This is a genomic window from Lelliottia amnigena, from assembly GCF_019047465.1.
GTDB classification, from domain to species: domain Bacteria; phylum Pseudomonadota; class Gammaproteobacteria; order Enterobacterales; family Enterobacteriaceae; genus Enterobacter; species Enterobacter amnigenus.
In genome coordinates this window covers 2,876,603-3,107,288 of record NZ_CP077236.1, presented here as the reverse complement: position 1 = coordinate 3,107,288, position 230,686 = coordinate 2,876,603, and the positions used below count along the sequence as shown (strand labels likewise).

Below are 230,686 nucleotides of genomic sequence, written 5' to 3'. Positions count from 1 at the left end.
AGGATTCGAACCTGCGACCAATTGATTAAAAGTCAACTGCTCTACCAACTGAGCTAACGACCCATTCGGGTGCTGCCTGAATTTTACTTTTTACCAATATAAATTGGTGGGTCGTGCTGGATGACTCGGCTTGGCCTCGCCCTTCGGGCCATTGCTTTCGCAACGTTATCCTTCACGTCTAACATCTTAGTCAGATGTTAAATTGGTGGGTCGTGCAGGATTCGAACCTGCGACCAATTGATTAAAAGTCAACTGCTCTACCAACTGAGCTAACGACCCAAATGGTGGGTGATGACGGGCTCGAACCGCCGACCCCCTCCGTGTAAAGGAGGTGCTCTACCAACTGAGCTAATCACCCTTGTACTGCTGTAATTTTTAGTAGTGGCTCGTTCAGGATGACTCGGCTTCGCCTTGCCCTACGTGCCGTTGCTGATGCAACGTTACCCTTTACGTTTTACTATCGTGTTCCACCAGAACGATTGGTGGGTCGTGCAGGATTCGAACCTGCGACCAATTGATTAAAAGTCAACTGCTCTACCAACTGAGCTAACGACCCACTATTTTGCTGCTTTTAGGGTGTTTGATATCCCTTGGCAACGGCGGCATATATTACTGATTTAAGAATTGAGCGCAACAAAAATTTCGATGAAGATCACTTAACTGCTTACGAATCAGGCGGCACGACCAGAAAAAACGCGATTTCTGGTCATGCGATACTCATCCCATCGAACCAAGACGTTTTTGCGCTTGTTTAGCGCCTTCAGTGCCTGGGTACTTACTAACCACCTGCTGAAACACAGCCTTCGCTTTTGCAGTATCGCCTTTGTCCTGCATGATCACGCCGACCTTAAACATTGCATCAGATGCTTTAGGTGATTTGGGGTAATTTTTTACCACAGAGGCAAAATAAAACGCCGCATCATCCTTTTTCCCTTTGTTGTAATTCAGCTGACCGAGCCAGTAATTTGCATTTGGCTGGTAAGTCGAATCAGGGTATTTCTTCACGAAGCTTTGAAACGCCGCGATGGCATCGTCCTGACGAGATTTGTCCTGAACCAGGGCAATCGCTGCATTGTAGTCAGTATTCGCGTCACCGCTTTGTACAGGAGCGCCTGCGGAGGCCGACGCATCTGTTGACGGTGCAGGCGTTGCTGTCGCAGCGCCTGTTTGATCTCCAGCAGCAGGTTGCGCACCCGCAGCACCGCTGCTGAGGCTATCCATCTGCAACAAAATCTGCTTCTGTCGTTCGACAACCTGATTTAGCTGATACTGACTTTCCTGGATCTGCCCACGAAGAGAATCAATATCATTTTGGTTATCAGAAAGTTGCTGCTGAAGTTGGGTTAAAAGCTGACTGTGAGCATTAGAAATACGCTCGAGTTGGGTGACGCGGTCTTCGACCGAGCCTGAGCCGACACTACTGATTGGCGCCTGAGCAAAAGCGGCCCAGGGGGCCGCTATACCAATCAGTAACGACAGACTCAACAAGTGATGTCTGAAGTTACTGCTCATGCAATTCTCTTAGTAAACCAGTACAGCACGACGGTTTTTGGAGTAAGCCGCTTCGTCGTGACCCAGTACTGCAGGTTTTTCTTTACCGTAAGAAACGATGGAGATCTGGTCAGCAGAAACGCCTTTACCCTGCAGGTACATTTTAACGGCGTTAGCACGACGTTCACCCAGGGAGATGTTGTACTCTGGAGTACCACGTTCGTCAGCATGACCTTCTACGGTGACTTTGTAAGATGGGTTGCTACGCAGGAAGTTAGCGTGTGCATCCAGCATCGCAGCGAAGTCAGAACGGATATCGAATTTATCCAGATCGAAGTAAACGATGTTGTTCTGCTGCAGCTGTTGCATCTGAAGACGAGCTTGTTCTTCAGAAGACATGTTGCCGCTACCGTTAGCGTCCATACCAGTACCAGCGCCCATCATGCCTTCGCCGCTCTGGTCGTTGCTTGCATTCTTGTTAGAAGAACACGCTGCGATTGCCATTACAGGCAGAGCGATCATCAGCCCCTTCAGCACTTTGTTCAGTTGCATTTCTAAGATTCCTTTAGTAATCAATTAATTATTATTTAGAGATACGGCGACCAGGCAGGTGATTTTACCTGTCCATCAGTTGCCGGAAGACGCGCTTTGAAACGCCCATCTGTAGAAACCAGATTCAACACGGATCCCATCCCCTGAGAAGAGCTGTAGATTACCATCGTGCCGTTAGGTGCCAGACTTGGCGTTTCGTCCAGGAACGTTGACGACAATACTTGTACGCCTCCCGTCACCAGATCTTGTTTGGCAATGTGCTGCTGACCACCAGCTGAACTCACCATTACCATCGTTTTACCGTCACTGCTGACATCAGCGTCCTGGTTCTGTGAACCTTCCCAGGTAATGCGCTGCGGTGTACCGCCATTGACGTTAACTTTGTAAACCTGTGGACGACCTGCCTGGTCAGACGTAAACGCCAGATTCTGGCTGTCCGGGAACCAGGTTGGCTCAGTGTTGTTGCTGCGACCATCGGTCACCTGACGAATCTGACCAGAACCCACGTCCATGACATAAAGATTCAGGCTGCCTGTTTTAGACAAGGCAAACGCCAGCTTGGAGCCGTCCGGAGAGAATGCTGGAGCACCGTTGTGACGCGGGAACGAAGCAACCTGACGGACAGCGCCATTGGACAGCGTCTGGATAACCAGTGCGGAGCGTCCACTTTCGAAAGTCACGTACGCCAGTTTAGAACCGTCTGGAGTCCAGGCCGGTGACATCAGCGGTTGCGGAGAGCGATGCACAGTGAACTGGTTGTAACCGTCGTAGTCAGAAACGCGAAGCTCGTACGGGAATTGACCGCCGTTGGTCTGAACCACATAAGCGATACGAGTACGGAAAGCGCCTTTAATACCGGTCAGTTTCTCGAACACTTCATCACTTGCAGTGTGACCCGCATAGCGCAGCCATTGCTTGTTCACTTTATAAGTGTTCTGAGCCAACACTGTACCTGGCGCACCACCGGTATCAACCAACTGATAGGCTACGGTATAGCCACCGTCTGGATTCGGAGTCACCTGACCCACAACCACAGCATCAATACCCAGCGCAGACCAGGCGGCAGGTTGAACTTCCTGAGCCGTGCCCGGCTGTTGTGGCAGACGAGAACGATCCAATGGATTGAATTTGCCGCTGTTTCGAAGGTCAGCGGAAACAATACCACCAACGTCTTCCGGCGCAGCGCCAGGGCCCGCCCACTGGAACGGAACAACACCAATCGGACGTGCCGAGTCCACCCCTTGGGTGATCTCAATACGTACTTCTGCGTGCAGCACAGCTGCCCACAGCATAAAGAAACTCACAGCTACACGTAATGCCTGCTTCATTATATCTCCCTTATCTGAGTAACATTACCCACGATAATTAGCAGAATGTTAACAAACTCAAATAAACAAAACTACCGACACCCTGCGACTAAACCTGGCCTATTTTTTCAACTTTGCACAGAAAAAATGACTTAAGGTTTGAAGTCCAGTGGTGCATTTTTAAAGACTTCGTAAACCGCCTGCGAAGGTGGTTTTGGCATTTTCGCCTGGCGCGCTGCAGCAAGAGCTGCTGTACACAAGGCTGGATCGCCCCCTTCGGACTGAATATCGAGCAACATACCATCTGGCGCCAGTTTTATACGCAAAGTACACGTTTTACCGGCGTAAGATGAGGCATCATAAAATCGACTTTCAATAGCAGATTTTATCTGCCCGGCATAACCACTGATTTCAGCGCCAGAAGCACCGTTATTCTTAGTGTTACCACTTCCTGCTGGTGACGCATTGTTTCCTTTCGCCCCACCGCCCGTTTTCGGTGCATTCTTACCTGAGCTTAAATCACCGAAAAGGTCGTCAACATCTGACGCAGAGGCTTTATCTGCCGCGGCTTTTTTGGCTGCGGCGGCTTTGGCTGCAGCTGCTTTATCGGCAGCCGCTTTCTTATCTGCGGCAGCTTTTTCTGCAGCAGCCGCTTTTTTATCGGCGGCAGCCTTCTCAGCAGCAGCCGCTTTTTCTGCGGCGGCTTTCTCTGCTGCTGCAGCTTTCTTAGCCGCATCAGCAGTGGCTTTTTTCTCGGCTTCCTGAGCTGCCTTCTTGGCCGCTTCGGCTTCTGCTTTCTTCTGAGCATCGGCAGCCGCTTTCTTAGCCGCTTCTGCCTCAGCTTTTTTCTGAGCATCAGCAGCTGCTTTTTTAGCGGCTTCCGCTTCGGCTTGTTTTTGCGCATCGGCGGCAGCTTTCTTCGCTGCGTCAGCGGCTACTTTTGCCTGAGCATCTGCTTTCACTTTTGCATCCGCTGCGGCTTTGGCGGCCGCCTCTTCAGCTTGCTTCTGCTGCTGTTGTGCTTTCTTCGCCGCGTCTTCAGCTTGTTTTTGCTGATCCGCCTGCTCTTTTGCCGCTTCTTGCGCTTGCAAACGTTCTTTCTCGAGCTGTTTCAGGCGCTCTTGCTCCGCCGCCTGCTTTTCACGCAGTTCTTCGGCTTGCTGTTGCGCCTGTTTGTCACGCTGCTCTTCAGCACGTTTCGCACTCGCCTGTTGCTGTTGCTCACGGTTATAGTTTTGCACTACCGCACCAGGATCTACCATGACGGCGTCGATGGACGATCCACCGCCACCGCCAGCTGCTGCATCTATATGCTCATCGAACGAACTCCAGATCAGCGCTGCAAATAAAATGACGTGCAGCACTGCCGAGATAATTATCGCTCGCTTAAGCTTGTCGTTTTGTTCGGTTGCCTTTGACACTATCGGTTCCCAAAAACTGTGCAGATGATCAAATAGGTTGCGTCATCAAGCCAACCGACTTAACACCCGCGCTATGAAGCAAGTTCAGCGCTTTAATTATTTCATCGTAAGGCACGTCTTTCGCGCCGCCGATCAGGAAGACCGTTTTTGGATCGGCTTCGAGACGACGTTGCGCTTCAGCAATAATCTGCTCTGGTGGAAGCTGATCCATACGATCTTTTTCGACCACTACGCTGTATTGCCCTACGCCGGAAACCTCAATGATCACCGGTGGATTGTCATTGGAGCTGACCGCCTGCGATTCTGTTGCATCCGGCAGATCAACTTCCACGCTCTGGGTGATAATGGGCGCAGTCGCCATGAAAATCAGCAGCAACACCAGCAGTACGTCCAGCAACGGTACAATATTGATTTCGGACTTGAGTTCGCGACGACCTCGTCCACGCGATCTGGCCATGGTTTACCCCTTGTTACTCTCGGTGCTGGTAAACGCCTGACGGTGCAGAATCGCAGTGAACTCTTCCATGAAGTTGTCGTAGTTCAACTCAAGTTTGTTCACGCGCTGGTTCAGTCGGTTATAAGCCATAACTGCAGGAATAGCGGCAAACAGACCAATTGCGGTCGCGATCAGTGCTTCTGCGATACCCGGTGCAACCATTTGCAGCGTTGCCTGCTTCACCGCGCCCAGCGCGATAAAGGCATGCATAATCCCCCACACGGTACCAAACAGGCCGATATACGGGCTGATAGAACCGACAGTGCCGAGGAACGGAATATGGTTTTCAAGCGTTTCCAGCTCACGGTTCATGGAAATGCGCATCGCGCGCGAAGCGCCTTCGACAACGGCTTCCGGTGCATGATTATTCGCACGATGGAGACGAGCGAACTCTTTGAAACCGCTATAAAAAATTTGTTCGGAGCCTGAAAGATTTTCGCGACGCCCTTGGCTTTCCTGATACAAGCGAGAAAGCTCAATACCAGACCAGAACTTATCTTCAAAGGCTTCAGCTTCACGGCTGGCCGCGTTGAGGATACGGGTTCTCTGAATGATGATGGCCCAGGATGCGATTGAAAAACCAATCAAAATCAACATGATAAGTTTAACCAGAAGGCTAGCCTTCAGGAACAAATCAAGGATATTCATGTCAGTCACTGCTTAAACTCCGCGACAATAGACTTAGGAAGCGCACGAGGCTTCATAATGAGTGGATCAACACAAACAATCAGTACTTCTGCTTCGTTCAGCACTGTGTTCTCTGCATTGACGATCCGTTGCGTGAAAACCATTGAGGTTCCGCGCATAGATGTTATTTCCGTTTGGACTTCGAGCATATCGTCGAGTCTGGCGGGTGCAAAATACTCCAGCGTCATCTTGCGTACCACGAAAGCAACACGTTCAGCCAACAAAACCTGCTGACTAAAATGATGATGGCGCAGCATCTCAGTGCGTGCTCGTTCATAGAAAGCAACGTAGCTGGCGTGGTAAACCACACCCCCGGCATCAGTATCTTCGTAATAGACCCGAACCGGCCATCGAAACAGCGTTGTATTCACTTTACATCCCGGTAATGCAACAAAAGTTGGAGCTTTCAAACTTCGCTACTATACGCGCGGCAATGATGGTTTGGAATGGGGGAAAGTAAACGGAGAGTAAATTTTTATGGGCTCAGGTAAGCCCATAAGATTAACGGACAGTTCTTACTCAGTTGAAGAAAAAGATCAATCCTGCAAGGAGTACCACATCTGCGATCAGCGGGCAGAAAATCCCCTGCCAGTGTATCGCTTTTGGACGAAATCCCACGCCGTGAATGATGCCTGCGCAAACCGCCCACATAATGAGTAAACCATGCCAGATTTCCAGGTCGCTTGTTTTCGCTGCAAAGCGCGAAGGGTCCCAGAAAATACAGCCTGCCAGCAGTAATGCCATCACTAAGGAAAGCGCCCTTAACGGGCGCTTGTCCATTACCGCATAAAGCATTGCGATAATTTTCATCATCAGTGATTGTCTTCGCCCGCTTTAGACGCTTCAACATGTTCAAGCGCCAGGGCAGTGATGACACCAAATGCACAGGCAAGAAGCGTCCCTAAAATCCATGCGAAATACCACATATTCAGCTCCTTACTTAGTACATAGAGTGGGTGTTGCTTTCGATATGTTCTTTCGTGATTCGACCGAACATTTTCCAGTAACACCACGAGGTGTACAGCAGAATAATCGGTACAAACACGCCTGCAACATACGTCATTAAGTTCAGCGTCAGCTGGCTGGATGTCGCATCCCACATGGTCAGGCTTGCATTAAGCATCGTGCTGGATGGCATCACGAATGGGAACATCGCAATACCCGCAGTCAGGATGACGCATGCCAGCGTCAGTGAAGAGAACACGAATGCCCACGCCCCTTTTTCCAGACGAGACATCAGTACGGTCAGCAACGGCAGCAACACACCCAGAGCCGGGATAGCCCACAGCGCTGGCATAGTGTTGAAGTTAACCAGCCATGCACCCGCCTGGCGCGCCACTTCTTTGGTCAGCGGATTAGACGGTGCCGCATGATTAATGGCAGATGTCACCACGTAACCATCAATACCGTACACAACCCAAACGCCAGCCAGTGCGAAGCAAACCAGTGTCACCAGCGCAGCAACCTGTGCAGTGGCACGTGAACGCAGGTGCAACTCACCCACAGTACGCATCTGCAGATAGGTTGCGCCCTGAGTAATGATCATCCCCACGCTGACCACGCCTGCCAGCAGGCCGAACGGGTTCAGCAACTGGAAGAAGTTACCGGTGTAGTACAGACGCATATACTCGTCGAGGTGGAACGGTACGCCCTGCAACAGGTTGCCGAACGCCACGCCAATCACCAGCGGCGGCACAAAGCTACCGATGAAGATGCCCCAGTCCCACATGTTGCGCCAGCGAGTGTCTTCAATCTTAGAGCGGTAATCAAAACCGACCGGACGGAAGAACAAAGATGCCAACACCAGAATCATCGCCACATAGAAGCCAGAGAACGCTGCAGCATAGACCATCGGCCAGGCAGCAAACAGCGCGCCGCCCGCGGTGATCAGCCACACCTGGTTACCGTCCCAGTGTGGGGCGATGGAGTTGATCATGATTCGACGCTCGGTGTCATTACGACCGAGGAAACGGGTGAGCATGCCCACCCCCATATCGAAACCGTCAGTGACCGCAAAACCAATCAGTAAAATACCGACCAGCAGCCACCAGATAAAACGCAATACTTCATAATCGATCATTTCACGACTCCTGTCTTAGCGTGCCGGCTGAGTAGCCACAGTGGACTGTTCGTAGTGATAGCGACCGGTTTTCAGGCTGCTTGGGCCAAGGCGTGCGAACTTGAACATCAGGAACAGTTCGGCCACCAGGAACAGGGTGTACAGACCACAAATCAGCAGCATTGAGAAGATCAGATCGCCTGCGGTGAGGGATGAGTTCGCCACTGCCGTTGGCAGTACCTCACCAATCGCCCATGGCTGACGGCCATACTCCGCAACAAACCAGCCTGATTCGATAGCAATCCACGGCAGCGGCATACCATACAGCGCGGAGCGCAGCAGCCATTTTTTCTGACCGATACGGTTACGAATCACGGACCAGAACGACGCACCAATAATCAGCAACATAATGATGCCGCTGCCCACCATGATACGGAAGGCGAAGTACAGCGGTGCAACGCGAGGAATCGAGTCTTTGGTTGCCAGTTGGATCTGCGCTTCGGTCGCATCGGAAACGTTTGGTGTATAACGTTTCAACAGCAGGCCGTAACCCAGGTCTTTTTTCACATCATTAAACTGGTCACGAACAGACTGATCGGTAGAACCAGAACGCAGCTGTTCGAGCAGCGCATAAGCCTTCATCCCGTTACGGATACGCTCTTCATGCTGCACCAGCAGATCTTTCAGGCCAGTCACCTGCTTATCGACCGAACGGGTTGCGATGATGCCCAGCGCGTAAGGAATCTGGATAGCAAAGCGGTTTTCCTGCGCATCCTGATCAGGAATACCAAACAGGGTAAAGGCTGCCGGAGCTGGCTGGGTTTCCCATTCTGCTTCGATAGCGGCCAGTTTGGTTTTCTGTACGTCGCCCATTTCGTAACCGGATTCATCACCCAGAACAATAACGGAGAGGATTGCCGCCATGCCGAAACTCGCCGCAATGGCGAAAGAACGTTTGGCGAAAGCGAAGTCACGACCGCGCAGCATATAGTAGGCACTGATACCCAGAACGAACATCGCGCCGCACACATAGCCAGATGCTACGGTGTGAACGAATTTCACCTGTGCGACCGGGTTCAACACCAGCTCAGAGAAGCTGACCATCTCCATACGCATGGTTTCGAAGTTGAAATCAGACGCGATAGGGTTCTGCATCCAGCCGTTCGCCACCAGAATCCACAGTGCGGACAGGTTCGAACCCAGAGCCACCAGCCAGGTTACGGCCATGTGCTGGACTTTGCCCAGACGGTCCCAACCGAAGAAGAACAGACCTACAAAGGTGGATTCGAGGAAGAAGGCCATCAGACCTTCAATGGCCAGCGGCGCACCGAAGATATCCCCAACATAGTGAGAATAGTAAGACCAGTTAGTCCCGAACTGGAACTCCATGGTCAAACCGGTTGCCACGCCCAGCGCAAAGTTGATACCAAACAACTTGCCCCAGAACTTGGTCATATCTTTATAAATCTGTTTGCCGGAGAGGACGTAGACCGTTTCCATAATGGCCAGCAAGAACGCCATACCGAGCGTTAGTGGCACAAACAGGAAGTGGTACATCGCGGTCAAGGCAAACTGTAAGCGCGACAGTTCGACTATATCTAACATCATGACTCCTTGCTCATCGCATGAAGACTCCGAGAGTGAATCACGCCCTAAAGCGGTTCACACGCATGCCCCAATACAAAATTATCTGCGTCCTTACTTCGTCACTCACTTCATCGAAAGAAGAAAGTCATGATGAAAGGTTGCAAATACGTTAATTAAAAACTCAAATTGATCCCGTAAATATAATACGCTGCAAAGCCCTTACAATAAACAGGTTTTATTGAATCAGATTTACGTTTTACGACGGTGATCAATATATAGCGAATTTACCACTTTTCAGCCAATTTGATCGGGGACAATTTAACGCCTTTTGCGGCTTTTTTCCAAGGATTAAACATTGATTTAAATCAAAGTCATTGCTTAATGTTAAAGGTGTTTAAGTCAGGTGATCATGGTAAAGACCATGTTAATCATATGTATGCTTGAGGAGTGCTTAGGTTATCAATTGCGAGAATTCATATAAACAGCAGTGATTTTTATTAACTCTGTAAATTGTCCTTTTTTTTAAAACAAACAACTTTTCATATTAGTGACGCGACGTGACTTTTTCCTCTTTTTCCCTTATCAAAATTTAATAACAAATAATTCACCTTTCTTAACTTGTTAATTAACATAATTTATTGGCACTAAATTGCGACGCGACCAATAAAAAAGGCCGCTCTTCAGCGGCCAACCATGTCGAAACGGACATTTATTATGTCAAAGCTCCCCTTCCGGAGAGCAGAGAGGATTTACTTAATGATAGCTTTCAGCGCGTCGCCGATATCCGCCAGGCTGCGAACCGTTTTCACGCCTGCCGCTTCCAGCGCAGCGAATTTCTCATCTGCCGTGCCTTTACCGCCCGCGATGATAGCGCCCGCGTGACCCATACGTTTGCCCTTCGGCGCAGTCACGCCCGCGATATAACCTACAACAGGTTTAGTCACATGATCTTTGATATACGCAGCCGCTTCTTCTTCTGCGCTACCGCCGATCTCACCGATCATCACGATCGCTTCAGTCTGCGGATCTTCCTGGAACAGCTTCAGGATATCGATGAAGTTAGAGCCAGGGATCGGGTCACCGCCGATGCCCACACAGGTGGACTGGCCGAAACCGTAATCTGTGGTCTGCTTAACCGCTTCGTAGGTCAGCGTACCGGAGCGAGAAACGATACCCACTTTGCCCGGCTTATGAATGTGACCCGGCATGATGCCGATTTTGCATTCGCCTGGGGTGATAACACCTGGGCAGTTCGGGCCAATCATGCGCACGCCCGCTTCATCCAGTTTCACCTTCACGGTCAGCATATCCAGCGTTGGGATGCCTTCGGTGATGGTGATAATCAGCTTAATGCCTGCGTCGATCGCTTCCAGAATGGAATCTTTGCAGAACGGAGCCGGAACGTAGATAACGGTCGCAGTCGCGCCCGTCGCTTCTACGGCTTCGCGAACGGTGTTAAACACCGGCAGGCCCAGATGCGTGGTGCCGCCTTTGCCTGGCGTTACGCCGCCAACCATCTGCGTACCGTAAGCAATCGCTTGTTCGGAGTGGAAAGTCCCCTGGCTACCGGTGAAGCCCTGGCAGATAACTTTAGTATTCTTATCAATCAAAACGGACATTATTTCCCCTCCACGGCGGCAACAACCTGCTGAGCTGCATCCGTCAGACTTTTCGCTGCAATAATATTCAGGCCACTGTCAGCCAGTTTTTTCGCGCCGAGTTCAGCGTTGTTCCCTTCCAGACGCACCACAACCGGGACGTTCACGCCCACTTCTTCGACCGCACCGATAATGCCGTCAGCGATCAGGTCGCAACGCACAATACCGCCGAAGATGTTCACCAGAACGGCTTTCACTTTGTCGTCAGAAAGAATGATTTTGAACGCTTCGGTCACGCGCTCTTTGGTCGCACCACCGCCCACGTCGAGGAAGTTTGCCGGCTCGCCGCCGTGCAGTTTAACGATGTCCATGGTGCCCATTGCCAGGCCCGCACCGTTAACCATGCAGCCGATGTTGCCATCCAGCGCCACGTAGTTCAGTTCCCACTGTGCAGCCTGCGCTTCACGCGGGTCTTCCTGAGACTGATCGCGCATTTCGCGCAGGTCAGACTGGCGGAACAACGCGTTACCGTCAGCGCCCAGTTTGCCGTCGAGGCAGATCAGATCGCCCTGCGTGGTAATAACCAGCGGGTTGATTTCGATCAGCGCCAGATCGCGTTCGAGGAAAATCTTCGCCAGACCCATGAAGATCTTGGTGAACTGTTGAACCAGTTTGCCTTCCAGACCCAGTTTGAACGCCAGCTCACGACCCTGATATGGCATTGGACCTGCCAGCGGATCGATAGCCACTTTGTGGATCAGATGCGGCGTTTCTTCCGCCACTTTTTCGATTTCCACGCCGCCTTCGGTAGACGCCATGAACACCACGCGACGTGAGCTACGGTCTACCACTGCGCCGAGGTACAATTCTTTGGCGATATCAGTCGCTGCTTCCACCAGAATCTGGTTGACCGGCTGGCCGCCCGCATCTGTTTGATACGTTACCAGGCGTTTGCCAAGCCAATGCTCAGCAAAAGCACGAATCTCTTCTTTGCTCTTAACCACTTTCACGCCGCCCGCTTTACCGCGGCCGCCAGCGTGAACCTGACACTTAACTACCCAAGGGCCGGAACCGATTTTAGATGCGGCTTCTTCTGCTTCGCGTGGGGTATTACAAGCATAACCCACCGGAGCCGGTAAGCCATACCGGGCAAACAGCTGTTTGGCCTGATATTCATGTAAGTTCATGTGTTCTATCCATCCTTCAGGTAATCGTTAGGTGAGGCTTTTTATAGGCCCGGCAAACGCTGTGTTGCCGGGCAATACTGCAAAAACTACACGTCCAGCAGAAGACGCGTTGGATCTTCCAGCAGCTCTTTAATCGCCACCAGATAACCAACCGACTCACGGCCATCAATCAGACGGTGATCGTAGGAGAGCGCCAGATACATCATTGGCAGGATCTCTACTTTACCGTCGACCGCCATCGGACGATCTTTAATGGCGTGCATGCCCAGGATCGCGCTCTGCGGCGGGTTGATGATTGGCGTAGACATCAGTGAACCGAATACACCGCCGTTGGTAATGGTGAAGTTACCGCCGGTCAGATCTTCAACGGTCAGTTTGCCGTCACGGCCTTTCAAGGCCAGCTCTTTGATGCGTTTCTCAATGTCAGCCATGCCCAGCGTATCCACATCGCGCAGAACCGGGGTCACCAGGCCGCGTGGCGTAGAAACGGCCATGCTCACATCGAAATAGTTGTGATATACCACGTCTTCGCCGTCGATAGACGCGTTGACTTCCGGATAGCGTTTCAGCGCTTCAACAACCGCTTTCACATAGAAAGACATAAAGCCCAGACGGATACCGTGGCGTTTTTCAAACGCATCACCGTACTGCTTGCGCAGATCCATGATCGGCTTCATGTTGACTTCGTTGAAGGTCGTCAGCATCGCGGTGGAGTTTTTGGCTTCCAGCAGACGCTCAGCCACACGCTTACGCAGGCGCGTCATCGGCACGCGTTTTTCGCTACGTGAACCCAGAGCAGGCTGTGCGGCAGCTGGCGCAGACGCGGCCGCCGGGGCTTTGGCTTCTTCTTTGGCTGGTGCTTTCGCCAGATGTTTTTCAACATCTTCACGCGTCAGACGGCCACCCACACCGGTGCCTTTGATAGCGCTGGCTTCGAGGTTATGTTCACTCAGCAGGCGACGGATCGCTGGGCTAAGCGCATCGTTGCTCTGCTCTTCCAGAGAGGCTTGCTGACGCTGAGCCGGCGTGGACTCTTTGCTTTCAGACTTGGCGCTGGACTCTTTACCACCGCTATTGCCTTCGCGCAGGCGACCCAGAATCTGGCGAGAGGTCACGGTCGTGCCTTCGTCTTCCAGCACTGCATCCAGAATGCCATCCGCCGATGCCGGTACTTCCAGTACCACTTTGTCAGTTTCGATTTCTACCAGCACTTCATCGCGCTTAACGCTATCGCCCGGTTTTTTATGCCAGGTCGCTACCGTTGCGTCAGCCACGGATTCAGGCAGGTCGGGAACAAGAATATCTACGCTACTCATTATGTATCCTTTAATTAATCGACGTTCAGCGCGTCATTGACCAGATCTTGCTGTTGCTTCTGGTGAACGGACATATACCCTACCGCTGGTGAAGCGGAGGCCGGGCGACCTGCATAACGCAGACCAGACCCAAATGGAATCACATCACGGAAATGATGCTGACTGCAGTACCATGCGCCCTGGTTAAGCGGCTCTTCCTGGCACCAGACAAAATCATGTACGTGTGCGTACGGTTTCAGCGCTTCCTGCACCGCCTGGTGCGGGAACGGATAAAGCTGTTCGATGCGCACGATGGCGACATCTTTCTGATCGTTTTTACGACGCTGCTCAAGCAGGTCGTAATAAACCTTACCAGAACACATCACAACACGCTTCACGGCCTGTGGATCCAGCTCGTCAATCTCGCCAATCGCAGGCTGGAAGGCACCGTTTGCCAGTTCATCCAGCGTAGACACCGCCAGCGGATGACGCAGCAGAGATTTCGGCGACATCACAATCAGCGGACGGCGCATACCGCGCAGCGCCTGACGGCGCAGCATGTGGTAAACCTGCGCCGGCGTTGACGGCACGCAAACCTGCATATTCTGCTCGGCGCAGAGCTGCAGATAACGTTCCAGACGCGCGGAGGAGTGTTCCGGACCTTGCCCTTCGTAGCCGTGCGGCAGCAGCATCACCAGGCCACACATACGGCCCCATTTTTGCTCGCCGGAGCTGATGAACTGGTCGATAACCACCTGCGCACCGTTAGCAAAGTCACCAAACTGCGCTTCCCAGATGGTCAACGTGCGCGGCTCAGCAGTGGCGTAACCGTATTCAAAGGCCAGCACCGCTTCTTCAGACAGCACGGAATCCCAGACTCTGAACGAGCCCTGACCGTTATGCACATGCTGCAGCGGGGTGTACGTTGAACCGTTAGTCTGGTTGTGAATCACCGCGTGACGGTGGAAGAACGTGCCACGGCCCGCATCTTCACCGGACAGACGAACCGGAATGCCTTCATCTACCAGCGTGGCGTAGGCCAGATTTTCTGCGCCGCCCCAGTCGAACAGCTTCTCACCTGCCGCCATGGACTGACGGTCGGCGTAGATTTTCTGCACGCGGGACTGCATCTCAATGGCTTCAGGAACGGTGCTGATGCGCTTCGCCAGCTCTTGCAGACGCTTGGTTTCAACCTTGTTCGGGTAGCTCTCATCCCATTCGTGGTTGAGGTACGGCGACCAGGTAAAGGAGTGCATATTCATCGGACGCAGCTCTTTCACCACACATTCGCCCGCGTCCAGCGCATCACGGTAAAGATTCACCAGCTCGGTGGCATCTTCAAGCGTCGCGGTTTTTTCAGCTTCCAGTTTGTCAGCGTAAATTTTACGCGGCGTCGGATGCTTTTTGATTTTCTGATACATCAGCGGCTGGGTTGCACTCGGCTCGTCCGCTTCGTTATGACCATGACGGCGATAACAGAACAGGTCGATGAACACATCGCGTTTGAAAGTATTGCGGAAGTCCAGCGCCAGACGGGTAACGAATGCGACAGCTTCCGGATCGTCTGCATTGACGTGGAAGATTGGCGCCTGCACCATTTTACCGATATCGGTACAGTACGGGCTGGAACGCGCATCCAGCGGGTTAGAGGTCGTAAAGCCCACCTGGTTGTTAATCACGATGCGAACCGTACCGCCCACTTCGTAACCACGCGCTTTAGACATGTTCAGGGTTTCCTGAACCACGCCCTGGCCAGTTACCGCAGCATCACCGTGAATGGTGATTGGCAGCACTTTATTGCTGCTTGGCTCGTCGAGTCTGTCCAGACGCGCGCGCACGGAGCCGATAACCACCGGGCTTACGATCTCCAGGTGCGACGGGTTAAACGCCAGCGCCAGGTGAACCAGACCGCCGTCGGTTTCAATATCAGACGAGAAGCCCATGTGGTACTTCACATCGCCCGTACCGAGATGTTCTTTATGTTTGCCTGCAAATTCGTCGAACAGGTCCTGCGGTTTTTTACCGAGCACGTTGACCAGCACGTTCAAACGACCGCGGTGCGCCATACCCAGCACCACTTCGCGCGTACCGCTGTTGCCCGCATGGCGGATCAGCTCTTTCAGCATCGGCACTAACGCATCGCCGCCTTCCAGAGAGAAGCGTTTTGCACCCGGGAATTTCGCACCGAGGTAACGCTCAAGGCCTTCCGCTGCGGTCAGTTCATTCAGGAAGCGTTTTTTCTCATCCGCGCTAAAGCTTGGACGACCGGCTACCGACTCAATACGCTGCTGGATCCAGCGCTTTTCGTCGGTAGACATGATGTGCATGTATTCCGCACCGATAGAGCCGCAGTAGGTTTGTTTGAGCGCGTCAAGCAGCTCGCCCAACTTCATCGTGTCTTTGCCGCTGGCAAAAGAGCCCACGTTAAAGGTTTCCTGGAAATCGGCCTCGGTCAGATCGTGGTAAGCCGGATCGAGATCCGAGACACGTTCCTGCTGCCACAGTCCCAGCGGATCGAGGTTCGCATGCTGGTGACCGCGGAAGCGATAAGCGTTGATGAGCTGCAGGACTTTAACCTGCTTCACATTGGTATCAGGGTCAGAGATCGAGGAGGAGTAACGTGAGGCATCCTTCGCCAGACGACGGAAATAATCACGTGTTTTGGAATGGAATTGATCCGGTTTGACTCCCGTTCCAGGTAACTCCTGGAACATGGAACGCCAGTTAGCGTCCACTGAGTCAGGATCGGTTAAGAAGTCTTCATAGAGCTGTTCAATCCAGCTTTGGTTTGCACCAGAGAGGAAAGAAGAGTCCAGCCAGGCTTTCATTGCGCCGTTCTGCATCGTGATCCCTTAAGCATGTTTATGCTTATTTCGCCGTAGAAACTACCACGCACACCTCGTGTACGTGCCGGGGTTCACCTGCGAGCTCTTATGACCCGCGAAGGAACCTTTAAAAACCGCCCTCTAACCGTTGTTGTTCAGGCTGCAACTGCGTTGCGCCTCTCACTCTTCCCAGTCACATAGTTATCTATGCTCCTGGGATTCGTTCAGCCGCGCCTTGTTTCGCACTGAACATCTCGGTTATAGATGCCATTTATGGCAGTTTTTAGAGGTTTCCTGCATTTATACCCTCTCCCATCGGAGAGGGTCAGGCGAGGGGAAAACGCTCCCCTCTTCTTACTTATGCACTGCGCTGCAACAGCATCGACTTGATATGGCCGATGGCGCGCGTCGGGTTCAGTCCCTTAGGACATACACTGACGCAGTTCATAATGCTATGGCAGCGGAATACGCTGAAAGCATCACTTAACCCTTCCAGGCGGCTATCGGTCTCGGTATCGCGGCTATCGATCAGGAAACGATACGCTGCCAGCAGACCCGCAGGGCCGATAAATTTGTCCGGATTCCACCAGAATGACGGACAAGAGGTCGAACAACATGCACACAGAATGCACTCATACAGACCATCGAGTTTTTCACGCTGCTCTGGCGACTGTAAATGCTCGCGAGCCGGTGGATTTTGCCCATTATTCAACAAGTAAGGCTTAATCTTCTCATATTGTGCATAGAATTGCCCCATGTCCACCACCAAATCGCGCACGACCGGCAGACCAGGCAAAGGACGGATAACAATTTTCTGTCCCGCACGCTGCAACGCTGAAATCGGTGTGATGCAGGCCAGACCATTTTTGCCGTTCATGTTCAGACCGTCGGAGCCACACACCCCTTCACGGCAGGAACGACGAAATGACAGTGTCGGATCTTTTTCTTTCAGCTGCATTAAGGCATCAAGCAGCATCATGTCGCGACCTTCTTCCGCTTCCAGAACGTAATCCTGCATACGCGGAGCGTCATCAACATCCGGGTTATAACGATAAACTGAGAATTCGAGTTTCATTGTCCTGTCTCCGCATTAATAGGTACGAATCTTCGGCGGGAACGCCGGACGCAGTTTCGGTTCCATATTGACTTCACGTCGTGTCATGGATTCCGACTCTGGCAGATACAGGGAATGGCACAGCCAGTTAGCATCATCACGATCCGGATAGTCAAAGCGGCTATGCGCGCCACGACTTTCAGTACGGAAGTTTGCGGATACAGCCGTCGCGTAGGCGGTTTCCATCAGGTTATCCAACTCCAGACACTCAACGCGCTGGGTGTTGAACTCGCTGGAGGTATCATCCAGACGCGCATTTTTCAGACGCTCGCGGATGGCTTTCAACTGCTCAAGCCCTTTCGCCATCGCGTCACCTTCACGGAAGACCGAGAAGTTGTGCTGCATACATTCCTGCAGCGCTTTGCGGATTTCGACCGGATCTTCACCGTCACGGTTGCCGTTCCAGCGGTTCAGGCGCTCAAGGGAAGCATCAATATTCGCCTCAGTCGCCTCACGCAGGTCACCCTGTTCGGCAATCGACTCTTGCAGGTGTATCCCCACCGCGCGACCGAATACCACCAGGTCGAGCAACGAGTTACCGCCCAGACGGTTAGCGCCGTGTACCGATACGCAGGCGATTTCGCCGACAGCGAACAGGCCAGGAATCACCACGTCTTCGCCCTGCTCATTCACGGTCAACGCCTGACCGGTCACTTTGGTCGGAATACCGCCCATCATGTAGTGGCAGGTTGGGATAACCGGGATAGGCTCTTTGATCGGGTCAACGTGAGCAAAGGTACGGGACAATTCCAGGATACCCGGCAGACGGGATTCCAGAACCTCTTTACCCAGATGATCGAGTTTCAGTTTGGCATGCGGACCCCATGGGCCGTCGCAGCCGCGACCTTCACGGATTTCAATCATGATGGAACGCGCCACCACGTCACGACCCGCCAGATCTTTAGCATTTGGCGCGTAACGCTCCATGAAGCGCTCGCCGTGTTTGTTCAGCAAGTAACCGCCTTCACCACGACAGCCTTCGGTGACCAGCACACCAGCACCGGCGATACCGGTCGGGTGGAACTGCCACATCTCCATATCCTGCACCGGGACGCCCGCGCGGATCGCCATGCCAACGCCGTCACCGGTGTTGATGTGGGCGTTCGTGGTGGACTGATAAATACGGCCTGCGCCGCCAGTCGCCAGCACCGTTGCGCGCGCTTTGAAATAAACCACTTCACCGGTTTCAATGCACAGCGCGGTACACCCGACCACTGCGCCATCTTCATTTTTCACCAGATCGAGTGCATACCACTCGGAGAAAATAGTGGTGTGGTTTTTCAGGTTCTGCTGATACAGCGTGTGCAACAAAGCGTGACCGGTACGGTCAGCCGCTGCTGCGGTACGTGCCGCCTGCTCGCCGCCGAAGTTTTTCGACTGGCCGCCAAACGGACGCTGATAAATAGTGCCATCATCCAGACGGGAGAATGGCAGGCCCATGTGGTCAAGCTCGAGAATCGCTTCCGGGCCGGTCTTGCACATATATTCAATGGCGTCCTGGTCACCGATATAATCGGAGCCTTTCACCGTGTCATACATGTGCCATTCCCAGTTATCTTCATGGGTATTACCGAGCGCAACGGTGATGCCACCCTGGGCCGAAACCGTATGCGAGCGGGTTGGGAAAACTTTTGAGAGCAGCGCACAGGTCTGGCCGCTCTGGGAAATTTGCAGTGCTGCGCGCATACCTGCGCCACCCGCACCAATCACAACAGCATCAAATTCTCTGACTGGCAATTTCATCACACACCCCACACCACAACAAATCCATAAATAACGTAAACCACCAGAGCAACAACGATAGCAAGTTGCAGAGGCAGGCGAATCGCCAACGGTTTAACGTAATCGGTCAACACCTGCCACATGCCAATCCAGGCATGAATAAGGATTGAGAACAGCGCCAGCAGGGTGAACACTTTGGTGAAGGCAGATCCGAAGAATCCGCTCCAGATTTCCCACGTCAGCTCGCCGCTGGTCGCAAAGAAACCGATCATGTAGATGATGTAAAGCGTGAGGACGATGGCGGTAGCGCGGACCAGAATAAAGTCATGTACGCCGTTGCGTCCTAATGCGGAGGCGTTGCTTACCATACGAGGACTCCTGCGAGAATTGAAAACACGACAGTAATGGCAAACGAAATATAGGCAGAGCGTTTCCCTGCTTCGAACGTTTCTTCCAGATAACCAAAGTCCATCAGCATGTGGCGAACACCCACAACAACGTGGAATGCCAGCGCGGTCAAAATGCCCCACATGATAAATTTCACGAAGAAGCTGCTCATGATGGCCGAAGCCTGGAGGAATCCTTCAGGAGAAGAGAGGCTCGTTCCCAGTAACCACAGCAAAATGCCTACCGCCACAAACGTAATCACACCGGATGCACGGTGGAGAATGGACGCTATTGCCGTTACAGGGAACCGGATCGTTTTCAGATCCAGATTGACAGGTCTTTGTTTTTTCACGTTTCTTATCATGAATAACGCCCACATGCTGTTCTTATTATTCCCTTTGAATTCGCGTAACAGGAGGGCGGCAAGTCCGGGAAACCCGAGATCATAGTGAACTATGTAACCGGGATGAGCGGGCGCAGCCAACGCACCTGTAGCGTGAAAGACTATGGGATTTCCTTACTCCGGCTGCGATGCGGGTCAGACAGCGTCCTTTTTGTATAACTGCGCGTCATGTAAAACATTGCTTCCAAATGCTAAAACGACACGTAACAACGCTGGGTGGCTCGGGATTGCAGGGTGTTCCGGAGACCTGGCGGCAGTATAGGTCGTTCACAAAACCATTACAATTAACCTACATACAGTTTGTCGGGTTTTATGCGGAACAGTGATCACAGTCACGATAACAACATTATTTTAAATTTTAATCATCAGATTTGACAAAGATTAAACAATATTGTTACAAACGTCAGCGGAAAAGGCATATAATGCGCAAAAGTTATGAGGTCTCTCTTTCACCTGAGATTTAGTTATGTAACAGTGTGATGGTATTGACCGAAGTTATCAGGACAGTTATTAGTGGTATACAGGTTTGAATAATTCGGACTGCGAAGACACTGATTTGCTGTTGTTTCTCTGATTTTTCATTCGTTTACCTGCAAGGCGCCATAGCTCTGTACCCTGGTTTCTCCTCGCGAGCTGAGCGGCAAGCCAAATAACAAACTGGTAACGGTGATTAACAGCTGAAAGCGAATCCGTATTAAACACGCAGGCATTCGAGCTAGATCAAGGCGGCAAGCCAGAGAATCCCAGACAGCATAGATAACTATGTGACCCGGGTTCGAGGGCGCAGCCAACGCAGAGCTGGCTTGAAGGACTGAGTGTTTCGTGGTCTTAAGCATAAGGCGCTAAGGAGACCGTAAATGGCTGATACAAAGGCAACGCTCACCCTAAATGGTGACACTGCTATTGAACTGGATGTGCTAAAAGGCACGCTCGGTCAGGATGTTATTGATATTCGTACTTTGGGCTCAAAAGGGGTGTTTACCTTTGATCCTGGTTTCACTTCTACCGCATCTTGCGAATCCAAAATCACCTTCATCGACGGTGACGAAGGTATCCTGCTCCACCGCGGCTTCCCCATCGATCAATTAGCCACCGAATCCAACTATCTGGAAGTGTGCTATATCCTGCTGAACGGTGAAAAACCAACGCAGGCGCAGTTCGATGAATTCCAGACGACCGTCACCCGCCACACCATGATTCATGAGCAGATCACCCGTCTGTTCCACGCCTTCCGTCGTGATTCTCACCCGATGGCTGTGATGTGCGGTATTACCGGTGCGCTGGCGGCGTTCTACCACGACTCGCTGGACGTCAATAACCAACGCCATCGTGACATCGCAGCGTTCCGCCTGCTGTCCAAAATGCCAACCATGGCGGCGATGTGTTACAAATATTCTATCGGTCAGCCTTTTGTTTATCCGCGTAACGACCTCTCCTATTCAGGCAACTTCCTGAACATGATGTTCTCCACGCCGTGCGAACCTTACGAGGTTAATCCGGTGCTTGAGCGCGCGATGGACCGTATTCTGATCCTGCACGCCGACCACGAACAAAACGCATCGACCTCCACCGTTCGTACCGCTGGCTCTTCAGGCGCAAACCCATTCGCCTGTATCGCAGCCGGTATCGCCTCTCTGTGGGGACCGGCGCACGGTGGCGCGAACGAAGCGGCACTGAAGATGCTGGAAGAGATCAGCTCTGTTGAGCACATTCCTGAATTCGTGCGTCGTGCGAAAGACAAAAATGACTCCTTCCGCCTGATGGGCTTCGGTCACCGTGTTTACAAAAACTACGACCCGCGCGCGACCGTTATGCGTGAAACCTGCCACGAAGTGCTGAAAGAGCTGGGTACGAAAGATGATCTGCTGGAAGTGGCGATGGAGCTGGAACACATCGCGCTGAACGACCCGTATTTCATCGAGAAAAAACTGTACCCGAACGTCGATTTCTACTCTGGCATTATTCTGAAAGCGATGGGCATTCCGTCTACCATGTTCACCGTGATCTTTGCCATGGCGCGTACCGTGGGCTGGATTGCACACTGGAACGAAATGCACACCGACGGCATGAAAATCGCCCGTCCTCGTCAGCTGTACACAGGCTACGAGCAGCGTGATTTCAAATCAGACATCAAGCAATAATTCGATTTGTCTGTTAAAAACGCGCCGACTGGCGCGTTTTTTATTTGTGCGATCAGATGCCCTCACCCCAGTCTTCTGCCACGGGGAGAAGGAGAACTCTGCGCCCTATTTCTGACACTCCGGACACCCGTAAAAGGGTCTTGAAGAAAGCGTGCTCCGCTCAATCACCCCGCCGCATCGCTCGCAGACTTTGCCCTCCCGATGAAACACCTTAAAGCGAAACAACGCACCGTGATGTTTATTGTCATCTACCACGCCACGCGTGTTGTACGACAGCCGCGGAATCTCCAGCAAAGCATGTGATAGCGCATCAAGCTGTTCCTCGCTGAGCTGCGAAGCCTTACGCTGCGCCGCCAGCCCCACTTCCCAGAGAATTTCAACGCGCAAATAATTGCCCAACCCGGCAAGAAAGGCCTGATCCAGCAGCAATCCTGAAAACTGCCGATTGCGGAACTTCTGCGACAATAATCGCGCTTTCACCGCTTCTGCCGTCAGCCGCATATCCAGCACATCCGGCCCGACGCGTTGCAGGAAGGGGTGTGTAAGCAGTTGCTCCGGCGTTAACATCTCTATGTCTGACGCACTGTAGAGCAAAATCGCTTTATCCGCCGTTTGCAGCCTGACACGCAATATCCTTGATGTTTGTGGGTGCTCACCTGCATCAACCACCCGCCAGACCCCATAAAGTTGATTGTGGCTATATAACGTCAGGTTATGGGAAAAATGCGTCAGCAACGCTTTGCCGCGCGTTTCAATCTGCGTGACTTTTTGCCCAATCAACGTGGATTCGAACGATTTTAACTGAGGAAAGGCAAACCACGCATCAGTGAGGGGTTTGCCCTTTATCGCCGCCTCCAGGCTATCTGCCGCGCGGCGGATCTCCGGTCCTTCTGGCATGTTTACATCCTTTTTGAGTGCATCGTTAATGCGTTGCGCCGCCCACGACGTTGATGTCACAGTCCTGGCGTAACGCCACGGTTATGGCGATTTCCAGCGCATCTTTCACCGTCTGTGCCGCCATGCTCGGTGCGCCAGCATGCGCCGCGGCCTGTTCAGGTAAGTACGGAATATGAATAAAGCCGCCCTTCATCTCCGCGTTTTCACCGATTTTATGCAGCACCCCGTACATCACGTGATTACAAACGAACGTCCCCGCCGTCTGCGACACTGATGCAGGAATGCCTTTCTCGCGCATCGCCGCCACCATTGCTTTGATGGGCAGCGAGCTAAACCATGCCGCTGGCCCGTCCGGGACAATCGCAACATCAATCGGTTGCTGACCACGATTATCAGGAATTCGTGCATCATCGACGTTAATACCGACACGTTCGACGGTGATATCCACACGACCGCCCGCCTGCCCGACGGCAATCACTACGGCCGGATTCAATTCGTCGATAGCGGCATTCAGCACCGTCAGCGACACGCCAAACACGCAAGGCAACTGCCGCGTCACCACGCGGCAATCATCAATTATCATCCCCTCAAGCTGTTTGACCACTACCCAGGAAGGGTTGATGGTCTCACCGCCAAAAGGCTCAAAACCGGTCACTAAAATATGACGCATCACGCCTCCTTATAAGAACATCAGGAAGTACATCAGGAACACGTTGACGATCAGTAACAGCACGCCGGTCGGTATTTGCGCCTTGATCACCGCATTTTTATCCGGCAGTTCCAGCAGGGCGGCGGGAACAATATTGAAGTTAGCCGCCATCGGCGTCATCAGCGTCCCGCAATACCCGGAGAACATCCCAATAGCCGCCATGACGGCCGGATTGCCGCCGTGTTGCAGCACCAGAATCGGAATACCGATCCCTGCCGTCACAATCGGGAACGCAGCAAACGCATTGCCCATCACCATCGTCAGCACAGCCATGCCAATCGCGTAGACCGCCACCGCGATAAAGCGGCTATCCACCGCCAGATAGGTTTTCGTGAGCCAGGAGATCCCATCGCCCACGCCTGCTGCGGTAAACAGCAGCCCGAGCGTCGCCAGAATTTGCGGCAAAATAAACGCCCAGCCGATGGAATCCAGCAGACGACGCGCTTCCTGCAGCGGTTGATGCACTTTTTCGTGCGTCATTTTGATTGCCAGCGCCAGGCCAATGAGCGTGCCGATCGTCATGGAAAACAGCGTCACCAGGGTCGCGTGATTGCCCGGCCCAAACAGCGTCTCCTGCAATCCCGGAATATGGTTGAACATCAGCACGCCAACAACCGTCACCACGGGAATGGCGAGCGCCGGATAGAACAGTCGGTTACCCAGACGCGTTGCGCTGGCTTCACGTTCTTCCTGCTTGCGTTGATGATAGCTGCCCAGACGCACGCCGCCAAAACCAGCAATCAGCGCCAGCCCCACCACCGCGACACCCACCGCAATATGCACGGTGCGCTTATCGCCCACCAGCTGATACGTCCAGTCACCCAGCAGGAACATCAGGCCGTAAATGCCCCAGAACATTCCGGTCGTCACGCGGCGCGGGTTAGCTTTATCGCGGAACGACATCACCGCGACGATCAGCAGGATCAGCCCCGCCAGCCAGTACAAATAGCTTTGCTGGAAATTCATGAGGCATCTCCCTGCGTACGCGTGGTTTTCGCCAGCTCGCGCTCAAGATGCTTATCCAGCCGCCACAGGCGAGTGGCGTGGATGATAAAGGCGCAGATCGCCGTCGGGATGCCCCACAAGGCAATATGCAGCGGCTCGGTCTGAATACCGCCAGACTCAAGCATAAAGTTATGCATAAAGATGATCGCGCCGAAGGCGACAAAAATGTCTTCGCCGAAGAACAGCCCGACGTTATCGGTCGCCGCCGACATGGCCCGCAGGCGGTAACGCACCGCGCCCGGCAGTTCACCGTATTTTTTCTCTGCTGCACCCTCCGCCATCGGGGCCAGCAGCGGGCGCACCATCTGCGGATGACCGCCGAGGCTGGTCAGTCCCATTGCGGCCGACGCTTCACGCACGAACAGATAGACAATCAGCAAACGGCCCGCAGTGGCGCTGTGAATTTTGGCAATCCAGGCCTGCGCGCGCTCTTTCAGCCCGTGGCGCTCCAGCAGACCGATAACCGCAAGAGGAATTAGCAGGATATACGGCAGGTTACGGGTATTCAGGAACCCCTCGCCGAGCTTTTCGAGGATAGTGGCGACAGGCATATGCGCCGCAAGGCCGGTGACGATACCGGCGACAATCACCACCAGCACCGGATTAAAACGTAATAAAAATCCGACCACAATCACCGCGATACCGATGAGTGGCCAGAGCGATAGCGTCTCTGCCATATTCTCTTTCCTGTTGTTAAGTTGTGTTTGCGTTTGTGCGTTATGCACTGATTGTTATATTTTTAACGTCAAATTCTTTGCGTAAGCGGCGGGCAAACGCCAGCGCGTGTTCGCCATCGCCATGCAGGCAGACGGTCTGCGCCCGCACGCTGGCCCACTCCCCGGTGATGCTTTTGACCCGCCCCTGCTGCACCATTTCCAGGGTTTGCCCCAGCGCCAGTTCTTCATCGTCAATCAGCGCGCCCGCCGCCGTGCGCGACACCAGACTTCCGTCAGCCTGATAACCGCGATCGGCAAACACCTCTTCGCGCGTGACCAAACCATGACGCTCCCCGGCGCGGATCAGTTCGCTGCCGGCCAGTCCTACCAGAATCAACGTCGGGCAGACGGCATGAACCGCACGGGCGATAGCGTCCGCCAGCGCGGCGTCTTTTGCCGCCTGGTTATAGAGCATCCCGTGCGGCTTAACGTGACGAAGTTGCCCTCCTTCGGCGCGCGCGATAGCCTCCAGCGCCCCAATTTGATACAGCATTTGGGCGTACACCGTTTCCGGTGGCAGGTTCATCGCCGTGCGGCCAAAGTTCTCCCGATCGGGAAAGCTCGGATGGGCGCCGATCGCCACGCCATTTTTTAACGCCTCGCGAACGCACGCCTGCATGGTTTGCGCATCCCCGGCGTGAAATCCGCAGGCGATATTGGCGGAAGAGACAAGCGTCAATAATTCAGCATCGCTCTCACAGCCTTCGCCTAAATCCGCATTCAAATCAACGACGATCATTCAACCTCCATGCCAGTTGTTCGATATGTTGTCTCTGCACGCGTCGCGCTTCGAGCGCCTCTTCCAGCGTGCACTGCACAAAATGAATCGGCTGACCCAACGGAATTTGCGCCAGATGGTACATATCCGCCTCGATGATGCAGGCGATACGCGGATAGCCCCCTGTGGTCTGCGCATCATTCATCAGGACAATCGGTTGGCCGTTATGCGGCACCTGAATCACGCCCGGCAGCAGGCCATGTGACAGCATTTCGCGATCGGTAGTGCGTGCCAGTTGTTGACCCTGTAAACGATAGCCCATGCGGTTACTTTGCGGGCTGAGCTTCCACGGCAGACGCCAGAAGGCATCCTGCGAAGGCTGGTCAAACTCATGGTATTCCGGCCCAGGCAGTGCGCGAATACGGTTGGTCCACAGCAGTTGCTTAACCCCCTGCGTTTCGGCAAATTCCCGCGTGGCGGGACGAAGCGGTAACCTGTCGCCATCTTTCAGCAAACGGCCTTCAAACCCGCCGATACCCGTTTTGAGGTCGGTGCTGAATGAGTTCATCACTTCCGGTACGTCAATGCCGCCATCGATCGCCAGATAGCTGCGCATCCCGTGCAACGGGCGATTCAGCGTCAGGCGCTGCCCGGCTTTAGCCCTTAATCGCCATCCGGTCCAGACCGCTGCGCCATCAAGCGTGGCATCGCAGCCTGCGCCGGTCAGGGCGAACCAGCTGTCGCGCTCAAACTCGACGCTGCATTGACCCAGGGTCATTTCCAGCGCCGCCGTATTTGGATCGTTGCCCACCAGCAGATTCGCAATCTGCAACGCCGGTTTATCCAGCGCCCCGCAATAGCTGATCCCCGACTGACGCAGGCCAATACGGCCCTCGTCCTGTACCGAGGTGTACAGCCCCGCGCGAATCACCTTCAACATACCCCCTCCTTCTTCGGCACAAACCGCACGGTATCACCCGGTCGCAACAGCACCGGTTCATCGCGTTTTGAATCAAATAACGGCAGAGGGGTATGGCCAATCAGCTGCCAGCCGCCCGGCGACACCAGCGGGTAAATCCCGGTCTGCGCCCCGCCAATCCCGACCGAACCGGCAGGAACCTGCAGGCGCGGCTCAGCGCGACGCGGCGTGGCCAGCTGTTCCGGCAATCCCCCCAAATAGGGGAATCCTGGCTGGAAGCCCAGGAACCACACCACGTAATCAATCGAGCTATGCAGCTCGACCACCTGCTTTTCAGACAGTCCGGCATGTCGGGCGACCTCGCCCAAATCCGGGCCACCCGCCCCGCCGTACACTACCGGGATTTCGATAAAGCGTGACTCAGGCTCAAGCGCCTCGCTCTCTTCCCACCAGCGCTGCAATCGCTCGATTGCATCCAACGCCAGGGACTGCGGATTGCGCAATACGACCGTAATGTTATTCATCCCCGGAATGGCTTCCACCACTTCGGGGATCTCCGCTAGCCGCTGCGTTAAGCGCCAGATCCTCTTTTGCGTCGCCAGCGTGACCGGAGGCTCAAGCTCCAGTACCACGGCGGTTTCGCCTAATAAATAACAACGCGCTCGCTGCACTTACGTACCTCTCATCAGGCAGGATTAGGAATATCAATAAAGGTCACATCCAGATCGGTATTTTCCGTCAACCACTCGCTCAGGGCGCGAATGCCGCCGCGTTCAGTGGCGTGATGCCCGGCGGCATAAAAATGCAGCCCCTGTTCACGCGCGGAATGGATCGTCTGTTCAGACACTTCACCGGTAATAAACGCGTCAACGCCAAAGCGCGCAGCGTTGTCGATAAAGCCCTGACCACCGCCCGTACACCAGGCGACGCGTTTCACCAAATCGGGCCCGGTATCACCGCTCCACAGCGGACGACGCCCCAGACGCGCCTCAATCCAGGAGGCCAGCTCCAGACCTGGGACCGGCATCGATAACTCACCCCACGGCACTAACTGTTCAATTTCGCCCATCACGGTGATGCCGAGCAGCGCGGCCAGCTGCACGTTATTGCCCAGCTCCGGGTGCGCATCCAGCGGTAAATGCCAGCCATACAGGTTGATGTCGTTTGCCAGCAGTGTTTTCAGGCGATTGCGCTTCATGCCGCGAATCACGGGCGCTTCGTTTTTCCAGAAATAACCGTGATGTACGATCACTGCATCGGCTTGCAGACGCACCGCTTCATCGAGCAGCGCCTGGCTTGCCGTGACGCCCGTGACAATCTTTTGCACCGTGTCGCGCCCTTCCACCTGCAGGCCGTTCGGGCCATAGTCGCTAAAGCTGGCGCTGTTCAGTTTTTCGTTGATCAGTTGTTCAAGTTCGGTGTTTTTCATCATGACTCTCTTACACTTTGCGGGCGGCTTCATAGGCCGCCAGTGTGGCGACGCGCGCCTGTTTATGATCGACAATCGGGCGCGGATAATCGAGCTTCACGCCCGCTTTATCTGCCCACACCCAGGGTTCATGAACGGATTTAATTGGCACATCACGAAGTGATGGCAGCCACTGACGGATAAACTCGCCTTTGTCGTCAAACCGTTGCCCCTGCGTGGTCGGATTAAAAATACGAAAATAGGGCGCGGCGTCCGTTCCGGTTGAGGCCGCCCATTGCCAGCCGCCATTATTGGCGGCCAAATCGCCGTCGATCAGCTGTGCCATAAAATATCGCTCTCCGGCACGCCAGTCGATAAGCAAGTCTTTCACCAAAAAACTCGCCACGATCATTCGCAGGCGGTTATGCATCCACCCCGTTTCGTTGAGCTGGCGCATCGCCGCATCGACAATCGGATAGCCCGTTTTCCCGTCCTGCCAGGCCTGCAGCAGCACCTCGTCGTGCTGCCACTGCACATTATCCGTCCAGCGAATAAAGGGCCGGTGTTTACATAAATCAGGATGATAGGTCATCAGATGGCGATAAAATTCTCGCCAGATAAGCTCGTTAAGCCACACCGCACCCTCACCGCCGTCCAGCGCTCTGGGCTGCTCCGCCAGCAGTCGGTGCAAACACTGACGCGGCGAGAGCACGCCCAGCGCTAAACAGGCAGATAACCGGCTGGTGCCGTCGATGGAAGGGAAATCGCGTCGCGCCTCGTACTCACCCGCGCCGTGCTGACAGAAATGGCGCAGCTGCGCGATGGCGGCCTTTTCACTGGCAGGAAACCGTTCAGCATCAAAATCCTGCTGCGGGTAGTTGAAGTCAATTTCAGCGGGTGGCGGCAGCTTTTGTTCTCTGGCTGCGGGCGCGGCCACGCATTCCGGCAGCCCCTCTTTCAGGCGCTTGACGTACGCATTCTTGAACGGGGTAAACACTTTGTACATCTCGTGATTCCCGGTCATGACGCTGCCGGGCGGCAACATCACGCTGTCGTCAAAGCCCTGACAGACCACGCCGTCGAGCGTTTTTTCGAGCTGTCGGTCGCGCTGCTGCTCGTTGAATTCGTATTGATAGTTGTAAAAAAGATGGGTGACCCCGTGCTGCTCGCAGAGCTGCTGCACTTTTGCGCTTTGCGCCGCAAAATCACTCACCTCTTCATAGATGAGGGGAATGCCTCTCTCCGCCAGGCCCTGCTGCAACCCCTTAAGATGCGCGCGCAGATATGACGCCTGTCGCGGGGCCATATCGTGCTGCCGCCACTGATCGGGCGTGGCGATAAACACGGCCAGCACCCGCGTGTTTTGGCTGCGGCAGGCAGCCGCGAGGGCGATATTGTCATGAAGGCGCAGATCCGCGCGAAACCAGACCAGATGCGTGGTCATAACACTCCTGAATAATTGTCCATAACCTAAGCGTAGCGTTTCCGGCCGCACGCTAACATCGCGTCGTCCGAAACAGCGTCGGAATACCTGACGCTATAATGTTTAAGTTATGTTACTGGAGCAAGCAGTACAACACCGTTAATGCCGGTTAACTGCGGATAACTCCTGACACTCTCAAGGGGTAAACCTTTATCGCGGGCATAAAAAAACCGCCACATCTCTGTGGCGGTTACGACATTGCTGTGTGTCGTCTTTATTTTAATAGAAGTCGCAGGTCGCTTTTTCGGCCTGATCCATCCATACCGGTTTCTCGCTGGTTTTCGCCCAGACGCGGTGCAGATAGCTGTAAAAACGGGCACGGTCTTTCCAGAAAAGCATTACCGGTAACGCCAGAACACCCGCCACTACAGCGAAGGTGCGACGTAAAAAGACAACATGTGCAGGATACTCTTTGTAAAGGTCCATTATTTTCTCCCCTATAGTTGGCCGGAAACATTATCCGGAAAATTCAAAAGTGGTTATCTGGCTAAAATAGTACCGTTTTGTTTGTAATTTTACTACTCATCCGACCACTTCTTTTCATTCATTTAGTGAATATTTACACTTCTCCCGTAATTAAGTTACGAAAAAGTTAACGAGATACTTACCAATAGTTAAATTGGGGCTTTATCGTTTTTATACTTTTTTTACACCTCCCCCGCCGATTTTTGCGAAATCTTTGCGCCATAAATCCTACCTTTTGCACAAAGACAAATGTCACCCGGAGGTGAATTGTGAGTGCAGGTCTGATTGCCGGCATCGTGTTGGTTTTTCTGTTATTAGGGTATCTGGTCTACGCCTTGTTTAATGCGGAGGCATTCTGATGGCCGCTCAAGGATTTTTACTTATCGCCAGCTTTTTACTGGTGCTGTTCCTGCTGGCACGACCGCTGGGAACCGTACTGGCGCGGATGATAAATGGCGTTCCGCTGCCTCTGGTTGGCGGCGTGGAAAACGGATTATGGCGCGTACTCGGCATCCAAAATCAGGAGATGAACTGGCGGCAATATCTGCTCGCTATTCTGCTGCTGAATGTGTGCGGCCTGTTTGTCCTCTTCGCGATGCTGATGTTGCAGGGCATTTTGCCGCTCAACCCGCAGCAGTTGCCGGGGTTAAGCTGGCATCTGGCGCTCAATACGGCCGTCAGTTTCGTCACCAATACCAACTGGCAATCGTATGCAGGTGAAACCACGCTGAGCTATTTCAGCCAGATGGCAGGATTAACCGTACAAAACTTCCTGTCTGCAGCCAGCGGCATCGCGGTGATCTTCGCGCTGACGCGCGCTTTTGCGCGGCAAAAAATGAATACGCTGGGTAATGCCTGGGTCGATCTCACGCGGATCACGCTGTGGGTGCTGCTGCCGATTGCTCTGCTTATCGCTCTGTTCTTTATCCAGCAAGGCACGTTGCAAAACCTGCTGCCGTATTCGTCTTATACCTCGCTTGAGGGGGTAAAACAGATGCTGCCGATGGGGCCAGTGGCCTCACAGGAAGCCATCAAAATGCTCGGAACGAACGGCGGCGGATTCTTCAATGCCAACTCCTCGCACCCGTTCGAAAACCCCACTGCGCTGACTAACTTCGTGCAGATGCTGGCGATCTTCCTGATCCCCTCCGCGCTCTGCTTTGCCTTTGGCGATGTGGTGAACGACCGCCGTCAGGGCCGCACGTTGCTCTGGGCGATGTCAATTATCTTCGTGGTCTGCGCCGCGCTGGTGATGTGGGCGGAATGGCACGGCAACGCGCACTTTATGCAGATCGGTGCCGACAGCAACATCAATATGGAAGGTAAAGAGAGCCGTTTCGGCATTCTCGCCAGCAGTCTGTATGCAGTGGTCACCACGGCGGCCTCCTGCGGCGCGGTGAATGCGATGCATGACTCCTTCACGGCGCTTGGCGGGATGATCCCGCTGTGGCTGATGCAGATTGGTGAAGTGGTCTTTGGCGGGGTCGGATCCGGTCTGTACGGCATGCTGCTGTTTGTCCTGCTGGCGGTGTTTATCGCCGGGCTGATGATTGGCCGCACGCCGGAATACCTGGGTAAAAAAATCGACGTGAGGGAGATGAAACTGACCGCGCTGGCGATTCTGGTGACCCCTGCACTGGTGCTGATGGGTACGGCGCTGGCGCTGATGACCGACGCCGGACGCAGCGGCATTTTCAACCCTGGCATTCATGGCTTTAGCGAAGTGCTGTACGCCGTCTCATCCGCCGCTAACAACAACGGCAGCGCCTTCGCCGGATTAAGCGCTAACTCTCCGTTCTGGAACTGCCTGCTGGCGTTCTGCATGTTCGTCGGTCGCTTTGGGGTAATCATCCCGGTGATGGCGATTGCCGGGACGCTTGTCAGCAAAAACATTCAGCCCACCTCCAGCGGAACGCTGCCCACCCACGGGGCGCTGTTTGTCGGCCTGCTGATTGGCACCGTGCTGCTGGTGGGTGCATTGACCTTTATCCCCGCCCTCGCGTTAGGCCCGGTCGCGGAACATCTTTCTTTACGCTAATTGAGCGGAGACATAAGTCATGAGTCGTAAACAACTGGCCCTCTTAGAACCCGCGCTGGTTCGCCAGGCGTTGATGGATGCGGTCAAAAAACTCAGCCCGCGCGTGCAATGGCACAACCCGGTGATGTTTATTGTCTGGATTGGCAGCGTGGTCACCACCGCGCTGGCTGTTGCAATGGCAACCGGGCATCTGGCGGGCGATGCGGGCTTTACCGGCGCGATTAGCGTTTGGCTGTGGTTTACGGTGCTTTTCGCCAACGTAGCCGAAGCGCTGGCTGAAGGCCGCAGTAAGGCGCAGGCCAACAGCCTGAAAGGCATCAATAAGACGGCATTTGCCCGCAAACTGCGCGAGCCAAAATATGGCGCGCAGATGGATCACGTCCCGGCTGACGAGCTGCGCAAAGGCGACGTCGTGCTGGTCGAAGCGGGCGATATCATCCCGTGCGACGGGGAAGTCATCGAAGGCGGCGCATCGGTCGATGAGAGCGCGATCACCGGGGAATCTGCACCGGTGATTCGTGAGTCTGGCGGCGATTTCGCTTCCGTCACCGGCGGGACGCGGATCCTCTCCGACTGGCTGGTGATCCAGTGCAGCGTCAACCCAGGCGAAACCTTTCTCGACCGCATGATCGCGATGGTCGAAGGCGCGCAGCGCCGTAAAACGCCAAACGAAATCGCGCTGACCATTTTACTGGTGGCCCTGACGATTGTTTTCCTGCTGGCAACCGCCACCCTGTGGCCGTTCTCCGCCTACGGCGGTACGGCGGTCAGCGTCACGGTACTGGTCGCGCTGCTGGTCTGCCTGATCCCAACCACCATCGGCGGATTGCTGTCGGCGATTGGCGTGGCGGGGATGAGTCGGATGCTCGGCGCAAATGTCATCGCCACCAGCGGTCGCGCCGTAGAAGCGGCGGGCGACGTGGATGTGTTGCTGCTCGATAAAACCGGGACCATTACCCTCGGCAACCGCCAGGCATCTGAGTTCCTGCCCGCGCCCGGCGTGGATGAAAAAACGCTGGCCGACGCCGCGCAGCTCTCATCGCTGGCCGACGAAACGCCGGAAGGCCGCAGCATTGTTATCCTCGCAAAACAGCGCTTTAACCTGCGCCAGCGGGATGTGCAAAGCCTGCAGGCCACCTTTGTGCCATTCACCGCGCAAACGCGTATGAGCGGGATTAACATCCAGGATCGCATGATTCGCAAAGGCTCCGTTGACGCAATCCGCCGCCACATTGAAGCCAACAACGGCCACTTCCCACCGGAAGTCGATCGTCTGGTGGAGAACGTGGCGCGTCAGGGCGCAACGCCGCTGGTGGTCGCCGAAGGTGCAACCGTGCTCGGCGTCATTGCCCTGAAAGATATCGTGAAAGGTGGCATTAAAGAACGCTTTGCCCAGCTGCGTAAGATGGGGATTAAAACGGTGATGATCACCGGCGATAACCGGTTAACCGCCGCCGCGATTGCCGCCGAAGCGGGCGTGGATGATTTTCTGTCTGAAGCCACGCCGGAAGCCAAACTGGCGTTGATTCGTCAGTACCAGGCCGAAGGACGCCTGGTGGCAATGACCGGCGACGGCACCAACGACGCCCCGGCACTGGCACAGGCGGACGTCGCGGTGGCGATGAACTCGGGCACTCAGGCGGCGAAAGAGGCGGGCAATATGGTCGATCTCGACTCTAACCCGACCAAGCTGATTGAAGTGGTGCACATCGGCAAACAGATGCTAATGACGCGCGGATCGCTGACCACGTTCAGTATCGCCAACGACGTGGCGAAGTATTTCGCCATTATTCCGGCGGCGTTTGCGGCGACCTATCCCCAGCTCAACGCCCTGAACGTGATGCATCTGCACTCTCCGGCGTCGGCCATTCTCAGCGCCGTGATTTTTAACGCGCTGATTATTGTCTTCCTGATCCCGCTGGCGCTTAAAGGCGTGAGCTATAAACCGCTGACGGCGGCCGCTATGCTGCGTCGCAACCTGTGGATTTATGGTCTGGGTGGACTGGTGGTGCCGTTTATCGGTATCAAAATTATCGACATGCTGCTGACCGTGTTCGGGCTGGTTTAAAAGGTAAATCAAATGACGATGTTACGCCCCGCTATACTGCTGTTTATTCTGTTAACGCTGGTGACCGGCGGGCTTTATCCGCTGCTCACAACGGCACTCGGCCAATGGTGGTTTACCGATCAGGCCAACGGTTCGCTGATTATCCAGAACGGTGAAAATCGCGGCTCGCGCCTGATAGGGCAGAATTTTACCGACGCGGGCTACTTTCAGGGGCGTCCTTCCGCCACCGCGGAAAGCCCGTATAATCCGATGGCGTCTGGCGGGAGTAATCTGGCGGGGAGCAATCCCGAGCTGGATAAAGCGATCGGCGAACGCGTTGCCACACTTCGCGCCGCCAACCCGCAGGCCAGCCGTGATGTGCCCGTTGAGCTGGTCACGGCCTCTGCCAGCGGGCTGGATTACAGCCTGACGCCCGAATCGGTCGCATGGCAGATCCCGCGCGTGGCGGCTGCCCGCCAGTTGACCACGGAACAGGTGCGTCAGGTCGTTGAGGAACATACGCAAAAACCGCTGGTCAATTTTATCGGTATGCCGGTAGTGAATATTGTTGAGCTGAATCTGGCGCTGGACGCGCTAAGGAAAAACTAAATGACCGACGAGCCTGTGCGCCCGGACCCTGACCGACTGCTGGAACAGACAGCCGCCCCGCATCGCGGCAAGCTGAAAGTGTTCTTTGGCGCCTGCGCTGGCGTCGGGAAAACGTACGCCATGCTGGCGGAAGCGCAGCGGCTGCGGGCGCAAGGTTTAGACATTGTGGTAGGCGTGGTGGAAACGCATGGACGTAAAGAGACGGCGGCGCTGCTGGAAGGATTAGCCACGCTGCCCGCCCGGCGGACCAGCCATCGCGGTCGTCTGGTGACGGAATTTGATCTCGATGCCGCCCTCGCCCGCCGTCCGGCGCTGATCCTGATGGACGAACTGGCGCACAGCAACGCGCCAGGCTCGCGTCATCCAAAGCGCTGGCAGGATGTCGAGGAGCTGCTGGAAGCGGGTATCGACGTCTTTACCACCGTTAACGTGCAGCATCTGGAAAGCCTGAACGATGTGGTCAGTGGCGTGACAGGAATTCAGGTGCGCGAAACCGTGCCCGATCCCTTTTTTGATTCCGCCGACGAGGTGGTGCTGGTCGATTTGCCGCCGGACGACCTGCGCCAGCGCCTGCACGAGGGCAAAGTCTATATTACCGGTCAGGCCGAACGGGCCATCGAACATTTCTTCCGCAAAGGGAATTTGATCGCCCTGCGTGAACTGGCGCTCAGACGCACCGCCGATCGGGTGGACGATCAGATGCGTGCCTGGCGTGACCGACAGGGGCAGGATCGCGTCTGGCACACCCGCGACGCGATTTTACTGTGCATCGGCCACGGGAGCGGCAACGAAAAGCTGGTGCGCACCGCCGCGCGGCTGGCGGCAAAATTTGGCAGCGTCTGGCATGCGGTTTATGTCGAAACGCCGCATCTGCATGCGCTGCCTGAACATCAACGTCGCGCCATTTTGAGCGCCTTACGCCTGGCACAAGAATTGGGCGCAGAAACCGCCACGCTGTCCGATCCCGCAGAAGACAAAGCCATTCTCCGCTACGCCCGCGAGCACAATCTGGGCAAAATTGTGATTGGCCGTCGCCATCATCGCCGCTGGTTTAGCCGTGAGTCGTTCGCCGATAAACTGGCAAAACGCGCGCCCGATTTAGATTTGGTGATTGTCGCCCTTGACGACAAACCCGCCCCCCTGCCAAACCGAACAGCAGATGTGCGCCCTTTCGGCGAGAAATGGCGTATTCAGCTGCGTGGCTGTCTGGTCGCGACGGTTCTGTGCGCGCTGATCACGTTCGTGGCCAGCCAGTGGCTTTTCGCCTTTGACGCGGCCAATCTGGTGATGATTTATCTGCTGGGCGTGGTGATTGTCGCCCTGCTTTACGGTCGCTGGCCGTCAGTGCTCGCCACGGTGATTAACGTCGCCAGCTTTGATCTGTTTTTTATCGCCCCGCGCGGAACGCTGGCGGTGTCGGACGTGCAGTACATTCTGACGTTCGCAGTGATGCTTACCGTCGGCCTTATCGTCGGGAATCTCACCGCAGGTGTGCGCTATCAGGCACGTATCGCCCGCTATCGCGAGCAACGCACGCGTCATCTTTATGAGATGTCAAAATCGCTGGCAGTGGGCCGCACGCCGCGCGATATCGTTCAGACCAGCGAGCAGTTTATTCGCTCGACGTTCCACGCCAGCAGCCTGATTTTGCTGCCCGATGAGCACGGGAAACTGCGCCCGTTGACCTCGTCCAGCGGTATGACGCCGTGGGATGACGCGATTGCCCGCTGGAGTTTTGATAAAGGTTTACCCGCAGGCGCGGGTACGGACACTTTACCCGGCGTGCCCTACCTCATTTTGCCGCTGCGTAGCGCCAACAAGACGCTGGGGCTGGTGATTGTGGAGCCGACACATCTGCGACAGCTGATGATCCCGGAACAGCAGCGTCTACTGGAAACCTTCACGTTGCTGGTCGCCAGCGCTCTCGAAAGACTGGCGCTGACGGCAAGCGAAGAGCAGGCCCGAATGGCCAGCGAGCGTGAGAGCATCCGCAACTCCTTGCTGGCGGCGCTCTCTCACGATCTGCGCACGCCGCTGACCGTCCTGTTTGGCCAGGCGGAAATTTTAACGCTCGATCTGGCGGCAGAGAATTCCCCGCACGCACCGCAGGCCAGTGAAATACGCCAGCATGTGCTCAACACGACGCGGCTGGTGAATAATCTGCTGGATATGGCGCGCATTCAGTCCGGCGGATTTAACCTCAAAAAAGAGTGGCTGACGCTGGAAGAGGTGGTGGGCAGCGCCCTGAAAATGCTGGAACCGGGTCTCGGCGGGCGACACATTTCTTTAAACATGCCGGAGCCGCTGGCGCTGATTCACGTTGACGGGCCGCTGTTTGAGCGTGTGCTGATTAATCTGCTGGAAAACGCGGCGAAATACGCCGGTTCAAAAGCAGAGATTGGGCTGAATGCGGGCGTGGCAAATCAGGCATTACGTCTTGAGATCTGGGACGACGGCCCCGGCATTCCCGTTGGACAAGAATCGGCTATTTTTGAAAAATTTGCCCGGGGAAATAAAGAGTCTGCCATTCCGGGTGTCGGGCTTGGGCTGGCGATATGCCAGGCCATCGTCGAGGTTCACGGTGGGACCATCGACGCGCACAACCGTCCGGAAGGCGGGGCCTGTTTTTGTGTTACACTTCCGCTAGAAGCCCCGCCGGAACTTGATGAATTACCAGAGGATTTGTGATTAACGTTCTGATTGTTGAAGACGAACATGCGATTAGCCGTTTCCTGCGCGCCGCGCTGGAGGGGGACGGCTTGCGCGTGTTTGACGCCGGAACGTTACAGCGTGGCCTGATTGAAGCCGCGACGCGCAAACCCGATCTGGTGATCCTCGATTTAGGTTTGCCAGACGGCGACGGCATCGATTTTATCCGCGAGGTTCGCCAGTGGAGCCAGATGCCGATTATTGTGCTTTCTGCCCGCGCGGAAGAGACCGATAAAATTGCCGCGCTGGATGCCGGTGCCGATGATTATCTCAGCAAACCCTTTGGTATCGGCGAACTGCAGGCGCGACTGCGCGTGGCGTTACGTCGTCATAGCACCACAACGCCCGCGGAACCGGTCTACACCTTCTCAGACATTCAGGTTGATCTCGCCGCGCGGCGCATTCTTCGCGGCGCGCAAGAGATTCACCTTACCCCGATTGAATTTCGCCTGCTGGCGATTCTGCTGAATAACCACGGCAAGGTACTGACACAGCGCCAGCTACTCAATCAGGTATGGGGCCCGAATGCCGTCGAGCATAGTCATTATTTACGCATATATATGGGCCATCTTCGTCAGAAACTCGAAGTTGACCCTGCACGCCCTCGCCATTTATTAACAGAAACCGGTATCGGTTATCGCTTTATGCTTTGAATAAGTATTCACTTTATTTAAAGCGCCAACCTAAAATCTCTCTTTTTATATTTACCCAATATCAAAAAGTTTATAGATGATTTATTTAAAATAAATCAGAACATCCATTCAACACAAGATTAACACCATCATTACAATGCAGAATTTTGATCTGCACTATTCACTCAAAACGAATATTTATTTCTGATTTGATCGGTTAATGGTGATCATACTCACGGTTTACCGCCCTTTCCTGGATAGAATGACCATGCTTTCAATTACTGAAAGGAAAATAAGCATGGAAAACAATAATCGTTTAATGCCTCATATCAGGCGGACAACGCATATTATGATGTTCGCCCACCGCAACAGCTTTGATTTTCATTTCTTCAACGCCCGGTAGATCCCCGTCTGCTGGCGTGTTCGTACACAGGTTATTCTGAACCCCTTGTTTTACAGGCCATTGTCTGTGAACCTGCACGCTTATCCTTTTAAATCCTGAGTGCTTCGTCACCGGACGATTGGGATTTAACTCATCAAAAAAGCAAATTTACTGATTTTTTATCAGCGGCCACACTTTGTTTTTTTCCGGGAAATATCGATTTCTTATTTAAAAGAAACCGATGGGTGAATATTGCCAAAAATAAAGAGATGAATATGAAACTGCTAAAAATCGCTGTCAGTCGTGCCTGCCCAGATTGTTTTACCACCACACGTGAAACGGTCGATATCAGCGCCTCAGATTATATTGATATCGCCGCCGTGGTTCTGGCCGTCAGTGATATCTTTAACGGCACAATAGAAGAAATTGAAGGCACCGGTTTTGGTATTCCGGTATTTATTGCCACTCACAAAGAAGAGATTGTTCCGGCAGAATATTTATCGCGCATTCAGGGTGTTTTTGAATGCAATGACACCAGCAACGACTTTTACGGACGCCAGCTGGAAGCCGCCGCGCAGAAGTACGAAACCCAACTGCGCCCGCCGTTTTTCCGCGCGCTGGTGGACTATGTCAACCAGGGCAACAGCGCATTCGACTGTCCGGGGCATCAGGGCGGCCAGTTTTTCCGCCGCCATCCCGCCGGTAATCAGTTTGTGGATTTCTTCGGCGAGACGCTGTTCCGTTCCGATCTGTGCAACGCCGATGTGGCCATGGGCGATCTGTTGATCCACGAGGGCGCGCCCTGCACGGCACAGAAACACGCCGCAAAAGTGTTTAACGCGGATAAAACCTATTTCGTGCTGAACGGAACGTCGTCGTCCAATAAAGTCGTGCTTAATGCCCTGCTGACACCGGGTGATTTGGTCCTTTTCGACCGCAATAATCATAAATCTAATCACCACGGCGCACTCATTCAGGCAGGCGCTACGCCGGTTTATCTGGAAACTGCACGCAACCCGTACGGGTTTATCGGCGGTATCGACGCGCACTGTTTCGAAGAGAGTTATCTGCGTGAGCAGGTTTCTGAAGTGGCGCCTGGACGCGCCCGCGATGCGCGCCCTTTCCGTCTGGCGGTGATTCAATTGGGAACCTACGACGGCACCATTTATAACGCCCGTCAGGTGGTCGATAAGATTGGTCATCTCTGCGACTACATTCTGTTTGATTCCGCCTGGGTCGGCTACGAACAATTTATCCCGATGATGGCGGATTGTTCCCCGCTGCTGCTGGATCTGAACGAAAACGATCCGGGTATTTTGGTCACGCAATCGGTGCATAAACAGCAGGCTGGATTCTCGCAAACCTCGCAGATCCACAAGAAAGACGGCCACATTAAAGGTCAGCAGCGTTACGTTCCGCACAAACGGCTGAACAACGCTTTTATGATGCACGCCTCCACCAGCCCGTTCTATCCGCTGTTTGCGGCCCTGGATATCAACGCCCGCATGCACGAGGGGCAGAGCGGACGCAACATGTGGATGGACTGCGTGGTCAATGGCATTGAGGCGCGCAAGTTGATTCTGCAAAACTGCCGGTTTATCCGCCCGTTTGTTCCGGAAACGGTGGATGGCAAAGCGTGGGAAAGCTGTCCAACTGCCGATATTTCATCAGATTTACGCTTCTTCCACTTTGTACCCGGCGAACGGTGGCACGCCTTTGAGGGGTATGCCGAGCACCAATATTTTATCGATCCGTGCAAATTACTGCTCACGACGCCGGGCATTAACGCGCGTACCGGTGAGTACGATGATTTCGGCGTGCCGGCCACCATCCTCGCTAATTTCCTGCGCGAGAATGGTATCGTCCCGGAGAAATGCGATCTCAACTCGATTCTGTTCCTGCTCACGCCGGCCGAGGATATGGGCAAGCTGCAGCAGCTTATTGCGCAACTGGTGCGTTTCGAAAAACTTCTGGAAACCGACGCGCCGCTGAAGGAGGTGCTCCCGTCACTGTATAAACAGCATCCTGAACGCTACGCCGGTTATTCGCTGCGCCAGATTTGCCAGGAGATGCACGATCTCTACGCCCGTCACAACGTGAAACAGCTGCAAAAAGAGATGTTCCGTAAAGCGCATTTCCCACGGGTGATGATGAACCCGCAGGAGGCCAATTACGCCTATCTGCGCGGTGAAGTGGAACTGGTATCTCTGCGCGACGCCGAAGGCCGAATTGCCGCCGAAGGTGCTCTCCCTTACCCACCGGGCGTGCTGTGCGTGGTCCCAGGGGAAGTTTGGGGAGATGCGGTTCTGCGCTATTTCACTGCGCTTGAAGAGGGTATCAACCTGCTGCCGGGCTTCGCACCGGAACTGCAGGGTGTGTATATCGAAGAGTGTGACGGACGCAAACAGGTGCGTTGCTACGTGATTAAACAACCCATTGCTCAACCCACGCTGCTGAAAGGGGAAAAACTATGAGTAAATCCAATAAGATGGGCGTTGTGCAGCTCACTATTCTGACAATGGTGAATATGATGGGCTCAGGCATCATCATGCTGCCCACCAAACTCGCGGAAGTGGGGACGATCTCGATTATCTCCTGGCTGGTCACAGCCGTCGGGTCGATGGCGCTGGCGTGGGCATTTGCTAAATGCGGAATGTTTAGCCGTAAGTCCGGCGGGATGGGCGGTTACGCCGAATACGCCTTCGGTAAGTCGGGCAACTTTATGGCGAACTACACCTACGGCGTGTCGCTGCTGATCGCCAATGTGGCGATCGCGATCTCGGCGGTTGGCTACGGGACGGAGCTGTTTGGCGCAGCACTCACCCCAGTGCAGATCGGCCTCGCGACCATTGGCGTGCTGTGGATTTGTACTATCGCCAACTTTGGCGGCGCGCGCATTACCGGGCAAATCAGCAGCGTGACGGTCTGGGGAGTGATCATCCCGGTCGTCGGACTGTGCATTATCGGCTGGTTCTGGTTTAGCCCGACGCTGTACGCCAACTCCTGGAACCCGCATCACGTACCGTTCTTTACCGCGGTTGGGTCGTCGATTGCGATGACGCTGTGGGCATTTCTTGGACTGGAGTCAGCGTGTGCCAACGCCGAAGTAGTGGAAAACCCAGAGCGCAACGTGCCGATAGCGGTGCTGGGCGGCACGCTGGGTGCTGCAGTGATTTACATCGTTTCGACCAACGTGATCGCCGGGATTGTGCCGAATATGGATCTGGCAAACTCTACCGCGCCGTTTGGTCTGGCTTTTGCGCAGATGTTTACGCCGGAAGTCGGGAAAGTGATCATGGGGCTGATGGTGATGTCCTGCTGCGGTTCACTGCTCGGCTGGCAGTTCACGATTGCGCAGGTGTTTAAATCTTCTGCGGATTCCGGCTATTTCCCAAAAATCTTCTCGCGTGTGAGCAAGTCAGAAGCGCCGATTCAGGGGATGCTGGCGATTGTCATTTTCCAGAGCGGTTTGTCGCTGATGACCATTAGTCCGTCCCTGAGCACTCAATTCAACGTTCTGGTTAATCTGGCCGTCGTGACGAATATCATTCCGTATATCTTGTCGATGGCAGCGCTGGTGATCATTCAGAAAATGGCAAATGTTGAACCAGGCAAAGCGAAAGTGGCCAATTTTGTGGCGCTGGTCGGGGCGATTTACAGCTTCTATGCGCTCTACTCTTCCGGCCAGGAAGCGATGCTGTATGGCGCGATGGTGACGTTTATGGGCTGGACGCTGTACGGTCTGGTGTCACCGCGTTTTGAACTGAAAAATAAGCACAGCTGAGGTAAACGTAAAACGGCAACCCTGCGGTTGCCGTTGTTTTCCCTCTTCCGTGAAAGAAGGTTGAGGTGAGAGCTTCAGTCCCACCCGCTCAAACACATTTACGCGTTTTTCAGCACTTCGCTGACAATCTCTACCGCTTCTTTCTCAATCAGCTGACGGTGTTCGTCGCCGAGGAAGCTTTCGCAATAGATTTTGTATGCATCTTCCGTACCGGACGGACGCGCTGCGAACCAGCCGTTTTCAGTCATCACTTTCAGACCGCCGATGGACGCACCGTTACCCGGCGCCGCCGTCAAACGTGCAGTGATCGGGTCACCCGCCAGCGTGCTCGCGCTCACCATCTCTGGAGAGAGCTTAGACAACGCGGCTTTCTGAGCCGAGGTTGCACTCGCCTGAATACGGTTGTAGCTCGGCGCACCAAATCGCGCAGCCAGCTCATTGTAATGTTCCTGCGGATTTTTACCGGTGACGGCCGTGATTTCCGCCGCCAGCAGGCACATGATGATCCCGTCTTTATCGGTCGACCACGGTGTGCCGTCGAAACGCAGGAAGGAAGCGCCCGCACTCTCTTCGCCGCCAAAACCGAAGCTGCCGTCATGCAGACCGTCAACGAACCATTTGAAACCTACCGGCACTTCCACAAGCCGTCGGCCCAGATCGTTCACCACGCGGTCAATCATCGCAGATGACACCAGCGTTTTACCTACCGCTACCTCTTTGCCCCACTGAGGGCGATGCTGGAACAGATAGTTAATCGCCACCGCCAGATAGTGGTTTGGATTCATCAGGCCCGCAGGGGTGACGATACCGTGACGGTCATAATCCGGGTCGTTGGCAAACGCCAGATCGAATTTGTCGCGCAGCGCCAGCAGGCCGGCCATCGCGCACTCTGACGAGCAGTCCATACGGATTGCGCCGTCTTTATCCAGATGCATAAAGCGGAACGTCTGATCGACCTGATCGTTCACAATGGTCAGATCCAGCTTGTAGAACTCCGCGATGCGTTTCCAGTATTCAATACCGGAGCCGCCAAGGGGATCCACGCCCAGTTTTAAACCGGCTTTCTGAATCGCTGCGATATCCACGATATCCGCCAGCCCTTCGATAAACGGCTGAACCAGATCGATCTCTTTCACGTGACCAGAAGCCATCGCGGCATCCAGAGAAATACGTTTAACACCTTTCAGACCATCCGCCAGCAGCGCGTTCGCACGGTCTTCCACCACTTTCGTGACGTTGGTATCAGCCGGGCCGCCGTTAGGTGGGTTGTATTTGATACCGCCATCATCCGGTGGGTTGTGCGATGGCGTGATAACGATACCGTCCGCCTGCGCGCCGCCTTTTTTGTTGTGCACCAGAATAGCGTTCGAGACCGCAGGCGTTGGCGTATAGCCGTTGTCTTCCTGGATGATGACATCCACACCATTCGCTGCCAGCACTTCCAGTACGGAGATGAAGGCCGGTTCGGACAGCGCATGAGTATCTTTACCGACGAAGCACGGACCGGTAATACCATTTTTAGCGCGTTCTTCAGCGATGGCCTGAGCAATGGCCAGAATATGCGGTTCGTTAAAGCTGTGGCGCGCCGCGCCGCCGCGGTGGCCAGACGTACCAAACTTCACTGCGTGTTCTGCGTTGCCCACTTCCGGCTTCAATACATAGTACTGAGCGGTAAGCTGAGCGACGTTAATCAAATCGCTTTGTTGCGCAGGCTGACCCGCGCGTTCGTGATTTGCCATTGCCTGGTCCTTCTTATGCAAGGGTTAAATTGTACCGCAAACCTTTTCAATCAATTCCGCCGGGAATTGCATTGACTGCATGATGTGTTCGACCATGCTGCATTTGCGTCCGGTATTGGTATTGGTGATGACCCAATAAGGGGTACCCGGAACCTGTTTTGGTTTGGTTTGGTTACCGTTTTGAATCAGCGTCTGCTCATCCGCCGCGAAGTACACGCGCGTACGGCCGTGAAGCGACTCGGTCGCCTCAGCAAACGCTTTGTTATCCAGTGAATAAAGTGTAGTCAGCACCAGCAGAAAACGGTTAACCGCTTTCTTTTGCTCTGCGTATTCGTCGGAGAGCAGCAGTTCACGCACCGCGCGCACTTTGTCTTTAACCGGCGCTACGGTTTTAGCTTCCGCCACGACGTTTGACGCGCGAACCTCTTTCGAAACCGGAGTTGCAGGCTGTGAAGCGGCAGAAAATTTCAGCATGCGACGTAAAATGTCGGACGCACTCTCGCCAATATGTCGCGTGTGGCTGGCAATATACGCATAGAGCTCATCATCAACTTCGATTGTTTTCATCTTAATCCAGTGCAATATCTTATCTGAATACAAGTCGTTGGGATTATAGGGGCTAATCCCAACCGCGGATAGGGTCAAGCCAGGGTGGCGGCAAAAGTCAGAATAAACTGGATCCTTGCAGCCGGGCGGCAGAATGGTCAACATAATACCCTAACCTGACATACGTAAAAAAAGAACTTTGCCATGAAATTGAATAGCCGAGCGCAATCTGCACAATCGCCGAACAATAATTCTCCCATCGTACTGGTTCACGGGCTTTTTGGCAGCCTCGATAATTTGGGCGTGCTCGCGCGCGATCTGGTTACCGATCACAATATTCTGCAGGTCGATATGCGCAACCATGGGGTTTCACCGCGCGATCCAGAGATGACGTATGCGGCGATGGCTCATGATCTACTGGATACGCTCGATGCGAATAACATCGAAAAAGCGACGCTGATTGGCCATTCAATGGGCGGTAAAGCGGTGATGGCCCTGACGGCGATTGCGCCAGAGCGCATCAACCAGCTGGTGGTGATTGATGTAGCACCTGTGGATTACGATGTGCGTCGACACGACGAAATTTTTGCGGCGATCAACGCCGTCACTGAGGCGGGCGTTGCAACCCGTCAGCAGGCTGCGGCGATTATGCGCGAGCATTTAGATGAAGAAGGCGTGGTGCAGTTTCTGCTGAAGTCGTTCGTCGAGGGCGCGTGGCGGTTTAACGTCCCGGTTCTGTGGGATCAATACGATAACATTGTTGGCTGGCAGCCAATTCCAGCCTGGCAGGCCCCTACGCTCTTTATTCGCGGCGGCAATTCACCGTATGTCACAGAAGCCTATCGCGATACGCTGCTGGCGCAATTCCCGCAGGCGCGTGCGCATGTGATTGCCGGTGCAGGCCACTGGGTTCACGCCGAAAAACCGGACGCGGTGCTGCGCGCCATCCGCCGTTATCTCTCTGAGAACGCGATTTGATTAAAATGTCAGCGACTGGACGCCTGTTGGCCTCCAGTCGTTGGCGTGCTGATATCAGTAATGTATGATGTCGCGCTCATCGCCCCGGCAATAGCAGGGCCGCTCGTTTTCCCCGAAGTCTCTGAATCATGGCCAAAGAACAAACGGACCGTACGACATTAGATCTGTTCGCGACTGAACGTCGACCGGGACGACCTAAAACCAATCCGCTTTCGCGCGATGAACAGTTGCGCATCAATAAGCGAAACCAGCTTAAACGCGACAAAAGTCGTGGGCTTAAACGCGTCGAGTTAAAACTCAATGCGGACGCAGTCGACGCCCTAAGCGAACTGGCTGAGGCCCGTGAAATCAGCCGCAGCGAGCTGATCGAAGAGATGCTTATGCTGCAACTGCAGGCATTGCGCCATTCACAGTAAAAGTCTGAAAAATCGCCCTTACCCCACTTTCATGTAGCACAGAGTGCAGTCCCGCGTGATAGCTGTTTCCGCTGACTTCTCTGTTCTGCTATGATTGCCCTCATCCGTGGACAATTTGTGCCACCATACCATTAAGTTTCAAGAGGTTATTTTACTCATGGCAATCATCGGCATTTTCTTCGGCAGCGATACCGGTAATACCGAAAACATCGCAAAAAACATTCAAAAACAGCTAGGTAAAGACGTTGCCGACGTCCATGACATTGCGAAGAGCAGCAAAGAAGATCTCGAAGGTTACGATATTCTGCTGCTGGGCATTCCAACCTGGTACTACGGCGAAGCACAGTGTGACTGGGACGATTTCTTCCCAACGCTGGAAGAAGTCGACTTTAACGGTAAGCTGGTCGCGCTGTTCGGTTGCGGTGACCAGGAAGATTACGCAGAGTATTTCTGTGATGCGCTGGGCACCATTCGCGACATCATCGAACCGCGCGGCGCGGCGATTGTCGGTCATTGGCCAACGGCGGGTTATCACTTTGAAGCGTCTAAAGGCCTTGCGGATGACGATCATTTTGTGGGCCTGGCGATTGACGAAGACCGTCAACCAGAGCTCACCGCAGAACGCGTAGACAAATGGGTTAAGCAGATCCGCGAAGAACTTCACCTCGACGATATCCTGAATGCCTGATTGATCGTGCGGCGCTGCAAAACTGTTGCGCCGCATTGATAGGTAATTCCAATTAAAATAATTGCTACAAATTTTTAACTTTTGCTTTCATACCTGTACAATATCCCAGGTTAAAGTGGATGCCTTCGCTCAACTTTGTTGGCGATACCACGTTTTTATAAGCATACTTTGCTTGAGACTTGCAGTTTTCATTTAGGCATGGCAGTTCTATAATGAAACGCATTATCCCAAGTGCATTTTCTGTCACTTCTTCTTTAGAAGTGAATCGTTTAGCAACAGGACAGATTCCGCATGACTGACAACAATACCGCATTAAAGAAGGCTGGCCTGAAAGTTACGCTTCCTCGTTTAAAAATTCTGGAAGTACTGCAAGGGCCGGACAATCACCATGTCAGTGCGGAAGACTTGTATAAACGTCTGATCGACATGGGCGAAGAGATTGGCCTGGCGACCGTTTATCGCGTTCTGAACCAATTTGATGACGCCGGGATTGTCACCCGTCATAATTTTGAAGGCGGTAAATCCGTTTTCGAACTGACACAACAGCATCACCACGATCACCTCATCTGCCTGGATTGCGGCAAGGTGATTGAATTTAGCGATGAATCTATCGAATCTCGTCAGCGTGAGATTGCCACTCGTCATGGTATCCGTCTGACCAACCACAGCCTGTACCTCTACGGTCACTGTGCTGAAGGCGATTGCCGCGAAAACGATCACGCGCACGACACGAAATAATCGTTTTTCATACACTGAGCCAACCTGACGGTTGGCTTTTTTTTGCCTGCTATAAATAAAAAACCCGGTTGTGCGCCATCCAACTCACATCAGGATGGCGCACAGCCGGGCGTGGCAAAAGAGGATTACTTGCTGTTATTGCTGCGAATCTCCTGCCAGATCTTGTCACAACGCTTTGCCACTTCCTGATCGTTGCCGGTTTGACGCGCCTGGATACAGGCCTGGTAATCCAGCACCCGCACATTTTCCTGCGTCGCAAACTGCTCGTGCGCTTTCTCTTTTTTCAGCACATTCAGCACGCTCTGGCAGGCTTCAATTTTTTCTGGCGATCCTTCGGCGGTGTTAATACAGGCGCTGTAGGCCTCTTTCAGTCGAGAGTCTTCTTTTGGTGCCTGCGGTTGTGCGCAAGCGACCAGTCCCGATGCAAGCATCGCGACGATAACACATTTTTTCAGCATATCAGTCTCCATTCCGGCGGGATGGGGGGAATCATCCCGCCGGCGCGTTCATCAGAAAATGGTGAAGGGTGCGATGACCATGAATTTCACGTCACGCTCGTCCTGGAAGATGTTGCCGTAACCGCCCGAGTAGCTTGGAATGTCGGAATGGTTGTCGTATTGAGTGAAGTGCAGTTTAAACATCGTGCCCTTCGCGCGACCGTCCTGAAGCGTGTAGATGGCATCGAGGCTGTATGAGGACTCTTTCAGGCGATAGTTCGGATCGTAGTAAGCGTCCGGCGTCGCCATATCAGCAGGTTTTGCGTCCCATGCATACGCGTAAGATGCACCAACTGCCCAGCCCGGCAGATTCCAGTTTTTCAGGTCATACATGGCACCGAAGAATACGGCTTTCTCGCCATCGGCGTTGAAATCCGAACGGTTATCCCACCAGATATCCAGGCGACCATTTGAAGATGCGTAGGTCGGCGTCATACGCTGCAGGAAGTAGCCCTGCTGACCTTCGGCCTTCACGTATGTCCCTTCCAGGCGTAAATCAACCTGCCCGATTTTGTAGCCAAAGGTCAGCGCCTGAAGCCATGCCGTGCCGTCATACAGATCGTTCACACCGCCATCGCTGACTTTGTCACGCGTACCGTAGAACTGATAACTGGTCGACAGCGGGCCGCCAACGATATCGAATTTATAGCTGGCTTTGGCGAAGTACTGATCCACGTATCCTTCTGCCTGACCAAACGCCGCTTCCAGCACTAAATCGTTTTTAAAGTCATATTTCGCCCCTAACGAGTGGAGATACTCGACTTTGGTTTTCTTGTCATTCTGATAGAACTTGTCCATCTCAAGGTGCCATGGCGCTTTATATTCGTTGGTCCACATATAGGAGAAACTCAACGCGCCCGCATCGCCATAGTCAAAGTTTGCCCCGGCTTCAGCGCCCTGATACGTCCCTGGCATAAAGCTCCAGTGTGGGGCTAACAGCGTCTGACCGGTTGGCTGAATATAGCCACCGCGTGCCCAAACCGGACCGTATTTGAATTTAGCGGCCGCTTTGTAGAGGCTGATTCCGCTTTTATCACCCGACCAGTCTTCTTTGTAGGCTTTGTTACTGGAGGAGAACGCGATTTCGTTCGGGTGGGCGCTGTCGCCATTTTCGGCCATTTCAATGGCAGTGAACGCCGCAATATCCAGCCCGAACATGTCCGCAGCGTAACCTGACTGGAAATCAAGATTGGCGTTCCAGGTAGAATGGGACAGGTTGGTTTTGTATTTGTCTTCGGTGACGTCTTTACGGTCACGTTCACGTTGCCAATAGTAAATACCGCCCGTGAGCGTGGAATCATCGATAAAGCCTGCTGCCTGAGCCTGCGGAGAAGCGATAAAGCCAGACATTGCTGTCACACCGGCAATAGCCAGCGCCAGCGCACTACGTTTGCCACTGAACGTACGCATAGTTGTTCCTCTTTGACGAATTAAAGCGCCTTAAACGGCGAAAAATCTAAAAAGACCAAACGGTCAGGGGTAGTTATAAATACCCTCGAATTAACTACCGTCTGTAGACTATTTTTCGCGACGCGAATTATCAATGCTTTTCAGTGGGCAAAATGCAGGATTATGACGAAGTGCACATAATTGGTAGTGATTTGTAACATATACATCAGGAAGGGTTTTATCATTAAAAAATCAACTAAATTCAATCACTAATAATTATTGATAGCGATTACATCGTTTTATTTTACTCTTCTCATGCGCATCAAATTTTATTTAATAAAATAAGTAGCAGCTCATTGACCTTATTTTTAGGCATCTTTTTTTCGATGAAATACTAACAGCCTGATCGACAAGCAAAAAAAACGCCGCAATGTGCGGCGTTTGTCTCTCATTGACCTGGATTACTCGCCAGCTTTCGCCCAGGTGTCACGCAGACCTACGGTACGGTTAAAGACCAGTTTGGTAGCGGTTGCATAACGGCTGTCGAGACAGAAGTAGCCTTCACGCTCAAACTGGTAAGCCTTGCCGGCTTCAGCATTTTTCAGTGACGGCTCAGCGTAGCCCTGTTTGATCAGCAGTGATTCCGGATTGATCGTCGCCAGGAAATCTTCCGCAGCGCCCGGATTCGGCACGCTGAACAGACGATCGTAAAGACGAATTTCAACCGGCAGCGCGTGCGCAGCGCTGACCCAGTGAATAACGCCTTTCACTTTACGGCCATCCGCCGGATCTTTGCTGAGGGTTTCGGCGTCATAGCTGCAGAAAATCGTCGTGATATTGCCTTCTGCGTCCTTTTCTACGCGTTCAGCTTTGATCACGTAGGCATTGCGCAGGCGCACTTCTTTGCCCATCACCAGACGTTTGTACTGTTTGTTGGCTTCTTCGCGGAAATCGGCGCGGTCGATCCAGAGTTCTGCGCTGAATGGCACTTCGCGGCTACCCATTTCCGGTTTGCTCGGATGGTTAGGCATCGTCACCAGCTCGCTTTCGCCCTGCGGATAGTTTTCGATAACCAGTTTAACCGGATCGATAACGGCCATTGCGCGCGGCGCATTTTCGTTCAAATCTTCGCGAATACAGGATTCCAGCGACGCCATCTCGATGGTGTTGTCTTGCTTGGTCACGCCGATACGCTTGATGAATTCGCGGATAGAGGAGGCGCTGTAACCACGACGACGCAGACCGGAAATGGTCGGCATACGCGGGTCATCCCAACCTTCAACGTGCTTGTCTGTCACCAGCAGATTCAGCTTACGCTTAGACATCACGGTGTATTCCAGATTCAGACGAGAGAACTCGTACTGGCGCGGATGCACAGGAATGGTGATGTTATCCAGCACCCAGTCGTACAGACGACGGTTGTCCTGGAATTCCAGCGTACACAGAGAGTGCGTGATGCCTTCCAGCGCATCGCTGATGCAATGGGTGAAGTCGTACATCGGGTAGATGCACCACTTGTTGCCGGTCTGGTGGTGTTCGGCAAATTTGATACGGTACAGAACCGGATCGCGCATCACGATGAAAGGCGATGCCATGTCGATTTTGGCACGCAGACACGCTTTACCTTCTTCGAAACCACCGGCACGCATTTTTTCGAACAGTGCGAGGTTTTCTTCGACGCTGCGATCGCGGTATGGGCTGTTTTTGCCCGGCGCAGTCAGCGAGCCGCGATATTCACGGATTTCGTCAGCAGACAGTTCGTCAACGTAGGCCAGGCCTTTATTGATCAGCTCAACCGCATAGGCAAAGAGCTGATCAAAATAGTCTGAAGAGTAGCAAATGTCGCCTGACCAGTTGAATCCTAGCCACTGCACATCGTTTTTAATGGACTCAACGTATTCGATGTCTTCTTTTACTGGGTTGGTGTCATCGAAACGCAGGTTGCATTGGCCCTGATAGTCTTGCGCAATGCCAAAGTTCAGGCAGATGGATTTCGCATGGCCAATGTGCAGGTAGCCATTAGGCTCCGGCGGAAAACGGGTATGCACCGTGGTGTGCTTACCACTGGCCAGATCTTCATCGATGATCTGACGAATAAAGTTACTCGGGCGGGCTTCAGCCTCACTCATCGTGGATTCCTCAAAGGCATAAATAACGTATAGCGGCGTATGATCTTATAAGCCGGACGTAGTGACAACCCTTAAAACGTCCAGGAGGAAAATAATGGGGGCGATTGATGCAAAAAAAAGCGGCGGAGGATAACCCCCGCCGCTTAAGGCATGAACTCTACTCAGGAGCGATTACTTGCCTTTAATCTCATACAGCGGGGTCTGGCCTGCAACAACCTGACCTTTTGCCTGAATCACCAGGCCGCTAAAGTCGTCGATATTGCTACAGACAACCGGGCTTATCATGGAGCGCGCATGGGCGTTCAGGAAGTCCAGATCCATTTCCAGAATCGGCTCACCTGCGACCACTTCTGCGCCCTCTTCAACCAGACGCGTAAAGCCTTTACCACCCAAAGCAACCGTATCAATGCCCATATGGACAACGATTTCGGCACCCTTTTCGGTTTCCAGACAGAACGCATGGTTGGTGTTGAAGATTTTAACGATAGTGCCGGCCGCCGGTGATACAACGAGTTTTTCGGTTGGAATCACTGCCACACCGTCGCCCACCGCTTTGCTGGCAAAGGCTTCGTCAGGAACCTGTTCAATCGCCACAACGTCGCCGGTCACTGGCGAAACCAGCGCTGCGATAGTGGTTGCGTTGGGGACGGCCTGCGGTTTGGCGGCGACTGGCGCTGCAACTGGAGCAGAACCGGATTCTGATGCGGCAACCGGACCGGTGGTTTTCATTGCGTTAGCGATTTTTTCTGCAACGAAGCCAACAATAATCTGCACGCTGGTTTTATTCAGACGAATCACGCCTGATGCACCCAGGCGTTTTGCCAGCGCTTCGTTAACCAGAGAGGAGTCTTTCACGTTCAGGCGCAGACGCGTGATGCATGCATCAATCCCCGTCAGGTTATCAGAACCGCCCACTGCGGCGATGTACTGACGCGCCAGACCGGCAACATCCTGGTCTGCGTTGCCACTCACATTCACGTCCTGACCATCCGCTTCGCTGCCGGCAACAGCCAGTTCACGACCCGGAGTCATCAGGTTGAATTTAGTGATTGTGAAGCGGAACACCACGTAATAGATCGCGAAGAACACCAGACCCTGCGGGATCAGCATCCACCAGTGGGTTGCCAGCGGGTTACGAGAGGACAGCACCATATCCACCAGACCTGCGCTGAAGCCGAAACCTGCAATCCAGTGCATCGACGCGGCGATGAACACAGAGATACCGGTCAGCACGGCGTGAATGAAGTACAGCACCGGCGCAACGAACATGAAGGAGAATTCCAGCGGCTCGGTGATACCGGTGAAGAAGGCTGCAAACGCACCCGCCATCATGATACCCAGAACTTTCGCTTTATTCTCTGGACGTGCGCAGTGGTAGATGGCCAGCGCCGCACCCGGCAGACCGAACATCATGATCGGGAAGAAGCCCGCCTGGTAACGACCCGTGATACCGACAACCGCTTTACCCGCTTCGATGGACTGTGCGCCACCCAGGAAGTTAGGGATATCGTTAATACCCGCAACGTCAAACCAGAATACGGAGTTCAGCGCATGATGCAGACCGACTGGAATCAGCAAGCGGTTGAAGAACGCATACACGCCCGCACCGGCAGAGCCCAGTTTCTGAATGTGTTCACCAAAGTTCACCAGACCATCAAAGATCAGCGGCCAGATGTACATCATGATGAAGGCAACAACGATCATCACGAAAGAGGTCAGAATCGGCACCAGACGACGGCCGCTGAAGAAGGAGAGCGCTTTTGGCAACTCTACGCTGCTGAAGCGGTTGTACAGTTCAGCGGAGATAATACCCACCATAATACCCACGAACTGGTTGCTGATTTTACCGAACGCAGCAGGCACCTGATCTGCTGGGATCTTCTGAATCATCGCCACCGCCGCCGGTGAACACAGAGTGGTCAACACGAGGAAGCCCACAAAACCGGTCAGCGCCGCAGCACCGTCTTTATCTTTGGACATGCCGTAAGCGACACCAATCGCAAACAAAACGGACATGTTGTCGATGATGGCGGAACCCGATTTAATGAAGAGCGCCGCTAATGCGTTGTCTCCACCCCAGCTAACCGGGTCAATCCAGTAACCGACACCCATCAGAATTGCTGCCGCTGGCAGCGTGGCAACCGGCACCATCAGTGCGCGGCCAACCTTTTGTAAATAACCTAGAATACTCACTTTCTTCCCCCTTGAGACCCCGTTTAAGGCACGTTCTCAGCTGTTTTTTATTGTGTCACTAACTTATCTATACAGTTGATGAATCACTGGCATTCTGAGTGTGTGAAAAATTAATTCGTATCGCAAATTAAATGCGTACTTTTTGTGAGTTTTGTCACCAAATATCGTTATTAACCCTCCCTTCCACTGGCTAACAGGGAAAACTTATTTTATCATTCAAAAAATCAAGACGGATTGCCCCTGCTTGACGTGATCCAGGTTACGCTTATTAAAACTCCAGGCGCGCCATCCGCCCACTTTTTTTACTTTAACTTAGAGGTGAACAATGAGACTGATTCCCCTGGCAACGGCTGAACAAGTCGGTAAATGGGCCGCTCGCCATATCGTTAACCGCATTAATGCGTTTAAACCGACTGCCGATCGTCCTTTCGTTCTGGGTCTCCCAACCGGCGGTACGCCGCTGACGGCGTATAAAGCATTAGTCGAAATGCATAAAGCGGGCCAGGTTAGCTTCAAACATGTGGTGACTTTCAATATGGACGAATATGTCGGCCTGGCGAAAGAGCATCCAGAAAGCTATCACAGCTTCATGCACCGTAATTTCTTTGATCATGTTGATATCCCAGCTGAAAATATTAACCTGCTGAATGGCAACGCGCCTGATATTGACGCAGAATGCCGTCAGTACGAAGAAAAAATCCGCTCATACGGCAAAATTAACCTGTTTATGGGTGGCGTGGGTAACGATGGTCACATTGCGTTTAACGAACCTGCGTCCTCTCTGGCTTCTCGCACCCGTATTAAAACGCTGACGCATGACACCCGCGTGGCAAACTCTCGCTTCTTCGACGGCGATGTTAGTCAGGTGCCTAAATATGCACTGACTGTTGGCGTGGGTACGCTGCTGGATGCGGAAGAAGTGATGATTCTGGTGCTGGGCAACGTGAAAGCACAGGCGCTTCAGGCTGCCGTTGAAGGCAACGTCAATCACATGTGGACCATCAGCTGCCTGCAGTTGCATCCAAAAGCCGTCGTCGTGTGCGATGAGCCATCCACGATGGAACTGAAAGTGAAAACGCTGAAATACTTCAACGAGTTAGAAGCTGAAAACATCAAAGGTCTGTAATTGAATTACCGTCTCTTCATAATAGAGAGAGACGGTCGCATTTTTAACCGGGGGTCGTTATGTACGCTTTAACCCACGGTCGGATTTATACCGGCCATGAAATTCTGGATGACCATGCGATTGTTATCGCTAATGGCCTGATTGAACGTGTCTGCCCACTGGCTGACCTGCCGCCAGGGATCGAGCAGCGCTCACTCAATGGAGCAATACTCTCCCCCGGTTTTATCGACGTTCAGCTCAACGGCTGCGGCGGCGTGCAGTTTAATGACACGGCAGAGGCCGTTTCGGTCGACACTCTGGAGATCATGCAGAAAGCCAATGAGAAATCAGGCTGCACCAGCTATCTGCCCACACTTATCACCACCAGCGATGACCTGATGAAACAAGGTATCCGCGTAATGCGTGAATACCTGGCAAAACATCCGAATCAGGCGTTGGGTCTGCATCTGGAAGGGCCGTGGCTGAACATCGTCAAAAAAGGAACGCACAATCCAAGCTTCGTGCGTAAACCCGATGCCGAGCTGGTCGATTTTATGTGCGCAAACGCAGATGTGATCACCAAAGTGACACTTGCCCCCGAAATGACGGGCCCAGACGTGATCAGCAAACTGGCGGCGTCAGGCATTGTGGTATCGGCTGGTCACTCCAATGCCACGTTAAAAGAGGCTAAAACCGGTTTCCGTGCAGGGATTACTTTTGCCACCCATCTGTATAACGCGATGCCGTACATTACGGGCCGCGAACCAGGCCTGGTAGGCGCGATTCTGGATGAACCCGACGTGTACTGCGGCATTATCGCCGACGGCCTGCACGTGGATTACACCAACATCCGCAATGCCAAACGCCTCAAGGGCGATAAGCTGTGCCTGGTGACTGACGCGACGGCTCCAGCAGGGGCAAACATTGAACAGTTCATTTTTGCTGGTAAAACAATATACTACCGTAATGGATTGTGTGTGGATGAGAACGGTACGCTGAGCGGCTCTGCGCTGACCATGATCGAAGGGGTACGCAACCTGGTTGAACATTGCGGCATCGCACTGGACGAAGTGCTGCGTATGGCAACGCTCTATCCGGCTCGTGCTATCGGTGTAGACAAACAGCTGGGCGGGATTGCGCCGGGCATGGTTGCCAACCTGACCGCCTTCACGCACGATTATAAAATTACTAAGACCATCGTTAATGGTAACGAGGTCGTCACTGAGTAAGTAAAAGTATGACATCTGGCGGACAAGCTCAAATCGGTAATGTTGACCTCGTTAAACAACTTAACAGTGCGGCAGTTTATCGCCTGATTGACCAGCACGGTCCGATCTCGCGCATACAGATTGCTGAACAGAGCCAGCTTGCTCCCGCCAGCGTGACAAAAATTACGCGTCAGCTTATTGAGCGCGGATTGATCAAAGAAGTCGATCAGCAGGCCTCCACCGGAGGCCGACGCGCCATCTCTATCATTACCGAAACCCGCAATTTCCACGCCATCGGCGTGCGCCTGGGCCGTCATGACACCACGCTGACTCTGTACGATTTGAGCAGCAAAGTGATCGCAGAAGAGCACTACCCGCTTCCAGAACGCACTCAGGAAACGCTTGAACATGCGTTGCTCAACACCATCGCGCAGTTTATTGAAAACTGTCAGCGCAAAATCCGTGAGTTAATTGCCATCTCTGTCATTTTGCCAGGGCTCGTGGATCCAGAAACCGGCGTCATTCGTTATATGCCGCACATTCAGGTTGAAAACTGGGGTCTGGTGGGCGCGCTCGAAAAGCGTTTCAACGTCACCTGTTACGTCGGCCATGATATTCGTAGTCTGGCGCTGGCTGAGCACTATTTTGGTGCGAGCCAGGACTGTGAAGACTCCATTCTGGTGCGGGTACACCGGGGAACCGGCGCCGGAATTATCTCTAACGGGCGAATTTTCATTGGCCGTAACGGCAACGTCGGTGAGATCGGTCATATCCAGGTCGATCCGCTCGGCGAGCGCTGCCATTGCGGCAATTTCGGCTGTCTGGAAACGGTTGCGGCTAACGCTGCCATTGAACACCGCGTCCGGCATTTGCTTGAACAAGGTTATCAAAGCCGTCTCACGCTGGACGATTGTAAGATCCATACCATTTGCAAAGCCGCCAACAAAGGCGATGCCCTGGCATGTGAAGTGATTGAGCAGGTGGGTCGCCACTTAGGTAAAACCATTGCTATCGCCATCAACCTGTTCAACCCGCAAAAAGTGGTTATCGCAGGCGAAATTACTGAAGCAGAAAAAGTGCTGCTTCCGGCCATTGAAGGCTGCATTAATGCTCAGGCGCTGAAAGCCTTTCGCCAGAATTTACCCGTCGTGCGTTCAACGCTTGATCACCGCTCAGCGATTGGCGCGTTTGCGCTGGTCAAACGCGCCATGCTTAACGGTCTGCTGCTCCAGCGTTTGCTGGAAAGCTAAGCACCCTTTATAGTGACCCCTTCTTTTTTCGAGATGCCAGGTAGTCCATGACCATTCAGAATGTGATTTGTGATATTGACGGCGTGCTGATGCACGATAACGTTGCTGTGCCCGGTGCAGCAGAATTTCTGAACCGCATCATGGAAAAAGGGATGCCGCTGGTACTGCTCACGAATTATCCGTCACAAACTGGGCAAGACCTGGCAAACCGTTTTGCCACGGCCGGTGTGAATGTGCCGGACAGCGTGTTTTATACCTCAGCGATGGCTACCGCTGACTTTCTGAAACGTCAGGAAGGGAAAAAAGCCTACGTCGTGGGTGAAGGCGCATTAATCCACGAACTGTATAAAGCGGGATTTACCATCACTGATGTGAATCCGGATTTTGTGATCGTGGGTGAAACGCGTTCCTATAACTGGGAAATGATGCATAAAGCGTCTTATTTTGTGGCCAACGGCGCGCGCTTTATCGCCACCAACCCGGATACCCATGGCCGCGGTTTTTATCCCGCCTGTGGCGCACTCTGCGCGGGAATCGAGAAGATTTCTGGACGCAAGCCTTTCGTTGTCGGTAAACCCAGCCCGTGGATTATTCGCGCGGCGCTGAACAAAATGCAGGCCCACTCCGAGCACACCGTGATCGTTGGCGATAACCTTCGCACCGATATCCTGGCTGGATTCCAGGCCGGGCTTGAAACTATCCTCGTGCTTTCCGGCGTGTCGACCATCGATGACATCGACGCCATGCCATTCCGGCCAAGCTGGATATACCCCTCCGTCGAAGAAATTGACGTTATCTGATAATCAACCACGCCCAAGCGCGTGGTTTTTCATTTCTAACGGTTAAAAACGCAATCACATCTAACAAAAACCCTAAAAAATTGAATTATCATCAATAAAACCGTCTGCTAAGTGTGCGTTTTTCAACATTCAGCAATCACTATTGCACTTTTTACGTTTTACTCCGTAAAAGCCTTGCGCGCCCCCCCCTTTTTGCGGCATTTTCATAAGCAAGCAACATCACAATGCAACAGGGTTAACGGAGAAGGTTATGTGTTCAATTTTTGGCGTACTGGATATTAAAACTGACGCGGTCGAACTGCGTAAAAAGGCACTTGAGTTGTCTCGCCTGATGCGCCATCGCGGTCCGGACTGGTCCGGCGTCTATGCCAGCGATAAAGCGATTCTGGCTCACGAACGTCTGTCGATTGTTGACGTCAACGCAGGCGCGCAGCCGCTGTATAACGATAAAAAAACGCACGCGCTGGCCGTTAACGGTGAAATTTATAACCATCAGGCGTTGCGTGCAGAATATGGCGATCGCTACGCATTCCAGACCGGTTCCGACTGTGAAGTGATTCTGGCGCTGTACCAGGAGAAAGGACCGGAATTCCTCGACGATTTGCAGGGTATGTTCGCCTTCGCATTGTACGACAGCGAAAAAGACGCCTATCTGATTGCCCGTGACCATATCGGTATCATCCCGCTGTATATGGGCCACGACGAACACGGCAACTTCTATGTTGCCTCTGAAATGAAAGCCCTGGTACCGGTTTGCCGCACTATCAAAGAATTCCCGGCGGGCAGTTTCCTGTGGAGTAAAGACGGCGAAATCCGTTCTTACTACCAGCGTGACTGGTTCGATTACGATGCCGTTAAGGATAACGTGACCGATAAAGCCGAGCTGGCGCAAGCGCTGGAAGATGCAGTGAAAAGCCATTTGATGTCAGACGTTCCTTACGGCGTGCTGCTGTCTGGCGGCCTGGATTCTTCTGTTATCTCGGCAATCACCAAAAAATTTGCTGCGCGTCGCGTAGAAGATCAAGAACGCTCTGAAGCCTGGTGGCCGCAGCTGCACTCTTTTGCCGTTGGCCTTGAAGGTGCGCCGGATCTGAAAGCCGCGCAGGAAGTCGCCAACCATTTGGGCACCGTGCACCATGAAATTCACTTCACCGTGCAGGAAGGTCTGGACGCGATCCGCGACGTGATTTATCACATCGAAACGTATGACGTGACAACCATTCGCGCGTCAACGCCGATGTATTTGATGTCCCGTAAAATCAAGGCGATGGGCATTAAAATGGTGCTGTCAGGCGAAGGTTCTGACGAAGTCTTCGGCGGTTACTTGTACTTCCATAAAGCACCAAATGCCAAAGAACTGCATGAAGAAACGGTGCGCAAACTGCAGGCGCTGCATATGTTTGACTGCGCTCGCGCCAACAAAGCCATGTCCGCATGGGGTGTGGAAGCCCGCGTCCCGTTCTTGGATAAGAATTTCCTCGACGTGGCAATGCGGATCAACCCGCAGGATAAAATGTGTGGCAACGGCAAAATGGAAAAACACGTTCTGCGCGAATGTTTTGAATCTTATTTGCCTGCAAGCGTCGCATGGCGTCAGAAAGAACAGTTCTCCGACGGCGTGGGCTACAGCTGGATCGACACCCTGAAAGAGGTAGCAGCGAAGCAGGTTTCAGATAAACAACTGGAAACCGCGAGCTTCCGCTTCCCGTACAACACGCCAGGCTCAAAAGAAGCCTATTTGTACCGTGAGATTTTCGAAGAACTGTTCCCGGTGCCAAGTGCTGCAGAATGTGTACCAGGCGGTCCGTCAGTGGCCTGCTCTTCTGCAAAAGCCATCGAATGGGACGAATCGTTCAAATCCATGAACGATCCATCAGGCCGCGCTGTAGGCGTGCACCAGTCAGCCTACAAATGATCCAAACAATCAATAACAGGCCCTTCGGGGCCTTTTTTATTGCTCGTGTTTCGTTAAATAAAATCGATTAATAACCAATAATTGCCGAATATTCGGTCACGCTGTTCGCAACCTAACCAAACACTCACATTCTGGCCATTTTCGTTGAAAAAGGTGTTGACGCTGCAAGGGTCTATACGCATAATGCGCCCCGCAACGCCGATAAGGTAGCGTGAAAAAAGATGGCTACGTAGCTCAGTTGGTTAGAGCACATCACTCATAATGATGGGGTCACAGGTTCGAATCCCGTCGTAGCCACCATCTTTTTTTGCGGGAGTGGCGAAATTGGTAGACGCACCAGATTTAGGTTCTGGCGCCGCAAGGTGTGCGAGTTCAAGTCTCGCCTCCCGCACCATTCTCATTTAGCGTTGCACGGATGGGGTATCGCCAAGCGGTAAGGCACCGGTTTTTGATACCGGCATTCCCTGGTTCGAATCCAGGTACCCCAGCCATTTTCTTCGATTTGCGGTTCTCCGTGGTTATTGGGGTATCGCCAAGCGGTAAGGCACCGGTTTTTGATACCGGCATTCCCTGGTTCGAATCCAGGTACCCCAGCCATCGAAGAATGCAGTTCGGCTACGTAGCTCAGTTGGTTAGAGCACATCACTCATAATGATGGGGTCACAGGTTCGAATCCCGTCGTAGCCACCAAATTAGGGACGTATCGATTAACGTCGGTCACCCAGAAAAAATTGTTGGGGTATCGCCAAGCGGTAAGGCTCTGGTTTCTGATACCAGCATTCCGAGGTTCGAATCCTCGTACCCCAGCCAATTTTAAAAAGTCGTTGACCCTTTTGTTTAACGCAATTGGGGTGTCGCCAAGCGGTAAGGCACTGGTTTCTGATACCAGCATTCCGGGGTTCGAATCCCTGCACCCCAGCCAATAAGTCACAAAAAAGCCCGCTCTGCGGGCTTTTTTGTTTTTGTCGTATAGTGCGTCCCCTTCCCTTCTCCCCAAAGGGAAAAGGGAAGGGTCAGTGCAAAGTTTAAAGACCCAAGGCGTACTTCAAGGCCTGCCGCTTAAGGCCGCCCGCACGTTCCGCAGCCATCAGCCCCACATTACGCAACACGCGCAACGGACCGAGATCGTTGCTGAATCCCGCGTAAAACAAGTCCATCCCCGACTGCATCAGGAAATTATCCGCCATACGCCGCATCTGGTAACGCTTAAGCACTGCCGCGCTCGCCCAAGGCTCTGCGTGTCCTCGTGCACTCTGTAATACATCCAGCAACGCTTCGACATCACGATAGCCGAGATTAACGCCCTGTCCTGCCAGCGGATGAATGGTATGCGCCGCATCGCCCACCAGCGCCAGTCCTTCCTGCGTATATTGCAGCGCGTGCCGACGCGTTAACGGGAAGCCACCCGCCGCAACCGGAGTCACCTTACCGAGCCGAGCCGGGAAATGGTGTTCAATTTCGCGCTGTAATTGCTCCATCGACAGCCCTTGTAGCTGACGAATTCGCGCAGGGGTGTCGTACCACACCAGCGAAGCCCAGTTATCAAAAAGCGGCAAAAAGGCATGCGGGCCGTTTGGCGTAAAATGCTGCCAGGTGCTGTTACCTGGATCGTTCTCGCATTTAACCGTAATCAGCATACAAGACTGCTGATACTGCCAGGCATGAATACCAATCCCCGCCATCTGTCGGACCTGCGAATTCGCGCCGTCCGCCCCAACGACCAGCGTGACTGCCAGCTCATCGCCGTTGTCCAGCACGAGTAAATGCCCACCTTCGCGACAATGAAGTGCTTTCAGCGAAGCCGGGACGCGTAACGTGACGTTTGGGTGCGCCTCAAGCGCCTGCCAGAGCGCCAGTTGCAGGATATTATTTTCCACCATGTAACCCAGCAGCGGCAATTTCAGCTCGGCGGCATCAAACGTGACATGGGCGTTTTCCCACTCCCAGGTTTCCAGCCGGCGATACGGATGGGCGCGCATCGCCAGGATTGCATCCCAAATCCCCAGCCCACGCAGAAGATCCACCGATGCCGCACTGATCGCGGAGATCCGAACATCGGGTTGCTGCGTATTATCAAACGCAGGCGGTGCGGCCTGTTCGATGACCGTTACCTGAAATCCCTGCTGTGCCAGCCCGAGCGCCAGTGCGCCGCCGACCATCCCGCCGCCGACAACGGCAATTTCGGTTTGTTGGAGTGTCATGGTCAATAATCCTTTTAAGAGAATCCCTTCAGTTTACCGGATTTTTACGCCCTTGCGGCTGCCAACCTTCATACTGGTCACAACCCCACCAAAGCATTACAATACGCGGCTTGCAATCCTGAGCCTGAGCAAGTCGATGACTAAAAAACTCCATATAAAAACCTGGGGCTGTCAGATGAACGAATACGATTCATCAAAGATGGCCGATCTGCTGAATGCGACCCACGGGTATGAACTGACCGAACTCGCAGAAGAAGCCGATGTGCTGCTGCTTAACACCTGCTCAATTCGTGAAAAAGCGCAGGAAAAAGTCTTCCATCTGTTAGGCCGCTGGAAACTTCTCAAAAAGAAAAATCCGGATCTGATCATCGGTGTCGGTGGTTGCGTGGCCTCGCAAGAAGGTAAACTGATTCGCACCCGCTCCCCGTACGTTGATATCGTATTTGGCCCGCAGACCTTGCATCGCCTGCCAGAAATGATCAACTCGGTGCGCGGCGACCGCAGCCCGGTTGTCGATGTCAGCTTCCCGGAAATCGAAAAATTTGACCGCCTGCCGGAGCCTCGTGCCGACGGCCCGAGCGCGTTCGTCTCTATCATGGAAGGCTGCAATAAATATTGTACCTACTGCGTGGTGCCGTACACCCGCGGCGAAGAAGTCAGTCGCCCGTGTGATGACATCCTGTTTGAAGTCGCCCAGCTTGCGGCGCAAGGCGTACGTGAAGTGAACCTGCTAGGCCAGAACGTCAACGCCTGGCGCGGCGAAAACTACGATGGCAGCACCGGTACTTTTGCCGAACTGCTGCGTCTGGTTGCCGCTATCGACGGTATCGATCGCGTGCGCTTTACCACCAGCCATCCGATCGAATTCACGGATGACATCATTGACGTTTATCGCGATACCCCAGAGCTGGTGAGTTTCCTGCATCTGCCGGTCCAGTGCGGTTCTGACCGTATACTGAACCTGATGGGCCGCACCCATACCGTGCTGGAATACAAAGCTATCATCCGTAAGCTGCGTGAAGCGCGTCCGGATATCCAGATAAGCTCCGATTTTATCGTTGGCTTCCCTGGCGAAACGACCGACGACTTTGAGCGCACCATGAAGCTTATCGGTGAAATCAATTTTGACGTCAGCTTTAGCTTTATCTTCTCCGCACGTCCGGGAACACCTGCTGCCGATATGGTTGACGATGTGCCGGAAGACGAAAAGAAACAGCGCCTGTACATTTTACAGGAGCGTATTAACCAGCAGGTCACGGCCTGGAGTCGTCGCATGCTTGGCACGACCCAGCGTATTCTGGTGGAAGGCACGTCCCGCAAGAGCGTCATGCAGCTTTCAGGCCGTACCGAGAACAACCGCGTGGTTAACTTTGAAGGCACGCCGGACATGATCGGCAAGTTTGTCGACATTGAAATTCTGGAAGTGCTCACCAACTCCATGCGTGGCAAAGTGGTTCGTACAGAAGATCAGATGGGACTGCGCGTGGCGGAAACACCTGCCTCCGTCATTGCCCGTACGCGCAAAGAAAATGATTCAGGCGCGGTGGTGTATCAGCCGTGATGCGTTCAGGCCTGCCCGTCTGGCAGGCCTTGTAATTCCCTTCTGCATCCCCAATATGCAAGCATAAGCTTGCGCCTTTAATCTGTGGCGTGAATAATTTCGTTATGACGACTCGTCTGTAGGCCGAATTTGCATATTGCAATCCGGCAATACACACCTTAAGAGGAACAGTTTGAATACAGAAACGCGTGAAATGTCCCTTGAGCCAGCAGACAACGCTCGCCTGCTGAGCCTGTGCGGGCCGTTTGATGACAACATCAAACAACTGGAGCGACGTCTGGGTATTGAAATCAATCGTCGCGATAATCACTTCAAACTCACCGGACGCACCCTCTGCGTCAACGCCGCGGCGGATATCCTGCGCAGCCTGTATGTCGATACCGCCCCGATGCGCGGAGAGACGCAGGATATCGAGCCTGAAAAAATTCACCTCGCGATTAAAGAAGCGCGCGTACTGGAACAGAGCGCGGACAGCGTTCCTGAATACGGCAAGGTGATTAATATCAAAACTAAGCGCGGCGTCATCAAGCCACGCACGCCGAATCAGGCGCAGTACATCGCCAACATTCTTGATCATGACATCACGTTCGGCGTCGGCCCTGCGGGGACCGGTAAAACGTATCTGGCCGTTGCAGCGGCAGTTGATGCGCTGGAACGCCAGGACATTCGCCGAATTCTGCTGACCCGTCCAGCGGTCGAAGCCGGTGAAAAACTGGGCTTCCTGCCGGGCGATTTGAGCCAAAAAGTCGATCCGTATCTGCGTCCACTGTATGACGCCTTGTTCGAAATGCTGGGCTTTGAAAAAGTCGAAAAGCTGATTGAACGAAACGTTATCGAAGTCGCCCCGCTGGCCTACATGCGCGGCCGTACGCTGAATGACGCGTTTATTATTCTTGATGAGAGCCAGAACACCACCATCGAACAGATGAAGATGTTCCTGACGCGTATTGGCTTCAACTCGAAAGCCGTGATTACCGGCGATATTACCCAGATCGACCTGCCGCGCAGCACGAAATCCGGTCTGCGCCACGCCATAGAAGTGCTGGCGGAAGTGGATGAAATCAGCTTTAACTTCTTCAACAGCGAAGACGTGGTCCGCCATCCGGTGGTAGCGCGCATCGTTAACGCCTATGAGGCGTGGGAAGAGGCAGAGCAAAAACGTAAAGCAGAACACGCAGCGGAACGCAAACGCGAATCCCAGGAGCAAGAGAATAAATGAGTCAGGTGATCCTCGATTTACAGCTGGCATGTGAAGACAATTCCGGTTTGCCGGAAGAGAGTCAGTTCCAGAAATGGCTGGATGCGGTGATACCCCAGTTTCAGGAAGAGTCAGAAGTGACGATTCGTGTGGTGGATGAAGCGGAAAGCCACGAGCTCAACCTGACCTACCGCGGGAAAGATAAGCCGACTAACGTGCTCTCGTTCCCGTTTGAAGCACCTCCTGGTATTGAGCTGCCGCTGCTGGGTGATTTAATCATCTGCCGCCAGGTGGTTGAACAGGAAGCCAAAGAACAGCAAAAACCGCTCGACGCGCATTGGGCGCATATGGTCATTCACGGTAGCCTGCATCTGCTTGGTTACGATCATATCGAAGACGAAGAAGCGGAAGAGATGGAATCCCTTGAGACAGAGATAATGCTTGCTCTGGGCTATGAGGATCCGTACATTGCCGAGAAAGAATAGTCAGCGAAGCTTATGTAGCTGAACTGACACATCATGCCGCCGCAAAGGGACATTTCCTGCGGCGGTGCGCTTTACACTGACGAGAGAACCCTTAACAAACGCCATGAGCGACGACAATTCACACAGTAGCGACACGACAACCAGCAAGAAGGGATTTTTCTCCCTCATTCTGAGCCAGCTTTTCCACGGTGAGCCAAAAAACCGTGATGAACTTCTGGAGCTGATTCGTGATTCCGGGCAGAACGATCTTATCGACGAAGATACGCGCGAAATGCTCGAAGGGGTCATGGACATCGCCGACCAGCGCGTTCGCGATATTATGATCCCCCGCTCGCAGATGATTACCCTGAAACGCAACCAGACGTTGGACGAGTGCCTCGATGTCATCATCGAATCTGCCCACTCGCGTTTCCCGGTCATCAGCGAAGACAAAGATCACATCGAAGGGATTCTGATGGCGAAAGATCTGCTGCCGTTTATGCGCAGCGATGCCGAAGCCTTCAGCATGGAAAAAGTGTTACGTCAGGCGGTGGTGGTTCCGGAAAGTAAGCGTGTCGATCGCATGCTGAAAGAGTTCCGCTCCCAACGCTACCACATGGCGATTGTTATCGATGAATTTGGCGGTGTTTCCGGCCTTGTTACGATTGAAGACATTCTCGAACTGATTGTCGGCGAGATTGAAGACGAATATGACGAAGAAGACGATATCGAATTCCGTCAGTTGAGTCGTCACACCTGGACCGTGCGCGCGCTGGCCTCTATTGAAGAGTTCAACGAAACTTTCGGCACCCACTTCAGCGATGAAGAGGTCGATACTATCGGTGGTCTGGTGATGCAGGCATTTGGTCATCTTCCTGCGCGTGGCGAATCCGTTGAAATCGACGGTTACCAGTTTAAGGTCGCCATGGCCGACAGTCGCCGTATTATACAGGTTCACGTCCGAATGCCGGACGACTCCCCGGTACCAAAACTGGAAGACTAATGTAAATGGCATTTGCCCCATTATTTGAACGCCAGCGCGTACGTTTGCTGCTGGCGCTGTTATTCGGAGCCAGCGGAACGCTGGCTTTTTCTCCTTACGACATCTGGCCCGCAGCGCTTGTTTCGCTGATGGGTTTGCAAGGATTAACGCTTAACCGTCGCCCGGTACAGGCCGCCGCAATCGGCTACTTCTGGGGGCTTGGCCTGTTCGGCTCAGGCATTAACTGGGTTTACGTCAGTATCGCGCAGTTTGGCGGAATGCCGGGGCCAGTTAACGTTTTCCTTGTGCTGCTGCTGGCCGCCTATCTTTCACTGTATACCGGTTTGTTTGCAGGCATTCTTTCTCGCCTGTGGCCTAAAACGACCTGGATTCGTGTCGCCATTGCTGCGCCTGTCGTTTGGCAAATTACCGAATTCCTGCGCGGCTGGGTACTCACCGGTTTCCCGTGGCTCCAGTTCGGATACAGCCAGATTGACGGTCCATTGAAAGGACTCGCACCTGTCATGGGCGTCGAGGCGATCAACTTCCTGCTGATGGTGGTCACCGGCCTGCTCGTTCTGGCACTGATTAAACGTAACTGGAAACCGCTGGTTGTTGCGGTTGTGCTGTTCGCACTGCCCTTCCCGCTGCGTTACATCCAGTGGTTTACGCTGGAGCCTGAACGCGCCACCCAAGTGTCTATGGTACAGGGCAATATCCCTCAGTCGCTGAAGTGGGACGAGAACCAGCTCATTAACACGCTGAAAATCTATCTCGATGCGACGCAAAAAGAGATGGGTAAATCGCAGCTGATTATCTGGCCTGAATCGGCGATTCCGGATCTGGAAATCAATCAGCAACGTTTTCTGAGCATGATGGACGATCTGCTGCGTGCGCGTAATAGCACGCTGATCACCGGGATTGTCGACGCGCGGCTGAATAAGCAAAACCGTTACGACACCTACAACACCATCATTACGCTTGGGAAGGACAATCCGTACAGCTACGAGTCGACCAACCGCTACAACAAAAATCACCTGGTGCCGTTTGGCGAATTTGTCCCTCTGGAATCAATTCTTCGCCCGCTCGCCCCGTTCTTCGATCTGCCAATGTCGTCCTTTAGCCGCGGCCCCTACGTCCAGCCACAGCTGCATGCCCATGGGTTAGCGCTGACCCCCGCCATTTGCTACGAAATTATTCTTGGCGAGCAGGTCCGCGACAACTTCCGCGCTGACACCGACTATCTGCTGACCATTTCAAACGATGCCTGGTTTGGTAAGTCGATTGGCCCGTGGCAACATTTCCAGATGGCGCGTATGCGTTCGCTGGAGCTGGCCCGACCGTTACTGCGCAGCACCAACAACGGCATCACCGCAGTGATTGGCCCGCAGGGCGAAATCCAGGCGATGATCCCGCAGTTCACCCGTGCGGTATTGACCACGAAAGTTACCCCAACCACTGGCCTGACGCCGTACGCTCGTACCGGAAACTGGCCGCTGTGGATCCTGACTGTGCTATTTGGTTTTGGCGCGCTACTGATGAGTTTACGTCGGCGTCGTCGTTAAGCCCCTCCTTTGCCCGGCCACGCGTTGTGTGCCGGGCAAAAAAATCCTGCCTTATTTGCCATTTCTGGCACACCTATTGCTTTGTTAAATCACATATTCAGTCGTTTGGCTTGACGTGCAACTCAGTCGCACCATCGCAGTTCAGCGGTAGCACCGAAACGGTGCAACGAAAGATTATTGCCTCTGAATGGTGCGGCGCGCTTCGCAAAAATAAACAATAACGCAGCAAAATCTTTACATTAAGCCAGACTAAATGTTAACAAGCTTGCATAACACTGCACTCGCATAGCGCGAGATATAACAACATCACAATGGGTATCGATGCGTCTCTGGCGCAGATAATAAAAGGAGTTGGGTATGCAATTACGTAAACTGGCCACAGCAATGCTGGTAATGGGAATGTCCGCAAGCGTCGTTCACGCTGAAGACGCCCCGGCAGCCGGGAGCACTCTCGACAAGATTGCCAAAAATGGCGTGATCGTGGTCGGCCACCGTGAATCTTCCGTCCCGTTCTCATACTACGACAACACGCAAAAAGTCGTGGGTTACTCACAGGATTACTCCAACGCAATCGTTGAAGCCGTCAAGAAAAAGCTGAACAAGCCCGATCTTGAGGTGAAGCTGATTCCAATTACCTCACAAAACCGTATTCCGCTGCTGCAAAACGGCACTTTCGATTTTGAGTGTGGTTCTACGACGAACAACCTTGAGCGTCAAAAACAAGCGGCCTTCTCCGACACCATTTTCGTGGTCGGTACGCGTTTGCTGACCAAAAAAGGCGGTGACATTAAAGACTTCGCGGACCTGAAAGGCAAAGCCGTTGTTGTGACCTCGGGTACCACTTCTGAAGTTCTGCTGCACAAGCTGAACGAAGAGAAGAAAATGGATATGCGCATCATCAGTGCGAAAGACCACGGTGACTCCTTCCGTACGCTGGAAAGCGGTCGTGCAGTGGCCTTTATGATGGATGACGCTCTGCTGGCTGGCGAACGTGCAAAAGCGAAGAAGCCTGATAACTGGGAAATCGTCGGCACCGCGCAGTCTAAAGAAGCTTACGGCTGTATGCTGCGTAAAGACGATGCAGACTTCAAAAAGCTGATCGATGACACCATCGCGAAGACGCAGACCTCTGGCGAAGCGGAAAAATGGTTCGATAAGTGGTTCAAGAACCCGATTCCACCAAAAAATCTCAACATGAACTTTGAACTGTCTAGCGACATGAAAGCCCTGTTCAAAGAACCAAACGACAAAGCACTTAACTAATTAGAACCATAGGGGCGGGATCTCCTGCCCTCTCGATTGTCGGGAAGCGTGGACAGACTATACGCTGAGTGGTCGTTCCCCACTCAGCGCGAAAATTGAGCTTCTCACCAATCTTCGAGGGTAGCGCTGCTACCCTTTTTTTTCTGGAGTTGATTATGTCAATAGACTGGAACTGGGGCATTTTTCTGCAACAAGCCCCGTTCGGCAACACAACCTATCTCGGCTGGCTGTGGAGCGGCTTTCAGGTCACCGTTGCGCTCTCTATAACGGCCTGGATTATCGCTTTCCTTGTCGGCTCGCTGTTCGGTATTTTGCGTACCGTACCTAACCGTTTCCTCTCTTCTCTTGGCACGCTTTACGTTGAACTGTTCCGTAACGTTCCGTTAATCGTGCAGTTCTTTACGTGGTATCTGGTCGTTCCTGAACTGTTACCTGAAAATCTCGGCATGTGGTTTAAGTCGGAGCTGGACCCTAACATTCAGTTCTTCGTCTCCTCCATGCTCTGCCTTGGGTTGTTCACCGCGGCGCGCGTCTGTGAGCAGGTTCGTTCAGGCATCCAGTCTCTGCCGCGTGGGCAAAAAAATGCCGCGCTGGCAATGGGACTGACGCTGCCACAAGCCTACCGCTATGTGCTGCTGCCAAACGCCTATCGCGTGATCGTGCCGCCGATGACCTCAGAGATGATGAACCTGGTGAAAAACTCGGCGATCGCCTCGACCATCGGTCTGGTCGATATGGCGGCGCAAGCGGGCAAGCTTTTGGATTACTCCGCGCACGCGTGGGAATCCTTCACCGCGATCACGCTCGCCTATGTGCTGATTAACACTGTCATCATGCTGGTGATGAACCTGGTTGAACGTAAAACTCGCCTGCCGGGCAATCTGGGGGGCAAATAATGTACGAGTTTGACTGGAGTTCCATCGTCCCATCGATGCCGTATCTGCTGGACGGACTGTTGATTACCTTAAAAATCACCGTCATTGCCATCGTTATCGGTATTGTCTGGGGCACGATTCTGGCGGTCATGCGCCTGTCGAGCTTTAAACCATTTGCCTGGTTCGCCACGGCTTATGTCAACGTTTTCCGCTCCATTCCACTGGTGATGGTGCTGCTGTGGTTTTATCTGATCGTACCGGGTCTGTTGCAAAACGTGCTTGGGCTTTCGCCGAAAGCGGATATCCGCCTGATCTCTGCGATGGTCGCTTTCTCGATGTTTGAGGCGGCTTATTATTCAGAAATTATTCGCGCAGGAATTCAGAGCATTTCACGTGGGCAATCCAGCGCAGCGCTTGCGCTAGGCATGACCCACTGGCAGTCAATGAAGCTCATCATTTTGCCGCAGGCGTTTCGCGCCATGGTTCCACTGCTGCTCACGCAGGGTATTGTCCTCTTCCAGGATACGTCGCTTGTGTATGTGCTGAGTCTTGCGGACTTCTTCCGTACAGCCTCCACAATCGGTGAGCGTGACGGTACGCAGGTGGAGATGATCCTGTTTGCAGGTGCGGTTTATTTTGCAATTAGTTTAAGTGCATCGCTATTGGTCAGCTGGCTGAAGAAAAGGACAGTGCAATGATTTCCCTGAAAAATGTTTCAAAATGGTATGGGCACTTTCAGGTGCTGACCGACTGCTCAACGGAAGTAAAAAAAGGCGAAGTGGTGGTGGTTTGCGGGCCGTCAGGTTCCGGTAAATCTACGCTTATCAAAACCGTTAACGGCCTTGAACCTGTTCAGCAGGGTGAGATTACAGTCGATGGCACGAAGGTGAACGACAAAAGCACTGACCTCGCGAAATTGCGTTCTCATGTCGGCATGGTATTCCAGCACTTTGAGCTGTTCCCGCATCTGTCGATTATTGAGAACCTGACGCTGGCACAGATTAAAGTGCTCAAGCGCGATAAAACGGCCGCGCGTGAAAAAGGGTTAAAGCTTTTGGAACGTGTCGGGTTGTCTGCCCATGCAAATAAGTTCCCGGCGCAGCTTTCCGGCGGTCAGCAGCAACGTGTGGCTATCGCCCGCGCGCTGTGTATGGACCCGATTGCCATGCTGTTCGATGAACCCACTTCTGCACTCGATCCAGAGATGATTAACGAAGTGCTGGACGTCATGGTTGAGCTGGCTCACGAAGGCATGACCATGATGGTGGTGACCCACGAAATGGGCTTTGCCCGTAAAGTGGCGAATCGCGTGATCTTTATGGATGAAGGCAAGATTGTCGAAGATTCTCCGAAAGAAGATTTCTTTGCCAATCCGCAATCCGATCGCGCTAAAGACTTCCTCGCAAAAATCCTGCACTAATCAATACCGTGCGCAATCTTCGGATTGCGCACGACTTCACGCTTTGCCTCTCTTTTTCTCGTCTGTATCACATCGCGGCGTTAACCTTGTCACAAACTCACGCTCAGAATGGAGAACAGAACGCTATGGCACTGCCTATTATTCTCGATTGCGATCCGGGTCATGATGACGCTATCGCACTTGTTCTTGCCCTCGCGTCACCGGAGTTGGCTCTCAAAGCAGTTACCTCTTCCGCTGGAAATCAAACGCCCGACAAAACGTTGCGTAACGTGTTGCGCATGTTGACGTTGCTTAACCGTACCGATATTCCGGTAGCGGGTGGCGCGCGCAAGCCCCTGATGCGTGATTTAATTATTGCTGATAACGTCCATGGCGAGACCGGACTTGACGGCCCGGCACTGCCAGAACCGGCTTTCAACCCCCAGGAGTGTACAGCGGTCGAGCTGATGGCCAACGTGCTGCGCGAAAGCGATGACCCCGTCACGCTGGTGGCAACCGGCCCGCAAACGAACGTGGCGCTACTGCTCAATAGCCACCCAGAACTGCACAGTAAGATCGCGCGTATTGTGATCATGGGTGGTTCGATGGGGTTAGGGAACTGGACGCCTGCCGCCGAATTTAACATTTTTGTCGATCCCGAAGCGGCTGAGATTGTGTTCCAGTCCGGCTTACCGGTTGTGATGGCAGGCCTTGACGTCACCCATCGCGCGCAAATTATGGCAGCAGACGTTGAGCGTTTCCGCGCGATTGGCAACCCTGTTGCGACCACCGTGGCAGAATTGCTCGACTTCTTTATGGAGTACCACAAAGCGGAAAAATGGGGATTCCATGGCGCGCCGTTACACGATCCATGTACGATTGCCTGGCTGTTAAAACCGGAGCTGTTTACCACAGTTGATCGCTGGGTCGGCGTGGAAACGCAGGGGAAATACACGCAAGGGATGACGGTGGTGGATTATTATTCGCTGACCGGTAACAAACCGAATACCACGCTGATGGTCGATATCGACAGACAGGGTTTTGTGGATTTACTCGCGGAGCGGCTGACGTTTTACAACTAGTGCGTTCTGATGCCCTCTCCCACGGGAAGAGGGAGCAAACACTAAAAAAGGCAACTGGCGTTGCCTTTTTGCTTTTCCCTTGTGCGGTCTCTTGCCCTCACCCTGCCCCTCTCCACGGGGAGAGGGAGGTAACACCCATTCTCTCCGTTTCGGCGGGAGAGTACATCTACCTAGGGCTCAAACGGTCGCCTCTGGAACTGATCGTGACCACATTTTGGGCAGCGCGGCAGCACGTCAGGCGTGTATACCGCCAGGTGGAAGTGACAGTTCTCGCACACCAGATTACCCAATCCCACCACTTCGCCACTGTGATACACGCCGTGATGATTCAGATCCTGGAAAACTTCGCGCCACTCCAGCTGGGTTTTATCGGTAATATCCGCCAGCTCCTGCCACAGACTTTCTTTGATGACGCGCATAAATACGCTGTCCGTGATTTCATTCTGACTCTCTTCGTAGCTTCTCGCGAACTCTTCCAGATCGCGCCGCACGGCTCGCGTTACCTCTTCGACTTCGGTACGCGTTAATTCACCCGTTTGCACGACCCGCGCACGAGCCTGTTCGACCAGCGCGTCGATATCGCGTTCTCCATTGCGCAGCCGTTCCGTCAGTGTGGCCACCAGTTCGCGGTAATATTGAGCAACCTTGTTCATCATTTCGCCTCCCGGGTAAGTAACTGTCTCTAATGATAGACCTTATTTGCGAAGCGCTGTGTCAGGTCATCCACACTCTGCGTAAATTCCTGCAAGCGCGTTTTTTGGGAAAGGCTGTTTTGAGGCGGACGTTTGGGCTATGCTAGGCGGATCTGAAATTCCCCATCCATTGGCTACGTTTGTAGCTGTATTGAGAACAGGACCACTGGCTGCCATGCAAGAGCAATACCGCCCGGAAGAGATAGAAACAAAAGTCCAGCAACACTGGGACGAGAAGCGTACTTTCGAAGTCACTGAAGACGAGAGCAAAGAGAAGTATTACTGCCTGTCGATGCTTCCCTATCCTTCTGGTCGACTACATATGGGCCACGTGCGTAACTACACCATCGGTGATGTGATCGCGCGCTACCAGCGTATGCTCGGTAAAAACGTCCTGCAACCGATTGGCTGGGATGCGTTTGGTCTGCCTGCTGAAGGCGCGGCAGTGAAAAACAACACGGCCCCTGCGCCGTGGACCTACGACAACATCGCTTACATGAAAAACCAGCTCAAAATGCTGGGCTTCGGCTATGACTGGAGCCGCGAGCTGGCGACCTGTACCCCAGAGTATTACCGCTGGGAGCAAAAATTCTTCACCGAGCTGTACAAAAAAGGCCTGGTGTACAAGAAAACCTCTGCGGTGAACTGGTGCCCGAACGACCAGACCGTTCTCGCGAACGAACAGGTTATCGACGGCTGCTGCTGGCGCTGCGATACCAAAGTTGAGCGCAAAGAGATCCCACAGTGGTTCATTAAAATCACCGCTTACGCTGACGAACTGCTGCGCGATCTCGATAATCTGGATCACTGGCCAGACACCGTTAAAACGATGCAGCGCAACTGGATTGGCCGCTCTGAAGGCGTAGAAATCACCTTCAACGTTGAAAACAGCGATCAGACGCTCACGGTGTATACCACGCGTCCCGACACCTTCATGGGTGCGACTTACCTGGCCGTTGCCGCGGGTCATCCGCTGGCACAGCAGGCTGCTGCGAACAATCCAGCGCTGGCCGCTTTCATCGACGAATGCCGCAATACCAAAGTGGCAGAAGCCGATATGGCGACGATGGAGAAAAAAGGCGTTGCGACAGGTTTCAACGCCATTCACCCACTGACCGGCGAAGCGGTTCCCGTTTGGGCAGCCAACTTTGTGCTGATGGAATACGGCACGGGTGCAGTTATGGCCGTTCCGGGCCACGATCAGCGTGATTATGAGTTTGCGACCAAATACGGCCTCAACATCAAGCCGGTTATCCTGGCGGCTGACGGTTCAGAACCAGATCTGTCTGAGCAGGCGCTGACCGAAAAAGGCACCCTGTTTAACTCTGGTGAATTCAGCGGATTGAGCTTCGAAGAAGGCTTCAACGCTATCGCGGATAAACTGGCCTCCCTGGGCGTCGGTGAGCGAAAAGTGAACTATCGTCTGCGCGACTGGGGTGTTTCCCGTCAGCGTTACTGGGGTGCGCCGATTCCAATGGTCACGCTGGAAGATGGCACCGTGCTGCCAACGCCAGAAGATCAACTGCCGGTTATTTTACCGGAAGACGTGGTCATGGACGGGATCAGCAGCCCGATTAAAGCCGATCCGGAGTGGGCGAAAACCACCGTTAATGGTCAGCCAGCGCTGCGTGAAACGGATACGTTCGACACCTTTATGGAGTCATCCTGGTACTACGCGCGCTACACCTGCCCGCAGTATCAGGAAGGTATGCTGGATTCCAAAGCAGCGAACTACTGGCTGCCGGTTGATATTTACATCGGTGGTATTGAACACGCCATCATGCACCTGCTCTACTTCCGCTTCTTCCATAAGTTGATGCGTGACGCAGGTCTGGTTAACTCTGATGAACCAGCAAAACAGCTGCTGTGCCAGGGCATGGTTCTCGCGGATGCGTTTTACTATGTCGGCGTGAACGGCGAGCGTAACTGGGTATCCCCGGTTGATGCGATCGTTGAGCGCGACGAGAAAGGCCGTATCGTGAAAGCGAAAGACGCGGCGGGCAATGAGCTGGTGTATACCGGCATGAGTAAGATGTCCAAGTCCAAAAACAACGGCATCGACCCGCAGGTGATGGTTGAACGTTACGGTGCAGATACCGTGCGTCTCTTCATGATGTTTGCGTCCCCGGCGGATATGACGCTGGAATGGCAGGAATCAGGCGTAGAAGGCGCGAACCGCTTCCTGAAACGCGTCTGGAAACTGGTCTACGAGCATACTTCTCAGGGCGAAGCGCCCGCCCTGAACGTCGGTACGCTGAGTGAAGATCAGCAGGCACTGCGTCGCGATGTTCACAAAACTATCGCAAAAGTAACCGATGATATTGGTCGTCGTCAGACCTTCAACACCGCAATTGCGGCTATTATGGAACTGATGAACAAGCTGGCGAAAGCACCGCTGGAAGGCGAGCAGGATCGTGCCTTGATGCGTGAAGCGCTGTTGGCTGTCGTTCGTATGCTGAACCCGTTCACACCACATGCGTGCTTCACATTGTGGCAGGAATTGAAAGGCGAAGGCGATATCGATAACGCACCGTGGCCTGTTGCTGATGAGTCAGCAATGGTTGAAAACACCATGCTGGTTGTGGTTCAGGTCAACGGTAAAGTGCGCGGTAAAATTACCGTTGCAGTCGATGCAACTGAAGAACAGGTTCGTGAACGCGCAGGCCAGGAACATCTGGTTGCGAAATACCTTGAGGGCGTTACCGTGCGTAAAGTGATCTACGTACCCGGTAAACTGCTGAATCTGGTCGTTGGCTAAGCGCGGGAGGAAACGTGCGACAACTGGCAACATTACTCTTATCCCTGACGGTGCTTGTCACCGCAGGTTGTGGCTGGCATCTGCGTAACACTACTGCAGTGCCTGAACAAATGAAAACGATGATCTTCGATTCGGGGGACCCAAATGGTCCGCTGAGCCGTGCGATTCGTAACCAGCTGCGTCTTAATGGCGTTGAGCTTATCGAGAAAGGAACGCTGCGCCAGGATATTCCATCATTCCGCGTATTAAGCTCTTCACTGAGCAAAGATACCGCGTCCATCTTCCAGGATGGCCGTACAGCGGAATATCAGATGGTGATGTCGGTGAGTGCTGCCGTGCTGATCCCGGGTCGCGACATTTACCCGATCAGCACCAAGGTCTATCGTTCGTTCTTTGATAACCCACAAACTGCGCTGGCAAAAGACGCCGAGCAGCAGATCATTATCAATGAAATGTACGACAAGGCTGCGGAACAGCTAATCCGCAAACTGCCGAGCATCCAGGTCGCGTCAAAAGACACCGATACGGAACACGCCGTTCCACTGGATACCACGCCGCAAGTTACCGGAACGCTGGGTAACTAATGCTACGGTTGTATCCTGAACAACTCCGCGCGCAGCTCAACGAAGGGCTGCGCGCGGCGTATCTGTTACTCGGAAACGATCCGCTTTTGCTCCAGGAAAGTCAGGATGCTGTGCGTCAGGCTGCTGCTTCACAGGGCTTTGACGAACACCATACTTTCCAGCTTGATAACAGCACCGACTGGCAGACGATCTTTTCGCTTTGCCAGGCGATGAGCCTTTTTGCATCCCGCCAGACGCTCCTGATTCAGCTACCGGAAAATGGTCCTAATGCGGCCATTAACGAGCAGCTCGCAACGCTGGTGAGTCTGCTGCACGCTGATTTACTCCTGATTGTTCGTGGTAATAAGCTCACCAAAGCACAGGAAAATGCCGCCTGGTTTACCCAGTTGGCAACCCATTCCGTTCAGGTCACATGCCAGACGCCTGAACAGGCGCAACTGCCAAAATGGGTTGCAGTCCGGGCGAAACAACTGAATCTCCAGCTGGATGACGCCGCTAATCAGCTGCTGTGTTATTGCTATGAGGGAAACTTGCTGGCACTCGCGCAAGCGCTGGATCGGCTGTCGTTGCTGTGGCCAGATGGCAAACTGACCTTGCCCCGTGTTGAACAAGCGGTTAACGACGCCGCGCACTTTACCCCGTTCCATTGGGTCGATGCTCTGCTGGCGGCGAAAAGTAAACGCGCATTGCACATTTTGCAGCAGCTGCGCCTGGAAGGAAGCGAACCGGTTATTTTGCTGCGCACTCTCCAGCGTGAGTTGTTACTGCTTAACACCTTAAAACGCCAGTCGGCCAACACCCCATTACGCGCGCTTTTTGATAAGCACCGTGTCTGGCAAAACCGTCGGGCGATGACCACCGAAGCGGTCAACCGGTTGAGCCACGAGCAGCTCCGTCAGGCAGTACAGCTTCTAACCCGTGCGGAGCTAACGCTGAAGCAGGATTATGGTCAGTCGGTTTGGGCCGAACTGGAAAGCCTCTCGCTGCTGCTGTGTCATAAGGCGCTGGCAGACGTGTTTATTGATGGTTGAGATGAACTCTTTACAGGCACTTTTTGGCGGTACATTCGATCCTGTCCATTATGGTCATTTGAAACCGGTTGAAATACTGGCGAATCTGATTGGCCTGCAGCGCGTTATTATCATGCCCAATAATGTTCCGCCGCACCGTCCTCAGCCGGAAGCGACAAGCGAACAGCGTAAACACATGCTGGAACTGGCCATCGCAGATAAGCCCCTTTTTCAGTTAGACGAGCGGGAACTGCGCCGGGATATGCCGTCTTACACTTCGCAAACTCTGATGGAGTGGCGCGCGGAACAAGGCCCCACCCGGCCATTAGGATTCATCATCGGTCAGGATTCATTGCTGAACTTCCCGACCTGGCATCAGTATGAAACGATTCTGCAAAACAGCCATCTCATCGTTTGCCGCCGTCCAGGCTATCCCCTCACGATGAAAGACGAGCAGTATCAGGCATGGCTTGAAGCGCATCTGACGCACAATGTGGAAGATTTGCATACTTTGCCTGCCGGTAAAATTTATCTGGCCGAAACGCCATGGTTTGATATCTCTGCTACGTTGATACGTGAACGGTTGCAAAACGCACAACCCTGCGATGAACTGCTGCCCACCTCCGTGCTTGACTACATCCGCCAGCAAGGTTTGTATCAGAAAAGCACAGATGCATCAGACTAAGCGCGAAAAATCGGCTAATTCGACGCCGTGCCATTGACAGCCCCTTCCAGGCTGATATCCTCCGCAGCCTGACTTCTGCCAGTCATAGCTTTACAGAAATTGTTTTACAATAATGGCGATGCATTGTCAGGCAGAGGATGGGATGATACCCACCTTAAAAATTCCGTCTGGTGACATTTGTCCCGACACAGCCGTCAGTTCAGGTATACTGCCAGGCTACTCACTCATTGCTCAACTTCATTCACCCAGGGGGAAAACTTGCAGGGTAAAGAACTCCAGGATTTTGTTATAGACAAAATTGATGACCTGAAAGGTCAGGACATCATCGCTATCGACGTTCACGGTCGTTCCAGTATCACCGACTGCATGATTATTTGCACCGGTACTTCCACTCGCCACGTTGCCTCTATTGCTGACCACGTTGTTCAGGAATCTCGCGCTGCAGGGCTTATGCCGCTGGGTGTGGAAGGCGAAGCCATTGCTGACTGGGTTGTCGTTGACCTCGGCGATGTGATTGTCCATGTCATGCAGGACGAAAGCCGTCGTCTGTATGAACTGGAAAAGCTCTGGGGTTGATGCGTGAAGTTGCAACTGGTAGCCGTCGGCACAAAAATGCCAGATTGGGTACAGACGGGTTTTACTGAATATCTGCGTCGTTTTCCTAAAGACATGCCGTTCGAACTGGTAGAGATACCAGCAGGAAAACGCGGCAAAAACGCAGATATCAAGCGTATTCTCGATAAAGAGGGTGAGTTGATGCTGGCTGCCGCTGGCAAGAACCGCATCGTGACCCTTGATATCCCGGGCAAACCCTGGGATACGCCGCAACTGGCGCAAGAGCTGGAGCGCTGGAAGCTGGATGGCCGCGACGTCAGTCTGCTGATTGGCGGGCCAGAAGGATTATCCTCCGCCTGTAAAGCGGCCGCAGAACAAAGTTGGTCCCTCTCCGCGCTTACGTTACCCCATCCGCTTGTCCGGGTGTTGGTAGCGGAAAGCCTTTACCGCGCGTGGAGCATTACTACCAACCACCCTTATCACCGTGAGTAATGATTGACCAGGGCAAATTAAGCAGCGGATGAAACTACAGAATTCTTTTCGCGACTATTCGGCTGAGTCCGCGCTGTTTGTGCGCCGGGCTTTGGTCGCCTTTATCGGGATTTTGCTGCTGACTGGCGTGCTGATCGCCAACCTCTATAATCTGCAAATCGTCCGCTTTACCGACTATCAAACGCGTTCCAACGAAAACCGTATCAAGCTGGTGCCTATCGCGCCTAGCCGCGGCATTATCTACGACCGCAACGGCACGCCGCTGGCGTTAAACCGTACCATCTACCAAATCGAGATGATGCCGGAGAAAGTGGATAATGTGCAGGACGCGCTGGATGCGCTGAAAGGCGTAGTCGATCTTACCGATGACGATATCGCGGCCTTCAAGAAAGAGCGTGCACGTTCCCACCGTTTTACCTCTATTCCGGTCAAAACCAATTTGACGGAAGTTCAGGTTGCCCGCTTTGCGGTGAACCAGTATCGCTTCCCGGGAGTTGAGGTTAAAGGTTATAAGCGCCGCTATTATCCTTACGGCTCGGCGCTGACGCACGTCATTGGCTACGTTTCTAAGATTAACGATAAAGACGTTGAGCGCCTCGATAAAGACGGCAAGCTGGCAAACTACGCTGCAACCCACGATATCGGCAAGCTCGGTATCGAACGCTATTATGAAGACGTGTTGCACGGCCAGACGGGCTATGAAGAGGTTGAAGTCAATAACCGCGGTCGCGTTATCCGTCAGCTCAAAGAAGTGCCTCCGCAAGCAGGCCATGACGTCTACCTGACGCTCGATCTCAAGCTTCAGCAATATATTGAAACGCTACTGGCCGGCAGTCGAGCCGCCGTGGTCGTGACCGACCCGCGCAGCGGGGGGATTCTGGCTCTGGTTTCTATGCCAAGCTACGATCCCAATCTGTTTGTTGATGGCATCTCAAGCAAAGAATACTCCGGCTTGCTGAACGATCCAAATACCCCACTGATTAACCGTGCAACACAAGGCGTCTACCCGCCAGCGTCCACCGTTAAGCCTTACGTCGCCGTCTCGGCGTTGAGTGCAGGCGTGATCAACCGCAATACCAGCCTGTTTGACCCTGGCTGGTGGCAGCTGCCTGGCTCCGAAAAACGTTATCGCGACTGGAAAAAATGGGGCCACGGTCACCTCAATATCACCAAATCTCTGGAAGAGTCGGCGGATACCTTCTTCTACCAGGTAGCTTATGATTTGGGTATTGATCGCCTCTCTGCGTGGATGAGCAAATTTGGTTACGGTCATTACACCGGTATTGACCTGTCGGAAGAGCGCTCAGGGAACATGCCGACGCGTGAGTGGAAGCTCAAACGCTTTAAAAAACCGTGGTATCAAGGCGACACCATTCCGGTTGGCATCGGCCAGGGTTACTGGACCGCTACGCCGATTCAGATGAGTAAAGCAATGATGATCCTCATTAACGATGGCGTGGTAAAAGTGCCGCACCTGCTGATGAGCACCATCGAAGACGGGAAGCAAGTGCCGTGGTCGCAACCGCATGAAGCCCCGGTGGGCGATATTCATTCCGGCTTCTGGGAAATTGCCAAAGACGGCATGTATGGCGTAGCGAATCGTCCGAACGGCACCGCACATAAATACTTTGCAGGCGCACCGTATAAAGTGGCGGCGAAATCGGGTACCGCGCAGGTCTTTGGCCTGAAGGCGAACGAAACGTATAACGCGCATAAAATTGCTGAACGCCTGCGTGACCATAAGCTCATGACGGCATTTGCACCTTATGATAATCCGCAGGTTGCGGTAGCGATGATTCTCGAGAACGGTGGTGCTGGCCCGGCTGTCGGGACAATCATGCGCCAAATCCTCGACCACATTATGCTGGGCGATAACAACACCGAGCTACCTGCTGAAACCCCAGCCGCCACTGCTGCGGAGGACCAATAATCATGACGGATAATCCGAACAGAAAATCGCTGTGGGACAAAATCCACATCGACCCGGCGATGTTACTGATCCTACTGGCATTGCTGACGTACAGCGCCCTGGTTATCTGGAGTGCCAGCGGTCAGGATATCGGCATGATGGAACGCAAAATCGGCCAGATCGCGATGGGTCTGGTGATCATGGTGGTGATGGCACAAATTCCGCCGCGCGTTTACGAAGGCTGGGCCCCCTATCTATACTTTGTCTGTATCATTTTGCTGATCGCCGTCGATGCGTTCGGGGCGATATCAAAAGGGGCACAGCGCTGGCTGGATTTGGGGATTGTGCGTTTCCAGCCCTCTGAAATTGCCAAAATCGCCGTACCGCTGATGGTGGCCCGCTTTATCAACCGTGACGTCTGCCCGCCATCGCTAAAAAATACCGCTATCGCGCTGGTGCTGATTTTCCTGCCAACGCTCCTGGTAGCCGCGCAGCCAGACCTCGGGACGTCGATTCTCGTCGCATTATCTGGTCTGTTTGTCCTGTTCTTATCCGGGTTGAGCTGGCGATTGATCGGCATCGCGGTGGTGTTGATCGCCGCCTTTATACCGATACTGTGGTTCTTCCTGATGCACGATTATCAGCGACAGCGTGTCATGATGTTGCTCGATCCGGAAACCGATCCGCTCGGCGCGGGCTATCATATTATTCAGTCTAAGATTGCCATTGGTTCAGGTGGATTGCGGGGCAAAGGCTGGCTACACGGTACGCAGTCGCAGCTTGAATTCTTGCCGGAGCGTCACACGGACTTTATCTTCGCCGTTCTGGCAGAAGAGCTGGGTCTGGTAGGCATTTTGATTTTGCTGGGATTATACCTCCTGCTGATTATGCGTGGCCTGTGGATTGCCGCACATGCGCAAACCACATTTGGGCGCGTCATGGCCGGCGGGTTGATGTTGATTCTGTTCGTTTATGTCTTCGTAAATATTGGTATGGTGAGTGGAATTCTGCCCGTCGTTGGCGTGCCGCTCCCGCTGGTGAGCTACGGAGGCTCGGCACTGATCGTCTTGATGGCTGGGTTCGGGATAGTCATGTCTATCCATACCCACAGAAAAATGTTGTCCAAGAGCGTATAAAAATAAGGGGATTGCAATGCGCAAGCAGTGGCTGGGTGTCTGCATCGCGGCAAGTTTACTTGCTGCCTGTTCAAGTGATGATGGTCAACAGCAGGCGACCATAGCGCCGCCGCAGCCTGCGGTTTGTAACGCTCCGGTGGTTGAAATCAGCGGTGCCGATCCGGTATACGAGCCGCTGAATGCGACCGCCAATCAGGATTACGAGCGCGACGGCAAGCGGTATAAAATCGTTCAGGATCCGTCCCGTTTCAGCCAGGCCGGTTTTGCGGCGATTTATGACGCAGAGCCAGGCAGTAACCAGACCGCATCGGGTGAAGCGTTTGATCCCATGCAAATCACCGCGGCGCATGCGACCTTACCTATCCCAAGCTACGTGCGCGTCACGAACCTTGCCAACGGTCGTATGATTGTGGTGCGTATTAATGACCGCGGACCGTACGGCACTGACCGCGTGATTTCGCTGTCGCGCGCGGCGGCTGACCGTCTTAATACCTCGAACAATACCAAAGTCCGTATCGATCCTATTATTGTCGCGCAGGACGGGACGCTCTCCGGCCCTGGCACGGTGTGTACCACCGTCGCGAAACAGACTTATGCCCTGCCCTCACGCCCGGATTTAAGCGGGGGTATGGGCGGCGCTTCTTCTGCTCCCGAGCCAATGCAGCCTCAGGGTGACGTACGCGCGATCAGCAACGATACGCTGAAAAGTGACGATACGACTGGCGCCCCTGTAAGCAGCAGCGGTTTCCTGGGTGCACCGACCACGCTCGCGACGGGTGTTCTGGAAGGCAGCGAACCTACGCCTGCACCGGTCGTTGCGACACCTGCCGCGCAGCCAGCTCCCGTCGTGGCGCCGGTCGCTGCACAGAATACGGCAACCCCTGCCCCAGCCGCAGCATCTACTGCAGGTGGATTTGTGGTTCAGGTCGGCGCGGTGAGCGATCAGGCACGTGCGCAGCAGTATCAACAACGTCTGACGCAACAGTTCGACGTTCCGGGTCGTGTCGTGCAGAACGGCGCCGTCTGGCGTATCCAGATGGGCCCATTCGCCAGCAAGTCACAGGCCAGCGCGTTACAGCAACGCCTGCAAAGCGAAGCGCAATTACAGTCGTTTATCGCTGTTGCAAACTAATTAATCGGCGGTATCCGAATTGTCAGCTTGTGTAACCAACGTTCACAAACTCGTGCTGAAAGTCGGATGCCTGCCTGTATAGCTTTTGCTATAGTAAGGCACTTTTTTTAATTCCATCACGGATGTCGTTGTTCTGACCATGAAGACCACTTTCTCCGCTCGTTTTTTGCAGCGCATGGCGCTGACCACGGCCCTTTGCGCAGCAACGCTGTCAGTTGCTCACGCTGATGACCTGAATATCAAGACCATGATCCCTGGCGTTCCGCAAATCGACGCGGAATCTTACATCCTGATCGACTACAACTCTGGCAAAGTGCTGGCGGAAATGAACGCGGATTCGCGCCGTGACCCGGCTAGCCTCACCAAGATGATGACCAGCTATGTCATCGGTCAGGCCATGAAAGCGGGCAAGTTCAAAGAGACTGATCTGGTCACCGTGGGCAACGATGCATGGGCTACCGGTAACCCGGTGTTCAAAGGCTCTTCCCTGATGTTCCTGAAACCAGGCATGCAGGTTCCCGTATCGCAGCTGATCCGTGGTATCAACCTGCAATCGGGTAACGATGCCTGTGTTGCGATGGCCGATTTTGCGGCAGGCAGCCAGGATGCGTTCGTTGGCTTGATGAACAGCTACGTTTCCGCGCTGGGTCTGAAAAACAGCCACTTCCAGACCGTTCATGGACTGGACGCTGAAGGTCAGTACAGTTCTGCGCGTGACATGGCGCTGATTGGTCAGGCACTTATTCGTGACGTTCCCAACGAATACACCATCTATAAAGAAAAAGAATTTACCTTTAACGGCATCCGTCAGACCAACCGCAACGGCTTACTGTGGGATAACAGCCTGAAGGTTGATGGCATCAAAACGGGCCATACGGACAAAGCCGGCTATAACCTGGTTGCGTCTGCCACCGAAGGTCAGATGCGTTTGATCTCCGCCGTGATGGGTGGTCGAACCTTTAAAGGGCGCGAAACCGAAAGCAAAAAACTGCTGACCTGGGGCTTCCGTTTCTTCGAAACCGTAAACCCACTGAAAGCCGGTAAAGAGTTTGCTTCAGAGCCCGTGTGGTTTGGCGACAACGACCGTGCGTCACTGGGTGTTGATAAAGATCTGTACCTGACGATCCCTCGTGGCCGTATGAAAGACCTGAAAGCCAGCTACGTGCTCAACACCAGTGAACTGCATGCGCCACTGAAGAAAAACCAGGTTGTTGGCACTATCAACTTCCAGCTGGATGGAAAAACCATCGATCAGCGCCCTCTGGTTGTGCTTGACGAAATTCCTGAAGGCAATTTCTTCGGCAAAATCATTGATTACATTAAATTGATGTTCCACCACTGGTTTGGTTAATAATTGAACACTTGAAAGTGTGATTTCCATCCCCATATACTAGGTATCCAGATAACTCCCACCCGTCGTGGGAGTTATTATTTTTGATGTACTGCCGGAGCTGACATGAAAACCAAACTTAACGAACTGCTTGAATTCCCAACCTCATTTACTTACAAAGTAATGGGTCAGGCATTGCCGGAGCTGGTTGACCAGGTGGTTGAAGTGGTACAGCGCCATGCGCCAGGTGACTACTCTCCGACGGTAAAACCGAGCAGCAAAGGCAACTACCATTCCGTCTCAATCACCATCACTGCTACGCATATTGAGCAAGTTGAGACCCTGTACGAAGAGTTGGGTAATATCGATATCGTTCGTATGGTGCTGTAATCCCCGTGGTTACCCGCTTTGCCGGGTAACCCACTTTGCCCTCTGTGATATACTCCCCACACCCTTTTGTTGCCACATCCCCGGAGTTGCTGTTTTGTATCAGGATAAAATTCTTGTCCGCCACCTTGGGCTGCAACCCTATGAGCCAGTCTCTCAGGCCATGCATGATTTCACCGATTCTCGCGATGACCTCACGCCAGACGAAATCTGGCTGGTCGAGCATCCCCCCGTTTTCACGCAAGGCCAGGCTGGAAAAGCAGAGCACGTATTGGTTCCAGGTGACATTCCTGTTATCCAAAGTGACCGCGGCGGGCAAGTGACCTATCACGGGCCTGGTCAGCAGGTGATGTACGTTCTCCTGAATCTGAAGCGACGAAAGCTGGGTGTCCGCGAATTGGTCACATTGCTGGAACAAACCGTGGTCGATACATTGGCAGAGTATGATATTGACGCTCATCCACGTGCCGATGCGCCTGGGGTGTATGTCGGTGAGATGAAGATCTGCTCGCTGGGTTTGCGCATCCGAAAAGGGTGTTCGTTTCATGGGCTTGCGCTCAATATCAACATGGATCTTTCCCCCTTCCTGCGCATCAATCCCTGCGGTTACGCCGGAATGGAAATGACCCAAATGCACCAGTGGGTAGAAAACGTCACACCGGGTATTATTGGCCCAGTCCTGGTGACTAAGCTTTTAGCACTGCTAAACAATCCCCCGCACGAATATATTACAGCTTAATATATTATACATGATGGCCTCTTTATTTCGCAGGCCATCGCGTATTTACCGCTTTTCAGCTTTACAATAATCCGCAGATTCTATATTTTCGAAGCGCTTGAGCGAGTGGAACTAATTTCATCTTTTTTTATTCAGTAAATGAATATTTACTGAATAAATGGTCATCATTTGATCAGGAATTTCTCAACTGATTGATTTTGATAGAAAAGTGAAATCCACAAAACACTTCAAAAAATCACTGTAAGCATAATATATAAATTCAACTATCATTCATATTGTGAATGAATACGGAGTGACAGCGTGGATTATAATAATTTACCAGCTAAACGACTGATTGATCCTGGTGGACAAGACAAGCCGCAAGTTTTTCGGACTTTACGCAATATTGACCTCAATTTATTAACGATCTTTGAGGCAGTATATGTCCATAAGGGTATCGTTAATGCTGCGAAAATTCTTAATCTCACCCCGTCGGCAATTAGTCAGTCCATTCAAAAATTGCGAGCCATTTTTCCTGATCCCCTTTTTATTCGTAAGGGCCAGGGAGTCACACCTACTGCGTATGCCACTCACCTGCATGAGTACATTAGCCAGGGGCTAGAGTCGATTCTCGGTGCGCTGGATCTGACCGGAAGTTATGACAAGCAACGGACCATTACCATTGGCACCTCCCCTTCGGTAGGCGCGCTGGTCTTACCCACGATTTATCAGGCAGTGAAACGTGAAGCGCCGCAGTTATTGCTGCGGAATATCCAGGTTAATGACACCGAGACTCAGCTTGCTCAGTTCCAGACAGACCTGATCATCGACAGTAACTCTTTCGGCTCGCGCGCCCTGGCGCACAGCGTCCTTTATGCCGATGGACTACTGCTGGTGTGCCGCAAAAATCATCCTGCTCTGAGCCAGACCGCAACAATGGAAAATTTGCGCGACTATGAATACGCTTTATTCATGAATGAGGGACACAATCTAAATCATCTTCGCCAGCGTATTAACGATCTCTTCCCCGATCGCCAGGTTAACTTTAGCAGTTACAATATGTTCACGATTGCCGCGCTGATTGGCAGCAGTGATTTGATCACAATTATGCCTGCGCGACTGTACAATCTGCTGCGTCACTGTTGGCCGCTTGAGCAAATACCTTTCGCTCCCCTGAATGCGGAATCCATCGAGATCTCACTGCATTACAACAAACTCAGCCTTCGCGATCCGGTGCTGGAAAATGTTATCAACATTGTCCGCCAGGCATTTTGAGGATCAGCCCAACACACGTGCTGCCCCAACAGGGGCAAAAGCACAAAACAACAACTATTTTACAATTTGGCGACCTCACAGGCTGCTTTATCGTCCTTATCAATGGTATACTGCCTGTCGTTCGTTCAAAAATAGTTGATAAATACAACATTCCCTTGAATTGAAACGCTTTCCCTCGATTTCGCAACTGGAACACGCACGCTATGAGTAAACCCATTGTGATGGAACGCGGTGTTAAGTACCGCGACGCCGATAAAATGGCCCTTATCCCGGTTAAAAACGTGGTTACGGAGCGCGAAGCGCTGTTAAGAAAACCGGAATGGATGAAAATCAAACTTCCGGCTGACTCGTCACGCATTCAGGGTATCAAAGCGGCGATGCGTAAGAACGGCCTTCACTCTGTCTGTGAAGAAGCCTCTTGCCCTAACCTTGCGGAATGTTTCAACCACGGTACCGCCACCTTTATGATTCTGGGGGCTATTTGCACCCGTCGCTGCCCGTTCTGCGATGTGGCTCATGGTCGTCCAGTCGCACCTGACGCCAACGAACCGCTTAAGCTGGCTCAGACCATTGCTGACATGGCGCTTCGCTACGTGGTGATTACCTCCGTTGACCGTGACGATCTCCGTGATGGTGGCGCACAGCACTTTGCAGATTGTATTAGTGCCATTCGCGAGAAGAGCCCAAGCATCAAGATTGAAACCCTGGTCCCTGATTTCCGTGGTCGTATGGATCGCGCGCTGGAGATCCTCACCGCGACGCCTCCAGATGTGTTTAACCACAACCTGGAAAACGTTCCACGTGTTTATCGTCAAGTGCGACCGGGTGCAGACTACAACTGGTCTCTGAAGCTTCTGGAGCGCTTTAAAGAAGCACATCCGCATATCCCGACTAAATCAGGTCTGATGGTGGGTCTTGGCGAAACCAATGCCGAAATTATTGAAGTGATGCGCGATCTGCGTCGCCATGGCGTAACCATGCTGACCCTGGGTCAGTATCTGCAGCCAAGCCGCCACCACTTGCCGGTACAGCGTTATGTTAGCCCGGATGAGTTTGATGAAATGAAAGCCGAAGCGATGGCGATGGGCTTTACCCATGCAGCCTGCGGCCCGTTTGTTCGCTCATCTTACCATGCAGATATGCAGGCGAAAGGCGAAGAAGTGAAGTAACACGTTATTACACTTTACCCATAAAAAAACCGGCTTATAAGCCGGTTTTTTTCTTTCCGAACACCTGGAAAGATATTGCCATTACTCTTTATGCGAGAGCTTTTCAGCCGTAACGTCGCCCTCTGCGGTTTTCTTCGCATTAGCATCGTCATCGTTCATCGCTTTTTTGAAGCCTTTAATGGCCGTACCCAGGTCTCCGCCCAGCGTACGTAACTTCTTGGTACCAAACAGCAGAACAACCAGCGCCGCGACCACCAGCAGTTTGGTAATACTAATCTCACCCATAGATACCTTCTTTCACTGAAAACAGGCTGCATACAGCGCCAAAAACCTGATCTTATTAACGGACATTCGACGCGCGGACACAATAGCAATCTGTAACAAGGTGAATCAAGCACTGATGAAAAAAACGTCATAATAATTGCGGTGGCGCAAACCGTCTGTTGCGTAGCACCGGTAATTGTCGACGGGCAAGCGCGATTCGCGCGCGGTCAATCTCTGCCATCAGGAGCGCGGGCGACTCACCTGCCGCCGCGATAGTCACCCCGAGCGGATCGACAACACGGCTTTGCCCGATATTTTTATTGCCGCACTCGCCTGACGCCACCACATAGCATGTGGTATCCAGCGCCCGCGCGGTGAGCAATGTTGCCCAATGATGCTCTTTAAGCGGGCCTTTCACCCATGCTGCGGGCAGAACCAGCGCGTCGGCCCCAGCTATTGCAAGACTCAGCGCCATCTCCGGGAAACGTAAATCGTAGCAGGTCATCAATCCAAACCGGATGCCGTCGATCTCAATCAGCGGCGGAACTTGATTCCCGGGGTCAACCAGCCGGGATTCCTGAACGTTGAACGCATCGTAGAGATGGAGTTTTGCATAGTGCGCAATGATTTTCCCTTCACGCAAAACGACAAGCGTGTTTTCGGCTCTGCCCTGAATCGTCGGGACGTGGACCGTTAATATAGTGGTGAGTCGGTTACTTTTACTCTCTGCCAGTAAAAGCGTCAAAAAGCCGCCGTCGAGCGGCTGCGCAGACTTAACGGAAAGGTCAGGATCGTTATCATCCCGCGCCAAAAGCGCTTCGGGCAGCACCAGCAATGCAGCGCCCTGTCTCGCCGATTGCGCCATCAATTCGACACAGAGACGCGCATTTTCATGCCAGTCAGCCGTTACAGCGAACTGTCCAACAGCAACAATCATATTTATCTCCAACGTTAATCAGCGCTACACTTGGCCCTTACTACATCAAATAGCAGGATTTGAGCGTGTTACAACTCCTTTTAGCGGTTTTTATTGGTGGTGGCACAGGTAGCGTTGCGCGATGGTTTCTCAGCATGCGCTTTAACCCTATGCACCAGGTCATTCCATTGGGGACGCTTACCGCGAACCTGATAGGTGCCTTTATCATTGGGATGGGGCTGGCATGGTTTAACCGAATGACTCACATTGACCCGATGTGGAAACTGCTGGTTACCACTGGATTCTGCGGAGGGCTGACGACCTTTTCAACCTTTTCTGCCGAAGTGGTCTTTCTGTTGCAGGATGGGCGCATAAACTGGGCGCTGGGTAACATTGCCGTCAATATGCTGGGATCGTTCGCGATGACCGCGCTCGCATTTTGGTTATTTTCTGCCGTAAGCGCGCAGTAAACACCCTGGCGTTAATGTTGGCTTAATTTTTCTCTGTCACTCTTGTCGCAATACTGATTGAGGGTGATGGCATGAAAGAGAATTTAATGAGCGCGGGAATGGTATTACTGAGCGTAGCGATCGTCGCCAGTTTTCTTAGATTATATTTATTTAGCTGATTCCACGCAAAAAAAACCCGCTCATTGAGCGGGTTTTGAAGTTCTTGCTGACCTGTCTGAATTACAGAGCAGTTACGTTAGCAGCAGAAGGACCTTTGGCACCGTTAGTGATTTCGAACTCAACGCGCTGGCCTTCAGCCAGGGTTTTGAAACCATTAGTCTGGATTGCAGAGAAGTGAACGAACACATCTTTGCTGCCATCTTCCGGAGTAATGAAACCGAATCCTTTGGATTCATTAAACCACTTAACGTTACCTTTAATCTTAGACATCAAAATTACCTTTGCATGAAAAATGGACACAAATGCTGTGTCGGGTATCAGTACAACAATTGTGACGCGTTTTGTCCAGAGGTTCTTTGCTAAAAAGTGACAAAAGTCGCGTTAATTTTATCGACTGGCGATTTGTCCTTAATCCCCTCAAAACTGGTCTGTTTTTACACCAATTTGCGGACAATTTTCAGTTAAAACTGGAAGCGCATCCAGGCGAAATACACGTTTCCGTTGTTATACGTTCCAGGAATGTAGGTCATCTGGAAGGTCGCCGGGCCGTAGCCGATTGACGCCAGTGGTAACAGCACCGGGATGGGGATGTATTTCCAGTTATCACGCGCCGTAAAGCCTGCCGTGTACCCCAGACCCAAATGGAAATTATCATCTGCCAGCGGACGCCAGGTTTTCTCCCAGCCATAGCCGCCGATAGGTTCCCATTTGTTATAGGAATCTTTAAACGCCATCAGATACAAACCGTGCCAGTTGCCTTTGTCGTCCCAGCGTGACTGACCAAAACCCGAACCCCATGGGCGCTCGTTGTAACGGTCCGTTTTCTCTTTGTCGTACGCAAAACGGGCATGCCACGTTATAGCCGGCACATACAGATCGTAATGCTCTGGCTCATTCCATGTCTGCGTTACGTTGTCGATGAAGGTCGAGAACCCCCCTTTATGCGATGTAGTCTCATCCGCGACTGCCGAAGTCAAAAGCGCAAGCTGTGCAAAAATAAACAACACAAACACATAAATATTATTTTTTACCGTCACAATACATTTACCATTTTTAGTATTCGGCAGAATTTTAACAAACTTTAATTGAATGAAACCATAACGACATTGGAGAAAATCCGAATTATTAAGTTACAAAATGGGAATAGTCCTACAGAACGCAACGATGCGCCTTGAAATAAGCAAGGCGCATACATTACCTAACGTTTATGCAACAATTTATACAATGCGGGAATAACTAACATCGACAATAATGGCGCAGTGACCATCCCCCCTATCATCGGCGCAGCGATGCGCTGCATGACCTCGGAACCGCTGCCTCCGCCCCACATAATCGGCAGTAACCCCGCCATAATCGTCGCAACGGTCATCACCTTGGGACGAACGCGAAGGACTGCGCCTTCATGGATCGCGCGCATTAACATGCTGTTTCCACCATCAGGTTCTTGCTGACGATATTTATCAAGCGCCTGATTAAGATACAGCACCATAATAACGCCAAACTCGGCAGCAACACCGGCAAGGGCTATAAAGCCGACGGCACCCGCAACGGAAAGATTATATCCCAGCAGCCAAAGCAACCACACGCCGCCGATAAGCGCAAAGGGTAATGTCCCCATTATTAATAAGACATCCGAAATGCGTTTAAAGGTCAGCCACAAAAGAATAAAGATAATCATTAAGGTTATTGGGAGCACTATTTTCAGTTTCTCTGTGGCACGCTCCAGATATTCAAATTGCCCGGACCACGATAGCGAGACGCCCTGCGGCAGCGTGACGTTCTCCGCGACCCGCTGCTGCATCTCAATTACCGCTGACTTTAAGTCGCGTCCACGCAGATCCACATAAATCCAGTTTGAGAGCCGCGCATTTTCACTTTTCAGCATCGGCGGACCTTGAGTGACGACGATATCCGCCAGTTCACCTAGTGCAATCTGGCTCCCATTCGCGGTGATAACAGGTAACATCTGGAGCTTATCGACACTATCGCGAACGTCGCGGGGATAGCGCACATTGATGGGGTAACGCTCTCGGCCCTGAAGGACTTCACCGATATTGTCACCGCCAATCAAAGTGGAGACCATCCCTTGAAGTTCATCAACCGACACGCCATACCGTGCGGCTTTTTGCCTGTCGATACGGATATCCACGTAGCGCCCACCCGCCAGCCGTTCCGCCAGCGCGGACGTCACGCCTGGCACCTGTTTCACAATCTGTTCAATCTGTGCAGCAACGCGTTCAATATCGGCAATATTGCTGCCGTTCACCTTAATCCCCACCGGACTTTTAATGCCCGTCGCCAGCATATCGAGGCGATTGCGAATCGGCGGTACCCACACGTTCGCGATCCCCGGTATTGAGACGACTTTGTCTAGTTCTTCGACCAATTTTGCTGGCGTCATTCCCGGCCGCCATTGATCGCGCGGTGTAAAGTGGATCGTTGTTTCCAGCATTGTGAGCGGCGCAGGATCGGTCGCTGAGTCCGCCCGTCCAGCTTTACCAAACACGCTCGCCACTTCCGGCACGCTTTTAATTAACCGATCCGTTTGTTGCAGCAAACGGCTGGCTTCGCGCGCCGAGATTCCCGGCAGCGTGGACGGCATATACAGCAGATCGCCCTCGTCCAGCGGGGGCATAAATTCACTGCCAAGACGACTCAGCGGCCACAGCGTCACCAGTAAAAGCAGCAATGCCAGCGTCAGCGTGGTTTTTGGAAACGCCAACACTTTATCCAGCAGCGGTTCATAAAGCCGAATCAAAAAACGGTTAATCGGGTTGGCTTTTTCATCAGGGATTTTGCCCCGGATAAAATAGCCCATCAGCACTGGAATGAGCGTAATGCCAAGCCCCGCGGCCATGGCCATCGCCCACGTTTTAGTAAAGGCCAGTGGTGAAAACATCCGCCCTTCCTGGGCTTCAAGGGAAAATACCGGAATAAACGACAGCGTAATAATCAGCAGACTGCAAAACAGCGCAGGTCCCACTTCTACCGCCGCGCGCTCCGCCAGACGCCAATAGTCCGCTGATGTCGGTTCTTCAGCAGGGTGAGTATGACGCCACTGCTCCAGCACTTTGTGCATGTTTTCGATCATCACGATCGCGGCATCCACCATCGCCCCGATGGCAATGGCAATCCCGCCCAGCGACATAATATTGGCGTTGATGCCCTGATAGTGCATCACGACAAACGCGCCCAAAATTCCTAATGGCAAGGAAACGATCGCCACCAGCGCCGAACGGAAGTGAAAGAGGAACAGCGCACACACCAAAACGACGACGGCAAACTCCTCCAGCAACTTATGGGTGAGCGTTTTGACCGACTCCTCAATCAGCTTCGATCGGTCGTAGACCGGGACAATCTCCACCCCTTCTGGCAGCGTTTTTTGCAGCGCACTGAGCTTTTCCTTCACGGCGTGAAGCGTTTCAAGCGCGTTCTGCCCGTAACGCATCACCACCACGCCGCCCACAACTTCGCCCTCACCGTTAAGCTCCGCCACACCCCGACGGATTTCCGGCCCCAGGCCGACCGTCGCCACGTCTTTTAACAAGACAGGGATCCCGTCGCGCGTGGCGATCACCACGTTCCTGAAATCATCCAGCGTGCGCAGATAACCGGTGGTACGCACCATATATTCCGCTTCACCCTTCTCCAGCAACGCGCCGCCGCTCTCCTTGTTTGCCGCCTGTACCGCGCTCACGATCTGCCCGTGCGTAATATTCAGCGCGCGCATTTTCTCGGGAGCGACCACAATCTGATACTGGCGCACCATTCCGCCGATGCTGGCAATTTCCGAGACATTCGGCACCGTCTTCAGCTCAAACTTGAGCGTCCAGTCCTGAAGTGCGCGTAAATCGGCAAGGCTGTGTTTGCCCGTGCGATCGACGAGCGCGTACTCATAGATCCAGCCCACGCCCGTCGCATCCGGTCCCAGAGAGGCTTTCACCCCCGCCGGTAATTGCGACTGCACCTGGCTTAAATACTCCAGCACCCGTGAGCGCGCCCAGTAGAGATCCGTGCCATCTTCAAACAGCACATACACATAGGCATCGCCAAACATCGAAAAACCTCGCACGGTTTTGGCGCCAGGCACCGACAGCATCGACGTGGTCAGCGGCCAGGTCACCTGATCCTCAATCACCTGCGGTGCTTTGCCCGGATAACTGGCTTTGACGATAACTTGCACATCCGACAGGTCGGGTAATGCATCCAGCGGTGCGCGTTGCACCGCCCACCAGCCCCAGCCCGCCATCACACAGGCCGCCAGAATCACCAGCAGACGGTTACGTAACGAAGCGCGAATGACGGCGGCGATCATTTTGTCACCTCCGGCAGGGCGCTACGCAGACTGGCTTCCGAGTCGATCAGGAATTGCCCCGACGTCACCACGGTGTCACCCGCCTGCACCCCAGAGACAATCTCCGTCCAGCCATCGGCGCTCACGCCCGTTGTGACATTCACCGGATGGAAAAAGCCCTCGCCGGTTGCCAGCAGTAAACGCTGCGATTCCCCGCTATTAATCACCGACTCCTCCGGTACCGCCAGCACCGACGCCCCCGGTTTTTGCTCTGCGCGAACGACGTTCAGGAACATCCCCGGCTTGAGCGTGTGTTGCGGATTGTCCATCACAATTCGAGCCTTGAGGGTACGCGTGGCAGTATCCATCTGCGGCAACAGCTCGCTGACGGTGCCGTGAAAGCGCTGGCCTGGAAAGCTTTCTGACGTCGCAATCATTTCGCTGCCCACCGTGAGCGCTTGCGCCTGCGTTTGCGGGTAATCGACCACCAGCCAGACGCTGTCCAACGACGCCATATCAAACACCGGTGCAGTAGCCGCCACCTGCGCGCCCTCCCGGACGTTCAGCTTTGCCACATACCCTGATTGTTCCGACCTCAGGGTTAATCGGGTTTGCGGTTTTCCACTGCGCTCCAGCGCGCGAATCGTCTCTTCCGGCATAAACTGGAGCGCCAGCCTCTCCCGCGCGGCGCGGGTTAACATCGCATCGCCAAGCTGACGGACGGCCAGAAACTCCTGCTGCGCGGTCGTCCACTGCGGAACCCAGATCTCTGCCAGCGCGTCACCGGCCTTGACCTGCTGTTGCTCGGCACGCACGTACAGTTTTGCAATCACGCCGGCGGTAGGCGCAGGGAGCGTCGTGAGCGTTCTCTCATTGAGAGACACGGTCGCAAATGCCGTAAACGGCTGCGTAAGCTGACGCATCTGCACTTTGGCGGTTTTCATCCCGAGATTTTGCTGCTGTTGAGCGCTCACTCCCACGCCCGTCGCCGCTTTCTCTTCGTCGGCATAACGCGCCACCAACTCCATGTCCATAAACGGGGATTTACCCGGCTTATCAAAACGCTGGCCGGGCATCATCGGGTCGTACCAATAGAGCACGTTGCGCTCCGCCTTTTTCACAATTTCAGGTGCGGTATGCGACTGGCGCTGCCCAAAAAAATATCCCCCGCCAGCAGCAAGCAGTACGGCGAGCGCCACAGCGGTTAACGTTGTTGTTTTCATTGTGTGATTTCCTGTGGGATCAGCCATTGAATCGCTGCCCAGGTTCGCGCCATTTCACGCTCGGCCTGATTTACGGCCAGTTCGGTATCCAGCACGCTGCGACGCGCCTCGAGCAACGCGGACAGCGCCGACTGTCCGGAGCGGTACTGAGCGGCGAGCACGTTCAGCCGCGCGGACTGCAACGGTAAAATGCCATCGCGCTGGCGTAACCACAGCGTTTGCGCAGCCTGATACTGCGCCACCAGCGACTGCACCTGGGCCAGATGTTCACGTTGAATCAACGTCAGCTGATCCACCGCCTGCATCGAGCGCGACACGTCAGCGGCATAATCTTTATCCTGTCGACGCGACTGAAACAGCGGCAGATCGACGGTAAACATGACCCCGGCCATATCGTCATACCCTTCGGCGCGATGGGAATAGAACACTTCCACATCCACGTCGGGAATAGCTGCAACAGCCGACTGTGCCGAGCGGGCTTTCGCCGTTTCTGACTCGCGCAGCGCGGCCTCAACTTCAGGATGCCGGACAATCGCGTCGGCCAGCGTTTTTTCATCCGCCGGTAACCGCTGATAGCGCGGCAACGGGCCTTGCACCTCGGTTATCGCCTGGCCGGTCAACTGAAACAGACGGCTTTGCGCCAACTGCACATCCCGGTTCGCCAGCGTCACGCTGTCACGCATCGCGCTCAGCGTCATCTGGAGCGACAACACGCTGTCGGGCGTGGTGCTGCCTGCCGCTACGCTCGCCTTCTGCACGCCCTGCTGGCGCTCAGTTTCGCTTACGCGTTTGTGAGCCGTTGTCAGTGCCTGCTGAGCAAGCGCTAAATCGAGCCACGCCTGCGCGGTATCTCGCTGAAGCGCGGCGCGAACGGTCGCAGACTTCGCCACCACGCTACGGGCCTGAGCCTGCAAAGTCTGCGATTTACGCTCGCGCTTTTCGGCACTCACATAACTCTGCATGATGCCAATACGCTGCATGGTCATGCCTTCGCGGGTAAATCGCTGGTCGTTACTGCCCTGAACCGGCACGTTTTCGATGCCGAATTTCAGTTTGGGATCGGGAAGTTGAGTTGCGGATTCCGCCATCGCATCCAGCGCCTGCGCTTCGTTACGACTGGCGGAAAGTTCGGCAGAATAGCGTTGGGCCACGGTAAGGGTTTGCGCCAGCGTCCATGGCTCCGCCTGAGCGGCGGAGCTTAACAAGCCGAGCAACACCCCACCGAGCCAGATGCTCAGTGTTGTTTTTTTCATGATGTCCTCGCTTAGTGCAGCGGCGTCAGAGAGAGAATCTGAAAGCCGTCGCCCGCCCGCTCAAGCGTGAACGTGACGCGATCGCCAGGCTTAACCGAGGTCGTCTCAGCGCTATTCGCAAGGGTGAAAGGCATGGTCATCGCGGGCCAGTTCAGTTCGGGAATGGCCTGATGCTCAAGAATGATTTTGGGTGGTGAGATTTCCAGAACGCGTCCCTCCCCCTGCCAGCGCTGTGCGGTAGCAGACGGTTCGGTGGCCTGAACGGAAAAAGAAGAAAGGGAAAACAGCACGCCTATTAGCGCGAAAACACGTAAAGCTCGCATGATAAAACTCCTGTTAAACGTAAATTAAAAAATCAATTCAACGAATGAACAGGTTTCTACTCCCGGAACCGGCAAAAACGGATCGTTGCCGGTGGCCCCACGGCGGGCGGGGTGAGTGACCATGCAGAATGCGCGATTTCGCTGCATTGCGGCGTGTTAAGGGCGAGCGTCATGACGGCGGGTAAGGCCACCAGATGCGGTTGCGCTGGATCTTTTTGCACCTGATCCGGCACGCAATGTTTTTCACACAGCGGGGATGCACTGACGACATCGTGGGAAAGCGGTTTTGCCTTCATGTCCATATGCTGGAGAGCGGCGGTCTCACCGCGCGGATCCAGCGAACAATCATGCGAAGCAATCGCTACCTGACTCTGGATCACCAGCCAGCCAAAGGCTAACAAAAACATCAAAAGATGCTTTTTAAGGAAGCGCAGGCGATAGGTCCAGCTGGCGTGCATATTCGCGTCGTCGGGTCATAAAAGGAATGCGAGTATAAGAACAGCTTTCGCAGAAATTAAAGTTATTTTAATCAGTTTTACGTTCTTAATCCGTTGCGGGGTAAAAGTACCGAATAACCTCAACAAAACGTTATCATTCCGATGACATCCGTTAATGATTGATTCGGTCAATACTGTGATGACATAAATGGCACACTAATGGCAAAATATCGTTGATTACTCCTTTAGTAGTCGTTTTATTGATTTTAGTCATCAATGACTGACCATTAATTCGGCACATTCTCACCCTTCATTTTTTTGATTTTCCGTGCTCTCTGGGGAGCGCATTAACAGGGGAAACCATGCTTACCTTTATCGAACTCCTCATGGGAGTGGTCGTCATTGTTGGCGTCGCCCGCTACATCATAAAAGGCTATTCCGCTACCGGAGTATTATTCGTCGGTGGTTTGGTACTGCTGATTGTTAGCGCGCTAATGGGCCATAAAGTATTACCCGCCTCCGCCGAGAGCACCGGTTATTCCGCTACGGATATTGTGGAATATATTAAAATCCTGCTGATGAGTCGCGGTGGCGATCTCGGCATGATGATTATGATGCTGTGTGGTTTTGCGGCGTATATGACACATATTGGCGCCAACGATATGGTGGTGAAGCTGGCCTCCAAACCGCTGCAATATATTAATTCCCCGTACATCCTGATGATTGCCGCCTATTTCGTCGCCTGCCTGATGTCTCTGGCGGTGTCGTCTGCGACCGGTCTGGGCGTATTACTGATGGCTACCCTGTTCCCGGTGATGGTGAACGTCGGGATCAGCCGGGGTGCCGCTGCGGCCATTTGTGCCTCTCCCGCGGCCATTATTCTCTCCCCGACCTCAGGCGACGTGGTGCTGGCCGCCAAAGCCGCTGAAATGCCGCTGATTGATTTTGCCTTTAAAACCACGCTGCCGATTTCTATTGCCGCGATTATCGGCATGGCGGTTGCTCACTATTTCTGGCAGAAGTATCTCGATAAAAAAGAAAACATCAGCCACGAGATGCTGGACGTCAGCGAAATCACCACCACCGCCCCGTCGTTTTACGCCATTCTGCCGTTCACCCCTATCGTGGGCGTACTGATTTTTGACGGCAAGTGGGGCCCGCAGCTGCACATCATTACCATTCTGGTGATCTGTATGTTGCTGGCAGCGGTGCTGGAATTTGTGCGCGGCTTTAACACGCAAAAGGTCTTTTCCGGTCTGGAAGTGGCGTATCGCGGTATGGCGGATGCCTTCGCCAGCGTGGTGATGCTGCTGGTTGCAGCGGGCGTATTTGCCCAGGGTCTGAGCACCATCGGCTTTATTCAGAGCCTGATCTCTATCGCCACCTCGTTTGGTTCCGCAAGCATCATTTTGATGCTGGTGCTGGTGATCCTCACCATGCTGGCGGCGATGACCACCGGGTCCGGTAACGCCCCGTTCTATGCATTCGTGGAGATGATTCCAAAACTGGCGCACTCTTCCGGCATTAACCCGGCGTACCTTTCTATTCCGATGCTGCAGGCGTCTAACCTGGGCCGTACTATTTCACCGGTTTCAGGGGTGGTTGTGGCGGTCGCGGGAATGGCGAAAATCTCTCCGTTCGAAGTGGTGAAACGCACCTCCGTTCCTGTTCTGGTGGGGCTGGTGATTGTGATTATCGCGACCGAAATTCTGGTTCCCGCCACGATCGCAGGCTAAGCATCACACTTCTCAAAAGCGCCTGCGGGCGCTTTTTGTGCTTTAATAAGTTCCTGGAATTAATTTGCGTTAAATCATCAGGAATTCACATGTTCAGGAAGGATATCGTCAGTCGATTCAGCGCGGCGGCTCTCGCGCTGTGTGCTTTCTCGGCAGAATCAGCCCCACTTCAGGCCACCCAGTACGCCGATTTCGATCGCTATGTTCTTGCCCTGTCGTGGCAAACAGGATTTTGCCAGAGCATGCACGAGCGCGATCGCAACGAACCTGATGAGTGTCGTCTGCAAAAAGAGAGCAAAACCAAAACCGATTTCCTGACGGTTCACGGCCTCTGGCCGAGCCTGCCAAAATCCATCTCTGCGCGCGGCGTGGACGACCGCCGCTGGATGCGCTTTGGCTGCGCTACGCGTCCCCTTCCCAACATGCCCGAGGCCAAAGGCAGCCGCAAATGTGCGGCAGCAGAAACCGGCCTGTCGCTGGAATCCGCCGCCAAACTGAGTGGCGTGATGCCCGGCGCGGGCGGTAATTCTTGTCTGGAACGCTATGAATATGCCAAGCATGGCGTATGCTTTGGTTTTGACCCGGATGCCTATTTTGGCACCATGGTGCGTATGAACCAGGAAGTGAAAGCCAGCGAACTGGGCAAACTGCTGGCAGATAACTACGGTAAAACGGTCAGCCGTAAAACCGTTGATCGCGCCATCGCCAAAAGCTGGGGCGACGCGTCAGTCAAAGCCGTTAAGTTGACCTGCAGCGGTAACCCCGCTTATCTGACCGAGATTCAACTCTCCCTCAACGCGGCGACCATTAACGCTCCGCTGTCTGCGGCGTCGTTTGCCGCGCAGCCGCATCCCGGCAACTGCGGAAAACAGTTCGTCATCGATAAAGTCGGCTACTAAACATTCACCCGGCGCGGGCTGTGCCGGGTAAAAAGATTAGCCTCTGCGACGTGCATCCGGGCGCACCAGGTCAAACCGCTGCGCTTCGCTTATCGAATAGTAGGCCGTCGGGCCACCCGCACGCAGAATCGGATTCGCTTTGGCGGTCTGATAAATCCCGTCTTCCAGCAGCGTTTCGCGGATGTGAATTCCGACGACTTCGCCCAGTACCAGCCAGGTTTCAATCGGCGTACCGTCTGCGCCAGTGAGCTGAATGCACTGCGACAGACGACATTCAAAGTTAACCGGGCTTTCCGCCACGCGCGGTGCGTTCACCAGCTGGCTGGCGACGGGCGTTAAGCCGGAGAAGGAAAATTCGTCTTCCTCATGCGGGAGCGTGGCGGACGTTTCATTCATCGCCTGCGCCAGTTCGACCGTTGCCAGATTCCAGACGAATTCGCCGGTCTGGACAATGTTTTGCACGCTGTCTTTCCAGCCATTACTGGAGAAACCAATGATCGGCGGGTGATAATTGAAGCAATTAAAAAAACTGTAGGGGGCAAGATTCAGTCGCCCTTCGCTGTCCTGGCTTGAAATCCAACCGATAGGACGGGGGCCAACAATGGCATTTAAGGGATCGTGTGGCAGGCCGTGTCCCTGGGATGGCTGATAGAAATACATGGCACTCTCTGCGTGAAATTTAACAGGCACGAATTACGCTTCGCTCATTCCCCTGATTCAGGACGATCAGCGTAGCGCAATCCGTTAAAAATTATGACTGAATAAATTTCAGTAAGTCTTCATTGATCTGGTGTTTATGCGTGGTGCAAATCCCGTGCGAACCGCCCTCGTACACCTTGAGCTGGGAATCCGGCAGGATCTCTGCCGCCACTTTCCCGCAGGTTTCAAACGGCACGATTTGATCGTCATTGCCATGAATCACAAGCGTTGGGATGGTCATCTTTTTCAGATCTTCCCGCAGGTCGGTTTCCGAAAATGCCTTGATGCAGTCATATAGCCCTTTAATCGATCCCTGAAGCCCTTGCTCAACAAAGCTTTCCCGGACCGCTTTAGACTCTTTCGCACCCGTGCGGTTATAGCCATAAAAGGCCGCAGTCAGTTCATAAAAGAACGCTGCGCGATCGTTGATCACGCCTTCCCGAATACCATCAAACACCTCTTTCGGCACCCCATTTGGGTTGAAATCGGTTTTGATCATAATCGGCGTCACTGCGCTAATCAGCACGGCTTTTGCGACCCGTTCAGTTCCATGCCGACCAATATAGCGCGCCACTTCGCCGCCGCCGGTGGAGTGACCGACATGCACCGCATCGTTAAGATTCAGATGCGCGGTCAGTTCTGCCAGATCGTCAGCGTACTGATCCATATCGTTCCCATCCCAGGTCTGGGCAGAACGCCCGTGCCCACGCCGATCGTGTGCGATCACGCGAAATCCTTTCGACCCCAGATACAACATTTGATCTTCAAAGGCATCCGCCGTTAACGGCCAGCCATGACTAAATACAATGGGCTGCCCGCTGCCCCAGTCTTTGAAATGCAAATAACTGCCGTCTTTCAAGGTAAGTTTGTCGTAAACGCTCATGAGATCTCCTGAATGGAACACCGTGTGCAGATCGTCGCCCGTAAAAGGGCGCTTAAAAAGCATACTGCAAATCTGAGAACGATCACGTTTTTCGCCAAAAATTCATCTGCGCGATGAATGTGACATTCATCACTTCAAACTTCGGTGTTCAGCCAGTATCATCAGGAGAGATAAAACCCTCGCTGCCATACGGCGAGGGTTTTCTTTTGGATTGGTTTCTGCGCGACACGCAGCACTAAAGACATGGAGTAATAAATGTCCAGACCCACCCTCATTATCAATGAACTTGATGCAGAACGTATCGACCGTCTGCTGGAGAAACCCGCGTTCGCGTCGCTGCCGATTGCGGATGCGCTGAACGACGAACTGGACCGCGCGCAAATGTGTACGGCAGAGTCGATGCCGCATGACGTCGTCACCATGAACAGCCAGGTGAGATTCCGCGATCTCGCGTCCGGTGAAGAGCACACCCGCACGCTGGTGTATCCTGCGCAGATGACCGACAGCAGCACTCAGCTCTCCGTTCTCGCGCCCGTCGGTGCCGCGCTCCTTGGCCTGCGCACGGGTGATACCATCCACTGGGAACTGCCAGGTGGCGCATCGGCACACCTTGAAGTGCTGGAACTGCTCTACCAGCCAGAAGCTGCCGGCGATTACCTGCGTTAATCCCATCTGAATAAGCGTTAACCGCTTTGCCCAGAGGATGCGTCCGCATCCTCTTTCCGAAAATCACCCTTTTTTCCTATGGCGCGCCAAATCCCCTTAATCCAGGCTTAATCCGTTTCAGTGCCGCGGGGACGGTCATGAATGAGATACTGGGCATATCGCTGGTATATTTCATTTTTTTGGCGATTATCGTCACGGCCGTGCTTTATCTTGAACGCTACTGGTAGACCTTGTTCCTCTCATTTCTCCGCAAAGTTAAGTCAATAAACGCCAAAACGTGAAAAACTGCCTGACAGATAGCAGAAACAAATAATATTTTATGTTTGAATGTTTTCAGCGTTTATAAACAAGGAGAAACGGGTATGTATCAGACAATCATTATGCCGGTTGATGTTTTTGAAATGGAACTGAGCGACAAGGCCGTGCGCCACGCCGAATTCCTGGCGCAGCAGGACGGCATCATTCATCTTTTACACGTTTTGCCAGGCTCTGCCAGCCTGAGTCTGCACCGCTTCGCCGCCGACGTGCGCCGCTTTGAGGAGCATCTGCAACGCGAAGCAGAAACCCGCCTGCAAACCATGGTGGGGCATTTCAGCATCGATCCGGCGCGGATTAAAACCCATGTGCGGTTTGGTAGCGTTCGCGACGCGGTGAACGAAATGGCGAACGAACTTAAAGCCGACGTGGTGGTGATCGGTTCACGCAATCCTTCTATCTCCACCCACCTGCTGGGTTCGAATGCCTCCAGCGTAATCCGCCACACGCATATCCCGGTGTTGGTCGTCAGATAACGCGCATAAAAAACCCCGCTTTCGCGGGGTTTTTATTTTTGCAGGTGTAGCCTTACTTTCTTTTATTATGCTGTTTTGGTGCGAATCAGATAATCAAACGCGCTGAGAGACGCTTTCGCCCCTTCGCCCGTCGCGATAATAATCTGTTTGTACGGCACGGTCGTACAGTCACCCGCAGCAAAGACGCCTTTCACGCTGGTTTCACATTTGGCATCAATCATGATCTCGCCCATGCGGTTGCGCTCAATCGCGCCTTCAAGCCAGGTGGTGTTTGGCAGCAAACCGATCTGCACGAAAATGCCTGACAGCGCCACGTTGTGCACATCACCGCTGACGCGGTCACGGTATTCCAGACCGGTCACTTTACTGCCGTCGCCTTTCACTTCCGTGGTCTGAGCATTCAGGACGATATCGACGTTTTTCAGGCTGCGGACTTTATCCTGCAATACCTGGTCGGCTTTCATTTCAGGGGCAAATTCCAGCAGCGTGACGTGCTCAACGAGTCCCGCCAGATCAATAGCCGCTTCCACACCTGAGTTACCCCCGCCGATCACCGCCACGCGTTTGCCTTTAAACAGCGGGCCGTCGCAGTGCGGACAGTAGGTCACGCCTTTGGTGCGATACTGATCTTCTCCCGGCACGTTCATATTGCGCCATTTCGCACCCGTCGCGATGATCACGCTGCGCGCTTTTAGCACCGCACCGGAGGCCGTTTCAATCTGGTGTAAGCCGCCTTCTGTCGCAGCCGGAACCAGTTTGCTGGCGCTTTGGCTGTCGATGACATCGACATCGTAATCATCGACGTGCGCTTTCAGTGCGCCCGCCAGCTTTTGGCCTTCGGTTTTTGGCACGGAAATGTAGTTTTCGATATCTACGGTATCCAGAACCTGGCCACCAAAGCGCTCGCCCATCAGGCCGGTACGAATCCCTTTACGTGCCGAGTAGACCGCTGCCGCAGCGCCCGCAGGGCCGGAACCGACAATCAGCACGTCGTAAACATCACGCTTGTTGAGTTCTTCCGCCGCGCGCTTTTCAGCACCGGTATCAATTTTGGCCACGATTTCCGTCAGCGTCATACGACCCTGACCAAACTCTTTCCCGTTCACGAACACCGCCGGAACGCCCATCACATTACGATCGGTGATTTCATTCTGGAACACGCCGCCGTCAATCGCAGTGTGCTTAATGCGCGGGTTCAGCACGGCCATCAGGTTCAGAGCCTGCACCACGTCCGGGCAGTTGTGGCATGACAGCGAGTAGTAGGTTTCAAACTCAAAATCACCGTCGATATCGCGGATTTGCTCCAGCAGCGTCTGCGCTTCTTTCGATGGATGACCACCGGTCCACAGCAGCGCCAGCACCAGCGACGTAAATTCGTGCCCAAGCGGAGAACCAGCAAAGCGCGGTCCCTGGTCTGAGCCTGGATTGGTAATCAGGAATGACGGCTTACGCACCGCCAGGCTGTTGTCTTCTTTAAAGGTCACTTTGGGTGACAGTTCGGCGATTTCCGCCAGCAGTTCCTTGATTTCTGCCGATCTGGCGCTGTCATCCAGCGTGGCAATCAACTCAACAGGTTTGGTCAGTTTCTCAAGATAGGCCTTGAGCTGGGTTTTCATGTTGGTGTCGAGCATCGTTAATCTCCTGCTTAAAAAACATCATCATGCAAGCTGCCTTGTCTGGGCGGCCTGAATGCGGCTTGCATCATGGGGTTTAGAATGAAACGGGTGCGGCATGCACCCGTTAACAAGCGTAATTTCCTTTGGATTCGTGCCAGAGCAAGACGGCTAGCCTGAGAATCCCCGGGAGCTGACACAGGTCAGTGACCGGGGTGAACACAGGCGCTGCCAACGCGGCACTGGCGCGATAACCGAAGAAAATGTATTTCCCTAAGTATTTCGTGCCAGAGCAAGGCGGCTAGCCTGAGAATCCCCGGGAGCTGACACAGGTCAGTGACCGGGGTGAACAGGCGCTGCCAACGCAGCACTGGCGCGAAAGACGACGGGAAATTAGATTTTGCCGACCAGGTCCAGAGATGGCGCTAAGGTCGCATCACCCTCTTTCCATTTCGCCGGGCACACTTCGCCTGGGTGAGACGCAACGTACTGTGCCGCTTTGATTTTACGCAGCAGGTCAGACGCATCACGGCCGATACCTTCAGCGGTAACTTCGATGGCCTGGATGATGCCCTGCGGGTCAACAACGAAGGTTGCACGATCTGCCAGACCTTCATCTTCACGCATGTTGTCGAAGTTACGGGTCAGGGCGCCAGTTGGGTCGCCGATCATCGCGTATTTGATTTTGGCGATGGTGTCGGAGCTGCCGTGCCATGCTTTGTGAGTGAAGTGGGTATCAGTGGAAACGGAATAAACGTCCACGCCCAGTTTCTGCAGTTCGTCGTAATGATCCGCTACGTCGCCCAGTTCGGTCGGGCAAACGAAAGTGAAGTCAGCTGGATAGAAGAAGAACACACTCCAGCGGCCTTCGGTGTCTTTCTCGGTGACTTCGATGAATTCGCCGTTTTTGAACGCCTGGTTTTTGAAAGGTTTAATTTTGGTGTTAATCAAGGACATCTGTACTTCCTCCGTGTTTTCGTTGAGAGCTAAGGTAACGAACTTCATCTGATGGAGCCAATGCGTTTGCCGTATCAAATCAATCAGCGATACCTTACAACCCGACCATCACTTGCCTGAACGATGCTTTTCGGTCTGCAAAACGTAAAAAGGCCGCCTCAACGGGCGGCCCTGTTACCTGAACGTCCCGCAGGTCGATTCAGTGCCAGATAACCTGGCGATGCGTTGCGCTCTACAGGACCTTAGCCGATCCGTTACAGCAACGTGATTACATCACCCGCGCGAGCGTTGGGCAATGCGCAGCAGCGGCATTCGTGCCTATGGCTGCGATAGGAATTGCCTAACTTTTTTGGATAAATCCATTAAGACTATATCCTGTGATAATATTAATCTTTATTAAATAAATTTAACTCAAGAATAAAGAATTAATTAATCATTAATATGAATTATTATAAAAACAAAACTATCAATCAAAACTCAACGCTTACCCCCTCAAAATAAAAAATCCATTTTCTAAAACCGGCCCGATAAAAAGCTGACAAGCCCCACAGAATTTTTATTTATGTGAAACTTTATCCCTCACTCAAAGGAAATTGCTTTAGAATTGCACAATACGCTGCGTTAAATATATGAATATCTATATATAATTAAAATGAGATTCACCATGTCAATATATAAATACCCACTGGATCTGAACGTCCTGGATGCCGCAAAAGAACGCATCGGATGGGCGCTGGAAAATTTACCTCACGTCTGCGTCTCTTTTTCCGGAGGCAAAGACTCCACCATCATGTTGCATTTGACCGCACAAATCGCGCGGAAGCAGAAAAGGAAAATTAGCGTCTTATTTATCGACTGGGAGGCGCAATTTTCCTGCACCATTCACCATATCGAAAACATGCGCGCGCTGTACCGCGATGTCATCGACCACTTTTTTTGGGTCGCTCTGCCGCTCACAACCCAAAACTCGCTTTCACAATTCCAGCCCGAATGGCAATGCTGGGAACCCGGCACTGACTGGGTTCGTCAGCCGCCTGAAGACGCCATTACTGACCCTGGCTATTTTGATTTTTACCAGCAAGGAATGACTTTCGAAGCGTTCGTCAGAGACTTTTCAGGCTGGTTTGCGCAAAAGCGCCCGGCAACGGTGATGATTGGCATTCGTGCAGATGAATCCTATAACCGTTTTTTGGGCATCGCGAACGCGCGTAAAAAGCGGTTTGCGGATGATAAACCCTGGACCACCGTCGCGCCGGGCGGCCATGCCTGGTATATCTATCCGCTTTATGACTGGAAAACGGCCGACATCTGGACCTGGTTTGCAAAAAGCGGCTGCTGCTATAACCCCTTATACAATCTGATGTATCAGGCAGGCGTGCCGCTGCGCTATATGCGCATTTGCGAACCTTTCGGCCCTGAACAGCGCCAGGGCTTGTGGCTCTATCATGTGCTCGAACCGGAACGCTGGGCAGCCATGTGCGAACGCGTTAGCGGCGTCAGAAGCGGCGGTATTTACGCGGGTCACGACAACCATTTTTACGGCCATCGAAAAATTCTCAAACCTGAACATTTGTGCTGGAAAGAATACGCCATGCTCTTACTCAACAGCATGCCGCACGTCACCGCCGAACATTATCGCAATAAAATCGCCGTCTATTTACACTGGTATGAAAAGCAAGGCATGAGCGATATTCCTGATACCCAGACGGGTGATATTGGCTCCACTGATATTCCGTCCTGGCGTCGAATTTGTAAGGTACTTCTTAATAATGATTACTGGTGTCGGGCCCTGTCTTTCAGCCCAAATAAACCAAAGCATTACCAACGCTACAGTGAACGGATCAAAAATAAACGCAAGGAGTGGGGGATTTTATGCAACAACGATTAATTCATGACGTGCAAAATTATTTGCAATCACTTTCAGAAGACCAGCGAATTGAGGCAATCAACGCTTTTCGCCAGGCGATTCATGAGCTCAGCCCTTTTCGGGAGCAGCCCGTTGATTGTGTGCTGTGGATTAAACAGGACGCTATTACCGCTAACGATTACAACCCCAATAATGTTGCGCCGCCTGAGAAAAGACTGCTCTGTAAATCACTGGAGCTGGATGGGTTCACGCAGCCCATCGTGGTCACCGAAAACGATCCGCATCATTACGAAATTGTGGATGGATTTCATCGGTATGAAACTGGCACTCAACGTGCGGCTTTGAAGCGCCAGCTGAAAGGCTATTTACCGGTGACCTGCCTGCGTAAAGAGAGAAAGGACAAAATTGACCGGATTGCCGCGACCATTCGCCATAACCGTGCGCGGGGACGCCACCAAATAAATGCGATGTCCGAGATTGTGCGTGAGCTGGTATTACTCGGTTGGGATGAAACCAAAATCGGGACGGAGTTGGGCATGGATAGCGATGAAGTGTTGCGACTGAAGCAAATCAACGGCCTGCTGGAGCTCTTTGCAGACCGTCGTTTCTCAGAAGCCTGGACCGTCAAATAGTCAGAGCGTATTCAGACGCTCTGCCGCGGCTAATAGCGTCGATTCCTGTTTCGCAAAACAGAGACGAATCAGTTTATGCGGGAACGGATCGGCGCAAAACACCGATAACGGAATGGCGGCCACGCCCGCCTCTTTGGTGAGCCACTGACAGAAACTCACGTCGTCCAGATCGGAAATGGCGCTGTAATCTGCCAGCAAAAAGTAGGTCCCCTCGCAGGGCAAAATCTCCAGACGGCTCGCGCCTAACGCGTTCACAAACCGATCGCGACGGGCGCGATAAAATTCCGGTAACTCACGATAATGTTCCGGCTCAGCGCGGAGCATATCCGCCAGCGCCAGCTGTGCCGGGGTATTCACCGCAAACGTCAGATACTGATGCACTTTGCGCAGTTCCGCGCTAATAGCGGCGGGAGCAACGCAATACCCCACTTTCCAGCCGGTCATGTGATAGGTTTTGCCAAAAGACGAAACGGCAATCGCGCGCTCGCGCAGCTGCGGATGCGCTAAAACGCTGGCGTGTCCCTCTTCGGCAAAACAGATATGTTCGTAAACTTCATCGCTCAGGACATAAATTTCGCGTTCAGCAATCGCCTCCCACAGCGCAGCAAAATCCGCTTTTCGCCAGACCGTGGCCGACGGATTGTGCGGCGTATTCAGGATCACCAGACGGGTTTTGTCGCTGAGTAACGCCGCGAACGCCTGCCAGTCCGGGCGAAAATGTGGAGGCTGGAGCGCAATACGTTTTACCACACCGCCCGATAATTCAATCGCTGGCGCATAGCTGTCGTAGCTCGGGTCAAAGCAAATCACCTCATCGCCCGCCCGCACCAGCGCCGTAATCGCCGCGTATAACGCTTCCGTCGCTCCCGCCGTAACGGTCACGTCGCTGTTGGCATCCGGTTTGTAGCCGTACAGCTCCTGCGTTTTATCGGCAATGGCTTCACGCAGCGGCTGCGCGCCCGTCATGGGTGCATACTGGTTAGCGCCCTGTGCAACGTGATACGCCAGCCGTTCCTGCAAATAGGTTGGCCCGTCAAAATCCGGAAATCCCTGCGACAAGTTAATGGCGTTATGCTGCTGCGCCAGCGCACTCATTTGCGTGAAGATTGTGGTGCCAAGGTTGGGAAGTTTGCTCTGCGGAATCAACGAGTTATTGCTCATGGTGTCATGCCTGCATGTAATACTTATGTTGCTGACACTATAACACGATGTTAGTCTTTGGCAATCAAGACGCTTAGACGTCTAAATCATATCAATATTCCTGACCGACAGAGGGAAAAGGAAAATGACAGACAACCTGCAACTCACGCAACTGGTCGACGCCTGCCGCTGGATTGGCGCAAAAGGCTGGGCACCCGCGACGGGCGGAAACATGTCGATTCGCCAGGACGACACCTTTTGCTGGCTCAGCGAATCGGGCAAAGACAAAGGCAGCCTGACCATTGACGATTTCCTGCAAGTGAACATCGCCAGCAACCGCGCGCCGTCTGGCCGTAAACCTTCGGCAGAAACCGGGCTGCATACGCTGATTTACCGCCTGTTTCCCGAGGCCAACGCGGTGCTGCACGTTCATACCGTCAACGCCACCGTACTCTCGCGCCTGGTGAAAGAGACAGAGCTGCATCTCAGCGGGTTTGAAATGCAAAAATCCCTCGCCGGACAAAGCACACACCTGGACACGGTGACAATCCCGGTTTTCGATAATGACCAGGATATTGATGCTCTCGCGTCGCGAATTGCCCATTACGCGCAAGAACGCCCCTTTAATTATGGTTTTCTTCTGCGCGGTCATGGCTTAACCTGCTGGGGACGCGATGTGGCAGAAGCCCGCCGTCATCTGGAAGGTTTAGAATTCTTATTTGAATGCGAAATGCGTTTACGACAACTGGAGAAAATATGATTCGCGCGATTGTGACGGATATTGAAGGCACCACCAGCGATATTCGTTTTGTGCACAATGTGTTGTTTCCCTACGCGCGTGAGCGGCTGGCGGCATTTGTCACCGCCCAGCAATACGCCGAGCCGGTGAAATCCATTCTGGACAACTTGCGTGATGAAATCGCTGCGCCGCACGCCACGACGGGTGAGCTGGTCGACGCGTTGTTTTCCTTTATGGACGAAGATCGTAAATCCACGGCATTAAAAGCGTTGCAGGGAATTATCTGGCAGGACGGATACGTCAACGGCGATTTTACCGGTCAGCTTTATCCGGACGTTTTGCCTGCGCTCGAAAAATGGAAGGCACAAGGCATTGATCTCTATGTTTATTCCTCGGGGTCTGTTGCCGCGCAGAAACTGTTATTTGGCTACAGCGACGAAGGTGATATTACTCATCTGTTCAGCGGCTATTTTGATACCCGCGTCGGCGCCAAGCGCGACGTTCAGTCTTATCAGAACATTGCGGCGCAAATCAGCGTATCGCCTTCGCAAATCCTGTTCCTCTCGGATATTCATGAAGAGCTGGACGCGGCTGAACAGGCCGGTTTTCGCACCCTGCAGCTGATTCGCGGCGATGAGGACGGCGCAAGCCATCACCATCAGATCCACCAATTCGACGAGATTAATCCGGAGCAGATCCCTTCATGAGCGCATTGACCATTTATTCGGAAACAGAAACCCGTGAGCCGCTGTGGCACAGCACCGACGCCGCAGACATTGCCGATAAACTCAACGCACGCGGCGTGCGCTTTGAGCGCTGGGAAGCCGACCGCGATCTGGGTCAGGATCCGGTAGCGGAGACGGTGATCAACGCTTATCAGCACGCCATTGATAAGCTGGTAGCCGAAAAAGGCTATCAAAGCTGGGATGTGATCAGTCTGCGCGCGGACAACCCTCAGAAAGAGGCACTGCGCGCCAAATTTCTTAACGAACACACTCACGGTGAAGACGAAGTGCGCTTCTTCGTGGAAGGTGCCGGACTTTTCTGCCTGCATATCGATGACCAGGTCTATCAGGTGCTGTGCGAGAAAAACGATCTGATTTCTGTTCCTGCGGGCACGCCACACTGGTTTGATATGGGTTCAGAGCCGAACTTCACCGCGATCCGTATTTTCGATAACCCCGAAGGCTGGATTGCGCACTTTACGGGTGATGCGATCGCGGATGCGTATCCGAGACTCGCTTAAATTTATGTGATTACAAGCACCATTGATAAATTAAATGTCATTGGTGCCAAAAGATATTTGACCTTACATAGCCGTAATATTCAGACCATAATGATTATGTTGCATTTGAGCTTTCCGCACAGATAAATCAGGCCTCAACTCATAGATAAAATCACGTATCTCATCATAATTCGCCTTGCAACCTATTATTATTGATTTCAATGCTTGCCGTGGAAATACTAATTTATTATATTCATCGACGACAATTGATTGCTGCTGATATTCATTAGCTTGATTTGTCTTAGGTAAGATTCGATACTCTTCTTCATAATTCCAGCAAGTTGCTTTGGTTAGTGCAAGTCTTACAGGGTCATAGTCGTTTCGCCATGAATAATATGGATATTCATCATGATATTCGACCTTCCAGGCACTACCAAAAATAAGATTATCTGTATCAAACTCTAAGCAGATACCATGATGTTTATCGGCATAATGAGACCACATTAACAAATTATCATTTTTAGGACTTAGGCAATACACTCTAAAATTTTCTTCGAAAAAATTCCAATGTGCTATGGCGCTACTTACGGACATATAATTTAGAAATGAAGAATCATTTAAAGCTAAATTCATTGCATCTTTAGAAATCCCTCTTTCAACCATTGCATTTTTTAAATAATCCAAGAACTCCATACTAATAATTTCACTATCTAAATTTTTATGAGAGGCTTCATATCCCAAGGGTCATTAAAGTCAGCTGGATGTGAGCAATATATTTTATTTTCCAGAAGAGTTTCTTTTAACCATTCTGCTTTGAATGACTGATAGTGATATAACTTACTAATATTAGTAAAGATAGCTTGCTTGGCTTTTTCCATAGACACCCTCACTTTATTAAGGAGTTATAAATATCAAGTTGTTCAAATAAAAATTTCATTTAAGGCACTGATTGGTTCCACACCAACCAACCTCGCCAAATGCACAAACTCTACCACATCCAATCTGCGCTCACCGTTTTCCACTTTCGCGATAAAAGACTGCAGTTTTCCCAGCGCTTCCGCAAGCTGAGCCTGCGTAATCCCTTTCTCTTTACGAGCTTTCTTCAACGCATTGATAACACGCTGGTATTCATCTGAGTAAACTGAGGCCATGGTTCCGATTCCCTACAAATATCCTGAAATCGAATATCCTCCCATTGCGTTCTCATCCCAAAAGAGGATATTTGAGCACGTAACGAACACATGTAAGGAGGACACAATGCGTCATCAGAACTGGCACCCGGCCGATATTATCGCTGCACTAAAGAAACATGGAACAAGCCTGGCTGCGTTGTCCAGAAAGGCTGGCCTTTCCTCATCCGCACTGGCAAACGCGCTTACCTGACCATGCCCAAAGGTGAATTGCTTATTGCTCAGGCGCTAGACATTCCGCCCGATGTGATATGGCCGGAAAGGTACTTTGAAGAAAAGGGAGAGCCAATATTTCGTCAGATGAGAAATACCAAAAAGAGAAATCTTTTTTCAGCATGATCGGTGCGTTCTCCCCCTCACCCCCAACCCTCTCCCTCAAGGGAGAGGGGGTTGAAGAGACTTCACATACCCCACCAGTTGATCCAGCACAATCCCCCACCCTTCGTGGAAGCCCATCTGCTCATGCTGCTCGCGGAGTTCCTTCGTCGGATGGCGCGCAATCGCCGTGTAGCGGGTTTTGCCCTCGCCCATCTCTTCCAGCAATAAAATCGCCGTCATAAACGGCTTCTCGGCCGGTTTCCAGCCTTCGGTGTAGCCGTCGGTAAAAACCAGCTTTTTACCGGGATCGATTTCCAGAAACACACCCTGGTTATCCATCCGCTGCCCGTCCACCTCAAACACGGTGTTAAACCGTCCGCCCACGCGGAGATCGAGCTCGCATTCGGTCACCTTATGGGGTGCAGGGATGAAAAAATTTTTGATGTGCTCTGGCGTGGTCCAGCAGAGCCACAGAAGGTCGTGCGGTGCGTCCACCACGCGCTCCAGCTTCAAGTCTGTTTCAGGATCGAGCGTCACGATGATGTCCTCTAAAGGGAAACTCTTAAAGGATAGCCAAGCTCAGGCAAATTTCCCTTCCGCGACCTCTTGCGGCGTCACCACGCCCGTATCCAGCACCCACCCGCTAATCAGCGCCGCAGGCGTCACGTCAAACGCTGGGTTATATACCTGCGCATTTTCCGGTGCCCACTGTACCGCACCAAAACTACCCGCCACGCCGGTCACTTCACGGGCATCGCGCTGCTCAATCGGGATGGCCTCGCCGTTTGGACAGTTTGGATCCAACGTCGTCTGCGGGGCGGCCACATAAAAAGGAATGCCGTGGAATTTCGCCAGCACCGCCAGAGAGTAGGTGCCGATTTTGTTTGCTACATCGCCATTGGCGGCAATCCTGTCCGCGCCGACCCACACCGCATCGACCTGCCCTTTCGCCATCAGGCTGGCAGCCATCGAATCGGTGATCAGCTGATACGGCACACCCAGCTCGCCCAGCTCCCATGCCGTCAGCCTGCCCCCCTGCAACAGCGGACGCGTTTCATCCACCCAAACATTGGTGATTTTTCCCTGCTGATGCGCAATCGCTATCACGCCCAGCGCCGTCCCCACGCCCGCCGTCGCCAGCCCGCCGGTGTTGCAGTGGGTCAGCAACCGGCTGCCCGGTTTCACCAGCTGGCTTCCCGCCCGCGCAATCGCATCGCAGAGCTGCTTATCTTCCTCAATCAGGCGCAGCGCCTCAGCCACCAATGCCGGAACAAAATCTTCCTGCCATAACGCCTGCTTCATCCGATCGAGATTGTTCATCAGGTTGACCGCCGTCGGGCGCGAGGCGCGCAGCGTGTCCAGCGCCGTCGCCAGCTCGTCGCGGCTGTGACCGTTTTCCGCTAACAGCGCCAGCAGAAGGCTTGCAGAAAGTCCGATCAGCGGTGCGCCGCGTACGCGCAGAGCGTGAATGTGTCCCACCAGAGCTTCAACGGTGGACGCATCCAGCCAGCGTTTCTCCTGCGGAAGCGCCTGTTGATCGAGAATAAAGAGCTGATTATCCGCCACCCGCAGGCTGGTCGTCTGTAATGTCTGCATGTCGTTAATTCTCTGTTGCGTTGATGTATCACATTGTGTCAGGATAAAATTCAGATGTATAGACGTCTAAATGTCTTTATTACCAGAACCCATGAGGAACACGCAATGTCGCAATACCGTACCTTTACCGCCCAGGATGCCGTGGAGTATGCAAAGCAGTTCGGCGGCCTCGATAACCCATCATCGCTGGTAGAGGCGCAGGAGATAGGCGACGGCAACCTCAATCTGGTGTTTAAAATTTTCGACGCCCAAGGCGTAAGCCGCATCATCGTTAAGCAGGCGCTGCCTTACGTGCGCTGCGTTGGCGAGTCATGGCCGTTAACCCTGGACCGCGCGCGTTTAGAGGCGCAAACGCTGGTTGAACATTACCAGCACAGCCCGCAGCACACGGTCAAAATCCATCATTACGACCCGGAACTGGCGGTGATGGTGATGGAAGATCTCTCCAGTCATAAAATCTGGCGCGGCGAACTGATTAGCGGCGTGTATTATCCGCAGGCCTCACGTCAGTTGGGTGAATATCTGGCGCATACGCTGTTCCATACCAGCGATTTTTATCTGCATCCGCACGCCAAAAAAGCGCAGGTAGCAAAATACATTAACCCGGAAATGTGCGAGATCACCGAAGACCTGTTCTTCAACGACCCGTATCAGATTCACGAGCGCAATAATTATCCGGCTGAACTGGAGGCTGACGTCGCCGCGCTGCGCAGTGACGATCAGCTGAAAATTGCTGTTGCTTCTTTGAAGCACCGTTTCTTCTCGCAGGCCGAAGCGCTTCTGCACGGCGATATCCACAGCGGCTCTATTTTTGTTGCCAAGGGCAGCCTAAAAGCGATCGATGCGGAGTTCGGTTATTACGGCCCGATCGGTTTTGATATCGGCACGGCGATCGGTAACCTGCTGCTGAACTTCTGCGGCCTGCCGGGGCATTTGGGGATCCGCGATGCCGCGGCCGCCCGCGAGCAGCGTCTGGCTGATATACAGGAACTGTGGAATACCTTTTCTGAACGCTTCCAGGCGCTGGCGACCGAGAAAACCCGCGATGCGGCGCTGTCTGCGCCGGGTTATGCCTCGCAGTTCCTGAAAAAAGTCTGGACCGATGCGATCGGTTTTTGCGGCACGGAGTTGATTCGCCGCAGCGTGGGGCTGTCGCACGTCGCGGATATCGATACCATCAAAGACGACGCGATGCGCCACGAATGCCTGCGCCACGCCATTACGCTTGGCAGAGCGCTTATCGTGATTGCCGACCGAATTGATAGCGCGGAGGCGCTGGTGGCGAGGGTTCGTCAATATAGCTGATTTTCTCTCTCTGCCGTGGGTTGCGTAATCCCCACAAGTCCACGATTTGCACATTGTACTCCCTGTCCTCTTTGGGGAGAGGGAGGAGCATATGGCTCAGGAGATTATTCCGTTCACTTTATGTTTCCTGCTTCATTTATAAAACAGCACTTGTGAACGTGCCAGGGTGGCTCACTCGCCACCACCCTGGCGACCCGGGCTCCCGGCAAGAAAATCGCCGCTGTGCGGTGCCTTCGTCTTATTCCTTCCGGCTATCGGGGACGGGCGCTGTAACGTCCCTGTAAATGCGCCCTCGCCGCGCATCCATGCGCGTCGCCCCGGCCTTCAGTCAACGACTCAGCGATTTACAGCCGGACCAGGGAGACGCTTTGATATCGAATTGATGAGAACGTCTCAATCGCTAAAGGAAAAGAGAGCCGCCTATTCCCCCTCACCCCAACCCTCTCCCTAATGGAGAGGGAGAAAGGCAGAGCCGCCTGCGTGCCCTCACCTCTGCCCTATCCCAAATGGTAATGGAGCGAGAGTAAATTACGCGCACACTTACGTTTTAGCGATCCCTCACCCCAAATACTCAATCACCGACAACCCACCGTTATAATCCGTGCTGTAAATAATCCCCTGCGCATCCACAAACACATCGCAAGACTGAATCACCTGCGGGCGGTTCGGGCGCGTATCCATCATTTTCGCGGGCGCAGCCGGCACCAATGCGCCGGTTTCCACCGGTCGATACGGATTCGAGATATCGTAGGCGCGAACACCCGCATTCTGATACGTGGCAAAAATCAGCGTCGAACTGATAAAGCTGCCAGGGCGGTTTTCGTGCAAATTATGCGGCCCGAAGTGCGCCCCTTTCGCCACATAATCCCGCTCATCCGGCTGCGGGAAGGTAGAAATACTCACCGGATTCGAGGGCTCGCGAATATCAAACAGCCAGATCAGCTTCTCGCCGTCTTCCTGGTTATCCAGCACCGCTTCGTCCAGCACCACCAGCAAATCGCGATCCGGCAACGGCAGCGCCGTATGCGTACCGCCGCCAAACGGCGGGCTCCAGTTGCGATGGCTGATAAGTTTCGGCTGGGTGCGATCCTTCACATCCAGCAGCGTCAACCCGCCGTCACGCCAGCTGCCGTAGGCCGTATCACCGGCAATAATTGCGTGGTGTAGCGCATAGCGTTTACCTTCGGGCCAGTTTGGCTGCTCACCTTCTGCCTGATTCATCCCTGGCAGCCACCAGCGGCCGGCCACTTCCGGTTTGCGCGGATCTGCCAGATCGATTGTCAGGAAAATATAATCGGTAAAACCGTCAATCAGCGCCGAAACATAGGCCCAGCGTCCGCCAACGTACCAGATACGGTGGATACCAATCCCGTCGAGTGACAGGAAGCTGATTTCGCGTGGCTTATCCGGCGTTGAAATATCAAAAATTCGCAGCCCCGCGCTCCAGCCTTTGTCCTGCACGTCGCTGACGGTTTCACCGACCTGACGGGTGTAATAGACCTTTTCGTCGGCAAAGCGCGCATCGGCAAACAGATCGCGGGCGTTGATCACCAGCAGCAGATCGTCATGCGCCTGCAAATGGACATTCCACGTGCCCGGCGGCGCAGGCACATAGCCCGCCGCTTTGGGATTTTTTGGGTCGCGCACGTCCACAATCGAAAAACCCTGCGACACCATATGACCGATATAGGCAAAACCGCGATGCACCATCAGCTGAACGCCGTCCGGGCGACCACCCTGATCGCTATGGCCGATCAGCCGCATATTGCGGCTGTATTCAGGGGTGGGTAATGAAGAGTTCATATCACATCCTGTTGATTTTCGCCCTCTCCCACAGGGAGACGAGCGGAGTGAGTCTTTACCCTCTCCCCCGGAAGAAGGTCAGAATGGGGCTTTTACCCTCTCCCCGTGGGAGAGGTTCGTAGTGAGGGCAGACCGCTCGAGGCAAAACCTTAACGGCAACGCTGTTGACGTTTTTAGCCTTTCCCCCTCTCCGCGTAGGAGAGGGTCGGGGTGAGGGCATCAGACCGCACGAGGTAAAACCTAAACGGCAACGCTGTTGACGTTTTTAGCCTTTCCCCCTCTCCCGTGGGAGAGGGACGGGGTGAGGGCATCAGACCGCACAAGGTAAAACCTAAACGGCAACGCTGTTGACGTTTTTAGCCTTTCCCCCCTCTCCGCGTAGGAGAGGGTCGGGGTGAGGGCATCAGAGCGCACCGTATAAATCTATTAATGACTTTTCGCTTCCAGCGTCGCAAACCACGGCGCGACGAAATCTTCCGTCTGGCCCCAGCCTGGAATGATTTTGCCAAGAGACGCCACATTCACCGCGCCAGGCTGCGCCGCCAGGAGCGCCTGCGGGATTGCCGCCGCTTTAAAATCATAAGTCGCAGGGGTGGTTTCACCGGCGATTTTATTCGCGATCAGACGCACGTTAGTCGCGCCAATCAGCTTAGGATCGACCGCCACGCTCACTTTCCACGGGCTGCCGGATTCACGCATCAGCTGCAAATCCTGATTAGAAATATCAATGCTGTAGAGTTTGATTTCAGTACGGCCATTCTCTTTCAGCGCTTTATACGCGCCCTGGCTGAACGCATCCCAGGTGCCCCAGATCGCGTCGATCTGGCCTTTCGGGTATTTCGCCAGCACCGCGCCGACTTTGTTCGCCGTATCGCCCTGCACGTCAGAAGAAACGGCGCCGATAGATTCCAGCTCTTTGATACCCGGATACTGTTTTTGTAATTCTTTATACGCCGCCTGACGGCGCTCCATCGGCGGGAAGCCTGCTACCCACAGCTTGATGATATTGGCTTTGCCGTTGAAATCTTTCGCCAGTTGACCGAACGACAGGTTCGTTAACGAGGCATCATCCTGCTGGGTGACGGTCACGCCGGGAATTTCACCGTTAACGGCCGTATCAAATACCGCCACTTTGATCCCCGCATCGACGGCTTTTTTCACCAGCGCGGTGGAATACGGGTCACGGCCCTGAGACAAAATAATGCCATCATATTTCTGGCTAATCGCCTGATTCACAAAGTCCTGAAATTTAGCGTCATCGCCGTTACTCAGAAAAGTGCTGACCTTAAAGCCGAGCTTTTTACCTTCCTGAATGGCGCCCGAAACAAACTGCGTGGTGTTGTCATCGGAGCCCAGGTTACGGATCACCGCAATGCGGATCGGGCCTTCATGGTTAGCGATCGCCGCCGGAACCGGCGCAGGCGTTGCCGCGTAACCAGGCAATGAACTCAGTAAACCCAGCGCTACCAAAGAGAGTGCGATTTTTTTCATTCTGTTATCCCGTTGTGTTGTGAAATGTTGTTAGCGTTTTTGTATGTAAGTCAGCGCCAGCGCCGCTGCCAGCACCAGCCCTTTTATAATGTCCATGGCGTAATACGGCACCGAAAGCATCACCAGCCCGTTCGATAAAACGCCGAGGATCACTGCCCCCACCAGCGTGCCCAGCGCATTGGGTTTGCCGGAACCCGCCAGCGAAAAACCGATCCACGCCGCCGCGACCGCATCCATCAGATAGCCCCCGCCCGCATTCACCTGCGACGATCCGATGCGCGACGCCAGCAAAATACCGCCAAGCCCCGCCAGCAGCGACGCAATCACGTAGGCCGCCACTTTGTAACGGGTGGTGCGAATACCGGAAAGACGCGCCGCTTCCGGATTGCCACCGATGGCGTACATACGGCGTCCGTGCGTGGTCAGCGATAAGCCAAGCTGTGCCAGCAGCGTTACTGCCAGCATGATGATTACAATCGTGGGCACCTGACCCAGCAGACCAAACGCCGCCGGAATGGCCCCTTCCGCCATATCGCCGCTCGGCAGTACCATGTTTTCGGTAATCGATCCGCCGTAGCTGTAGGTCATCGCCACACCCTGAATCACAAACAGGCTGGCAAGGGTCGCCAGCATGTCCGGAATGCGCAGGATCACGATGAGAAAGGCGTTAAACAGCCCGACCAATGTACAAAGCGCCAGGGTGATCAGAATCGATTCGGTGGTGCCAAATCCGTGCCAGACGAAAAGGGAGATCACCAGCGCATTCGCCAGCGACGCCGTTGACCCGACCGACAGATCAAAGCCACCGACGGTCAGTGAGATTGAGACGCCAATGGCGATCACCGTGACGATGGCGATCGATCGCAAGATATTGATGATGTTAAAGGGATCGAGGAAGTTATCCGATGCGATACCAAAAATCGCGACCAGCGCGACAACGGTCAGCAACATGCCCCATTTATAGAGAAAATCGAAAAACTGCTGACGGCCCGACGCCGCTGTATTTACTGAAAGGGCCTTGCTCACGACGCCGTACCTCCGGTTGAATAATAAAGTAATGTCTCTTCGCTGGCTTCGGCCCCGGCGATTTCCGCCACGATGCGTCCGTCCCACAGCACGCAGATGCGGTCGCACAATCCGACCAGTTCGGCGAATTCACCCGAGGCGTAAATCACCCCTTTGCCTTCGCGCGCCAGGCCATCAATAAGCTGGAACAGATCGGTTTTGGCTTTGACGTCCACGCCTTTGGTGGGCTCGTCAAAAATCAGCACGCAGGCCTCATTGCGCAGCCATTTGCCAATCGCCACTTTTTGCTGGTTGCCGCCGGAAAGACGACGCAACACCTGCCCGGGACCACGCGCACTCACGCCGACGCGGGCGATCACTTCCTCTGCCCACCGCCACGCCTGACGATGCCCGAACAGGCTCCAGCGCGAGAAGCTGTTATCGGCGCTCACCGACAAATTCATGCTCACCGGCTCGTCGATAAAAATGCCCTCTTTGCGCCGCTCCTCCGGGACCAGCGCCAGCCCGCGCAGCACGGAATCCGCCGGATCGCGCGGCTTCCAGGGTTGTTGATGTAATTCACCACGCTCTACGCGGCTTTTGCTCGCGCCAAACAGCGCCTTGCACAATTCGGTTTTTCCCGCGCCCGCCAGCCCGGCGATACCGAGAATTTCACCTTTACGCAGATGCAGCGAGATATCTTTCAGCAGCGCGTCATCGTGCAGCCCTTCCACGCGCAGCAGCGTTTCGTCGCTGTGTTTTGGCCGCGCTGGCGGATAGATATCGCTCAGCTCGTGACCGAGCATTTTTTCGACGATCTCTTCACCGCTCAAGGTCGCCATTGGACCGGATTCAATCAATTTCCCGTCACGCAGCACCGTTAAGGTGTCGCAAATCGCTTTCAGTTCATGGATGCGATGGGAGATAAACACCACGCCGATGCCCTGCTGTTGCAGGCGTCTGACCACCGCAAACAGGCGTTCGCTTTCGTGGGCGTCCAGCGGTGCGGTCGGCTCATCAAGGATCAGAAAACGACAGTGATGCGACAGCGCGCGCGCCAGCAAAATTTGCTGTTTTTCCGCCAGCGAGCAGCTGTCAATCGAGCGATGCACGTTCAGGGAAACGTCGAGCTGCGCCAGCGCCTGCTTTGCCTGCTCGCGGATGGCACGCCATCGGTAGCGATGCCCCGGCAGTGCCAGGTTATCGAGCATAATATTTTCAGCGATGCTTAATCCGGGGATGAGCGCCACGTCGACTTCCTGCTGCACCAGATGAATGCCCAACCGTTTGGCGTCGAGCGGCTCGCGGATCGCGACCGGCTGATTATTAATGCTGATTTCACCCTCGTAGTGGTCGTGGGTGCCGCACAGCACCGCCATCAGCGTCGATTTGCCAGCGCCGTTTGCACCCGTTAGCGCGTGCACGGTTCCGCCCGTCAGCGTGAAATCCACGCGCGACAGCGCCTGAAACCCGGAAAAGGCCAGGCTGATACCGCGCATCTCAAGGCGACTGGAGACCATCCGCGTAAATCCTTCATTAATATTTTGATTTATGGAATTTTTCACAGGTCGGGTTGACTGGCAATGATAGAAAAGGCATAAGATAAAGCTAAATATTATTAGCCATCCGGATGTCCAGACATAACATCAGGTTAGCGCTTCGCAAAAAGGACACCCAAAATGAGCAATACCGATATTCGTGTCGTACCCGGCCCGGCCAACTACTTCTCCCACAGCGGCAGCCTTGCGCGCCTGAACGATTTCTTCACGCCAGAACAACTTTCCCGCGCAGTGTGGATTTACGGCGAACGCGCCATCGAAGGGGCACGCCCTTTTCTGCCAGACAGCTTTAACGCCGAGGGCGCAAAACATCTGCTGTTCAAGGGCCACTGCAGCGAGCGCGATGTCACGCATCTGGTGAATGAATCAGGCAGTGACGTCAGCGTCGTGATTGGCGTGGGCGGCGGCGCGGTGATGGACACCGTAAAAGCGGTCGCGCGACGTTTAACGGTGCCCTTCGTCGGTATTCCAACCATTGCCGCCACCTGTGCCGCCTGGACGCCGCTTTCGGTCTGGTATAACGACGCCGGTCAGGCGTTGCAGTTTGAGATCTTCGATGACGCCAATTTCCTGGTGCTGGTTGAGCCGCAAATTATTCTGAACGCCCCGGCGGAATATCTGCTGGCGGGCATCGGCGATACGCTGGCGAAATGGTATGAAGCGGTGGTTCTCGCGCCAAAACCTGAAGAATTGTCGTTAACCGTGCGTCTGGGCATTAACGGGGCGCTGGCGATCCGTGACGTGCTGCTGGAGAGCAGCGAACAGGCGCTGGCGGATCAGGCGCGCGGTGAGCAGACGCAGGCATTTCGCGATGTGGTTGATGCCATTATCGCCGGTGGCGGCATGGTCGGTGGGCTGGGCGAACGCTATACCCGCGTGGCGGCCGCGCATGCGGTCCATAACGGTTTAACCGTGTTGCCGCAGACCGAAAAATTCCTGCACGGCACGAAGGTCGCTTACGGCATTCTGGTGCAAAGTGCCCTGCTCGGTCAGGACGACGTTCTGGCACAACTGATTGCCGCGTATACGCGTTTCAATCTGCCGACCACCCTGCGCGAGCTGGACGTGGACATCAACAACCGCGCCGAACTGGATCGGGTCATCGCCCACACGCTGCGCCCGGTAGAATCCATTCATTACCTGCCGGTTGCGCTGTCACCTGACGTTTTACGCGCCGCATTTGAGAAAGTGGAATCCTTCCGCCAGTAATTCCCCTCCCCCGTTCAGCGCATTGACGGGGGGCAAACTCCCTCTATACCTAATGATGAATCTCACCACTCTCGTAATAGGTCATCATGCAGATCGATTTAACAGGTAAAAAGGCGCTGGTCACCGGCGCCAGCCGTGGGCTGGGGCGCGCCATTGCGTTGTCGCTGGCACGCGCAGGTGCCGATGTGGTTATCACCTATGAAAAATCCGCCGATAAAGCCCAGGCTGTCGCCTATGAAATCGCCGCGCTTGGACGGCGCAGCGAGGCCATTCAGGCGGACAGCGCAAGCGCTCAGGCTATTCAGCAGGCGGTTAACCAAACGGCGCAAACCTTGGGCGGGCTGGATATTCTGGTCAACAACGCCGGGATCGCGCGCGGTGGCCCGCTGGAATCCATGTCACTGGACGATATCGACGCGGTGATCAACGTGAATATTCGCGGCGTCGTGATCGCCATCCAGGCCGCCCTTGCGCATCTCAAAGACGGCGGGCGCATCATCAACATTGGCAGCTGTTTGGCCAATCGCGTGGCTCAGCCGGGAATCTCCGTGTATTCAATGAGCAAATCGGCGCTTAACTCCCTGACACGTGGCCTGGCGCGCGACCTGGGACCACGGGGAATCACCGTCAACCTGGTGCATCCTGGCCCAACGGATAGCGATATGAATCCGGCGGATGGCGAACAGGCCGACTCACAGCGTCAGCTGATTGCTACCGGACATTACGGTACGCCGGAGGATATTGCGGCGGCAGTGACGTTTCTCGCCAGTCCACAGGCCGGACAGATTTCTGGCACCGGTCTGGATGTGGATGGTGGGTTAAACGCCTGAGAAATTTGCGATAGCAATTCCGCCTTTTTGCACGCCTCTGTCGACCGGCAGAGGCGTTTGCGAGCCATCCCGACACCCTGCATTTTGCCGCTTTCCCCCGTCTTTTCTGCGCTTTACAGTACCTGCATAAGAAAATCAGAATTTAACTAATAATCTTATTATTTCCTTATAAAATGCAGGGGCGTACAGTGGAGGTACGGATGAAGATTATCTGGTCAAGAGCTGCAAAAAGAGATTTAGCTAAAATTGAGGTGCGCTCACAATCGAGAATCGAAGAGAAAGTGAACTCGATAACCGATAAAAATGCGCCTCAACCAGATATTAAAAAGCTATCTCTACCGGGCAATTACCACCGGCTTAGAGCGGGTGAATACCGCGTAATCTTTATGTTTCAGGGCGAATCACGAGATGTTTGCTACATCGTGGCAGTCAAGCGAAGAAGCTCAACGACCTATCTTCACGAGGAAAGCGTTCCCTATGGATGTGCAACTGATCGCTGATGCTGATGGAAAACCACAATATGCAGTCATTCCTTATGATGACTATCTTCGCATGCTCCCGCAAGCGGCTGAATATGACGACGAAAATGAGGATGACTGGGAAAGCGTTGATGACGAAAAGGATATCTACGATGACGTTGGATTACCCGCTGACGTTTGCAGCCTCATGACTTCTCAGCAAGTCAGCCTGCAGGCCGCGTGGCGAATTCTGCGCGGATTATCTCAGCAGGAAGTGGCCGACAAACTCGGCATCAGCCAGTCTGCCGTTTCGCAGCTTGAAGCGGTGGATTCTCGCCCGCAGAAGCGCACGCGAGAAAAGCTGGCCGCGATTTACGGCTGCACCCAGGAACAAATTAGTCTCTATCTGCCTAAGGAAGGCTAACAGCACTTCACGCCGCCTTTGGCACCGTAGCGCGCGTCCTGACGATCGCGGAAAAATTCTTCATAGGTCATCGGCGACTGATCGGGATGGGTGACACGCATGTGCTCGACATAGTTGTCGTAGTCCGGCACGCCAATCATCATTTTTGCTGCCTGGCCTAAATATTTACCTGCTTTGGATAACGTGTCGAACATGCTGTTTCTCTCATTCAATCCCTCTCCCATAAGGCCGAGGGTTTACTCTGTTCCCTCTCCCCACAGGGGAGAGGGTTAGAGGAGTGATTAGTTAATGCGCCCCTTTTGCCTGGGTCACAATGTCATCCAGATTTTCTGGCATTGGCTCGTATGGCGTCTCTTTCGCCGTCGGCTTGTCTTCTTTGAGTGCCGCCAGCGCGGTCTTCAGAGAGTACAACGCCAGCACCACAACTACCACCATAAAGAAGATGGTCAGTCCGGCATCCAGGCGGTTGTTAAACACCAGCTGTGAAAGCTGAGACTCAGTGTACTGCGCCGGGATTTTGCCGCTGTCGATCATCGACTGGAACTTGTTAGCAATTGCCAGGAAACCGACTTTGTTGTCCGGACTAAAGGCTTTTTGCCAGCCAGCAGTCAGCGTACAGATCAACAGCCATGAGGTTGGCAACAGCGCCACCCATGCGTAACGCTGACGCTTCATTTTGAACAGCACGACCGCGCAGAGCATTAGCGCCATGCCTGCCAGCATCTGGTTGGCGATACCGAACAGCGGCCACAGGGTATTGATGCCGCCTAACGGATCGACCACGCCCTGATGCAGGAAGTAGCCCCAGGCCAGGACGCACAGCGCCGTCGCCAGCAGGTTCGCCGGCAATGAATCGGTGCGTTTCAGCCCCGGAGAGATCACCCCCAGCAGATCCTGCAGCATAAAGCGTGCGGCACGTGTACCAGCGTCGACCGCCGTCAGAATAAACAGCGCTTCAAACAGAATGGCAAAGTGATACCAGAACGATACATCCATCAGCCCGCCGAGCGCGCCATGAAGGATATACGCCATCCCCACCGCCAGCGTCGGTGCGCCGCCTGCACGGGAGATAATCGACTGTTCCCCTACCTCATTGGCAATATGCGTTAGCGTTTCCGGTGTAATGGCAAAGCCCCAGCCGCTCACAACCTGCGCCGCAGAAGCGACCACGTCAACGGTGCCAGCTGGTGCCAGAACCGCCATTGGGCTGTTCATCGCAAAGTACACGCCCGGATCGATAATGCAGGCAGAAACCAGCGCCATGATGGCGACGAAAGATTCCATCAGCATGCCGCCGTAACCGATCAGGCACGCCTGGTTTTCATTCGCCAGCATTTTCGGCGTCGTGCCCGATGCAATCAGCGCATGGAAGCCCGATACCGCGCCACAGGCGATGGTGATAAACAGGAACGGGAACATGTTACCGGTCCAGACCGGGCCGGTGCCGTCAATGAATTTGGTTAACGCTGGCATGGTCAGCGTCGGGCGCATGATCAAAATACCAATCGCCAGGCCAACGATAGTCCCGATTTTGAGGAAGGTAGAGAGGTAATCGCGCGGGGCCAGCAGCAGCCAGACCGGCAGAACAGCCGCCACAAAACCGTAACCCACCAGCATCCAGGTCAGCTGTACGCCGGTAAAGTCAAAATACGGCGCCCAGGTTGGGCTCTCCGCCACCCAGCCGCCCGAAATAATCGCGAACACCAGGAAGAACAGGCCAATGATTGACACTTCGCCAATGCGCCCCGGACGGATGTAGCGAATGTAGATCCCCATGAACAGCGCCAGCGGAATGGTGAACGCTACGGTGTAGGTTCCCCACGGGCTGTGGGTCAGGGCTTTCACCACGATCATCGCGAGCACGGCCAGGATAATCACCATAATCATAAAAGTGGCGATCAGCGCGATAACCCCAGCGGTTGCGCCCATCTCCTCTTTCACCAGCTCACCGAGCGAACGCCCGTCGCGACGAGTCGAGACGAACAGCACCATAAAGTCCTGCACTGCGCCCGCCAGCACCACACCCGCCAGGATCCAAATCATCCCCGGCAGATACCCCATCTGCGCCGCCAGTACCGGTCCGACTAACGGACCCGCCCCGGCAATCGCCGCAAAGTGATGGCCAAACAGCACTTTTTTATCCGTTGGAACATAATCCAGGCCGTCGTTATGCCGAACAGCGGGCGTCATGCGAGTACCGTCCACCGCCAGCACTTTGTCGGCGATAAAACGTCCGTAGAAACGATATGCGATCAGATAAATGCAGACGGAAGCCACGACTATCCATAGCGCATTGATCTGTTCACCACGATTGAGGGCGATGTAGCCCAGAGCAAATGCGCCTACAACAGAGAGCATTGCCCAGATGAGGTATTTCCCTGAGTTGTTCATAGTTGTTATCCGTTAGCGAGAAACAGTGAGATGTTACATTTTGTTTCTAGATCACGGCTTGAAATTTAACAACTTTGAAACGCAATAATGCGTGGTCAAACCAGATATTTACTTCACTGTGTTAAGCGGATCACTTTAGCGAGTGCCAGGATGGAAAATAGCACTGAGTTGATGTTTGCCCCTCACCCCAGCCCTCTCCCCACGGGAGAGGGAAAAAAGCAGAGCGCTTTTTGTTTTACGGGAAGATCAGAACACCACACGAGCGATTCCCTCTCTCCAGGGAATAGGGAGAAAAGCAGAGCACATTTTGTTTTACGGGAAGAGCAGAACACCGCACGAGCGATTCCCTCTCTCCAGGGGAGAGGGAGAAAAGCGGAGCGCTTTTTGTTTTACAGAAGGAACAAAACCCCGCACGAGCGATTCCCTCTCCCGTGAGAGAGGGAGAAAAGCAGAGCGCATTTTTGGTTTACGGGAGGAGCAGAACACCGCACAAGCGATTCCCTCTCCCGTGGGAGAGGGTTAGGGTGAGGGCATCAAACCGCACCCACTACCCCAGCACCATCGTGCTCAGCCGACAGGTGCAGCAGCGGCGTCCCTGTTCGTCGAAAATCACGATTTCCCAGCTCTGGTTCTGACGTCCAAGATGCAGCGGCTGACAAACGCCGCGCACTTTTCCCTGCGACACCGCGCGATGGTGGGTCGCGTTCAGCTCGGTCCCCACAACGTTTTGCCCGTCGCGAGTCATCAGAAAACCGGCCATCGAACCGAGCGTTTCCGCCAGCGCCGCGGATGCCCCGCCGTGCAGCAGGCCAAACGGCTGATGCGTACGCGCATCCACCGGCATTTCGGCTTCCAGGGTGTCGTCGCCGATGCGCGTATAAACCATGCCCAGGTGCGCCACCATCGTGTTCAGGCTGGTGGCGTTAAGTTCTTCAAGCGATAAGTGACGTTTCCAGATCATTATGCCCCCAGCGTTGAGCCGCCATCCACCACGATGTCCTGCAGCGTGATGTGGCTGGCGTGGTCTGAAGCGAGGAACAAAATCGTGCTGGCGATCTCCTGCGGACGCGCAATTTTGCCGAGCGGAATACCCAGCTTAAACTGCTCGCCAAAACCACGAATGCGCTGCTGTTCGGCGTCGTCGCTTACCCACAGCGTGCGCTGCATGTCGGTATCAGTCGATCCTGGTGAGACGATGTTACACCGCACACCGCTGCCCGCCAGCTCAAGACCCACGGTCAATGCCAGGCTTTTCAGCGCGGCTTTCGAGGCGCCGTAAGCGCTCATCCCGATGCGCGGGGTATGTGCGGCGTCCGAGGCCACGGTGACAATCGCCCCACCCTGCTGGCGACGGAACTGGCCCATCGTCTGCTGGAACAGGTTAAACGCCCCGCCAACGTTTACCGCAAAGGTCTGCTGCCAGTCGTCCTGCGATAGCCGATCCGTTGCGCCCATGCGCAAAATTCCCGCCGCATTGATCAGCACGTCCAGACGTTCAATATTTCTCAGTAAGCGCTCGCATACGTCATTCACCTGTGACGCGTCCGCCACGTTCAGCGTTTCTGTCGCAAACGGATAATCGTTGGCCGGGAACGCGAGATCGAAGCCAGTTACCTGCGCGCCGGCCTCGACAAACGCCAGCGCCGTGGCGTAGCCAATGCCCTTACCCGCGCCCGTCACCCAAACGGTTTTACCGGTAAAATCGAATCCAGCCATCACTTCACCTCGCGGGACAGCAGCGCCCACCAGGCATCGAGGGTCGGATTTTTTGCCAGCATCACGAAATCGATATCGCCGTGAACTTTACGCCAGCGGGCAGCCAGCGCCATCATGCGCACGGAGTCGAGACCATAATCAATCAGGTTTTCGTCGTCCATCGGCTCGTCAGATTCGTCCAGCAGCGGCAGGATCACGGCACGTAGCGCCTCTTTGCTGGCGGGTACGGACGGCAGCAGTTCGTCGGTCATCACCACGCGTCCGGTGCGGCCCGCGACGTAGTTCAACGACATCAGATGCTCTTCGCGGCTGAAATCGGCCAGCGCGTCGGCGATAAAGAACGGCTTGATATCACGCATAAAAGCGTCGGTGGCGGTCGTCATACAACCGATGTGCGCGTAAACGCCGGTGATCAGCAGCTGATTGCGGCCCGTCTCTTTGAGCATCTGCTCCAGCGGCGAGCGGTGGAACGCGCTGTAGCGCCATTTCACCAGCACGGTGTCGGCTTCGTCAGGCGTCAGTTCCGATACGATACGCTGCTGCTCCGGCGAGCGGGTTAGCCCCGGCCCCCACATGTCGTTCAGCAACGCACGGTCTTCGTCGCTCTGCTCTTTTGGCTGCGCGGTGTAATAGACCGGAATATTGTGCTTTTTGCAGTAATCGCGAAGTTGCGCGATGTTCGCCACCACTTGCACCATCATCGGGCAATTTTCGCCCCAGAAGTTGAGGAAATATTCCTGCATGTCGTGGATCAACAGCGCGGCGCGCTCGGGCTCGAACGCCCAGTTCACTTTATTGTTCGGCAGTTCAGCGGCCGTCGGCAGTGCATAACCGGTTAATTTTGGAATCGCCATAATCAGTTCCTCAGCCCTGGGCGCGTTCAGCGAGCCACAGGCGCAATTGTTTCTTGTCTACTTTCCCGACCGGCGTCAGCGGCAGCGCATCCACGCTCTCGACCCTGTCCGGCAGTTTGAATTCTGCAATCCCCTGCTCGCGCAGGAAACGACGCACGTCCACCGCGCGCAGGGGCTTTTTCACCACCAGATACGCGCAGCTTTTTTCGCCCAGCAGGCTGTCTTCCATGCTGACCAGCGCCGCGTGGATCACCGATTCGTGACGCAGCAGTAAATTCTCGATCTCTTCCGCTGCGATCTTCTCGCCGCCACGGTTGATCTGATCTTTTTCACGCCCCTGCACGGTGATGTAACCCTGCTCGTCGATGGAGATCAGATCGCCGGAGCAGTAAAAACCGTCGGCATCAAAAGCGCTGGCGTTGTGTTCCGGGCTGTTGAAATAGCCACGGAAGGTGTACGGCCCGCGCGTCATCAAACGCCCGACTTCACCGCGCGGCAGCGGTTGTCCGTTTTCATCTGCTACCCACACTTCGTCATCCGGGCACATTGGACGACCCTGGGTGTTCATGATGCGCTCCGGGGTGTCGTCGATCGCGGTGTAGTTCACCAGCCCTTCCGCCATGCCAAAAACCTGCTGCAGCTGACAGCCAATTTCCGCCGGAATGCGCGCCGCAAGCGTGGCAGAAAGTCGTGCTCCGCCCACCTGTAATAGCGTCAGCGACGCCAGTTGAGCGTTACCCGCTCCTTCCGCGATGGCCTGCAACCACAGGCTGACCGCAGGAGGAACCAAAGACGCAACGTTGAGCTGGTGTTTTTCAATCAGTGGGAAGCAAAGCGTGGCGCTCGGATCGTTCGCCAGCGCCACGCACCCACCCGCCATAAATACGCCCAGCGATCCCGGAGAACTCATCGCAAAGTTGTGCGCTGCGGGCAGCGCGTTCAGGTAGCGCGTTTCAGCCGTAATGCCGCACACTTCGTTGCTGCGCAAAATGCTGTAGTAGTAGTCGTTGTGCGTGCGCGGGATCAGCTTTGGCGTGCCGGTGCTCCCGCCGGAAAGCTGGAAAAACGCCACTTCATCGGCAGGCGTCGGGCTGGCAATAAAGTTGTCCGCCGGACGCGCAATGGCCGTCTCCAGGGCGTGTTCACCGTTATCGCCGCGCAGCAGCACCACGCGCACGGAGCGGTGTTCATCGACAAACGTATTCAGGAAATCATCGTCCGCAAACAGCGCATGCTGGCGATCGGCAATCACCAGCGCGGGCGCAATTTGAAGTGCGTACGCGTTCAGCTCGCTGCGTTGATGGCTAAAAAGCGCATTCACGGGGGCGACGCCCGCCTGCAGCAGGGCAAAGAAAGTGATGTAAAACTCGGCCACGTTGCCCAGTTGCACCAGCGCCGTTTCGCCGCGCTTAATCCCCTGCGCCTGCAGTGCGGACGCGAGGTTATTCACTGCCTTGTGAAGCTGACGGTAGGTGTACTGCCGCTCGCCGTCGAAAACTGCCGTCGCGTCGCTGTCAGCATGACGCGTCAAAATGTCGGTCAGCGGCACATCTTGCCAGTAGCCTTTTTCACGGTAGCGCCGGGCAAATTCCTCAGGCCAACGGGTAAAGGGAAGCGTCATGATTATTCCTCAGTGCAAACCAAAAACGTTGAGCATGGTGGAGAGTTTGACGCCGGTTTCGCGCCATTCGCCGACGGGTGATGAGGCCGGGACAATGCCTGCACCAGCAAACAGACGAACCGTGTTTTCATGGAGGCGCGCACAGCGGATCGTTACGACCCATTCTCCGTTGCCTTCGCTGTCGCACCAGCCGACGATCCCGCCGAACAGTTCGCGGTCAAACGGCTCCAGAGAGGCAATAATTTCTTTCGCGGCCTGATGCGGGAAACCGCTCAGCGCAGGCGTCGGGTGCAGCAGACAGGCCAGCGTCAGCGCGTTTTCATTTTCCCGCGCTTCGCCTTCAATCGGCGTTGCCAGATGCCAGAGCGTAGGCGTGGTGATCAGCTGCGGTGAAGATGGCATTGCCAGCTTATGGCTGCGTTGTTCCAGCACGGTTTTCATCGCCTGCGTCACCAGATCGTGTTCGTGGCGGTCTTTTTCAGAGGCCAGCAGTTTGTTTCCGGCTTCGCGATCCAGCATATCGTCCGGCTGACGACGCGCAGAGCCGGCCAGCGGCAGCGAGCTGAAATGTGCCCCCTCTTTGCGCAGCAGCAGCTCAGGGCTCGCCCCCAGCAGCACACCGCCGTCTTCGAGCGGAACGTGGAAGTTAAAACTTGCCGGGTTTTGCGCGATCAGGCGCTCCAGCAACGCACCGCTGTCGATGTGCCGATCGGTGGCGATATCAATCAGGCGCGAGAGCACCACTTTATTGACCTGCGGCGTCGCAGTGAGGGCGGCGGCGCGGGCGACCATCTCTTCAAATACGGGCTGCGGCGGGATTTCCGTACGGCTTACGACCGTCAACTCCTGCGCGCCGGAATGGTAGCGTGCGGATTTCTGTCGCGCCGGACGCGAAAAAGTTTGCCAGCTTTGCGGAATAAACAGTGACGAGGGTTTGCGGGTATCAAACGGAATGGCGCCCACCATAATGGGATGCGAAATCCCGCTGGCTTTAGCGTCATTGAAGGCCTGCGCCAGCTTTTGCTGGAAGGCACCAGCCGGATCGTCGCCGCCTGCTGCGGACTCCGAAAAACGGGCAAAACAGCCAGATGTGGTGAAACTGCGGTTGGGCGACATAAAGAAAAAGCTGTCTGATTGCAGCGTGGTCGCGGTGTGTTGAACTTCCTCAGCCAATGACGTATCCATATCATCCTCCTAAAATGATAAACGCAGTAAGAATAATTATCATTTATATTTTCGATGGCTAACCTAATAGCAGAGCGCGACGGTGTCAACCGCCGACAGCGCAACTTGTGCGACTATTGCTTGCATCCCTTCGCCGCATTTATGAAAATGAGAAGCATTAACCTCCACAAAAACAGGATGTCGCCTTGTGAAATTCCCTGCTGTTTGTCGTTACGCCCTGCTGCTGGCAGGCCTTTTTGTTTTAGGACTAACCTCAGCCATCGCCGCAGACTGGCCCCGCCAGGTCACCGACAGCCGTGGCGTTCATACCCTGGAAAGCAAGCCGACGCGCATTGTATCTACCAGCGTCACGCTGACCGGTTCGCTGCTGGCCATTGACGCGCCGGTTGTGGCCAGCGGCGCGACGACGCCGAACAACCGCGTGGCGGATGCGCAAGGATTTATGCGCCAGTGGGGGGATATCGCCAAAAAACGGCAGGTTTCGCGTCTCTATATCGGCGAGCCAAGCGCTGAAGCCGTTGCCGCGCAAATGCCGGATCTGATTCTGATCAGCGCGACCGGCGGAGATTCTGCCATGGCGCTTTACGATCAGCTCTCCACTATCGCGCCGACGCTTGTCATCAATTATGACGACAAAAGCTGGCAGGAACTGCTGACTCAACTCGGCACGCTGACCGGACACGAAAAGCAGGCCGCCGCGCGTATCGCCGAATTTGATCAACAGCTGACGTTGGTGAAGCAGCAGATGAAACTCCCGCCGCAGCCGGTGAATGCGCTTGTTTACACCGCCGCCGCGCACAGCGCGAACCTGTGGACCGCGGAATCGGCGCAGGGCAAATTCCTGCAACAGCTCGGATTCCAGCTGGCTGAGCTGCCTGCTGGACTGAACACCTCAAAGAGCCAGGGTAAACGCCACGACATCATCCAGTTGGGTGGTGAGAATCTGGCGGCAGGGCTGAATGGACAAGGGCTATTGTTGTTTGCGGGCGACCAGAAAGACGTCGATGCGATCTACGCTAATCCGCTGCTGGCGCATCTGCCTGCGGTGCAAAACAAACGCGTCTGGGCGCTGGGTACGGAGACCTTCCGCCTGGATTATTACAGCGCCATGCTGGTGCTGGAACGTGTAAACGCGTTGTTCAAGTAAATACAAAATATGCCCTCTCCTTTTTTGAGTGAGGGCATCGTGCTGAAAAATAAAAACAAAACGGCTACTGGATTGCCGTTTTAGAGTTTTCTCCCTCTTCCTGTGGGAGAAGGTATCAAGCCGCGCAAGGTAAAAAAAACGGCAACTCAGTTGCCGTTTTAGTGTTGTCTTCCTCTCACCAGGGAGAGGACCGGGGAGAGGGCATCAGGCCGCACTATCCTTCAACACCCCTTCCTGACGGAATCGGCGCAGCTCCGCCAGGGTTATCAGCAAAATCACACCGACAATCGCCAGCACAAATCCGCTGCTGCTGGCCGAAGCCATCGGCGTCATAATCACGCCAAGTCCGCCCAGGATCGCCGCCCCAATCGCATCGCCCGTCACGTTCTGCGCCGTCCATAAACCGTTGATGCGCCCCAGCATCCCTTCCGGCGTTTGCGTCTGAATCAGGGTGTATTGCAGCAACGAACTCACTGCGCTCAGCCAGCCAAACAGCGCCAGGCACACCACGCCCAGCGCCCAAAACGGCATAAGGCTAAAGAAAGCGATGGCGATAAACGAGGCGACGGTTGCAGAGAGCATAATCAGCCCCGGGCGCGCACTGTGTGCCAGATTGCCACTGGTCAGCGCGCCAAACGCTGCACCGAGTGGGATCGCCGCATACAGCAGGCCAATTTGCGAGGCGCTCATTTGCCACTCCATCGCCAGCGCCGGATAGAGCACGCGCACCGCACTCGCCATCGTCAGAAGCCCGCCCAGCAGGGCGATGCCGCCAATCAGCGGATTGCTAAACAGAAAACGAATTGCCGCCATCAACGATTTCAACGGGTGTTCGCGCGGCTGCGGCGGGGGCGGCAAAAGCGGCAAGCGCAGCAGGGTTAACGTGGTGATAAAGGTTCCCGCTGCCGCTAAACCGTAGTTCCACGCCACGTTGCCGGTCGCCAGCAACAGGCCGCCCACCATCGGCGAAATCACCGATCCGAGACGTACGGTGAGCATGGTGATCGCCCCCGCCTGCATCAGATTTTCTCGCCCAACCAGCGCAGGCGTAGCCGCCAGCAGTGCCGTCACGCCCAGCGAAGCGAAGAAACCGTCCCATAATCCCAGCGCATAAATCGCAATGAGCGACGGCTCCGGCAGCATGGCGTTCAGGCACAGGCCAATAAAGCCAACGCCGCACGTCCCGCGCGCCAGCAGAATCAATTTTTTACGCTCGTAGCGATCCGCCAGTACCCCGCCGACCATTAGCCCAATAAACATCGCGCTGCCCGTTAAGGTCACAGACAAACCAACCAGCCAGCTGGATTGCGTCATGGCCTGGATTTGCACCGGTACGGCAACGCCGAGCAGTCCGAGGGATAAAATGGAGATAAAACGCGCGATAAATACGGCGCGAAATGCCGGATGCGTCTTGAGGAGGCTGAGATTGAGCAGCCAGGATTTTTGATTCATGACAAGGCCTTGAGATCTATCAATACCCTAAATAATTCAAGTTGCAGGAAGGCGGCGACGCAGGAATTCCCGGAAAATTACGTAGGTAAATGACCGGGGTGAGCGAGGAAAGCCAACGCGCCTGCAGCGTGAAGTATGACGGGTATATCTACCAATTTTATGGTGGCACATGCTAACATAGCCAAATAAGATAGATAACGATAATTACTATCATTATCAAATCATGGACGTTGCTATGTTGTCTTCTCCTCTCGCGGTACGCGCCGTTGCGGTGCCCTTTTTGTTGTTGCTGTTAATTCTTGCTATGGCACTCAGCCTGCTGGTTGGCGCGAAACCGCTGCCTGCATCCGTCATTTTTGACGCGCTTTCCGGGACATGCCAAAGCGCCGATTGTACGATTGTGCTCGACGCACGACTGCCGCGCACGCTCGCCGGATTGCTGGCGGGTGCGGCGCTTGGCCTGGCGGGAGCACTTATGCAAACGCTGACCCGTAATCCGCTGGCCGACCCTGGTATTCTGGGCGTCAACGCGGGGGCCAGTTTTGCGATTGTGCTCGGCGCGGCGCTGTTTGGACTCTCCTCCCCAACCGAACAACTGGTGATGGCATTTTGCGGCGCGCTTGCCGCATCGTTGCTTGTCGCCTTTACCGGCAGTCAGGGTGGCGGCCAGCTAAGCCCGGTACGCCTGACGCTGGCAGGCGTGGCGCTCGGCGCGGTGCTTGAAGGGTTATCGAGCGGCATTGCACTGCTGAATCCCGATGTCTGGGATCAGCTACGCTTCTGGCAAGCCGGATCGCTGGATATCCGTACGCTACAAACCTTACACATTGTCACGATCCCGGTGCTTATCGCCGCCATCGTTGCACTCTTTTTAAGCCGTGCACTCAACAGCCTGAGCCTCGGCAGCGACACCGCCACCGCACTCGGTAGCCGCGTGGCACGTACCCAGTTGATTGGATTATTAACGATCACCGTGTTGTGCGGCAGCGCGACGGCGGTCGTCGGGCCGATTGCGTTTATTGGCCTGATGATGCCGCATATGGCACGCTGGCTGGTGGGGGCCGATCACCGCTGGTCGCTCCCTGTCACACTGCTGGCGACGCCCGTTCTCCTGCTCTTTGCCGATATTATTGGTCGTGTGCTGGTGCCGGGCGAGCTGCGCGTTTCGGTGGTCAGTGCGTTTATTGGCGCGCCGGTGCTGATTTTCCTGGTTCGCCGTAAGCGTGGAGGTGGGCTGTGATAACCCCTTCCCGCCGATTAGTCAGCACGTGCCTGCTGCTGGTACTCGCCAGCCTCATGGCCGCCGTCTGGAGTTTGCGCAGCGGCGCGGTCACGCTCGATTTTATGCAGGTTTTTGACGCCTTCACCGGCAGCGCGCCGCGTAATATCACGATGGTCGTCACCGAATGGCGTTTACCACGCGTGGTGATGGCGATTCTGGTGGGTGCTGCGCTCGGCGTGAGCGGCGCGATTTTCCAGTCGCTGCTGCGCAACCCGCTGGGCAGCCCGGACGTGATGGGCTTCAACACCGGCGCGTGGAGCGGCGTGTTAGTCGCGATGGTGCTGTTTGGTCAGCATCTCACGGCGATTGCCTTTGCGGCGATGGCGGGCGGCGTGCTCACCTCGCTTGTCGTCTGGGCGATGGCCTGGCGCAACGGAATCGAAACCTTCCGCCTGATCATTATCGGCATTGGCATTCGCGCCATGCTGATGGCCTTCAACACCTGGCTGCTGCTGCGCGCATCGCTTGAAACGTCGCTCTCCGCCGGGCTGTGGAACGCAGGGTCCTTGAACGGCCTGACGTGGGCTAAAACGCTCCCCGCCACACCGATTATCATGCTGATGTTTGTCTGCGCGTGGCTGCTGGTGCGCAGAATGCGCCTGCTGGAAATGGGCGATGATAGCGCCTGCGCGCTCGGCGTGGGCGTTGAACGCTCGCGTCTGACGCTCATGCTGGTCGCCGTCGTCCTAACCGCTGCCGCTACCGCCATTGCGGGGCCTATCTCCTTTATCGCGCTGGTTGCACCGCATATCGCCCGCCGCATGAGCGGCACGGCGCGCTGGGGCCTCACCCAGTCGGCGCTGTGTGGCGCACTTTTATTGCTGGTCGCGGACCTCTGCGCCCAGCAGCTGTTTATGCCTTATCAACTGCCGGTGGGCGTCGTGACCGTCAGTCTTGGCGGTATCTATCTCATCGTGTTGTTAGTTCAGGAGTCCCGCAAGAAATGACCCAGACAGCGACCCGCTTGCGCGGCGAAAATCTCACCCTTGGTTACGGCAAAAAAACCGTGGCGCATGAGTTAAATGTGGCAATTCCTGACGGCCATTTTACGGCGATTATCGGCCCGAACGGCTGCGGCAAATCCACGCTGCTGCGTACCCTGAGCCGTCTGATGACGCCGCAGCACGGGAGCGTGTATCTCGACGGCGAACAGATTCAGCAGTTTGCCAGTAAAGAGGTGGCGCGGCGCATCGGGCTGCTGGCGCAAAACGCCACGACGCCAGGCGACATCACTGTGCAGGAGTTGGTCGCGCGCGGGCGTTATCCGCATCAGCCGATGTTTACCCGCTGGCGCAAGGAGGATGAAGCGGCGGTGACGGCCGCGATGCGGGCAACGGGCATAACCGATCTCGCTGGGCAAAGCGTCGATACGCTCTCCGGCGGACAGCGACAACGCGCCTGGATTGCAATGGTACTGGCGCAAGAGACGTCGATCATGCTGCTGGATGAGCCGACGACCTGGCTGGATATCAGCCATCAGATTGATCTCCTGGAATTGCTAAGCGATCTCAACCGCACGCAGGGGTACACCCTGGCGGCGGTGCTGCATGATTTGAATCAGGCGTGCCGCTACGCCACGCATCTGATTGCATTGCGCGACGGGAAAATCGTGGCGGAAGGCGCGCCGAAAGAGATTGTGACGCCAGAGTTGATCGAGCGGATCTACGGAATGCGCTGCATGATTATCGACGATCCGATTGCCGGTACGCCGCTGGTCGTGCCGATAGGACGGCGTGCGGTCTGATTCCCCCAAGCCTCTCCCCACAGGGAGAAAACACTAAAACGGCAACCGCGTTGCCACTTTACTTTTACTTTGCGCGGTCCGGTGCACTCACCTCGCCCTCTACCACAGGGAGAAGGGGAAGACACTCAAAATGGCTACAACGTTGCCATTTTACTTTTACCTTGTGCGGTCTGGTGCCCCCTCACCCCGCCCTCTACCACAGGGAGAGGGAGAAGACACTCAAAATGGCTACAACGTTGCCATTTTACTTTTATCTTGTGCGGTCTGGTGCCCTCACCCCGCCCTCTCCCACGGGGAGAGGGAGAAAACACTAAAACGACAACAGTGTTGCCATTTTACTTTTACCTTATGCGGTCTGGTGCCCTCACCCCGCCCTCTCCCACGGGAGAGGGAGAAAATCACCAGCTATAAGAAATAGAACGTTGAACAGTGAACAGTTCCTTATCCCTCGGGAAGAGAGAGAAAGGCCACCTGCGCGCCCTGTTTGTCGGGAAGCGATCTGCCGGACTGAATAGCTGCGCCGAACGGTTCCCTCTCCCGTGAGGGAGAGGGTGAGGGGGAAAAGCTACTCAAAAATATCTTTCAGCGGGGAAAATCTACCCCAAAATCTCTTTCAGCACGGGGCCAATTTGCTCGAACGCCTGCGGCGAAATGATATCGACATGGGCGCAATCCTGATGATAAACCTCCAGCTCATTCACCCACGGCTCCCACGCCTGCTGCGGATCCATCTTGCGCGTACGCTCGGCGACAAACAGCGTCGCTTTCCCTTCGAAGCGTGAACTGCGCGCGGTCGTCAGCAAGCGCACCGCATCCGCGTAGTTGCCTTCAATCGCGTTAAACAGCTCGCTGGATGCCTGCCCCTGCTGCGCCGCAACAAACGCTTCGCGCTCGCGCTCGATTTCCGCCAACACTTGTGGATCAAGACCGTTGGCCTCTTTCTCAGCCCAGTTTTGCGTCTCCGGCGGCCAGGTGTCCAACAGCCCCAGGAAGGCCACCTCTTCGTCCTGCTCGCGCAGACGCGCCGCGATACCCTGCGCTAACGTCCCGCCGAGTGAATAGCCGAACAGATAATACGGCCCGTGCGGCTGCTGCGCGCGCAGCGTGTTGAGATGATGCGCGATCACCTCATCCAGCGTCGTACACTGCGCCATCGGTCCTTCCGGACGTGGCGACTGAATGCCGGTAATCGACCAGCGCGGGTTGAGATAGCGCGCCAGCACGCTGAATTGCCACGCAAAACCGGACGCCGGATGGAAGCAGAACAGCGTCGGGCCATCGCTTTGTCGCAGCGGCAAAATCGTCTCAAAGCCCAGACGCTGCGCCTGTTCATCGCTGATTTGCGACGCCAGCAGGGTACTCAACTGATTCACCGTCGATGCCACCATAATCTGTCCCGGTGTCACCTTGCGAGAAAATGTCCGGCTCAGCTGTGCCGCCAGGCGCATCGCCAGCAGCGAGTGACCACCGAGCGCAAAGAAATCCGCCTCGATGTCATTCACGTCGCAGCCCAGAAGATCAGAAAATGCCTGCGCGACGGCGATTTCCGTTGCCGTTTCCGGCACGCGCCCGGAGGCGCTGTGAGTCAGATCCGGCATCGGCAGCGCTTTACGATCCAGCTTGCCGTTGGCCGACAGCGGCAGTTCGCTGATTTGCAACAGCACCACCGGGACCATATGCGCCGGGAGTTGCGCTTTCAATGCGTCCAGCAATGCCTCGCGATCCAGCGGCAAGCCGGATTCGGACACCACGTATCCCACCAGTTGACGCGCATCGCCGCCGGTGGCCGCCGCCTGATTAAACACGCAGGCGTGCGCGACTGCCTGCGCCACGTCAGGCAGCGATAACATCGCCCGGTCGATTTCGCCCAGCTCAATACGCTGGCCACGAATTTTCAGCTGATCGTCGCTTCGGCCCAGATATTCCACCGCGCCATTATCCAGCCAGCGAGCGACGTCTCCGGTGCGGTACATCCGCTCGCCTGGGGCAAACGGATCGGCGATAAAGCGGCTGGCGGTCAGATCCGGGCGTCCCAGATAGCCCTGCGCCAGTTGAATACCTGTGAGATACAGATCGCCCGCCACGCCAAACGGGACCGGTCGCATCAGGCCATCCAGAATGCGCAGGCCGGTATTCCACACCGGGAAACCAATCGGTACGCTGTTGCCCGACACCGCCGCCAGCGCGTCGCCAAACGCCGGATACCAGCTCACATCAACCGCAGCTTCCGTCGGGCCATACAGGTTATGCAGCGGCGCGTGCGTCAGCTCTTCCCACTCGCGGCACAGTGCCGTCGGCAGCGCTTCGCCGCTACAGAACACCTGTTTCAGGCTCGCGCAGCAGCCCGCATTTTCTGGCGTCAATGAGGCGACAAACGCCGCCAGCATCGACGGTACAAAGTGGGTGGTGGTCACGCCGTAATGCGCGAAGAACTGCTGCATCGCGAGCGGATCGCGGTGCGCATCTGGCTCGGCCATCACCAGTTTTACCCCGGCGATAAACGGCCACCAAAATTCCCATACAGAGACGTCAAAGCTACAGGGTGTTTTCTGCGCCACCACGTCCTGCGCGGTGAGCGGATAGTGGTTTTGCATCCACAGCAGACGGTTGACGATGGCGGTTTGCCCCACCATCACCCCTTTCGGGCGTCCGGTCGAACCGGAAGTAAAGATGATGTACGCGGTCTGCTGCGGCGCACACAGGCCCAATGGTTCATTGCCCGCAGCAGGCAATAGTGTGTTGTAACTAAACGACGGAATCGGCAGATCGCTAAAACGCAGGAGCTGATCGTCGGTGGTGATCAGAAGCGTTGGCTGCGCGTCTTCCAGCATCATGCGCAGGCGATCGTCCGGATAACCGGTGTCGAGCGGCAGCCAGGCGGCGCCTGCCTCAACAATGCCGTGCAGCGCCAGGGTCAGAAACACCGAGCGCGGCAATGCAACCGCCACGCTGTCGCCCGGCTTCACGCCGCGTTCGCGCAGCGTCGTCGCCAGCGCCACCACCTGCTCGCGCATCTGGCGATAGTTGAGTTCGATGTGGGCATCCGCCAGAGCGGGTGCGTCCGGCGTTTTTTGCGCCTGCTCTGCCACCAGCGCGCTCAGCGTAGTGTGCGGCAGCGCAACGCCCGTATCGTTAATGTGTTCAAGCTGCTGATATTCCTGCGGCGAGACGGTTTCGGCGTCGCCACATTTCAGGCTAACGTTGGCTGCAAATTGCGCCAGCAGCCTGTCCAGGCGCGCAACGTGTCGCGTCAGCGTTGCCTCGTCGTAGCGCTGTTTGTTTGCCAGAATTTCAATACTCAAACCGCCCTGCTCGTCCGGGAACAGCGCCAGCTCCAGATCGTTGACGGGACCGGTCGCCAGCATGTGTGTTGTCGCCTGCACGCCGTCCAGCTCAAGTTGATAATCAAAGACTTTGACGTTCAATACCGGACCAAACAGCGCTTCATCGCCCGCTGCACGGCCGCTGTCGCGAACAATCTGCTCAGCGTCATAACGCTGGTGGCGACGCATCTTTTTCAGCTGATTCGCCAGACGCTGCGCCAGCGCCGGCAGCGTTTCGTGCGGATCAATATTCACCGCCATCGGCAGGACGTTTAGCACCGGACCGGTTGCCGTGAGCGCCGCCGATCCCATGCGGCGCATAAAGATAAATCCGGCGGCGTAATCGAGCCGTCCGGTCAGCCGTCCCAGCCACAGCGCGACCAGCGCCAGCGCCAGATCGGTGCGCTGAACCTGGCCTGATGCCTGGGCAAGCTGGCTAAACGCGCGGCTATCGGCAGTCAGCTTAAGACGCAAGATATCCGTCGTGGTGGCACGTCCCGGCAGCGGCGCAGCAGAGAGCGACACCGGCGGCGGCAGCTGTTTGCGCTGCTCGGCCCAGAACGCGCCATCACGCGAGTACGCCTCGCTTTCGCGATAACGCTGATATTCGTCCACCACCTCGGAAAACGGCGTAAAGGGTGATTCCGGCGTCGGTTGGCCCCCTGACAGCGCACGATAAATATTCACGATCTGGCGGGTAATGGCCGGGAAGCTGAAGCCATCGACTACTAAATGGTGATAACGCTGATACCAGAACCAGTTGTTTTCGCCCACCTGAATCAGCTGATGAAATGCCAGCGGCTGGCCGCTGTCGACACGCAGGTTCTGATTAAGATCGGCCTCCATCAGCGCCATCGCCGCCGCGTGCGGCGAGGCGTGATGACGCATATCGACAATTTGCGGCTCAGCGAAAACCATCGTCTCATCAATCCACTGCCACACGTCGCCGTTCTCTTCGCTAAAGCGCGTGCGCAGGGTATCGGCCTGCATCATGCCTGCCACTATCGCTTTAGCCAGCAGCGGCGCGTTGATTTCGCCGTTCAGCTCGGTGTAGTGCGCCACGCTCCAGGCGTTTGGCAACGTTGAAAGCTGCTCCGCCATCCAGATCCCCGTCTGGGCCGCCACGAGAGGAAGACGCGCGCTCATGCCTTATCCTCCGCAAAATGAGAGGGCACAAGCGTCTGCCAGTTTTCGGTCAGCCATTGTTCGCAGTCTTGCAGAGATTGTGGCTCGCAGATCACACGCCAGCCAGCGGGCAATGCGCCCCCCTGCGGCCACAAACTGTACTCACCGTGGTGATTTTGCAAAATAGCGAATTGCCCCTGTGGATTGTCGAAGGGATTACTGAATTCCATACCAAACTCCTGTCGAGAGAAATCGCCAGCCTGGCGTTAATGAATGAGCGGCTGCCAGAGGGTCATTAGCCCCTGCGTCAGCCCGCCTCGCCAGCAAAGGGCATCATGTCCGCCGTCGACCTGACGCCAGAAAACTGTGTGCTGCGGATGCTGTAGTTGGGCGTAAAGAGCCTGATTGGCGCGGAAAATCAGCGGTTCACGACGCCCTGCCTCAAGCACGATACGCAGGCCCGTCGCCGATTTTTCACCTGCTTTGAGTTGTTCGATAAGTTGCCCGTCCTGATCCGCGCTGCGATGCGGCCACCAGTACGACCCCGACTGGCTGAGCACGCAGCCAAACCGCTGCGGCCAGTTAAGCGCGGCATAGAGTGAAGACAGACCGCCAAAACTTTGCCCGGCGACCACAGTCCGATCCGCGCGCGCGCTGAAGGGCGTTAACGCCTGTATTTGCGGGAGCAACTCCTCCTGTACCGCCAGCCAGAAATCAGCGTTACAGGGCAGCTCACGGCTGCGGTGCGCGGTGTCGATAACATCAATTAGCAGGTATACCGCGGGCGGCAATTGGCCCTCTTGCGTCAGTGCGGCCAGCGGCGACCAGACGGGCATGCTTTCGGCCCAGAACTGTCCGTCGAGAAGCACCGCCAGCGGACGTTCTGCCGGGTTTTCATCCCCGGTGGTAAAAATCCACACGCGGCGGGAATTGCCCAGTCGTGGGCTGTGCCAGTCGATACATTCGGGTGGTGAAAACGGTGTATCAGCGTGATTCCAGCCGGGCTGCACGGGTGCGTGCGGCATTTCGAGCGCCGAAACCGGATGCCCGCGGCCACCGCGCCAGCTTTGCGGGTTAAGCGGATCGGAAATCGCGCGTGGCAGCAGTTTGCCCCAGCCTTCGCGCAGCGCCATGCGATCGGGCGCGGCGGCGCTGAAGACCGCTTCGGCAAAATCGTGTTCGTTTTCAGAGGGGATAAAACAGTAACTGCCGCGCCATTCCGGGCTGAAATCACCCTGCCACCGCCAGACGTCGGTATCGGGAATACGTTCGAGGGATTGCGGCTGCGCATTTTGATGATGATCGGTGACGCCAGTGATGTAGATCCACACCCGTTTTATCGCCGACGAACGCGCCGTGCTAGCCGGATCGCGCCACCAAAACGTGACACGATAAAGGTCTTTTTCACGCGTCCATTCAGGACCGTTTTTCGACTGCCACCAGGCTTCACTTCCCGTTGTTAACGCCGTCACCCGCTTAACCTCATGTTTCACAGTATTTTGTTTCAGGACAAATTTTGTTGATAATATTATTGATAACTATTTGCATTTGCAATAGCGTAGTGCCCGCGCTGTGGGAAGCGCGCTCATAAAATAACCATGCCATGCATTGTGTGCGCTCGAGGACAGGGCTGCTTACGCAATATGCGGGTGACAACATGCCGCCTCCTCTCCCATTCGGGAATGGAGCCAAGGGGATGCGGCACTGAAAAGCAGGACGTACAATGAATAAGAAGATTCACTCCCTGGCCTTGCTGGTCAATCTGGGAATTTACGGGGTTGCAGCGCCCGCGATGGCTGACGACGCCACCGCCAGCAGCGCTTCGCACGAAGACACCATGGTGATCACTGCCGCAGAGCAGAATTTACAGGCGCCGGGCGTTTCTAAAATCACTGCCGACGAAATTCGTAAAAATCCGCCGGCGCGTGACGTAGCCGAAATCATCCGTACCATGCCAGGCGTAAACCTAACCGGCAACTCCACCAGCGGCCAGCGCGGCAACAACCGCCAGATTGACATTCGCGGCATGGGGCCGGAAAACACCCTGATCCTGATTGACGGCAAACCTGTTACCAGCCGCAATTCCATCCGTCTGGGATGGCGTGGCGAGCGTGATACCCGCGGCGATACCGGCTGGGTTCCACCTGAAATGGTTGAAAGCATCGAAGTGATTCGCGGCCCGGCGGCAGCCCGTTACGGTAACGGTGCAGCGGGCGGCGTGGTGAACATAATCACCAAAAAATTCGATGACCAGTGGCATGGTTCCTGGAATACCTATCTGAACGCGCCTGAACATAAAGACGAAGGTTCGACAAAACGGACCAACTTCAACCTGAGCGGCCCGCTGGGCGGAGAGTTCAGCTTCCGTCTGTACGGCAATCTGGATAAAACCCAGGCCGACGCATGGGATATCAACCAGGGCCATCAGTCCGAACGTACGGGCATGTATGCTGACACGCTCCCGGCCGGGCGTGAAGGGGTTGAGAACAAAGACGTCAACGGCGTGGTGCGCTGGGACTTCGCTCCGATGCAGTCGCTGGAGTTTGAAGCGGGCTACAGCCGTCAGAATAACCTCTACGCAGGCGACACACAGAATACCAACAACGATAACAGCAGCAACGGGCTGGTGAAGAAAAACTACGGTAAAGAGACCAACCGTATTTATCGCCAGAACTTTGCTGTCACCTGGAACGGCGGCTGGGATAATGGCGTGACCACCAGCAACTGGGCGCAGTACGAACATACCCGCAACTCACGTCTGGGTGAGGGCCTGGCGGGTGGCCTGGAAGGGTTGTTCAACAGCGATAAGTTTACCGATACCGATCTGTCAGACGTGATGCTGCACAGTGAGGTGAACCTGCCGATCGATTTCCTGGTGAATCAAAATCTGACCCTGGGAACCGAGTGGAATCAGCAGCGCATGAAGGATATGTCCTCCAACGGACAGGCCCAGCAAGGCGGCACGATCCCTGGCATGAGCGACGATCGCAGCCCGTATTCCAGCGCTGAGATCTTCTCCCTGTTCGCTGAGAACAACATGGAGCTGACCGACAGCACCATGCTGACGCCGGCGCTGCGCTTCGATCATCACACAATCGTGGGCAACAACTGGAGCCCGTCCCTGAACCTGTCTCAGGGTCTGGGCGATGACTTCACCCTGAAAATGGGCATTGCGCGTGCGTACAAAGCGCCGAGCCTGTATCAGACCAACCCGAACTATTTGCTCTACAGCAAAGGCCAGGGCTGCTACGCCAGCGGTGACGGTGTCGGTTGCTACATGATGGGCAACGACGATTTGAAAGCCGAGACCAGCATCAACAAAGAGATTGGCCTTGAGTTCAAACGTGACGGCTGGATGGCGGGCGTGACGTGGTTCCGCAACGATTATCGCGATAAAATCGAAGCCGGCTATGCCCCGATTGATCAGACCTCACTCGGCAAAACCAAAACCGATATTTATCAGTGGGAAAACGTGCCGAAAGCCGTCGTAGAAGGCCTGGAAGGGACGTTGAATGTGCCGGTCACCGAGACGGTGAACTGGACCAACAACATTACCTACATGCTGCAAAGTAAGAACAAAGAGACCGGCGATCGTCTGTCGATCATCCCGGAGTATACGCTGAACTCCACGCTGAGCTGGCAGGTACATCAGGACGTGTCGCTGCAATCGACCTTTACGTGGTACGGCAAGCAGCAGCCGAAGAAATACAACTACAAAGGCAAACCGGTAACAGGTTCTGAAAGCGACGAAGTCAGCCCGTACAGCATTGTGGGCCTGAGTGCGAGCTGGGATGTGACCAAAAACGTTAGCCTGACCGGTGGCGTGGATAACGTCTTCGACAAACGCCAGTGGCGCGCGGGTAATGCGCAGACTACCGGTAACGATAAAACCGGAGCGTATATGTCCGGCGCAGGCGCGTACACCTATAACGAGCCGGGGCGGACCTGGTATATGAGCGTGAATACGCACTTCTGATAGACGCGTCATACTTCGCGTTGCAGGTGCGTTGGCTGCGTTCGTTTACCTGAATCACTTAGCTGAGTAAGTTCATCGGGATTCACTCAGTTGCCGCGTGATTCGGCCTGATGGCCTCACCCCTACGGGGCCAGCGCAAGCGCTGTGCAAAACGCCAATTTCGTTTTGTCCTGCAACTCGAATTGTTTAAGGTATAGACTGTAAGCCCTCTTCCACCGAAGGGGGCTTTTTTAACTAAGGGGAACCATGCGCACGCTTCACACCACTTTTTCCCTTGCCCGCCAAACTGTCCACCAAATCACGTTTGAACCCGCCACGTTCAGTGACGCCGATTTGTTGTGGCTGCCGCACCATCAGCAACTGGCTCATGCTGCCCACAAACGTAAAGCCGAACATCTCGCCGGACGCATCGCTGCGGCGCATTCGCTGCAGGAGTTCGGCGTCCGCGCGATTCCAGGCATAGGCGTCAATAGCGAGCCGCTGTGGCAAACGGGGATCGTCGGCAGTATTACTCATACCGCCGCCTGCGCGCTGGCCGTCGCGTCGAATCACACGCAGCAGCTGTTGGGGATTGATTGCGAACAGATCCTGGATGCACTTGAGGCGCAAGAGATCAAAAACGGGATTATCAGCCACGAAGAAGAGACGCTTTTACGTCGCAACTCCCTGCCGTTTGCGCTGGCACTCACGCTGACATTCAGCGCCAAAGAGAGCGTGTTTAAAGCGCTGTTTCCCAGGGTTAATGCCCTGATGGGTTTTGACAGCGCCCGCATCACGGCGCTCACAGCCGACAACCTGACGCTGGCGCTGACCCGTCCGCTCGCGGGCTTCAAAGAAGGCACGCCGTTTACACTTCACTGGCTGCGCGATGGCGAGCGGGTGATCACCCTGCTGTCACATTTTCCCGCCGCTTAGCCTTCACGCTGGTCACGACAAAAGTGATGATAAACACCAGTGCAAACAGCACCACGATGGTCGGCGCAGGCGCGCTGTCGAGATAAAACGACAGATATACACCGCTGACGGACACCAGCATGGATATCAGTACCGCCACCAGCAGCGCGACGTGGAAGCGCGTCGTGACCAGCACCGCTATCGCCCCAGGGGCAATCAGTAGCGATATCGACAGAATAATCCCCACCGCTTTTAACGTCGCCACGATGGTGAGCGAGACCATGCACAGCAGGCCATAGTGCAGCCATCGGGTGCGTAAACCGCTCACCTGTGCCTGCTGAAAGTCAAAGCAAAAGAGCAAAAAATCACGCCATTTAAGGCCGATGACCAGCGTAATCAGCGCCGCCACGATACCGCTCTGTGTGATATCCATCGCGTTGATCCCGAGCATATCGCCAAACAGAATATGGTCGAGATGCACTTCCGGTTTAACGGCGATATAGAGAATCAACCCTGCGGCGAACATGCCGGAAAACACGATCCCCATGACGGTATCTTGCTTAATACGGCTGTTATCTTTCAGGTATCCCGTGGCGACGGCGCAAAATAATCCCGCCACAAACGCGCCTAACGCCAGCGGCAGACCGAGCATCCAGGCCAGCACCACGCCCGGGAACACCGCATGGCTCATGGCATCGCCCATCAGCGCCCAGCCCTTCAGGACCAAAAAGACCGACAGTAGCGCGCACGGCACGGCGACCATCAGTGAAATCAGCATCGCATTGTTCATAAAAGCGAACTGGAAGGGTTCAAGAAGTAGCGCGATCATTCCTTCACCTCCCGCACCTGGCGCGCCCGACGACGGTTTGCCAGCAGACCGTGCTTAGGCGCAAAGACAAACGCCAGCAGGAACAGCAGCGTCTGCGCAACCACAATAATGCCGCCCGTTGCGCCGTCGAGATAATAGCTGGCCCACGCGCCGAGGAAACTGGTGAGACTGCCAATCACCACCGCAATCATTAGCAGACGCGGAAAACGGTCGGTAAGCAGCCACGCGGTGGCGCCGGGCGTCACCACCAGACAGATCACCAGAAAGGCGCCGACGGTTTGCAGCGCCGCCACGGTGGACACCGCCAGCAGCGTGAAGAACAGGACTTTCAGGCGCTCAGGACGTAAGCCGATGGCGCGAGCGTGATTCTCATCGAAAAAGGTCACCATCAAATCCTTCCATTTGAACAGCAGAATCACAATCGAGACCACGCCAATGATCGTGAGCTGCACGATATCTTCCGGGGCGATGGCCAGAATATTCCCCAACACGATGGTTTGAATATTCACGGACGTCGGATTGAGCGACACCATAAAGAGCCCCAGACCGAAGAAGGAGGAGAAAATCAGCCCAATGATGGCGTCTTCTTTCAGGCGGCTTCGCTGGTTTAGAAACAGCATGCTGGCCGCCGCCAGTCCGCCCGATAAAAATGCCCCTAGCGAGAACGGCAGCCCGAGCATATACGCCCCTGCCACACCCGGCACAATCGAGTGCGAGAGCGCATCACCGATCAGTGACCAGCCCTTGAGCATCAGATAGCAAGAGAGAAACGCGCACAGTCCGCCCACCATCGCCGACACCCACATTGCATTGAGCATGTACTCATAGCCAAAAGGTTCCAGGAGCGTGTTCATAATGGTTCCCGCTTATCCGCAGGCAGACGATGCGACACGAAGGGCCGTTCGTCATCGGTAATAATGCGGTCTTCCGAACCGCTGAGCACCACGTGGCGCAACACGCCGCTGAAGGCGCGCTCGAGATTCTCCGCCGTAAAGGTGGTTTCCGTCGGGCCACTCGCCAGCACGGTCCCTTTCACCATCACGGTGTAATCACAAAAATCGGTCACTGAACCCAAATTGTGGGTTGATACCAGCATCGTTTTGCCTTCGTCACGCAGCTCTCGTAGCAGGCTGATAATTCTGGCTTCGGTTTTGACATCCACGCCGGTAAACGGCTCATCCAGCAGGATAACTTCGCCCTGCTGCGCGATGGCGCGCGCCAGGAAAATACGTTTTTTCTGCCCGCCGGACAGCTCGCCGATTTGTCGATGGCGTAATTCCAGCATATCGACGCGAGCCAGCGCCTCGGTGACCATCTGGCGATCCTTCTCTTTCGGGATGCGCATGAATCCCATGTGGCCGTAACGCCCCATCATCACCACATCTTCGACCAGCACCGGAAAAGACCAGTCCACCTCTTCCGACTGAGGGACGTAGGCGACCAGATTCTGCCGCAGCGCCTGCTGGGTGGGCATCCCAAGAATCGCGATATTGCCGCTCGCCGCCCGCACAAATCCCATCACCGCTTTAAACAGCGTGGATTTACCGGAACCATTCACGCCAACAAGTGCCGCAATGGAGCCGCCCGGTACGCTGAACGTCGCGTTTCGTAAGGCAGTGTGACCATTGCGATAGGTCACCGTCACATCGGATACAACAATCCCCTGAGCCTGCATCTTTTACTCCTTTATGCCGTCATGAATACCCTGTACCAGCGTGCGGGTCGTGACATTGAGCAGATCGAGATAGGTGGGCACCGGGCCATTTTCGGCGCTCAGAGAATCCACGTACAGTACGCCACCGTAGTGGGTGTCGGTTTCACGCGCCACCTGACGAGCCGGTTTATCCGAAACGGTACTTTCGCTAAACACCGCCGGGATATGATTTTTCTTCACCTGATCGATCACTTTGCGCACCTGCTGCGGCGTCCCCTGCTGATCGGCGTTGATCGGCCAAAGATAGAGTTCTTTCAGGCCTAGATCCCGGGCGAGATAGGAAAACGCCCCTTCGCTGGTAACCATCCAGCGCTTGTCTTCTGGGATGTCAGCCACCTGCTTGCGCAGCGGCTCAAGCGTCTGGGTGATTTTTTGCTTATAAATTTCGGCGTTACGCTGATAGGTCTGGGCATTTGTCGGATCGTACTTCATCAGCGCATCGCGAATGTTATCGACGTAAATCAGCGCATTATCCGGGGACATCCACGCGTGCGGGTTAGGTTTGCCGTTATACGGCCCTTCGCTTATCCCCATTGGCGTGATCCCTTTCGTGACTTCCACTTCTGGCACGCCTTTCAGATGCTGGAAGAAACGCTGGAACCACAGCTCCAGGTTCATGCCATTCGACAAAATCAGCTGTGCATTCTGCGCGCGTTTGATGTCGCCGGGCGTGGGTTGGTATTCGTGGATTTCTGCGCCAGGTTTGGTAATCGAGGTGACTTCCGCGGCGTCTCCCGCGACGTTTTTCGCCATATCAGCAATGACGGTAAACGTGGTGATCACCCTGAATTTTTCAGCCGCCAATGCCCCCGAGGTGCTCACCGCCGTGAACAGTATGCCGAACAGCACCTTTCTAAATCCTTGCCATGGTCGCATCGCGAGAGCCTCCTGAAGTGGTTAAATTCGAAGCAAAATTAGCCTGTGCTATCTTATATAGCACAGGCTATATTTAAATGAAAATAATTATCATTAAAGTTATGTCAAGCGAGGGACTCTCCTTTTGGATCGTACCGTCAGGGTGCGTATGTCCCCGCTCGGCTTCATCACTCGCAGGACTCACCTGGCTGTATCAAGTATAACGTCATGGATAAATCCACAGTATCGTATTATTGGCGAATGTTAATTATTGCGAAGCGGCTCGAATATAAAGTGAATAGGATTGGCACAATATTTTTAATATTCCAGATGCATATGTTCATTATTCAAATCTGTAATCATTGTGTCTTCGCAAAACAACCAAAAAACGGCGTTTACACAGCGCTTTTAAAGGCGTTCAATGGCATAGGGGGTTAGCGTTTTTGGCAGTATTCTCCCGATGTTCTGGAATCGTACTGCTCAATACTGGAGTCAGGTTTATGATCAAACGTCTATTTTTCTGTAGTTTCATGCTGTTTGCCTTTTCAGTCAGTGCCGCGAATGGGGGAAATGGCGGAGACGGCGGAAACGGGGCTGACGGTGGGAATGGTTCAAGCGGGGACAGTGCCGATAACACTCCCGGTCGTCCAGGCTGCCCCGGAGGAACTGCTCCTGATAAAGCAGGGAAATTTTATCTTCCAGGAACCCACGAGCTATGTAACCCAGGTAAGCAGGACGCATTACGCGCGAGGTAACGCTTTGTGACTGTGCCGCAAACAAAGGCTGAACTCCTTTCAGCGATTGATACAAATTTCACTAAATTAATGGGTTATCTCAACGCTATTCCTGAAGATATGACGTTACATCCTTCCATGGATGGACATGCGAAAGGCACGGAGATGAGCGTTCGCGATCTGGTTTCTTATTTGCTCGGCTGGAACCACCTGGTGGTGAAATGGATCACATCTGACGAAAAAGGGTTGTTGGTTGATTTCCCGGAAACCGGATTTAAGTGGAATCAACTGGGTCTGCTGGCGCAAAAATTTTATGCGGATTATAAAGAATTAAATTATCACGCGTTACTCACTGAACTCGAATCAGTAAAAGAAAAAATAGTAAGACTCATTGCTGAACGCCCGGATGACGTTTTGTATGGTAAACCCTGGTATACAAAATGGACGATGGGGCGAATGATTTCCTTTAATACGTCGTCACCCTATGCCAATGCGAATGCCAGATTAAGAAAATGGGCTAAAAACAATCAGTTCAACTTAAAATAAAAGCCCGCAGAGAAAGATCTGAGTGGGCTTTTACTGTTTCGGTAGGATAATAACCCTCACCGAAAGACATATTCATTACTCGCGAGCGTTAACTGTTAAGTGGTAATCTATATTCGATGACGCCCGGTTTTTCTGCTACCCAGTTATACAGCCGCTGTGCTGTCACATTTTTCTCCTGCGTATGCCAATATAATCGCCCACACTCACGCTCAGTGGCCTTTTGTTGAACATACTCTATTAGCTGTTTGCCGATATTATTCCCCCGGCTATTTTCAGCAACAAATAAATCCTCTAAATAACAAAAGTCATTTACAGACCAGGTTGAACCATGAAAAACATAGTGAACAAACCCGAGAACGGTTTGTCCTTTTTTCGCCACCGCACAATGGATGTCTTTATCGGCATCAAAAAAACGCTTCCATGTTTCAATGGTCGTCTCTTCAGGCAGTTGGACTTCATAAAATTGCTGATACTTTACCCAGTAAGGTAGCCACTTTGCATAGTCGTCATCCTGGACGGGAACCACAGAGATTTTTATATTTTCATCAGTCATATCAATCACCTTATAGAGCCTCATCAATATTGATAGTGAAAGAATACCGTTTTGAGTGGTATCGTATCAGATACACTTTTTGTTTTTTTTAGGGGTCCACTTTTTGAATAAAAGAAGCGCTGTGAGTTTTCCTGGCTTATTGCTTAAAAAAGGGAAAATCAAAGAGCAGTTTTATTTGACGATTAAAGCGCTGATTCTGAATGGTCAACTCAAGGCAGGCAGTAAGCTCCCCTCCAGCAGAACCTTCTCTGAGATGATGTCAATTTCCAGAAACTCGGTTATCGCCGGTTTAGAGCGCCTTATTGATGAAGGCTATCTCATGACCAAACACGGCTCAGGAACCTTTGTCACTTCAACGATTCCTGATGATGTGATTCACATTAAAGCCACCGCCACTGATCAGGATATTAGCCCTGAAAATAGCGTGCCCACTATTCATCCTGACCGGCACGCACTGACAAAAATATGGGAGAAAACCGCGCCGCTCTCCGGGAACAATATGACGTTTAATATTGGTATCGGGTGTGTCGATTTATTTCCCTATGAGCTTTGGGGACGCATGTTAGGACGCGTCTGGCGTCAGTTTCGTCATCAGGATGGCAAACTTCATGAAGCTCTGGGATATAAACCCTTACGAGCCGCGATTGGCGAATACGTCCGCGCAACGCGAGGTTTGCACTGCTCTGACGAACAGATACTCATCGTGAATGGCACTCAGCAGGCAATGAATCTCACGGCGCACGTCCTTTTAGAAAGAGGCGACGAGGTGTGGCTGGATGAACCGGGTTATGACGGCGCGTTAGGGGCATTTACGTCGATGGGGGCCAACGTCCGTCCTGTCATCAGTGATAACAAAGGAATGGATATTTCGTATGCGATAAAGCACTGGCCACAGGCAAAAATGGTTTTTACATCCCCCTCTCATCAATTTCCTCTCGGCGGGACATTAAGTTTATCCAGACGAATTGCGCTGCTTGACTGGGCGGCAGAAAATAAGATGTGGATTTTTGAGGATGATTATAACAGTGAATTTAGATATACCGCTCAACCCATACAAGCCCTTCAGGGACTGGATAAACAACAGCGTGTAATCTATGCCGGCTCATTTTCTAAAATGATGTTCCCCGGATTTCAATTAGGTTTTTTAGTCATACCAGAGAATCTCGTGGAGTCATTTAAAATCGCCAAATATTATGGCGATACGCGGACACCTTATCTGGAGCAAATGATACTTGCTGCATTTATTTCCGAAGGGCATTACGCGCGTCACGTCAGACGGGTAAGAAAAGCCTGTCATGAACGCCAGCGCGTGATGATCGAAGCCATACAATCTTACTTACCAGAAATCATTCTCGCCGAGCCTTTCGATTCAGGTATTCACATCGTGTGTTGGTTAGCCGAAGGTATCGAGGAATCATACATGATCGATCATTGTCGTAGAGCCGGTTTAGGCGCACAACCGCTTTCACGGTACTGCCAAACTAAGCCCACGAAGCAGGCGATTCTGTTCGGTTTTGCCGCGCATTCACCGTCAGAAATCGTCGACGGTATAAAAAAACTGGCTCAAACAATAACGCAGTAAAATTATACACACCCGCAACACCGCAGCGCCGCGGGCATATTTTCTACTTCTGCGCCAACCGTTTGTTCAAAGCATCGAGATACTGCTGGGCACTGCGAGCTTCGTAAGGATCGGCCTGCTGGCTGGCGGCTTTTTCATACCAGTAACGCGCCTGCTCATTATCCTTCGGCACGCCGCTCCCCGTTTCGTAAAGCAAACCCAGTAACTTTTGATCGCCTGGACTGCCTTGTTCCGCCGCTTTGCGGGTCCAGTTCGCCCCCTGAACCGGGTCTTTCGTGACGCCTTCACCCGTAGCATATTTACTGGCAACGCTGGTTTGCGCGTACAGATAGTTTTGCTCGGCTGCGCGCTTCATCCATTCAAACGATTTCTGGTCATTTTGTTCAACGCCGCGTCCGTAGCGATATCGTTCACTCATCGCATACTGCGCTGGCGCATAGCCTTGCTCGGCGGCTTTGGTAAACCAGGATACGGCCCTGGGTGCATCCATTTCAACGCCAATGCCGTTGTAGTAACATTTACCCAGATCGTACTGCGCGACTTTATTACCGCGATCCGCCTTTGCGGTCGTTTGCTGAATGTCGTCACACGCGGGGAAATGAGGGTTCGAGGCGCTGGCCGCGGCGCTCCATAACATCACGACGGCACAGGCAACGTGCCAGGGAAAATGGGTGTATTTCACTTTTTAGCTTCTCTCTCATTATGGGATCGTGCCTTCGGGCATTCTAAGATGACAACGCGTCGCTCATTATCCAGGATAACCGTTAACGAAAATCCTCAAGACGCTTTATCTGTCGCCCTTCTGCGTCAAAATTCTCCGCCGCCAGCCACGCACGAAATTCCGCATCACGTTCCGGCCATTCGGCATCAATAATAGAAAGCATGTCGCTGTCGCGGTTACGCGCTTTACGCACCAGTTTTTGTCGCAACCGCCCTTCCCAGACAAATCCCAGCCGTTCAGCCGCGTTGCGTGACGCAACGTTCATCGAATCACATTTCCACTCCAGTCGCCGATAGTCGTGCTCAAAGGCATTTTTCAGCAGGAGCCAGACAGCTTCGGTGCCCATCGCGGTGTTTTTCATTTTCCGCGACCAGGTGACGTGGCCGATTTCCACCGATCCCATCAATCGTTCAATCGCCATGTAGCTCACCAGCCCAACCGCCCGCTCTGAGCTCACATCAATCACGGCATAGGGTACCAGCCCGTCATCCATCACTTTGCCGACAATCCAGTGAGCCGTTTCTTCGACGCTTTCAGGCTGCGTGCTGGCAAGCCAGGTCCAGTCACTGTCATCGCCCAGGGAGTAGGCATCGAAAAGGTCGGCGGCATGAAGCGTGGCATCCAGCGGCTCCAGCCGACAGAATCGCCCGCTGAGCGGCGTGCGGGTTAAAAGCTGCGCCCCCTTCCAGTCCGGGACAATATCGTTAACGGTTTGACCATGTTGATTGATTTCCGGCACGTCTGTGACTCCCTGATATGTAATGTATTTGTTATATCAGGACAAAAAGCAGGCGTGAAGGGTTTGTTTATTCGCGGCGCTTAATAGCCATTACGCATGCCTTATACCTTACAGGCATAAGCAAAGCAGAATTTGAACTTTGTGGAATTTCTGACTGCGCCTAACGTAACGGAGCGTAAAACAATCACAATAAATTTCTTTCCAGGGATCGCTATGACGAAAAAATTGCTGCCGTTACTGGTGCTGGCTGCGCTGTCTGCCGCCGCCCACGCCGCTACTCCGCCAAATACACTGGTTGTCGCACAGGGTCTTGATGACATCGTGAGCCTCGATCCCGCCGAAGCCAATGAGCTTTCCAGTATTCAGACGGTGCCAAGCCTTTACCAGCGTCTGGTTCAGCCGGACCGCGATAATCCGGAAAAAATCACCCCGATTCTGGCAGAAAGCTGGCAGGAAGATGCCGCCGCCAAAACGCTGACCATTAAGCTGAAGCCCGACGCGAAATTTGCCTCCGGCAACCCATTGCGCCCGGAAGACGTGATTTTCTCGTACACCCGCGCGGTCACGCTGAACAAATCCCCGGCCTTTATTCTGAACGTGCTGGGCTGGGAGCCGAGCAATATCGCCAGCCAGCTGAAAAAAGTGGATGACCATACGCTCACGCTGCACTGGACGGCGGACGTCAGCCCGGCGGTAGCGCTGAATATTCTCTCCACGCCGATCGCCTCGATCGTGGATGAGAAGCAAGTATCCGCGAATGTGAAAGACAATGACTTCGGCAACGCGTGGCTGAAGATGCACTCTGCGGGCAGCGGCGCGTTCAAGATGAAGGTTTACCAGCCGCATCAGGCCATCGTGCTGGAAGCCAACGACACGACGCCTGGCGGCGCACCTAAGCTAAAAAGTATCATTATTAAAAACGTGCCGGATCCGGCCTCTCGCCGTCTGCTGATCCAGCAGGGCGATGCGGACGTGGCGCGCGATCTGGGTGCTGACCAAATCAGCGCCCTGGAAGGCAAAGCAGGCGTGAAAGTGCTGAGCATTCCGTCAGCCGAACAAAACTATCTGGTGTTTAACGCCGGCAATAGCGCCAACCCGCTGCTGAATAATCCGGCGTTCTGGGAAGCGTCGCGCTGGCTGGTGGATTATGAAGGCATCACCAAAAATCTGCTGAAGGGCCAATACTTTGTCCATCAGAGCTTCCTGCCGGTCGGTCTACCGGGCGCGCTGGAAGACAATCCGTTCAAATTCGATCCGGCCAAAGCAAAAGAAATCCTCGCCAAAGCGGGTATCAAAGACGCGCACTTCACGCTGGATGTAGAGAACAAACCGCCGTTTATCACCATCGCCCAGTCGATGCAGGCGAGCTTTGCCCAGGGCGGCGTAAAAGTGGATCTGCTCCCGGCAGCGGGTAGCCAGGTGTATGCCCGCGTGCGCGCGAAACAGCATCAGGCCGCGATTCGCCTGTGGATCCCGGATTATTTCGATGCGCACTCGAACGCGAGCGCCTTTGCGTGGAACGACGGAAAATCCAGCACCGTGGCAGGGCTGAACGGCTGGAAAATCCCCGAGCTGACCAAGGCTACGCTGGCAGCAGTCGCCGAGCCGGATCCGGCGAAACGTCTGGATTTGTACACCAAAATGCAGCAGGAGTTGCAGCATAACTCGCCGTATGTGTTTGTCGATCAGGGCAAAACCCAGATTGTGGTGCGCGACAACGTGAAGGGGTATCAGCAGGGGCTGAATGCGGATATGGTTTGGTACGATCGCGTGACGAAATAATCGCAGCAGCGATAGCCGGGTATGATCGCGTGATTAAATCATCGCATTAGCGATAGCCTGGTATGATCGCGTGATTAAATCATCGCAGCAACGATAACTTGCTGAGGCGATTATAAGACTTGTAGCGAGGGTTTTGGTGAGGGAAAAAATGCAGCTCTGTTGCCTGTTCCGTTCACCTTACATGTCTTGCTACTTTGTCATATCTGAACTCGTGAACGTGCTAAGGGGGCTTATCGTGTATGAACCGGTCACATGGGTAACACTTTAAACCGGGCACATGGGTAACAGGTTATAACAGTACGGTAAACATCTGACGGAGGTTTACCGTGCCCTGGACTGAGACTGTTACCATGCAACGTTTGCAGTTTGTCGCGGCCTGCCTTGAAGGCAACCTTCCAGTTGCCGAGGTATGCCGCCGCTTTAATATCAGCCGTAAGACCGGTTACAAGTGGCTGGCCCGTTTTTCACCGGATGATGCAGCCTCCCTGGCTGACCGCTCCCGGGCGCGCCATCACCAGAACTCAACCCCTGAACCCATGGTGCAGCTGTTGCTGGACACTAAACAGCAGCACCCGCTATGGGGGCCGGAGAAAATCAGGCAGCGACTGCTTAACCTGAATATCATCTGCGTGCCTGCGGCCAGTACGATTGGAGAGCTGTTTCGGGTTCACGGGCTGGTTAAAAAGCGTCGGCCTCCGGCTTTTAAATCCACACGTCCTCATGAACTACATACTGTCGTCCACCCCAATGAGGTCTGGAGTGCCGATTTCAAGGGTAAATTTACTCATACCGGCGGGCGCTGGTGTCATCCTTTCACGCTGACCGACAACTGTAGCAGGATAGTGCTGGCGTGCGATGCCACCTATATGCCTGACGGCCGGTTTGTCATTCCCTGCCTTGAACGGGTGTTCCGGGAATGCGGTATGCCGCAGGTGCTGCGTACGGACAACGGACCGCCGTTTGCCGGTGCTGGCCTGTGGGGGCTGAGCCAGATGTCCATCTGGCTGATTAAATGTGGTGTCCTGCCGGAACGTATCCGGCCGGGTAAACCCACGGAGAACGGGCGGCATGAGCGGATGCACCGGACCCTGAAGGATGCACTAAAGCGGCATACAAAGTTCACGTCCCTGGAAGAGCAGCAGGCCTGGCTGGATGCCTGGCGTAGTGAGTTTAATGACATTCGCCCCCACAAGGCGCTGGGCGGAAAAACACCCGGCTCGGTCTGGTATCCGTCAGAGCGCATCTTTACCGGCCCATGGAAGGCAATGCCGGTACCGGATGAGGCACGGACATTACGCGTCTCAGTAAAAGGCGATTTATGCTTTAACAGTACCCGGATATTTTTATCGGAGGCGCTGAGGGGAGAATGGATATGGATGAAGCAGGTCGAAGAAGATCTGGATGAGATAGGATTTGGTGAACTGATACTGGCCCGGTACGACAGACGAAATCATCGTATAATCCGGGCCGATTAAGTCAAAAAGTGTTACCTGTGTGACCGGTCAGATCTGTAACCCATGTGACCGGTTCATACAATCGCCGCCCCCTTAGCAATCCCGGCTCCCGGCAAGAAAATCGCCGCTACGCGGTCCCCTCGTCTTATGCCTTCCGGCTGATCGGGGACGGGCGGAGGTAACGTCCCTGTAAATCCGCCCTCGCCGCGCATCCATGCGCGTCGCCCCGGCCTACAGCCAACGACTCAGCGATTTACAGCCGGACCACGTCGTCGCGGTAATTTATGTATCAACCTTGACCTGGCGGTTGCTGAATAGTTTAAAAATGAATAAAGAGTTTTTATGCCACATCTATCCACCAGCCTGACGCGCGTGTTCCAGGGTCTCGTCACCCTGCTCCTCACGCTCCTCGGGCTTTTGCTCGTCACCTTTGCGCTCTCCGCGTTCTCTCCCGTCGATCGCGTTTTACAGATCGTCGGCGATCACGCCAGCCAGTCCACCTACGATCAGGTGCGCCATCAGCTCGGGTTGGATCAGCCGCTGCCCGTGCAGTTCTGGCACTATCTGCAAAATCTCGCCCACGGCGATTTAGGGATTGCCAGCGCGACAGGGCAGCCGGTGTTGCAGGATCTGCTTCACGCATTCCCTGCCACACTGGAGCTTGCCACGCTGGCGCTGATTATCGGCTCCGTTCTCGGTGTGATCGCGGGAGTGCTGTGCGCGCGCTTTGCCGGCTCGCCGCTCGATTTAGCCCTTCGCACGCTAACGCTGCTCGGCAATTCGGTGCCCATTTTCTGGCTCGGGCTGCTGATGCTGGCGCTGTTTTACGCGAATCTGCAATGGAGCGCCGGACCCGGCAGGCTGGATGATATCTGGCAATATACCGTCGAGCCGCGCACCGGATTTGCGCTGATTGATACGTGGCTGTCAGGCGACAGCGCGGCGTTCAAAAACGCGGTCAGTCATCTGGTGCTGCCGGTGCTGCTGCTGGCCTATTATTCGTTAGCAAGCATCACCCGATTGACGCGTTCAGCGTGCCTGAGCGAAATGAATAAAGAGTACATCCTGCTGGCGCGCGCCAAAGGTGCCGGGGAGATGACCATTCTGCTGCGCCATGTGCTGCCGAATATTCGCAGTACGCTGTTCACCGTGATTGCGCTGTCGTACACCAGCATGCTGGAAGGCGCCGTGCTGACGGAAACCGTCTTTTCCTGGCCGGGTATTGGCCGCTACCTCACCACCGCGCTGTTCGCGGGCGATACGACCGCCATCATGGGCGGGACGCTGGTGATTGGCGTGTGCTTTGTGCTGATTAATAACCTCACTGACCTGCTTGTGCGGGCAACCGATCCCAGGGTGCGCTAATGCCGTTTTATCTTTTCTTGCGCCGCCTGCGCCGCTCTCCCGCTGCGTTTTGCGGGCTTATTGCTATCGCGATTTTAGTGTTCATCGCCCTGTTCGCGCCGTGGCTCGCGCCGCTGGATCCCAACTGGCAGGATGCGGCTTCGCGTCTGCAAGCGCCGAATAGCGCCCACTGGCTTGGCACCGACAGCTATGGTCGCGATCTGCTTTCTCGCCTGATTTACGGCAGCCGTCCGGCGTTGGGGTTGGTCGCACTGGTCACCGTTATCACCCTGCCCGCCGGATTGCTGATCGGGATTCTTTCCGGGTATTACGGCGGCTGGATAGAGCGCGTGCTGATGCGCTTTACCGACGTGGTGATGTCGATGCCGCGCCTGATTCTGGCTTTTGCGTTCGTCGCTATGCTCGGTCCAGGCCTGGTAAACGGCGCGCTGGCGTTAGCACTCACTACCTGGCCGGCGTATGCGCGTCAGGCGCGAAGTGAAATTCAGCGTCTGCGCCACAGCGATTATCTGGCTGCCGCCGAGATGATGGGAATTCGCGGCGGGAGATTATTGCTCGGGCACATTCTGCCGCTGTGTTTACCCTCTGCGATTGTGCGTCTGGCGCTCGATCTGGCAGGGATTATTTTGGCTGCAGCCGGGCTGGGTTTCCTCGGTTTGGGCGCGCGTCCGCCGATGGCCGAATGGGGAGCGATGATCGCCGACGGCATGCAGGTGATTTTCGACCAGTGGTGGATTGCCGCCATTCCGGGCGGCGCGATTTTGTTCGCCAGCCTGGCGTTTAATTTATTGGGCGATGGCCTGCGCGACATACTGGAGCCGCATCATGACTGAACCCCGCGTTATCGTCGACGCGCTGAATATCGACTACCCCGCCGCGCGCGTGGTCAACAATCTCAGCTTTACCTTGGGCAAAGAACGGCTGGCGCTGGTGGGCGAATCCGGTTCGGGCAAATCCATGTCCGCCCGTGCATTAATGGGGCTGGTGCGCCAGCCTGGCGTGGTGAGCGCTCGCCAACTTAACGTGCTGGGCAACGATCTGCTGACCCTGAATAACCGTCGCTGGCAGGCGCTACGCGGCAACGGAATTGCAATGGTGCTTCAGGATCCGCGCTACGCGCTCAATCCGGTAAAAAACGTTGCGGCGCAGCTCGAAGAAGCACTCACCCTGCATCAATCTTTGTCGCGTAAAGAGCGGGCGGAACGCGTTCGCGAGATGATCCACGCCGTCGGGCTAAACGATGCAGTATTGTCCCGTTACCCCGGCGAGTTATCAGGCGGCATGGGCCAGCGGGTGATGATCGCCATTGCCCTGATGAATAACCCGAAGGTGCTGATTGCCGATGAGCCAACCTCTGCGCTTGATGCCCGGCTGCGCAATCAAATCCTTGAGCTGCTGGTGCAGCAGTGCGAACAGCGCCAGATGGCCATGCTGCTGATCAGCCACGATTTACCGCTGGTGGCGGAGCACTGCGACCGGGTGCTGGTGATGTATCAGGGTGAAAAAGTCGATGAAATGGCGGCGAATCGCCTTTCGCAGGCCACCCATCCGTACACCCGCACGCTGTGGACCTGTCGGCCCAATGCCAGTACCTACGGGCAAATGCTGCCCACGCTGGATCGCACTCAGACATGGGAGAAGTCGAACAATGGCGCTCGTTGAAGTCAGTCAGTTACAGGTCGCGTTTGGCGAGAAAATGGCGGTGTCCGCAGCAAGTTTTACCATTGAAAAAGGCGAAACGTTTAGCCTGATCGGCGAATCCGGCTGCGGCAAATCAACCCTTCTTCGCGTGCTCGCCGGTCTCCAGCGCCAGTGGAGCGGCAGCCTCTCGCTGCTGGGCGAACACCTGAAACCCGAAGCCCGTTTCACGGGCGCGCTGCGTCGCAACGTGCAGATGGTTTTTCAGGACCCGTGGGCGTCGCTGCATCCAAACCATATGATTTCGCGCACGCTTTCGGAGCCGTTAAAAATCCACGGCGAAACGCAGATTTCGGAAAAAGTGGCCGAGGTGTTAGAGCAGGTTGGGCTTGCGGCAGATGCAGCGAAGCGCTATCCGCATCAGCTCTCCGGCGGCCAGCGCCAGCGCGTTGCCATCGCCCGCGCGCTGCTGCTTCGCCCGCAACTTTTGCTGCTGGATGAGCCGACGTCAGCGCTGGATATGTCGGTGCAGGCGGAAATTCTCAATTTACTCAACCGCCTGAAACAGCAGCACGGTATGACCTATTTGCTGGTGAGCCATGATGCAGACGTGATCGCGCATATGTCCGATCGCGCGGCGTTTATGGCCCACGGGCAAATTCAGCAGGTGTTTGATCGCCAGGCCATGCTTAACGGTGAACATCGCATGGGCTAACGCGTTGCCTTCAAGCCGGGCAGGTTCAGCCGCCCGGCTTTCTTTATCCCCCAATCACCTTTCCCGTTTCCCTTAAACCGGTTTCCGATCGCAAGACGAAAATTGGTAGGCATTTTGATAACTATTTACAATTGTAAATGATATACATTTTCATTATCATTTTTCGTTACGTAAGCAACTGTAAAGAAAAATGACATGATCACCTCAACGCTAAAAAAAACCACCTACTGTGCGCTGGCCCTCTCAATGGCGATCCACTCTGGCGCAGTGTTCGCTAAGCAATTCACCGATAAGGATTTTCAGTCGCAACCGCTGGGGCATGGCGTTTACGAACTGGCATATGATAACGCGCAAAAGGCGCTGTACGCGGCGTCCGCACCCTCTTTTGACGCAGACAAAAAGGCCGGTCTGGTTTTCCTTCTGAATGCCGATTCCCTGCAGATCGATCAAAAAATCGCGACTGAACGCCGCACCTTTGCCGTCGCTCTGGATGAAGCAAATCACATTCTGTATCTCGGTAACGCGATGGAAGGGTCAGTCACCCTGCTTGATACTCGCACCAACACAGCGATCAAAACCATTCAGCTAAGTGATGATTCAAATCCAGATCGAAAAGCGCACGTGCGCGAAGTGGTGCTGGATAAAAAACATCATCGTCTGTACGTCTCCGGAATTGGCAGCAAGGGCAAAGGCCTGCTGTGGGTTGTCGATACGCAAAAACAACAGCTTGCAGAGACAATTGAGAAGCTAGAGCCCGTCGGCTTTGCGGTGGATGAAGTGGGTGACAACGTTTACGTGGTGACCGGAACTGGCGAGCTGGTTACGCTCGACGGCAAAACGTCCAAAACCCTCAAACGCGTCAAGGTCGATCCTGCTGACCCTGAACATTACTTCCTGAATATTGCCCTGAACACGGCCAAAGGTGTGGGCTATATCGCCGATACCAACACCGCTGATGTGCTGGTTGTCGAACTGGATTCCGGCAAGCTTATCCACCGTATCCCTTCGCCGAACTCCATCGCCGTGGTTTATCACCCTGCGCGCAACGAGATCTACGTTACCCACCGCAACGCTCACCAAATCAGCGTTGTCGACGCGAACAGCTATGCCGTGAAACACACCATTAAAACCGCCGCAATGCCTAACAGCCTCGTGCTCTCTGCCGACGGCCAAACGCTGTATGTCAGCGTTAAACAGGACGAAAAAGCGAAAGAAGCGGATTACGTGCTCAAGATTGATTTAACCCAATTCTAAGGATTCTGTTGTGATAATTCAGACACGCACGGCGGTGGCGGTTGCGCTCGCCCTGACCGCCTCCCCGGCCGCTGTTTATGCCGCAGAGAACGCACCACTCAATGAAGATCAGATTGTGGTCACCGCGACCGGTTTCAGCCAGGAACGCCGCGAAGCCCCGGCAACCATTTCTGTCGTCAATGAAAAGGAACTTAATACCCGCTCGAATCAGAACGTTACGGAAGCGCTTCGTGAGATGCCGGGCGTGCTGGTCGGCAATGGCCACGGAAGCCTGGCAACCGGTGACGTACAGATGCGCGGCATGGATTCCACCTACACGTCGTACATGGTCAACGGCATTAAACAAGCCACCCGCGAATCGCGTCCTTACGGACACCATATTGGGACAGAAGCGGCCTTTATGCCGCCAATCGCGGCCATCGAGCGCATCGAAGTGATCCGTGGGCCGATGTCTTCTCTGTATGGTTCTGACTCCATTGGCGGCGTGGTCAACGTCATCACTAAAAAAGCCTATAACCTGGAAACCTGGACTGGGGTGCTGGAAAACAACTATTTCCTGCAGGAAAAGAGCGAATACGGTAACACTAACCAGACCAATGCCTTCTTAATGGGCCCGATTATCCCCGGCAAGCTCGGCGTCAGCGTGGCCGCGGATTATCTGGATCGACGTGATGATGACAGCCAGTCGGATGAACGCTTTGTGAAGCATGAAGCCGGAAATCTGGATGCGACGATCGCCATGTCACCGACCAATACCCAGCTGTGGGATCTGAACGTCACAAAAGGTAATCAGGAAAAATCACATAACAATAAGCAATGGTATTGGGGCTTTGACCGCGATGCGGCATCGCTTTCCCAGCATGCGTGGTATGGCGATGATTTGCTGGAAGTGAAGAACTACATCAGTTACGAAAAAGCCAAAACGGAATATCGCGTCCCGGGGATGAGCTCGCAGTTTATCGAGCAACGTAACGTTGAAGCCAACAGCGCGAACACTTTCTCGCTGGGCGATCACAAGCTCACGCTTGGCGCAAACTGGACGCGCAATGAGCTGGATGACACCTTTGGCATCGAGGACAAAGAAGCGCCTGGCGTCACGCCGGTCAGTAAAATCACCCGCAATGGTTGGGCGCTGTTTGCCGAAGATGCGTGGATGATGGTGCCTGACTTCACGTTGACCACCTCCGCTCGTCTGGATCACGACAGCTATTTTGGCTACCACGTTACTCCAAAGCTTTACGGCAACTGGACTATTGACGAAAACTGGGCGCTGAAAGGCGGCGTGTCTGCTGGCTATAAGAAACCGGATTTACGTGAGAATAATGAAGGCTTTACCAGCGTTTATGGTCGTTATCCCTATTCAGAAATTAGCATCGGTAATGACGATCTGAAACCCGAACAAAGCGTTAATACCGAGATGGGCGTGTACTGGCAGCAAGATGCGCTGGCACTTGATGCGACCCTTTTCTACACCAAATTCAAAGACAAGATCAGCGACAAAACCATCTGTACTCAAACCGCCACGCAGAAATGTCAATACAACGGTTATGTCGCGGAAAGCGTTTTCCAGTACTTTAACGTCAGCGATGCGGAAATCTATGGTATTGAGCTTAACGGTGACTGGCAGGTGACCGCCTCACTGAGAGCCAACGCCAACTACACCTACACGCACAGCGAGCAGAAAAGCGGTGATTATAAAGGCTATGCGCTGAGTGACTTCCCGACCAGCATGGCTAACGTTTCACTCACCTGGAACGTGCTGAACGATCTGGAGTTGTGGACCAAATCAAGCTGGCGCAGCAATTCGCCGGACATTGGCAAATCCAGTTCGACAGAAGCTTATGCGCTGGTGGATTTGGGGGCTCGCTACCATCTGAATAAGAACATCACGCTGATGACCGGGATTAACAACCTGTTCGATGCTAACCCGATTTACACCACCACATATAACCAGTCGGCGCTGCTGGAAGGCCGCCGTTATAACTTAGGCGCTCGCTACGAATTCTAACCTCCCCTCTCCCCTCTACCGGAGCCCGATGGCTCCGGTATCCTCTTTACCCGCTAAAAAGACTCAACCGCGCACGATTCTGGAAGACGCCTCGCAAACCAAAAAGTTACCTTGTGTAATGCCTTTTCTTTGCCATTTCAGGGTCGTAAAGTGCGTGCATTGCGGCACATTCGCAATCGGGTGTAGGAACCCAGACTTCACGATACGACAATGTTTGTCGCAACAGTGCTTGTCCCATTAAAATCATGGCGGCGCTGGTGGAGCAGCCGAAAAGCTGGCCGTTTTTATCGTGTACGGTATTCCTACCTCCGTCAGCGCTACCATCCCTGAGCGTCGTAACTCGTGTGGTGGTCAGGAGATATTTACTCAAAAGGAAAACCACATGGCGATTATTCCAACTTTGCCTACTTCACAATCCGCTGACAGTTTCACTCATCAATTGCTTGCGCTGTCGCTTCCCGCCTCCGCCGATTCACTGCAGATCGCCGACGCCTGCGCCGCGTTTGTCAGCGTCCTGGTTGAAACCGACGATGCAGAAACACGTCGTGCGCTGTGCGGCCGTTTGCTGGATGCACTCGGTCAGCTGCATGCGCTCTGCGATAGCGATCTCTCGCCTTATCTTGTTAAGCATCTTCTTGAAGGCGAAAAAATCGACTCCTGCGCGCCGGACTGCTGGCAGAACACCGCCACACAGGTGGAATATGCGCAGGCGTTAGTGCAGGCTATTCAGGGGGGAACACTTTCTGCAAGCGTAGAGAAATCGTTAACAGGATTGCTGCACGATATGGTCTGGCTGCTGGCGGAGTTTGTAAGAGAGTCGTCTGTCACGCAGGCGGCCTGATAGCCACTCCCGCGTTCAATCAGCGGTGCCGAAATTCTGCACACGTTTGCAGCAGGATTTCGGCACAGGTCAGCCTGAAGGGGTTCAGAGATTGAGCATTTTTACCGTGGCGTCGATGTCTATCTCATCGGCGGTGAAAATGAGCGTCGAGCCCTGGAAGGTGGTGATCGCCAGTTTTTTCAGCGAGCGCATTTCACCCGGTTTGGCACCAGCAGATTTCGGGCTGATGCTGCTCATCAGGATGCCCACTGACAGCACGGCGTTCTGTTTATCAATGCGGGTTTCAACAGGCACTTCTTCGCTATACACCACGAAGGACTTGATGGACGTGAGCTTGATTTTCTCGCCAGCGATATAGATGTATTTGCTTTCGGGTATGACTTTCACCGCAAACGCCGACAGCCCTTTATTATTGGTCGTCGGTTCGAACGTCACGGCGGCATCTTTTTTGATAAGCTCTGGGTTGGCGACCTTAATCACATGAAAATAACGGTTATCCCCGTTTTCATCTTTGATAAATCCAAAACCTTTGTCTTCAAACCAGGTTGTGATTGTTCCGTTCATCGCCATTACCGCCTAATTAATCGTTCATCATCTCAATTTTTGCAGCGCGCAGTTTAAAGCACAATGCCTGCGCAGACCACGCCTTTGGCTTAAGTGTGGACAATAATTTTCTGCTGCGCGAGGGGATAGCCTTATCAAGAAGGCGACAGTCCGATTCGCCAGTCGGCTGAAAAATGGTTATGATCCGCTCCCACTCGTCATCCGGACAGCCCGATGTCTACCCTTCTCGATACCTTTATTGCCCCGCCGTGCCATGACACGATAGAGATCCTCTATCAGGATGAGCATCTGGTGCTGATCAATAAACCCAGTGGACTGCTGAGCCTTTCGGGGAAAAATCCGCAAAATCTCGATTCGGTGCATTATCGGCTGGTAAAGATCTTTCCTGGCTGCACGCTTATTCATCGGCTGGATTTCGGCACGTCCGGGTTGATGGTGATCGCCCGCAACAAGGCGATCAATGCCGCACTCTGCCAGCAGTTCAGCCAGCGTACCGTGACCAAAAAATACAGCGCTCTGCTCTGCGGGCATTTCGAGAACAATGAAGGCGTGATCGACGCGCCGATAGCCAAAGATCCGGCACTGTTCCCGCTGATGTCGATTTGCGCCATCACCGGCAAGCCTGCTCGCTCCCGCTATCGGGTCATTGAGCGTTTGTATCGTGCAGGGGAAGACGGGACGGAATTGCCGCTGACGCGAGTTGAGCTGACTCCAGAGACCGGGCGTACCCATCAACTGCGCATTCACTGTCAGCAGTTGGGCCATCCGATTCTGGGCTGTGATCTGTATGGCGGTCTGCTACTGCCAGGGACCGAAGAGACGCCACGGCTGATGCTGCACGCCAGTGAACTGCGCTTTGTTCATCCCATCAGCAAAGAGACGATCAACGCGCAAAATGCCAGTCCGTTTTAAACGCGAAGATAAGACTCACGCTGCGCCGAAAGCGATTCGGCGCGGTTTTCAGGACAGACAAAAATGTGTGTTTCGCGGACTAGCGATGTGATGCGCACATTCAATAAATGCGACTTACCACATCAAATCGTCAGGCACTTTAAAGTCAGCATACGGATCTTCTTCGTCCTGCTCTTCCTGACTCAGCGCACTGTTTAACACAATGCTGTTCGCATCGCGCTGGGCAATTTTATCGGCCACGACCGCAGGAATAATGGCATATTCGCTCTCGCCATTTTTATCCGTGGTCAGACGCGCAATCGCCAGGCGACCGCTGATCAACTGCGCCTGCGTAGTCTTATCGACAAACACTTTTTTAATTAAATTACCGTCGGTGAAGTTAAAACCAATCTCACCCTTTGCATCGGTAATTTTATTCATTTCAATAAGCTGTTTAACCTGAGCTTTATATTCTTTCGATAACACAGCCAGTTTTTGCTGTTCGCTCAGCTGTTTATCACGCTCAAGCTGTGACTTTTTATTTTCTTCCACAGCCTCTCTTGCCTCACGGGCCTGAACGCGAGACTTTTTCGCGGTTCTCTGGACTTTGGCCATTTTTTTGCTGGTGACCAGACCCGCTTTTAGCATCTGCTCTTGTAAGGTAAGTTTTGTCATTTTCGCTTCTAAACCTGGTGAATAATGCGTGGGATTATACCTGCTATTGTGGAGACTGTACCACTTTACAGGACCCGTGCGCGCAGCAGCTTTCGGAATGCCGGGCGCGAATGGCGCGCGTCAGGCTCTGTTTTTTCCGCCATCGGATTGCCAGTAAAGCGGCGTACCGAACGCTTCGACGAAGTAATCAATCACCGCCCTGACGTTCAACGGCGGGTGACGCGTATGGGGATAAATCGCGGCAATACTCTGCGGCTCCGTCTTAATTGAGGTCTCTCTCTCCGGCAACAATGCCACCAGCTCACCGCGCTGTAACCGCTCGCCAATCAACCAGTCCGGGAAAAGCACGATGCCCATTCCCCCCAGCGCCGCGATGAGCAGCGTTTCCGCATTATTGGAAGACAACAGCGGAGTAACGGGATAATGCACCCACGCCCCACCCGGTTGACGCGCCAGCCAGCGGTTTGGCCCGGAAGATCCGCGATAGACAAGGCATTGATGTCGAGCCAAATCGGCGGGCGCTGTGGGTGCACCATGCTTTTGCACATACGCCGGTGACGCGGCCAGATGGTAAAACTGCTGGCCGAAAACACGCGCGTGGAAGGAGGAATCCGTCAGCTCACCGATGCGAAAAATCACGTCGGCAGCATCCTTGTGCGGATCGATATAATCGTCCGTCAGCGTCAGATCCAGGTTCAGTCGGGGATAGCGTTCTGCCAGCGCGGGCAGCCAGGGGGCGACATGCCGCTGCCCAAAAAACACCGGCGCATTCATGCGGATCAACCCGGACGGCTCACGGGTGCGTTCATCGAGTTCACGCCGCGCGTCCTCCAGGCTCCCCGTCACGGTTCGCGCATAGCGGACGAAGAGATGGCCACTTTCAGTCGGCATCACCGCGCGGGTATTGCGATAGAAAAGCTGCTGGCCGATCGCATCTTCAAGCTGATGAATAACGCGCGAAACCTGGGACGCTGAAATCCCTTCGCGCCGCGCCACCACAGAAAAATTCTGCGTCTCATACACGTCAATAAACAAGCGTAGCCAGCGGATACTGATGTTAGCGAAATCGTACATTGATGCATTTCCTGCACAGGTGTTTATCGCATTATGGCATTTTTCTCATGGATGTTTCGCCGTAGTCTTCCCGGCTCAACAACGTGAGACGGTATGTTATGCAACTTGTATTAATTCTAATGGTGATCGCGGGCGGCATGGGGTTGTCCGTAGAAGCAGGCTTGCTGGGGCCGCTGGGCGGCGAAGTCGGTGATTTATGGGCAACGTTCAGCGTGTTTGGCGTCGGTGCGGCGCTGACCTTTCTGCTTATGCTTTTTTTCAGCCCGCGCAACAGCCCGTCATTTTTCGCCCAACCGTCGTGGCAGCTCCTGGGCGGCGTGCTCGGCCCGGTCTACGTCATCATTCTGACCGTCGCCACACCCGCGATTGGCGTGGCGATGACCATGATTGGCGTGCTGGCCGGTCAGGTGTTTAAGAGCCTGATTATCGACCACTTCGGGCTACTCGGCACGCCGCATCGGAAAATTGACATTAAACGTATCATCGCACTGATATTTATTATCGCTGCGCTGGTTTTAGTGGCTCAGGGATAACGGAACAGATGACGATTATTATGATTATTTTGGCTGTCATCGGCGGCGCGATGCTTAGCATTCAGGCCGCCATCAATGGGCAGTTGGGCAGCCGAGTTGGCGTGTTCAAGAGCGCTTTCCTGACGTTTTCCGTCGGGGCGTTGATCACTGGCTTGCTGATTTTCTTCTTCGAATCTCCCCACAGCGTTAGCCTGCTGGACGTGCCGAAATGGCAACTATTGGGGGCGATGTTCGGCGTGCCGTACATTGTCATCATGGTGCTCGCCGTGCAGCGCATTGGTACTGCGGTCACCACCGTCGCCGTTATTTTCGGGCAATTGACCATGAGTATGCTGATCGATAACTTTGGCTGGCTGCACAATCCGTCGATTCCGTTTTCGATGACCCGTCTGGGTGCGATTGTGTGCCTGGGCCTCGCGCTGTGCTTTATTTACGCCAGCAACAAAACCAAAACAGCGCCAACGAAAAAGTCACTGCGCGACATCGCGACGAACGAATAATCACGTTTGACAGGCAAGTGATAAATAGAACTCTACACTTAGGAAAACGCGCAAAACCGGGACGACAATAAAAAAGATGAAAGATAACGTGGCGGCAGTATTGCCTACCGCAGCTGATTGATAACCGTGGGGGCCCAGTCTCTCTACTACATCGGTGAATACCGCTTATGTTAGTCAATAAACGACTGATCGCGGTGATCTTTTCGGTCACGGTGTTCAGCCTGACCTACGGACTCAGCTCGCCGTTGATCGCCTTTAAGCTGCTCAACGCCGGGATGAGCGAAAGCGCGATCGGCGTTAATGCCGCCATGCACGCCGTCGGGGTGTTTCTGATTGCCCCGTTTTTACCCGCCTTGTTCCGGCGATACCGTCCCCTGACGCTGATCGTGGTGTCGCTCTGCGCCATCACGGTGATTTTTATGCTGTTCGGCGTCGTCTCGTTCCCGATGTGGTTTTTGCTGCGAATGGGGCTGGGATTGTTTAGCGAAATCATTATGGTGCAGACCGAAACCTGGCTTAACGGCAGCACGGTTGAACGCGCCAGAGGAAAAGTGCTGGCGCTCTACACCGCCGGAATGTCGCTGGGATTTGCGACCGGACCGCTGATTCTGGCATGGACCGGAAGCGACGGGAATCTCGCCTTTTACGTCGCCAGCGTTCTGGCTGCACTGGCTATCGTTTTCATTTTCACTTCCGGAATGCCCCGCGTTGAAGGGCACGAAGAAAAGCCCGAAACGCTGGGTAATAGCCTGAAACTGGCCGCGCTTCCGATCATGGCCACGGTGCTGAATGCCGCCGTGGAGGTGCTGGGAATGAATTTTCTTTCGCTATATGCCATCAAACTGGGCTGGAGCGAGTCGGCCTCCGCGCTGTTGATTTCAGTACTGATGTTTGGCGCCATCCTTTTACAGCTCCCCATCGGCTGGCTGGCCGACAGGGTTGATCGACTCAAACTGATGACCACGCTGGCCTTTATCGCCGCCGCCCTGGCATTTGTCTGGCCGCATATTCTCGCCTTCCATCTGCTCTCTTACGTCATGCTGTTTATCTGGGGCGGCATTTTCGTGGGGATCTATACCGTCGCGATTACCTGGGTAGGCGAACGGTTCAAAGGCGGGCAACTGGCCGGGATTTACGCCGCTATGTCGGTGGCCTGGGGCGCAGGCGCGCTGGCCGGGCCGCTGTTGGGCGGTTTTGCGATGACGTTTTCACTGCATGGCCTGCCCTGGCTGACCGGCGCGCTGTGCCTTGTGTTTGCGCTGCTGAGCCTCTCCGGTCCGCTCAGAAGTCGTAGCTAAAGCCGACGGTCAGCTCGGCAATCGCGTTCTTGTTGACCATCGGGCTGTCGGTAAGCGTGGACGAGTAGAACCGGCCCGTCACTTCGGCCCAGGTATTCCAGTTTTTCTGCCAGTTATAATTAGCCGCCAGCGAAACAAACGGAATGGCGCTGCTATGGGGCCGCCAGGCGGATAATCCTGATGCCGATGCTTCGTCATCCGAGACGCCGTAGTAATAGCGGTTTTGCTGCCCGTTGTTCCAGTCCACACCCGCCATGGGGACCAGCGTAAAGCTGCCCCACTGCTTCATGACTATCCACGAAAAATTCGCGGTGACGCCTTTGCTCTGATTCAGCGCGTCGACCCCCAGCGCGGTCTCAAAACCGCCAACGGGCGTCGTCATAAGATAACTTGCGCCCGCCAGCATGGTGCTGTGGCGGTTGTTTAAACTGCGCAGCGCGGCTGTGCGCCCTTGAGACGCATCGTATTGCACGTCGAGATACCAGACCTTGAGCTTCAGCGTGTTGACACGATCGTCCACCAGCGTGAAACCCATCTCCGTGCCGTCAATGTAAAACGATTTATACTCCAGGCCGACATACGGCAGCACCCAGTTTTCGGCATGACGATCGTTGTACGGCGTGCCGTAGCTCCCCCCTTCCAGGCCCAGCGATACCGCCCCGACACTTCCCGGAGTGAACGCCACGAGAGCCATCGCGACAGACACACCAACGTGGAATTTCTGTTTTTTCAGCATTCGAGCTGCCCTTTTGTTGGCATGCGCAAGCGGTTCGGTCACGCGGGTGCAACGCGATGGTTATAAAGAGGCTGATGATTCAACCTCCACTTTCACTCGGGGTTTGGACAACAGGATTTTAACCAGCTCCGTAAAGGGCACGGGCTTAAAGAAGTAGAATCCCTGCATAAAAGCGATGTTATTGCGGTTGAGATATTCCAGTTGCTCCTGCGTTTCGACACCCTCGGCAACAATACTGATTTTGAGTTTACGCGCGAGATCGAGCACGGAATCCAGAATTCGCGTCGAGTCCTCATGGGCGTTCACGCGGCCCACAAAACTGCGGTCAATTTTGATGTAATCGATATTCAGATCATAAAGGTAGGCGATCCCTGAATACCCGGTACCAAAATCATCCAGCGCAATCGCAAAGCCATTTTCATGGAGGGTATTCAGGGTCTGGACAAGATGCGCATTAACATCCAGCGGCTCACGTTCCGTCACCTCAATCACCAGATTCAAATCAGGTCGGATAAAACTGTCTTTATATTTCAGGCACTCCTCCACGAAAGAAGGCGCAGCAATATGCGACGCGCTGAAATTGATCCCGATGTGAAACCCCTCCGGTAATTTACTGGCAATGGCATTCATATTTGCTGCCACCTGAGCCATTAAGCTCTGCGTGAGCGGCACGATCAATCCCGTTTTTTCTGCCACCGGAATAAAGGAGGCTGGCGAAATATACCCGCCCTGCGGATGTTTCCAGCGAGCCAGGACTTCGACACCGCGCAAAGTGCCCTCTTTGCCATTCACGATCGGCTGATAAAAGGGAACGATCTCGTTTCTGAAGATGGCCCGGCGAAGAGACTCTTCCGGCAGCGTATTTTTATTCAGGTACTTGTGCAGCAAGTAAGCGGAGAGACCGGAGATCAGCATTAAAAACAGTAATACCCCTCCGGCCTCGTCGATCAATTTTTGGAGGCTGAATAATGGAGGCGCATCGAAATCAATGCTGTAAGGAAAATCGGTCGCCTGCACGCTTAAATCCGCACGCTCGGCATCGTTAACGGCCTCGACATCACCCGTCATGCCTAAAATATCCTTGCCTACCTTGAGCGAATACAAAATGCCGTTTAACGGGATATCCATAGCGTCCCGAATATGACTGTCGCTCATGCTGATCATGATGCGGCTTCCGGCATATTCCGTTTGGTAAATCAGCACCGGGCGGCCATTGACCGTGCTTCGCGCGGGCACAAGAAGGAGTGATGATTTCGGCAACGCTGCGCTGTTCACCAGCAAGATACGGTTGCCAGGCAGAGAGGAGCACCAGACGGCATCCTTTTTGAGAATCACGATGGTTCTAAGATGCGGTTGCAAGGCCGCCTCGGTGCCAAGCCGGTACTGCCCTTCCACATCACACTCGTTATCAACCACCCGCATCGCCGTGCGGGTCGCATGGCGGGCTTCCTCAAGAATAATATTCATGTTTTTGACCACATAGTGAGCGCCCGCCAGGCTGTCTACGCGTGTTGAATACCAAATCTGAATATTAATAATAAAAACACCCAACAGAAACATTGCCACGGCCACAGCGAGGGGGATAAGAGCCTTGCGCATTGATATGTCCTGGGAATGAGGGAGACGAGCACGTCGAAAGTGTCTGATTTATAATTATATTGAGCATGGTCGACAACATAAAAAATAACCATGCTCCAGATAGCATTTTCTAGCGAAAGCGGGCGTATCTCACTAAACGTAGTGCATCGGGTATTGCAGCGGATTTCATACTGAATAAAACGTTTCGTGCAGGTGTCGCCACATCACACGCCCATCCGGATCGATGTCAAACACCGCCGTCGCAAAACGCTGCGTTACGTTTTGGCCGGGTAGGGTCTGTCGTTCCGTATAGGTGACCGTCGCCCCTTTTTCACTTTCAGCGATAATGTGCAGATCGACAATCTCAATCGTTAACCCTGCCCGTGCGCCCCGTTGCGAGCGGAAGAAACGGTTTAACGCGTGATAATCGAACAACACGCCAATCGGAGAGACCATCGAGAAAGCCGGGCTAAAACGCGACAATAAATCATCGCACGTCTCAACAGGCGTTTCGGCATCGCCCAGCCAGTCGCGGATCAGTTCATGCGAATCCAGTACTTCTTTAAAATAACGATTCATTTTTGTTCCTGATTAAGGGTTAAAATAATGCTCTGGTTAGCGATGCGGAAACAACAAAGCAGCGGAATCACCGCGCTACAAGCCGCTAACACAAAGCTCAAATGCCAGGCCTGGTCTACCGGCAAGCCAGTGTGAGCTATCACATTAAACAGCAGGCTGATTAGCGTCACGCCCAGGCAGAAACTCAGCTGGCGGTTGATGTTCCATAATGCGCTGGCATCGGCCAAATCCTCGTTAGCAATCCGAATAAACGCGGCACTTTGCGCCGTACTGCTGCACAAGCTGCTACCGAATCCCATTAAGACGAACGCGAGCACTGCCATCCCGATATGCGAAGTGTGACCGGTGAGCGCCAGTAGCCCAATGCCCAGACTGTGTATCAGGCAGCCGGTGATAAACAGCGGCCGTGGCCCCAGAATATTGAAAACCTTTCCCGTCAACGTTATCGCCACAAAAGACGCCAACGCCCATGGGAGCATCAACGCGCCTACCCGTGCAGCTGACATGCCCAACTGGTTTTGCAGGTAAAACATGGCAATCAAACTCACCCCGGTAAAAATGCCCGGAACGAACTGATAAATCAGCATTGAAGTCCTGAATAGCGGTTCTTTGACCAGCCGCAGGTTAAGCAATGGACTGGATTTTTTCATCGCGCCGCGGACATATTCGCCCATGACGACAACCCCCACCAGCAGAGCCAGAGCGCCCTGCGAAACATGATGCGATTCTCCCAACACGGTCAGCCCGATGAGAATCAGGGTGAGCGCAACGCTTGCGCTCGCCAGACCGGACAGATCCAGCCGTGCACCTTTTTCAGCAGGGGCATCGGGGTGGAGCAAGAATCTGGCCAGAATCAATGCCGCAACGGCGAAGGGCAAGCTCGCCAGAAATACCCATCGCCAGCTCAGGCTGTCAACGAAGAGACCGCCGATGGCGGGCGACAGCGCGGGAGCCAGCAGCGCCACTAACATCACCGCCGATGACAGCTTTGCTCGCTCATGGCTACGGTACAAGGCGTAAGTCATCGTCTGGCCGATGGGGATCAACAATCCGCCGCCCATCCCCTGTAATCCTCGCCACGCAATAAGCTGGGGGACCGAGAATGCCGCACTGACACCACAGGTCGCGACAATGAACACCAGCAGGGAGAACATCAATAAACGCCTGGCGCCAATCCGTTTTGCCAGCCATGTGCTCAGCGGAATCACCAGCGTGAGGCCTAAAATATAGCTGTTACTGATCCACGCCAGCTGGCTGACGGGTGCATCAAATTGCCGACCTATTTCAGGATAAGCCACGCTGGCGATAAACATATTCACCAGATCGACAAAGAATCCCAGCAGGTAAACGCTGGCAACACGGGCGCGATACGTCATTTTTTTCTCATTTAAAACAGCCTGGCGCGCAGTATAGGCGCATGACTGAGCAGGAAAAATCCACGTTTACGGATTACACTGTCAAATTAATTTTGACAATCTCCTGAGCAGAATGGACAACATCATGATCAACATGCAGCGCCTTGAGATGTATGTGGCGGTGGTAGAAGCCGGAAGTTTCACCGGTGCGGCCCACACCCTTGGGCTGACCAAAGCCGTGGTGAGCTTCAACATTAAACAGCTGGAGCAGGAGCTTGGCGTCTCATTACTCACGCGTAGCACGCGCCATATGGCGATGACAGATGCGGGTGAACGGTTTTATCATCGCTGCCAGCAGCTGCTTCAGGATGCAGAACGTGTGCTCGATGAAGTCCGAAGCCATCACGGTGGACTAAGCGGATTGCTGCGGATTACCACGACGCCAGAATACGGCGCGCGCGTCGTCGTGCCCGCGCTGGCGGCGTTTTCGGCGCAGTATCCACACCTGCGCATCCAGCACGTTTCCTCATCAAAAAGTGACAATCTGATTTCAGGGCGCTTTGATGTGGCGATCCGACTCGGCCACCTGGCTGACTCAACGCATCACGCCAGGCTTATCGATCAATTTGATATTTACCCTGTCGCGTCGCCCGCTTACCTGGACTCACTCGGCGAAAATGGCATCAACGATTTAGAACACCTTGCCAGGGCAAAATGGATTGCGCACAGCCGCCTCTCCACGCCGTTAAACTGGCAGGTCTTAACCCCTGACGGCGACCATGTGATGTTTGCGGCACACCAGCCTGTCGCCCTCATGGCCGACAGCGCCGCTACGCTGCTGGCGTTTGCACTTAATCATGCCGGTGTGGCTCTGCTTCCTTCGTGGCTCGTGCAAGACGATCTGGCGAAGGGAACGTTGCGCCGGGTGCTGCCGGATCACCTTTTTCCCCGCCAGGGCATTTATGCGCTTTATCCCAACACTCGCCATGTCCCTGAAAAGGTCAGAACCTTTATCGACTTTTTGCACAGCCGCGTGAATATCGCGCGCCCGAATGAGAAATGAAGAGCAGTGCCTATACTCAAAGCATCCCACTCAACGGAGCGCGCTATGCCACTACCCGACTTTCACTCATCCGATCCGTTCACGCTGGGCATTGAGCTCGAACTGCAGGTGGTCAATCCGCCGGGCTACGATCTCAGTCAGGACTCTTCGGCGCTGATTGCTGCCGTCAAAAACGATATCAAAGCCGGTGAGGTCAAACACGATATCACCGAAAGCATGCTCGAAATTGCCACCGGGGTTTGTCACAACATCGACCAGGCAGCGGCGCAGTTTTCCGCCATGCAGCAGGCGATCCTGCGCGCAGCGGGCGAACAACATATTCAGATTGCCGGCGGCGGGACGCACCCGTTCCAGAAGTGGCAGCGTCAGGAAGTGTGTGACGATGAGCGTTACAATCACAATCTGGAGCTGTTTGGGTATCTGATTTTGCAGGCGACGGTGTTTGGCCAGCACGTGCACATCGGCTGTCGCAACGGCGATGATGCCATCTATTTGCTGCACGGCCTGTCGCGCTTCGTCCCCCATTTTATTGCCCTTTCCGCCTCGTCACCGTATATGCAGGGCAGCGATACCAAGTTTGCGTCGTCGCGACTCAACATCTTCTCGGGTTTCCCGGATAACGGCAAAATGCCGTGGGTGAGCAACTGGCAGGAGTTTGAAGGGTTGTTCCGCCGTCTCAGCTACACCAGCATGATCGACACCATCAAAGACATACACTGGGATATTCGCCCCAGCCCGGATTTTGGTACCGTCGAAGTGCGGGTGATGGACACGCCGCTGACGCTGGCGCACGCCATTAATATTGCCGGGCTGATTCAGGCGACCGCGCACTGGCTGCTGACCGAGCGTCCCTATAAGCATCAGGAACAGGATTATTTGCTGTATAAATTTAACCGTTTCCAGGCGTGTCGTTACGGTTTAGACGGGCTGCTCACTGACGTGAAGACCGGCGAACAGAAAACCATTGCCGACGATATGACGTGGCTGCTGGATCGCGTTGCGCCCTCCGCCCAAAAGCTGGGTGGCGCAAGCGCGATTGCAGAGATTGCCCTGATGTTAAAGCAGGGCAAAAGTGAAGCACAGCGGATGCGGGACTTTATCGCCGATGGCGGCTCGCTTATCTCGCTGGTGCAAAAGCACTGTGAGCTGTGGGCTACTCATCCGTAAGCCGGTGCCCCCACTCGCGCAGACGCTGGAACAGCACAAACAGCGCCGGGATAAAGACGATCCCCACCACGGTGGCCACCAGCATGCCGCTGAACACCGTGGTACCGATGATTCGGCGACTCTGCGCACCCGCCCCCGTTGCGAGCATCATCGGCAGAACGCCGATAATAAATGACACTGCGGTCATCATCACCGCGCGAAAACGGCGCGATGCCCCTTCGCGGGCGGCATCGACAATCGCCATCCCTTCATTGCGCCGCGAGCGGGCGAACTCGACGATCAGAATGGCATTTTTAGCCGCCAGCGCAATCAGCAGTACCAGCCCTATCTGCACGTAAACGTCGTTGGCATACCCCGCAATCCATAGCCACGTCAGCGCACCGCCGATGGCGAACAGCACCGAAAGCATCACGCTCGCGGGCAGCGTCCAGCTTTCATACTGGGCGACGAGGAACAGCCACGCCATCACCACCGCCGCCAGCACGATCCAGATCGCCTGATTACCCGTCTGCTGCTCCTGATACGACATTCCGCTCCACGCGTAGTCATAGCCTGCTGGCAAATTATCGACCAGCAGTTGGCCCATCGCCGCCATTGCGGTGCTGCTGCTCACGCCCGGCGCGGCAGAACCGCTGACCGAAACGGACGGGAACTGGTTGTATTGCTGCAAAAACGGTGCGCCAACGGTCGGCGCGATCGTCACCAGATTACTCAAACGCACCCGCTCGCCGTTATTACTGCGCACGTACAGCTCGCTGATTTGCTCCGCGCGCTCACGCCACTGCATCTCGTTTTGTATCACCACGTGATAAACACGGTTGTTGATGCTGAAATCCCCGGCGCGCGTGCCGCCAAATGCCGTTTGCAGACTGCTGAAAATACGTGAAACCGGGACGTCCAGACGCGCGGCACGCTCGCGATCCACGCTCAGCGTCAACTGGGGCACATTGCTGCTCCAGGTTGTGAAGACCCGGCTGAGCTGCAGATGCTGGTTGGCTTTCGCCAGAATCTCACGGGTGACGCGCTCAAGATCCGCCGGGCTTTGACCCGCCTGGGCCTGGATACGCAAATCAAAGCCAGACGCGTTGCCCAGCCCCGGCAGCGTTGGCGGCGCAAAGGTCATGATCGTTGCTTCCGGTAGCGCCAGCAGTTGACGTTGCAGCGTGCCCATCACCTCATCCAGCGGCGGGCGTTCGCTCCAGTCTTTCAGCATTACCGAGACAAACCCGCCGTTTGAGGCGCTGGTGCCGTTGAGGAGATTAAAACCAGACACCTGAATCACGTCGGCCACGGCCGGATTGGCCGCAATCAGCTGGCGTGCCGTGGTCATCACCGCTTCGGTGCGCTCCAGTGACGCGGCCTCCGGCAACTGCACGCTGGCAAAGAAATAGCCCTGATCTTCTTGCGGCAAGAAGGCTTTTGGCATGGCGGTAAAGCTGAAAACGACCACTGCCGCCGCGCCTGCGGTGGCAATAAGCGCCAGCACAGGGCGATGATTTAAGACGTTGACCAGACGTGCGTAAGCATCGCGCGTGGCATCAAGACCGCGATTAAAACCGCGGAAAATCGCCGCCGGACGCGCAGGTCGTGGGCGCAGCAACATGGCGCACAGCGCGGGTGTTAGCGTCAGCGCCACCAGGCTTGAAAACGTCACGGCGGTAGAAAGCGTCACCGCAAACTGGCGATACAGCTCGCCGACAATCCCCGGCAGCAGCGCCACCGGAATAAACACTGCCAACAGCACGAGCGTGGTGGCAATCACCGGTCCGGCAATCTGGCGCAACGCAAGCGCGGTCGCCGACGTACGGCTTTGCCCTTCTGCCATCAGGGTTTCGACGTTTTCAACCACCACAATCGCGTCGTCCACCACCATCGTCAGCGCCAGAATAATGGCAAACAGGCTTAGCGTGTTGGCGGAATAACCCAGCGCATACAGCATCGCAAACGTACCGATGAGCGACACGGGGATCGCAATGGCGACAATCAGCGTCGCGCGCCAGCTTTGTAAAAACAGAGAGACAATCACCACCACGGCAAGCAGCGTCAGCGCCAGCGAGACGCCAATCTCTTTGATCGTGGCCGCCACAAACTCGGTGGTGTCGAATTTCACTTCATAGGCTAGATCCGCCGGGAAACGTGCGGACAAGCGTTCAAGCTCGCCGCGCACCGCTTCCGCCACCCGCAAGGCGTTGGCTGATGGCGTGGGATAGATGCCTAAATAGGCGGAGTCATGGCCGTTAAGCTGCGCGCCGGAACTGTAGCTGCGCGATCCCAGCTCGATGTTCGCGACCTCCTTCAGGCGTACCAGTTGCCCCATTTCTCCCGCGCGAATAATGATATCGCCAAAGGCGTCGGCTTCATTCAGCCGCCCCAGTCCGTTGATGGTCAGCGTTTGCTGTTGGCCGTTAAACACCGGCGGCGTACCGACCTGCCCCGCAGCCCCCTGCACGTTTTGCTCGCGCAGCGCCTGTGAAATATCATCCGTCGTCACGTTCAGCGCGTTCATGCGATCCGGACGCAGCCAGATGCGCATGCTGAAATCACGTGCACCAAAAACCTGCACCTGACCCACGCCCGGCAGACGTGCCAGCGCTTCACGGATCTGGGTGCTGGCATAGTTACTGACAAACATCAGCGAATGGGTTTGTTCAGGTGAGTAAAGGCTTACCCCCATCATCAAATTGGTGGCGCGCTTGCGCACCTGAACGCCATTTTGCTGTGCATCGGCGGGCAGTTGCGCCACGGCCTGCGCCACGCGGTTTTGCACGTCGATCGCCGCCAAATCCGCGTCGGTTCCCGCCGCAAAGGTGATATTCAGGCTGTACGAGCCTTCATCCGAACTGGTCGATTCCATGTACAGCATGTGATCCACGCCGTTGATCTGCGTCTCCAGCGGCGTGGCGATGGCCTCCGCCACGTCAGCCGCACTGGCGCCCGGCCAGCTGGCTGACACATTCACTACCGGCGGCGTGATTTGCGGATATTGCTCCACGGGGATCAGCTTCAGCGCGATGGCACCGAGCAGGGTGATCACCAGCGCAATCACCATGGCGAAACGCGGGCGTTTAATGAAAAACGTCAGCATAGTAGCTCCTTAGTTCGCAACCTGAACGACAACACCGGCCTGCAAGCGCTGCGCACCGTCCGTCACCACGCGCTCATTCGGCTTAACGCCGCTTTGCACAATAAACTGCTGGCCGATTTGCCCCCCGAGGGTCAGCGCACGTTTTTCTGCGATGTCGCGATCGTTAACGACCCAGGCGTAAAAACCGGCGTCGTTTTGCTGAACCGCGGCCGCCGGAATTACCAGCGTCTTCAGCTCACTCTGCGGTCGTAGAAACACATTCACGTTACCGCCGGGCAGCAGACGATGCTGCGGATTGGCGAATTCGGCGCGAAGCATCACGCTCGCCGTACGCGGATCGATGCGGTTATCCACCGAGGTGAGCGTGCCGTTTATACGCTGGTCGCCGTTTTGTATTTGCGCCAGCCACGCGTTTTTCATGGCGCTGAGATCCGCGTGTGCCCCGGCTTTCGCCGCAAATACCCCCTCTTCGACGGCGAAGGCAACCCGCACCGGATCGAGCTGGACAACCTCGACCAGCACACCGCTTGCGGGATTCACCAGGCTGCCGGTGTGGAACTGGCTGTGCCCCATCCGTCCACTGATGGGCGCGGTGATACGGGTAAAACCGAGCGTGACGTTGCGGGCTTCAAGACGCGCTTTGGCCTGTTCGAGCGCTGCGCGGGCCACGTCACGCTGCATCAGGGCGTTATCGACGTCGTGTCGGCTGATGGCGTTGCTGGTACCGAGGCTTTGAAAGCGCGTGAGCTGCTGCTGCGCCTGACGTAGCGTGGCTTCAGCGCTTTGCACTTCAGCCTGCGCCAGTCGCACCGCCGCGCGCGGTTCAGCGTCATCAAGTTCAAAAAGGGCGTCGCCTTGCCTGACGTATTGCCCGTCGCGGAAATGCACCTGGGTGATCACCCCTTCCGTACGGGCGCGAAGTTCAACGGTATGGATCGCCTCGACGCGGCCAGGGATCTGGCGTTCAGCGGCGTGATCCGTTTGGTTAACGATGGCGACGCGCACCGGAATGGCTGCGGCAACAGCTGTTTGCAGGGTGCAGGCAAGGAAAGCGCAGGCCGTGGCGATGCGCAGAAAAGTCGTTTTCATGGAAGTGCCTCGTTGAAATCCCCTCACCCCGCCCCTCTCCCGGCGGGAGAGGGAGGTGAACATCCCCGTCACCCGCAGTGAGTGCGGTTAGAGTCCTCTATCACCAGGGAGTGGAATATTAAAATCCCCTCTCCCACACCGGGTGCTATCAGAGTCCTCTTTCCCCATGGGAGCGGAATATTAAAATCCCCTCTCCCACACCGGATGCGATCAGAGTCCTCTATCCCCATGGAAGCGGGAGGTTAATCCCCCTCTCCCACACCGGGTGCGATCAGAGTCCTCTTTCCCCATGGGAGCGGAATATTAAAATCCTCTCTCCTACACCGGGTGCTATTAGAGTTCCCTCTCCCCGTGGGAGAGGGTTAGGGTGAGGGCAAAAGTTATGCAGCTTTACGGAACCTGCGCGTCAGTCGCTTCTCGATTTCGACGATAAAGAACATCGCCCCGGCAATCACCAGCGTAATGCCCCAGTAGCGCAGCGGCAGCGCTTCGGTGCCGAACAGCATCTGCATAAACGGCAGGTAGATAATCGCCAGTTGCAGCAGAAGCAGCACGCCCGTCACCAGCCAGATCCCTTTGTTTGCCAGCAGGCCACGGTTCAGAGAGAACCCGTTGGTGTTACGGCAGTTGATCATGTAGACCCACTGCGCACTCACCAGCATTTGCAGCAGCACGGTGCGGATGAATTCGGCGCTGTGGCCGCGTGGCGCGAGCCAGGCTTCGAGGGCAAACGCGGCAATCGCAATCAACGTACCGACGAACGCCACACGCCAGACCGCAAAGGCGTCCATAACGTGCTGCCCGGTTTGACGCGGCGGACGCTTCATGATGTTGCGCTCGGCGGCTTCAAATGCCAGACCGAAGGAGAGCGTGGCGGACGTCGCCATGTTCATCCACAAAATCAGCACCGGCGTCAGCGGAATAATGTTCCCCGCCAGCAGCGCAATCACAATCAGCAGCCCCTGCGCCAGGTTGGTCGGCATAATAAACAGGATGGTTTTCTTCAGGTTGTCGTAGACACGACGCCCCTCTTTGACCGCGCTGGCGATAGTGGCAAAGTTGTCATCGGTGAGCACCATATCAGCGGCCTCTTTGGTCACTTCCGTGCCTTTGATGCCCATCGCGATGCCGACATCCGCCTGACGCAGCGCGGGCGCATCGTTCACCCCATCACCGGTCATGCCGACGATTTCACCTTTCTGCTGCAAGGCTCTCACGAGGCGCAGCTTATGCTCCGGGCTGGTACGGGCGAAAATGTCATATTCCACCGCCGCCTCTGCCAGCTCGGCATCGTCCATGTGCTCCAGCTCATAGCCCGTCACCGCCTGCGCGCTGTTGGTAATACCCAGCATTTGTCCAATGCTCATCGCCGTTTGCGGGTGGTCACCGGTGATCATCTTCACGCGAATCCCGGCCTGCTGACAGGCGTGGATAGCGTCGATAGCCTCCGGGCGCGGCGGGTCCATCATGCCGGCGATCCCAAGGAATATCAGCCCGCTGCTCAGGTCATCGTGGCTCAGCGTCTCCTGCCCTTCTGGCGCCGGTTTAAAGGCGGCAGCGACCATGCGCAGGCCCTGACGCGCATAGCGCTCCATCTCCGTTTCCCAGTACGCACGGTTAAACGCCTGGGCACCGCTGCGGGTTTGCTGCTGGTCGCACAGACCGAAAATCACATCCGGTGCGCCGGTGATCAGAATTTGCTCTTCACTGCCGATCTGGTAGTGCGTGCTCATGTACTTGTACTGCGAGTCAAACGGGATTTTGCCAATCAGCGTGGTGACAACAGGTGCGAGATTCGCTTTCGCCGCCAGCACTTTCAGTGCGCCTTCGGTCGGCCCGCCGGTGATGCCCCACAAACCGCGCTCATCCTGCATCATCTGGCTATCGTTGCAGAGATCGATGGTGCGCAGATAGTGCTCCAGCACCGTTCCCTGCTGGATTTGTACCGGCTCGTCGCTACCCTCAAGGCAGATATCGCCCACCGGCTCGTAGCTATTGCCTTCGACGCGATAACAGCTGTCGGCGGTGATAATCGCTTTAACGGTCATTTCGTTCATGGTCAGCGTGCCGGTTTTATCGGAGCAGACCACGGTCATCGCGCCCAGCGTTTCGACGGTCGGCAGCTTGCGGATAATGGCTTTTTTGCTCGCCATTGCCTGCACGCCGAGGGACAAAATAATGGAGATAATTGCAGGCAGGCCTTCCGGAACGGACGCCACCGCGAGGCTTATCAGGGACAGCAGCAGCTCGCCAAGCGGAATATCACGCAACAACATGCTGAAGACAAACAGCGCGGCCATCATCACCAGAATCAGCGCGAAAATCGCTTTGCCGAGCTTGTCCATCTGCACCAGCAGCGGCGTGCGGTGCTTTTCGATCCCCGCCATCATCTGATTAATGTGGCCAAGCTCGGTGTCCTGCCCGGTGGCAATCACGACGCCTACACCGCCACCTGCGCTCACGGTCGTACCGGAGAACACCAGGTTGGTGCGATCGCCCAGCGATAATTCACCGGTCAGAGGAAGAATATGCTTATCCACGACCGTGGATTCACCGGTCAGAATCGCTTCTTCTACGCGTAAATTATGCGCTTCAATCAGTCGCATATCCGCAGGAATTCTGTCACCGGCACGCAGCACAATAATATCGCCCGGTACAATTTCGGTCGTCGGAATGGTTTCGTGCACCCCATTTCGAATAACCCGCGCTTCGCTCGAAAGCATATTTCGAATACTTTGCAGCGATTTTTCGGCGTTACTTTCCTGAATATGACCAATCAAGGCGTTAATCACCGCCACGCCCAAAATGACCAGCGTATCGACCCAATGCCCCATTAGCGCGGTTAATAATGCCGCCGCCAGCAGGACATAAATCAGCACATCGTTAAAATGGGCAAGAAAACGCAGCCATGCCGGTTTGCCTTTTTTCTCAGGCAACGCGTTGGGGCCGTATTGCTGCAATCGAGCCTGAGCCTCCTCACGCCCCAACCCATTGGTGTTACTCTTTTTTTCTGCGAGAACCTGCTCTACCGTCTGGTGGTAAGGCCGATTTTCGGTGTTCATTTTGTTGGTCATAGATACATTTCCTTTAATATCCGGTGGACGTAAGCCTGAATTCCTTTCTGGCTTTAATTATTCACGTTTTACTGTTTAACGCTTGCAGAGTTATTTTCAGCATCGCAATATATTGCCAGTTGCGTAATTAAATTCTGTAGGTCATTATTTCGATAAGATGATTTTTACAAAATGTTTCTAAACGATAACTAAACGAGGGATAGCATGTTTGGGATTAATAGCACGCGGCGTCTGGCTTTGTATGTCGTTGTTGCAATTGTTATTGCAACGTTAATTGGATATAGCACATATACGTTTGTAAAATTCTTCGCCTGAGCGTGACAATAATTTACATAAAGACAGAGTAATTTAATTGCAGACGCGTTATTAAATTAATGTGCGAATATTTGGCGGGTTATTTTTGATTTATTATCGAAATAGGTTAATTCGGGTTGATATTGCTTTACGTTGCAAGATCCCGGACAATAACTTTTTTAACTGATGATTAACAATAATATGAAGCACCCGTTAGAGTCACTGTTAACGGCAGGAGGCATTTTGCTGATGGCACTGCTCTCCTGCCTGCTGCTCCCCGCGCCCTCGTTTGGACTCACCGTCGCGCAGAAACTGGTCGCACAGTTCCATCTGATGGATTTGAACCAGCTGTACACGATTGTCTTCTGCCTGTGGTTTTTACTGCTCGGTGCCGCAGAGTTTTTTGTGCTGCGATTCGTCTGGCGCCGCTGGTTTTCACTGGCCGCGTAATCCGCTGAAATCCCGCATCCCGTGGATGAGCGCTTCACACCAGGCCGTATCGGCGGATAGCGCAATGCAGCCCACGATGACGCAACTCCTCTGCCATATAATCGGCATAGTCAGGGTTTGGCACGCGTCTGGCGTGGTCACAGTGTCCGTCGAACAGGATTGAAAAATATAAAAACAAATCTGTTATGAAATTCGCATAAGTAACAGGAAGAATGACAAGCGGCAGGCGTGATTGCGAAAAAGTAGTCTACATCTGGTCAGCGTCGACCCCGGTAACCGAACGTTACCGGGGTACAGTTTCAGTGCGTTTGAACGTGATTTTCTTTGCGGTACGCGCCAGGCGGCTGGTTGAACGTGCGCGTGAAGATGCGGGTAAACGTCTGCTGAGAATCAAACCCATAGCGCAGACAGATATCGTACACCCGCTCATCCGACTCACGCAGGTCCTTCGCCGCCAGCAGCAGTTTACGCTCGCGGATATAACGCCCCAGGCTTTCGCCTTTGTATTGCATAAACAGACGCTGCAAATGCCATTTGGAATACCCTGCGTGGCGGGCGATCTCTTCAATGCGCAGCGGTTGATGAAGATTATCGTCAATCCATTCGACGATGGTGTCGATGACCTGAGCGGAAATCGTCATGCTGCTCTCCCCCTCTGTTACCTGATTAATCATTATTCCCACCACTCACTAAATTGCTGCGTCGTATCATTAACATGCACGGGCTCACCCAATTCAGGGGTCAGCAAACGATAATTTTTGTCCTGACTGGCGCGCGTCAGCTGAATCACCGGATCGTTCCAGGTGTGTTTCGCCAACACAAATCGCCCGTAATGCCCCGGCACCACCGCTTTGGCGTTGACATCCGCCGCCGCCTGCGCCGTCTGTTCAGGCAACATATGAATGTATTTCCAGTCCTGGTCGTATTGTCCGTTTTCCATAATCGCCAGATCGACGTCGCCAAACTGCTCGCCGATGGCTTTGAAGTGCGGACCATAGCCAGAATCACCGCTGTAATAGACTTTCTGCTCTGGGGTGACGAACATAAAGCTCGCCCACAGCGTCTGATTGCGCTTGAGCCCGCGTCCGGAGAAATGACGCGCCGGAAGCACATGAATTATCAGGTCATCGTTAATGCGGACCGTCTGATTCCAGTCGCGTTCGTCAATGATTGATGCGTCCATGCCCCAGTAACGCAGGTGCGATCCCACGCCAAGCGGCGTTACGACACGCTTCACTTTGGGCATCAGGGCTTTGATAGTGGCGTAATCGAGATGGTCATAATGGTCATGCGAAATAATCAGCAGATCGATTTCCGGCATGTTTTCGGCGCGCCACGGATATTCCCCGGCGAAGGCTTTGTTCAGGAACGAAAACGGCGCGGCGTAATTGCTGAAAACCGGATCGATGAGGATGCGTTTACCTGCCAGCTGTAGATACCAGGACGAGTGACCGAGCCACACCAGCGTGTCCTGCGCCAGAGGAAGGTTGGCCAGATTGGTTTTGACCAGCGGCAACGGCTGCGCAGGACGAGCGTTCTCGCGTTTGGTGACGAGAAATTCCCACCATGCCGCCAGCATGCTTTTGTCGCCGCTGTAGCCCGGCGTCGGGAGTTGGTTATGGAACTGCCCGTCGCGATAATGCGGCGAAGCCTCTATTTCACTAAGCTGCTCACCCTGCGGCGGCTGGCCAAATCCGGCATTCAGTACAAAGGGTAAACTTGCCGCGGACGCTATAATCATGACAAACACCATGCTGATTAAAAGAGGCTTTTTCATATCCTGACCCGAATACGCGCCCCATCCGATGGTTTACGCGGGTTAAACTTGATTATGAGTGAGTAAGCACTCATTATAGATGTGATGAATATATCGTCAAGACGTTTTCGATCTTTGACATTCCGCGTTGCAGCGTGGAAGAGAGCATGTTTCAATCGTGGTTTTTGTAAATTTGATGCACGGCATCATTCAATCTTAAGCAAAGCGGCAAGGCAGAAAACCTCAGATGCACGGTTAACTGTGCGACTGAGATTTTGAGCATAGCCCACGCAGCGCGAGAGTGACGAATGAGGTGCATGGAGGGAAATACGTGGCACGTCCGAAGAGTGAAGATAAACGACAAGCGTTACTGGAAGCGGCTACTGTGGCCTTTGCGCAGTCAGGCATTGCGGCGTCGACCGCGCTGATCGCCCGAAACGCGGGCGTTGCCGAAGGCACTCTGTTTCGCTACTTCGCGACCAAAGACGATCTGCTGAATGCCCTCTATCTGCACCTGAAACAGGATTTGTGCCAGACCATGCTAGCAAATCTTGACCGTGCCCTGAGCACGCCGAAAGAACATACCCGCAATATCTGGAACAGCTACGTTGACTGGGGCATCCGCAATCCGATTGCCCACGGCGCAATCCGCCAGCTGGGCGTGAGCGAGAAAATCAACGCCGAAACCGAACAGGCGGTGCATGATATGTTCCCGGAACTTCATGAGCTGTGCCGCCGCTCGGTGCGCCAGGTCTTTATGTCAGACGAATTCCGTACCTTTGGCGATGCGATTTTCCTGTCGCTTGCTGAGACGACGATGGCCTTCGCCACCCGCGATCCGTCGCGTGCGAAGGAATTTAAAGCCCTGGGATTTGAATCAATGTGGCGAGCGCTCGCCATCGAGGATGTTAATGGACAGTAAATCACTGAAGGAACATGCGCACCGCGTGGCGCTGGAACTGCCTTTTATCGAGCACTGCTGGCCGTTTGGCCCGGAATATGATGTGTTTAAGGTCGGCGGCAAAATTTTCATGCTTACTGCCGTCGCTCACGGGCGTCAGCACGTCAGTCTGAAATCCGATCCTGAAAAATCCCTGCTCAATCAGCAAATTTACCGCGGTATTGAACCCGGCTATCACCTGAATAAAAAGCACTGGATTTCGATTTACGCCGCCGATGATATTACGCCGGAACTGGTCACCGATTTGGTGCTCGATTCCTGGAATTTGGTTGTCGATAAGCTGCCTAAAAAAGACCAAAAGCGCATTCGTCCAACCTGATTGTTCATCATGGCCGAACAGTATAAGCGCATTTAACGCACTTATCTTTTCCCGCTTACGCTTGTATTCTGCTTTTCTTTCGCGCCCGCGCATGGGCGAATTTCACTCCAGGAGCCGTTATGGATATCATTTCCGTTGCCCGCAAGCGCCACTCAACGAAGGCGTTCGACCCGAATTTCAAACTGACAGCAGAACAAGCAGAAAAAATTCAAACGCTGCTGCAATTCAGCCCGTCAAGTACCAACTCTCAGCCGTGGCACTTCATCGTTGCCAGCACTGAGGAAGGCAAAGCACGCGTCGCAAAATCAGCAGCAGGCACTTACGTGTTCAACGAACGCAAAATGCTGGATGCGTCACACGTGGTGGTGTTCTGCGCCAAAACCGCAATGGACGACGCATGGCTTGAGCGCGTGGTGGATCAGGAAGACGCAGATGGGCGTTTTAACACGCCAGAAGCCAAAGCGGCTAACCACAAAGGCCGCTGCTACTTCGCGGATATGCACCGCGTTGATCTGAAAGATGACGATCAGTGGATGGCGAAACAGGTTTACCTGAACGTTGGCAACTTCCTGCTGGGCGTTGGCGCGCTGGATCTGGACGCCGTACCGATTGAAGGCTTCGACGCCGCGATCCTCGACGCCGAATTTGGCCTGAAAGAAAAAGGCTTCACCAGCCTGGTGGTTGTGCCCGTGGGCCGCCACAGCGTGGAGGATTTCAACGCCTCTCTGCCGAAATCCCGCCTGCCGCTGAGCACGATTATCACCGAGTGCTAATCGCTTTTGGCACGCCGTTCTGCGGTGTGCCAAATTCTCTCGGCGTATCGTCCAATCACCGCCAACGACCCCGCCAGAATCAGGAAGAAAATCACTTTATTCATTCCGTCCCAGAAATATTCGAAATAACGGGTATACAGGTTGATTGCCAGAAACGTCAGGCCAAAACCTCGCAGCATCCCGTCGTCCGTTTTCAGGCTGATAAAAATACACGCCACCGCAGCAACAGCGAAAAGCAGCGCCCACGGAAGTAACGCCTCGCGCGTCATGCCGTACCAGCTATCGATATCGTAATTGCCGAAAATCGACATAATCCACAGAGCGACAAATAAGTACGTCAGCCCCATCGCTTTACTGGTCGTATATAGATTTCGCTGTTGCAGCATCGCGCGCAAAACCCAGCACAACGCCAGCAACGCGCCGCCGAAGAAGATAAAGCGCACCGGATAATTCATTCCCAGCCAGTATGCACCCCAGCCGGACATATACCCCGTTTGTGCGCCAAACCAGTTGCCGAGCGATAATAAGAAGAACAGCCACACCAGCCCAGAGCGCCCAAAGAATCCCACCAGGCCATACACCGCGCAGCCCGCCAGGAAGAGCGGCGCAATGTGTCCGCTGCCGTTATCCAGCCGCTCACCCAGTTGCCACAGCGCGATGGCGGTAAACAGGACGCCGAGAAACAGAATCGCTTCGGTAGAGTAATGCCACTGCGTTTCGCGCCGCTGTCGGCTGAATCCCCATAGATAAAACACCACAGCCAGCACGGCGGGCAAACCGATACGGGCGAGCGATGAAAAGGCGAGCAATTCGATAATGCGGGCCATCATGTCGCTGTCAGCAAACAGGCTGCCAAAGGCTATAATCACGCATGCCAGCGCAGTCCAGAAGGCGTAACGGCTGAGGCGTTGCCAGTCCATCGCCACGCGTTTTAAGGTGCCCGCCAGGCGGAGATGTTCCTGGTTGCTGAGCGTGCCATCCTGTTCCCATTCGCTGAGCGCGCGGCGCAGCAGGCGTTCTTGTTTGCGGGTGACGTTCATTTCCATTCTCTGTGACTGAAGGTAATGGAAGTATATCAAATTTATTTATCATCACTCCGGGCAGCATAGTGGGATGTTTAATCCCTCCATTCTCATGCTCATTTTGAAAAATAACTTACTGGGAGGTTAAATTAATCGTTGCTGTCGCGTTCGCATTTCCAGATATAACTTTTTTAGTTAGAAAATAACGGGATTTTATTGGACAACGCTCCTGACCGTCTTCGGAATGTTTAATCTTCAGCGTTTAATTAATTTTCGACCATTACACTTACATGCTTTACGTAAAGATTTATTATCCATAATGTATTGAATAATCAACTTTTCACGCTTAAAGTTTGGCTTTGGGTGGTGTATGCTGTGATTCACAAATACCACAGCCTGTATAATGCCGATTTTCTGCTGCAAGAATTTACACCTACCTCTGGTATAATTCTGAGATGTCTTTTTAAGAGTCTAATGATATGAAACCAGAAGGCATTATAAAAACACTGATTCATGAAATTTCTGATCCATCTTGTATTCGCCACGGACAGGAACGCACAATTATATCGCTTGATAATTATGAACACGATATGACGTTTATTTTACATGTCGGGACAGTCGCTGTTCACAGAAGTACGGATCAATTGCTGTTAAAATTCACTGAAGCGCCAATGATCATTGGAATGAACGATCTGTTTAATACGCATGAAGGAATGTATTACCAGATTCACGGCGAGATTAAATATGAGATAAGAAAAAAAAGTGACATTCTCGCCTTGCTTGACAGTAAAAACCTTTGGAAGGAAGCCGCTTATTGCTATATGTATGGCGTAAAAGAGTTGCTTACAGCGCATAAAAAATCAGCAGGTCTTACGACTTACGAACTGATACGTCAGAGTTTAATGACCTTAATGGCTAAAAAAGAGACCTTACGCCAAACGATCAATACCTGTGACTATATTCAGGAAAAGACCCATATCTCGCGTAGCCGCGTCATGAAAATCCTGAGCGATCTTAAAATCGGTAATTATATCGAGATCGAAAGAGGGGTTTTAATTAAAATCAATAAGCTTCCAAAGACGTATTAATAAAAAAATGCCCTGCCAAAATCAGAAGGGCGTTTTTTATGAGTGATGATTTTCCGCCAGCCACGCCAGCACCTTTTCACCCTCATCATCGACGGGTAAATAGACCAGCAGCCGCGAGCCGTTACGTGGTGCGGAATACCAGTACATCTGCTGCAAATGAAAATCACCGAGCTGTGGATGGGTAAAGAGCTTCAGCTGATTTTCTACTCCTCGCACGTCATAGCCCTGATGCCACAACGTTTCAAACTCTTCTGAGACCGCAAAAAACCGTGCCAGCTGCGCTTCCCACTGGGGATCGCCGCGATGCTCTGCCATTGCCGCGCGGAAATAGGAGACAAAAATCGACAGCGCGTCGGCACGCTTGCCGAGTCGACTGCGCCACGCAGGATGGGTGAGGAAAAGGTAGATACAGTTGCGATCCTCTGCGGGGATCTCGTTGAAATCCACCCCCATCAAATGACCAAAACTGTCATTCCATGCCACGATATCGAAATTGGGTTTCTGAATACTGGCAGGTTTTGGCATTAACGTATCGAGTAAACGCCGCGTGCCTTCGCTGATCCCTTCGCACGGTACCTGCGGCGGCACTTCTCCCGGCGGCAATCCTGCCAGAACGAACAGATGACGCGTCTCTGTAGCGGTGCATTGCAGCGCTTTCGCGACCGCCAGCATAACCACGCTGGAGGGATTCACGTCCCTTCCCTGCTCAAGCCAGGTGTACCAGGTCACGCCGACATCGGCCAGCATCGCGACTTCTTCACGGCGCAGGCCCGGCGTGCGTCGCCGTCCACTGCGCGGTAAACCCAGACGCTGCGGATCAAGACTTTCACGGCGCGCGCGTAAAAACGCGCCGAGCTGCTTGCGATTGTCATCCTGTAACGACGATACCGGTTCGGTCATCAGCGTCATACCGCCCCCCTGCGTAGTAGTGCCAGTACCAGTATAAGCAAGAACTGGTACCCGTTTTTAATTTCCCTGATGCTACGACCATCTGCTGAATGACGCAATGGAGTTACCATGAATACGTCTGTTGTTTCACCGGGCCGCGCGGGCCTGATATTGCTTTTAACGGGCCAGATGCTGCCGCTGATCGATACCTCGATCACCAACGTGGCGCTGGATTCCATCACGCAGTCGCTGCACACCAGCCCGACGCAGCTTGAACTGATTGTCGCCCTGTACGGCGTCGCATTTGCGGTCTGTCTGGCGCTGGGCAGTAAACTGGGTGATAACCTTGGCCGTCGTCGGCTGTTTATGTGCGGCGTTGCCGCATTTGGCGTGGCGTCGTTGCTGTGCGGGATGGCGGGAACCGTCGAGCAACTGCTGGCTGCACGCGTATTACAGGGCGCGGGCGCAGCGCTGATCGTTCCGCAAATCCTCGCGACGCTTCACGTCACGCTAAAAGGCACGGCGCACGCCAAAGCGATCAGCCTGTTTGGCGGTATCGGTGGGATTGCCTTTATCGTCGGGCAGATGGGCGGCGGCTGGCTGGTGTCTGCGGATATCGCCGGGCTGGGCTGGCGGAACGCCTTTTTTATTAACGTGCCGATCTGCTTAGTGGTGCTGGCCTTGAGCCGTCATTACGTCCCCGAAACCCGCCGCGAAACGCCATCGCGCATTGACTGGCAAGGCACCGGCCTGCTGGCAGCGATCCTCTGCTGTCTGCTTTTCCCGATGGCGCTGGGAGCGGAACTTCATTGGCCATGGTTCCTGCAACTGGCGTTGATCGCGGTGATCCCGCTTGGATTGTGGATGCGCGCCAGCGCATTGCGTAAACAACAGCGCGGCGAACATCCTCTGCTGCCCCCGCGTTTGCTCAAACTGACCAGCATCCGTTTTGGAATGCTCATTGCCCTGCTGTTTTTCAGCGCCTGGTCGGGATTTATGTTCTGCATGGCGCTCACGATGCAGTCCGGTCTGGGCATGGCCCCATGGCAATCGGGCAATAGCTTTATCGCGCTGGGCGTGGCCTATTTTGTCTCAGCCTGGTATGCGCCAACACTGATTGCCCGCCACAGCATGGGACGCATTTTACTGACGGGTTTGACGATACAAATCGCAGGTTTACTGCTGTTAATGGCGACATTCTGGCGCTTCGGACAGGCCAATACCGCACTAACGCTGGCGCCGGCCACCGCCCTGATTGGCTATGGTCAGGCGCTGATCGTGAACAGCTTTTACCGAATTGGGATGCGGGACATCAGCAACTGTGATGCGGGAGCCGGAAGCGCCATTCTGAGTACCTTGCAGCAGGCAACGCTGGGCCTTGGCCCCACCGTGCTCGGCACGTTGTTCCTGATGTTTGAGCGACATAACGGCGGGCACTATCCGCAGGCGATGATCGGTTTTCTCGGCATTGAAGTGCTCATGATGCTGGCGCTGGGCGGAGTTGCGTTGTGGTTGCGCCACCAACTCAATGCGGGCCCCCTCCCCGCCGCATCGTAAAATCCGGCATAACGTCTCCGGGTTGCATAATAAAAGCGCAACCTTCATGATAAAAAGGAATATATTCAGGAGACGTTATGCAGGAATTAATTGCTCAGGTAGAAGAACTTGGGATCGAAATTAACCACACCACTTCGCTGGTGCTCATCTTTGGCATCATTTTACTCACTGCCGTAATCGTCCACCTTATATTGCATAAGGTGGTTTTGCGCCTGTTCGAAAAACGTGCGCAGGCCAGCACCCATTTATGGCTGCAAATCATTACGCAGAATAAGTTATTTCATCGTCTGGCCTTCACTCTACAGGGCATTATCGTCAATATTCAGGCGGCGCTGTGGTTACAGAAAGGCAGTGAAGCAGCAGAAATAACCATGACCTGTGCCAGGCTGTGGGTGATGGTCTATGCCCTGCTGTCGTTCTTCTCTTTACTGGATGTAATATTCAATTTTTCGCAGAAATTGGCGACGGCTTCTCAGCTTCCGCTCAAAGGCATATTCCAGGGCGTCAAACTGGTCAGCGCCATTGTGGTAGGGATCCTGATCATTTCGCTGTTAATTGGTCAGTCTCCGGCCATTCTGATCAGCGGTTTAGGCGCTATGGCCGCCGTGCTGATGTTGGTCTTTAAAGACCCCATTCTTGGCCTTGTTGCCGGTATTCAGCTCTCTGCCAACGATATGCTCAAACCCGGAGACTGGCTGGAAATGCCAAAATACGGCGCTGACGGCGCGGTTACGGATATCGGCCTGACCACCGTCAAAGTGCGCAACTGGGATAACACCATCAGCAATATTCCCACCTGGGCGCTGGTCTCTGATTCGTTTAAAAACTGGAGCGGGATGTCGGCATCGGGTGGACGGCGAATTAAACGCAGCCTGAGTATTGATACCACCAGCATTCATTTTTTGGATGAGGACGAGCAACAAAGTCTGATTAAGGCAAAACTACTCAAGCCCTATATGGCCGCGCGTCACGAAGAAATTAATCTGTGGAATCAGGAAAATGGCGAAGGTGAGTCGGTATTAAATCTTCGCAAGATGACCAATATCGGCACGTTCCGCGCTTACCTGAATGAATATCTGCGCAACCACCCGCGCATTCGCAAAGATATGACGCTGATGGTTCGACAGTTAGCGCCGGACGCGAACGGTTTACCGATTGAAATATACGCGTTTACCAACACGGTGATCTGGGCGGAATATGAAACCATTCAGGCGGATATTTTCGACCATATTTATGCCGTGGTGGAAGAATTTGGCCTGAGAATACATCAGTCTCCCACCGGGAATGATATCCGTTCACTGGCGGACGCCTTCGCGAAATAAATCTCAGGTGCTGGCGCGTGCCACAAAGCGCCAGTCCAGCATCACTCGCTCCGTGGGTGCATCCGGGTTATCGATTTTGTTCAGCAGCAGATCGACCGCTTTGCGCCCGATATCCTGTGACGGCTGCTCGATGGTGCTGAGCTGCGGAGAGACCATTTCAGCCAGTTCGGTGCCATCAAACCCCACGACGGCGATGTCCTGAGGGACGCGTAATCCCGCCTGTTCAATGGCGCGCATCGCCCCCGCTGCCAACGTGTCCGACACTGCAAACACGGCATCCGGGGGATTGTCCGCCAGCAGCTTTTTCATTGCCGCCATTCCCGCGCTGGAGCTGAGATCGCTGGCGTACTCCACCACCTGATAATCCAGATCGCGAAGATGTACCACGCTTTTATAACCGCGCTCGCGCAGACGGGCATATTTGTAGCTTAAATCATGGTTGATCAGCGCAATGCGGCGTCGTCCGCTGTCCGCCAGCTGACTGACAACGTGCTGCGACGCGTCCACATCGTTGATCCCCACGCAGGAAACGGTACCAGAATCGGCATATTCGGCGCACTGCACCCACGGTGCATTACCAATCAGCGCCGAGAGTTCCGGAAGTTTTGAGAACGCGTCCATGGTGATAATGCCGTCAACGATTTTACCGGACAGTAGGCTCAAACCAGAACGTGAGCGTTCGATATTGGAACCGGAATTGCACAGCAGAATGCGGTAACCCTTTTTCTCGGCTTCGGCTTCGATGCCTTTTACTACTTCTGCACAGAACGGGTTGGCGATGTTAGAAACCATCACCAGAATCATATAGCTGCGGGATGTGCGGAGCTGACGCGCCAGCAAGTTCGGCTGATAATTGCTCTCTTTAATCGCCTGCAAAACGCGCTCGCGGTTGTTCGCTTTAACCTTATCGCTGTTATTTAGCACGCGCGAAACGGTAGCGACCGAAACACCGGCCAACTGGGCGATTTTCTGAATTGACATAACGACGGCACATCCTGCGGTTAGCGTTTTACTCAGGCTAACATAAATTTGCTGCCCGGCGAACCGGGCAACAGGTCACGGCAGGACGCTGACCCAGCGCTGCTGCTGATGGCTTTTCACTATTGCATCAATGATATACATGACGTTTGCGCCATCATAAAAGGTCGCAAACAGCGGTTTGACTGGCATGACGCCTGTCTGCACCGCACGATAAAACTGCGCCATCATGTTCTTAAACGCATCCGGCCAGCCTTCGATATGCCCGCCCGGGAAGTGGGCGCTGTCTGCGGCATCACGATTCATCAGGCCCGGATCGTCCGACAGCGTCTGGTTGGCCTGCGAACGATGGCCAATCCACAGCTGCTGCGGCACTTCCTGATCCCACGCGACTGACTTTGCGCTGCCGTTGATTTCAAAGCTCAGGCGATTTTTACGCCCGGCGCTGACTTGCGAAACGCTAAAGCTGCCTTTGCTGCCATCGTCGAAGCGAAACAGCACCGAGCCGAAATCTTCCGTGGTCACCGCTTTGTTCTCAAAAACGGCAGAATCCTCCTGCGTGAACGTTGAGTTGCCCGCCACATTTGCCTTGCGCGTCGGCCAGACGATAGAGAGATCGGCCATCACCTCGACGATCCGTCGCCCGGTGATAAACTGCACCGTGTCGCACCAGTGCGAGCCAATATCAGCGACGGCACGGGACGCGCCACCCAGCGCGGCATCAACGCGCCAGTTGTAGTCAGTGTCGAGCAGCATCCAGTCCTGCAAATAGCTGCCGTGCGAGGCAAACAACCGTCCGAGGCTACCCTCGCGCATCATGCTTTGCGCCTGGCGCACCATCGCGAACTGGCGGTAGACGAAGCTCACGCCGTGAACCACGCCCGCTCGCTCTGCCAGTTCCACCAGTTCACGCGCCTCTTCTGGCGTCATGCACAGCGGTTTTTCAGAGAACACATGTTTGCCCGCCCGTAAAATCTGGCGATTGATTTGCGCATGCAGATGGTTTGGCGTGCAGTTATGCACGACGTGCAAATCCGGATGCGCCAGCAGTTCTTCCACATTCCCGTAAGCGTGAGGAATATTCAGCGCCTGCGCCTTTTCCTGCGCTTGCTCGAGCGTGCCGTCGCACAGCGCGACGACCTGCACAAAGCCGAGTCGTCGCAGCGCCTCAATATGCGCCGGGCCGATGAAACCGCTGCCGATAATCCCGACGTTAATCATGAGAATCTCCTGCAGCAAAGTCGTCAAATGCCCGCCCCGACACCGGAATGATATGGCGACGGATGAATTCACTGCCTTCGCTCGCGCCCGTCTCGCCGTCCTTCATGCAGCATTCCCACTCCAGCACCGCCCAGCCGTCAAAATCGTACTCGGTGAGCTTGCTGAAGATGCCTTTAAAATCGATTTGCCCGTCGCCGAGAGAGCGGAAGCGTCCGGCGCGGTTGAGCCACGGCTGATAGCCGCCGTACACACCGCTGCGCCCGCTCGGGCGGTACTCCGCGTCTTTAACGTGAAACGCTTTGATGCGCGAATGGTAGATGTCGATAAAGGCCAGATAATCCATCTGCTGTAACAGCATGTGGCTGGGATCGTAGAGAATAGAGCAGCGCGGATGGTTATCGACCAGCGCGAGAAAGCGCTCAAACGTCACGCCGTCGTGCAGATCTTCCCCGGGATGCAGCTCAAAACAGAGATCCACGCCGTGCTCATCAAAGCAATCCAGAATCGGTCGCCAGCGATTCGCCAGCTCGCCAAACGCCTCGCGAAAACGCTGCTCGTTGTGCGGTGGCCACGGGTAAACAAACGGCCAGGCCAGCGAGCCTGAGAACGTGGCGTGCGCCGTGAGGCCAAGCTTCGCAGACGCCGCTGCCGCTTGCTTAAGTTTTTCTGTCGCCCACGCCTGGCGCGCCGCATCGTTACCACGAACCGCTGGCGGTGCAAAGTGATCAAACGCCTCGTTATACGCGGGATTGACCGCGATCAGTTGCCCTTCCAGATGCGTGGACAGCTCGCTGATCGCCAGCCCGTATTCAGCCAGCTTCCCCGCGATCTCGTCACAATAGGTCTGACTTTCGGCTGCCTTTTCCAGATCGAAAATCTGCGGATGGTGACAGGGAATTTGCACCGCTTTGTAGCCCTTACCTGCCGCCCACCCCGCCAGCCCGTCGAGCGAGTTGAACGGGGCCTGATTTCCAATAAATTGCGTCAGGAAAATGCCCGGTCCCTTAATCGTTTTCATATCACCTCCAGAACATTACGCCTTGTCATCGTCATATTTGAACGCGACCAGGAAAATCAGGGCAATCACCGCCGCCGCAACCGCCGGGATCCACCAGAATGTGACCCACGCCTGCGGTACGGTCTGTCCCGCCACCAGGCTGTTATACAACGCGCCGGAAATCTGCGACCCGAGCAGCATGCCGATACCGTAAGTGAACATCACGATCATGCTCTGCGCCTGGCCTTTCACCTTTTCGCCCGCCACGCGGTCGGTGTAGATGAAGCCGACAACAAAGAAGAAGTCATAACACACGCCGTGCAGCAGAATGCCGAGATACAGCAGGAAACGCCCCTCTTCGCTAACGCCCAGCGCAAAGAATGCGTAGCGCACAAACCACGCCAGCATGCCGATCAGCAGCATGTATTTCACGCCGAGACGGCGGAACAGCAGTGGGATCACCAGCATAAAGACGATTTCAGACATCTGACCGAAGGACATCGCGGTGCTGACATCCGCGATTCCGGCATCGGCCAGATATGACGCGGTGTAGGCGTAGTAGGTACCCAGCGGAACGGAAATCAGCATCGCGCACAGGGAGAAAATAAAGAAGTGACGGGTTTTGAGCAGTGCGAAGGCGTCCGCACAGAACAGATCGCGAAGTTGTACAGGCAGGCCTTTGGCAGGCGCTGGCGTGTGCGGCAACGTCAGGCTGTAGAGCGCCAGCAGCACGGAACTTACTGCCGCAACCTGGAAAATAGTGACGCTTGAAGAGACGCCCGTGACGCCAATAAACACGCCCGCCACAATCCAGCCGATGGTGCCAAATACGCGCACCACCGGGAACGTCTTATCGACATTATTCAGGCTGTGGAAGGCGATATTATTTGTGAGCGCCAGCGTTGGCATGTAGCAGAGCGTATAGCCAAACAGCAGGCCGATCAGCAGTGCGCCGTTTTCAGCCATCAGCGCACCAGGGACGAACATTAAGATCCCCGCACCTGCCAGATGCATTACCGCCATCACTTTTTGCGACGGGAAGAAACGGTCCACCAGCATGCCGAGCACAAACGGCGAGAGAATCGAGGCGATTGGCCCGGCGGAAAACGCGTCGCCAATCAGCAAAGACATGTTGTGCTGCGTCATCACCAGACCCAGCGTGACGGACCAGCTACCCCAGATAAAAAATTGTAAAAACATCATTAACGATAGACGCGGAACCAGCATTCGGTGCTGGACTATCGCCTTTCCACTATTTTCAGTTGTTGACACCATGATGAGCCTCACCCAGAAAAAGTAATCGATTACAAAACAGTTCAAATGAAAAGTAATCGATTACAAAATAAAGATCCCGCTGTTCAAAACAGAATTGGGAGAGGGGTCACGATAAAGAGACGTCTTGATATTAAGAGGGGTTCTGTGCGGCCTGATACCCTCACCCCGACCCTCTCCCACGGGGAGAGGGAGAAAACACTAAAAAAGGCAACCTGCGTTGCCTTTTACGTTGAGCTTGTGCGGCCTGATGCCTTCACCCCGGCCCTCTCATACGGGGAGAGGGAGAAAACACATAAAAGGCAACCTGCGTTGCCTTTTATGTTGAGTTTGTTCGGCCTGATGACTTCATCCCAATCCCCTCGCTCTGGAGAGGAAGAGGATCACTTTTTGCGTGACAATTTAAACGCCACAAACAGGAAGACAATCCATACCGGCAGCAGGAAAGCCGAGAGCCGCATGTCATCAAGGGTGCACATCAGCACGAGGATCATCGCCAGGAAGGCGATACAGATGTAGTTACCCGCCGGATAGAGCAGCGCTTTGAACTGCGTCTCGCGCCCTTTGCGGCGCATCGCCGCGCGGAAGCGCAGGTGCGCCAGGCAGATCATGATCCAATTCAGCAGCAGCGTGGCGACAACCAGCGCCATCAGCAGGCCAAAAGCCTCTTTCGGCAGCACATAGTTGATCAGCACCACCAGCGATGTGATCCCCCCGGAAAGCAGCAGCGAATTCACCGGTACGCCACGGCGGCTGACGCGGGTCAAAAACTTCGGGGCGTTACCCTGAACAGACAGGCCAAACAGCATGCGACTGTTGGAATAAACGCCGCTGTTATAAACGGACAGCGAGGCCACCAGAATGACAAAATTCAGCGCAGATGCCACCAGGTTGCTGTTCATATCGTGGAAGATCATCACGAACGGGCTGCTGTCGGATTTCACCTCGACCCACGGATAGAGCGCCAGCAGCACAACCAGCGAACCGATGTAAAACAGCAGAATGCGGTACACCACCTGATTGACCGCTTTCGGAATGCTTTTCTGCGGATCGCGCGCTTCAGCGGCCGTAATCCCGATAAGCTCAAGCCCGCCGAATGAGAACATAATGACCGCCAGCGACATGATAAGCCCGTGCCAGCCGGTCGCCAGGAAGCCGCCGTGTTTCCACAGGTTGTCGATGTTCGCACGCTCGCCGCCATGACCGGAGAACAGCAGCCACAGACCAAAGCCGATCATCCCGATAATCGCCAGCACTTTTATCAGCGCAAACCAGAACTCGGTTTCACCGTAAAGGCGCACGTTTACCAGGTTGACGGCGTTGATGATAATGAAGAAGGCGGCGGCCCAAATCCAGGTCGGGACGTCCGGCAGCCAGTACTGCATGTAGATGCCAGCGGCGGTGAGTTCCGCCATGCCTACCAGCACAAACATCACCCAGTAGTTCCAGCCAGACAGGAAACCGGCGAACGGCCCCCAGTATTTATACGCAAAGTGCGCAAACGAGCCGGATACGGGCTCTTCAACGACCATTTCACCCAGCTGGCGCATGATCAGAAAGGCAATAATGCCTGCGATGCCATACCCCAACAGAACGGCAGGCCCGGCCATTTGAATCGCCGGCCCAATGCCGAGAAACAGCCCGGTACCGATCGCGCCGCCGAGGGCAATTAATTGAATATGTCGATTTTGCAAACCACGTTGCAGCGTCGGTGTCTGTTCCGACGAGGCTTCAGATAAACCGTTTCCTGAAGCGGATGACGCGTTTTTCACGTCCTACCCCTGTGTATTTATAGAGAAGGGGCACCTTTTAACACTTCATGTCAGCAGGAGCAAGTTATAGGGTTGATGAATGGATGGGGCATCCGTGCCCCTTATAACGAGGGTAAAACTTAGAACTCGTAGCCGACAGAAACCTTAAAGGTGCGCGCTTCGCCCTGGAACACGTAGGTGCCGGAGTCGTCAACGCTCGACCAGTAGTTTTCGTCAGTGACGTTGTCGATGCCCGCACGCACGGTCATCTGATTCTGGTTTTGATTTACCGCGAAGCGATAACGCATCCCCAGATCCAGCGTGGTGTAGCTGTCTAACTTTTTGGTATTGGTCAGATTCGCATACTGTGAACCGGAGTGGTTCACGCGCGCCGTGGCGGTCAGGCCGTCAATTGGTTTGATGTCATATTCCGCACCCAGCACGGCATAAAAGTTGGGCACGCCAACCGCATCGTTGCCCTGGTTAAGGCCGTTGTTGGTTTTGGTCAGTTCCGCCTGCAGCCAGGTGGCGCTGGCGTTCAGACGCATGCCTAACATTGGTTCGCCGAATACATTCAGCTCCACGCCACGGTTACGCTGCTCGGCGTCAAGACCATAATGGTTGGTCACGCTGTCGAGAATTGCCGAGGGCATTTTGATTTCGAACAGCGCCAGAGAGCCGCCTACGCGACCAAAGTCGGCCTTCACACCCACTTCGTTCTGTTTTGAATGCACGATGCCGGTACTCTGACCGTAGTTAGTAGCGCCTTCTGGTGCGGTTTTACCCGGCTGCAGCGCTTCGGTGTGGTTAGCGTAGAGCGACAACGCATTCCACGGCTTATAGACGACGCCGTAGGTCGGCATCCAGCGGCTGCCGTCAAAGCTATCCGCCTGGTTTTCTGCGCCCGTCACTTTGTTATAGCCGCGAATCACCACTTTCTGATGACGAGCTCCCACGGTGAACAGCAGTTTGTCGTCCAGTACGCCGAGCGTGTCGCTCAGCAGCCAGCCCTGAGAACGTGTGCGTCCGCTGGTCAGCGGGTCACTGTAATTCCCGCCGCTGCCGCCAAAGTTGGTGCTGTCTGGTTTGTCGACGCCAGTATTGTGGTAGATGTTGGTGATCGGGTTATCCGCTGCTTTTGACATCTTCCACGCGATCTTTTCATTTTTGGTCTGCGCCGAATAACCGACGTTGACTTTGTGCGAGACAAAACCGGTATCGAAGTTACCGCGAAGACCCGCCATACCACTCACGCCGTCGCTGATGCGGTTGGTATCCAGACGCGTTGCCGTGGCTTTGCCACTTTTATCGACAAGCTTCGCGCCGCTGTACAACCCCTCTTCGTGCGCGTGCTGCGCGCCAAGGCCAGTGTAAGCCGTCCAATTGTCGGTAATGTCGTATTCGCTACGCCACATCCCGAATTCATTTTCGATATTGCTGTAAGCCCATTTCTGGGAATAGTTGCGATCGTTTTTCGGAGGCGTTGGCACGAAATCAACCGCGGAAATGTTGACGCCCGTTTCGCTGCCGTGGAAGGTTTTCTTCTGGTAACCCATATCAACGGACGTGCGGAAGTTGTCGCCTTTGTAATCCAGGCCGGTCGAGAGCAGCGTGGTGCGGCGGCGATCGTTCGCCACGGGCGCTTCGCCCTCGCGATGAACCAGGTTTACGCGCGCGCCAAACTGGTCGCTGTCGCCAAAGCGACGGCCCGCGTCCAACGTCGTGCCTATCTGCGAATCAGAGGTGTAATCCACGCCGATTTTCGCCTGCGGCACGTCGCCCGCATGTTTTGGCTCGAGGTTGATCATCCCGCCGACGCCGGAGCTTGCCGCACCGTTCATCAGGGCGTTAGCCCCTTTAAAAATTTCAATGCGGTCAACCATTTGTGCGTCAACCACCTGACGAGGCAGAACGCCGGACAGACCGCCAAAGGTCATGTCGTCGCCGTCGAATTTCAGGCCACGAATGCGGAAACTCTCCGCGCTATTGCCGTAGCCCTGCACGGACTGCACGCCCGCATCGTTCGCAACCACATCAGCGATGGTTTTCGCCTGCTGATCGTCAACCAGTTTTGAGGTGTAGCTGATAATGTTAAACGGTACATCCATGGCGCTTTGCTGACCCAGCATCCCCATGCGTCCGCCGTTTGCAACCTGCCCGTCAAGGAATGCCGGCACCAGCTGATCGCCGCCCGGTTTAAAATCGCTCGCCGGGACAGCCTGGACCACGAGAGTGTCTTCTTTTGGGGTTTCCGCCGCAGACGCGGAGTGCATAACCGTGCCGATAGCGAGTGCCAGCAGCGTTTTATTCATGGTGGTGTTGTTCATAATTAACTCGTTCAAGTACGCGCAAAATGGCCCGTTTCCGGGCCTAATCATTTTTATTTCAAAGCGATTCTGACGACGCTGTCCGGACCGTTCGTGGAGTGATCTTTATTGAATGCCTGCTTAACGGTGACATACAGAGTCTGCCCGTCTTCCGACAGCAGCAGGCTGTTTGGATTAGGCGGCAGATCCCAGCGCTGTTTCACCGCATAGGTCGTGGCGTCCAGACTCAGCAGTTTTCCGCTTTCGCGCTGGGTGATATAGATTTCGTTGCGTTTGGCGTTGAATTTCACCGCCATCGAATCGCCCACATCCAGCTGTTTGAGAACGTTTCCGGTGTGAATATCCAGCACCAGCGTGGTTTTGGCTTTGGAGTTATCGGTGACGAACAGACGGCCTGTGGCGGTGTCCTCCGCCATATTCAACAGCAGCGCTGGCTTGTCGCCCAGCGGTTTCCAGCGTTTTTCAATACGGTTATTGCGTGGATTGATCGTCAGGATCTCACCGCCACCGTTGGCCACGTAAAGGCGCTGAGTCTGCTCAGACCACAGCAAACCCGTAACCCACTGGCCGGCATTTTTGATGGTTTTTTTCAGCTTCAGCGTGTTGGCATCCACGACCCAGACGACCGCCGGATCGGCGACGCCGCCGATATAAAGTACGTCGCCGTGAAGCAGAACCTGCCGCGCGCCGTACGGATAACCCTCTTTATTACGCTCGGTGAACAGCAGGCGATTTTTGACTTTGCCGTCAGCGGTATTGATCGCGGTGATGCCGCCGTCCAGCGAATTGGTCGCATAAATCGTTTGCCCGTCCGGGGAGATCGCCAGAGCGAAGTTTTTCAGATCGGTATGGCTGCGGCCAATGGTTTTCAGCGTGGTCGGATCGAGTTTGTAAACAACGCCGCCCTGCACATCCTTGAACCCTTCGGAACTGGCCACATACAGCGCATCGCCTTTCGGACTGAGCACCATTTCATATAAGCCGTCGGCCAATTCGCGTTTCACTACACCCGTTTCTGCCGGCGCGGTGACGGCGGTTTTCGCTTCTGGCGCAGCGGTTGGTTTTACTGCGTGCTGCGCGGCGCAACCGGAAAGAGAGGCAGCAACAAGCAGTGCCAGCGCGGACAATTTTTTGGTCATCAGGAACATCCTTTACCGTTCAAAAAGATCATTCAGGCGGGAAACTGCGTCGCATGCGGCTTGGCGATTTTGGTTATATTGACAGGCTGTTAAGCCAGTGCAGATTCCACTGTTAATACTCAGTGTTCCGTGTGAGATCTGCGCTCACTGTTGATGCGGGAAGAGTCCATCTGCGCCCACAAACACTAAAGAGAATGAGAACTATACTCATTATCTTTGTATGATCAAGTGTAAATAGGAGAAACAAATGTAAAAATCGCAGGATATTGCGGGGCTTATCCCCTTCTATCCTTTTGTACAATAAAAAATGGGGGAATTCGCGTAAATAAAGAAATAGCTGGATGCATTAGCCGGCGTTAATTTAAATCTTAATCCCCGATCGCGGACATGATAAAAATCCGGGATAGTGAGTCTGTACGCTTCTGTTTTTTTAGGAAGTTCATTGGTCTCATTAGAAATGAGCACCATTTCACCGTTTTCCTGCCATGCGTTAAATGAAACTTTATTACTGATCGCCACGGGAGGCGCATTCACTGGAATATATTCCCCTGACGTCTCGAGCGTGCCGGAACCACCAAGGAAGGTATAATCCATTATCACATCGACAACATATTTGTCATCTACGATGGTGGTATGCGCCTCGCAATTAAAATTACTGCGCTGAACGTGAATATATCCGACGTAGAGCAAAGGAATGATGATAGCCAGCAATATGAGTGACCAGCGAAGGGCCAATTTATTCTTCGTCATCATTTTGCTTCCTGTAAAATATGGAATTGCATTGCGCCTGGGTATCCTGTGGGTTGCGGTCGCAAATCATTACCGAGCTCCCCCTCTGGGCATGATTTAACGTCATCCAGACCATCCCACCCGTATTACAGTTAATCGGATAACGTTTAGATAGCTGGTTAAACATGCCGATGCTTTTCTCTTTTTCACGCCATGATGAATATACGTCGCAGTCGTTAATTTTTCCGATGTGATGATAATTTTTGAAAGCAGTTTCATTACCTTTTAACGTCATGACAAGCACGCTGCAGGAAAGGATAAACATCAAACCTGCCACGGCATACGCAAGCGGCGAAGCAAAAAAAGACCTTTTCTGCGGCGCAACAGGTGCCACATTATCAGGAATTGTCATTTCAGAAGATAAGTCGGTTAACGCCGCCTCCGGCGAGGCTTTTTGCGAGGGAACAAACTCATCGCGTTCGCCAGTACGGACCAGGGCAACAGACTTAAACCCTTCTTTTGGGATGGTTTTAATGATGTTTTCGTCAAGTCCCGAGGACTTCAACGCTTTACGTATCGAAGCAATGGTTTGATAAAGGGCATTGGTGCTGACGATCGCCCCCTGTTTTTCCCATACGGAAGCAAACAAAAAGCGCTGGGTCAGTACCTGATCGTTATGTTCCAGAAGCAAAAGCAGGCATTCATTAACGGGCCCATGCAGCGTTATAGCCCTCTTTGGGTATCCTTCCAACGGTCCCAGACGGCGCAGATCAGGTTCAAAAAGCAAAGTATCGTTGATCAAAAAGACTTTCTTCATGGCATCATCGCTAGTGGTCACAGAAAACCTGATTCAGATTTTACTTATTATATATCAGTAAGTTGAAAACGCCCAATTTCCGCAAAAAGGCTATTCTGATCGCCAAAACCACCGACTTCATTCAGTATAAATCATATAACTTCACTCCTCTTTATCTCAGGCAATTCTTAAACTTGTCGTCATCAAGTACGGGACATGGATGAACAATTAACCTGGTCCGTGACAGTCAGCGATTGATGCTGAGCATGAGTTGAAATTCGCAACATAATGTTGAGCAATAGATTAAGTACGGAAACCTGAAATTTAAAACTACATAAAATGTCGTATGTAGATTTTAAAACTATAAGCAGCACTTATGAAAATAGAAACTCTAGCCAACCGGGCAGTCTACCGGGTTTCTGATAGCGCATAGAGTTGTGGATTGGAATGCCTTTATCGCAGCCCTATAATCCACCTTATAAACAGTGTGGGTTATTCAGAAGTGTATATCGTGGTGCAGGTCAGTTTACTCTAAAGTAGGTATTTAAGAGATGGGCTATCGTCTATATGGATTTATGATCGGTGATGAAATTCATTTCGATATTTCTAATCGCAGGCTGTATCGGCTCACGGGTAGCCATAACGATAAAAGTGTAGCGTTCGCATCAATATATTTTAATGAAACCATGTTAAGGCTGTTTCTTTACCTGCTCGAACATGGCCGTAAAAAAGTTGTCGCCAAAGAAGAGTTATTTGAGAAAATTTGGGAGGAGAATAATTTAAGTCCTTCCACGCAACGGTTATGGCAAGTGCTTCATAACCTAAACGGCAAACTCAATCTTCTTGGTCTGCCCGAAGATTTTATTCGAAATATTCGCGGGCACGGTTACATCATCAATTATCAAGATGTAACCCCAGTATATTACAGAATGAGTGAACTCCCAGCTCCTTCTGTTAAAAATAGAGGAGAAGACAGATACCCTGAGTGAGTGATGTCAATTCAGTGGTTTTCGCCCTGCGCATTTAATGCAAAGGGCTTTTTTTTTATGAGACATCAGGATGTCCAACCCGCTTTTTAAAACGGCATATATCGCAAATTCACTGTTTATCGGTGTAACCCGATACTGGAAAAATATATGAGTATTATGAATCGCTTTGTAAACTTAAAAGTCAGTAAGAAATTATTCTTCGGCTTCACGACCGTTTTACTCGTCACCGTTGCCATTCTGGTATCGGGTCTGACAGGCCTTGTCTCTGTTCAGGATCGGGTCGAAAAAAACGGTCACACCACCAATCTCTTTAACGCGCTTTCCGCAGTGCGTTTGAACCGTTTTAATTACCAGTACACGCTTGAACAAAAGTATCTGGACAACACAACGGCTGCCGCGCAACAGATGCAGGACATTGTTAAAGATCTGCAAAGCCATTCCTGGACCTCAGACGGACAGGCAATACTTGATAATACGGCAGGCGCTGTAAATGGGTATATTGAGACGCTTACGCCGTTTACTAAAGCGCTAACGGCAAAAAAAGAGAGTGAAATCAAGCTCAGCACAAAAGTGCTCGCGGAGGACTCCGAGACCGCCTACAAACTTGGCCGCAGTAACACGCTTGATCTCCAGCATGCTTTATTAGCCTCGCAGATCGCGTTTATCTACAGTGACATCGACTCTCAGGTCACCGTTTTTAAACAGCACCCGACGCCTGCGCTTCGACAGGACATTTTGACACGTATCACCTCAGCAACAACCAATTCACAGCAGCTTTTAGAGTCTGTTCCGGAAGACCAGAAAGCCTGGCTGATGGCGGGAATTTCAGAAATGCAGACCATCTCCGCGGAGCTGGCTAACTATGAGCAACTCTGGACTGCGCAGTCTGATATGTCAGACATTTTATCCACTAAAGCAGAGACTCTGACAAAAGTCATTCAGGACATGTTTACCCGACAGCAAAAGATGGTGGTGTCGACGGTCAGCAACGTGCAAATGGTGATGGGTATTGTGGCGGCTATCGGCATCGCGTTAGGCGTTTTGCTGGCATTGACCATTACCAAATCGATTACCCGTCCGCTGAATGAAACCTTACGCGTCGCTGAACTTATCGCTAAGGGCGATCTCACCAGCACGCTCACCAGCACTCGCCGTGACGAGCCAGGCCTGTTAATGCAGGCAGTATCGACCATGAACGAAAACCTGAAAAACATCATCAACGATGTTCGAGAAGGCGTTGAGAGCGTGGCGCGTTCCTCGACGGAAATCGCCGCCGGCAACATGGATTTATCGGCTCGTACCGAGCAACAGTCTGCCGCCGTGGTTGAAACGGCTGCCAGTATGGAAGAGTTAACCTCAACCGTGGCGCTGAACGCCGAGAATGCTAACCACGCCCGTATGCTGGCAGAAGAAGCCTCTCAGAACGCGAGCGAAGGCAGCCAGATTTCGAAGAAAGTGATCGACACGATGAAAAACGTGCGCAGCAGCTCGCACCGTATTTCTGAGATTACGACGGTCATCAACAGCATTGCTTTCCAGACCAATATCCTGGCACTGAACGCCGCAGTGGAAGCAGCCCGTGCTGGCGATCAGGGTAAAGGCTTTGCGGTGGTTGCAGCGGAAGTGCGCACCCTGGCACAACGTAGCGCCCAGTCAGCGAAAGAGATTGAAAGCCTTATCAATGAATCGGTTATTCACGTCGATACCGGATTCACGCTGGTGGAAGGTGCAGGTGATGCGATGTCTAAAATCGAGACATCCGTCGCTCAGGTGCGCGACATCATGAGTGAAATCGCCTCAGCCACCGATGAACAGAGCCGTGGAATTGCGCAGATTGCTCAGGCAATGACGGAGATGGACACGACGACACAGCAGAACGCCGCGCTGGTGGAAGAATCCTCCGCTGCCGCCAGTTCGCTGGAAGATCAGGCCGTACAGCTTGAAAAAGTGGTGTCTATCTTCCGCGTCTCGAACGTGCCGCATCAGCGTAAAGACAGCCGTCCGATGAGCAAAGCAAGCAGTGTTGTTGCGCTCAACACGGTCAAAAAAGATAGCCACCGCGATCAAAACGACTGGGTTCAATTTTAACCCCAGCCCGATGTTTTAGCCCAACGTCGCCAGGCAGCCCTCTTTTAGGTTGTCTGGCGAGCGTGCGAGGAAAGCGAACCATGGAAAATATCCTGAATAAACACCACTCTGTACCTGCTGGCAGGGGTTCAATTTTGACCCGCACTGTTTCCTGGCTAAAAAAATCGGGCTCAAATTCGCCCTTAAAAACACTGCAAAACGCGATTGATCAGCGGCAGATCACGCCCTTTTACCAGCCGTTTATCAATGGTATCACCGGCGAGATTGCTGGCGTAGAAGTGCTTGCCCGATGGAAACACCCTTCCTATGGATATGTTTCGCCAGACGTTTTTATTCCTCTGGCGGAAAAACATAACCTCATCATTCCGCTAACGCACTCCCTTATCCAGCAGGTCATTGCGGATCTGCAACATCAGATCCACCGTTTTCCCGTGGGCACTTACATTTGCATTAATATCAGTGCGCAAAACTGTCTCGACCCGAGTTTTGAAGTGGATACCTGCGAGCTTTTACAGAAGTTCACTGCCAATCAAAGTCATGTGGTAATGGAAATCACCGAACGCGATCCGCTGCATTTCACCCCGGAGTTAAGCGACTGGTTTGCCGCGCTGCGACGCTCTGATATTTCAGTGGCGCTGGATGATTTTGGAACTGGATATTCGAACCTGTCGTATATTTCGGCGCTAAACCCTGAATTTATCAAGATCGATAAAATGTTCGTCAGCCAGATCGGCGTTAGCGATGATACACGTCTGGTGGACAGCCTGATCGATCTGGCGAAAAACATGCGCCTGAAAATCATCGCTGAAGGCGTTGAGACGCAAGTACAGGCGGATTATTTGCGCGCGAAAAAGATCGACTTTATGCAGGGGTTTTATTTTTGCAAACCCCTGCCGGTTCAAGAGTTAATGCGCGTTGTGATGGCGCAGGCGCTGCCTCCGCACTGATTGCGCAGAAGTACTGCGTAGAATGCGTAGCGCATACTGACAAAGAGATTTCGCGGTTCACCGCCCGCCGCGGAGTCATCCAGATAGGATACGAAAAGGGTAAAGTGAACGGTCAGGCGCCCCTTCATCCTGTCGGCTTTTAAGCCGATTTTCGTCGTTTTTACCGATTACTGACCAGAGCCACGCGCCGACCTGGCTACGCCTGTTTGCGGTGCAAAAATTGAAGCAGAGCTGGCGTGCGCCAATGGGTTGTTGGTGATGTCGTACAGCACTCTCAGTAAGGAGTTGTATTTACGCCTGTCGCCGCTGCAGGCGTTGGTGTTACGCGCCCCCAGTATCAGCGAGAGCGGATCGGCCAGACAGCGTGTTGAAAGCCACCCAGCGTATGGGTGGCTGCAAAGACGGTTACTTCTTCTTGTAGATATCGGCAGTGCCGTGAATTTTGTTTTCTGTATTCCCGGAGGTCAATACCAGCACATCCGCGCCTTTCTCATCGGCTTTTTTGATGAGCTCTTCTTTCGCATCAGCAATCGCAGTCTCACCAGAGGTCGACACAGAACCTATCTTTTCATACTGGGATTCGACTTTCTTGAAGTCTTCACGGGTGAGTAGCTCGGCCGCAAAGGCATTCGAGGTGAAGAGGATCGCGGTTCCTAACAAAAGGGCAGTCGTCTTTTTCATAACCTAATTCCTTGTGATTAATAAGAAACAACATCATCCTCACGATGAACAGCAAGGTTTAATCAGCATGGTAGAGAAATGTGAGAAATGCCATGGCGTTTAATCAAATCGTTAATAGCAAAACGTTGAAACTGTATCTTGTAGGGTATTGTTTTTTGAATGCGGCTGGAGGGTTTTGAGCACTTAAGGAATGGCAGAAAACACATGGTACGCCCTGTAGGATTCGAACCTACGACCTACGGCTTAGAAGGCCGTTGCTCTATCCAACTGAGCTAAGGGCGCACGGATAACGTGCACTTGCGGGGGTGAAACGCGTGGAATTATACGGCCAATGACAAGTGAGTCAATGCCTTTTAACGCAATCGCCTGCCTTCTCAACAGCATCTCTGACATCCACTGTAAATACGTCTATTTTTTCAACATTACGTCGATTTTCCTCGCATTTCATCTCACTACGAAAAGGCTTAAGACTCTTTAAGTAACGCCTGGTATTTTCTTAAACAGATGACCCGCACACTAGCCTGCGGTAATCCGGCGCCTGGGAGCCCGGAAGATAACAGGACAGTGCAGTGACCGCGTTTGCCTCCTCCTCATTTGCAGCCCCCCCGACGAACAAATTTGCCAAACTGCGCAGCGTGTCGCGTGAAATTATTGGCATCAAACTCGAACCCATTGTCGCCCTTACATCATCACGCATCGTCGGCATGGAGCTGTTGAGCCTTCTCGCTTCGCCTGAGAAAAGCGAACAATTTTTCCAGCATCAGTCTGCTGATCAGTCGCTTATGTTGCTTGAAGCGCAACTTACCGCCTTAAAAAACACGCCCTACAGCCACAACCTTTTTATTAATCTGCCGATAACCGTATTTGTCGAGACAGAACATTTCAGACGGGTTCTGCCGTTGCTGGCCTCCGGACAAAATATTGAGATAGTCGACCCCCACGCATTCTTACGTCTTTCAGCAGAATCAAGGGCGTGTGTAACCCAACGCCTGCAGATCCTCGCCGAACGCGGCTGCCGCATCTGGCTTGACGACGTAGACGACGGCCTGATCCGCGCCTTTTTACGCTGTCGTTTACCCTTAAGCGGTATCAAGATCGATAAACTTGTGTTCTGGCGCCAAAGGGGAACGCCTGCATTAGCGCAGCTGGTGAGTCGCTGTGCGCAGGTCGCCAGCAATGTGCTTATAGAAGGTATCGAATCACATTGGGATCGGGAGTGCGCACTGCAAGCAGGAGCGGGATTCGGTCAGGGATTTTACTGGCCCTCCATGGGCTGGTCTGAACAGTAAAAGGACATTCGCCTGAGAGAGAATCTATGCGCATGACAGTACGCCGCTATCGGCGTCGTCGGAAAGGAAGCGATTCGCTGGGATTCTCGTATTCACATTCCAGCCCCCCTTTTTTTGATCGGCTCGTGTCGCTAAGTCAGTCCATCAATCAGACGCGTAAAACAGACACTCCCTTTCTTATTCTGGTTACACGCGATAATTTTCTGCATACGGGTTTACAGAATGGGCCTTCGCCATTGAGTCATTGCTGCGGCTATGACGCGCTAGAGCCCGCATTCCATGCCCTTAAAAATTGGCCTACGGCAAGACTGGTGGTTGATGTAGAGGGTCGATCGTCGTCCCTTCTGGACATGCTCGATGCTTTACGACGAGTGATTCTTTATCCCCCCTTTACCCCCATCAGCTTGTTGGTTCGCTCAGACGACTACGATACGCGTCTATTTTGTAAGACTACCGGCCCTTTTGAGGTGCTTGAACGCCAGGTTTCAGCCCCTGCCTTACAGAAGGCTTTGATGGCTACCAATTCGCCTTCCCCCCATCGTAGCCAGTGGTTTTCACGCGAAGAGTGGACCATCCTGCAGTATTTATCCCAGGGTCAGTCCCTGCGACACATTGCGCTCATGCGTCAGCGCCCATATAGCCGCATTGTTTATCGCCTTGGGCGTATCCTGGAAAAATTGGGCTTACACCATCGTCAGGAATTACTGCATCTTCTCCATCGGCTGTCCGATCCCCCTTCTTTAAGCCTTTAATTCCTAAAGAGGTTTAGGAAATGGCTTACGATAATTATTAAAATCAGGCCTTAATTTAACATTTTATTAAAAATTACAACTATTCCTAAATTTCACTCTCTCGCCACGTTTAACGCTGCTCCGCCTTAGAAAATCAGAGATTTCATCCAAAAGTTAACTTTTCACAAAATTTGTTAATGAGATGAGTGGTGGGTAAAAGCCTTACTATTCAAGGTGTAAAAAATAAGTGCATCGACGGCAGACAGCCGATTCTGCTGCATGACGTGATGATGCTCTTAAAGAGGGTAAATCGCTTTCAAATGAAGGTGTGATACGGGGAGATGCGCTGAATTCTACTTTAGGAATGGCGAGCGCGTATGCGCGTTGAAGCGCTGAAAAAGGAAACATAAAATTAACATTGAGTCGTTTGTATTATTTTTTGCAATTACATAAATATCATCACCCACCTTAACTTCAACACGTGGTTATTTAGCCTGAATTTAAAATGAACGATTTAGCTCTCCAGAAGATTATATTAAGCAAGGAGCCCCGGATAATTTACGGGCTTTTCGGAGAAAACTTACAAGGTATAATAAGCCTGTTCCGGACAAAAATAAGAAATAGCAATACCTGACCGTTAAGTCTCAATTCAACCATCACGTTGAGGAAATGTTTCATTACTACATAACAAGGATGCTTGCGCTTTTTCCAGGGAAATACCCCGTATAAGGATCTGCAAAATTATCCTTCCGGCTTACCCGCGCTTTTACATTGCGTGTTAACCACCTGAGGCATAAAAAAATGAAACCTGCATCCATTATCATTATGGACGAACATCCTATCGTCAGAATGTCGATAGAGGTCCTGTTAGAGAAAAATAAAAACATCGCGGTAAAACTCAAATCTGGCGACAGCCATGAAGTGCTCGATTACATTCGAAATTACCCTATCGATCTGGTGATCCTCGACATTGAGATGACGGGATCGGATGGATTTACTTTATTAAAAAGAATCAAGAACTTAAATGAAAACATAAAAGTTCTTTTTCTCTCTTCGAAATCAGAATCTTTTTACGCCGGGCGCGCGATGCGTGCGGGGGCAAACGGCTTTGTGAGCAAAAGAAAAGATCTCAGCGATATCTATAACGCCGTAGAGATGTTGCTCTCTGGATATTCCTTCTTCCCCTATGAAACGCTGAGCTTTATAAATCATCACGGCTCGCATAAAGGGGCATTAAATGATATGCCATTATCCAACAGGGAAGTGACCGTTTTACGTTTTCTGGCGAATGGGTTGTCTAATAAAGAAATTGCAGAACAATTATTACTTAGCAACAAAACAATTAGCGCGCACAAGTCAAATATTTACACGAAATTAGGCGTGCAGACGATTGTCGAGCTCATCGACTATGCTAAAGCTCACGAGCTGCTATAAAGCAAAGGTACTCCCACCGCATTAACGCGTTTCCGGGAGTACCGTTCGGCTCAATAATAATTAATCATAAATGTCGCATCCGCATCAGCGCGACCGGGCGTAGGATTATTTGCGGTCGCGATGTAATTGGCATAAAACGCCAGCACCGCATTTCCCTGCGCATCCACAACCATCTCCTGACTCGCCTGCTGAAGCGGCAAACGCGTTTTATCGTGATCGCGAATCTCTACGGCGACATTGCTTGCCTGACTGGCGTCATTGAGCGCAAGAAGCTGAGGATCGCGCGCATCGACCTTTCCCGTAAATGTGATCGAGGCGGCGCCCGGCGGACAGCCGGTCAACTTGAGCGTAAAGGGCATTGCCTGCGTTCTGCTGCCCGTGGTGCTCAATTGCTTTGTCGGCCACGTACCCAGCGTCACCGACTTGTTACTGTCGCTACCCTCCGCCACGCAGGTGAAATCTACAATGTTCCCGTACAGTTCAATATTGATTTCACCCAGCGGCGTCGCCGCCATCGATCCCTGCATCGGGGCACCTGACAGGGTCATTACGGCGAGTAACATCATTTTGCGCATCATTCCCCCTTAGTCGTAATCCACACGCAGGTATCCGCGTGAACGAAAGCGCCCTTCACTCGGTTTTTTCCCTGTGATGCTTACTGGCCAGGCGCTAATCCCCACCACCGCCGAGGCGTTATCATCCAGACGAAACGGAATTTTGCTGATGAGGCTATTCGGCGTAAGCGGCGCGCCGCTGGCCGTTGCCACGATAAAACCTAAATCAGGGTTGTCAGAAATCAATGCGTTTCCAGACACCTTTTCCGCTTCAACGCGCATTGTCAGATACGCGTTCGCCTCCACGTTGGTGCATTTGATGGCGATGGTTTGCGTTTTGGGGTTCAAATTTTGGGGGCGATTCCCCGCCCCGGCCTGACTAAACAGTGACGCGCCGATGTCGCCAAAATCGAACTCGACGACTTTACCGGCGTTAATCGCGCAGCTTTGCGGCACCTGAATCGTGCCGCTGTAGCTGATGGTGTAAACCGGCGTCGTCAACGGATCGGCTGACGTTGTTGTAACGTAAACGCGAAACATCGTCTGACGCGGGATCTCAACCATGTTGATAAACCGCCGCGTCACTCTGAGTCGAAATACCAGCTTTGAATCCTGAACGCCAAAAGGTTGGTTTTTGGAAACGTTAGGATGACTCCCCATTTGAATAAAAGACTGAGGAGGATAAAAAACACCCGCGTAGCTGTCGGTAATTTTCATCGCGCCATCAAGATAATCATTGAGCTTCAGGTACTTGTAGCTGTCGATGGTGCTGGTAATAGGAAAATCGGTGACGTAACTGCGCTTGGTCGTATTGCCCGACGTCCCTTTCGGGCATACCGCATTTACACCCACCCACTGTGATTTTTCTGCCAGCGTGACGATCTGCCCAATCTGATTATTCGAGCTGTTAAATTTATCCGTTAAGTCATAGTACACATCGGTTGGGACACCGTTTTGGTTGACGCAGACGGTCGCCAGCGCATGCGTCGCAGGCATGAGCGCTAGCAGTGCCGCCGCCAAACAGCGGGTCTTAATCACAGCGAATCTCCTTAAGCGTGATGGCCTGTTGCAAGCTCTCTTCCGGCAGTGCGTAAGGCGCGCGGCATTGAGTATTGGCACTATTGCCCCACTGAATTAATAACGCCCCCGCCAGCGGTAAACCGCTCAGATAAATTTGTCCGTCGTCGCCCACCATGCTGGTCACACCGCTTTCTATTTCGCGTACTACCGCCCCAAAAGGCACGGGCTGATTGTCGCGCATGACGGTTAAGAGCGCACGTACGCCTATACGCGCGTCAAAGCTGGCGCGCACCAGAGCGCCTTTGGTAGGCACGACGCTGCTGACGTTATTTTCAATATCGGTATTGGTATTCATGCTGTTGGTGTCCAGCGCAATACGGTTATAGCGATAGACCGTGGCATAAGGCATCACCGCGTAACCGCGCCAGTCCGTTTTTACCCCGGTCTGGTTTTCGACATTCACGCCCGACGCGCCTGGCGCTTTAATCAACACGTTGGTGTCGCCAAGAGGCTGACTGAAGGTCACCCCATTCGCGTGCCCTACCACGCCGCCAGACATCTGCCAGTTAAGATCGTGCTGCTCGCGCGAGTAGTTGTACCCCGCACCAAACGTACCGTAGGCCGCCTGCCAGTTGGCACTGGCGCTACCGCTGCCACCGTTGTTGCTGGTATGTCCCTGCGTCACACTGTAAGTGAGGTTTCTGTCCTCCAGTAGCGTGCCGCTGATCCCTGTTTGCCAGCTGCTGTCGCCTTCGCTGTTCCGGCTGGCGGAGGCGGTTGCGTAGGCGCGATCGAACGCACTGTCGCGGCGATAGCCGTGCCGGGTAAACAGGCTGAACGGTACGGAGACGTTAAATGACGCAATTTTATCCGTCCCCCCTATCCCCACTGCCTGGTTCCATGACCACGAAACGGAATAGCTCACCCCCTGCACTCCACCGGCGTAGCCCAGCTGATACCAGACGCTGGAATCGCTGGTTCCCCAGTACGTTTGCTCGCTGCCTGAGACGTAAACTGAACCGTAATCTCCCAATGATTGAGAGATGTTGAGCTGAAATCGTCCTTTTTTATTCCATGTCAGATTGTGATAGCTCTGGACGTCGGGTACGCCGTTGTCGTCTTTGGTATCGCTGTACTGATAGCCTTCCATAGATTTCCACGCCACGTCATCAAGCGTGTAAAACCCTTTTGTCGAGTAGCGATAGCCCAGCAGCTGGAAGTTGGTGCCAAAGTCGTTCAACGATTTCGCATAAAGGAAACGCAAAGACTGCCCTTCGTGACGGCTGTCATCGGCCAGTTGGCTGCGAGCATGAGTTAAATCGACTGAAACGGCGCCCCAGTCACCGAGGTTTTTCCCCGCACCAATCGCCAGCGCGGTGTAGCGTGATGCCAGCTGCGTGCCGCCATACAGCGTATAGCCGTTGGCAAGCCCCGTAATCAGCGTGCCCTGGGTGAAGAATGGCGTCTCTTGCTCGCTATTACCGCTGCGATAGTCGCCAGCCACCAGATCGTATTTCACCCGGCCTTCACGCTGTAATAACGGCACGGTGGAATACGGAACGGTATAGCGTTGTGGATTACCGTCTTTCTCTTCAATCGTCACGTCGAGATCGCCGCTTGATGACGTCGGGTTCAGATCGCTGATGGCAAACGCCCCCGGCTGCACGTAGCTTTGATAAATCACGTAACCGTTCTGGCGTATCACCACTTTTGCAGGCGTTCTGGCGATGCCGCGCACGGTCGGGGCGTAGCCCTGCATGCTGTCCGGGTACATACTGTCAGACGAAAAGAGCCGCAAACCACGGAATCCCATGCTGTCGAAAACATCATTGCCGCTATTGCTGTCACCCAAGACCAGCTCGCTTTTGAGTGGAATGACCGTACGTTCCACCGACGTCCCGATGTTTTGCCACTCGCGATGGCTATTTCCGTTGCTTTGCGTGGCGCGCCACGCGCCGGTGTTTCGCAGGCGCCAGGCACCATAATTCAGGCCAGTTTGCAGATTGAGGTAGTAGCTGTTGTCATCGTCATTGCCCTTATTTCCGCTAAAGCTGTAGTTCAGCAGGATCGCCGGGATGCCCTCGTCCCACTGCTCAGGGGGAATATAGCCGCGCGCGCTGTTATGCATCGCCACCTGCGGCAAACTGATGTTGAGGCGCAGAGAGGCAAAATTGAATCCGATCTCGCTGCCTGGAATGGCCGTCGCAAGTGGAATACAGGTATCGTCCGTCGTCTGGGCGAGTTCCGGAAACGCATTGATGTTCACGCCCAAGCGGTCAAGCATCGCACGCGTGATACAGGGCGAAAGCCCGCCCGCCACGGGAGCCGTGCTTTTCTCGTCCGTCTCAAAACGCACATCCTGCGTGCCGATAAACTCCTCGTTGCGCCAGATATCCACACGGTAAATACCCGGCGCCTGTTGGTGCCCTTGCTCAAAGCGAGACAAATCCGCCACACCGGCAGTGTCGTCGGATAAAAACCCCGGGTTGAAATAGCTTTCGCTCCATCCCGCTTGTGGAAAGAGAACTGCCGCCAACGCCAGCGCGCACGGGCAGTAACGCCATCGTGGAATGTTCATCGCCCTGACTCTGCTCACAGTGCGACGCGACGCGCCGGCGTAATGGCACCGTAATCATTCACGCTCTGCCAGGAAAGCGTGCCGCTGACGCCTGTCGGAAGAACCTGCTGCGCGGCGTTTTTCGGAGCGATCATCAGATTTTCAAGCTTCTGTCCGCCCAGTTGAAGATTGACCAGCGTGATGTAATACGGCGAGGGGTTGCTGACTTTCAAGTGATTTCCAGTACGCTCAAACTTCAGCTGCGAAAGGGCCTCTTCCGGCTGCATCGCCAGATTTTTGGGGCGTACGAAAAGCTTTATCCGCGACAGGATCGCCAGTTGCAGAACGTTTTTTCCCTCCAGATTCGCTTTATTCACCGAAGGAATGGCTTTTACGTTCATGAAAAACAGGGATTCGCGATCGGTTGCCAGCGGTGGGCCCGCGTAAATAATGCGCAGCGTGTTTTCGCTGTCAGGCTCACTCACAAACAGCGGCGGCGTGACGGCAAAGGTTTTTTCTTTTTGCCCGCGATCGTTTTCAATCCACGCGTTAATTAAATACCGTTCTTGCTTATTGCTGTTCGTAATCGCCAGCGACGTTTGTCTGGCATCCGCCGGATATATCACGCGCGTCGCACCCAACGCGATCCCACCAGAAGCCTCTACGGACAGAGAAACCATCATTAAAATAATCGATAAAATGAGTCCGGGTTTATTCAGGGAGTTCATCACAACAATACCTTTAATATTATGTTCGCAGGTGTATGCCGTTAGGGATAAATCAACGCGAACCAGACATCCGACTGGATATTGCCCGGCACAAGATGTTCAGAAATAACCCGATAGCGTGCGCTGAAATGTAAGTCCATCTCAGAAGAATCTATTGGCCGCCAGTTACTAGCCGCCGCATTGGGGATAATCTGCCGCTGTTGCGAATCAAATAATGCCAGCCCCACACCGCTACTGACGCGGCTTTCGCCGGGTTGAGAGGTCGCCAGAAAGACTTGCGGATCCTCAGCGGGCGTGACGCCCTCAAACATGACGCCTACCGTGCGCGAGACGTCGACGCTGCACTCAACCAGCCGCAGGATAAAGGGCACATTGACCGTCGAAAAACTGCCCACACCGGCAAATGAGTTGGTGCGGTATTGCCCCATTTCGATACGCAGGTTTTGGCTATCGGGCGCGACGGCGCAACCCCCGTTCACCAGCTCGCCTTTCATATGCACTTTTCCGCCATCCACCACCACGGTATGCGCCATCACAGGCGTCACCGCAGACAAAAGCAGCAGTAAAAGGAGCCTTAATCTGGTCATACCCGACCCTCAAATCGAAGAACAGGCCTCTTCCCTGAGGCCAGATCGTCCCTGAAAGCAGGGTTATTCGTATTTCATCACGAAGGTGGCATCGGCGTTTGCCTGGCCTGGTGCGGTCGTTGCCGCAGTGGATTTATAGCGGGCGGTAAAGTTCAGGGTGTTGGTGCCTTCGATCAGCGCTTTCGCTGCAGAGAACGTTGCGCCATCAGGGGTCAGTGTGCTGGACTGGCTATCGAGGATTTCAATGCCCACGCCTTGTGCGGTGTTGTCATTGCTGCCTGAAGTAATGGCCAGCAGCGTTTTATCTGTCGGATCGATTTGCCCCGTGAAGGCCACAGATGCCGTTTTCGCCACGTCTGGATCGCAATCATTCAGTTCAATGTTGAAAGGAATATTAGAGGTGGTGTCGCCCACTTTCGTAAATTTAGCCGTACGGTACTGGCCCAAATTAACAATCTGATCGGCGGATTCAGTATTCACTGCGCACGCGGCGTTAACTAATTCACCTTTAAAATGCACGGTACCGCCATTAACGGAAACCGGCGGCACAGGATCTTCTGCATGCACGGCACCCGCAACGAATACCAGCGAAGCAATAACGGAAGAAGCAATATTGCTGAATTTCATATCTATTCCTTTGAAATGTAAAAAGCCCTTCCCGCGTAAATCGGGAATAAAAAAGACATTCAATTGCGTAATTGAAAGTGTATTTTGGAAGAGACAAAGTAGCGTATGGGTGAAAAGTAAAACAGGTCAAAACACTGCGATTGAGCCAGGTCACATCCTAATTTGCCTTAGGAAAAGACCCATCAAAGCGCAGGGGTAATGCTGCGCCCCGAGGCTGATTGCGGAAATCTCGCAATGGGTGACTGACAGCAGCGCCCGCTTCTGACAAAATATAGGCAATCCCCCCCCTTTAAACGTTACAGACGGAATCTTCTCTCTGATGGCAGCAAAGATTATTGACGGTAAAACGATTGCGCAGCAGGTACGCTCTGAGGTCGCGGTAAAAGTGAAGGCGCGTACAGCGGCCGGAAAACGCGCTCCTGGGTTGGCTGTCGTGCTGGTGGGTAGCAACCCGGCATCACAAATTTATGTCGGCAGCAAACGCAAAGCATGTGAAGAGGTCGGTTTTGTCTCTCGCTCTTATGATTTGCCGGAAACGACCACCGAGGCAGAACTGCTTGAGCTGATTGATACGCTGAATGCCGATGAGGTTATCGACGGCATTCTGGTGCAGTTGCCGCTCCCTGCAGGCATCGATAATGTGAAAGTGCTGGAACGCATCGCACCAGATAAAGACGTGGACGGTTTCCATCCGTATAACGTTGGCCGCCTGTGTCAGCGCGCCCCGCGTCTGCGTCCGTGCACCCCGCGCGGCATCGTGACGTTGCTGGAGCGCTATAACATCGACACTTACGGGCTGAACGCCGTGGTGATTGGCGCGTCCAACATCGTTGGCCGTCCGATGAGTATGGAGCTGCTGCTGGCAGGCTGTACGACGACGGTCACCCATCGGTTTACCAAAAACCTGCGCCAGCACGTCGAAAATGCTGACCTGCTGATTGTTGCGGTCGGGAAACCGGGCTTTATTCCTGGCGAATGGATTAAAGAAGGCGCGATCGTTGTGGACGTGGGGATTAATCGCCTGGAAAACGGCAAAGTCGTTGGCGATGTCGTGTATGAAGACGCCGCCGCGCGCGCGTCTTACATTACCCCCGTTCCGGGCGGCGTCGGTCCTATGACCGTAGCGACCCTGATTCAAAATACTTTGCAGGCATGCGAAGAGTACCACGATGTAGAGGAAGCGTAAGATGACCACATTTTCATTAGGTAAACACCCACACGTAGAACTGTGCGATCTCCTCAAGCTGGAAGGCTGGAGCGAAAGCGGCGCGCAGGCAAAAATTTTCATCGCTGACGGGCTGGTCAAAGTCGATGGCAAAGTGGAAACCCGTAAACGCTGCAAAATTATCGCGGGTCAAACAGTGAGTTTCGCCAGCCAGAGCATCACCGTTACAGCGTAATCCCACGTACAACCCTCTCCTGCCTGGAGAGGGAATCTGTTCCAATCACGCAAGATTTCCCTGAATCCATCACGGCTAATTATCGATCGACTTCAAATAATCACTATTTCGTTTGTTGAAATGTGAAAATTAAGTTGCGCAAAATTCACGCTTCTCTCACGATAAGTAGAACGTTCTACTAAAACGTTCTACTTACAATAACAGCGCCAATAAAAGCGCTTCTCGGGGGAAATCAGCATGAGTCTGATATCAGGGTTTGTTAAATCGTTGTCAAAATTATCGATGATTGGTCGCGCGTTAATGCTGCCAATTTCACTTCTTCCTGCCGCGGGTTTGTTACTGGCCTTCGGTGATAAATTCCATATGCCGCTGATGATGAACGCAGGCGGCGTCATTTTTGATAACTTGCCGATGCTCTTTGCGATCGGTTCCGCCGTGGGTCTGGCATCGGAGTCCGGGATTGCTGCACTGTCCGCTGCGGTGTCGGTGTTTGTTACCAACATCACCATTGGTACGGTTCTGAGCATCACGCCAGAGATGGCCTCATCAGGCGGAAAATACGCCATGGTGGTCGGCATTCCGACGCTGCAAATGGGCGTTTTTGGCGGCCTTATTTGCGGTATTCTTGCCGCGTGGTGTTATAACCGCTTCCACACGTTGCAGTTGCCAGAATTCCTGGGCTTCTTCTCCGGTAAGCGTTTTGTCGCGATTGCGACGGCCTTCCTGTCATTTATTCTGGGTCTGCTGCTGCCGTACGTCTGGCAGCATATTCAGTCTGGTATTGACGCGCTATCTGTCATTGTTAACGGCGACAATCAGGCGGCATCGACCTTTATTTTTGGTCTGGTAGAACGCGCATTGATTCCGCTGGGCCTCCATCACATCTGGTATCCTTCGTTCTGGTATTCATTTGGGGATTACACCACGCAGGCAGGCCAGGTTATCCATGGCGATCAGACAATCTGGTTCAAAATGCTGGAAGAAGGCGTTAAATCCTTTAGTAGCGATACCTATCAGGACGCCGGTAAATTCATGCAGGGTGAATTCCCGCTGATGCTGTTCGCGCTGCCTGCGGCCTGTCTGGCGATGTATCACGAAGCGCATACCAAAAACAAAAAAATCGCTGCAGGTATTCTGTTCTCCGCCGCGCTAACCTGTTTCCTGACAGGGATCACCGAGCCGGTAGAGTTCACCTTTATCTTCGTGGCGCCAATCCTTTACGTCTTTAACGCCATCATGGCGGGCCTGGCGTACATGACCATGTATCTGTTGCATGCGCACATTGCCAAATCGTTCTCTGCGGGCTTTATCGACTACCTGTCGTTTGGCATTCTCCCGTCGTTTAACGGTTATCAGACTAACTTCCTGAGCGCGATTATTATCGGTGTTCCGATGGCGCTGATTTACTACTTCACATTCCGCTTCGTCATCCGCCGTTTTGATGTCAAAACGCCGGGCCGTACGGAAGCAACCGCGACAACAGACGATAAAACCGATAGCGAAATTGCGACTGATATTATCGGCCTGCTGGGTGGCGCGCAGAACATTAACTCTGTCGGATCCTGTATCACGCGTCTGCGCCTGGAAGTAGCGAAAAGCGATGCGGTAGATAAAGATGGCCTTAACGGCTTAGGGGCACGCGGCGTGGTGTTTGTGGGTGACAACGGTATCCAGGTGATTTTTGGTGCCAGAGCACAATTTATTGCCCAAACCATGTCCACGATGATCGGTAAATAATAAGATGTCTGGCTGACACGTCTCCTGTACTCTGGGAGACGTTGTCATATCAGGCTGATAATCGAGAAATTTCAGGGAGCGGGTTTGAAGAAAGTCAGCATAATTGATGTTGCAAAACTGGCGGGTGTTTCGGTTTCAACCGTCTCACTGGTTTTACGTCAGAAGGGGAAAATCTCAGAGGCAACGATTGAGAAGGTCCACGCTGCCATCACCACGCTTGGCTATGTTCATAACGTCGCCGCTGCCAACCTTCGCGCCAACACCTCCAATCTTATCGGCCTTATTCTCCGTGATTTCAGCGACAGCTTTTCAATCAAAGTGATGGCGAGCATCGTCCAGGAACTGGAAAAGCAAGGCTTTATGGTTTTCCTCGGACAGCCGCTGAACGATCATGAACATCTTGAGCGCTGTCTGCTTTCGTTTAAACAACAGGGCGTTGCCGGCGTCATTTATCTCTCCTCCGACACGCGAACGCCCACTCTACCGAAACAGATCCGTGAATGCCTTCTTCCCTTGGTTGTGGTCTCACAGTCTTTACTGAATGAGCCCTGCAATCTGGTAATGCGTGACAATCGTCAGGCAGCGAATCTGGCCACGCGTTATCTGATTGAACGTGGTCACCGTAATATCGCCTATATCGGCGGTCGTGAGGGATGTCTCATTCGTGAGCAACGTCTTTTAGGGTTTCGCAGTGCGATGACGCAGTACGGCCTGGTGAATCGAGAGGAATCCGCTCCTGTGTGTAGCGATGATACGCAGGCGGCCGGTTTTATTACCCGTCAGTTGCTGGATAAGAACAACACCATTACAGCGCTACTGTGTCATTCACCCGATGCGATGATAGGTTCGATTTCAGGCATTCATCAGGTAGGGCGCACCGTCGGGAAGGATGTGTTCCTGACGCAGCAGGTTGCTCTGGTAGGGTTTGAAGATATGTTACATGTGAATCTCACCTCGCCGTCATTCACCTATGTTTCTTCCGCCAGTGAAGAGACGGGCCGCCAGGCGGCAGGGCTCATGATTCGTAAGCTGAAAGAGCCGGAACTTCAAACGCAGCGAATTACGCTGTCGGGGCAACTGATCGCGCGGGAATCAGCCTAAAAAAATGCGCCCATACTGAGGGCGCATCTTCTTCTTTTTTTAATGTGTTTTTAAATCCGGATTCACATTCACAACCTGAATTTCATAAACCATCGTCGCATTTGGTGGGATATCAGGCGCACTCCCCTCCTCACCGTATGCAAGCTCTGGTGGCACAACCATCTGGAGCCGACCCAGTTTATTCATTTTCATAATGGCGGACTGGAATAGCGGCGGGAATTTATCCAGCGGCAGAACCAAGGCTTTACCCATTTTGCTCATGTCTTTTACGACTTTGCCGCCTGCGAGACTTTCCTTCACCACAATCGCAACGGTATCTGTTTTATTAATTTTGCCCTTACCCTTCTCCATTACACGGTAGTAATAGCCCATTTCGGCTTTCTTAGCGCCGGGCTGCTTGCTGAAGGTAGTCATATAATTCTGGCCTTTATCTCCGGATACCTCTTTTTTGGCTTCCGTAGGATGCGTGGTAACTTCGGTATCCATCTCTTTGAGCGAAGCGACCATTTTTTCTTTTGGTATTTTGAACTTGCCCTGCAAGAAATCGGCGACCCCATTCGCCACATGCTGACGCGAGAGAGTGAGGCCTTCCGCTTCCATTTTATTCAGGGAACTCAGCACTTCTTGTCCCCAGAACGCCCCCAATGAATAGGCCCGCACATCTTCTTTTGTCTGCGGTGTTGGGGCTCCTGTAGATGCGGCTTTGAGCTCGCTGCGCAGAGACGCCAGCTGTTTGTCCTGATCGTCCAATTTGGAACTGGCATCATCCCATTTCTTCTTCAGCTCATTTCGCTGATTCTCATTGTCTGTCAGCGCCTTCTGGGCATCCGCAATCGCTTTTTCTTTCAGACTGTTTTCGGCGGCTAACGCGGCCACTTTCTCATCCTGATCTAAAGCGTGCTTTTGATTGCCATCAAGCGACTTTTGCAGTTGAGCAAGTTTCGCTTCACTGGCTGAAAGGTTCGCACCGAGCGCCGCAAGCTCAGTGGTCTTATCGCTTAACTGTTGGTTGGTTGTCAGCGAAGCTTTCTGTAGTTCCGCGCGCTGTTTTTCGCTGTCGGTAAGGGATTTCTGCGTCGCCGCCAGGGCTTTGGTCTGCTTGTCCTGCTCTTGCTTGAGATCGCCTATCTGTTTAAGCATCTCTTTGGCACGACTCTGGCTTTCCGTCAGCGATTTGTTCAGCTGGGCGACCGCGCCCTCTTTATCAGCACCGGCATTCATAAGCGACGCCATTTTCTTCGTGGCATCGTCAAGTTGCTGGGTCGCATCCTGATATTGTGCCTGCAAGGCGCTGCGCTGTTTTTCGCTGTCTGCCAGCGCGTCACGGGCATCAGCAATCGCTTTCTCTTTTACGCCCATCTCTGCCGTTAACGCGGCCATTTTTTTATTCTGCGCGGAGGATTCATTTTGATTGCCATCAAGCGACTTTTGCAGCTGCGCAAGTTTCGCTTCACTGGCTGAAAGATTCGCACCGAGCGCCGCAAGCTCGCGGGTCTTATCGCTTAGCTGCTGGGTCGTTTTCTGGGAGGTATTCTGTAATTCCGCGCGCTGTTTTTCGCTGTCAGTCAGGGATTTCTGTGTCGCCACCAGGGCTTTGGTCTGCTTGTCCTGCTCTTGCTTGAGATCGCCTATCTGTTTAAGCATCTCTTTGGCGCGACTCTGGCTTTCCGTCAGCGATTTGTTCAGCTGTGCGACCGCGCCCTCTTTATCAGCACCGGCGCTCATGAGCGACGCCATTTTCTTCGTGGCATCGTCAAGTTGCCGGGTCGCATCCTGGTATTGTGCCTGCAAAGCGCTACGCTGTTTTTCGCTGTCTGCCAGCGCGTCACGGGCGTCCGCAATCGCTTTCTCTTTTACGCCCATCTCTGCCGTTAACGCGGCCATTTTTTTATTCTGCGCGGAGGATTCATTGTGATTGCCATCAAGCGACTTTTGCAGCTGCGCAAGTTTCGCTTCACTGGCTGAAAGGTTCGCACCGAGCGCCGCAAGCTCGCGGGTCTTATCGCTTAGCTGCTGGGTCGTTTTCTGGGAGGTATTCTGTAATTCCGCGCGCTGTTTTTCGCTGTCAGTCAGGGATTTCTGTGTCGCCACCAGGGCTTTGGTCTGCTTGTCCTGCTCTTGCTTGAGATCGCTTATCTGTTTAAGCATCTCTTTGGCGCGACTCTGGCTTTCCGTCAGCGATTTGTTCAGCTGTGCGACCGCGCCCTCTTTATCAGCACCGGCGCTCATGAGCGACGCCATTTTCTTCGTGGCATCGTCAAGTTGCCGGGTCGCATCCTGGTATTGTGCCTGCAAGGCGCTGCGCTGTTTTTCGCTGTCTGCCAGCGCGTCACGGGCATCCGCAATGGCTTTCTCACTGCGCTCTTGCTCGGCGCTGTATTTTGCTTTCAGCTCAGCCATCGCTTTTTCTTGCTCAGCTTTCAGCGCAGAAAGTTCAGCAGTAGCCGTGTTCTGTTGTGATTGTGGAGTTTGTAACCGAAGACGAGCGATCTTTTTTGCCGGCGCTTTATGATGCCGTTCCTCCGGAATCGGGGAAGATTCCGGAGGTGTAGCGGGCGCTGCAAACAATATAGCGGGAATGTCGCTGGATTGAGCCGTTATTGAATCCAGCGATTTTATTGTCTCTCCATTATCACTCGCCTGAGTGGGTGAAGTGACGGTGCTAATGATTAAAGCGGGTAATACAAAAAAAAAAGAGGCTTCATGCTGAACGCACTCATTTAAAATTTTCTCCACGACTTATAAGTGCTTGTTGCACTGTTTGCTGTATATCGCTACACAGTTTTTGGGTTCGGTATTTAAAAAGCGCATCCATCGTATCTTTGGTTTGCGAAGCAATATCCCCGCGAACAGAGGCGTACACTGATGCACTTGCTAATAAATCATCAAAGGCTGCCTTTTTTTGAACGTACAAACGGCCGTTGATTTTTGATAAGGCGGTTAACTCACGCTGGCAATTAGTCACAGCGCTTTCAGACGCCATTTCAACAGGCGCTTCCGCTGGCTTGATCGTCGTGTTAGTTGAGCCACCCTGCGCGGGTACGGAGCTTGAGACCGCCTGAGCGGATTTGCTGGCAGGCGTCACTTTACTTGTCGGTTTACTCTGACAACCCGTTACCACCAAAATCGTTGAAATCGCAACTAACGCTAAAAAAGGCTTTCCCGCACAGTTATTGAGTTTGTCAAACAAAGTCACAATATTACCCTCATAAAATCCATTCTGGATCACATAACAAAACTGCACGCCTAACATTTTCTGGAATGGAAAGCGCAGCATTATAGGATGAATAAGATTGCGTAAACAATCCCCGACATTATCAACTAAACCGTGTTTGTTGTCCAAAAAAGGACACTAACAATAATGTCCTATATCACTCAAGCCCCTATCCAAAATCATACAATTCCATTAATCCCTTAAAATAAATCTTATAAAAACCGTCAACAATTCATCATTAAAATTAATATTTTTCTGATAAATATTACGCATTTTTTTAGTCAAAAATAGGAGCGTTACTTTACGTAGCAGGAGACGCGGTGAACGGGCGGTTTAGGCAGAGTCATGTTGAAGGGAAATTGCCCGGCAAGCATTGCGCCGCCGGGCATAACAAAATTATTTACGACGCCAGATAGTACCCTGCGGCCCATCTTCCAGAACGATCCCCATTTCCGTTAGACGATTACGTGCGGCATCTGCTGCCGCCCAGTCTTTCGCCTGACGCGCTTCAAGACGTGCAGTGATTAACGCTTCGATTTCGGCCACTTCGTCGCCGTCATTCTGCGCACCGCTTTGCAAGAAGGTTTCTGGATCTTGTTCCAACAGCCCCAGCACCGCTGCAAGCTTACGCAGATGGGAAGCCAACGCATTTGCCGCCGTCACATCTTCAACCTTCAGACGGTTAATTTCACGCGCCATGTCAAACAGCACAGAGTAGGCTTCAGGCGTGTTGAAATCATCGTTCATGACTTCAATGAAACGTGCTTCGAAAGCGTCACCGCCCGCAGGCGCGACGGATTTGTCAGTACCACGCACCGCAATATACAGGCGTTCCAGCGCAGAGCGAGCCTGTTTCAGGTTCTCTTCGCTGTAGTTCAACT

At 53.8% G+C, this 230,686-nt stretch carries 210 protein-coding genes, 12 tRNA genes and 2 pseudogenes (2 of these 224 cut by a window edge); 108 read left to right on the top strand and 116 right to left on the bottom strand.

The window, feature by feature from the left end; genetic code table 11:
* From I6L74_RS14540 to sdhC, 23 genes are all read right to left on the bottom strand, one after another.
* Positions 1 to 63: transfer RNA gene (locus tag I6L74_RS14540), tRNA-Lys, on the bottom strand; it reaches 13 nt to the left of the window's first position.
* A gap of 140 nt (positions 64 to 203) precedes the next feature.
* Positions 204 to 279, bottom strand: a tRNA-Lys gene (locus I6L74_RS14535).
* A 3-nt stretch (positions 280 to 282) separates the two neighbouring features.
* Positions 283 to 358, bottom strand: a tRNA-Val gene (locus I6L74_RS14530).
* 122 nt (positions 359 to 480) lie between these two features.
* Positions 481 to 556 (bottom strand) — tRNA-Lys (locus tag I6L74_RS14525).
* Positions 557 to 717: 161 nt separating this feature from the next.
* The gene (gene cpoB / locus I6L74_RS14520) at positions 718 to 1,512 is read right to left on the bottom strand and encodes a cell division protein CpoB (RefSeq protein ID WP_059178615.1); all 795 of its coding nucleotides are present in this window, start codon (positions 1,510 to 1,512) and stop codon (positions 718 to 720) included.
* 9 nt (positions 1,513 to 1,521) lie between these two features.
* The gene (gene pal / locus I6L74_RS14515; protein WP_012016639.1) at positions 1,522 to 2,043 is read right to left on the bottom strand and encodes a peptidoglycan-associated lipoprotein Pal; all 522 of its coding nucleotides are present in this window, start codon (positions 2,041 to 2,043) and stop codon (positions 1,522 to 1,524) included.
* A 35-nt stretch (positions 2,044 to 2,078) separates the two neighbouring features.
* The gene (tolB, locus tag I6L74_RS14510) at positions 2,079 to 3,371 is read right to left on the bottom strand and encodes a Tol-Pal system beta propeller repeat protein TolB (RefSeq protein WP_059178616.1); all 1,293 of its coding nucleotides are present in this window, start codon (positions 3,369 to 3,371) and stop codon (positions 2,079 to 2,081) included.
* Between the two features lie 131 nt (positions 3,372 to 3,502).
* Positions 3,503 to 4,771 (bottom strand): cell envelope integrity protein TolA, encoded by a 1,269-nt coding sequence (gene tolA / locus I6L74_RS14505; protein ID WP_059178617.1) that lies wholly within the window; start codon positions 4,769 to 4,771, stop codon positions 3,503 to 3,505.
* 28 nt (positions 4,772 to 4,799) lie between these two features.
* On the bottom strand, positions 4,800 to 5,228 hold the full coding sequence (gene tolR / locus I6L74_RS14500; protein WP_059178618.1) for a colicin uptake protein TolR: 429 nt from the start codon (positions 5,226 to 5,228) through the stop codon (positions 4,800 to 4,802).
* Positions 5,229 to 5,231: 3 nt separating this feature from the next.
* A complete protein-coding gene (gene tolQ / locus I6L74_RS14495) occupies positions 5,232 to 5,924 on the bottom strand; it encodes a Tol-Pal system protein TolQ (protein WP_071818725.1) in 693 nt (230 codons plus the stop codon).
* On the bottom strand, positions 5,921 to 6,325 hold the full coding sequence (ybgC, locus tag I6L74_RS14490; RefSeq protein WP_012016634.1) for a tol-pal system-associated acyl-CoA thioesterase: 405 nt from the start codon (positions 6,323 to 6,325) through the stop codon (positions 5,921 to 5,923). Before ybgC ends, tolQ begins: the two co-directional genes overlap by 4 nt.
* Positions 6,326 to 6,473: 148 nt before the next feature.
* Positions 6,474 to 6,767 carry a cyd operon protein YbgE gene (gene ybgE / locus I6L74_RS14485; RefSeq protein WP_096759511.1) on the bottom strand — a complete coding sequence of 98 codons (294 nt, stop codon included), beginning with the start codon at positions 6,765 to 6,767 and terminating at the stop codon, positions 6,474 to 6,476.
* Positions 6,767 to 6,880 carry a cytochrome bd-I oxidase subunit CydX gene (gene cydX, locus I6L74_RS14480; protein WP_059178619.1) on the bottom strand — a complete coding sequence of 38 codons (114 nt, stop codon included), beginning with the start codon at positions 6,878 to 6,880 and terminating at the stop codon, positions 6,767 to 6,769. Before cydX ends, ybgE begins: the two co-directional genes overlap by 1 nt.
* Before the next feature lie 14 nt (positions 6,881 to 6,894).
* Positions 6,895 to 8,034: a cytochrome d ubiquinol oxidase subunit II gene (gene cydB / locus I6L74_RS14475; RefSeq protein ID WP_059178620.1), complete on the bottom strand. Its 1,140-nt coding sequence runs from the start codon at positions 8,032 to 8,034 to the stop codon at positions 6,895 to 6,897.
* Positions 8,035 to 8,049: 15 nt separating this feature from the next.
* Positions 8,050 to 9,618, bottom strand: a complete 1,569-nt coding sequence (gene cydA, locus I6L74_RS14470; RefSeq protein WP_059178621.1) for a cytochrome ubiquinol oxidase subunit I — start codon at positions 9,616 to 9,618, stop codon at positions 8,050 to 8,052.
* Between the two features lie 731 nt (positions 9,619 to 10,349).
* The gene (gene sucD / locus I6L74_RS14465; protein ID WP_012016629.1) at positions 10,350 to 11,219 is read right to left on the bottom strand and encodes a succinate--CoA ligase subunit alpha; all 870 of its coding nucleotides are present in this window, start codon (positions 11,217 to 11,219) and stop codon (positions 10,350 to 10,352) included.
* Positions 11,219 to 12,385, bottom strand: coding sequence for an ADP-forming succinate--CoA ligase subunit beta (sucC, locus tag I6L74_RS14460; protein ID WP_059178622.1), 1,167 nt, complete (start codon positions 12,383 to 12,385; stop codon positions 11,219 to 11,221). The genes sucD and sucC overlap by 1 nt, the downstream gene beginning before the upstream one ends.
* 86 nt (positions 12,386 to 12,471) lie before the next feature.
* The gene (gene odhB / locus I6L74_RS14455; RefSeq protein WP_059178623.1) at positions 12,472 to 13,701 is read right to left on the bottom strand and encodes a 2-oxoglutarate dehydrogenase complex dihydrolipoyllysine-residue succinyltransferase; all 1,230 of its coding nucleotides are present in this window, start codon (positions 13,699 to 13,701) and stop codon (positions 12,472 to 12,474) included.
* Between the two features lie 14 nt (positions 13,702 to 13,715).
* Entirely contained in the window at positions 13,716 to 16,523 is a 2,808-nt protein-coding gene (gene sucA, locus I6L74_RS14450) for a 2-oxoglutarate dehydrogenase E1 component (RefSeq protein WP_059178624.1), read from the bottom strand.
* A 340-nt stretch (positions 16,524 to 16,863) separates the two neighbouring features.
* Entirely contained in the window at positions 16,864 to 17,580 is a 717-nt protein-coding gene (gene sdhB / locus I6L74_RS14445) for a succinate dehydrogenase iron-sulfur subunit SdhB (protein ID WP_059178625.1), read from the bottom strand.
* A 15-nt stretch (positions 17,581 to 17,595) separates the two neighbouring features.
* A complete protein-coding gene (gene sdhA, locus I6L74_RS14440) occupies positions 17,596 to 19,362 on the bottom strand; it encodes a succinate dehydrogenase flavoprotein subunit (RefSeq protein WP_059178626.1) in 1,767 nt (588 codons plus the stop codon).
* On the bottom strand, positions 19,362 to 19,709 hold the full coding sequence (sdhD, locus tag I6L74_RS14435) for a succinate dehydrogenase membrane anchor subunit (RefSeq protein WP_012016623.1): 348 nt from the start codon (positions 19,707 to 19,709) through the stop codon (positions 19,362 to 19,364). Before sdhD ends, sdhA begins: the two co-directional genes overlap by 1 nt.
* Positions 19,703 to 20,107: a succinate dehydrogenase cytochrome b556 subunit gene (gene sdhC / locus I6L74_RS14430; RefSeq protein ID WP_041689345.1), complete on the bottom strand. Its 405-nt coding sequence runs from the start codon at positions 20,105 to 20,107 to the stop codon at positions 19,703 to 19,705. Before sdhC ends, sdhD begins: the two co-directional genes overlap by 7 nt.
* 491 nt (positions 20,108 to 20,598) lie before the next feature.
* Here sdhC and I6L74_RS21705 point away from each other — a divergent pair.
* Together I6L74_RS21705 and I6L74_RS14425 are read left to right on the top strand one after the other, a co-directional pair.
* A pseudogene (locus I6L74_RS21705) lies at positions 20,599 to 20,661 on the top strand (hypothetical protein); the annotation flags it as partial.
* 327 nt (positions 20,662 to 20,988) lie between these two features.
* Positions 20,989 to 22,272, top strand: a complete 1,284-nt coding sequence (locus I6L74_RS14425) for a citrate synthase (protein ID WP_059178627.1) — start codon at positions 20,989 to 20,991, stop codon at positions 22,270 to 22,272.
* 105 nt (positions 22,273 to 22,377) lie between these two features.
* Here I6L74_RS14425 and nei read toward each other — a convergent pair whose 3' ends face one another.
* The 10 genes from nei to I6L74_RS14375 form a co-directional block, all read right to left on the bottom strand.
* Positions 22,378 to 23,169, bottom strand: coding sequence for an endonuclease VIII (nei, locus tag I6L74_RS14420; protein ID WP_059178628.1), 792 nt, complete (start codon positions 23,167 to 23,169; stop codon positions 22,378 to 22,380).
* A gap of 25 nt (positions 23,170 to 23,194) precedes the next feature.
* Complete coding sequence (gene pcp / locus I6L74_RS14415) at positions 23,195 to 23,839, bottom strand: pyroglutamyl-peptidase I (protein ID WP_059178629.1); 645 nt, start codon at positions 23,837 to 23,839, stop codon at positions 23,195 to 23,197.
* A gap of 9 nt (positions 23,840 to 23,848) precedes the next feature.
* The gene (locus I6L74_RS14410) at positions 23,849 to 24,844 is read right to left on the bottom strand and encodes a DUF979 domain-containing protein (protein WP_059178630.1); all 996 of its coding nucleotides are present in this window, start codon (positions 24,842 to 24,844) and stop codon (positions 23,849 to 23,851) included.
* Positions 24,841 to 25,560, bottom strand: a complete 720-nt coding sequence (locus I6L74_RS14405; protein WP_059178631.1) for a DUF969 domain-containing protein — start codon at positions 25,558 to 25,560, stop codon at positions 24,841 to 24,843. The genes I6L74_RS14410 and I6L74_RS14405 overlap by 4 nt, the downstream gene beginning before the upstream one ends.
* 40 nt (positions 25,561 to 25,600) lie before the next feature.
* On the bottom strand, positions 25,601 to 26,335 hold the full coding sequence (gene pxpA, locus I6L74_RS14400; protein ID WP_059178746.1) for a 5-oxoprolinase subunit PxpA: 735 nt from the start codon (positions 26,333 to 26,335) through the stop codon (positions 25,601 to 25,603).
* Positions 26,325 to 27,257 (bottom strand): 5-oxoprolinase subunit PxpC, encoded by a 933-nt coding sequence (gene pxpC / locus I6L74_RS14395; RefSeq protein ID WP_059178632.1) that lies wholly within the window; start codon positions 27,255 to 27,257, stop codon positions 26,325 to 26,327. The genes pxpA and pxpC overlap by 11 nt, the downstream gene beginning before the upstream one ends.
* Complete coding sequence (gene pxpB, locus I6L74_RS14390) at positions 27,251 to 27,907, bottom strand: 5-oxoprolinase subunit PxpB (protein ID WP_059178633.1); 657 nt, start codon at positions 27,905 to 27,907, stop codon at positions 27,251 to 27,253. Before pxpB ends, pxpC begins: the two co-directional genes overlap by 7 nt.
* Positions 27,908 to 27,921: 14 nt before the next feature.
* The gene (locus tag I6L74_RS14385; RefSeq protein WP_059178634.1) at positions 27,922 to 28,665 is read right to left on the bottom strand and encodes a type 2 GTP cyclohydrolase I; all 744 of its coding nucleotides are present in this window, start codon (positions 28,663 to 28,665) and stop codon (positions 27,922 to 27,924) included.
* Between the two features lie 10 nt (positions 28,666 to 28,675).
* Entirely contained in the window at positions 28,676 to 30,088 is a 1,413-nt protein-coding gene (phrB, locus tag I6L74_RS14380; protein ID WP_059178635.1) for a deoxyribodipyrimidine photo-lyase, read from the bottom strand.
* A gap of 258 nt (positions 30,089 to 30,346) precedes the next feature.
* Complete coding sequence (locus I6L74_RS14375) at positions 30,347 to 30,553, bottom strand: YbfA family protein (protein WP_012016611.1); 207 nt, start codon at positions 30,551 to 30,553, stop codon at positions 30,347 to 30,349.
* A gap of 308 nt (positions 30,554 to 30,861) precedes the next feature.
* Between I6L74_RS14375 and kdpF the strand changes: the two genes are divergently transcribed.
* From kdpF to potE, 9 genes are all read left to right on the top strand, one after another.
* Positions 30,862 to 30,951, top strand: a complete 90-nt coding sequence (gene kdpF / locus I6L74_RS14370) for a K(+)-transporting ATPase subunit F (protein WP_071818723.1) — start codon at positions 30,862 to 30,864, stop codon at positions 30,949 to 30,951.
* Positions 30,951 to 32,630 (top strand): potassium-transporting ATPase subunit KdpA, encoded by a 1,680-nt coding sequence (gene kdpA / locus I6L74_RS14365; protein WP_059178636.1) that lies wholly within the window; start codon positions 30,951 to 30,953, stop codon positions 32,628 to 32,630. The genes kdpF and kdpA overlap by 1 nt, the downstream gene beginning before the upstream one ends.
* 19 nt (positions 32,631 to 32,649) lie before the next feature.
* The gene (gene kdpB, locus I6L74_RS14360; RefSeq protein WP_059178637.1) at positions 32,650 to 34,698 is read left to right on the top strand and encodes a potassium-transporting ATPase subunit KdpB; all 2,049 of its coding nucleotides are present in this window, start codon (positions 32,650 to 32,652) and stop codon (positions 34,696 to 34,698) included.
* A 12-nt stretch (positions 34,699 to 34,710) separates the two neighbouring features.
* Positions 34,711 to 35,286 (top strand): potassium-transporting ATPase subunit KdpC, encoded by a 576-nt coding sequence (gene kdpC, locus I6L74_RS14355; protein ID WP_059178638.1) that lies wholly within the window; start codon positions 34,711 to 34,713, stop codon positions 35,284 to 35,286.
* Positions 35,287 to 37,974 carry a two-component system sensor histidine kinase KdpD gene (gene kdpD, locus I6L74_RS14350; protein WP_059178639.1) on the top strand — a complete coding sequence of 896 codons (2,688 nt, stop codon included), beginning with the start codon at positions 35,287 to 35,289 and terminating at the stop codon, positions 37,972 to 37,974.
* Positions 37,971 to 38,648, top strand: a complete 678-nt coding sequence (gene kdpE, locus I6L74_RS14345) for a two-component system response regulator KdpE (protein ID WP_059178640.1) — start codon at positions 37,971 to 37,973, stop codon at positions 38,646 to 38,648. Before kdpD ends, kdpE begins: the two co-directional genes overlap by 4 nt.
* A gap of 277 nt (positions 38,649 to 38,925) precedes the next feature.
* Positions 38,926 to 39,030 carry a leader peptide SpeFL gene (gene speFL, locus I6L74_RS14340; protein WP_106875989.1) on the top strand — a complete coding sequence of 35 codons (105 nt, stop codon included), beginning with the start codon at positions 38,926 to 38,928 and terminating at the stop codon, positions 39,028 to 39,030.
* Positions 39,031 to 39,284: 254 nt separating this feature from the next.
* Entirely contained in the window at positions 39,285 to 41,483 is a 2,199-nt protein-coding gene (gene speF / locus I6L74_RS14335; protein ID WP_059178747.1) for an ornithine decarboxylase SpeF, read from the top strand.
* Positions 41,480 to 42,793 (top strand): putrescine-ornithine antiporter, encoded by a 1,314-nt coding sequence (gene potE, locus I6L74_RS14330; protein WP_059178641.1) that lies wholly within the window; start codon positions 41,480 to 41,482, stop codon positions 42,791 to 42,793. The genes speF and potE overlap by 4 nt, the downstream gene beginning before the upstream one ends.
* Positions 42,794 to 42,891: 98 nt before the next feature.
* Here the strand turns inward: potE and pgm are convergent, their stop codons facing one another.
* Both pgm and seqA read right to left on the bottom strand, forming a co-directional pair.
* On the bottom strand, positions 42,892 to 44,532 hold the full coding sequence (gene pgm / locus I6L74_RS14325; RefSeq protein WP_059178642.1) for a phosphoglucomutase (alpha-D-glucose-1,6-bisphosphate-dependent): 1,641 nt from the start codon (positions 44,530 to 44,532) through the stop codon (positions 42,892 to 42,894).
* A gap of 24 nt (positions 44,533 to 44,556) precedes the next feature.
* Positions 44,557 to 45,099, bottom strand: coding sequence for a replication initiation negative regulator SeqA (gene seqA, locus I6L74_RS14320; RefSeq protein ID WP_059178643.1), 543 nt, complete (start codon positions 45,097 to 45,099; stop codon positions 44,557 to 44,559).
* A 183-nt stretch (positions 45,100 to 45,282) separates the two neighbouring features.
* Between seqA and ybfF the strand changes: the two genes are divergently transcribed.
* The 4 genes from ybfF to fur all read left to right on the top strand — a co-directional run bounded on the left by ybfF (position 45,283) and on the right by fur (position 47,898).
* Positions 45,283 to 46,056, top strand: coding sequence for an esterase (gene ybfF, locus I6L74_RS14315; protein WP_059178644.1), 774 nt, complete (start codon positions 45,283 to 45,285; stop codon positions 46,054 to 46,056).
* 128 nt (positions 46,057 to 46,184) lie between these two features.
* Positions 46,185 to 46,472 carry a LexA regulated protein gene (gene ybfE, locus I6L74_RS14310; RefSeq protein WP_012016600.1) on the top strand — a complete coding sequence of 96 codons (288 nt, stop codon included), beginning with the start codon at positions 46,185 to 46,187 and terminating at the stop codon, positions 46,470 to 46,472.
* Positions 46,473 to 46,629: 157 nt separating this feature from the next.
* Complete coding sequence (fldA, locus tag I6L74_RS14305) at positions 46,630 to 47,160, top strand: flavodoxin FldA (protein ID WP_059178645.1); 531 nt, start codon at positions 46,630 to 46,632, stop codon at positions 47,158 to 47,160.
* Between the two features lie 291 nt (positions 47,161 to 47,451).
* On the top strand, positions 47,452 to 47,898 hold the full coding sequence (gene fur / locus I6L74_RS14300) for a ferric iron uptake transcriptional regulator (RefSeq protein ID WP_012016598.1): 447 nt from the start codon (positions 47,452 to 47,454) through the stop codon (positions 47,896 to 47,898).
* A gap of 125 nt (positions 47,899 to 48,023) precedes the next feature.
* Here the strand turns inward: fur and chiQ are convergent, their stop codons facing one another.
* The 4 genes from chiQ to nagE form a co-directional block, all read right to left on the bottom strand.
* Positions 48,024 to 48,353, bottom strand: a complete 330-nt coding sequence (gene chiQ, locus I6L74_RS14295) for a ChiQ/YbfN family lipoprotein (protein ID WP_059178748.1) — start codon at positions 48,351 to 48,353, stop codon at positions 48,024 to 48,026.
* Between the two features lie 54 nt (positions 48,354 to 48,407).
* Positions 48,408 to 49,805 carry a chitoporin ChiP gene (gene chiP / locus I6L74_RS14290; protein ID WP_059178646.1) on the bottom strand — a complete coding sequence of 466 codons (1,398 nt, stop codon included), beginning with the start codon at positions 49,803 to 49,805 and terminating at the stop codon, positions 48,408 to 48,410.
* Positions 49,806 to 50,245: 440 nt separating this feature from the next.
* Positions 50,246 to 51,913, bottom strand: a complete 1,668-nt coding sequence (gene glnS / locus I6L74_RS14285; protein WP_059178647.1) for a glutamine--tRNA ligase — start codon at positions 51,911 to 51,913, stop codon at positions 50,246 to 50,248.
* A gap of 171 nt (positions 51,914 to 52,084) precedes the next feature.
* Positions 52,085 to 54,106, bottom strand: coding sequence for an N-acetylglucosamine-specific PTS transporter subunit IIBC (nagE, locus tag I6L74_RS14280; protein WP_072241807.1), 2,022 nt, complete (start codon positions 54,104 to 54,106; stop codon positions 52,085 to 52,087).
* 325 nt (positions 54,107 to 54,431) lie between these two features.
* Here nagE and nagB point away from each other — a divergent pair, with 325 nt between their 5' ends.
* From nagB to I6L74_RS14220, 12 genes are all read left to right on the top strand, one after another.
* A complete protein-coding gene (nagB, locus tag I6L74_RS14275) occupies positions 54,432 to 55,232 on the top strand; it encodes a glucosamine-6-phosphate deaminase (protein WP_012016593.1) in 801 nt (266 codons plus the stop codon).
* 59 nt (positions 55,233 to 55,291) lie between these two features.
* Positions 55,292 to 56,440, top strand: coding sequence for an N-acetylglucosamine-6-phosphate deacetylase (nagA, locus tag I6L74_RS14270; protein WP_059178648.1), 1,149 nt, complete (start codon positions 55,292 to 55,294; stop codon positions 56,438 to 56,440).
* Between the two features lie 8 nt (positions 56,441 to 56,448).
* Positions 56,449 to 57,669, top strand: coding sequence for a DNA-binding transcriptional regulator NagC (gene nagC, locus I6L74_RS14265; RefSeq protein ID WP_059178649.1), 1,221 nt, complete (start codon positions 56,449 to 56,451; stop codon positions 57,667 to 57,669).
* Positions 57,670 to 57,716: 47 nt separating this feature from the next.
* Positions 57,717 to 58,469 (top strand): ribonucleotide monophosphatase NagD, encoded by a 753-nt coding sequence (gene nagD / locus I6L74_RS14260; protein WP_012016590.1) that lies wholly within the window; start codon positions 57,717 to 57,719, stop codon positions 58,467 to 58,469.
* A 250-nt stretch (positions 58,470 to 58,719) separates the two neighbouring features.
* Entirely contained in the window at positions 58,720 to 60,384 is a 1,665-nt protein-coding gene (gene asnB, locus I6L74_RS14255) for an asparagine synthase B (protein WP_012016589.1), read from the top strand.
* A 223-nt stretch (positions 60,385 to 60,607) separates the two neighbouring features.
* Positions 60,608 to 60,684: transfer RNA gene (locus I6L74_RS14250), tRNA-Met, on the top strand.
* Between the two features lie 9 nt (positions 60,685 to 60,693).
* Positions 60,694 to 60,778 (top strand) — tRNA-Leu (locus I6L74_RS14245).
* A gap of 22 nt (positions 60,779 to 60,800) precedes the next feature.
* Positions 60,801 to 60,875, top strand: a tRNA-Gln gene (locus I6L74_RS14240).
* Between the two features lie 31 nt (positions 60,876 to 60,906).
* Positions 60,907 to 60,981 (top strand) — tRNA-Gln (locus I6L74_RS14235).
* A gap of 16 nt (positions 60,982 to 60,997) precedes the next feature.
* A tRNA-Met gene (locus I6L74_RS14230) sits at positions 60,998 to 61,074 on the top strand.
* A 45-nt stretch (positions 61,075 to 61,119) separates the two neighbouring features.
* Positions 61,120 to 61,194 (top strand) — tRNA-Gln (locus I6L74_RS14225).
* A gap of 37 nt (positions 61,195 to 61,231) precedes the next feature.
* Positions 61,232 to 61,306: transfer RNA gene (locus tag I6L74_RS14220), tRNA-Gln, on the top strand.
* Positions 61,307 to 61,409: 103 nt separating this feature from the next.
* Here the strand turns inward: I6L74_RS14220 and ubiF are convergent.
* Positions 61,410 to 62,585, bottom strand: a complete 1,176-nt coding sequence (ubiF, locus tag I6L74_RS14215) for a 3-demethoxyubiquinol 3-hydroxylase (protein ID WP_059178650.1) — start codon at positions 62,583 to 62,585, stop codon at positions 61,410 to 61,412.
* A 136-nt stretch (positions 62,586 to 62,721) separates the two neighbouring features.
* Between ubiF and miaB the strand changes: the two genes are divergently transcribed.
* The 10 genes from miaB (at position 62,722) to rihA (ending at position 72,974) form a co-directional block, all read left to right on the top strand.
* Complete coding sequence (gene miaB / locus I6L74_RS14210; RefSeq protein WP_059178651.1) at positions 62,722 to 64,146, top strand: tRNA (N6-isopentenyl adenosine(37)-C2)-methylthiotransferase MiaB; 1,425 nt, start codon at positions 62,722 to 62,724, stop codon at positions 64,144 to 64,146.
* A 172-nt stretch (positions 64,147 to 64,318) separates the two neighbouring features.
* Positions 64,319 to 65,365: a PhoH family protein gene (locus tag I6L74_RS14205; protein ID WP_059178652.1), complete on the top strand. Its 1,047-nt coding sequence runs from the start codon at positions 64,319 to 64,321 to the stop codon at positions 65,363 to 65,365.
* On the top strand, positions 65,362 to 65,829 hold the full coding sequence (ybeY, locus tag I6L74_RS14200; RefSeq protein ID WP_012016585.1) for an rRNA maturation RNase YbeY: 468 nt from the start codon (positions 65,362 to 65,364) through the stop codon (positions 65,827 to 65,829). The genes I6L74_RS14205 and ybeY overlap by 4 nt, the downstream gene beginning before the upstream one ends.
* A gap of 103 nt (positions 65,830 to 65,932) precedes the next feature.
* Positions 65,933 to 66,811, top strand: coding sequence for a CNNM family magnesium/cobalt transport protein CorC (corC, locus tag I6L74_RS14195; RefSeq protein ID WP_059178653.1), 879 nt, complete (start codon positions 65,933 to 65,935; stop codon positions 66,809 to 66,811).
* A 5-nt stretch (positions 66,812 to 66,816) separates the two neighbouring features.
* A complete protein-coding gene (gene lnt, locus I6L74_RS14190) occupies positions 66,817 to 68,355 on the top strand; it encodes an apolipoprotein N-acyltransferase (RefSeq protein WP_059178654.1) in 1,539 nt (512 codons plus the stop codon).
* 357 nt (positions 68,356 to 68,712) lie between these two features.
* On the top strand, positions 68,713 to 69,618 hold the full coding sequence (locus I6L74_RS14185) for an amino acid ABC transporter substrate-binding protein (RefSeq protein WP_012016582.1): 906 nt from the start codon (positions 68,713 to 68,715) through the stop codon (positions 69,616 to 69,618).
* A gap of 155 nt (positions 69,619 to 69,773) precedes the next feature.
* Complete coding sequence (locus I6L74_RS14180; protein WP_012016581.1) at positions 69,774 to 70,514, top strand: amino acid ABC transporter permease; 741 nt, start codon at positions 69,774 to 69,776, stop codon at positions 70,512 to 70,514.
* Positions 70,514 to 71,191 (top strand): glutamate/aspartate ABC transporter permease GltK, encoded by a 678-nt coding sequence (gene gltK / locus I6L74_RS14175; RefSeq protein WP_012016580.1) that lies wholly within the window; start codon positions 70,514 to 70,516, stop codon positions 71,189 to 71,191. Before I6L74_RS14180 ends, gltK begins: the two co-directional genes overlap by 1 nt.
* On the top strand, positions 71,188 to 71,913 hold the full coding sequence (locus tag I6L74_RS14170) for an amino acid ABC transporter ATP-binding protein (RefSeq protein WP_059178655.1): 726 nt from the start codon (positions 71,188 to 71,190) through the stop codon (positions 71,911 to 71,913). Before gltK ends, I6L74_RS14170 begins: the two co-directional genes overlap by 4 nt.
* A 125-nt stretch (positions 71,914 to 72,038) precedes the next feature.
* The gene (gene rihA, locus I6L74_RS14165; protein ID WP_059178656.1) at positions 72,039 to 72,974 is read left to right on the top strand and encodes a pyrimidine-specific ribonucleoside hydrolase RihA; all 936 of its coding nucleotides are present in this window, start codon (positions 72,039 to 72,041) and stop codon (positions 72,972 to 72,974) included.
* A gap of 170 nt (positions 72,975 to 73,144) precedes the next feature.
* On the opposite strand, the gene I6L74_RS14160 is transcribed toward rihA, so the two are convergent.
* A complete protein-coding gene (locus I6L74_RS14160; protein ID WP_059178750.1) occupies positions 73,145 to 73,627 on the bottom strand; it encodes a zinc ribbon-containing protein in 483 nt (160 codons plus the stop codon).
* Positions 73,628 to 73,841: 214 nt separating this feature from the next.
* Between I6L74_RS14160 and leuS the strand changes: the two genes are divergently transcribed.
* From leuS to lipA, 14 genes are all read left to right on the top strand, one after another.
* Positions 73,842 to 76,424: a leucine--tRNA ligase gene (gene leuS / locus I6L74_RS14155; RefSeq protein WP_072241808.1), complete on the top strand. Its 2,583-nt coding sequence runs from the start codon at positions 73,842 to 73,844 to the stop codon at positions 76,422 to 76,424.
* A gap of 14 nt (positions 76,425 to 76,438) precedes the next feature.
* Complete coding sequence (lptE, locus tag I6L74_RS14150) at positions 76,439 to 77,008, top strand: LPS assembly lipoprotein LptE (protein WP_059178657.1); 570 nt, start codon at positions 76,439 to 76,441, stop codon at positions 77,006 to 77,008.
* Positions 77,008 to 78,039: a DNA polymerase III subunit delta gene (gene holA, locus I6L74_RS14145; protein WP_059178658.1), complete on the top strand. Its 1,032-nt coding sequence runs from the start codon at positions 77,008 to 77,010 to the stop codon at positions 78,037 to 78,039. Before lptE ends, holA begins: the two co-directional genes overlap by 1 nt.
* Complete coding sequence (gene nadD, locus I6L74_RS14140) at positions 78,032 to 78,703, top strand: nicotinate-nucleotide adenylyltransferase (protein WP_059178659.1); 672 nt, start codon at positions 78,032 to 78,034, stop codon at positions 78,701 to 78,703. Before holA ends, nadD begins: the two co-directional genes overlap by 8 nt.
* 258 nt (positions 78,704 to 78,961) lie before the next feature.
* Positions 78,962 to 79,279, top strand: coding sequence for a ribosome silencing factor (gene rsfS / locus I6L74_RS14135; protein ID WP_012016572.1), 318 nt, complete (start codon positions 78,962 to 78,964; stop codon positions 79,277 to 79,279).
* Between the two features lie 3 nt (positions 79,280 to 79,282).
* A complete protein-coding gene (gene rlmH, locus I6L74_RS14130; RefSeq protein WP_012016571.1) occupies positions 79,283 to 79,750 on the top strand; it encodes a 23S rRNA (pseudouridine(1915)-N(3))-methyltransferase RlmH in 468 nt (155 codons plus the stop codon).
* 28 nt (positions 79,751 to 79,778) lie between these two features.
* Positions 79,779 to 81,680 carry a peptidoglycan DD-transpeptidase MrdA gene (mrdA, locus tag I6L74_RS14125; protein WP_059178660.1) on the top strand — a complete coding sequence of 634 codons (1,902 nt, stop codon included), beginning with the start codon at positions 79,779 to 79,781 and terminating at the stop codon, positions 81,678 to 81,680.
* A gap of 2 nt (positions 81,681 to 81,682) precedes the next feature.
* Entirely contained in the window at positions 81,683 to 82,795 is a 1,113-nt protein-coding gene (gene mrdB, locus I6L74_RS14120; RefSeq protein WP_012016569.1) for a peptidoglycan glycosyltransferase MrdB, read from the top strand.
* Between the two features lie 16 nt (positions 82,796 to 82,811).
* On the top strand, positions 82,812 to 83,927 hold the full coding sequence (rlpA, locus tag I6L74_RS14115; protein WP_059178661.1) for an endolytic peptidoglycan transglycosylase RlpA: 1,116 nt from the start codon (positions 82,812 to 82,814) through the stop codon (positions 83,925 to 83,927).
* A 139-nt stretch (positions 83,928 to 84,066) separates the two neighbouring features.
* Complete coding sequence (dacA, locus tag I6L74_RS14110) at positions 84,067 to 85,278, top strand: D-alanyl-D-alanine carboxypeptidase DacA (RefSeq protein ID WP_012016567.1); 1,212 nt, start codon at positions 84,067 to 84,069, stop codon at positions 85,276 to 85,278.
* A 105-nt stretch (positions 85,279 to 85,383) separates the two neighbouring features.
* Entirely contained in the window at positions 85,384 to 85,647 is a 264-nt protein-coding gene (ybeD, locus tag I6L74_RS14105; RefSeq protein WP_012016566.1) for a DUF493 family protein YbeD, read from the top strand.
* A 94-nt stretch (positions 85,648 to 85,741) separates the two neighbouring features.
* Positions 85,742 to 86,383 (top strand): lipoyl(octanoyl) transferase LipB, encoded by a 642-nt coding sequence (gene lipB / locus I6L74_RS14100; protein WP_059178662.1) that lies wholly within the window; start codon positions 85,742 to 85,744, stop codon positions 86,381 to 86,383.
* Between the two features lie 300 nt (positions 86,384 to 86,683).
* Positions 86,684 to 87,637 (top strand): YbeF family transcriptional regulator, encoded by a 954-nt coding sequence (locus I6L74_RS14095; protein ID WP_059178663.1) that lies wholly within the window; start codon positions 86,684 to 86,686, stop codon positions 87,635 to 87,637.
* A gap of 203 nt (positions 87,638 to 87,840) precedes the next feature.
* Entirely contained in the window at positions 87,841 to 88,806 is a 966-nt protein-coding gene (lipA, locus tag I6L74_RS14090; RefSeq protein WP_012016563.1) for a lipoyl synthase, read from the top strand.
* An 81-nt stretch (positions 88,807 to 88,887) separates the two neighbouring features.
* On the opposite strand, the gene tatE is transcribed toward lipA, so the two are convergent.
* Both tatE and I6L74_RS14080 read right to left on the bottom strand, forming a co-directional pair.
* Positions 88,888 to 89,091 carry a twin-arginine translocase subunit TatE gene (gene tatE, locus I6L74_RS14085; RefSeq protein ID WP_059178664.1) on the bottom strand — a complete coding sequence of 68 codons (204 nt, stop codon included), beginning with the start codon at positions 89,089 to 89,091 and terminating at the stop codon, positions 88,888 to 88,890.
* A gap of 127 nt (positions 89,092 to 89,218) precedes the next feature.
* Positions 89,219 to 90,007 carry a deaminated glutathione amidase gene (locus tag I6L74_RS14080; protein WP_059178665.1) on the bottom strand — a complete coding sequence of 263 codons (789 nt, stop codon included), beginning with the start codon at positions 90,005 to 90,007 and terminating at the stop codon, positions 89,219 to 89,221.
* Between the two features lie 65 nt (positions 90,008 to 90,072).
* Between I6L74_RS14080 and crcB the strand changes: the two genes are divergently transcribed.
* Positions 90,073 to 90,456: a fluoride efflux transporter CrcB gene (gene crcB, locus I6L74_RS14075; protein WP_059178666.1), complete on the top strand. Its 384-nt coding sequence runs from the start codon at positions 90,073 to 90,075 to the stop codon at positions 90,454 to 90,456.
* A 219-nt stretch (positions 90,457 to 90,675) separates the two neighbouring features.
* On the opposite strand, the gene cspE is transcribed toward crcB, so the two are convergent.
* The 7 genes from cspE to I6L74_RS14040 form a co-directional block, all read right to left on the bottom strand.
* Positions 90,676 to 90,885 (bottom strand): transcription antiterminator/RNA stability regulator CspE, encoded by a 210-nt coding sequence (gene cspE, locus I6L74_RS14070; protein ID WP_000034826.1) that lies wholly within the window; start codon positions 90,883 to 90,885, stop codon positions 90,676 to 90,678.
* A 191-nt stretch (positions 90,886 to 91,076) separates the two neighbouring features.
* Positions 91,077 to 91,652 (bottom strand): lipid IV(A) palmitoyltransferase PagP, encoded by a 576-nt coding sequence (gene pagP / locus I6L74_RS14065; protein WP_059178667.1) that lies wholly within the window; start codon positions 91,650 to 91,652, stop codon positions 91,077 to 91,079.
* Between the two features lie 161 nt (positions 91,653 to 91,813).
* Positions 91,814 to 94,930 carry an efflux RND transporter permease subunit gene (locus I6L74_RS14060; protein ID WP_059178668.1) on the bottom strand — a complete coding sequence of 1,039 codons (3,117 nt, stop codon included), beginning with the start codon at positions 94,928 to 94,930 and terminating at the stop codon, positions 91,814 to 91,816.
* The gene (locus I6L74_RS14055) at positions 94,927 to 96,132 is read right to left on the bottom strand and encodes an efflux RND transporter periplasmic adaptor subunit (RefSeq protein ID WP_059178669.1); all 1,206 of its coding nucleotides are present in this window, start codon (positions 96,130 to 96,132) and stop codon (positions 94,927 to 94,929) included. Before I6L74_RS14055 ends, I6L74_RS14060 begins: the two co-directional genes overlap by 4 nt.
* Positions 96,129 to 97,385, bottom strand: coding sequence for a TolC family protein (locus I6L74_RS14050; RefSeq protein WP_059178670.1), 1,257 nt, complete (start codon positions 97,383 to 97,385; stop codon positions 96,129 to 96,131). Before I6L74_RS14050 ends, I6L74_RS14055 begins: the two co-directional genes overlap by 4 nt.
* Before the next feature lie 11 nt (positions 97,386 to 97,396).
* Complete coding sequence (locus tag I6L74_RS14045) at positions 97,397 to 97,708, bottom strand: copper-binding protein (RefSeq protein ID WP_059178671.1); 312 nt, start codon at positions 97,706 to 97,708, stop codon at positions 97,397 to 97,399.
* A 56-nt stretch (positions 97,709 to 97,764) separates the two neighbouring features.
* Positions 97,765 to 98,166 (bottom strand): hypothetical protein, encoded by a 402-nt coding sequence (locus tag I6L74_RS14040; RefSeq protein ID WP_059178672.1) that lies wholly within the window; start codon positions 98,164 to 98,166, stop codon positions 97,765 to 97,767.
* A gap of 341 nt (positions 98,167 to 98,507) precedes the next feature.
* Here I6L74_RS14040 and dcuC point away from each other — a divergent pair, with 341 nt between their 5' ends.
* Positions 98,508 to 99,881: an anaerobic C4-dicarboxylate transporter DcuC gene (gene dcuC, locus I6L74_RS14035; RefSeq protein WP_059178673.1), complete on the top strand. Its 1,374-nt coding sequence runs from the start codon at positions 98,508 to 98,510 to the stop codon at positions 99,879 to 99,881.
* An 89-nt stretch (positions 99,882 to 99,970) separates the two neighbouring features.
* Complete coding sequence (gene rna / locus I6L74_RS14030) at positions 99,971 to 100,780, top strand: ribonuclease I (protein WP_059178674.1); 810 nt, start codon at positions 99,971 to 99,973, stop codon at positions 100,778 to 100,780.
* Positions 100,781 to 100,816: 36 nt separating this feature from the next.
* On the opposite strand, the gene I6L74_RS14025 is transcribed toward rna, so the two are convergent.
* Complete coding sequence (locus I6L74_RS14025) at positions 100,817 to 101,440, bottom strand: flavin reductase family protein (protein WP_059178675.1); 624 nt, start codon at positions 101,438 to 101,440, stop codon at positions 100,817 to 100,819.
* A 91-nt stretch (positions 101,441 to 101,531) separates the two neighbouring features.
* Positions 101,532 to 102,362, bottom strand: coding sequence for an alpha/beta fold hydrolase (locus I6L74_RS14020; RefSeq protein WP_059178676.1), 831 nt, complete (start codon positions 102,360 to 102,362; stop codon positions 101,532 to 101,534).
* A gap of 255 nt (positions 102,363 to 102,617) precedes the next feature.
* Here I6L74_RS14020 and rnk point away from each other — a divergent pair, with 255 nt between their 5' ends.
* The 3 genes from rnk to uspG all read left to right on the top strand — a co-directional run bounded on the left by rnk (position 102,618) and on the right by uspG (position 103,819).
* Positions 102,618 to 103,028, top strand: a complete 411-nt coding sequence (gene rnk / locus I6L74_RS14015; protein ID WP_059178677.1) for a nucleoside diphosphate kinase regulator — start codon at positions 102,618 to 102,620, stop codon at positions 103,026 to 103,028.
* A gap of 137 nt (positions 103,029 to 103,165) precedes the next feature.
* Entirely contained in the window at positions 103,166 to 103,255 is a 90-nt protein-coding gene (yldA, locus tag I6L74_RS21575) for a small membrane protein YldA (protein WP_273542855.1), read from the top strand.
* Positions 103,256 to 103,390: 135 nt separating this feature from the next.
* Positions 103,391 to 103,819, top strand: a complete 429-nt coding sequence (gene uspG, locus I6L74_RS14010) for a universal stress protein UspG (protein ID WP_059178678.1) — start codon at positions 103,391 to 103,393, stop codon at positions 103,817 to 103,819.
* Between the two features lie 65 nt (positions 103,820 to 103,884).
* On the opposite strand, the gene ahpF is transcribed toward uspG, so the two are convergent.
* Both ahpF and ahpC read right to left on the bottom strand, forming a co-directional pair.
* Positions 103,885 to 105,450, bottom strand: a complete 1,566-nt coding sequence (gene ahpF / locus I6L74_RS14005) for an alkyl hydroperoxide reductase subunit F (protein WP_059178679.1) — start codon at positions 105,448 to 105,450, stop codon at positions 103,885 to 103,887.
* A gap of 375 nt (positions 105,451 to 105,825) precedes the next feature.
* Positions 105,826 to 106,389, bottom strand: a complete 564-nt coding sequence (gene ahpC / locus I6L74_RS14000) for an alkyl hydroperoxide reductase subunit C (RefSeq protein ID WP_059178680.1) — start codon at positions 106,387 to 106,389, stop codon at positions 105,826 to 105,828.
* 664 nt (positions 106,390 to 107,053) lie between these two features.
* Here ahpC and I6L74_RS13995 point away from each other — a divergent pair.
* Complete coding sequence (locus I6L74_RS13995) at positions 107,054 to 108,277, top strand: phosphoadenosine phosphosulfate reductase (RefSeq protein WP_059178681.1); 1,224 nt, start codon at positions 107,054 to 107,056, stop codon at positions 108,275 to 108,277.
* A complete protein-coding gene (locus I6L74_RS13990) occupies positions 108,262 to 108,888 on the top strand; it encodes an IbrB-like domain-containing protein (protein ID WP_059178682.1) in 627 nt (208 codons plus the stop codon). Before I6L74_RS13995 ends, I6L74_RS13990 begins: the two co-directional genes overlap by 16 nt.
* On the opposite strand, the gene I6L74_RS13985 is transcribed toward I6L74_RS13990, so the two are convergent.
* Positions 108,889 to 110,049 (bottom strand): pyridoxal phosphate-dependent aminotransferase, encoded by a 1,161-nt coding sequence (locus I6L74_RS13985; protein WP_059178683.1) that lies wholly within the window; start codon positions 110,047 to 110,049, stop codon positions 108,889 to 108,891.
* A 124-nt stretch (positions 110,050 to 110,173) separates the two neighbouring features.
* Between I6L74_RS13985 and I6L74_RS13980 the strand changes: the two genes are divergently transcribed.
* Genes I6L74_RS13980 through I6L74_RS13970 form a run of 3 tightly spaced genes read left to right on the top strand, consistent with a single transcriptional unit; the run spans position 110,174 to position 112,013 of the window.
* Positions 110,174 to 110,788, top strand: coding sequence for a methylthioribulose 1-phosphate dehydratase (locus I6L74_RS13980; RefSeq protein ID WP_059178684.1), 615 nt, complete (start codon positions 110,174 to 110,176; stop codon positions 110,786 to 110,788).
* Entirely contained in the window at positions 110,785 to 111,474 is a 690-nt protein-coding gene (mtnC, locus tag I6L74_RS13975) for an acireductone synthase (protein ID WP_059178685.1), read from the top strand. The genes I6L74_RS13980 and mtnC overlap by 4 nt, the downstream gene beginning before the upstream one ends.
* Entirely contained in the window at positions 111,471 to 112,013 is a 543-nt protein-coding gene (locus I6L74_RS13970; protein WP_059178686.1) for a 1,2-dihydroxy-3-keto-5-methylthiopentene dioxygenase, read from the top strand. The genes mtnC and I6L74_RS13970 overlap by 4 nt, the downstream gene beginning before the upstream one ends.
* A 63-nt stretch (positions 112,014 to 112,076) precedes the next feature.
* Here I6L74_RS13970 and I6L74_RS13965 read toward each other — a convergent pair whose 3' ends face one another.
* From I6L74_RS13965 to I6L74_RS13955, 3 genes are read right to left on the bottom strand one after another with little or no spacing between them, the layout of a single operon-like run.
* Positions 112,077 to 112,676, bottom strand: a complete 600-nt coding sequence (locus I6L74_RS13965) for a DUF2971 domain-containing protein (RefSeq protein WP_164841569.1) — start codon at positions 112,674 to 112,676, stop codon at positions 112,077 to 112,079.
* 26 nt (positions 112,677 to 112,702) lie between these two features.
* A complete protein-coding gene (locus I6L74_RS13960) occupies positions 112,703 to 112,870 on the bottom strand; it encodes a hypothetical protein (protein ID WP_156421715.1) in 168 nt (55 codons plus the stop codon).
* 42 nt (positions 112,871 to 112,912) lie between these two features.
* On the bottom strand, positions 112,913 to 113,143 hold the full coding sequence (locus I6L74_RS13955; protein WP_059178688.1) for a helix-turn-helix domain-containing protein: 231 nt from the start codon (positions 113,141 to 113,143) through the stop codon (positions 112,913 to 112,915).
* A gap of 106 nt (positions 113,144 to 113,249) precedes the next feature.
* On the opposite strand from I6L74_RS13955, the pseudogene I6L74_RS13950 reads away from it, so the two are divergent.
* A pseudogene (locus I6L74_RS13950) lies at positions 113,250 to 113,521 on the top strand (helix-turn-helix domain-containing protein).
* 36 nt (positions 113,522 to 113,557) lie between these two features.
* Here I6L74_RS13950 and I6L74_RS13945 read toward each other — a convergent pair.
* Complete coding sequence (locus tag I6L74_RS13945) at positions 113,558 to 114,037, bottom strand: SRPBCC family protein (RefSeq protein ID WP_059178689.1); 480 nt, start codon at positions 114,035 to 114,037, stop codon at positions 113,558 to 113,560.
* A 42-nt stretch (positions 114,038 to 114,079) separates the two neighbouring features.
* On the bottom strand, positions 114,080 to 115,096 hold the full coding sequence (gene mtnA / locus I6L74_RS13940) for an S-methyl-5-thioribose-1-phosphate isomerase (RefSeq protein ID WP_059178690.1): 1,017 nt from the start codon (positions 115,094 to 115,096) through the stop codon (positions 114,080 to 114,082).
* Between the two features lie 105 nt (positions 115,097 to 115,201).
* Between mtnA and mtnK the strand changes: the two genes are divergently transcribed.
* Positions 115,202 to 116,401 carry an S-methyl-5-thioribose kinase gene (gene mtnK / locus I6L74_RS13935; protein ID WP_059178691.1) on the top strand — a complete coding sequence of 400 codons (1,200 nt, stop codon included), beginning with the start codon at positions 115,202 to 115,204 and terminating at the stop codon, positions 116,399 to 116,401.
* Between the two features lie 558 nt (positions 116,402 to 116,959).
* On the opposite strand, the gene I6L74_RS13930 is transcribed toward mtnK, so the two are convergent.
* From I6L74_RS13930 to I6L74_RS13915, 4 genes are all read right to left on the bottom strand, one after another.
* Positions 116,960 to 118,204: an LVIVD repeat-containing protein gene (locus I6L74_RS13930; RefSeq protein ID WP_059178692.1), complete on the bottom strand. Its 1,245-nt coding sequence runs from the start codon at positions 118,202 to 118,204 to the stop codon at positions 116,960 to 116,962.
* Positions 118,205 to 118,630: 426 nt separating this feature from the next.
* Entirely contained in the window at positions 118,631 to 119,695 is a 1,065-nt protein-coding gene (locus tag I6L74_RS13925) for a sugar ABC transporter substrate-binding protein (protein WP_059178693.1), read from the bottom strand.
* Between the two features lie 30 nt (positions 119,696 to 119,725).
* Positions 119,726 to 120,721, bottom strand: a complete 996-nt coding sequence (locus tag I6L74_RS13920; RefSeq protein WP_059178694.1) for an ABC transporter permease — start codon at positions 120,719 to 120,721, stop codon at positions 119,726 to 119,728.
* The gene (locus I6L74_RS13915) at positions 120,718 to 122,220 is read right to left on the bottom strand and encodes a sugar ABC transporter ATP-binding protein (protein ID WP_059178695.1); all 1,503 of its coding nucleotides are present in this window, start codon (positions 122,218 to 122,220) and stop codon (positions 120,718 to 120,720) included. The genes I6L74_RS13920 and I6L74_RS13915 overlap by 4 nt, the downstream gene beginning before the upstream one ends.
* Positions 122,221 to 122,379: 159 nt before the next feature.
* Between I6L74_RS13915 and I6L74_RS13910 the strand changes: the two genes are divergently transcribed.
* The 4 genes from I6L74_RS13910 to I6L74_RS13895 all read left to right on the top strand — a co-directional run bounded on the left by I6L74_RS13910 (position 122,380) and on the right by I6L74_RS13895 (position 125,180).
* Complete coding sequence (locus tag I6L74_RS13910; protein WP_059178696.1) at positions 122,380 to 123,468, top strand: oxidoreductase; 1,089 nt, start codon at positions 122,380 to 122,382, stop codon at positions 123,466 to 123,468.
* Positions 123,469 to 123,554: 86 nt separating this feature from the next.
* Positions 123,555 to 124,298 carry an SDR family NAD(P)-dependent oxidoreductase gene (locus I6L74_RS13905; protein ID WP_059178697.1) on the top strand — a complete coding sequence of 248 codons (744 nt, stop codon included), beginning with the start codon at positions 123,555 to 123,557 and terminating at the stop codon, positions 124,296 to 124,298.
* 200 nt (positions 124,299 to 124,498) lie between these two features.
* Complete coding sequence (locus tag I6L74_RS13900; protein WP_072241809.1) at positions 124,499 to 124,798, top strand: type II toxin-antitoxin system RelE family toxin; 300 nt, start codon at positions 124,499 to 124,501, stop codon at positions 124,796 to 124,798.
* Positions 124,776 to 125,180: a helix-turn-helix domain-containing protein gene (locus I6L74_RS13895; RefSeq protein WP_059178698.1), complete on the top strand. Its 405-nt coding sequence runs from the start codon at positions 124,776 to 124,778 to the stop codon at positions 125,178 to 125,180. Before I6L74_RS13900 ends, I6L74_RS13895 begins: the two co-directional genes overlap by 23 nt.
* On the opposite strand, the gene I6L74_RS13890 is transcribed toward I6L74_RS13895, so the two are convergent.
* The 7 genes from I6L74_RS13890 to entC form a co-directional block, all read right to left on the bottom strand.
* On the bottom strand, positions 125,177 to 125,374 hold the full coding sequence (locus I6L74_RS13890; RefSeq protein ID WP_041689339.1) for a YbdD/YjiX family protein: 198 nt from the start codon (positions 125,372 to 125,374) through the stop codon (positions 125,177 to 125,179). The genes I6L74_RS13895 and I6L74_RS13890 overlap by 4 nt on opposite strands.
* Positions 125,375 to 125,465: 91 nt before the next feature.
* The gene (gene cstA, locus I6L74_RS13885) at positions 125,466 to 127,571 is read right to left on the bottom strand and encodes a pyruvate/proton symporter CstA (RefSeq protein WP_059178699.1); all 2,106 of its coding nucleotides are present in this window, start codon (positions 127,569 to 127,571) and stop codon (positions 125,466 to 125,468) included.
* Positions 127,572 to 128,118: 547 nt separating this feature from the next.
* Positions 128,119 to 128,532, bottom strand: a complete 414-nt coding sequence (gene entH, locus I6L74_RS13880; protein ID WP_059178700.1) for a proofreading thioesterase EntH — start codon at positions 128,530 to 128,532, stop codon at positions 128,119 to 128,121.
* Positions 128,532 to 129,287 (bottom strand): 2,3-dihydro-2,3-dihydroxybenzoate dehydrogenase EntA, encoded by a 756-nt coding sequence (entA, locus tag I6L74_RS13875; RefSeq protein WP_059178701.1) that lies wholly within the window; start codon positions 129,285 to 129,287, stop codon positions 128,532 to 128,534. The genes entH and entA overlap by 1 nt, the downstream gene beginning before the upstream one ends.
* Positions 129,287 to 130,141: an isochorismatase gene (locus I6L74_RS13870; protein ID WP_059178702.1), complete on the bottom strand. Its 855-nt coding sequence runs from the start codon at positions 130,139 to 130,141 to the stop codon at positions 129,287 to 129,289. Before I6L74_RS13870 ends, entA begins: the two co-directional genes overlap by 1 nt.
* Positions 130,142 to 130,151: 10 nt before the next feature.
* The gene (gene entE, locus I6L74_RS13865; RefSeq protein WP_059178703.1) at positions 130,152 to 131,762 is read right to left on the bottom strand and encodes a (2,3-dihydroxybenzoyl)adenylate synthase EntE; all 1,611 of its coding nucleotides are present in this window, start codon (positions 131,760 to 131,762) and stop codon (positions 130,152 to 130,154) included.
* Between the two features lie 9 nt (positions 131,763 to 131,771).
* On the bottom strand, positions 131,772 to 132,947 hold the full coding sequence (entC, locus tag I6L74_RS13860; protein WP_059178704.1) for an isochorismate synthase EntC: 1,176 nt from the start codon (positions 132,945 to 132,947) through the stop codon (positions 131,772 to 131,774).
* 187 nt (positions 132,948 to 133,134) lie between these two features.
* On the opposite strand from entC, the gene fepB reads away from it, so the two are divergent.
* Positions 133,135 to 134,094 (top strand): Fe2+-enterobactin ABC transporter substrate-binding protein, encoded by a 960-nt coding sequence (gene fepB, locus I6L74_RS13855; protein WP_059178705.1) that lies wholly within the window; start codon positions 133,135 to 133,137, stop codon positions 134,092 to 134,094.
* Between the two features lie 204 nt (positions 134,095 to 134,298).
* Here the strand turns inward: fepB and entS are convergent, their stop codons facing one another.
* Entirely contained in the window at positions 134,299 to 135,546 is a 1,248-nt protein-coding gene (gene entS, locus I6L74_RS13850; protein ID WP_059178706.1) for an enterobactin transporter EntS, read from the bottom strand.
* 235 nt (positions 135,547 to 135,781) lie between these two features.
* On the opposite strand from entS, the gene fepD reads away from it, so the two are divergent.
* The 3 genes from fepD to fepC are packed head-to-tail and all read left to right on the top strand — an operon-like array spanning position 135,782 to position 138,572.
* Positions 135,782 to 136,786, top strand: coding sequence for a Fe(3+)-siderophore ABC transporter permease (fepD, locus tag I6L74_RS13845; RefSeq protein WP_059178707.1), 1,005 nt, complete (start codon positions 135,782 to 135,784; stop codon positions 136,784 to 136,786).
* Complete coding sequence (gene fepG, locus I6L74_RS13840) at positions 136,783 to 137,775, top strand: iron-enterobactin ABC transporter permease (RefSeq protein WP_059178708.1); 993 nt, start codon at positions 136,783 to 136,785, stop codon at positions 137,773 to 137,775. Before fepD ends, fepG begins: the two co-directional genes overlap by 4 nt.
* Positions 137,772 to 138,572, top strand: coding sequence for an iron-enterobactin ABC transporter ATP-binding protein (fepC, locus tag I6L74_RS13835; protein WP_059178709.1), 801 nt, complete (start codon positions 137,772 to 137,774; stop codon positions 138,570 to 138,572). Before fepG ends, fepC begins: the two co-directional genes overlap by 4 nt.
* A gap of 596 nt (positions 138,573 to 139,168) precedes the next feature.
* Here fepC and entF read toward each other — a convergent pair.
* The 3 genes from entF to fes are packed head-to-tail and all read right to left on the bottom strand — an operon-like array spanning position 139,169 to position 144,513.
* Complete coding sequence (entF, locus tag I6L74_RS13830; protein WP_059178710.1) at positions 139,169 to 143,041, bottom strand: enterobactin non-ribosomal peptide synthetase EntF; 3,873 nt, start codon at positions 143,039 to 143,041, stop codon at positions 139,169 to 139,171.
* Positions 143,038 to 143,250: an MbtH family protein gene (locus tag I6L74_RS13825; protein WP_059178711.1), complete on the bottom strand. Its 213-nt coding sequence runs from the start codon at positions 143,248 to 143,250 to the stop codon at positions 143,038 to 143,040. The genes entF and I6L74_RS13825 overlap by 4 nt, the downstream gene beginning before the upstream one ends.
* 36 nt (positions 143,251 to 143,286) lie before the next feature.
* Entirely contained in the window at positions 143,287 to 144,513 is a 1,227-nt protein-coding gene (gene fes, locus I6L74_RS13820; protein WP_255210200.1) for an enterochelin esterase, read from the bottom strand.
* 230 nt (positions 144,514 to 144,743) lie between these two features.
* On the opposite strand from fes, the gene I6L74_RS13815 reads away from it, so the two are divergent.
* Together I6L74_RS13815 and entD are read left to right on the top strand one after the other, a co-directional pair.
* Entirely contained in the window at positions 144,744 to 146,996 is a 2,253-nt protein-coding gene (locus I6L74_RS13815) for a TonB-dependent siderophore receptor (RefSeq protein ID WP_059178713.1), read from the top strand.
* 246 nt (positions 146,997 to 147,242) lie between these two features.
* Positions 147,243 to 147,911, top strand: a complete 669-nt coding sequence (gene entD, locus I6L74_RS13810; protein WP_059178714.1) for an enterobactin synthase subunit EntD — start codon at positions 147,243 to 147,245, stop codon at positions 147,909 to 147,911.
* Here the strand turns inward: entD and sitD are convergent.
* Genes sitD through I6L74_RS13790 form a run of 4 tightly spaced genes read right to left on the bottom strand, consistent with a single transcriptional unit; the run spans position 147,880 to position 151,309 of the window.
* Entirely contained in the window at positions 147,880 to 148,719 is an 840-nt protein-coding gene (gene sitD / locus I6L74_RS13805; protein ID WP_059178715.1) for an iron/manganese ABC transporter permease subunit SitD, read from the bottom strand. The two genes, entD and sitD, sit on opposite strands and share 32 nt — an antisense overlap.
* Complete coding sequence (gene sitC / locus I6L74_RS13800) at positions 148,716 to 149,573, bottom strand: iron/manganese ABC transporter permease subunit SitC (protein WP_059178716.1); 858 nt, start codon at positions 149,571 to 149,573, stop codon at positions 148,716 to 148,718. Before sitC ends, sitD begins: the two co-directional genes overlap by 4 nt.
* Positions 149,570 to 150,394 carry a manganese/iron ABC transporter ATP-binding protein gene (locus I6L74_RS13795; RefSeq protein ID WP_059178717.1) on the bottom strand — a complete coding sequence of 275 codons (825 nt, stop codon included), beginning with the start codon at positions 150,392 to 150,394 and terminating at the stop codon, positions 149,570 to 149,572. The genes sitC and I6L74_RS13795 overlap by 4 nt, the downstream gene beginning before the upstream one ends.
* A gap of 3 nt (positions 150,395 to 150,397) precedes the next feature.
* Positions 150,398 to 151,309 (bottom strand): metal ABC transporter substrate-binding protein, encoded by a 912-nt coding sequence (locus I6L74_RS13790; protein ID WP_059178718.1) that lies wholly within the window; start codon positions 151,307 to 151,309, stop codon positions 150,398 to 150,400.
* Positions 151,310 to 152,049: 740 nt separating this feature from the next.
* Between I6L74_RS13790 and I6L74_RS13785 the strand changes: the two genes are divergently transcribed.
* Positions 152,050 to 152,568: a ClbS/DfsB family four-helix bundle protein gene (locus I6L74_RS13785; RefSeq protein WP_059178720.1), complete on the top strand. Its 519-nt coding sequence runs from the start codon at positions 152,050 to 152,052 to the stop codon at positions 152,566 to 152,568.
* A gap of 88 nt (positions 152,569 to 152,656) precedes the next feature.
* Here the strand turns inward: I6L74_RS13785 and I6L74_RS13780 are convergent, their stop codons facing one another.
* Complete coding sequence (locus I6L74_RS13780) at positions 152,657 to 153,121, bottom strand: GNAT family N-acetyltransferase (protein WP_059178721.1); 465 nt, start codon at positions 153,119 to 153,121, stop codon at positions 152,657 to 152,659.
* 103 nt (positions 153,122 to 153,224) lie between these two features.
* Here I6L74_RS13780 and pdxR point away from each other — a divergent pair, with 103 nt between their 5' ends.
* Positions 153,225 to 154,703 (top strand): MocR-like pyridoxine biosynthesis transcription factor PdxR, encoded by a 1,479-nt coding sequence (pdxR, locus tag I6L74_RS13775; RefSeq protein ID WP_059178752.1) that lies wholly within the window; start codon positions 153,225 to 153,227, stop codon positions 154,701 to 154,703.
* A gap of 43 nt (positions 154,704 to 154,746) precedes the next feature.
* On the opposite strand, the gene I6L74_RS13770 is transcribed toward pdxR, so the two are convergent.
* Both I6L74_RS13770 and I6L74_RS13765 read right to left on the bottom strand, forming a co-directional pair.
* A complete protein-coding gene (locus tag I6L74_RS13770; RefSeq protein WP_059178722.1) occupies positions 154,747 to 155,385 on the bottom strand; it encodes a tetratricopeptide repeat protein in 639 nt (212 codons plus the stop codon).
* Between the two features lie 82 nt (positions 155,386 to 155,467).
* Positions 155,468 to 156,163 carry a GNAT family N-acetyltransferase gene (locus I6L74_RS13765; protein WP_059178723.1) on the bottom strand — a complete coding sequence of 232 codons (696 nt, stop codon included), beginning with the start codon at positions 156,161 to 156,163 and terminating at the stop codon, positions 155,468 to 155,470.
* A gap of 213 nt (positions 156,164 to 156,376) precedes the next feature.
* Between I6L74_RS13765 and I6L74_RS13760 the strand changes: the two genes are divergently transcribed.
* The 9 genes from I6L74_RS13760 (at position 156,377) to I6L74_RS13720 (ending at position 167,220) form a co-directional block, all read left to right on the top strand.
* Positions 156,377 to 157,945, top strand: coding sequence for an ABC transporter substrate-binding protein (locus tag I6L74_RS13760; protein ID WP_059178724.1), 1,569 nt, complete (start codon positions 156,377 to 156,379; stop codon positions 157,943 to 157,945).
* Positions 157,946 to 158,271: 326 nt separating this feature from the next.
* The gene (locus tag I6L74_RS13755; RefSeq protein WP_059180804.1) at positions 158,272 to 159,420 is read left to right on the top strand and encodes an integrase core domain-containing protein; all 1,149 of its coding nucleotides are present in this window, start codon (positions 158,272 to 158,274) and stop codon (positions 159,418 to 159,420) included.
* A 321-nt stretch (positions 159,421 to 159,741) separates the two neighbouring features.
* Complete coding sequence (locus I6L74_RS13750; protein ID WP_059178017.1) at positions 159,742 to 160,764, top strand: ABC transporter permease; 1,023 nt, start codon at positions 159,742 to 159,744, stop codon at positions 160,762 to 160,764.
* A complete protein-coding gene (locus I6L74_RS13745; RefSeq protein WP_059178016.1) occupies positions 160,764 to 161,597 on the top strand; it encodes an ABC transporter permease in 834 nt (277 codons plus the stop codon). Before I6L74_RS13750 ends, I6L74_RS13745 begins: the two co-directional genes overlap by 1 nt.
* A complete protein-coding gene (locus I6L74_RS13740; RefSeq protein ID WP_059178015.1) occupies positions 161,590 to 162,426 on the top strand; it encodes an ABC transporter ATP-binding protein in 837 nt (278 codons plus the stop codon). The genes I6L74_RS13745 and I6L74_RS13740 overlap by 8 nt, the downstream gene beginning before the upstream one ends.
* Positions 162,413 to 163,117 carry an ABC transporter ATP-binding protein gene (locus tag I6L74_RS13735; RefSeq protein WP_059178014.1) on the top strand — a complete coding sequence of 235 codons (705 nt, stop codon included), beginning with the start codon at positions 162,413 to 162,415 and terminating at the stop codon, positions 163,115 to 163,117. Before I6L74_RS13740 ends, I6L74_RS13735 begins: the two co-directional genes overlap by 14 nt.
* Before the next feature lie 195 nt (positions 163,118 to 163,312).
* Positions 163,313 to 164,371 carry a 7-bladed beta-propeller protein YncE gene (gene yncE, locus I6L74_RS13730; protein WP_059178013.1) on the top strand — a complete coding sequence of 353 codons (1,059 nt, stop codon included), beginning with the start codon at positions 163,313 to 163,315 and terminating at the stop codon, positions 164,369 to 164,371.
* 10 nt (positions 164,372 to 164,381) lie between these two features.
* Positions 164,382 to 166,379: a TonB-dependent receptor domain-containing protein gene (locus I6L74_RS13725; RefSeq protein ID WP_059178012.1), complete on the top strand. Its 1,998-nt coding sequence runs from the start codon at positions 164,382 to 164,384 to the stop codon at positions 166,377 to 166,379.
* Positions 166,380 to 166,761: 382 nt separating this feature from the next.
* A complete protein-coding gene (locus I6L74_RS13720; protein WP_059178011.1) occupies positions 166,762 to 167,220 on the top strand; it encodes a hypothetical protein in 459 nt (152 codons plus the stop codon).
* Positions 167,221 to 167,304: 84 nt separating this feature from the next.
* Here I6L74_RS13720 and I6L74_RS13715 read toward each other — a convergent pair whose 3' ends face one another.
* Entirely contained in the window at positions 167,305 to 167,790 is a 486-nt protein-coding gene (locus I6L74_RS13715) for a cold-shock protein (protein ID WP_059178010.1), read from the bottom strand.
* A gap of 207 nt (positions 167,791 to 167,997) precedes the next feature.
* Here I6L74_RS13715 and I6L74_RS13710 point away from each other — a divergent pair, with 207 nt between their 5' ends.
* On the top strand, positions 167,998 to 168,696 hold the full coding sequence (locus tag I6L74_RS13710; RefSeq protein ID WP_059178009.1) for an RluA family pseudouridine synthase: 699 nt from the start codon (positions 167,998 to 168,000) through the stop codon (positions 168,694 to 168,696).
* Between the two features lie 114 nt (positions 168,697 to 168,810).
* On the opposite strand, the gene I6L74_RS13705 is transcribed toward I6L74_RS13710, so the two are convergent.
* Together I6L74_RS13705 and I6L74_RS13700 are read right to left on the bottom strand one after the other, a co-directional pair.
* Complete coding sequence (locus I6L74_RS13705) at positions 168,811 to 169,350, bottom strand: DUF2058 domain-containing protein (protein ID WP_059178008.1); 540 nt, start codon at positions 169,348 to 169,350, stop codon at positions 168,811 to 168,813.
* A gap of 120 nt (positions 169,351 to 169,470) precedes the next feature.
* Entirely contained in the window at positions 169,471 to 170,424 is a 954-nt protein-coding gene (locus I6L74_RS13700) for a LysR family transcriptional regulator (RefSeq protein WP_059178007.1), read from the bottom strand.
* 98 nt (positions 170,425 to 170,522) lie between these two features.
* Here I6L74_RS13700 and I6L74_RS13695 point away from each other — a divergent pair, with 98 nt between their 5' ends.
* From I6L74_RS13695 to I6L74_RS13685, 3 genes are all read left to right on the top strand, one after another.
* Positions 170,523 to 170,957, top strand: a complete 435-nt coding sequence (locus I6L74_RS13695; protein ID WP_059178006.1) for a DMT family transporter — start codon at positions 170,523 to 170,525, stop codon at positions 170,955 to 170,957.
* Between the two features lie 8 nt (positions 170,958 to 170,965).
* Positions 170,966 to 171,457, top strand: coding sequence for a DMT family transporter (locus I6L74_RS13690; protein WP_059178005.1), 492 nt, complete (start codon positions 170,966 to 170,968; stop codon positions 171,455 to 171,457).
* Between the two features lie 167 nt (positions 171,458 to 171,624).
* The gene (locus I6L74_RS13685; protein ID WP_059178004.1) at positions 171,625 to 172,755 is read left to right on the top strand and encodes an MFS transporter; all 1,131 of its coding nucleotides are present in this window, start codon (positions 171,625 to 171,627) and stop codon (positions 172,753 to 172,755) included.
* Here I6L74_RS13685 and I6L74_RS13680 read toward each other — a convergent pair.
* From I6L74_RS13680 to I6L74_RS13665, 4 genes are all read right to left on the bottom strand, one after another.
* Entirely contained in the window at positions 172,739 to 173,491 is a 753-nt protein-coding gene (locus I6L74_RS13680) for a MipA/OmpV family protein (protein ID WP_059178003.1), read from the bottom strand. The genes I6L74_RS13685 and I6L74_RS13680 overlap by 17 nt on opposite strands.
* Before the next feature lie 60 nt (positions 173,492 to 173,551).
* Complete coding sequence (gene pdeG / locus I6L74_RS13675) at positions 173,552 to 175,090, bottom strand: cyclic di-3',5'-guanosine monophosphate phosphodiesterase PdeG (RefSeq protein ID WP_059178002.1); 1,539 nt, start codon at positions 175,088 to 175,090, stop codon at positions 173,552 to 173,554.
* A gap of 165 nt (positions 175,091 to 175,255) precedes the next feature.
* Complete coding sequence (locus I6L74_RS13670) at positions 175,256 to 175,648, bottom strand: hypothetical protein (RefSeq protein ID WP_059178001.1); 393 nt, start codon at positions 175,646 to 175,648, stop codon at positions 175,256 to 175,258.
* Positions 175,645 to 177,024 (bottom strand): MFS transporter, encoded by a 1,380-nt coding sequence (locus I6L74_RS13665; protein ID WP_059178000.1) that lies wholly within the window; start codon positions 177,022 to 177,024, stop codon positions 175,645 to 175,647. The genes I6L74_RS13670 and I6L74_RS13665 overlap by 4 nt, the downstream gene beginning before the upstream one ends.
* Before the next feature lie 124 nt (positions 177,025 to 177,148).
* Here I6L74_RS13665 and I6L74_RS13660 point away from each other — a divergent pair, with 124 nt between their 5' ends.
* On the top strand, positions 177,149 to 178,066 hold the full coding sequence (locus I6L74_RS13660) for a LysR family transcriptional regulator (RefSeq protein ID WP_059178048.1): 918 nt from the start codon (positions 177,149 to 177,151) through the stop codon (positions 178,064 to 178,066).
* Positions 178,067 to 178,111: 45 nt separating this feature from the next.
* Complete coding sequence (locus tag I6L74_RS13655; RefSeq protein WP_059177999.1) at positions 178,112 to 179,233, top strand: YbdK family carboxylate-amine ligase; 1,122 nt, start codon at positions 178,112 to 178,114, stop codon at positions 179,231 to 179,233.
* Here I6L74_RS13655 and I6L74_RS13650 read toward each other — a convergent pair.
* From I6L74_RS13650 to I6L74_RS13640, 3 genes are all read right to left on the bottom strand, one after another.
* Positions 179,220 to 182,318: an efflux RND transporter permease subunit gene (locus I6L74_RS13650; protein WP_059177998.1), complete on the bottom strand. Its 3,099-nt coding sequence runs from the start codon at positions 182,316 to 182,318 to the stop codon at positions 179,220 to 179,222. The two genes, I6L74_RS13655 and I6L74_RS13650, sit on opposite strands and share 14 nt — an antisense overlap.
* Before the next feature lie 9 nt (positions 182,319 to 182,327).
* The gene (locus I6L74_RS13645; protein ID WP_059177997.1) at positions 182,328 to 183,407 is read right to left on the bottom strand and encodes an efflux RND transporter periplasmic adaptor subunit; all 1,080 of its coding nucleotides are present in this window, start codon (positions 183,405 to 183,407) and stop codon (positions 182,328 to 182,330) included.
* 380 nt (positions 183,408 to 183,787) lie between these two features.
* Positions 183,788 to 186,481: a cation-transporting P-type ATPase gene (locus tag I6L74_RS13640; RefSeq protein ID WP_059177996.1), complete on the bottom strand. Its 2,694-nt coding sequence runs from the start codon at positions 186,479 to 186,481 to the stop codon at positions 183,788 to 183,790.
* 495 nt (positions 186,482 to 186,976) lie between these two features.
* On the opposite strand from I6L74_RS13640, the gene I6L74_RS13635 reads away from it, so the two are divergent.
* Positions 186,977 to 187,225 (top strand): DUF1158 domain-containing protein, encoded by a 249-nt coding sequence (locus I6L74_RS13635; protein ID WP_059178047.1) that lies wholly within the window; start codon positions 186,977 to 186,979, stop codon positions 187,223 to 187,225.
* 299 nt (positions 187,226 to 187,524) lie between these two features.
* Here I6L74_RS13635 and I6L74_RS13630 read toward each other — a convergent pair whose 3' ends face one another.
* Positions 187,525 to 187,866, bottom strand: coding sequence for a RamA family antibiotic efflux transcriptional regulator (locus I6L74_RS13630; protein WP_059178046.1), 342 nt, complete (start codon positions 187,864 to 187,866; stop codon positions 187,525 to 187,527).
* Between the two features lie 32 nt (positions 187,867 to 187,898).
* Entirely contained in the window at positions 187,899 to 189,002 is a 1,104-nt protein-coding gene (locus I6L74_RS13625) for an MBL fold metallo-hydrolase (protein ID WP_059177995.1), read from the bottom strand.
* A 310-nt stretch (positions 189,003 to 189,312) separates the two neighbouring features.
* Between I6L74_RS13625 and I6L74_RS13620 the strand changes: the two genes are divergently transcribed.
* From I6L74_RS13620 to nfsB, 3 genes are all read left to right on the top strand, one after another.
* Entirely contained in the window at positions 189,313 to 189,903 is a 591-nt protein-coding gene (locus I6L74_RS13620; protein WP_059177994.1) for a TetR/AcrR family transcriptional regulator, read from the top strand.
* Entirely contained in the window at positions 189,893 to 190,261 is a 369-nt protein-coding gene (locus tag I6L74_RS13615) for an MmcQ/YjbR family DNA-binding protein (protein ID WP_059177993.1), read from the top strand. Before I6L74_RS13620 ends, I6L74_RS13615 begins: the two co-directional genes overlap by 11 nt.
* Positions 190,262 to 190,380: 119 nt before the next feature.
* Positions 190,381 to 191,034, top strand: a complete 654-nt coding sequence (nfsB, locus tag I6L74_RS13610) for an oxygen-insensitive NAD(P)H nitroreductase (RefSeq protein WP_059177992.1) — start codon at positions 190,381 to 190,383, stop codon at positions 191,032 to 191,034.
* Here the strand turns inward: nfsB and I6L74_RS13605 are convergent.
* Complete coding sequence (locus I6L74_RS13605) at positions 191,031 to 192,074, bottom strand: hypothetical protein (protein WP_059177991.1); 1,044 nt, start codon at positions 192,072 to 192,074, stop codon at positions 191,031 to 191,033. The two genes, nfsB and I6L74_RS13605, sit on opposite strands and share 4 nt — an antisense overlap.
* A gap of 461 nt (positions 192,075 to 192,535) precedes the next feature.
* On the opposite strand from I6L74_RS13605, the gene I6L74_RS13600 reads away from it, so the two are divergent.
* Positions 192,536 to 193,144, top strand: a complete 609-nt coding sequence (locus tag I6L74_RS13600; protein WP_059177990.1) for a helix-turn-helix domain-containing protein — start codon at positions 192,536 to 192,538, stop codon at positions 193,142 to 193,144.
* A gap of 36 nt (positions 193,145 to 193,180) precedes the next feature.
* On the opposite strand, the gene I6L74_RS13595 is transcribed toward I6L74_RS13600, so the two are convergent.
* Positions 193,181 to 194,053 carry a helix-turn-helix transcriptional regulator gene (locus I6L74_RS13595; protein ID WP_059177989.1) on the bottom strand — a complete coding sequence of 291 codons (873 nt, stop codon included), beginning with the start codon at positions 194,051 to 194,053 and terminating at the stop codon, positions 193,181 to 193,183.
* Positions 194,054 to 194,161: 108 nt separating this feature from the next.
* Here I6L74_RS13595 and I6L74_RS13590 point away from each other — a divergent pair, with 108 nt between their 5' ends.
* A complete protein-coding gene (locus I6L74_RS13590) occupies positions 194,162 to 195,589 on the top strand; it encodes an MFS transporter (protein WP_059177988.1) in 1,428 nt (475 codons plus the stop codon).
* Positions 195,590 to 195,666: 77 nt separating this feature from the next.
* Positions 195,667 to 196,911, top strand: coding sequence for a mechanosensitive ion channel family protein (locus tag I6L74_RS13585; RefSeq protein ID WP_059177987.1), 1,245 nt, complete (start codon positions 195,667 to 195,669; stop codon positions 196,909 to 196,911).
* A gap of 3 nt (positions 196,912 to 196,914) precedes the next feature.
* Here I6L74_RS13585 and I6L74_RS13580 read toward each other — a convergent pair whose 3' ends face one another.
* The 9 genes from I6L74_RS13580 to I6L74_RS13540 form a co-directional block, all read right to left on the bottom strand.
* Positions 196,915 to 197,892, bottom strand: coding sequence for a LacI family DNA-binding transcriptional regulator (locus I6L74_RS13580; protein WP_059177986.1), 978 nt, complete (start codon positions 197,890 to 197,892; stop codon positions 196,915 to 196,917).
* 75 nt (positions 197,893 to 197,967) lie between these two features.
* A complete protein-coding gene (locus I6L74_RS13575) occupies positions 197,968 to 199,110 on the bottom strand; it encodes a Gfo/Idh/MocA family protein (RefSeq protein WP_059177985.1) in 1,143 nt (380 codons plus the stop codon).
* Positions 199,103 to 200,128, bottom strand: coding sequence for a sugar phosphate isomerase/epimerase family protein (locus I6L74_RS13570; protein WP_059177984.1), 1,026 nt, complete (start codon positions 200,126 to 200,128; stop codon positions 199,103 to 199,105). The genes I6L74_RS13575 and I6L74_RS13570 overlap by 8 nt, the downstream gene beginning before the upstream one ends.
* Before the next feature lie 15 nt (positions 200,129 to 200,143).
* A complete protein-coding gene (locus tag I6L74_RS13565) occupies positions 200,144 to 201,382 on the bottom strand; it encodes an MFS transporter (protein ID WP_059177983.1) in 1,239 nt (412 codons plus the stop codon).
* A 380-nt stretch (positions 201,383 to 201,762) separates the two neighbouring features.
* Positions 201,763 to 203,151 carry a phenylalanine transporter gene (pheP, locus tag I6L74_RS13560; protein ID WP_059177982.1) on the bottom strand — a complete coding sequence of 463 codons (1,389 nt, stop codon included), beginning with the start codon at positions 203,149 to 203,151 and terminating at the stop codon, positions 201,763 to 201,765.
* A 119-nt stretch (positions 203,152 to 203,270) separates the two neighbouring features.
* Positions 203,271 to 205,457, bottom strand: a complete 2,187-nt coding sequence (locus tag I6L74_RS13555) for a TonB-dependent receptor (RefSeq protein WP_059177981.1) — start codon at positions 205,455 to 205,457, stop codon at positions 203,271 to 203,273.
* A gap of 53 nt (positions 205,458 to 205,510) precedes the next feature.
* On the bottom strand, positions 205,511 to 206,596 hold the full coding sequence (locus I6L74_RS13550; protein ID WP_059177980.1) for a YncE family protein: 1,086 nt from the start codon (positions 206,594 to 206,596) through the stop codon (positions 205,511 to 205,513).
* Between the two features lie 285 nt (positions 206,597 to 206,881).
* Positions 206,882 to 207,349: a YqeJ family protein gene (locus I6L74_RS13545; RefSeq protein WP_059177979.1), complete on the bottom strand. Its 468-nt coding sequence runs from the start codon at positions 207,347 to 207,349 to the stop codon at positions 206,882 to 206,884.
* A complete protein-coding gene (locus I6L74_RS13540; protein ID WP_128131012.1) occupies positions 207,333 to 208,163 on the bottom strand; it encodes a winged helix-turn-helix domain-containing protein in 831 nt (276 codons plus the stop codon). The genes I6L74_RS13545 and I6L74_RS13540 overlap by 17 nt, the downstream gene beginning before the upstream one ends.
* 509 nt (positions 208,164 to 208,672) lie before the next feature.
* Between I6L74_RS13540 and I6L74_RS13535 the strand changes: the two genes are divergently transcribed.
* The 3 genes from I6L74_RS13535 to I6L74_RS13525 all read left to right on the top strand — a co-directional run bounded on the left by I6L74_RS13535 (position 208,673) and on the right by I6L74_RS13525 (position 212,145).
* Complete coding sequence (locus I6L74_RS13535) at positions 208,673 to 209,110, top strand: winged helix-turn-helix domain-containing protein (protein ID WP_059177977.1); 438 nt, start codon at positions 208,673 to 208,675, stop codon at positions 209,108 to 209,110.
* Between the two features lie 147 nt (positions 209,111 to 209,257).
* Entirely contained in the window at positions 209,258 to 211,198 is a 1,941-nt protein-coding gene (locus tag I6L74_RS21570) for a methyl-accepting chemotaxis protein (RefSeq protein WP_059177976.1), read from the top strand.
* A gap of 134 nt (positions 211,199 to 211,332) precedes the next feature.
* A complete protein-coding gene (locus I6L74_RS13525; RefSeq protein WP_237731395.1) occupies positions 211,333 to 212,145 on the top strand; it encodes an EAL domain-containing protein in 813 nt (270 codons plus the stop codon).
* A 405-nt stretch (positions 212,146 to 212,550) separates the two neighbouring features.
* Here I6L74_RS13525 and yahO read toward each other — a convergent pair whose 3' ends face one another.
* Positions 212,551 to 212,826: a DUF1471 family periplasmic protein YahO gene (gene yahO / locus I6L74_RS13520; protein ID WP_059177975.1), complete on the bottom strand. Its 276-nt coding sequence runs from the start codon at positions 212,824 to 212,826 to the stop codon at positions 212,551 to 212,553.
* A gap of 205 nt (positions 212,827 to 213,031) precedes the next feature.
* A tRNA-Arg gene (locus I6L74_RS13515) sits at positions 213,032 to 213,108 on the bottom strand.
* A 287-nt stretch (positions 213,109 to 213,395) separates the two neighbouring features.
* Here I6L74_RS13515 and I6L74_RS13510 point away from each other — a divergent pair.
* From I6L74_RS13510 to fimZ, 3 genes are all read left to right on the top strand, one after another.
* Positions 213,396 to 214,115 (top strand): EAL domain-containing protein, encoded by a 720-nt coding sequence (locus I6L74_RS13510; RefSeq protein ID WP_082691904.1) that lies wholly within the window; start codon positions 213,396 to 213,398, stop codon positions 214,113 to 214,115.
* 26 nt (positions 214,116 to 214,141) lie between these two features.
* Positions 214,142 to 214,867 (top strand): helix-turn-helix transcriptional regulator, encoded by a 726-nt coding sequence (locus tag I6L74_RS13505; RefSeq protein ID WP_059177974.1) that lies wholly within the window; start codon positions 214,142 to 214,144, stop codon positions 214,865 to 214,867.
* 780 nt (positions 214,868 to 215,647) lie between these two features.
* Positions 215,648 to 216,280 (top strand): fimbria biosynthesis transcriptional regulator FimZ, encoded by a 633-nt coding sequence (fimZ, locus tag I6L74_RS13500; protein ID WP_059177973.1) that lies wholly within the window; start codon positions 215,648 to 215,650, stop codon positions 216,278 to 216,280.
* Positions 216,281 to 216,330: 50 nt separating this feature from the next.
* Here fimZ and sfmF read toward each other — a convergent pair whose 3' ends face one another.
* The 6 genes from sfmF to fimA all read right to left on the bottom strand — a co-directional run bounded on the left by sfmF (position 216,331) and on the right by fimA (position 222,353).
* On the bottom strand, positions 216,331 to 216,846 hold the full coding sequence (gene sfmF, locus I6L74_RS13495; protein ID WP_255210198.1) for a fimbria assembly protein: 516 nt from the start codon (positions 216,844 to 216,846) through the stop codon (positions 216,331 to 216,333).
* A gap of 18 nt (positions 216,847 to 216,864) precedes the next feature.
* A complete protein-coding gene (gene fimH, locus I6L74_RS13490) occupies positions 216,865 to 217,872 on the bottom strand; it encodes a type 1 fimbria D-mannose specific adhesin FimH (protein ID WP_072241756.1) in 1,008 nt (335 codons plus the stop codon).
* Positions 217,865 to 220,432, bottom strand: coding sequence for a fimbrial biogenesis usher protein (locus tag I6L74_RS13485; RefSeq protein WP_059177971.1), 2,568 nt, complete (start codon positions 220,430 to 220,432; stop codon positions 217,865 to 217,867). Before I6L74_RS13485 ends, fimH begins: the two co-directional genes overlap by 8 nt.
* A gap of 14 nt (positions 220,433 to 220,446) precedes the next feature.
* Complete coding sequence (fimC, locus tag I6L74_RS13480) at positions 220,447 to 221,139, bottom strand: type 1 fimbria chaperone FimC (RefSeq protein ID WP_059177970.1); 693 nt, start codon at positions 221,137 to 221,139, stop codon at positions 220,447 to 220,449.
* Positions 221,140 to 221,180: 41 nt separating this feature from the next.
* A complete protein-coding gene (fimI, locus tag I6L74_RS13475) occupies positions 221,181 to 221,726 on the bottom strand; it encodes a type 1 fimbrial protein subunit FimI (RefSeq protein ID WP_059177969.1) in 546 nt (181 codons plus the stop codon).
* A 63-nt stretch (positions 221,727 to 221,789) separates the two neighbouring features.
* Positions 221,790 to 222,353 (bottom strand): type 1 fimbrial major subunit FimA, encoded by a 564-nt coding sequence (gene fimA / locus I6L74_RS13470; protein WP_059177968.1) that lies wholly within the window; start codon positions 222,351 to 222,353, stop codon positions 221,790 to 221,792.
* A gap of 319 nt (positions 222,354 to 222,672) precedes the next feature.
* On the opposite strand from fimA, the gene folD reads away from it, so the two are divergent.
* The 4 genes from folD to malI all read left to right on the top strand — a co-directional run bounded on the left by folD (position 222,673) and on the right by malI (position 226,591).
* Complete coding sequence (gene folD, locus I6L74_RS13465) at positions 222,673 to 223,539, top strand: bifunctional methylenetetrahydrofolate dehydrogenase/methenyltetrahydrofolate cyclohydrolase FolD (protein ID WP_012016390.1); 867 nt, start codon at positions 222,673 to 222,675, stop codon at positions 223,537 to 223,539.
* A gap of 1 nt (position 223,540) precedes the next feature.
* A complete protein-coding gene (gene ybcJ, locus I6L74_RS13460; RefSeq protein WP_059177967.1) occupies positions 223,541 to 223,753 on the top strand; it encodes a ribosome-associated protein YbcJ in 213 nt (70 codons plus the stop codon).
* A gap of 237 nt (positions 223,754 to 223,990) precedes the next feature.
* Positions 223,991 to 225,490, top strand: a complete 1,500-nt coding sequence (locus I6L74_RS13455) for a PTS transporter subunit EIIC (protein WP_059177966.1) — start codon at positions 223,991 to 223,993, stop codon at positions 225,488 to 225,490.
* 84 nt (positions 225,491 to 225,574) lie between these two features.
* A complete protein-coding gene (gene malI / locus I6L74_RS13450) occupies positions 225,575 to 226,591 on the top strand; it encodes a Mal regulon transcriptional regulator MalI (RefSeq protein WP_059177965.1) in 1,017 nt (338 codons plus the stop codon).
* Between the two features lie 39 nt (positions 226,592 to 226,630).
* Here malI and I6L74_RS13445 read toward each other — a convergent pair whose 3' ends face one another.
* From I6L74_RS13445 to cysS, 3 genes are all read right to left on the bottom strand, one after another.
* Entirely contained in the window at positions 226,631 to 228,991 is a 2,361-nt protein-coding gene (locus tag I6L74_RS13445) for an FKBP-type peptidyl-prolyl cis-trans isomerase (protein ID WP_096759509.1), read from the bottom strand.
* 316 nt (positions 228,992 to 229,307) lie between these two features.
* On the bottom strand, positions 229,308 to 229,934 hold the full coding sequence (locus tag I6L74_RS13440) for a YuaE family lipoprotein (RefSeq protein ID WP_128131010.1): 627 nt from the start codon (positions 229,932 to 229,934) through the stop codon (positions 229,308 to 229,310).
* 267 nt (positions 229,935 to 230,201) lie between these two features.
* Positions 230,202 to 230,686, bottom strand: partial view of a cysteine--tRNA ligase gene (gene cysS, locus I6L74_RS13435; protein WP_059177962.1) — the 3' portion only. It continues 901 nt past the right edge of the window; 485 of the gene's 1,386 nt are visible here — the last part of the coding sequence; its start codon lies beyond the right edge, outside the window — the gene reads right to left on this strand; it ends in the stop codon at positions 230,202 to 230,204.

Bases quoted from the DNA above. Each gene is read 5' to 3' on its own strand.
- yahO (WP_059177975.1), bottom strand. From the start codon at position 212,826: ATGAAAAAGACGACTGCCCTTTTGTTAGGAACCGCGATCCTCTTCACC.
- I6L74_RS13895 (WP_059178698.1), top strand. From the start codon at position 124,776: ATGGATGTGCAACTGATCGCTGATGCTGATGGAAAACCACAATATGCA.
- I6L74_RS13635 (WP_059178047.1), top strand. From the start codon at position 186,977: ATGAAGCACCCGTTAGAGTCACTGTTAACGGCAGGAGGCATTTTGCTG.
- uspG (WP_059178678.1), top strand. From the start codon at position 103,391: ATGTATCAGACAATCATTATGCCGGTTGATGTTTTTGAAATGGAACTG.
- I6L74_RS13760 (WP_059178724.1), top strand. From the start codon at position 156,377: ATGACGAAAAAATTGCTGCCGTTACTGGTGCTGGCTGCGCTGTCTGCC.
- I6L74_RS13715 (WP_059178010.1), bottom strand. From the start codon at position 167,790: ATGGCGATGAACGGAACAATCACAACCTGGTTTGAAGACAAAGGTTTT.
- mtnA (WP_059178690.1), bottom strand. From the start codon at position 115,096: ATGCAGACATTACAGACGACCAGCCTGCGGGTGGCGGATAATCAGCTC.
- I6L74_RS14375 (WP_012016611.1), bottom strand. From the start codon at position 30,553: ATGGACCTTTACAAAGAGTATCCTGCACATGTTGTCTTTTTACGTCGC.
- I6L74_RS13990 (WP_059178682.1), top strand. From the start codon at position 108,262: ATGCAACAACGATTAATTCATGACGTGCAAAATTATTTGCAATCACTT.
- sdhC (WP_041689345.1), bottom strand. From the start codon at position 20,107: ATGTGGGCGTTATTCATGATAAGAAACGTGAAAAAACAAAGACCTGTC.
- I6L74_RS13505 (WP_059177974.1), top strand. From the start codon at position 214,142: ATGCGCATGACAGTACGCCGCTATCGGCGTCGTCGGAAAGGAAGCGAT.
- dacA (WP_012016567.1), top strand. From the start codon at position 84,067: ATGAAGACCACTTTCTCCGCTCGTTTTTTGCAGCGCATGGCGCTGACC.
- I6L74_RS13690 (WP_059178005.1), top strand. From the start codon at position 170,966: ATGACGATTATTATGATTATTTTGGCTGTCATCGGCGGCGCGATGCTT.
- cydB (WP_059178620.1), bottom strand. From the start codon at position 8,034: ATGATCGATTATGAAGTATTGCGTTTTATCTGGTGGCTGCTGGTCGGT.
- I6L74_RS14060 (WP_059178668.1), bottom strand. From the start codon at position 94,930: ATGATCGCCGCCGTCATTCGCGCTTCGTTACGTAACCGTCTGCTGGTG.
- glnS (WP_059178647.1), bottom strand. From the start codon at position 51,913: ATGAGTGAGGCTGAAGCCCGCCCGAGTAACTTTATTCGTCAGATCATC.
- fimZ (WP_059177973.1), top strand. From the start codon at position 215,648: ATGAAACCTGCATCCATTATCATTATGGACGAACATCCTATCGTCAGA.
- potE (WP_059178641.1), top strand. From the start codon at position 41,480: ATGAGTAAATCCAATAAGATGGGCGTTGTGCAGCTCACTATTCTGACA.
- sitD (WP_059178715.1), bottom strand. From the start codon at position 148,719: ATGATCGCGCTACTTCTTGAACCCTTCCAGTTCGCTTTTATGAACAAT.
- I6L74_RS13890 (WP_041689339.1), bottom strand. From the start codon at position 125,374: ATGTTCGACACGTTATCCAAAGCAGGTAAATATTTAGGCCAGGCAGCA.
- I6L74_RS13930 (WP_059178692.1), bottom strand. From the start codon at position 118,204: ATGAACTCTTCATTACCCACCCCTGAATACAGCCGCAATATGCGGCTG.
- I6L74_RS13485 (WP_059177971.1), bottom strand. From the start codon at position 220,432: ATGAACATTCCACGATGGCGTTACTGCCCGTGCGCGCTGGCGTTGGCG.
- I6L74_RS13655 (WP_059177999.1), top strand. From the start codon at position 178,112: ATGCCACTACCCGACTTTCACTCATCCGATCCGTTCACGCTGGGCATT.
- I6L74_RS13545 (WP_059177979.1), bottom strand. From the start codon at position 207,349: ATGATGACGAAGAATAAATTGGCCCTTCGCTGGTCACTCATATTGCTG.
- entH (WP_059178700.1), bottom strand. From the start codon at position 128,532: ATGATCTGGAAACGTCACTTATCGCTTGAAGAACTTAACGCCACCAGC.
- I6L74_RS14425 (WP_059178627.1), top strand. From the start codon at position 20,989: ATGGCTGATACAAAGGCAACGCTCACCCTAAATGGTGACACTGCTATT.
- sucC (WP_059178622.1), bottom strand. From the start codon at position 12,385: ATGAACTTACATGAATATCAGGCCAAACAGCTGTTTGCCCGGTATGGC.
- I6L74_RS13570 (WP_059177984.1), bottom strand. From the start codon at position 200,128: ATGAAAACGATTAAGGGACCGGGCATTTTCCTGACGCAATTTATTGGA.
- pcp (WP_059178629.1), bottom strand. From the start codon at position 23,839: ATGCGTCATATTTTAGTGACCGGTTTTGAGCCTTTTGGCGGTGAGACC.
- I6L74_RS14020 (WP_059178676.1), bottom strand. From the start codon at position 102,362: ATGAGCGTTTACGACAAACTTACCTTGAAAGACGGCAGTTATTTGCAT.
- I6L74_RS14180 (WP_012016581.1), top strand. From the start codon at position 69,774: ATGTCAATAGACTGGAACTGGGGCATTTTTCTGCAACAAGCCCCGTTC.
- I6L74_RS13445 (WP_096759509.1), bottom strand. From the start codon at position 228,991: ATGGCTGAGCTGAAAGCAAAATACAGCGCCGAGCAAGAGCGCAGTGAG.
- nagC (WP_059178649.1), top strand. From the start codon at position 56,449: ATGACATCTGGCGGACAAGCTCAAATCGGTAATGTTGACCTCGTTAAA.
- I6L74_RS13685 (WP_059178004.1), top strand. From the start codon at position 171,625: ATGTTAGTCAATAAACGACTGATCGCGGTGATCTTTTCGGTCACGGTG.
- lnt (WP_059178654.1), top strand. From the start codon at position 66,817: ATGGCATTTGCCCCATTATTTGAACGCCAGCGCGTACGTTTGCTGCTG.
- I6L74_RS13455 (WP_059177966.1), top strand. From the start codon at position 223,991: ATGAGTCTGATATCAGGGTTTGTTAAATCGTTGTCAAAATTATCGATG.
- I6L74_RS14025 (WP_059178675.1), bottom strand. From the start codon at position 101,440: ATGTATTTCTATCAGCCATCCCAGGGACACGGCCTGCCACACGATCCC.
- I6L74_RS13535 (WP_059177977.1), top strand. From the start codon at position 208,673: ATGGGCTATCGTCTATATGGATTTATGATCGGTGATGAAATTCATTTC.
- I6L74_RS13980 (WP_059178684.1), top strand. From the start codon at position 110,174: ATGACAGACAACCTGCAACTCACGCAACTGGTCGACGCCTGCCGCTGG.
- kdpB (WP_059178637.1), top strand. From the start codon at position 32,650: ATGAGTCGTAAACAACTGGCCCTCTTAGAACCCGCGCTGGTTCGCCAG.
- ubiF (WP_059178650.1), bottom strand. From the start codon at position 62,585: ATGACACTCCAACAAACCGAAATTGCCGTTGTCGGCGGCGGGATGGTC.
- sucA (WP_059178624.1), bottom strand. From the start codon at position 16,523: ATGCAGAACGGCGCAATGAAAGCCTGGCTGGACTCTTCTTTCCTCTCT.
- phrB (WP_059178635.1), bottom strand. From the start codon at position 30,088: ATGACCACGCATCTGGTCTGGTTTCGCGCGGATCTGCGCCTTCATGAC.
- I6L74_RS14040 (WP_059178672.1), bottom strand. From the start codon at position 98,166: ATGCACGCCAGCTGGACCTATCGCCTGCGCTTCCTTAAAAAGCATCTT.
- ahpC (WP_059178680.1), bottom strand. From the start codon at position 106,389: ATGTCCTTGATTAACACCAAAATTAAACCTTTCAAAAACCAGGCGTTC.
- fur (WP_012016598.1), top strand. From the start codon at position 47,452: ATGACTGACAACAATACCGCATTAAAGAAGGCTGGCCTGAAAGTTACG.
- asnB (WP_012016589.1), top strand. From the start codon at position 58,720: ATGTGTTCAATTTTTGGCGTACTGGATATTAAAACTGACGCGGTCGAA.
- rna (WP_059178674.1), top strand. From the start codon at position 99,971: ATGTTCAGGAAGGATATCGTCAGTCGATTCAGCGCGGCGGCTCTCGCG.
- fimC (WP_059177970.1), bottom strand. From the start codon at position 221,139: ATGAACTCCCTGAATAAACCCGGACTCATTTTATCGATTATTTTAATG.
- I6L74_RS13700 (WP_059178007.1), bottom strand. From the start codon at position 170,424: ATGTACGATTTCGCTAACATCAGTATCCGCTGGCTACGCTTGTTTATT.
- entE (WP_059178703.1), bottom strand. From the start codon at position 131,762: ATGACGCTTCCCTTTACCCGTTGGCCTGAGGAATTTGCCCGGCGCTAC.
- I6L74_RS13985 (WP_059178683.1), bottom strand. From the start codon at position 110,049: ATGAGCAATAACTCGTTGATTCCGCAGAGCAAACTTCCCAACCTTGGC.
- speFL (WP_106875989.1), top strand. From the start codon at position 38,926: ATGGAAAACAATAATCGTTTAATGCCTCATATCAGGCGGACAACGCAT.
- chiP (WP_059178646.1), bottom strand. From the start codon at position 49,805: ATGCGTACGTTCAGTGGCAAACGTAGTGCGCTGGCGCTGGCTATTGCC.
- cpoB (WP_059178615.1), bottom strand. From the start codon at position 1,512: ATGAGCAGTAACTTCAGACATCACTTGTTGAGTCTGTCGTTACTGATT.
- pal (WP_012016639.1), bottom strand. From the start codon at position 2,043: ATGCAACTGAACAAAGTGCTGAAGGGGCTGATGATCGCTCTGCCTGTA.
- I6L74_RS14410 (WP_059178630.1), bottom strand. From the start codon at position 24,844: ATGAATTTCCAGCAAAGCTATTTGTACTGGCTGGCGGGGCTGATCCTG.
- I6L74_RS13550 (WP_059177980.1), bottom strand. From the start codon at position 206,596: ATGACCAAAAAATTGTCCGCGCTGGCACTGCTTGTTGCTGCCTCTCTT.
- ybgE (WP_096759511.1), bottom strand. From the start codon at position 6,767: ATGATGAAAATTATCGCAATGCTTTATGCGGTAATGGACAAGCGCCCG.
- mrdB (WP_012016569.1), top strand. From the start codon at position 81,683: ATGACGGATAATCCGAACAGAAAATCGCTGTGGGACAAAATCCACATC.
- I6L74_RS13780 (WP_059178721.1), bottom strand. From the start codon at position 153,121: ATGACTGATGAAAATATAAAAATCTCTGTGGTTCCCGTCCAGGATGAC.
- I6L74_RS13595 (WP_059177989.1), bottom strand. From the start codon at position 194,053: ATGACGCTGATGACCGAACCGGTATCGTCGTTACAGGATGACAATCGC.
- I6L74_RS13795 (WP_059178717.1), bottom strand. From the start codon at position 150,394: ATGCAGGCTCAGGGGATTGTTGTATCCGATGTGACGGTGACCTATCGC.
- rlpA (WP_059178661.1), top strand. From the start codon at position 82,812: ATGCGCAAGCAGTGGCTGGGTGTCTGCATCGCGGCAAGTTTACTTGCT.
- I6L74_RS14185 (WP_012016582.1), top strand. From the start codon at position 68,713: ATGCAATTACGTAAACTGGCCACAGCAATGCTGGTAATGGGAATGTCC.
- ybeD (WP_012016566.1), top strand. From the start codon at position 85,384: ATGAAAACCAAACTTAACGAACTGCTTGAATTCCCAACCTCATTTACT.
- mrdA (WP_059178660.1), top strand. From the start codon at position 79,779: ATGAAACTACAGAATTCTTTTCGCGACTATTCGGCTGAGTCCGCGCTG.
- leuS (WP_072241808.1), top strand. From the start codon at position 73,842: ATGCAAGAGCAATACCGCCCGGAAGAGATAGAAACAAAAGTCCAGCAA.
- pdeG (WP_059178002.1), bottom strand. From the start codon at position 175,090: ATGCGCAAGGCTCTTATCCCCCTCGCTGTGGCCGTGGCAATGTTTCTG.
- I6L74_RS13695 (WP_059178006.1), top strand. From the start codon at position 170,523: ATGCAACTTGTATTAATTCTAATGGTGATCGCGGGCGGCATGGGGTTG.
- I6L74_RS13900 (WP_072241809.1), top strand. From the start codon at position 124,499: ATGAAGATTATCTGGTCAAGAGCTGCAAAAAGAGATTTAGCTAAAATT.
- sdhD (WP_012016623.1), bottom strand. From the start codon at position 19,709: ATGGTAAGCAACGCCTCCGCATTAGGACGCAACGGCGTACATGACTTT.
- cydA (WP_059178621.1), bottom strand. From the start codon at position 9,618: ATGTTAGATATAGTCGAACTGTCGCGCTTACAGTTTGCCTTGACCGCG.
- I6L74_RS14055 (WP_059178669.1), bottom strand. From the start codon at position 96,132: ATGAAAACAACAACGTTAACCGCTGTGGCGCTCGCCGTACTGCTTGCT.
- nfsB (WP_059177992.1), top strand. From the start codon at position 190,381: ATGGATATCATTTCCGTTGCCCGCAAGCGCCACTCAACGAAGGCGTTC.
- cydX (WP_059178619.1), bottom strand. From the start codon at position 6,880: ATGTGGTATTTCGCATGGATTTTAGGGACGCTTCTTGCCTGTGCATTT.
- tolB (WP_059178616.1), bottom strand. From the start codon at position 3,371: ATGAAGCAGGCATTACGTGTAGCTGTGAGTTTCTTTATGCTGTGGGCA.
- I6L74_RS13915 (WP_059178695.1), bottom strand. From the start codon at position 122,220: ATGGTCTCCAGTCGCCTTGAGATGCGCGGTATCAGCCTGGCCTTTTCC.
- I6L74_RS13750 (WP_059178017.1), top strand. From the start codon at position 159,742: ATGCCACATCTATCCACCAGCCTGACGCGCGTGTTCCAGGGTCTCGTC.
- I6L74_RS13815 (WP_059178713.1), top strand. From the start codon at position 144,744: ATGAATAAGAAGATTCACTCCCTGGCCTTGCTGGTCAATCTGGGAATT.
- I6L74_RS13600 (WP_059177990.1), top strand. From the start codon at position 192,536: ATGAAACCAGAAGGCATTATAAAAACACTGATTCATGAAATTTCTGAT.
- I6L74_RS13925 (WP_059178693.1), bottom strand. From the start codon at position 119,695: ATGAAAAAAATCGCACTCTCTTTGGTAGCGCTGGGTTTACTGAGTTCA.
- I6L74_RS13745 (WP_059178016.1), top strand. From the start codon at position 160,764: ATGCCGTTTTATCTTTTCTTGCGCCGCCTGCGCCGCTCTCCCGCTGCG.
- I6L74_RS13645 (WP_059177997.1), bottom strand. From the start codon at position 183,407: ATGAAAACGACTTTTCTGCGCATCGCCACGGCCTGCGCTTTCCTTGCC.
- rnk (WP_059178677.1), top strand. From the start codon at position 102,618: ATGTCCAGACCCACCCTCATTATCAATGAACTTGATGCAGAACGTATC.
- cstA (WP_059178699.1), bottom strand. From the start codon at position 127,571: ATGAACAACTCAGGGAAATACCTCATCTGGGCAATGCTCTCTGTTGTA.
- pxpC (WP_059178632.1), bottom strand. From the start codon at position 27,257: ATGTTGAAGGTGATTCGCGCGGGGCTGTACACCTCGGTACAGGACGAG.
- I6L74_RS21570 (WP_059177976.1), top strand. From the start codon at position 209,258: ATGAGTATTATGAATCGCTTTGTAAACTTAAAAGTCAGTAAGAAATTA.
- fimI (WP_059177969.1), bottom strand. From the start codon at position 221,726: ATGACCAGATTAAGGCTCCTTTTACTGCTGCTTTTGTCTGCGGTGACG.
- I6L74_RS13580 (WP_059177986.1), bottom strand. From the start codon at position 197,892: ATGTCAATTCAGAAAATCGCCCAGTTGGCCGGTGTTTCGGTCGCTACC.
- I6L74_RS13905 (WP_059178697.1), top strand. From the start codon at position 123,555: ATGCAGATCGATTTAACAGGTAAAAAGGCGCTGGTCACCGGCGCCAGC.
- I6L74_RS13870 (WP_059178702.1), bottom strand. From the start codon at position 130,141: ATGGCGATTCCAAAATTAACCGGTTATGCACTGCCGACGGCCGCTGAA.
- gltK (WP_012016580.1), top strand. From the start codon at position 70,514: ATGTACGAGTTTGACTGGAGTTCCATCGTCCCATCGATGCCGTATCTG.
- entC (WP_059178704.1), bottom strand. From the start codon at position 132,947: ATGGATACGTCATTGGCTGAGGAAGTTCAACACACCGCGACCACGCTG.
- nagB (WP_012016593.1), top strand. From the start codon at position 54,432: ATGAGACTGATTCCCCTGGCAACGGCTGAACAAGTCGGTAAATGGGCC.
- entS (WP_059178706.1), bottom strand. From the start codon at position 135,546: ATGAATCAAAAATCCTGGCTGCTCAATCTCAGCCTCCTCAAGACGCAT.
- I6L74_RS14080 (WP_059178665.1), bottom strand. From the start codon at position 90,007: ATGATTGTTGCTGTTGGACAGTTCGCTGTAACGGCTGACTGGCATGAA.
- odhB (WP_059178623.1), bottom strand. From the start codon at position 13,701: ATGAGTAGCGTAGATATTCTTGTTCCCGACCTGCCTGAATCCGTGGCT.
- kdpA (WP_059178636.1), top strand. From the start codon at position 30,951: ATGGCCGCTCAAGGATTTTTACTTATCGCCAGCTTTTTACTGGTGCTG.
- I6L74_RS13640 (WP_059177996.1), bottom strand. From the start codon at position 186,481: ATGACCAACAAAATGAACACCGAAAATCGGCCTTACCACCAGACGGTA.
- entD (WP_059178714.1), top strand. From the start codon at position 147,243: ATGCGCACGCTTCACACCACTTTTTCCCTTGCCCGCCAAACTGTCCAC.
- I6L74_RS13590 (WP_059177988.1), top strand. From the start codon at position 194,162: ATGAATACGTCTGTTGTTTCACCGGGCCGCGCGGGCCTGATATTGCTT.
- nadD (WP_059178659.1), top strand. From the start codon at position 78,032: ATGGTTGAGATGAACTCTTTACAGGCACTTTTTGGCGGTACATTCGAT.
- folD (WP_012016390.1), top strand. From the start codon at position 222,673: ATGGCAGCAAAGATTATTGACGGTAAAACGATTGCGCAGCAGGTACGC.
- I6L74_RS13630 (WP_059178046.1), bottom strand. From the start codon at position 187,866: ATGACGATTTCCGCTCAGGTCATCGACACCATCGTCGAATGGATTGAC.
- tolR (WP_059178618.1), bottom strand. From the start codon at position 5,228: ATGGCCAGATCGCGTGGACGAGGTCGTCGCGAACTCAAGTCCGAAATC.
- I6L74_RS13790 (WP_059178718.1), bottom strand. From the start codon at position 151,309: ATGCGACCATGGCAAGGATTTAGAAAGGTGCTGTTCGGCATACTGTTC.
- I6L74_RS13960 (WP_156421715.1), bottom strand. From the start codon at position 112,870: ATGGAAAAAGCCAAGCAAGCTATCTTTACTAATATTAGTAAGTTATAT.
- I6L74_RS13735 (WP_059178014.1), top strand. From the start codon at position 162,413: ATGGCGCTCGTTGAAGTCAGTCAGTTACAGGTCGCGTTTGGCGAGAAA.
- cspE (WP_000034826.1), bottom strand. From the start codon at position 90,885: ATGTCTAAGATTAAAGGTAACGTTAAGTGGTTTAATGAATCCAAAGGA.
- ybfF (WP_059178644.1), top strand. From the start codon at position 45,283: ATGAAATTGAATAGCCGAGCGCAATCTGCACAATCGCCGAACAATAAT.
- sdhA (WP_059178626.1), bottom strand. From the start codon at position 19,362: ATGAAATTGCCAGTCAGAGAATTTGATGCTGTTGTGATTGGTGCGGGT.
- yldA (WP_273542855.1), top strand. From the start codon at position 103,166: ATGAATGAGATACTGGGCATATCGCTGGTATATTTCATTTTTTTGGCG.
- entA (WP_059178701.1), bottom strand. From the start codon at position 129,287: ATGGCTGGATTCGATTTTACCGGTAAAACCGTTTGGGTGACGGGCGCG.
- I6L74_RS13660 (WP_059178048.1), top strand. From the start codon at position 177,149: ATGATCAACATGCAGCGCCTTGAGATGTATGTGGCGGTGGTAGAAGCC.
- speF (WP_059178747.1), top strand. From the start codon at position 39,285: ATGAAACTGCTAAAAATCGCTGTCAGTCGTGCCTGCCCAGATTGTTTT.
- I6L74_RS13670 (WP_059178001.1), bottom strand. From the start codon at position 175,648: ATGAATCGTTATTTTAAAGAAGTACTGGATTCGCATGAACTGATCCGC.
- miaB (WP_059178651.1), top strand. From the start codon at position 62,722: ATGACTAAAAAACTCCATATAAAAACCTGGGGCTGTCAGATGAACGAA.
- I6L74_RS14170 (WP_059178655.1), top strand. From the start codon at position 71,188: ATGATTTCCCTGAAAAATGTTTCAAAATGGTATGGGCACTTTCAGGTG.
- I6L74_RS13705 (WP_059178008.1), bottom strand. From the start codon at position 169,350: ATGACAAAACTTACCTTACAAGAGCAGATGCTAAAAGCGGGTCTGGTC.
- nei (WP_059178628.1), bottom strand. From the start codon at position 23,169: ATGCCAGAAGGACCGGAGATCCGCCGCGCGGCAGATAGCCTGGAGGCG.
- fepD (WP_059178707.1), top strand. From the start codon at position 135,782: ATGTTGTCTTCTCCTCTCGCGGTACGCGCCGTTGCGGTGCCCTTTTTG.
- mtnK (WP_059178691.1), top strand. From the start codon at position 115,202: ATGTCGCAATACCGTACCTTTACCGCCCAGGATGCCGTGGAGTATGCA.
- sfmF (WP_255210198.1), bottom strand. From the start codon at position 216,846: ATGATGTTACTCGCCGTAATGACCCTGTCAGGTGCCCCGATGCAGGGA.
- sdhB (WP_059178625.1), bottom strand. From the start codon at position 17,580: ATGAAACTCGAATTCTCAGTTTATCGTTATAACCCGGATGTTGATGAC.
- kdpD (WP_059178639.1), top strand. From the start codon at position 35,287: ATGACCGACGAGCCTGTGCGCCCGGACCCTGACCGACTGCTGGAACAG.
- I6L74_RS13555 (WP_059177981.1), bottom strand. From the start codon at position 205,457: ATGAACAACACCACCATGAATAAAACGCTGCTGGCACTCGCTATCGGC.
- seqA (WP_059178643.1), bottom strand. From the start codon at position 45,099: ATGAAAACAATCGAAGTTGATGATGAGCTCTATGCGTATATTGCCAGC.
- I6L74_RS13615 (WP_059177993.1), top strand. From the start codon at position 189,893: ATGGACAGTAAATCACTGAAGGAACATGCGCACCGCGTGGCGCTGGAA.
- ybfE (WP_012016600.1), top strand. From the start codon at position 46,185: ATGGCCAAAGAACAAACGGACCGTACGACATTAGATCTGTTCGCGACT.
- dcuC (WP_059178673.1), top strand. From the start codon at position 98,508: ATGCTTACCTTTATCGAACTCCTCATGGGAGTGGTCGTCATTGTTGGC.
- I6L74_RS13565 (WP_059177983.1), bottom strand. From the start codon at position 201,382: ATGGTGTCAACAACTGAAAATAGTGGAAAGGCGATAGTCCAGCACCGA.
- holA (WP_059178658.1), top strand. From the start codon at position 77,008: ATGCTACGGTTGTATCCTGAACAACTCCGCGCGCAGCTCAACGAAGGG.
- I6L74_RS13825 (WP_059178711.1), bottom strand. From the start codon at position 143,250: ATGGAATTCAGTAATCCCTTCGACAATCCACAGGGGCAATTCGCTATT.
- fimA (WP_059177968.1), bottom strand. From the start codon at position 222,353: ATGAAATTCAGCAATATTGCTTCTTCCGTTATTGCTTCGCTGGTATTC.
- I6L74_RS13970 (WP_059178686.1), top strand. From the start codon at position 111,471: ATGAGCGCATTGACCATTTATTCGGAAACAGAAACCCGTGAGCCGCTG.
- pgm (WP_059178642.1), bottom strand. From the start codon at position 44,532: ATGGCAAATCACGAACGCGCGGGTCAGCCTGCGCAACAAAGCGATTTG.
- I6L74_RS13910 (WP_059178696.1), top strand. From the start codon at position 122,380: ATGAGCAATACCGATATTCGTGTCGTACCCGGCCCGGCCAACTACTTC.
- I6L74_RS13665 (WP_059178000.1), bottom strand. From the start codon at position 177,024: ATGACGTATCGCGCCCGTGTTGCCAGCGTTTACCTGCTGGGATTCTTT.
- kdpC (WP_059178638.1), top strand. From the start codon at position 34,711: ATGACGATGTTACGCCCCGCTATACTGCTGTTTATTCTGTTAACGCTG.
- corC (WP_059178653.1), top strand. From the start codon at position 65,933: ATGAGCGACGACAATTCACACAGTAGCGACACGACAACCAGCAAGAAG.
- I6L74_RS14045 (WP_059178671.1), bottom strand. From the start codon at position 97,708: ATGCGAGCTTTACGTGTTTTCGCGCTAATAGGCGTGCTGTTTTCCCTT.
- I6L74_RS13575 (WP_059177985.1), bottom strand. From the start codon at position 199,110: ATGATTAACGTCGGGATTATCGGCAGCGGTTTCATCGGCCCGGCGCAT.
- yncE (WP_059178013.1), top strand. From the start codon at position 163,313: ATGATCACCTCAACGCTAAAAAAAACCACCTACTGTGCGCTGGCCCTC.
- sucD (WP_012016629.1), bottom strand. From the start codon at position 11,219: ATGTCCGTTTTGATTGATAAGAATACTAAAGTTATCTGCCAGGGCTTC.
- tatE (WP_059178664.1), bottom strand. From the start codon at position 89,091: ATGGGTGAGATTAGTATTACCAAACTGCTGGTGGTCGCGGCGCTGGTT.
- I6L74_RS13710 (WP_059178009.1), top strand. From the start codon at position 167,998: ATGTCTACCCTTCTCGATACCTTTATTGCCCCGCCGTGCCATGACACG.
- I6L74_RS13740 (WP_059178015.1), top strand. From the start codon at position 161,590: ATGACTGAACCCCGCGTTATCGTCGACGCGCTGAATATCGACTACCCC.
- fepC (WP_059178709.1), top strand. From the start codon at position 137,772: ATGACCCAGACAGCGACCCGCTTGCGCGGCGAAAATCTCACCCTTGGT.
- ybcJ (WP_059177967.1), top strand. From the start codon at position 223,541: ATGACCACATTTTCATTAGGTAAACACCCACACGTAGAACTGTGCGAT.
- mtnC (WP_059178685.1), top strand. From the start codon at position 110,785: ATGATTCGCGCGATTGTGACGGATATTGAAGGCACCACCAGCGATATT.
- rihA (WP_059178656.1), top strand. From the start codon at position 72,039: ATGGCACTGCCTATTATTCTCGATTGCGATCCGGGTCATGATGACGCT.
- fldA (WP_059178645.1), top strand. From the start codon at position 46,630: ATGGCAATCATCGGCATTTTCTTCGGCAGCGATACCGGTAATACCGAA.
- I6L74_RS13995 (WP_059178681.1), top strand. From the start codon at position 107,054: ATGTCAATATATAAATACCCACTGGATCTGAACGTCCTGGATGCCGCA.
- I6L74_RS13605 (WP_059177991.1), bottom strand. From the start codon at position 192,074: ATGAACGTCACCCGCAAACAAGAACGCCTGCTGCGCCGCGCGCTCAGC.
- I6L74_RS13955 (WP_059178688.1), bottom strand. From the start codon at position 113,143: ATGGCCTCAGTTTACTCAGATGAATACCAGCGTGTTATCAATGCGTTG.
- sitC (WP_059178716.1), bottom strand. From the start codon at position 149,573: ATGAACACGCTCCTGGAACCTTTTGGCTATGAGTACATGCTCAATGCA.
- I6L74_RS13585 (WP_059177987.1), top strand. From the start codon at position 195,667: ATGCAGGAATTAATTGCTCAGGTAGAAGAACTTGGGATCGAAATTAAC.
- lipA (WP_012016563.1), top strand. From the start codon at position 87,841: ATGAGTAAACCCATTGTGATGGAACGCGGTGTTAAGTACCGCGACGCC.
- nagD (WP_012016590.1), top strand. From the start codon at position 57,717: ATGACCATTCAGAATGTGATTTGTGATATTGACGGCGTGCTGATGCAC.
- I6L74_RS13625 (WP_059177995.1), bottom strand. From the start codon at position 189,002: ATGAAAAAGCCTCTTTTAATCAGCATGGTGTTTGTCATGATTATAGCG.
- I6L74_RS14405 (WP_059178631.1), bottom strand. From the start codon at position 25,560: ATGGCAGAGACGCTATCGCTCTGGCCACTCATCGGTATCGCGGTGATT.
- I6L74_RS14385 (WP_059178634.1), bottom strand. From the start codon at position 28,665: ATGAAAAACACCGAACTTGAACAACTGATCAACGAAAAACTGAACAGC.
- I6L74_RS13650 (WP_059177998.1), bottom strand. From the start codon at position 182,318: ATGCTGACGTTTTTCATTAAACGCCCGCGTTTCGCCATGGTGATTGCG.
- I6L74_RS13720 (WP_059178011.1), top strand. From the start codon at position 166,762: ATGGCGATTATTCCAACTTTGCCTACTTCACAATCCGCTGACAGTTTC.
- I6L74_RS14160 (WP_059178750.1), bottom strand. From the start codon at position 73,627: ATGAACAAGGTTGCTCAATATTACCGCGAACTGGTGGCCACACTGACG.
- ahpF (WP_059178679.1), bottom strand. From the start codon at position 105,450: ATGCTCGACACCAACATGAAAACCCAGCTCAAGGCCTATCTTGAGAAA.
- entF (WP_059178710.1), bottom strand. From the start codon at position 143,041: ATGAGCGCGCGTCTTCCTCTCGTGGCGGCCCAGACGGGGATCTGGATG.
- I6L74_RS13680 (WP_059178003.1), bottom strand. From the start codon at position 173,491: ATGCTGAAAAAACAGAAATTCCACGTTGGTGTGTCTGTCGCGATGGCT.
- I6L74_RS14050 (WP_059178670.1), bottom strand. From the start codon at position 97,385: ATGAAAAAAACAACACTGAGCATCTGGCTCGGTGGGGTGTTGCTCGGC.
- ybeY (WP_012016585.1), top strand. From the start codon at position 65,362: ATGAGTCAGGTGATCCTCGATTTACAGCTGGCATGTGAAGACAATTCC.
- nagA (WP_059178648.1), top strand. From the start codon at position 55,292: ATGTACGCTTTAACCCACGGTCGGATTTATACCGGCCATGAAATTCTG.